The sequence below is a fragment of the Pleomorphomonas sp. NRK KF1 genome (assembly GCF_023721755.1).
Classification (GTDB): domain Bacteria; phylum Pseudomonadota; class Alphaproteobacteria; order Rhizobiales; family Pleomorphomonadaceae; genus Pleomorphomonas.
Genome location: NZ_JAMDLH010000006.1, coordinates 168,928 through 335,472, shown reverse-complemented (window position 1 = coordinate 335,472; position 166,545 = coordinate 168,928). Strand labels below are relative to the sequence as shown.

The window sequence follows — 166,545 nt, the reverse complement described above, 5'->3', positions numbered from 1 at the left end:
GTTCGTTCTGAGCCAGGATCAAACTCTCATGTTCAAGAGTTCTTTCCCGAAATCACAAGTTCACTTGACGAGGTCCATTCCAATCAAACCCCCGAAAGGATCCAACCGAAACGGTCCTTAGTATCAAGAAACGTGAATTCCGGACTTAGCTCTTCTTGGCACCCGACAAACCCCGAGAGGCCTGTCACGTGCCGAATGCCCCAAGCGCCGGCCACGTTTCTCTTTCTTCCTATTCACTTGTCAAAGAACCGAGGAGAACCAAGCCCCTCAAACCCGCCACCTCAACGCCACCAGCTTACCGCCAGGAACAGGCAACAGAAACTCGCCGGCACCACGTCGCCGCAGCGCCGCCGTCGATGAACGTGCTTATAGGGGGACATTCTTGCCCTGTCAACACCATCTTCGCCGACGGCCAAAAAACATCTGAAATTCGGCATAACCCATCAATATCAGCGGCTTATAGATTGTCCAAACGGTCAAGAAACCGTCATGCCCGCAGCCGGCGGCGAAAAAATTCCAGAAATTTTCTAATGGGCTCGATACGGCCCGACAGCCCCTACCTCAGAGGTCGTCTTTGAACTCGGCCGGGCAGCCGGCAGCGATCCAGGCCGCCTCGCGGCGGCGAAGTTCGGCACCCAGCGCCGGTCCGGGCGCATAGCCTTCAGCAATCAGGCGGGCGGCCGTCACGGGCGATTCCGGGGGGCGGAAGGTTCGGGCGAGCGGCACGAGGTCCGTCGCCGAATCGCGCCCTCGTTCGGCTGCCGCGAGAAGCAGTGCGGCGGAGGCTACGTCATTGCCGGTCCGAATGACGGCGAGGCGAACGGTCATCTCATCCATGCGTGCGGCGAATTCTTGGCTCCACAAGACGATCGCTGCGATTTGCTTGCTCTCCCGACCCGACAGTCGCAAGGCATCGGCGAGCGCATGCCGATCCACCGCCAGCGCGGCGAGCCTTGCCTCCAGCCCAAATGGTGAATCATGCCGGTTTGCCAGGTCGATCGCCGTCGAGAGGCGCGCCAAAGCGCCGCCACCGGGCAGAATGCGGGCAAGGATGCCCGTCTCGTCCATAACAGCGAGCGCCGGCATAGCCCCCATGGCCATCACCAGCTTGCGCATCTCGGCACCGATTCGTTCGCGCGACAGCCGGCCGATTCCCTCCTGCAGGCTGACGGCCGCATCAAGCCCCACCGCGTCGAGTTTGCCGCGACCGTAACGGGCATGGAACCGAAAGAAACGCAGGATGCGGAGATAATCCTCCTCGATTCGTTCGATCGGGTTCCCGATAAAGCGGACGCGGCCGGCAAGCGCATCGGCGATACCGCCGACGGGATCGTGCAGACTGCCGTCGGCATCGGTATAGATGGCATTCATCGTGAAATCGCGACGTCCGGCATCACCGGCCCAGTCGCGGGTGAACGCGACGACGGCGTGCCGCCCATTGGTTTCGAGATCGGTCCTGAGCGTCGTCACCTCAAAGGGCCGTCCGGACGAGACGACCGTCACCGTACCGTGTGCGATCCCGGTCGGAACTGCCTTGAGGCCAGCAGCCGTGGCCCTGGCGGCGACCACCTCGGGCCTGGCCGTGGTGGCGATATCGACGTCGTCGACCGGCACGCCGATCAGGGTGTTGCGTACCGCCCCCCCCACGACACGGGCCCGGTCGCCTTCGATCTCGACTGCCGCGATCACCTGCCGAAAGGCGGGATCGCCAAGAAACGGCGCGCCGGCAATCGAGACGGGCAGGCTCATCGGAAGACTTCCTCGTAGAATCGACGCAGGATGTTGCCGGTAACGCCCCAGATGCGATGCCGGCCGTATTGCAGCGAGAAAAAGTGTCGGCGTCCGCTTGCGTGCTCGAAGAACTCCTCGCGGTGGTTGCCGGGGTCGAGCACGAAATCGAGCGGCACCGAGAACACCTCGGCCACCTCCCCGGGATTGGGCACCAGCGCCGGCGCGCCGCCAACGAGGCCGATCACCGGAAAGACGCGAAAGCCGGACGGCGTCGGATAGGGTGCAAGCAGGCCGACCGGCTCGACGACCGACGGATCGAGTCCGACCTCTTCCTCCGCCTCGCGCAACGCCGCGTCGACGAGGGAAGCGTCGTCCGGTTCGATCTTGCCCCCCGGCAGCGCGACTTCGCCGGAATGGACTCGCAGGCCTTCGGTGCGCCGGATCATGATGAGATCGAGGCCACGGGCATCCGGCCGTTCGACGAGGCCGATGAGAACGGCGGCGTCGCGGAGCGGTTCGGTGGACGCAGCCAGGCTGGCCGCCACCTGCCCCTCGCCCGAAGCGCGCAAGGCGCCGGCCGTGGATAACGGCCTCATCCGGCCCGCCCTGGCAAGGATTTCGTCGGGACCGACTTCCTCCGCAATCACGTCCGCCTCCCGGCGGGACGCGCCTGCCTTGATTTTGCTTGCCTCATGGGTTGAAACCAGATCCAGCACCATCGCCAAAAGGTGATGCGCCGCGCGGCGGGAGATGTCAAACTCGACCGCTGTGCGCAAGCCGAGCAACGATCGAAGCGGAAACAAGAGGCCTCGGAAGCGGGTTCCGGCGCCAAGCGGCGCCCGCGAAGCGTAAGCCAAGGGCCGGAGGCCCGCCGGCGACTGAGGACGAAAAAGGAGCACCCTGCGATGAACGCAGAGATCAAGACGGCCACTGACGCGGTTGCCGAGGCGGATGCCGCATTCGAGCGGCTTTCGGCGGTCCGCGCCGCCGTCGCCCGCGTCATCTTCGGGCAGGAGGCGGCCGTCGAGGCGGCGCTGGTGACCTTGCTCTCCGGCGGCCACGGCCTGATCGTCGGCGTGCCGGGCCTTGCCAAGACCAAGCTGGTCGAAACGCTCGCCATCGTCCTCGGCCTCAGCGAACGACGCATCCAGTTCACCCCGGACCTGATGCCTTCGGACATTCTGGGCTCGGAAGTACTGGATCAGGCGGCCGACGGCAGCCGTTCCTTCCGCTTCATCCGCGGACCGGTGTTCGCCCAGCTCGTCATGGCCGACGAGATCAACCGCGCGTCGCCGCGGACCCAATCGGCGCTTTTGCAGGCCATGCAGGAGCACCACGTCACCGTCGCCGGCGTCCGGCACGACCTTCCGGCGCCATTCCACGTCCTTGCGACGCAGAACCCGCTGGAACAGGAAGGCACCTACCCTCTCCCCGAAGCACAGCTCGACCGCTTCCTCCTGGAAATCGACCTCGATTATCCCGACCGCGACACCGAGCGTCGCATCCTCATCGAAACCACCGGCCGCGTCGAAACGGCGGCCGAACGGCTGCTGGCCGACGGCGAACTCCAGGCGCTCCAAGCTCTGGTGCGTCGCATGCCGGTCGGCGATCGAATCGTCGAAGCGATTCTCGATCTGGTGCGCGGCGCCCGCCCCGGCGCCGATCTGGTGCCCGAGGCAGCCCGCGACATCGCCTGGGGACCGGGGCCCCGCGCCGCCCAGTCGCTGATGCTGGCCGTTCGCGCCCGTGCGCTCTTGACCGGTCGTTATGCCCCATCGCTCGACGACGTCGCCGTGCTGGCCATACCGGTGCTGAAGCACCGCATGGCGCTGACCTTCGAGGCCCGCGCCCGCCGCCGTACCGTCGCGGAGGTGGTCGGTCTCATCCTCGCAAAGGTAATCTGAGCATGACGGGGCACGATGCCCTGACGCCGGAAGGCGTCGCCTCGGCGCGCGGCCTTGCCGCCGCCCTGCCCGATCTCCTCATCGAGGCCCGGCGCGTGGCGGCCACGGTCGCTGCCGGCTGGCATGGCCGCCGCCGGGCCGGCCCCGGCGAAGACTTCTGGCAGTTTCGCCCCTTTCTTTCCGGAGAACCCATGCGCGGCATCGACTGGCGACGGTCGGCCCGCGACGAGACGCTCTATGTGCGCGAGCGGGAGCACGAAAACGCGCACACCATCTGGCTGTGGGTCGACCTCACGACATCCATGGATTTCCGATCCGAGCTCGCCAACACCAGCAAGTGCGACCTTGCTCTCACTCTCGCTCTGGCGATCGCCGAGCTGCTGGCGCGCGCCGGCGAACGCGTTGGTGTCGTCGGCGACCCGGAGCCGACGACCCGGCGCGACGGCGCAGAGGTGATTGCCATGAAGCTTGCCCGACTCGGTTCGATCGATGCGAACCAAGGACCGGCGGCCATGCGCCGTCGCGACGATGCGGTGCTCATCTCCGACTTTCTCGGATCGCAGACGGAACGCGACTCGCTTCTCGCCGACCTGGCAACACTTGAAAGCCGCGTCCACCTGGTCGAGATCGCCGACCCGGTCGAAGAGACCTTTCCTTTTGTCGGGCGCGTCGATTTCGTCGACCCCGAGACTGGCGGGCACCTGACCGCCGGTCGGGCCGAGGCTTGGCGCGAGACTTATCTCAACAGCCGGGCCGAGCATCGCGCGCGTCTCGTCGCGGCCTGCCGCCCCGGCTGGAGCCATACGATCGCGCGGACCGATCGACCGGCTACCGAGACGCTGATTGCCCTCTGCGGCCGGCTTTCGGCGCCCGAAGGAGCGGGAGCATGAGCGGCCTGTCCTTCGCGGCTCCGTTGGCTCTCATCGGCCTCCTGGCGCTCCCCGCCATCTGGTGGCTTCTGAAGGCGACGCCACCGCGCCCCGTGACGCGCATCTTTCCGCCGCTCGCCCTGATCGTGCGCCCGAAGCGAGACGAGGACACACCGGTCCGCACGCCTTGGTGGCTGATTGCCTTGCGTCTCCTGATCGCCGGCTTGGTCGTGCTGGCGGTTGCCGGTCCGGTGCTACAACCGGCCGAACGCGTCATCCGCGGGCAAGGTCCGTTGTGGCTGGTCATCGACAACGGCGCCAGCGCCGCGCCCGAATGGCCGGACCGCCGGGCCACTGCGGTCGCCATCCTCGGGGAAGCCGGCGATGCCGAGCGACCGGTGTTGCTCGTCGCCACCGCCGATGGACCGGACGGCATCGGGGCGCAAACGACGGCGACCGAAGCGTTGAGGCGCGTCAACGCTCTTGCGCCGCGCCCCATCCTGCCCGACCGAGCTCCATTGCTGCCCCCCCTCGCCCGCCGGGCCGCCGAAGCACCTCCGGGGGAGATTGTCGTCCTGTCGGAGGCGGGCGACAACGGCACGGCCCGCGATTTCCTGGCCGGCCTTGCGCGCCTCTCGGCCACCGCGCCCATGACGCTCGCAACGTCGAGCCGGCCGCCCCCCGTGGCAGTCGATGGCGTCGATCAGGACGGCGCGGCCGTTACTGTTCATCTCAAGCGGCCGGCGGTCGGTGCGCCAGAAGAAGGCAAGCTCCGGCTCCTCGACCGAAAGGGCCGGCTTCTCGATGAACGCGAGTTTACCCTGGCCGGGGGCGCGGCCCAAGACAACGTCCGCTTCGAACTGCCGCTCGAGATCAGAAACGACATTGCCCGCGCCGAAGTGACGGGGGGCAACTCGGCTCTCGGCGTTCGCCTTCTCGACGATCGTTGGCGGCGTCGCTCGGTCGCCATCGTCACCGCCACCGGCAGCGACACGGCCCGGCCATTGATCGCTCCCGAGTATTTCCTCGAGAAGGCGCTTGCACCGTTTGCCGAAGTGGCCGTTCCCGCTCAAGGCGCCCTCGCGGACGCATTCAAGGCGGCGATCGACGCGCGACCGAGCGCCATCCTCGTCGCCGATGTCGGCCGCCTCGGCTCGAGTGAAGCAGCACTTGCCCACGCCTTCATGGAAAAAGGTGGCGTGCTCGTTCGTTTCGCCGGTCCCCGGCTCGCCGCATCCGACGAGACAGAGGTTCCCACCCCGCTGCGTCGCGGCGACCGCGCATTTGGGGGCTCCCTGTCCTGGAGCCAGCCCCAGTCGCTCGGCAGCTTTGCCGAGAGTGGCCCCTATGCCGGTCTCGCGGTTCCCGACGACGTGACGGTTAACCGACAAGTGCTGGCCGAACCCGGTATCGATCTCGCCGACCGGACGTGGGCCAGCCTGTCCGACGGAACGCCGCTGGTCACGGCCGCCCCCGTCGGCGACGGCTGGCTGGTTCTGTTCCACGTCACCGCCGACACCCGCTGGTCCAACCTGCCCATATCCGGCGTGTTCGTAGAAATGCTGCGACGGACCGTAGCCCTTGGCGCCACGGGCGGCGGTGCGCGGGAGATCGGCGGTAGCACCATTCTACCCCCGCTTTCCCTTCTTGACGGCTACGGACGCGCGTCTGCGCCGACAACCGGCGTAACAGGCATCCGCGCGGGGGATATCGCGACGCTCCGCCCTTCGCGATCAACGCCGCCCGGGCTCTACGGCAGTGACGACGGCTTCCGGGCTCTCAATCCGATGAGACCGGACATGATCTACGTATCCCCCGACTTTGACGGTCTGGGAGACGGCGTGCGCCGAATCGGTCTTGCCGCCGAGACGGCCATCGACCTGTCCCCCTTCGGCTTCGGTCTCGCCTTTCTTCTCCTGCTCGTCGACGGGCTTGCCGTCACCGCCCTTGCCGGCGGGTTCAGGCGGCGCCGACCGGTCGTGGCAATGATCCTGATCGGCTTCGCCCTTCTCCTTACGCCGCCTCACGCCCATGCGGCCGACGACGCTCGCCTCATGGAAGCCCTGTCCACAACCCGGCTCGCCTATGTCGAAACCGGCGTCGCCGACATCGATGAGACCAGCCGGGCCGGCTTGTCGACGCTTTCGCGCTTCATTGGCTCGCACTCCTCGCTTGAGCCGGGCGAGCCGATGGCGGTCGATCTGGAACACGACGAGCTCTCGGTCTTTCCACTGATCTACTGGCCCGTGGACGCGGCGGCGCCGATGCCGTCGGCCACCGCCATGACCCGCATCGAGGCCTTCATGAAAGACGGCGGTACGATTTTGTTCGATAGCCGCGACGCCGCCGATTTCTCGACCGAATCGCCCAACACCGTACGCTTGCGCGACATGCTGGCCATGATCGATGTACCGCCTCTCGAACCGGTGCCGTCCGATCATGTGCTCACCAAGTCTTTCTACCTGCTCGGCGCTTTCGTCGGCCGAACCGAGGGGTCGCCGCTTTGGGTCGAGGCACCCGATGACAGCGGGAACGGCGTTGACGACGCGGAGCGGCCGGTCCGGGCGGCCGACGGTGTGTCCCCGCTGCTGATTACCGGAAATGACCTTGCCGGCGCCTGGGCCGCTGACGAGCGTGGCGCCTTCATGAATCCTCTGGTGCCCGGCACTCCACGCCAGCGGGAGTTCGCCTTTCGCGCCGGCGTCAACATCGTCATGTATGTCCTGACGGGCAGCTACAAGGCGGATCAGGTACATATACCGGCCCTCCTCGAACGGCTGGGAGAATGAGACCGTTATGATCTGGTCGCTCTCCTTCACGCCCCTTCTGCCCGTCCCCGTTCTCGTCGGCGGCGGTATCATGGCACTCGTCGTTCTCGCCCTGATGGCCTTTCGCCGTCGACCGGGCGTGGTCTTGCGGGCGCTTGCCCTCGCTCTCCTTCTGCTCGGTGCGGCGAGGCCCGAACTCGTCGCCGAGGATCGCAAGGCTCTCCCCTCCGTGGTAGCACTGGTTGCCGATCGCAGCGCCTCGCAGTCGCTGGCCGGCCGGCCGTCCGACACCGACGCCGCCTACACGGCTCTCAAGGAGAGGCTGTCCCGCCTTGCGGGCGTGGAACTGCGCGAAGTGCCGACCGCGGCCACCGACAACACGGACGGCACGCGCCTTTTCGCCGATGTCGGCCGCGCCCTCTCCGACGTGCCGGCCGATCGGATCGGCGGCGTCGCCGTGATCACCGATGGCCGGATCCACGACGTGCCGAAGGATGTCGCCGGGCTCGGCTTCTCCGCCCCCGTGCATGTCCTCGTCACCGGCGACCCAGGCGAGTACGACCGTCGCATCGAACTGACGTCCAATCCCAAGTTTGCGCTCGTCCGGTCAACGCAGCGCCTCGGCTTCCGCCTGGTCGACGACGGACGCTCACCCGACGGCGCGGCAGTGCCGGTCATCGTGCGCCGCGACGGCGAGATCGTGGCGACGGTGACCATGGCGCCGGGCGAGGAACGTACCGTCGACATCGCCATACCCCATGCCGGCGACAACATCGTCGAGGTGGAAGCCCCACCGCTGCCCGGCGAGATTTCGCCTCTCAACAACACCGAAGTGGCCGTTATCGACGGCGTGCGCCAGGCGCTTCGCGTCCTGCTGGTATCGGGCGAGCCGCACTCCGGCGAACGCACATGGCGCAACCTCCTGAAGTCTGATGCCTCGGTTGACCTCGTTCACTTCACCATCCTGCGACCACCGGAAAAGCAGGACGGCACGCCGATCGACGAGCTGTCGCTGATCGCCTTCCCCACCCGCGAGCTGTTCGACGAGAAGATCGACGACTTCGACCTGATCATTTTCGACCGATATGAGAAGCGCGGCGTGTTGCCGCTCCTCTACTTCGACAATATCGCCCGCTATGTGGCCGATGGCGGTGCGCTGCTGATGGCAGCCGGTCCGGACCCGCTCAACGCCGACAGCGTCTACGACAGCCCGCTTGCGCCGCTTCTGCCCGCCATTCCCGACGGCAACGTGATCGAGACGCCGTTCAAGCCCGCGATCACCTCTCTTGGCGCACGCCATCCGGTCACGGCGAACCTGCCGGGTGGAGACGTCGATCCGCCCCGCTGGTCGCGTTGGTTCCGCCTCGTCGAGGCCCGCGAAAGCCGTGGCGACGCGTTGATGTCGGGGCCGGACGGCAAACCGCTGCTCGTGCTGTCTCGAGAAGGCAAGGGCCGCGTCGCCATGCTGCTGAGCGATCAGGTCTGGCTATGGGCACGCGGCTTCGAGGGCGGCGGCCCACACGCCGAGCTGTTGCGCAACGTTGCCCACTGGCTGATGGGCGAACCCGAGCTGGAGGAAGAGGCGCTTCGCCTGTCCGGCGAAGGCGGTCGCCTCACGGTCGAGCGGCGGACATTGAAGGACGCCGCCGAACCGATAACCGTGACTTTTCCGGACGGTGCGGAGCGGCGGTTGTCCGACCTCCCTACCCTTGGCCCCGGCCGTTTCGGCGTGACGCTCGACGCGCCGCTACCCGGCCTCTACAAGGCGACGGATGGCACGCTCACCGCCCTTGCCCACGTCGGTCCGGCCAATCCGCGCGAGTTTCGAGCTCTCGTCTCGACAACGGAACCGGCACGACCCATAGCCGAAGCGACCGGTGGCGCGGCGGTCCGACTCAGGTCGAAAGCCAGTGGCCCGGTTGATATTCCCACGGTTGCACTCCGCCGACCGGCCGCGGGTGCCTATTCGGGCAATGGCTGGATCGGTTTCAAGGCGTCGGAAGCCTACGAGGTCGCGGGCATCGAAACCGTGCCGGTCTATCTGGGACTGCTCGCCGGCGCCTTGCTGCTGCTGGCTATCGGCGGCCTCTGGTGGCGCGAAAGCCGGTAATCGCTCGACCTCAGGCGGCTGGACCGGTCGCCCTGACCGAACCGGCGACACCGTCGGAAGCGCCCGGCGTCAGCTCGGCCCACAGAAGGCGGGCCGGATCGACCGGTCCCGGCAGTTCCACCCGACCGGCCGGCACGACACGAAAGCCGAACGGCCAGTAATAGGGGAAGTCGCCGACCAGGACGACCAAACGATGGTGGCGCTGCCGCGCCGCCTCCATGGAAAGCCGCATCAGCGCTTTGCCGACGCCGAGGTTCTTGAGCGCCGGCAACACCGCGAGCGGCCCTAGCAGCAGCGCGGGCGTTTCGCCCACAACGATCGCTGTCTGCCGCACGGAACCGATGATGTTTCCCTGGTAGACCGCGACAAGGCTGGTCGGACCGTCCGGCGCATGCCCCTCACGAAGGCGGAACGCTGTGCGACTGTAGCGACCGGGACCGAAGGTCACGTCATGGATGGCGTCGATGGCGGCGGCATCATCGGCCGCTTCTGGACGAAAGGTGACATCCTCGAACACAAAGGTGCCGATGGAGCGGGCAAGCGAGAGATCGATGGCGGTCATGTCGAACCGTGGGAAAGCGGGGTGCGGCGCCATCGATCCGCAGTCCCCAAGGGGCGACCGATCAGGCGCAGGAAGACGCGGAAGCGCGCTCAAAAGCGCGTGCGTCGCGTCGTCGTCGCTGATCGTGGCCGAGGAGCATGCGAGCTCTCCCAAAAGGTTCGCTGCCCCTTAGCACGACGAAGATAGGCGCACAAGCGCGGCGTTCTCCGTCAGACGGTAGAAGATGGAAGATTCGAGACGATCCGGCCGGCGTCGAGTTCCACGACACGATCCATGCGGTGGAGCGCGGCGCGGGCATGAGTGATCAGGATCACGGTTCGACCGGCCATCCGGTCGAGCACGCGATCGAGCACGGCGGCTTCCGTCTCCGGGTCGAGCCCCTCTCCCGGTTCGTCGAGAACAAGTATGTCCGGATCGATCAACAGAACGCGGGCGATGGCGACACGCCGCGCCTCGCCGCCCGACAGCGTGGTTCCCGCAACTCCGACCGGCGTCGCAAGCCCCTGTGGCAGCCGGGCGACGAAATCGGAAAGCCCGGCCACGTCGATGACGGCGGCGAGCTCCTCGTCCGTCGCCGAAGGACGACCGAGGCGGAGATTGTCACCAAGCGTCGCAGTGAAGAGATGCGGCTTCTGGGCTACCACCCCGATCGTCCGACGAACGTCGGCAAGTGCGAGTTCTCTAGTCGGAGTGCCACCCAGCCGAATTTCTCCGGCGTCGGGGTCGCGCAGCCGAGCGAGGAGGGCCGCGACCGACGACTTGCCGGCGCCGCTTTCGCCAACAAGCGCCACACGGCTGCCCTGGGGTATGTCGAAGGTCATGTTCTCGAGCGCTGGCCGGATAGCACCTGGATAGCTGAGCGTCACGCCATCGAGGCTGATGTCGCACCCCTCCGGCATTGGTTTGGGCGCTGCGCAGTCGATGACCGGCGGTTCGCGGTCGAGGATGGCGAACAGCCGCCGCGCAGAGGCAAGTGTCGATGCAACGCCGAGAAAGGCCACCGGCAGCCCCATGAAGGCCTCGGCCGCCGATAGCGACAACAGCGCGGCCATCGCCAGATCCGGCCCTGCCATGCGCCCCGCGGCGACGAGCGGCACACCCACGGCGAGCGCCACGATCAGCGCCAGATCGCCGGAGAGCCGGCCGAGTGCCTGTCCGAACGCCGCACGACGAGCAAGCCGGCGCTCGATCTCGACAATCGAAGCCATCGTTTCCACGAGTCGGTTGCGATGCTCGACGAAGGCGCCGACGACCATGAGGGGCATCAGGCCGGAAAGATCGTCGACGACCAGCCGACGGAGATCGGCCGAGCGCAGGGTCAATGTGCGTCCGGGGCCAGCCGCCGCCACCGCGGCAAGCGCCGGTGCGAGAAGACCGCACGCGGCGAGAACCGCGAGGACGCCGGCCGACAGAAGCCCGTCGTGCAGGAAGAGCACCAACCCGACGGCGGCGAGCGTCAGCACGGCGACCACCAACGGGGACAGAAGCCGTAGGAACGTCAGCTCCAAGCGATCGATGTCGGCCTTGAGTCGAGCGAGCAGATCCCCGGAGCGGAGATCGTCGAGAGCGGCCGGAGCGAGCGGCACCATCATGGCGAACAGGTGAGTACGGGTATCGCTGAGAAGGCGCAGCGTCGCTTCGTGCCCGACCACCCTGTCGATATAGCGACCGCCGGTGCGCAAGATGGCCAGCCCACGGATGATCGCCGCCGGGGTGAAATAGTTCATCGTGACGCCGGCAAGACCGGCGGCCGCCATGGCGGTGATGAACCAACCGGATGTCGCCATCAGCCCGACATTGGCGAGCGTCGCAATAAGCGACACCAGCATCGACAGCAAAATCCATCCGACATGCCGCCGGTAGAGGCCGAGGAGGCGGAACAGATCTCTCACGCCGAGCCTCCGCCATCCAATGTTGCCAGCATCGTGGCGAATTCTCCACCGCGCGCCTTGAGCTCGTCAGGCTTTCCCTCTTCGACGAGCCGCCCGGCGGAAAACACCAACACCCGATCGGCGGCCTCCACGGTCTTGAGACGATGGGCGATGGTGAGGCGCGTGCGACCGGCGGACAGCCTGGCGATCGCCTCGCCGACCACCGCCTCGGTGGCGGCGTCGAGGTGAGCGGTGGGCTCATCCATCAAGACGAGCGGCGCCGGAGAAAAAAAGGCACGGGCCAACATCAACCGTTGCATCTCGCCGCCCGAGAGACCGGCACCGCCTTCGCCAAGCCGGCTGTCTGCACCGTTGGAAAGGCGCCCGACGAACTCGTCGGCATGAGCCGCCCGAAGCGCCGCCGCAACATCGCCGGAGCGTCCCATCGCGACATTCTCGGCCACAGATGCGTCGAACAGGAAAGCGCGCTGCGGAAGGAAGGCGATATGGCGCCTGACATCGGCGATATCGAGCGAAGCGAGCGGCCGGCCATCGATAAGGATGGTTCCCGCCTCAGGCTCCAGGAACCCGGCAATCAGCGACAGGATGGTCGACTTGCCAGCGCCACTCTCGCCGACGATCGCGATCTGCTCGCCGGCTCGAACCTCGAAGCTGACGCCATCGAGGGCAAGGCGACCATCCCCATAGCCGGCCGAGACATTGTCGAAGCGCACCGAGACCGCTTCTCCGGCGGCGAATGGCTCGCTGCCGGATCTTCCGGACGCGGGACGTGCCAGAAAATCGGCAAGCCGCTCGGCGGCGGCAACAGCTTCCATCCGCGCATGCCGTTCGGTGCCCAGCGTCCTGAGCGGCGCATAGAACGCCGGAGCGAGCAGAAGCACGGTAAGGCCATCCACAAAGGCGATCTCACCCCAGAGAAGCCGAAAGCCGATCAGCACCGCCGTCACCGCGATGGAAACGGTGGCAAAAAACTCGAGAACCAGGGCCGACAGGAAGGCGAGACGCAGGACTTTCATGGTCTCGCGCCGATAGCCGTCGGCTGTTCGGGCGACAAGCGCCACCTCGCGCTTGGCAGCACCGAGCAACACGAGGTCGGCAAGTCCGGCAACCGCGTCGAGAAGATGGCCGCCGAGCCGGGCCATCGAAGCCCATTGTCGCTGGTTGGCCCGTTCAGCCGAACGCCCGGCCAAGACCATGAACAAGGGCAGCAACGGCAAGGTCACGGCAAAAACCACCGCCGATCGCCAGTCGACGGGCAATACCGCGAGAAGGATCGCAGCCGGCAGCACCGCGACGGCCGCAGTTGCGGGCAACCACTGTCGCCAGTAGGGCTCGATGCCGGAGACGGCATCCGTCAGCGTCGTCGCGACATCGCCGGTCGCTGTGCCGGAGAGCCGCACCGGACCCAGCACTGCGACATGATCGAGCAATCGGGCAAACAGGCTCTGCCTAGCCTTGGCCGAAACGGCGAAGCCGACCTGGGCACCGGCATAACCGATGACCGACTTGAGAAGAGCGATGCCAAGAAGCTGAATGAGAGTGGGAAAGACGGCGGCAAGATCGGCGCCTTTAAAGACCGCCGCGTCGATGACTCGGGCGGTGAGGAAGGCCGCGATCACCCCCAACAATCCTTCGGCAACGGCAGCGGCAAGAAGCAGCGCCGTCTCCTTTCGCACGCTGGCCGAAAGGTCTTCGAGAAGGGTCTCGGGTTTGCTCATGCGAAAAGGAACGGGCCGGTGCTTGGAATGGGGCAAGCCGGATTGCCACGCGCCGACCGAAACCGCAAGGGCGGCTGCTTTCACATGGGCGCGACTGAAAAGGCGGCCGGCGCGGGGGCGGGACAACCGCGCCGGCCCCGGTGGCGCGGCGGGAGGGCCGCCGCGCCAGGCTGTGTCATTCGGACGCGTCGATGTCGAGACCGTCCTGGAATTCGAACCACATCACGTTGATCACGCCGATGGCAGCCGCCGCCGTGACACCGAGAATCCAGGCAAAATACCACATTGTCCGTTCTCCTATGTCAGTAGGCCGAATGCGAGCGGGCGGTGATCTCTTCCGCCGTGACGCGTCCCCACATCCGCCAGTAGCACCAGACGGTGTAGGCGAGCACGATCGGCAGGAAGATCACCACGGCCCAGAACATGACGTTGAGCGTCAGATGGCTGGAGGTGGCATCCCACACGGTCAGGCTGGAGTTCGGGTCAAGGCTCGACGGCATCACGAAGGGGAACATCGAGAGGCCGGCCGTGCCGATGATGCCCGCCATGCCGAGTGCCGACGTGACGAAGGCGAGACCGGGCCGGTCGGCTTTCGCCAGAAGGGCAGTCAAGAGCGGTCCGAGAATGCCGATGACCGGCGCCAGTATCGCGATGGGCATCGTCGTGTAGATGTCCAGAAGCGCGCCGGACGCCACTACGACCTGCTTGTTGAGCGGGTTGGGCATGGCATCAAGCGGGGGCTGCGACACGATGCGATAGCCGTCGATGCCGAGCCAGACCCAGACGCCGGCGACCGCGAACAGCACGGCGATCACCGGCGACAGCCGGACCGCCAGAGCCCGCGACCGCGCCGCGACGTCGCCGGAAGCGCGCAGCTGCAACCAGATGGCGCCGTGTGCGACAAGCATGCCCAGCGAGATCAGTCCGGCCAGGAGCGCAAAGGGGTTGAGCAGCGGCAACAGGGCGAAGATGAACGAGCCCTGATAGTGAGCGCGCAGGATTTCGTCCAGATAGAACGGCACACCCTGCAGCAGGTTGCCGAAGGCGACGCCGAAGATCAGCGCCGGAATGGCACCACCAGCGAACAACCCCCAGTCCCAGGCGTTGCGCCACTTCGGATTGTCGAGCTTCGAGCGATAGTCGAAGCCCACCGGCCGGAAGAACAGGGCGAACAGCACCAGAAGCATCGCCATGTAGAAACCGGAGAAAGCGGCCGCGTAAACGGCGGGCCAGGCGGCGAAGATGGCGCCGCCGGCGGTGATCAGCCACACTTGGTTGCCGTCCCAGTGCGGACCGACGGTGTTGATGGCGATCCGCCGCTCGGCGTCGGTCTTGGCGACGAAGGGCAGAAGCGAGCCAACGCCCATGTCCATGCCGTCGGTGATGGCGAAGCCGATCAGCAGCGCGCCGACCAGAATCCACCAGATGAACTTCAGGATTTCATAATCGAACATGGTGATTTCCTCACTCTGCCGCTGCGACGCGGACCGACTCCGGCATCTGAGTTTCGAAGTGATAGCGGCCGGTGCCGAGCGAACTTGGGCCGAGGCGAGCGAACTTGAACATCAGGTAGACCTCGATCACCAGAAGGCCGGTGTAGAGCACCAGGAAGCCGGTCAACGAGAAGATCAGGTCGGTGGTAGTGAGGCTTGATGTCCCGAGGAAGGTCGGCAGCACTTCGCCGATTGCCCAGGGCTGGCGACCGAACTCGGCAACGAACCACCCGAGTTCGCAGGCAAGCCAAGGCAGCGGCAGGGCCCACAACGCGGTCCTGAGCAACCAGCGATTCTTCTCGTGGCTGCGCCGAGCGCTGACGTAGAAGGCCGAAGCGAAGATCACCAGCATGATGAAGCCGAAGCCGACCATGAAGCGGAAGGCCCAGAACAGCGGCCAGACCTTGGGAATGGTACTATCGGCGGCTGCCTGGATCTGCTCCTCGGTGGCGGTGGCAGGATCCTCGACGAACTGCTTCAGCAACAGTCCGAAACCGATGTCCTTGGCGTGGGCGTCGAACACCGCGCGCGTTTCCGGCGTCGTGTCGCCACCGCGGATCTTCATCATTGCCGCGTAGCCTTCCTGACCCGAACGGATGCGGGCGAGATGCTGATCGCGCAGGTCGTTGAGGCCATGGACGGGTTCGCTCAGTGAGCGCGTGGCGATCAGGCCCAGGACGTAGGGGATCTCGATCGCCCCATGGGTCACTTTCTCTTCCTGCGAGGGGAACCCGATCAGATTGAAGGCCGCCGGAGCCGGCGCGGTTTCCCATTCGCCCTCGATCGCGGCGAGCTTGACCTTCTGCACGTCGCCGAGCTCGTAACCGCTCTCGTCGCCCAGCACGATGACCGAGAGACAGGAAGCGAGGCCGAAGCCGGCAGCGACGGCGAACGAACGCTTGGCGAAGGCGACGTCACGTCCCTTCAGGAGATACCAGGAGGAAATGCCAAGCACGAACATCGCAGCGGTGGTGTAGCCGGCAGCGACGGTGTGGACGAACTTGACCTGGGCCACCGGATTGAACAGCACCTCGGAAAACGACTGCATCTCCATGCGCATCGTCTCGGGCGAGAAGATGGAACCGACCGGGTTCTGCATCCAGCCGTTGGCGACCAGGATCCAGAGAGCCGACAGGTTCGAACCGATCGCCGTCATGAAGGTGACCGCGAGATGCTGCCGCTTGGTAAGTCTCTCCCACCCGAGGAAGAACAGGCCGATGAAGGTCGACTCGAGGAAGAAGGCCATCAAGCCTTCGATGGCCAGCGGCGCACCGAAGATGTCGCCCACATAATGCGAGTAGTAGGACCAGTTCGTACCGAACTGGAACTCCATGGTGAGGCCGGTCGTGACGCCGAGGGCGAAATTGATGCCGAACAGCTTGCCCCAGAACTTGGTCATGTCCCGGTAGATTTCCTTGCCGGTCATCACATAGACGGTTTCCATGATGACCAGCAGCCAGGTGAGCCCCAGCGTCAGCGGAACAAAGATGAAGTGGTACATTGCCGTGGCGGCGAACTGCCAGCGCGACAACTCCACGAATGTCTGATCGAACATGATGGTCGACATCCTCTCAGCGAAGGCAGCCCTATGAGCGCCTGTCGCGCTCGGACCGCCGTGTTCTTCCTCAAGGGCTCGCCGCGTCGCCGGCAGGCCGGCGGAGGGCAGAACTCATCGATCCGGAGGACGAACAGGCAGCGCCAACCGCTCGCTCCCGGCGAAAATCACCGACCGCGACGGCGTGAACGACCATCATCTTTGCGACCCCCGTGGCCGGCTGGCACCGGCGGACCGTCGGAATCCCCCTCCGACAATCGACATGGACAGAACTAGCCATATAAAGCTATACAGTCAATATACCTTTGGAGGAAGGTCGCCATGAAAATCAACGCCGTGACCCACGGCGCCCTTCGAATCCTGATGATCTGCGGCGACGGCGAGCCGGTGACGCTTCCGGAGATGGCCAGCCGGCTGGGAATGCCGGAGGCGCGTGTCACTCGCTCCTGCAACGCGCTTGCCCGCGCCGGCCTTCTGGTCGGTCGCCGAGGCCGTGGCGGCGGCTATCGTCTCGGCCGGCCGGCGGAGAAGATTTCAGTGTTGTCGGTGATCGATCTGTTCGAACCGGAAGACGACATGCGCATCTGCGGGCGAACCGACACGACCGCTTGCCGGAGCTGCTCCTTTGCCGCCGCCTGCGGCGAGGCTTACCGGGCAATGCGAGACGAACTCGCGGCCATCTCGGTCGCGGACATCCTGATAGATCACACCCACCAGCATGCGCAGGAAATAGCCTAAATCGGGGAAAAGCTCGCCCAAAGGCGAGCGGAGCGGTCAGGCGCGCGCGACGAGCAGCTCGTCACCACACGCGGCACCCCGAACAGGCTTCGCCGACGAGGCTCCATCGAGCAAAGCCCTGAACTCCGCCTCGTTGCCGGCCACGTCGGCGAGGGTCAACCGATCGAGCACATCGAGGAAAGCGTCGGTGGCCCGGCGAAGCACTTGGCTCATTCGACAGCGATCGGTCAGCGGGCAGGTGTTGGTCTCAGGGTCGAGACACTCCACCACGGAAAGGCCATCCTCGGTAAGGCGCACCACCTCGCCGATGACAACCGACTCCGCCGGCCGCTTGAGCCGGAAACCGCCCCGGTTGCCCCGCACGGTCTCAAGATAGCCCCAGGTCCCGAGCTGGTGGACGCACTTGACGAGATGCGACTGAGGCAGATCGAAGGCCTCGGCCACTTCGCGAATCGTCGTCAGGCGGGGGGAACGGGCAGCAGCGGCCAGCAGCACGCGCAGCGAATAATTGGAGTAGCTGGTCAGTCGCATAACGCCCCCGGCTTCCTCTTGCATCGGGATGTCCCTACGGGGAATCGCACGCTCCGGACTGCTTTTCAAGACTGCAACAGTCTCATGGCTCGATCACACGGCGATTCTGCCGCGCACCGCCTCTTCGTCCATGCTATCGCGATTGCCGGCCATCACGACTTCGCCGCGCTCCATGACCACGAAATCATCGGCGAGATCCCTGGCGAAATCGAAATACTGCTCGACCAGGACGATCGCCATGTCGCCCTGGCGGCGCAGGAAGGAAATGGCGTGGCCGATGTCCTTGATGATCGACGGCTGGATGCCCTCGGTCGGCTCGTCGAGCACGAGAAGACGCGGCCGCGTCACCAGCGCCCGGCCGATGGCGAGCTGCTGCTGCTGTCCGCCGGAGAGATCGCCGCCGCGTCGACGCAACATGTCCTTCAGCACCGGAAACAGGTCGTAGACCATGTCGGGCACATAGCGGTCGGCCCGCTTCAGCGTGGCAAACCCGGTCTGAAGGTTCTCCTCCACCGTCAGGAGGGGGAAGATCTCGCGCCCCTGAGGAACGATGGCGACGCCGCGCCGCACCCTTTCGTAGGGCGACAAGCCGGTCAGGTCGCCTCCATCCAGGCGAATCGCACCGGCCGAGATCGCCTGCAGGCCGGCGATCGCCCGCATCAGGGAGGTCTTGCCGACGCCATTGCGGCCGAGCACGGCGGTGACGCGTCCCGCGGCGGCGGACAGCGACACCTTTCTGAGCGCCTGGGCGGCGCCATAATGGAGGTCGACGGTTTCGACGTTCAGCATTGTTTCGGGTCCTTCACCGCCCAAGGTAGACCTCGATCACCTTCGGATTGGCCGATACGGCATCGAGCGATCCCTCCGCCAGCACCGAGCCCTCGTGCAGCACGGTCACCTTGACGCCCAGGGCGCGAACGAAGGTCATGTCGTGCTCGACCACCACCACCGACTGCGTCTTGGCAATCTCCTTGAGCAGGATCGCCGTTTCCGCCGTCTCCGCGTCGGTCATGCCGGCGGCCGGTTCGTCGACAAGAAGAAGGCGCGGCTCCTGGGCGAGCAGCATTCCGATTTCCAGCCATTGCTTCTGGCCATGTGACAGGCGGGCCGCCAGAAGATCGCGCTTGTCGGACAGCCGGATGGTCGCCAGCAACGCGTCGATGCGCCCCTGCTCGGCGGCCGAGCGGCGGTGAAACAGTGCGGCGAGGGCGCCCCGCCTGCCCTTCAGGGCCAGGGCGATATTGTCCTCGACGCTGTGGCTCTCGAACACCGTCGGCTTCTGGAACTTGCGGCCGATGCCGAGGTTGGCGATGGCTGCCTCGTCGAGACGGGTGAGATCGACGGAACCGTCGAACAGCACATCGCCGGTATCAGGGCGCGTCTTGCCGGTGATGATATCCATCATCGTGGTCTTGCCGGCACCGTTGGGACCGATAATCGCCCGCATTTCCCCCGGCTCCAGCACCAGAGACAACCGGTTGATCGCCCTGAAGCCGTCGAAGGACACCGAGACATCATCGAGATAGAGAAGCGAACCTTCCGCCTTGCCGGTCATGCCGCCTCTCCCGCTTTCTCGCCCGCCTCATCCGGTTCCTTGGCCGGTTTTGATCGTCCGGTCACCACCGTCTCCCAGAGGCCGACGATGCCGCGCGGCAGGAACAGCGTCACCACCACGAACAGCGCACCAAGCGCATAGAGCCAGACCTCGGGCAGGACGCCGGTGAACCAGGTCTTGCCGAAGTTGACCGCCACGGCGCCGATCAGCGGCCCGACGAGCGTGCCTCTGCCACCGACCGCCACCCAGATCACCGCCTCGATGGAAGCGGCCGGGTCGAACTCGGACGGATTGATGATGCCGACCTGCGGCACATAGAGCGCCCCGGCGATGCCGGCCATAGCGGCGGACAGCGTCCAGACGAACAATTTGTAGTGCTCGACCCGATAGCCGATGAAGCGGGTGCGACTCTCGGCGTCGCGGATGGCGATCAGAACCTTGCCAAGCTTGGACCGGACGACGGCCGACGCGACGACGAAGCCGAGCGCCAGCATCAGCGCCGAGGCGGAGAACAGCGCCGCGCGGGTGCCGGGCGCCTGGATCGGGAAGCCGAGGATATCCTTGAAGTCGGTCAGGCCGTTGTTGCCGCCGAACCCCATGTCATTGCGGAAGAAGGCAAGCAGCAGCGCGTAGGTGAGTGCCTGGGTGATGATGGAGAGGTAGACGCCGGTGACGCGGCTTCGGAAGGAAAGCCAGCCGAACAGGAAGGCGAGGACTCCCGGCACCAGCGCCACCATCAGGAACGCGTACCAGGCCATGTCGAAGCCCTGCCAGAACCAGGGCAGTTCCTTCCAGTTGAGGAAGACCATGAAGTCGGGCAACACCGGGTCGGCGTAGACGCCCCGCGAGCCGATCTGCCGCATCAGATACATGCCCATGGCATAACCGCCGAGCGCGAAGAAGGCGCCATGACCGAGAGACAGGATGCCGCAGTAGCCCCAGACGAGATCGACCGACAACGCCAGGAGCGCATAGGTCAGATACTTGCCGCAAAGCGTGAGCTGATAGGTGGAGACGTGAAAGGCACTTCCCTCTGGCACCAGAAGGTTGCCTGCCGGAACCAGGAGCGCCAGCGCAACAAGCAGCGCCACGACGACACGCCCCCGCCGATCCAGACTGTCAATGAGGAAGGTTGTGATCATGCCTCCACCGCCCTGCCCTTCAGGGCGAACAGGCCACGCGGCCGCTTCTGGATGAACAGGATGATCGCCAGTAGCAGGATGATCTTGCCGAGCACTGCGCCGGCGTAGGGTTCCAGGAGCTTGTTGGCGACACCGAGCGTCAGCGCACCGACCAGCGTCCCCCACAGATTGCCTACGCCGCCAAACACGACGACCATGAAGCTGTCGATGATGTAGCCGCGCCCGAGGTTGGGGGACACATTGTCGATCTGGCTGAGCGCCACGCCGGCAAGGCCGGCAATGCCCGAACCGAGGCCGAAGGTCAGTGCATCGACCAGCGGGGTATGGATGCCGACGGCGGCGGCCATCTGCCGGTTTTGCGTCACGGCCCGCATTTCGAGGCCGAGCCGCGTACGCTTCAGTACGGCGAGCAGCGCCAGAAACACCGCGAGCGCGAACAGGATGATCCAGAGTCTTGTCCAGGTAATCTGGATGTCGCCCAAGGCGAAGGAACCGGACATCCAGGAGGGATTGCCGACCTCGCGATTGTTGGCGCCGTAGAGCGAACGCACTGCCTGCTGCAGGATCAGCGATACGCCCCAGGTGGCGAGCAGCGTTTCAAGGGGCCGACCATAGAGCCAGCGGATGATCGACCGTTCGATGAGGATGCCGGCGAGCGCGGCAGTCAGGAAAGCGGCCGGCAGGGCAATCAGCAAGGAGTAATCGAAAAGGCCCGGCCAGTAGGTGCGAATCGCCTCCTGCACGGTAAAGGTGGCATAGGCGCCGAGCATCACCATTTCGCCGTGCGCCATATTGATGACGCCCATCACCCCGAAAGTGATGGCAAGGCCGATGGCGGCAAGCAGCAGCACCGAACCAAGCGACAGGCCGTACCAGAGATTCTGGCCGACATCCCACAGCATCAGCCGGCTCTCGATCGCCGCCACAGCCTTGCGGGCAGCTTCACCGACCGCCCCCTCGGCGGAGGCATAGCCAGACAGGAAACCGAGGGCATCGCGGCCGCCCAGATCGGCGATGGCGACGATGGAGTCCAATTTTTCGGCCTCCGACGCATCGGAAGCAAGCAACGCCGTGGCCTTGGCCGCCAACATCGTCGCACGGATGTCGGCCATCGTCTCCTCGGCGATCGCCCTGTCGAGCGCCGGAATCGCCGATGCGTCGGCCGACTTCATCACCGCTTCGGCAGCCGCCCGGCGCGTCGCCGGATCGGGGCTCATCAGCGTCAACGCGCCCACTGCCGATGAAATGGCGCGCCGGAGGCGGTTGTTGACCTTGATCTTCTCGACGCTTGCCTTCCGCGCCACCCCCGCGTGGGCGCCCGTCACCGGGTCGGTGAGGCGAAAATCCTTTCCGGCCTTGTCGGCGAAGAACACCGCTCCATCGGCCTTTCGTACCATCAACTCGCCTTCACCGAGGCGATCGAGGATCGCGGGCACCCGCTCGTCACCGGTCGCGGCGAGGTCGGCAATGGCCTTCTCAGCAGCATCGAACCCGCCGGAGCCCAGCGCGGCGACGCGAGACGACAGCGCGGCGTCAGCAATGCGACCGGCAAACGCCGGCTGAAGACCGACGACCAGCACCGAGAGAATGGCAAGAAAGCGCAGGAAACTCATGGCAAATCCGTTTCGATCCGCTTGAGCGGCCGCGGTCGGTGAATGAACGCAACCGATCGTCGGATGCTCCCGTCGGCGAAGATCCGTCCGGGGCCAGGGGCAGCCCCGGACGGCGGGCGCGGAGGTCAGGAATCGCCGCCGCACTTGCCCGTGGCGACGTTGAAGTTGCCGCAGGACAGCGGCTTGCGCCAATCGGAGATCAAGTCCTTCGAGCCTTCGAGATAGTCCGACCACTCGTCGCCGACCACCGGCGCCGTCTCGGAGACGATTTCGAACTGACCGTCATCCTGGATCTCGCCGATCAGCACCGGCTTGGTGATGTGGTGGTTCGGCATGATGGTGGCATAGCCGCCGGAGAGGTTGGGCACGGTGGTGCCGATCAGCGTATCGATCACCGGATCGACGTCGGCGGTACCGGCCGCCTCGACCGCCTTCACCCAGGCATTGAAGCCGATGTAGGTGGCTTCCATCGGATCGTTGGTGGTGCGCTTGTCGTTCTTGATGAACGTGTGCCAACCGTCGATGAACGAGGCGTTGGCTTCGCTGTCGACCGACTGGAAGTAGTTCCAGGCAGCGAGATGGCCGACCAGCGGCTTGGTGTCGATGCCGGCGAGTTCCTCTTCACCGACGGAGAAGGCCACCACCGGGATGTCCTCGGCCTTGATGCCCTGGTTGCCGAGTTCCTTGTAGAAGGGCACGTTGGCGTCGCCGTTGATCGTCGAGACGACGGCGGTCTTCTTGCCGGCCGAGCCGAACTTCTTGATGTCGGCGACGATCGACTGCCAGTCGGAATGACCGAACGGCGTGTAGTTGATCATGATGTCGTCGGCGGCCACGCCCTTGGCCTTGAGATAGGCCTCGAGGATCTTGTTGGTGGTGCGCGGGTAGACATAGTCGGTGCCGGCCAGCACCCAACGCTCGACACCTTCCTCGTTCATCAGGTAGTCGACGGCGGGAATGGCCTGCTGATTTGGGGCAGCACCGGTGTAGAAGACGTTGCGTTCCGATTCCTCGCCCTCGTACTGAACGGGATAGAACAGGATCGAGTTGAGCTCCTTGAACACCGGCAGCACCGACTTGCGGCTGACCGACGTCCAGCAGCCGAACACCACCGAGACCTTGTCCTGCGAGATCAGCTCACGCGCCTTCTCGGCGAACAGCGGCCAGTTGGACGCGGGGTCGACGACCACCGCCTCGAGTTTCTTGCCGAGCACGCCGCCCTTCTTGTTCTGCTCGTCGATGAGATAGAGGACGGTGTCCTTGAGGGTCGTCTCGGAAATGGCCATCGTGCCCGACAGCGAGTGCAGCACGCCGACCTTGATGGTGTCCTCGGCAGCGTAACCGGACGCCGTGGAAGCGAGAAGAGCGCCGAGAACGGCAGCGAGCGTCATGCGACGCCGATCGAAGATCTGCGACATCTGTGGTTCCCCGTTTTTTTGTCTGGAGGCCGAGGCCCCTTGCCCCGTCTGGCCTTCTCTTCGACTTTCGACCAAGCCGGCCCCACACCCTATACGTCGATTGACGTAAGCCCGCCGTCGAACCGGCACGAACCCTGCACACAGCCCGCAAGAGAGACCGCCCGTTGCCCTAAAGGCCTGGAAACGGGCGAAATGATCGCACGCGCGCCGATCCATCTGCCGGAAAAGCGGGCAGTCTGCCGCATATGGGGGCGCGGAACAGGGGGAAGGTGGCGCATGGCGGCGCGGCAGCGCATCATTCCGATCCGGCGCCAGTACAATCGTTGGGTCGCCGACGAAACGCTGGAAGACTATGCGCTCCGCTTCACGGCAAAGTCGGCCCGGCGTTGGTCGCAGGAGCGCGTCGCCCAGACGGCCATCGGCGCCATCTCCTTTCTGGCGCTGGAGGCGATCGGCGGCGCCATCACCCTTTCCTATGGCACGGTGAACGCCGTCGCCGCCATCTTTGCTGCCAGCCTCGCCATGCTTGTCGTGGGATGGCCGATCGCCCGCACCGCCGCCCGCCATGGCGTCGACATCGATCTGCTGACCCGCGGCGCCGGCTTCGGCTACATCGGGTCCACCGTTACCTCGCTGATCTATGCCAGCTTCACCTTCATCCTGTTCGCCATCGAGGCGTCGATCATGTCGACGGCGCTGGAGCTGGCCCTCGGCGTTCCGCTCTGGGTCGGCTATGTCGTCTCGACGCTTCTGGTGATTCCCCTGGTGACCCATGGCATCGCCTGGATCAGCCGCTTCCAGATCCTGACGCAGCCGATCTGGATCGTCCTCAACATCCTGCCTTTCGTCTTCATCGCTTTCTCCGACGGCGCCAGCTTCGCCGATTGGGCAACCTTTCCGGGACGCGATGGCGCCATAGGAGGCGGATTCCATCTTGTCGCCTTCGGCGCGGCGAGCGCTGTGATCCTGGCGCTCACGGCCCAGATCGGCGAACAGGTCGACTTCCTTCGATTCCTGCCGGCGCGCTTGCCCGGATCCGGTCGGCGGCGCCTCGTGGCGGTGTTCCTTGCCGGCGCCGGCTGGGTGGTGCTCGGCGTGCCCAAGATGATCGCCGGTTCGTTCCTCGCCGTACTGGCGCTCGAAAGCGGCGTGCCGGTCGAGCATGCGGCCGAGCCGGCACGCATGTACGCCGTCGCCTTCGGCTACGTGTTGCCGGAAGGAACCTGGCTCTACTTGCTGACCGCCGCCTTCGTGGTGGTGTCCCAGCTCAAGATCAACGTGATGAACGCCTACGCCGGCTCGCTGGCGTGGTCGAACTTCTTCTCCCGCCTCACCCACAGCCACCCCGGCCGCGTCGTCTGGCTGGTGTTCAACGTCTCGATCGCCCTGCTGCTGATGGAAATCGGCATCTACCAGGCGCTCGAACAGACGCTGGCCGTGTTCGCCATCGTCGCCGTCGCCTGGTTGTCGACGATTTCCGCCGACCTTCTCATCAACAAGCCGCTCGGTTTCAGTCCACCCGGCATCGAGTTCAAGCGGGCGCATCTCTGGGACGTCAATCCCGTCGGCGTCGGCGCCATGACGGTCGCGGCGCTGGCAGGACTTCTTGCCCATGTCGGTCTCGCCGGTCCGGTGGCGGAGGCCTTCGCTCCCTTCGTGGCGCTCGTCGTCGCTTTCGTCGTCGCACCTCTGATCGCCTGGCGGACGAAGGGGCGCTTCTATTTGGCCCGCAAGCCGCGCCGAACCTACACCCTGGCGTCGACCCTGACCTGTTCGGTCTGCCAGCACGACTTCGAGGCGGAGGACGTTTCTTACTGCCCCGCCTATCAGGCGCCGATCTGCTCGCTCTGCTGTTCACTCGATGCCCGCTGCCATGATCGTTGCAAACCCAAGGCGCGACTCGGCGCCCAGGCGCGAACAATCTTCGAGCGCCTTCTGCCGTCGTCGTTCATCGCCGCCGCCAACACGCGCCTTGGTCGCTATCTGATCGAGCTTTCCCTGTGGGTCGCCCTGTCGGGCCTCATCATGTGGTTCGTCTTTCGTCAGGCCTCCATTGAACACCCGGAAGAGGCAGCCCTCATCGGCCGAACGCTTGCCGTGGTGTTCTTCGTCTTCTCGGTCGTCATCGGAGTTGTCGTCTGGTTCTTCGTTCTGGCCCGCGATTCGCGCGCCGTCGCCGAGGAGGAAAGCGCCCGCCAGACTCAGGCGCTGTTCCAGGAGATTGCCGCGCACAAACGGACCGACGCCGAACTGCAGAAGGCCAAGGAGAAGGCTGAGGCTGCGAGCGACGCCAAAAGCCGCTATGTCGTCGGTCTGAGCCATGAGTTGCGAACCCCGCTCAACGCAGTGCTCGGTTATGCGCAGATTCTGGAACGCGACCCGGCCATCGCTGATGGACGGCGCAATGCCGTCGGCGTCATCAGACGATCGGCGGAACACCTGTCAGGCCTGATCGACGGGCTCCTGGACATTTCCCGCATCGAGGCGGGTCGCTTTCGCATCCGCCTGACCGACGTCCGAATCCACGACCTTCTGGACCAGCTCGAGGGCATGTTCGCCCTGCAGGCCGAAGCCAAAGGCCTGGCTTTCAGCGCCAGCCGGGCGACCGATCTTCCTGCCGTGGTGCGCACGGACGAAAAGCGCCTGCGTCAGGTACTCGTCAACCTCCTATCCAACGCCATCAAGTTCACGCCGAGCGGCACGGTCACCCTCACGGTCGACTACCGAAATCAGGTTGCGCGGTTCACGGTGGCAGACTCCGGCATGGGAATTCCGGAAGAAGACCAGCGGCGTGTATTCGAGCCGTTCGAACGCGGCAGGCAGGCAGCTTCGACCAATGTCCCGGGTCTCGGGCTTGGCCTCACCATCACCCGCCTGCTCGTCGAGACCATGGGCGGCGACATCGCCTTCACTTCGACGCCCGGTGAAGGCACCATGTTCCGCGTTCGCCTGATGCTCGGCGCGGTGGTCGGAGGAGCGGCCGTCGACGGAGATCGCCCGGTGACCGGCTATGTCGGACCGCGTCGTACGATTCTGGTGGTCGACGACAATGCCGATCATCGCGACATGATGGTGGAGATGCTCGCACCGCTCGGCTTTGCCGTTCTGACGGCCGCCAGTGGCGAGGATTGCATCGTCCTCATGGAGACAGCCCGGCCGGACATCTTCTTCGTCGACATCCGAATGCCCGGAATGTCTGGCTGGGAACTCGTCGGCCGGCTCCGGGCCGAAGGCATCAGGACACCGATCGTCATGCTGTCGGCCAATATCGGCGATGGCGCGATGCCGGCCAGCGATCTCGGCCACGACGATCTTCTGGCCAAGCCCTTCTCGCTGGCTGACCTCCTGGATCGGCTGAGCCGTCACCTTGGCCTGACCTTCATAGAGGCGAACGCTCCGAACGAGACCTCGATCGAGGAGACTAGCACGGACAAGATGGCGTTCTCCGACGCCGATCTCGCCGAGCTGAAATCGCTGGCCGAAATCGGCTACGTGCGCGGCCTGGAGGGCAAGCTTGCCGCGCTCGCCGAGGCGGATGCCGACCCGGCGGCGATCGCGACGCTCGGTGCCCACCTCGCCGCCTTCGACCTTGCCCGCTTCTCCGCCACCCTCGAGAAAATGACCGCGTCATGACCCAGACCCGCGACACCGTGCTCGTCGTCGACGACAGCCCTGAGACGCTCGGCTTCCTGACGGAAGCCATGGAGGCCGAGGGGGTCACCGTGCTGGTCGCCACGTCCGGCCGTCAGGCATTGGCGATCGCCGGGCGTGTCACACCCGACGTCATCCTGATGGATGCGGTGATGCCGGAAATGGACGGCTTCGAGGCCTGTCGGTCGTTGAAATCCCTGCCCGCGCTCTCCAATGTGCCGGTGATCTTCATGACGGGACTGACCGAGACCGAACATGTCGTCCGGGGCCTCGCCTCGGGCGGTGTCGACTATCTTACCAAGCCCATCGACCTCGACGAGCTCAGGGCGCGCATCCGCGTCCATCTTGCCAACGCCCGCGCCAGTCTCTCCGCGCAATCGGCTCTTGACGCAGCGGGACGCCACCTCGTGGCGCTGGACCCCGATGGCCGCATCGTCTGGGCAACGCCCCAGGCAAGCCGCCTCATCGACAGCCTGGGACTTGCCAGCACGATAGAGACGGTGGCCGCACGCGAGGACGGCGCGCTGGAGTTCTCGGTGCCGGGCGCCCCGCCCATGCTTCTGGCGCCTATGGGCGCCTCCGGTCCCGGCGAACGTCTCTACCGGCTCGCCCGCAGTGAAGCCGGAGAGGCCGATCTGCTCAAATCCAGCTTCGGCCTCACCGCACGCGAGGCGGAGGTTCTTCTCTGGATCGGTCGCGGCAAGACCAACAAGGACATCGGCGAAATCCTTGGCCTGTCTCCCCGCACCGTCAACAAGCACCTCGAACAGATCTATGCGAAGCTCGGAGTCGAAAACCGGGCTTCGGCCGCTTTGAAGGCGGCGGGGGCGCTCAGGGAGGGATGACGCCAAGCGATTGGCACATCCGACACGGGGGAACCGCCGATTGTCGGAAACGTTGTCCCGGCACAAGTGCTTGTTGCCGGGAAGGCTGCAACTTTCAAGATCGATCCTCTAGCTCCCGATTGGCGAAATGGCTAGAGTGCCGCCGTCATCGAGGAGGATCGCCGAACGTGGCCAACCGTCAGCACAGGGTGCACCGGAGCAGTATGTCCCGCCGGTCGAAAGGCCACGACTATCTCGGGTGGGCCTTGGTAGTGACAGCGCTTCTCGCCCCCCTGCCGATGGGCGGGATTCGCGCTTTCTTTTTCATGCTTTACGCCGCTGTCGTCGCCGTGTTGGGTCTTTCCTACGCCATCGGCCTCTATCGAGGGCACGTTCGTCCGCGTTTGCCGCTGTCCGTCTTCGCGGTTCCGGTCATCCTGTTCAGCCTGGTCATCGTCTGGATGCTGATGACGCTGCTGCCGTTCGGTCTCGCCGCCGCACCCGAATGGGCGGCGCTTTCGCCCTTGGCCGATCCGGCGGGCCGGATCACCATCGGCCCGGGCGCCACCTTCGACATGCTGGTACGTTACCTGACCTATGGCCTGTTCTTCGTACTGGCCTTGCAGGTCGCCGTGGAGAAGAAGCGGGCGAAGACGCTGTTCCGTGTGATTTACCTGGGCATTGCCGCCCATGCGCTCATCGCCTTGGCTTCGCTGAGCTTTTTCGGCGATGTTCTGCTATTCCTGCCCAAGGATGCCTACGTCGGCGACGCCACCGGGACGTTCGTCAACCGCAACAGCTTCGCGACCTTCGCCGCCTTCGGCGCCATCATGGGCGTAGCGCTGATCTTCGGCGTTGACGAAGAGGACGTGTCGCGTTCGCAGCTCAGCCGCATTCTGATGCAGCTCGGCTTCAACGTGGCCCCGCTCGCCCTGATCGGCCTGGCTCTTGCCTTCTCGCACTCGCGCATGGGCATGTTCGTCGCCGCTTTGGGCGCCGGTCTCGTCGCCTTGGTCGCCCTTTTCAGATCGAAGGGCGCTCGGCGCGTCTTCGCAGGCCTTTTGATCTTCGCCGGTCTCGTCACGGGCGTCGTGCTCGCCAACACCAGCGGCATCCTGTTCGAGCGCATGGCCAGTATCGATCGCGATACCGACGTTCGCTTGGCGGTCTACGAGCAAACGCTCGATCTGATCGCGGCGCGACCAATGAGCGGCTACGGCGGCGGCACTTATGAAGATGCGTTCCGCGCGATCAAGTCCGACCCCATCAGTCCGGACGTGACTTTCGACGCCGCTCACAATCTCTACCTCGAGCTGGCTGCCGAACTCGGCATCCCCGCCGCGATCGCCGTCGTGCTGTCGGTCCTTCTTCTTGCCGGCACCACCGCGGTCGCCGCGATGCGTCGTGAGAACTGGACGATTCCGGCCGCGGCGGCAGCCGTCGTGCTTGCCGGAAGCGTTCACTCGCTGGTCGATTTCAGCCTGCAGATCCCAGCCATCGTCCTGATGATGCTGCTGATTCTTGCCCTCGGATTTGCCCAGAGCCGGCCAATCCAGCAGACAGAATGAGAGTGATGGACCGGGCAGACTGTCTCCACCCGGTCCTGCTTGGTCTTCAGCGGCCGCCGGCAAGCTTGCGGTGGCGTTGGGCGACACCCTGAATGCCATAGGGATAATCGGGCGGCGTCGGCGCACTGATGGCGGTAAGACGCTCCATCGCCTCATCGCTCAACCGGAGATCGGCCGCGCGAAGATTGTCGGCCAGTTGCGCAGGCGTGCGAGCCCCGAGAATGACCGACGTGACGGCGGGTCGGGCCGCCAGCCAGGCCAGCGCGATCTGCGCCATCGATACCCCTAGGCTTTTGCCAATCTCCTCGACCGCTCCGATGATGGCCCAGGTGCGTTCTTCTGCGTTGCGCGGGCCATAGGCCTCCATACCCCGATTGGGATTCTCGCCGAGACGCGTTGCTCCTGAGGGCAGCTGATCGCGCTTGTACTTGCCCGACAGCCAGCCACCGCCCAGCGGCGACCAAGGCAAAAGCCCCATGCCGGCGTCAAGACAGGCATCGACGATTTCCAGTTCGATGTCGCGAACGAGGAGACTGTACTGCGGTTGCAGAGTCACCGGCCGGCTGTAACCCCTTGCCTTGGCGATCTCAGACGCCTTGGCGATGTGCCAGCCGACATAGTTGGAGAAGCCGTAATAGGCGATCTTGCCGGCGCTGACTGCATCGTCGAGGAAGCGTAGCGTTTCCTCAATGGGCGTCAAAGCGTCCCATGCATGCATCTGATAGAGATCGATGCGTTCGACGCCGAGCCGCCGAAGCGAAGCATTGAGGGCATCCCCAAGATGGCGGCGGGACAATCCGACGTCGTTCGGCCCCGTCCCCATCGGGAAGCGCCCCTTGGTGGCAAGGACCGTCTGCCGGGCCTCGGTCGGCCGCGTCTTGAGCCAACGACCGACGATCTCCTCCGAAATGCCCGCCGAGTAGACATCGGCCGTATCGACGAAATTGCCGCCGGCGGCGAAAAACTCGTCGAGTAGGCTAAACGACGTCGCTTCGTCCGCTTCCGCTCCGAACGTCATGGCGCCGAGGCAGTGCACCGACACGATGGTGCCGCTCGGACCGAGCTTGCGATATTCCATGGAGCTCCTCCAGCTTCTTTCATAGAAAGCGAACCCGACACGCGAACCAAAGCGATCCGGGCTTCGGTCATTTATCACACAAATACCACAGCGCGCAGTACGGCCTTTTCGGGCGGCATACGTCTATTTTGTAGGAACCCACCGTCTCCCCGATGTGAGCCGGGATTGGCTCCATAGTGTTCAAAAGAAAGCCCCGGACAAATGCCGGGGCTTTCTGTTCATCGCCTTGGACGGCCTCAGATCTCGGCCGCCGCCTCGTCCTCCGGCGGTCGATTGTTCCAGCCGAGGCGCTCGCTCGTCCGCATGACGATGTAGAACAGGAGCGGCACAAAGAACAAACCGACAGTGACGGAGGCGATCATGCCGCCCATCACGCCGATACCGATGGCGTTCTGCGCCGCCGAGCCGGCGCCCGTGGCAATGGCCAGCGGGGTGACGCCAAGGATGAAGGCAAGCGACGTCATGATGATCGGACGGAGACGGATGCGCGCGGCGTGCAGGGCCGCCTCGATCAGCCCCTCGCCCTGCCGCTGGAGATCGCGGGCGAATTCAACGATCAGAATGGAGTTCTTCGCCGCGAGGCCGATCGTCGTCAGCAAGCCGACCTTGAGGTAGACGTCGTTTGACTGCCCGAACAACTTGGCCGCCAACAGCGTACCGAGCACCGAGATCGGCACCGACAACATGACGGCGAACGGGATGGTCCAGCTCTCGTAGAGGGCCGCGAGACACAGGAACACCACAAGGAACGACACCGCATAGAGCATGTTGGCCTGAGCGCCGGACAGCAGTTCCTGGTAGGAAAGACCGATCCAGCCGGCGGTATAGCCGCCTCCCTGCTTGGCGATCAGGCTTTCCATTTCACTCATGGCTTCGCCCGAAGAAATGCCGGCGGCAGCGTTGGCGCTACCCTGGATGTTCACCGCCGAGACGCCGTTGAAACGCGACAGCTTCGGCGCTCCGAACGACCAGTTGGTCTCGACGAAGGACGAGAAAGGCACCATCTCTCCCGAACTGTTGCGGGCATACCAGCTCTTGAAATCGTCCGGCGTCATGCGGAAGGGCGCATCTCCCTGGAGATATACCGGCTTGATCTCGCCACGATCGATGAAGTCGTTGACGTAGGAACCGGCCCAGGCGGTGGTGATGATCGAGTTGATGTCGGCGAGGCTGATGCCCAGCGCCGTCGCCTTCTCCTGATCGATGTTGACGTGCAGCTGCATCTGGTTGGCTTGCGCATTCTCGCGCACGGCCATCAGCTTGGGATCTTGATTCGCCTCCATCAGCAGTTGGTCGCGAGCCGCTTCAAGCGCGGCACGGCCGGTGCCGGCATTGTCCTGCAGGTACATGTCGAAGCCGCCGGAGATCCCCAGGCCCGGCATGGCCGGCGGCAGCAACGTGAAGACCATGGCGTCCTTGATCTGCGATAGGGCGCCCATGGCTCGTCCGACGACGGCCTGCGCCGACAGCCGGGGGTCGGTACGCTCCTTGAAATCCTTGAGACGAATGAAGGCGAGACCGGCGTTCTGACCGGAACCGGCGAACGAGAAGCCGGTGATTCCCATCACCGCCTCCACCGCGTCCGGCTCGTTCTTCAGGAAATAGTCGGTCATCTGATCGGTCACCTGCTTGGTGCGCTCCATGGTCGCACCCGTCGGCAGCTGGATCATGGCCAGCAGAACGCCTTGGTCCTCTTCGGGGATGAAGGAGCTCGGCAGTTTGTCGAACATGAACGCTGCACCGCCGACCAGGGCCAGGAACACCACCACCATGCGGACCGGTCGACCGATGATGCCACGAACCGTCCGCTGGAACAGCGACGAGGAGTCGTCGAACCGGCGGTTGAACCAGCCGAAGAACCCTCGATGGGCGCCGTGGCTCGGTTTCAGCATGGTGGCGCAGAGCGCCGGCGTCAGAACCAGAGCCACGATGACCGACAGCAGCATGGCCGACACGATGGTGACCGAGAACTGTCGATAGATGATGCCGGTCGAGCCGCCCATGAAAGCCATCGGCACGAACACGGCGGACAAGACGAGCGCGATACCGACCAGAGCGCTGGTGATTTCGCGCATAGACTTCTGCGTCGCCGCCTTCGGGTGCAGCTTCTCCTCGGTCATAATGCGTTCGACGTTCTCGACCACGACGATGGCGTCGTCGACCAACAGACCGATGGCCAGCACCATGGCGAACATGGTGAGCGTATTGATGGAGTATCCCATCACGGCCAAAACGCCGAAGGTGCCGAGCAAAACAACCGGCACGGCAATGACCGGGATCAGCGTCGCCCTGAAATTCTGAAGGAACAGATACATCACGAGGAAGACGAGCACGACCGCCTCGATCAGCGTCTCGACCACCTTCTCGATCGAGAGCTGCACGAAAGGCGTGGTGTCATAGGCGTAGACATACTCGACGTTCTGCGGCAGCGACGGCTTCAGACGATCGAGTGTTGTGCGCACGTTCTCCGCCGTCTGGAGCGCGTTGGCGCCGGAAGACAGGTTGACGCCGAAGCCGGCCGCCGGCTTGCCATTGTAGTACGCATCGGCCGCGTAGCTCTCGGCACCGATCTCGACACGAGCCACATCGCCCAGCCGAACGATCGACCCGTCCTGCTGCGTCTTCAGGATGATGTTGCGGAACTGCTCGGGCGTCTGCAACTGGCTCTGGGCGGTGATGGTCGCGTTGAGCTGGGCGCCTTGCGCCAGGGGACGTCCGCCAATCTGGCCCGCCGAAACCTGGGCGTTCTGAGCCCGAACGGCTCCCGCCACGTCGCTGGGCGTCAGTGCGAACTTGTTGAGCTTGCTGGGGTCGAGCCAGATGCGCATCGCATAGCCGCCGCCAAAGGTCATCAGGTCGCCGACGCCGTCGACGCGGCGGAGCTGATCCTCGATGCGAGTGGAGACGACGTCGGCCAGGTCGGTACCGTTGAGCTTGCCGTCGGTGGAAACGAGACCCACCGCCATCAGGAACGAGCTGGTCGACTTCGTAACCGTGATGCCCTGGTCGATGACGGCGTCGGGCAGCAGCGACTCGACGAGTTGCAGCTTGTTCTGCGTCTGCATCTGAGCGATGTCGGCGTCGGTACCGTTGGAAAAGGTCAGCGTGATCGAAGACGAACCGTCGGACGTCGACGACGATTCCATGTACTCCAGATTGTCGAGGCCGTTCATGTTCTGCTCGATGACCTTGGTCACGGCGTTTTCAACGGTCTCGGCGCTGGCACCGGGATAGACAGCGGAGATACGCACTGTCGGTGGTGCGATCTCCGGATACTGCGAAATCGACAGCGTCGATATGGCAAGGATACCCGCCAGCATGATGGTGATGGCGATCACCCAGGCGAAGACGGGACGATTGATGAAGAACTGGGCCATGCCTTGCCTCGACGAGGTCGGTCCGCCGCAACAGGGCGAATCCGGAAGCGGAATCGATGGGCGCACCGCGTGCGCTACGGGTCGAGCCGAAGGCGGCCGTGGCCGCCAACCGGCCCGTATTGGGTAATCAGGGCGCCTTGGCCGGCGCGGCCGCAGGAGCGGTCGGCTTGACGAGGCCGTCGGCGCCGAGCTCTACCTCGGCGAACTTGACCTCCATGCCGGGGCGGATCTTCTGCACCCCCTCGACGATCAGCCGATCACCATCCGAAATGCCCTTGTCCACCACCCAACTGAAACCATGGGCTCGGTCGGCGGTCAGCATCCGTAGCTCCACCTTGTTGTCGGGCGTCAGGAAGTAGGCGGTCGCCTGTCCCGCGACGTTGCGGCTCACGGCCCGCTGCGGAAGCAGGTAGACATTATCTTCCGTGCCGACCTCGACGGCCGCTCGCACATACATGCCGGGCAGCAACAGCAGCTTCGGGTTGGCGAAGCTCGAGCGGAGAGTCACGGTATCGGTGGTTTCGTCGACGTTGGCCTCGGTCGAGATGATCCGGCCGACCTCTTCGTAGGTCGTCTTGTCGTCGAGCTTGAGGGTGACCTTGGGTCCTTCCTTGCCTGCGGACACGCCCTCGCGCTCGATCGTCTCCCGCATGCGGCTCATGCTGGTGCTCGAAGCGCTGAGGTCGACATAGATCGGGTCGATCTGGCGAATGGTGGCAAGCGCCGTCGCCTGCCCCGCTGTCACCAGCGCGCCCTCGGTCACCGAGGAGCGACCGATCAGTCCGGAGATCGGCGCCTTGACTTCGGTGTAGCCGAGATTGATCTCGGCCGTGCGGACAGCGGAGGCGGCGGCCGCAGCAGCGGCCTTGGCCTGCAGCAGAGCCGAACGCGCCTCGTCAATGTCCTGCTTGGAAACGCCGTTGACGTTAGCAAGTTCCTGGTAGCGATCGAACTTGGCCTGCGCGCTCGGCACGCTCGCCTCGGCTCGTTCGAGGTCGGCCTTGGCCGCGTCGAGAGTCGCCTCATACGACCGGGCATCGATCCGATAGAGAACGTCGCCGGCGTTGACGCGCGAACCTTCCTCGAACACCCGCTTCTCAATGATCCCGCCAACCTGCGGCCGAATCTCGGCCACCGCCGATGCCGCCGTTCTACCGGCCACTTCCTCCACGATCGGCGCCGAAGTGGGATGAACGACGATGAACCCGACTTCCGGCGTCGGCATCTGCATACCCGCCGGCATTCCGCCGCCGGGCGCGCCGGCAGGCGCACCACCGCTCTTGGCACCCAGCATGTCGCCGGCCTTATGCAGCACGGCGCCCACCTGTTCGCAGCCGGAGACCAGCGGCAACGCAAGGCCAAGCAGCAACACGCCGCCAGCCAGCTTCTTGAGGTTCGTCACTTCTTCTCTCCGGATACGGAAGGCATTGTCTTTTGAGGATCGGTGTTGGCCAGTGCGACAAGGTTGTCCGGCCGGTTCCACCAGCCGCCACCCAGGGCCTCGAACAGCGCCACCGCGTCGAGATAACGTGAGGCCTCGGCCGAAGCACGGGCAAGCCGTGCCGACTGGTAGGTCGACTGCGCCGTCAGCACGTCGGTGTAGGACGCGGTACCGGCCTTGAACAGCGTCTGCGACAGGTCGAGGCTTTCCTTGGCGGCCTTCTCGGCGGCAAGGTAGCCGGCAAGGGCCTGCCGGTCGTGCTGCAGTGCGCGAAGTGCGTTGGCCACATCCCTGAAAGCAGCGAGCACCGACGAGCGATAATTGGCAAGGGCCGCTTCGTAGGCCGCTTCGGCCGCCCGCTTGTTGTGCACCAGTGTGCCGCCCCGGAAGATCGGTTGGGCAAGGCCGGCCGCTATGCTCCAGCCGGTCGTGGTGGACGCGAACAGATCTCCAAGCTCCGCTGCCGACGTCGGCAGCGAGGCGGAAAGTGTCAGTTGCGGCAACATGGCGGCTGTCGCAACGCCGATCTCGGCCGAAGCGCGATGCAATTGCGCTTCGGCTGCCCTTATGTCCGGCCTCTGTTCGACAAGCGCCGACGGCACGCTGAGCGGCAACGCATGCGGCAGCCTCAGGCCGGAAATGCGGAACTTGCGAGAGGCATATTGATTCGGAAAATCGCCGATCAGCGCGGCGATGGTGTTCTGTTGTAGCGCCAGGGCCTTCTGGAGAGCCGGCAGGGAGGCCTGGGCCTGCGCCAGTGCCGCCTGTTGCTGCAGGACGTTGGCCCGTGCCGCAGTACCGACACTGACCTGATTGTTGAGAACGTCGAGCAACTCCCTGTAGGAGGCGATCACTTCCTGCGAGGCAGCGATCTGCTCGCGATAGGAAGCCTCCTGAATGACCGCTCTTGCCAGACTGGACGTCACCGTCAGGTACGTTGCCTCGGCAGTGAAGCCTTGCGCCTCGGCCGAGGCTTGCGCCGCTTCCACCGACCGGCGAGTGCCGCCGAAAATATCGAGCGGATAGGAGAGGGACGGCGTGACGCTGTAGAGCGTATAGATGCCGACGTTGGTGGATCCGGTCGAATCGGTGCGCGCTGCGTTGCTCGATAGCGACAGGCTGGGAAACAGGCTGCCTCCCGCGGCCAGAGCCGTCTCGTTGGCTTGCTTGAGAGTCGCCCGCGCCGCATCCAGATCGGGATTGTTCTCGATCGCCTGCTTCATGAGGGCGTCGAGATCCTTATTGCGGAAAAGCTCCCACCAACGCCCCGGCACGTCTGCAGCGTAGGCAATGCTCACGCCGGTCGCACGACCAGCCGTGGCGTCACCAGATCCGAGATATCCCGCCCCTGGATCAAGCGCGGGTCGCTCGAAATCCGGACCAACCGCGCAGCCGGCGAGCATCGTCACCGACAGAAAGAGAGAGACAAGCCGAGCCGGTGTCATAAACGCCCCCACCCCACAAGACGAAACATCCGACGGGATATGCGCCCCGAACGGTCATAGCACAACCAAGAGACGACCACACGATCGACCGCTGGTATGACAAGGTCGGAAAACTCCGACCAGCCGGCGATGGCGACCAAAAGTCGTGATTGCATGCGGAATCGGAGAAGACGTTCGCCAGACCCCAAAGTCAATCCGCGAGCAAGGCCAGAACGACAATGTGAACAATCCAAAGTGCCCGACTTTACCCGCCGGCTGTAGCGAACCGGCAAAAAGTACCATATTCGGCAGATTGTCACTTTTCAAGCGCGATGGCTGAGCCCCCGGATCACGAAATCGATCAGGTGATCACACTTTCTCGTCATCTCCTCGATCGTGAAAATGCTGCGACCGCGCAGCACGGCGGCCGGATCGAGAATGGTGATCAGACAATCGCAAACGGCGGCAGCGGTGACAGGACCATCGCAAGGCGCAAACTCGCCGGCGGCGACGCCCTCGTCGATCAATTTCTCCAGCCGTTGCAGCAAACGATGGAAGAAAGCGAGTGCGCTCGGAGGCGGAACGGAATCGAACCCGATCATGATGGCGAGACGCGCCGGCATCTCGCCGCGAGCCAGATGGGTCTCAAGGATGAGATGCGCCATAACTCGGAGCCTCCGCGACGCCGACGGTATGTCGGCCGTGGTCTCGATGGCGGCATCTATTTCCATAACCCAGCGGAGCGCCACCGCATCGATCAGTCCCGCCTTGTTGCCGAAATTCTTGAAGACGTTGGCCGGCGACATGCCAAGCGCCTTGGCGATCGATCCGATCGTCACGGCGGCATAGCCGACCGCCTGCAGTTGGCGCTCCGCCTCGTTGAGAATTTCCGTGCGCGTATCGGCGCTCTTATGCCAGGACCGTCTTGCCATAAGCGTTGTCTACAGCTTTCGGTGCGCATCGACCATCGGCGTTTAGTCAAGCCACACAGCGACAGAGCGACATTGCCCAAAGCCACTCGACAATGACGGTCCGTCGTGAAATGACGGCGCCGAAGTAGAGTAGAAACCGAGCCACTTCGGCGCCGAACTGAAGGCCAGACGACGCGCCGTTTCAGGAGAGCTTGCCGTGAAGATCGTGATGATTGGTTCTGGCTACGTCGGCCTTGTATCGGGAACGTGCTTTGCCGATTTCGGCCATGACGTGGTCTGCATGGACAAGGCGGTGGAGAAGATCGAGGCGCTGGAGCGTGGCGAGATCCCCATCTACGAGCCGGGGCTGGATGCACTGGTCGCCGCCAACGTCAAGGCGGGCCGGCTGACCTTCTCGACCGATCTCGCCGGCCCGGTGGCCGAGGCCGACGTGGTGTTCATCGCCGTCGGCACGCCGTCCAGGCGCGGCGACGGCCATGCCGATCTCTCCTATGTCTATGCAGCGGCCCGCGAGATCGCCGCGGCGGTCAAGGGCTTCACGGTGGTGGTCACCAAATCGACCGTGCCGGTCGGTACCGGTGACGAGGTCGAGCGCATCATTCGCGAGACCAACCCGGCCGCTGACGTCGCCGTCGTCTCCAACCCCGAATTCCTGCGCGAAGGCGCCGCCATCGACGACTTCAAGCGGCCAGACCGCATCGTCATCGGCTACGAGGACGAGCGGGCCAAGGAAGTGATGACCGAGGTCTACCGGCCGCTCTATCTCAACCAGGCGCCGCTGCTGTTCACCAAGCGCCGCACCTCAGAACTGATCAAGTATGCCGGCAACGCGTTTCTCGCCATGAAGATCACCTTCATCAACGAGATCGCCGATCTCTGCGAGAAGGTGGGCGCCGACGTGCAGCAGGTGGCGCGCGGCATCGGCCTCGACGGTCGCATCGGAGCGAAGTTCCTGCATGCCGGTCCCGGCTATGGTGGCTCCTGCTTCCCCAAGGATACGCTGGCGCTGGTCAAGACCGCCCAGGATTATGACAGCCCGATCCGTCTCATCGAGACCACCGTGGCGGTGAACGACACGCGCAAGCGGGCCATGGCGCGCAAGGTAGTCCAGGCGGTGGGTGGCGACGTGCGCGGCAAGACGGTGGCCGTGCTCGGCCTGACCTTCAAGCCGATGACCGACGACATGCGCGACAGCCCGGCCATCTCCATCATCCAGGCCTTGCAGGATGCCGGTGCCAAGGTGCGCGGCTTCGATCCCGAGGGCATGGACAACGCCAGGAAGCTGATCGACGGCATCGCCTATGTCGGCAGCGCCTACGAAGCGGCCGAGGGGGCGGATGCGCTCTGCATCGTCACCGAGTGGAACGAGTTCCGCGCCCTCGACTTCCCCCGCCTCAAGGGGCTGATGAAGGCGCCGGTGCTGGTCGACCTCAGGAACATCTATCGCCCCGAAGAGATCGAGAAGCACGGCTTCAGCTACGTGAGCGTAGGACGAGGCGCCGGGCTTGCCGACGCCGCAGCCAAGGCGGCCGAATAATGCGCTTCCTGATCACCGGCACCGCCGGCTTCATCGGCTTCCACCTTGCCAAGCGCCTGCTCGACGCCGGTCACTTCGTCACCGGCTTCGACGGCATGACCCAGTATTACGACGTCCGCCTCAAGGAAGCGCGGCATGCCCTCCTGGAGCGGTCGAACGGCTTCCGTGCGGTGATCGGCCAACTTGAGGATGCCGTTGCGCTGCAGCAGGCGGCCGAGCTCGCCGAGCCCGAGGTGATCATCCATCTCGCCGCCCAGGCCGGCGTCCGCTACAGCCTCGAGAACCCCAAGGCTTATGTCGACGCCAACCTCACCGGCAGCTGGAACGTGCTGGAACTCGCCAGGCAATGCGAGGTCAAGCACCTGATGCTCGCCTCGACGTCGTCGGTCTATGGGGCCAACGACAAGGTCCCCTTCGCCGAGAGCGACAAGACCGACGAGCCGCTGACGCTCTATGCGGCAACCAAGAAGGCGATGGAGGCGATGGCGCACTCCTACGCCCACCTCTGGAAGATCCCGACCACCGCCTTCCGCTTCTTCACCGTATACGGCCCCTGGGGGCGGCCGGACATGGCGCTGTTCAAGTTCGTCGACGCCATCGAGAAGGGTGAGGCGATCGACGTCTACGGCGAAGGCAAGATGCGGCGCGACTTCACCTATGTCGAAGATCTCGTCGAGGCGATCATCCGCCTGGTGCCGGTTGCCCCGAGCGAGGACAACCGCGTCACGGCTGAGGGCATCATCGACACACTATCCCGCCAGGCGTCATTCCGCATCGTCAACATCGGCGGCGGCCAGCCGGTCGGCCTTCTCGACTTCATCGCCGCCATCGAACAGGCGCTCGGCAAGCCGGCCGTCCGCAACCTGCTGCCCATGCAGAAGGGCGATGTGCCGCAGACCTACGCTGCGCCGGATCTTCTGAAAGCCCTCACCGGCTACGTGCCGCAGACCGACGTGCCGACCGGCGTCAAGAGCTTCGTCGAATGGTACAGGATCTGGAAGGGCTGAAAAGACAACGGGCAAGCGAACCGAAACGTGTCCGCTTGCCCGTGATCTGAAACACACCTGGTCGCCAATCGGCTTTTTCAGCCTCTTCGATAGATGTCCTCGAGGCGCTCGATATCGTCCTCACCGAGATAGGCGCCGGACTGCACTTCGATCAGCTCCAGCGGGATCTTGCCCCGGTTGGAGAGGCGATGTTTGGCACCGAGCGGCACGTAGGCCGACTGGTTGATGGTGAGAAGGCGGGGCTCTTCTCCTTGGATCTCGATGGTCGCCGTACCGTTGACCACCACCCAATGCTCGGCCCGGTGCTGATGCCGCTGCAGCGACAACACACCGCCGGGATCGACCACGATGTGCTTCACCGCAAAACGCGGCCCCGCCACCAGCGCTTCGATATAGCCCCAGGGACGGTAGTCGCGACGATGCAGCGTCGCCTCGTTGCGTCCGCCTTCCTTCAGCGCATCGACCAATCCCTTGACGGCCTGCGCCTGCTCGCGCGGCGCCACCATCACCGCGTCGGGCGTGGCCACGACGAGCAGACCTTCGGCGCCGACTACGGTCGTCAGAATGCCTTGGCTATGAACGAGGCAGTCGCGCGAGGCCAGGATCACGCCGTCCCCATGGACCGCATTGCCCTCCCCGTCGTGCTCGCTCACCTGCCAGATGGCATCCCAGGCGCCAACATCCGACCAGCGGAAGCGCCCCTTGACCACGGCGATCTCATCGGTCTTCTCGATCACCGCATAGTCGATGGACGTCTTGCGTGCGGTCGAGAACGCTTCGGGATCGAGACGAACGAAGCCGATATCCTCGGAAGCCTTGTCGACGGCTTCAGAAGCGGCGGCACCGATGTCCGGCGCATACTTGCCGAACTCGGCCAGCATCTGGCTCGCCTTGAACAGGAAGTTGCCAGAGTTCCAGAGGTAGCCCTGCCGGAGATAGTCGAGCGCCGTCTCCGCGTTCGGCTTTTCGACGAAGGCATCGACGAGGCAAAGGTCGTCGTTGTCATCGAGCGCCTTGCCCGGGCGAATATAGCCGTAGGCGGTCTTCGGTTCGGTCGGAACGAGGCCGAACACCACGATCTTGCCGCCCTCCGCCGCCTTGAGACCCAGTCGGACCGCGTCGCGAAACACGTCGTCGTCGAGCACCACATGGTCGGCGGCAAGCGCCAGCACCGCGCTGCCCGGGCGAGTTTTCTCGACATAGGCGGCAGCTGCTGCGACGGCGGCCGCGCTATCGCGGCGCGCCGGTTCCAGTACCACCGTGGCGTTGACGCCGACGTCGGCCGCCTGCCGACGGGCGAAGAAGCGAAACGCGTCCGAAGTGATCACCACCGGATCATCGAACAGCGTGGGATCGGCAACGCGCCTCAGCGTTTCCTGATAGGTCGAGAGGTCGCCGGTCAGCGGCTGGAACTGCTTGGGGAAAGCGTCGCGCGATGCCGGCCACAGGCGGGTACCGGAACCGCCGGCCAGGATGACAGGAACGACCTTGGGGGATCCTTGCGACATCATGGCCTCTCAGGCTGCGAAATGACGATTGAGGGCGGCCAACATGTCGCCGAGCAGGGCATCTGTCGCCTCGACGCTGTCGGTCTCGACGTAGCAGCGCAGCTCCGGCGCATTACCCGACTGACGGAAATGGACGATATCCCCGTTCTGAAGGACAAAGCGGAGGCCATCGGTGTGATCCACCGCCACCGGCGCGGCGAGACGAGGATCGAGTGCAACGCGTGCCTCGCGCGAAGCGTCGAGCGCGGAAATAAGCTTTGCCCCGTCGGCCGGCGCGATCTTCTTCAGCCGGTCAGCCTTCATGACGCGCGGCGGCAAGTCGGCCACCAGCGCCGACAAAGGCCTCTTCGCTTCGGCGGCGGCGACCAGAGCTGCGACCATCGGCAAAATGGCATCGCGCGTCGGCAGGCGCGAAAGCGAGCCGCCGGACAGCGCGATATCGCTTTCCGTCAGGAAACCACCATTGGCCTCGAAGCCGACCACCGGCGCTGCCGTCGCGGCGGCCATGCCGGCCACCACATAGGGCGAGCCAATGCGGGTGCGAACCACCGTGTCGAACCAGCCGGTCATCTCGATGGCCGATGTCGAGGAGATCGGCGTCACCACCGTCTTTGCACCGAGCCGGCGGGCGGTGAGAATGCCGAGCACGTCGCCGTTCACCTGCCGACCGGCCTCGTCGATCACGAGCGGCCGGTCGCCATCGCCGTCGGTGGACACCACGGCATCAAGTCGATGGGCAGCGATCTGGTCCTTGGCACGCGCGAGATCGGCCGGATCAAGCGCCTCGGTATCCACGGCAATGAAGTGGTCGGAACGACGATACGAGAAGACCTCTGCGCCGAGGCCTTCGACAATGCGGGCCGTCAGGTCGCGGCCGACGGCGGAATGAAGATCGAGACCAATCCGCAAGCCCTTGAGCGGCTGGCCAGAAAACGCGTCGATGTAGCGCGAGACATAAGCCTCGGCGATAGCCGGATCGACCGGTGGCAAATCGCCCGTACCCGCCGAAAGCCCCTCCCCAAGCAGAACCTCCGCCCGATTGCGCACAGGCGCCTCGTCCTCTTTCAGGAACTCGCCGTCGGGGCGATAGAACTTGATGCCGTTGTAGTCTTCGGGAATGTGGCTGCCGGTGACCATCACCGCCGGGGACTGGCGTGCCAGGGCGTAGGCTGCCAGCGCGGGGGTCGGCACGTTGCCGGCATAAACGGGTGTCCGGCCGGCGGCGGAGATGGCTGCCGCGGCAAATCCTGCGATCTCCGGGCTCGACGCCCTCAGATCAGCGCCGAGGTAAACCGTTCGCGACGACAAGCCGGAGCAAATGACTTCCAAAAAGGCGCGGACGTAAGCAGCTGTCGTGGGGCCGGTGAAATCGATGGCGGGGCCTCGGAGGCCCGACGTTCCAAAACTGACGGACATGGCTTCTCACAATCTGGAGGACGACAATCAGGGAAGTTGTTGGAATCTATCGAAAGAAAGAAAAAACCGCGTACAGGATCTATGTAGTCTAGCGGATCGCCGTAGGCAATGCTCGCTCGTTTCCTCTCACGCCGCCCCATCGGTGGGTGAACGTACCAGGAGATAGGCCGGTTCCCTCGTGTCAACGCCGACGATGACGAGGCCAGCTGAAAAAGCCGCCTCGATCTCCTCCCGTACCCGAAGGCGCTCGGCGCCTGCCGTACCGGGATCGGTCTTGAGCAAGCCCGCGAAGTCCGCAGGCAGAATGATGCGGTGAGCGGCGGCGGCCTCGGCTGCCGTCAGCATGGAGGCCCCGGCCCGGCAGCGCGCGTAACGCTCGCCATCGAGACGCCAGTCGGCAAGAAGACGATCGGATGCGGTGCCGGCGTTGATGCCCCCCATCTCGCCATAGTAGTCGCGATGGTAGATGGCGGCCGTGGCTCCGAGGCGGCCGATGTTGAGCGCGGCGTTGGGAAGGCGCAGGGGATCGTAGGTCCACCGCACGTGCCGAATGCCGCGCCGAAGGCACCAGTCGGCCTGATAGAGCTTCAGCTTCAGTCCAAGTCCGAGCCCGCGCGCCTCCGCGCGCACGGCAAGGCGGTGCGAATGCTGAACGCCGGGCGTGGCCGTTGGAAAGGCGAAAACGTAGCCGATCAGGCGATCCCCGAGAAAGGCGCCAGCGGCAAGTCCGCCCTCCGCCTGGATCACCATCATCAGGTCGCCGGGATCGGTCTTGTCGTCCGGACCCCAGACGTCGCGTTGCAGCTCCTCGGCAGCAAGGAACTCGGTCATGCCCTGGAGATCGCGAATGACCGGCTGCGTGTCACCGACGCTCATGCCGAAAAGCTCCGAACCGACCGGGTGACATCGTCCAGAACGTCGCGATCGAGGTGAACGCCGATGCCCGGCCCCTCCGGCACCGGCATGCGACCGTCCTTGGTCTCCAGTTTCTCGACGATGATGTCGCGATGGAAGTACCGGCTCGCCGACGACGTGTCGCCGGGCTTTCTGAAGTTCGGCAGCGTCGAGAGATGGATGTTGTGCGCGCGCCCGATGCCCGATTCCAGCATGCCGCCACACCAGACGGGGACATCGAAAGCGGCGGCGATGTCGTGGATACGGATCGCCTCCGCGATGCCGCCGACGCGACCGACCTTGATGTTGATGACGCGGGTGGCATCGGCCTGAAGCGCCCGCCGGGCATGGCCGGCGCTCCGGATGCTCTCGTCAAGGCAGAGGGGTGTCCTGAGCCGGCCTTGAAGCGTCGCGTGATCGGCGATGTCGTCGTGGGCGAGCGGTTGTTCGATATACTCGAGCCGGAAATCGTCGAGCCGGCCGAGAACGGCCCAGTCGGAAAGACGATAGGCACTGTTGGCATCGACCGACAGCCTGATGTTCGGAAAGGCTTGCCGCACAGCCTCCAGAAGCTCGATGTCGTGACCCGGCATGATCTTCAGCTTGATGCGCTTGTAACCCTGCGCCACATGGCTTTCGACGCGCGCCAGCGTGCCATCCACCGGGCCGATGCCGAGCGAAACGCCAACGTCGACCGCATCGCCCGAACCGCCGATCAGGGTCTTGAGGGGAAGGCCGAGCCACTTGGCCCACAGGTCCCAGAAAGCCATTTCGACAGTGGCAAGCGCCATGCGGTTGCCGCGCCAGGGCGAGAGCAGCCTCTCGACGGCCGCCGGACTTTCAAACGGTCGCCCTACCATCGACGGCAGGACGGTCTCACCGATCAGATCCATGGCGCCGGCGATCGTCTCCTCGAGAAAATCGGGTAGAGGGTCCATGACGCCTTCGGCATAGCCCTCAAGCCCGCCGGCGAACAGCGTCACCAATGGAAAGACGCGCTCCGTCATGGTCCCGGTCGAAATGGTGAAGGGATTGATCAGCGGCAGCCGGACGAGTCTCAACTCGGCGCGCTCGATCGGCGGGAGGGAACGGGTCATGGCAGGACCTCCGAGAATGCCCCGGGACCCTAGGCCTCTGCAAGTTTCTTTGCAAGATTGACAGTTCGCAATTTCCCTGTCAGCGTCACTCATCTCGGAAACGGAGGAGTCTGGCGTGAAGGAACAAGGCGACGCAAGGGAACCGGCGGAGCTGGGCGCCGACCTTCGGCGCCGCATCGAGGAGAGTCTTGCCGCCGCCACACGGACGGAAGCAGCCATTGCCAGCTTCTTCCTGAGCGATCTCGCAAGCCTGCCCTTCGAGACCGCCGGCTCGGTTGCCCGACGCATCGGAGTTTCCGAAGCTTCGGTCGGCCGTTACTGTCGCGCCATCGGCTTTCGCCATTTCAAGGATCTCAAGGCGTCGCTTCGAGGCGATCTCGGCGATCGCGCCTTTCTGATCGGCGATCGGCTACGAGATTTCGCCAAACGCAACCGAAGCGGAGAAAGCCGAGCTCTCGAAAGAGAGATCGCAGCGATCGTCGCCAACCACGAGTTGGCGGCAACACCCGCCTTTCAGGCCACAGCCACACGACTCGCGCACTCGAAGAAGGTCTTCGTCGCCGGTTTCCAGACCGAACGCGGCCATGCCGCCTATCTTGCTCACGGCCTTTCCTATCTCAGGCCGGGCGTGCATCTGATGGACGCCGCCGACGGTACCTTCGCCGAACTTCTGCTCGATACCCCTTCGGAAGCGGCTTTGGTCATCATCGACGGCCGCCGCTACTCTCGCCTCGCACGCCATCTCGGAATCGCGGCCCGCGCCGCCGGCACGCACGTAACGCTGATCACAGATCCCTATTGCACCTGGGGGCGTGAGGCCGCCGATGAAATGTTCGTCGTCCGCACCGACTTCGACCAGTTCTGGGACGCCACGTCGGCCATGGCGAGCCTGATCGGTCTTCTCTTCAATGCGGTGTTTGCCGAGCTGGGACCCGGGGTGGAAGCGCGCCTGAACGCGGTATCCGCCCTTTATGGCGACTTCATCGGGCACACCGCGACCAATGGGCGCAGCTCCGGCCGCCCGGTGAAGCGGCCGGCAACGCACCGCCCGCGCCGCAAGATCGACATCGCCAGGAAATAGCCTCGCGAAGAGAAGGCAGACGAGTCAACCGGCCAGCAGTTCGGCATCGCGGCACCCCTCGGCCCGAAACGGTTGCCGCCGCGTTGGGCCAAGACCGACGGAAGCGAGCTCTCCGTCAAGACGAGCGAGATCATCGTCTTTCAGCAACGATGCATGCACCGTCGTACGAACATCGACGGCAACTCCGCTCTCGACGAGCGCAAGGAGACTTGCCTTCGCGCGCTCGCCGCTCCCCGCCACGCCGGTGATCCTGTCATAATCGGAGAATGGCGCCTTGACGTCGAAGCCGACCCAGTCGACGAGCGGCAGCACACGGACGAGCCGCCCGGGATAGGGACCGGCGGTGTGCAAACCGACCTGAAAACCCAGTGCCCTCACGGCAGCGGCAGCCTCCGGCAGAGCCCTCTGCAAGGTCGGCTCGCCGCCAGAGAACACCACACCGTCGAGAAGGCCGCGCCGCTTGTCGAGCAATGCCAAGATCGTCCCGAAATCCGGCCCGGCACCAGGGCCGGGCGGGATCAGGTCGGTGTTGTGGCAATAGCGGCAGGCGAAGGGGCACCCTTGGCAGAATACCGTGGCAACCAGTTCGCCCGGCCAATCGCAGGTGGACAGCGGCGCAAAGCCGCCCACCGCGAGGTCAGCGGGCAACATCGCCTTGGCTCTTCGCCTCGGTGAAGGAGGTACGCTCGGCGAACTCGGATCTCTTGCCCTTGTTGAAGGACGAGACGGGGCGGTGATAGCCCATGACCCGCGTCCAGATCTCGCAAGGCTGGCGCTCGTCATCGGTGAGCTGGATGGAGACGGCGGTATCGACGGTGGAAAGCGGCTTGTTCATGTCGGATCTCCTTCGGTGGGGGTCATTCGGCTGCGGCACGCTTGGCGGCCAGCCGTTCGGCATCGCAGATCGGACAGAACTCATGCTCGCCGGCGATGTAGCCATGCTTGGGGCAGATCGAGAACGTCGGCGTCACGGTGATGTAGGGCAGCCGAAAGTTTTCGAGCGATCGCCGGATCAGCTTCTTGCAAGCCTCCGCCGACGAAATGCGCTCCCCCATGTAGAGGTGGAGCACCGTTCCGCCGGTGTAGCGTGTCTGGAGCGGTTCCTGCCGACGGAGCGCCTCGAAGGCGTCATCGGTAAAGCCGACGGGCAGCTGGCTGGAGTTGGTGTAATAGGGCGCATCCGGCGTACCGGCCTGCAAAATGCGGGGAAAGCGCTTCTTGTCCTCCCGGGCGAAGCGATAGGTCGTCCCCTCGGCCGGCGTTGCTTCGAGATTGTAGAGATGCCCTGTCTCTTCCTGAAAAGCGACCATCTTCGCCCGCACGTGATCGAGCAGGCGGATGGCAAAGGCTTCGCCCCACTCCGTCGTGATGTCCTCCGCATCACCGGTGAAGTTGCGGACCATCTCGTTGACGCCATTGAGGCCGAGCGTCGAGAAATGATTGCGCAGCGTGCCGAGATAGCGCCTGGTATAGGGGAAGAGCCCTTCGTCCATCAGTCGCTCGATCGTCTTGCGCTTGATCTCGAGGCTGGTGCGCCCGATGGCCAGGAGCTCGTCGAGCCGATCGAACAATCCGGCCTCATCACCCTTGTGAAGATAACCGAGCCGGGCGCAGTTCACCGTGACCACGCCGACCGACCCCGTCTGCTCGGCCGAGCCGAACAATCCGTTGCCGCGCTTCAACAGCTCCCGGAGATCGAGCTGCAACCGGCAGCACATGGAACGCACCATGTTCGGCGTCAGTTCGGAATTAAGGAAGTTCTGGAAGTAGGGCAGCCCGTATTTGGCCGTCATCTCGAAGAGACGCGCCGCATTCTCGCTGTCCCACGGAAAGTCCTTGGTGATGTTGTAGGTGGGGATCGGGAAAGTGAACACCCTGCCCTTGGCGTCGCCCGCCGTCATCACCTCCATGTAGGCGCGATTGATGACGTCCATCTCCGCCTGGAGATCGCCGTACCGGAAATCCATTTCGACCCCACCGACGACCGGCACCTGTTCCTTCAGATCATCCGGACACACCCAGTCGAAGGTGAGGTTGGTGAAGGGCGTTTGCGTCCCCCAGCGCGAGGGAACGTTGAGATTGTAGATCAGCTCCTGGATCGATTGCCGGACATCCTCGTAGGAAAGCCGGTCCTTGCGGACGAAGGGAGCCATGTAGGTATCGAAGGACGAGAACGCCTGGGCGCCGGCCCACTCGTTTTGCAGCGTGCCGAGAAAGTTGACGATCTGGCCGACGGCGCTCGAAAGATGCTTGGGCGGTCCGGCCTCCACCTTGCCCGGCACGCCATTGAGGCCCTCGGTCAGCAGAGTGCGGAGGGACCAGCCGGCGCAATAGCCCGACAGCATGTCGAGGTCGTGAATATGGATGTCGCCGTTGCGATGCGCCTGCCCCACCTCCGGCGGATAGACGTGACTGAGCCAGTAGTTGGCCGTTACCTTGCCGGAAACGTTGAGAATGAGGCCGCCGAGCGAATAGCCCTGATTGGCGTTGGCATTGACCCGCCAGTCGGCTCGTTCGAGATACTCGTCGATCGAAGCGACCACATCGACGACAGTGTTGGCGTCGCGCCGCAGACGCGCCCTCTGCTCCCGATAGACGATATAGGCGCGCGCCGTGGCGAAGTGGTTCGCGGAAATCAGAACCTGCTCGACGACGTCCTGAATCTCCTCGATCGACGGGACGCGTCCGGCAAAGCGATGGGCAAGCACCTTGACCGCCTGCAACGCCAGAAGCTCCGCCTCGCCGCCGGAAAACTCGCCAGAGGCGGCACCGGCGCGTTCCATGGCGGAACGGATCTTGCCGGCATCGAACGGGACCAGCGCCCCCGAACGCTTGAGGACGTGTTGAGGCGGTTTGACTGGACTGATTTCCGACATCGCTCTTCTGCACCCGGTATGGAGGCAGGGAACGAAAGGGAACGCTATCGACAGGGACGAAGCGCGCTCCGGCCATGCATCGACGACGATCCACCGGTGCACCCCGCCCGAGGAAACTTCTCATAGGCCGGGGCAGGTCTCCTGGCTCGCGGGTCTTGGCGGCCGATCCGTCTTCCCAGTGCGTCGCACCAGTGACATTCCTGGATCGTCCACTTCCCGCCTACAGTTGCGGGGGCAGCGCCGGCATTGCACCGGCTTCCCTCTTAGCTCCAGATATTGTGGCATCTGGAGAACCTCGGCTCAATTGATGGTATTGACCGGGAACTGAGTCGGGTCAATCCAGCGAGCTTGGACATCGTATTCTTCCGTAGGAAGCTCCAACATCATCTGGGGAGGGCCGTCTTCGAACCACCAGCAGATCCGGCCCTTCCTCCGTAAGAATGCGGAGAGAGGAACCCTCCCAGCCCGCGTGAGTTTCGCACCGGTAACCCCATCCGAGCGTCTCGCCCTGTGAGATCAGGCAGCTGACGGCACAGGTCAGCCCTTCACAAGGCAACCCGCTCGGCCGGTCAGGACATTCGCGAGCGAAGGAGAGTGAAAATGAAGACCCACAATACGCTGAAGTCGAACGCCAAGAAGGTTTCGATCGAGGTCCTCGGCGCACTGCTCGCCGACAGCATCGATCTGGCGCTGCTGACCAAGCAGGCGCACTGGAACCTGAAAGGGCCGCGCTTCATCGCCATTCATGAGATGCTCGATGGGTTCCGGACCGAAATCGACGGCAACATCGATACCGTGGCCGAGCGCATCGTTCAGTTGGGCGGGATTGCCAACGGTACGCTGCAGGGCGTCGCGACCGCAAGCCGCCTTCCCGCCTATCCGGCGGACATCACTGCCGAGGATGAGCACCTCAAGGCGCTGACCGAACGCTACGCCAAGGCAGCAACGGCGGTCCGCGACGGCATCGACCAGACCGACGAAGCAGGGGACGCCGACACCGCCGACATCCTGACCGGCTATTCGCGTGCGCTCGACAAGGCGCTGTGGTTCCTCGAGGCGCACCTGCAGAACTGATCGGTTCCGCCGCACGAAGGTAGCCCCGCGCCTCGGCAAGGGGCTACCCCCAACCAAGCGACGGCTTGCCAAAAAAGGCAAAGCGCCCGACATCCAAAGGACCGGGCGCTCGGCGCAAGCAGTTCGGCTATCGTCCGTACCGATCAGAGACCGGAGACCCGGCTACCGCCGGTGCGGACATATTGACGCTCACGGAACTCGGAACCGAAACCGCGCACATAGGTGGTGTCCCGCTCGACGGCGCGAGACTCGCGGAACGTCCTGTTGAGGGGAGCCTGGGCGAACATCTCGGTTTTCCTTTCGTTGCGCCGAACAACCTCGTTCGACGCCCTCCATATAGGCGTTCGCCCACATATACGAAAGTCGAATTCGCTGAAGGCCGCCCAAAGAAAATCTAAAGGCGGCATTAGCTTATCCTTTACCTTTCCGGAACGCCCCGGCGCTCAGCTTTCCAACGTGAACCGAATAGGCTCGAAGCCTTCGATCGTCGCCACCGCCGTCTCGCCCGATACGATGGCGTGGCCGCCACCAAAGGCACCGGTCGTCACCACACTTCCCGCCAGAAGCGGCCGACCGGAAGCCGCCAGCGTGTTGGCAAGCCAGGTCAGCGGATGGGATGGCACGCCGGAGGGATGGCCGCCCCGTTGGTCGACGACAACGCGCCCTCCAACTTCCAGCCGAACGGCCACGTCGGCGTGGACGAGGCGCCGCCAATCGGCGACGGGCGAGCTCTTCACGAGGCCCCAGTTGCCCATGAAGTCGGCGCGCGCCAGAAGTGGCGACGGAAGCGGATCGTCTGCGAGGCGGCTTTCCAGAATTTCGAACGCGGCAAAGGCTCCGGTGATCGCCTCGGCCACGTCTTCGGCCGTATAGGCCGCCCCGCCCGGTTTGCCGGGCAGATCGCGTCCGAACTCAAAGGCAATCTCGGCTTCGACCTTGAGCGAAGAGGTCGAGTAGGCCACCTTGGCAGGTGCCGTGAAGATCCGTTCAGCAAGAACGACGCCCCAGCTACCGGGAGCATCACCCACCTGAAGCACCTTGTAGCCGCCAACCGCACCGAGCTTCGCGGCGACTGCGAGTTGCGCCGCGTCGGCTGCCGCCGCATCCGTCGGGGCAAATTTTCCGATCGCGTCACCAGTGAGCTTCTCACCCTTGAGGCGTGCGGCGATCAGCAGGTCGGCAAGACCGGCGGCGGACTCCATTTTCTCAGACACTCGAAAAACTCCCAACTTCGGCCCGACGGCCACGTCTCTACGGCGAACGATACCTGCTCGCCGCTATGTCTTCTGCCCCGACCTGTCAACTCGTCCGAGAGTGCTTCGCGCATCGACAACGCCACGGAAGAGGCCTTGTCGTCATCCCCTGGCCGAATGACGCGACATGCGAAGATCGAGCAGCCCACCGCCGAACAGGCGGTCACGCGAGTGCTCGAGATGGGCTCGCATCAGCTCGCAAGCCCTTTCCCCGTCGCCGGTCGATATCGCGTCAAACAGACCGTTGTGCTCGGCCAACGTTTCTTCAAGCCCCCCGCCGGTCATCAGCGACATGCCGTGGAGGCGCATGCCGACATTGATGTGTTCCCTCAGAGCTCGGAATGTCGCCTCGAAGTATTGATTGTTGGACGCCTGGGCGATCGCCAGGTGAAAGGCAAAGTCCGCATCCTCGCGATGCTGGTGGGAGCCGGTCGCCGCCCGCATCAGATCGAGCGCCTCGGCAATGCCCGCGAGCGCCGTCTCGTCACGCCGCACGGCGGCAAGCGCGGCCGCCTGGGTTTCGATCGTCAACCGGAACTCGTAACAGCGCTGAATGTCGGCCAGCGTCTCGACGGGAGAAAAGCCGACCGGGGTCGACACGGGCCCACGCACGTAGCTGCCGGCCCCCTGTCGCGACTGGATCAGCCCCTCCTCGCGCAGCCTTTCGAGAGCCGATCGGAGCACGGGGCGGGACACGCCGAACTCCTGGGACAGCACCGCCTCCGGCGGCAGCTTCTGGTTTACCTGGTATTCGCCGTTGGAGATTCGACCAAGCAGGGAGTGATAGACGCTGTCCGACAGCGTCGTCCGGCGCCTTGTGTTCTGGTTCGTCACGATCTCTGGCCTCGGATAGGAACGGCAAGAAAGGGCCAGGAAACAACTAATCCCAATTTGTAAACTTGTGCAAGCAGCGGTCGCCCGTCACGCTCCGATGCATCGGGCGTCGATCTCGGTCAGCAGGCTTTCATCTCCGAAGCCGCCGGCTTTGGAAATGAACCACTCTATGTCGCCGTTTGGCCGGTTGCAGGCACCGACGACGATACCCGGCATGATTTCGTCGATGAGATCGACCGATTCGATGCCGAGCGCTTCGGCAACCGCCATCGACGTGCTGCCACCGGTCGAGACGATCGTCCGGCACGATACGAGATCGCAGATGCTGGCGGTGGCATAGCCGAGCTTTTCGGCGACCCGCTCGCCATCCTCGCGGGAAATCTTGCCCGATCGCTCGCCATTCACCACCCGGAGAAGAATGTTCGGCTGGCTCCCGTCGGGTTCGCTGAGCCGCGCCTCGCAAGCGCTTCGAATGTCGGCCGGCGGTGCATCCGAGCGGATGTCGATGGTCCGGAACAGACCGCTCTTGTCGGCATGGGTCGCCTGGCGACGCGATACCTCCGTCAGGCTGCCGACCACGGAAACGATCGGCCGATGGAGCGCTACCCTGCGCGCCGCCACCGCCAACCCCTCCGGTGCGCTGAGGCGCGCAAGCGCCTCGGCGAAGCCTCCTGCCCCAACGGGCAGCAGGTCACCTGATTTGAGTTGCTGCGCCAAGGCCGCCAGATGGCCATCCTCGACGGCGTCGGCAACGATCAGCCTGACGCCACGGTCCAGCATGGACGCTATCGTCCGCCGAAGTGTCGCCTCACCCGCTTCGATGTCCTTTAGCCCGATGAATCCGATCGGCAGATCGGTCTGCAGGCGGAGCAGGTCGGCAACGTTCGAGCTCGAAAGAGGATGGAAAGGATCGCGCCCGATCTCGCTCAGGTGCAGCGGTACGCCGTCAAGATAGATCACGCCGTCAGCACAGGTCCGGCCGGTTTTCGGCATGGCGGTGCAGATGAGGGCGGCGGCAAGCCCGGTTCCCAACAGCACGGCTTCCACCTCGCTGCCCGGATTGCCGCGCATGGTCGAGTCTATCTTCTTGAAAATGCGTTCGTATCCGACAGCCCGGCACCGCCGGACCATGTCGAGAACCACGTTTCCCGCCTCCGCGGGATTGAGGAAGCGCGTCTCGCTGGTCAGGGCGATGTCGGTATTATCCAGACACCTCCGATCAATCGCGTCAGCATGCAGCAATAGTTCGATCTTGCGACCGAAACGGGCGAAATGAATACCTGCATCTCCAGCCCCGGTATAGTCGTCTGCAATAATCGCGATCTTTTCATTTTGCATCATGACGAGCTCCCGCTCGGATTCGGCTTGAGTTCGAGCAACAACGACTAGGTTAAAAGCGTCTCATGCTTGATGTAGTCACGCAGATACGAGTAGCTGACCTGCACCAACCCATCCGATGTCTGGATGATCGAGGGATAGGAGTAATCACCGACAAAGGCGCCTCGCTCGTCATGGACCGAACGCAGGGCGGCATCGGCCTCCAGGACCAACTCCTTGCGCCATGTGAGCCCAAGGTCGGTCGAAGTGGAGAGAACGAGTGGATTGCGTGGAACGCCCCAGATGGCGCCGTTCTCGATCGTTCCGCAGGCCGAAAGGAACGCCTCCCGGTCCTTGATCCAGGGGGGAACGGCGCTCTCGCCAGGGCGTCCGGCGGCGGCGATCTCGTTGTAGACGATGGCAAGCCGCCCGTCGTCGAGCTCGCGGGCCTGTATCGACGAGTTGTTGTTGGGCAGTGTCGTCGGCTGCGGCGCCGACCAACTGAGCCCGCCATCTTCCGACACGCAGCGGAAGATGAAATCGGACTGGCGCCGCCGGAAGAAAGCCACCCGGCAGTTCTCAAGAATGTCCATGTGGACGCAGCCCCGGCTGTCGGGCACCTCGACCGCATCCCAACTGCGCCCGCCGTCGGCCGAAACCTGAACAAGGCTGTAATCATCGCCGAACGCATTGTGCATGTCGCTGTGCCAGATCGGCAGAAGCAACAAGCCGGCCGGATTGACGACCGGCGCATGGCGAATGAACGTGCCGGGCCGCCCGATGAGGTCGACGGTCTCGCTCCAGATTCGCCCTTCGTCGGCCGACCTGCGGAGGCGAACGACGGCCGTGCCCTGGTCGGCCTTCTCCTGAGCCGTGTAGAGAAGCCAGAGCTCGCCCGAGGGATGCCGAAACAGCGCCGGATTCTGCTCCGAGCGCATCGCATCGTCGGACATCCTGACGGGGTCGAGCCAAGTATCACGGCCGTGGTCATAGCGCGCCATGTAGATGCTGATGTCGGAGGAGCCCTCCATGGAGCCGCCGAACCAGGCGCACAGGAGATCGCCGTTGCCAAGTTCAAGGAGATTGGAGGCATGATTGCTCACGCAGGGCGTCGGAATTGTCCGCTCTTGAAGCACTTTCATTGGCGCGTTTCCGTTCTTTTGCTCGCCGCTCGTTGTCCGGCGGTCTCCTCACAGCCGGTCGCCGGGCGCATCGCGGGTTGCCTTAACGAAGACAAACCCTCCCTTTCCCGATCGCCACTGGCTTGGCGACCGGGGCAATGCGTGCGTTCCGACATGTTCGTGATCGGACTAGGCGGTCTCTTTCTCGATTTCGGCCAAGCGGAGACAGGCGACCCGGTGCCCGCCTCCCTGGTCGGTGAGTTCTGGGATCGACTGGGAGCAGATCTCAGTCGCGTAGGCACAACGGGGATGGAACCGACAGCCGGAGGGAGGATCGATGGCGTTCGACACGTCACCCTGCAGGATGATGCGCTTGCGCGTTCGCTCCAGATCCGGATCGGCCTCGGGGACAGCCGACAGCAACGCCTTGGTGTAGGGATGCATCGGATGTCCGAACAGATCGTCCTTGCTGGCGATTTCCATGATCTTGCCGAGATACATCACGGCGACGCGGTCGGAGATATGGCGGACCACGGCGAGATCATGAGCGATGAACAGGTAAGTCAGGTTGTACTTTTCCTGTATGTCCATGAGCAGATTGATGATCTGCGCCTGGATCGACACGTCGAGCGCCGAGATCGGTTCGTCGCAAACGATGAACTCGGGATCGCTGGCCAACGCCCGGGCGATGCAGATGCGCTGCCTCTGGCCGCCCGAGAACTCGTGCGGATAGCGGTTGGCGACGTTGGGGTTGAGACCGACGTCGCGGATCAGTTGTGCGACGCGATGCTGGATGTCCTTTTCGGGACAGATCTTGTGCACGCGCATCGGTTCGGCCAGAGCTTCGCCGATGGTCATGCGGGGATTGAGCGTCGAATAGGGATCCTGGAAAACGATCTGGACCCGCTTGCGCATGGCCCGGAGTTCCTTGGCCGGCAGTCGGGCGATATCGACGCCGTCGAACTTCACGCTGCCGGACGTCGCCTTGTGAAGCTGTAGCAGCGCGAAACCGGTGGTCGACTTGCCACAGCCCGATTCACCCACGAGGCCAAGGGTTTCACCCTGGTAGATCTCGAAGCTGACCCCGTCGATGGCATGAACCACAGCCGACTGATTGCCGAAGGCGCCGATCTTGATGGGGAAATGCTTGACGAGGTTCTCCACCACGACAAGCGGCTTCTGGTTTGCATGCATGGTCATTGCTCCACCCCCCTGCCGCGCATGTCGACCCAGCAGGCGACGCGATGAGGCCTGTCTCCGCTCGATCCCGGCACGGCGGCCAGCGCGGGCACTTCGGTCTGGCAACGATCGATCTTGTGTTCGCACCGGGGTGCAAACGGGCATCCGGTGGGTACGGTGAAGAGGTTAGGCGGCGCGCCCGGAATGGACGGCAGACGACTGCCGGCCTCGGTCTTGAGGCTCGGGATCGATTTCAGCAGACCGATCGTGTAGGGGTGCAGCGGCGAGTTGTAGATGTCGTCGAGCACCGCCTCCTCGACCACGTAGCCGCCGTACATGACCATGATCCGATCGACCATGCCGGCCAGAAGGCTGAGGTCATGGGTGATCCAGATGATGGACATGTTGAGCTTTTCGCGCAGGTCCTTCACCAGTTCGACGATCTGCGCCTGGATGGTCACGTCGAGCGCCGTGGTCGGCTCGTCGGCGATGACCAGCGACGGCTCGTTGAGCAGGGCCATGGCGATCATCACGCGCTGGCGCATGCCGCCAGACAACTGGTGCGGATACTCGGTCAACCGATGCTCGGCGTTGGAAATGCCGACCATCTTCAGATACTTGGCGGCCTGCTTCAGCGCCTCGGCCTTCGTTATCTTCTTGTGATAGACGATGCCTTCGACGAGCTGGTCGCCGATCTTCATGAACGGATTGAGCGAGGTCATCGGATCCTGGAAGATCATGCCGACCTTCGATCCGCGGATGGAGTTGACCCGGCTCACGCTGGCGTGGGTGATATCCTCGCCATCGATGCGCACTTCGCCTTCGGTGATCTGCGCCGCCGGCGGCAGCAGACGGATCAGGCTCATCATGGACACGCTCTTTCCGCAGCCCGATTCGCCGACCACGCCCAGCATCTCGCCCTTGTCGAGGCTGAACGAAACGCCGTTGACGGCATGAAGATAGCCGTTCCTGACCTTGAAGCGCGTGTGCAGGTTGTTGACTTCCAGAAGCTTGGTCACGACGCCCTCCCTTTCTTCTTGCTGTCGCGGGCTCATTTCCACTGCCGCGGATTGAGAGCGTCGTTCAGGCCGTCGCCAAGGAAGCTGAACGCGATGGTGACGATCGCCAGCACCGCCGCCGGCGCGGCGAGAACGTGCGGATAGAGCTGCCAGATGCGCAGGCCGTCGCTGATCATGTTGCCCCAGCTGGGGATCGGCGGACGGACACCGACGCCAAGGAAGCTGAAGGACGACTCCAGCACCATGGCCTCGCCCAGAGCGGCGCTGATGTAGACGATGATCGGCCCGATCGCGTTGGGGATGACGTAGCGACGAACGATCTTCGACGTCGGCACGCCGAGCGCCTCCGCCGCCAGCACGTAGTTCTTGTTGCGGATCGACAGGATCTGGCCGCGGATGATGCGCGCGGCCTTCGGCCACTTGATCAACGCCAGCGATCCGAACACCAGCACGAAGTCGACCCAGATGGTGTTGCGATAGAACTCGTTGCCGGTTGCTAGGAACTGAGCATCCATCCAGTTCACCAGCGGCGGCTTCAGCGACACGTTGATCACGATGACCAGGAGCAGTGACGGAATCGACATGGTGATGTCGATCAGCCACACCACGAAGGCGTCGACCTTGCCGCCGAAATAGCCGCCGAGCGCGCCCATGAAGAGGCCGATGACCAGGCTGAAGGACACCGTCGAAAACCCGACGATCACCGCCGTCCGCGACCCGTAGATGACGCGGCTCATGATGTCACGCCCGAGGTCGTCGGTGCCGAACCAGTGCTGCCATGAAGGGGCCTGGTTGCGCGCCATCAGATCCTGACTCAGGAAGTCGTAAGGCGTGAGATACGGTCCGAAGATGGCGACGAAGAACAGGAAGGCGACCAGGACCATGCCGACGATGGCCAGACGGTTGGCGATCAGGCGGATGAAGGCGTCCTTGGCCAGGCTGAACTGTTTTTCTTCCTGCTGCAGAGGGATAGCTTGGTCCGTCATCATTCATCCTCCGTCTTTTTCGCGGCGGCGCGGGGGTCGAGCAGCGGGTAGGAAATGTCCACGAGAAGGTTCGAGGCCATGACGACGATCGAGAAGATCAGGACGATCGCCAGGATGACGGGATAGTCCGACGACTTGATCGCCGTTTCCGTCATGCGACCGAGGCCCGGCAGGCCGAACACCTTCTCGATGAGAATCGAGTTGTTGAGCGTGGCGATCACCAGAAGGCCGATCTGGCTGACCACCGGGGTCAGAACGGGCCGCATGATGTGGCGCATCACCACCTGATAGTTGGGAATGCCCTTGGCGCGGGCGGTGCGCACGTAATCCTCGCTGAGCACCTCCAGCACGCCGGCGCGCGCCTGGCGGATGATCAGCGCCATCGGGTTGAGACCGAGCACCAGAAGCGGCACGATCACCTTGACGTCGAACAGGCCTGCCCAGCCGTAGGGAACGTTGAGGTTCAGCACCAGAACCATGAACACGATGATCAGCGGGCCGGCGACGAACACCGGAATGCCCCAGATGATCAGCGCGAAGCCGACGATGAGGTTGTCGAGCCACTTGTTCTGGTTGAGGGCGGCGATCACGCCGAGCAGGATCCCGACCAGAGACACGATCAGGATCGCCGCGAGACCGATCTTGAGCGTCACCGGCAGCGCCGCGGCGACCATCGAGTTGACGGAGCGGCCAGATACCAGGGAGTTGCCGAAGTTTCCCTGGGCGACATTCAGGATATAATCCCAGAACTGCACCAGGAATGGCCGGTTGAGACCGGCCGCCTCGCGGATCGCTTCGACGCGCGCCGGATCGTAGGCGACGTCGCCCGGAGCCTGCAGGAAGATGAGCTTGATCGGGTCGCCGGCACCGAAATAGACCAGTGCATAGACGAGCAGGAGAAGGATGAAGACAGATGGTATCCACCTGACAAGTCTACTGATTACGTAGCGCCCCATGGGACATTCCTCCGGCAATATCCGGAGCATCCGCCGACCGGACCAGAAGTCCGGCCGCCAAGCGAATGCACCAGTGTCTTTTTCTTGAGTGGCCGCTTTGCGGTCAGGCCGATCGAGACCGATCAGCACGCCTTCCGGACGTCGTGGGGCGGGCGAGGAGTCGCCCTGCCCGCCCCTTTTCGAGTTGGCCTTTACGGCCGGTTCTCTTCGTCGATGGTGACGTTCCAAGGCTCGATGACCTGCCAGTCATCGTTCTTGTCGAAGTTCTGCACCCAGGGCATCGCCCACTTCGACATCACGTCATAGTAGTAGGGGATGTACATCCAGTCTTCGCGGAAGACGCGCTGCGCCTTCTGGGCGAAACCGATGCGGTCCGGGTCTTCGACGCCCTTGGCGGATGCCTCCTCGAGGAGCTTGTCGACTTCCTCGTTCTTGTAGCCGCCCATCTTGTTCATGGCATTGCCTGAGCCCGAGTGGATGGACCCCATCAGATAGGAGACCGCGTCCGGCACGCGCGTGCCGACGTCGTCGCGGAACACCTGGACACTCTTCTGGTCGGGCCCCGAATAGGTCTCGATGGCCGGCTTCATCTCGGTGCCCTGGATGCCCAGGATCTTGCGCCACTGTTCGGCGATATACTGGGCAGCCGCTTCATGCGTCGGCGTCGAAATGCCGACGAACATGATCTTCGGCAGATGGCCGGCATCCTTGTACTTGGATGCGGCGAGCGCTGCCTTGGCCGCTTCCGGATCGAACGGGTACTTGGGGAAATCCGGGTCGACGCCGGGCACCTTGTTGAGGATCTGCGTGGCAGCGGTAAACGGCCCCTCAGGGAAGGCCGCGATGGCCAGTTCCTGGGAGTTGACCGACATGGTCAGCGCCTTGCGGACGTTGATATCGTCCATCGGCGGCTTGGAAAGATCGAACCAGAACTGCTGGCCCTTGGCGAGCGCCGGGCCGCCGAGGAAGTCGGCACCAAGGTCCTGAATGATGGTGGGGGTGATCAGCTCGGTGGCGGCGTCCATCTCGCCGCGCTTCAGCATCAGCGTGGCGGTAATCGGATCGGACACCGTGGTGATCACCACCTTATCGAGCTTCGGCTTCGGCCCGAAGAAGTTCGGGTTGGGAACCATCGTCACGATGCCCTGGTCGAGGTCCATGCTCTCGGGCATGAACGGGCCGGACACGACGACGCCGTTCTCGGGCCGCCACCAGTCACCCTTCTCGGCGCCATTCTCGTCGACGGCCTGCGACACCTTCACCGGGGGAATGAGCGCGGTGGCGATCTTCTGGTCGAAGATCGGATCCGGCGTCGACAGTTTCACGCTGATGGTACCGTCGGCGGCAATGGACAGACCGGTCATGTCCTTGGCCTTGCCGACGATCACGTCGTTGAAGCCTTCGACGTCCCCGAGGAACAGGTTGACGCGGGCATGCTTGGTGGCCGGACGGGCACAAAGATTCCAAGTTCCGACGACATCCTCGGCCGTGATCTTGGATCCATCCGAGAAGACGGCCTTCGGGTCGATGGTCAGCGTCCAGTTCTGGAAGCTATCGTCATGGGTGGCGCTCGACAGCACGTAGGACGTCAGCTTGCCATCCTTGTCGAAGTACATCGGCGCGGCCCACCACAGCGATTGCCAGCGCGCAACATGTCCACCGCCCTGCAAGGGCGACCAGCTCTGCTCAAGCGCGGGATGGGCGATGTTCAACACCTGATCGGCCCAGGCAGGAAGACCCGTGGTCGACAGCGTCGCCGCCGCGAGGCCGATCATGAGGTATTTTCGCAAGTTCTTCATGGATGTCTCCTCTCCAGATTTCATCATCCCTGCTCGGCGCTTCTCCTCTCGCCTCGCCCCCTCGAAACGCAAGCACCATGCCAAATCGTCTAGTAAGTTGAATCTTCTCATTTTTCTATTGGATCAAGGTGGCAGCCGGTGGACAATTGATGCGAATTGCCGGCGTGACTGATGCACTACGCAACGGTGGCATCTTGTCTTTCCTCGATAGGCACCTCATCCTCCCAACCGGGAGGACACCATGGCCATTGCATTCATTGCGCCGCACGAGCGCATCAGCATCGCCGCCCAGAGTATCGTCGACGCATCCGGCTATCCGGCGAAGGTTTACTTGGGAGATCTGCAGCAGGGCGTCAGAGCGGCGCGGCAAGCCCTCGCCGAGGGCGCCAAGATCTTCATAAGTCGCGGCGGCACCGCGCGCCTCATTCGCCAGGAACTCGGCGTCGAAGTCATTGAGGTCGAGGCGTCGGTGCAGCGCACCCTCGCCTATGTCTACCAGGAGACCACGGAGACGACGAAGATCGCCGTGGCCGGTTTCGAACCGCTCATCAACCTCGTCGCACCGGTATGCGATGTGCTCGGACGCACCTATCGCTCCTTCGAACTGAAGGAGAAGTCGTCCTTCCAGGCGCAGATGGATCGGATCGGCGAATGGGATCCGGATGTCGTGATCGGGGACGCCATCGCATATCACTGGGCCCAGGCGCGAGGGCTGGACGCCTATCTGATCGAGTCCAGCCTGGAGACGTTGCTCGACGCTTTCGAGCGCGCCATGCTGGTCTACAACAACCTCTGCCGCTACATCCTTGCCGAGGAGAAGCTCGCCACCGTTCTCAATTGCTCAAGGGAAGGCGCCATCCTGATCAATCGGGAAGGCATCATCGAGGAAATCAACCGCCAGGGCTGCGATATCCTGTCCCAGCCGCGCGACGAACTGATCGGCACCCTGCTGTCGGACTATTTCGACAGCGCCGAACTCAACAGGGCCTTTCGTAAGAACCAGACCGCCCGCAACATGCTGGTCAACTATCGGGACGAGAAACTGGCGCTCGACCACATCACGGTCTCGGCCGACAATGTCACGGGGGGCGCCTCGGTCATCCTGTTCCAGCCGGTCCAGAAAATTCAGGATGCCGGCAACGTCATCCGCAGGAAACTCGCCGACAGCGGCTTCTATGCCAAGTACACTTTCGACGACATCTTCTTTGCCAGCGAGAAGATGCGCCGACTGGTGGCGGTAGCAAAACAGTACAGTCAGACCGACAGCAACATCATGATCGTCGGGGAGACGGGCACCGGCAAGGAGCTGTTCGCGCAGTCCATCCACAACGCCGGCCCTCTTGCCAAGGGTCCCTTCGTGGCGGTGAACTGCGCGGCGCTGCCGGGTGCGCTGCTTGAAAGCGAGTTGTTCGGCTACGCCCCGGGCGCGTTCACCGGCGCGGCCCGCTCGGGCAAGATCGGTCTTTTCGAGCTCGCCCACGAGGGAACGCTGTTCCTCGACGAGCTGACCGAAATGGATTTCTTCCTGCAGTCCAAACTGCTCAGAGCGTTGCAGACACAGGAGATCATGCGCGTCGGCGGCAACAAGATCATCCCGATCAAGGTCCGCATCATCGCCACCACCAACAGAAAGCCGCTTGAGGAAATCCAGCAGGGGCGTCTGCGCGCCGACCTCTTCTATCGCCTCAACACTCTGGACCTGAAGATCCCGCCACTCAGGGAACGAGAGAACGACCCCGAACAGCTGTTCGCGCTGTTCCTCGGCAGGAAGTGCGAGCGTCGCGGCATTCCGGTGCCGACGATACCCGAGAAGATCCTGGCGACGTTGCGCCACTATTCGTGGCCGGGCAACGTCAGGGAGCTCGAGAATCTCGCCGAGAAATACACGACCTTGCACACCCTTTCGCCGTTCGACATGCCGTTAATGACGGAGTTTGCCGACATGGGCATGGCCGGAGGGGACGACAAGGATGAATCCGACGCGACGCTTGACGACTTCATCGCCGCCAAGGTCGCCAAGGTTTTCAGGACCGAGAACGGCAATGTCACCCGCACCGCTCAGCGGCTCGGCATCGATCGTAACACCGTCAAGCGTTGGCTGGACAAGGCCCAGGACAAGGAGCCTGCCTGAGACAGCTTGGAAACACGCGTCTCGCCCGGAAAGCGCTTGCTCCGGGCGAGACGACCCAAGGCTTCGGAAAAAGACCGACGGGCAACCGTCCGCCCTGTCTCAGGCAACAGCTTCGGCGAAAGCCTTCGAAACGGCCGCCACCTTGTCGTTGACTTCGTCGGTGACCACCGCCGGGCTGCGGCTCTTGCCGACCTCCGGCATGGCGAGATAGAGGGCGCGCTTGACCATGGTCGGGGGAAAACCGTGAGCATAGAGCGCCTTGCGAAGCTCGCCGTAGTGGGCCTGGGCGGCATCCGCAGCGGCGACATCACCGGCGACATGGGCCTTCCAGATGGCGTTCAGCGTCAGCGGTGCAATGTTGCCGAGGCCGGAAATGCAGCCGGCCGCGCCGTTGCGCAGACCATGCAGGATGAGATGGTCCGGCCCGACCAGCACGTCGAAGTCCCGGCGTGACCGGGCAACGGCCAGGAAGCCGTCGAGGCTCTCCTCGGAGCCGGCGCTGTCCTTGATGCCGACGATATTCGGATGATCGGCGAGCCGCGCCGCCGTCTCGGGCTCGATCTTGTTCCCGGTGCGCGCCGGTATGTTGTAGAGATAGACCGGCACCTTGAGGGCATCGGCAACCCGTGTGTAGTGGCCGACGAGTTCATCCTGCGAGCAGGCGATGAACGACGGCGCCACCACCGAGACGGCGGCGACCCCCAGCGTCTCCACCGCCTTGCCCAAGACGATCGTCTGATGCGTCGAGATCTCGCCGACATGGGCGAGCACCGGCACGCGGCCGGCGGCGGCCTCGACCGAGGTCCTTGCCACCAGCACCTTCTCGTCGAAGGACAGGGTGTAGAACTCGCCGTTGGTGCCGGCGCAGAAGACGCCGTTACCGGCTGCCGCCTGACGCTCGACCTGCCGGGTGAGCGCGGCAACGTTGACCTCCTCCCGGCTATCGAACGGCGTGACAATGGCGACGAAGGGACCCTTGGTCGTGCTCATGAGGCTTTCCACTTCCATGCAACGCGTCAGAAGGCGGCGCGATAGATCGAGAGAATGTCAGCTTCGGCGAGATCGCGCGGATTGTTGTCGAGGAGCCGGCGGATGGCGTGCGCCTCTCCGGCCATGGCCGGCAGATCGTCGGCCGGCACTCCAAAAGCCGACATCCGCATCTCGCAGCCGAGCCGCACGCACCAGTCGTTGGCGGCGTCGAACACCTTGGCCGAGTCGGTCGAGACGGGCAGTCCCAGCGCTTCGAGAATTGCCGCCGTCCGATCCGGCGTGGCCGGTGCGTTGAAGGCCAGAACGTGTGGGAAGATCAGCGCGTTGGCAGCGCCATGCGCCACATGGTAGCGAGCGCCCAACGGATAGGAAACGGCATGGCCGCCAGCGGTGTTGACCGGTCCGAGGCAATAGCCGCCATAGAGCGAAGCGAGCGCCATGCCGGCGCGCGCATCCGGGTCGTGGCCGTCGTCGGCCGCCTTCGCCAGCCAGAGCCCGACGAGCCGGATACCTTCGAGAGCGTAGAGATCGATGACCGGATGAGCCTTCCTGTTGGTGAAGGCCTCGACGCAATGGGCGAGCGCATCGACGCCTGTCGCCACGGTAATCGAGCGCGGCATGCCGAGTGCTAGATCGGGGTCGACGACGGCAAGGTCGGCCAGCATGTGCCGGCTCTGGACAGCGCACTTGGCCAGGGCCGCCACGTCGGTGACCAACGCGCGCGTCCCGACCTCGCTGCCGGTCCCGGCCGTGGTCGGCACCTGGACGATCGGCAGCTTCCTGCCCGCCACCCTCTCGGCGCCGACGACTTCGGAAAAGCTTTGCCCGCTGCCGGGCAGAACGGCGACCAGCTTGGCGAGATCCATGGAGCTGCCGCCGCCGAAACCGATGACGGCATCGACGCCCGCTTGCTCGGCGGCTGCGACGACGCGGGCGAGATCGTCGGTGGTCGGCTCGCCGGCGAGGTCTCCCCACACCAACGGATCGCCCGGCAGATCCAGGCCGCCGACGCGGGCGGCATTGAAGGTGTCGGTCACGACCATGGGGCGGCGGATGCCATGGGAAGCCAGCCAACGCCCGGCTTCGGCCGCGGTGCCCCGACCGAAGATCAGGCGAGGCGGCTGGATGAGATCGATCGGCGCTCCCAGCGCGTTCAGCGGAGCGATCATGGCTTGCCGGCTCCCTTGAGCCCGGAGACGCGCGTCGCCGCCAACCGAAGCGCATAGTCCACCGCCTCGAGCAAGCTCAGCTCGTTGGCAATGCCCTTGCCGGCGATGTCGAACGCCGTGCCGTGGTCGACCGAGGTGCGGATGATCGGCAGGCCGAGCGTAATGTTGACGCCGGACAAAGAGTCCCATTTGCCGGTCTTCGGATCGACGTTGAAGCCGAGCAGCTTGACGGGGATGTGACCCTGATCATGATACATGGCAATCACCGCATCGAACTGGCCAGCGTGCAGCTTGACGAACACGGTATCGCCCGGCACCGGCCCGACGACATCGAGTCCCTCGGCCACGCACTGGGCGATCACCGGTTCGCTGACCTCGATATCCTGACGGCCGAACAGCCCACCCTCGCCCGCGTGCGGATTGAGCGCGGCAACGGCGATGCGGCGGCGCGGCAGCCCGAGCCCCTCGAGCGTCTCGGCCGTGAGGTCAATGACGTAGCGCAGGCGTTCCGGCGTCAGCTTCTTCGGCACGTCCTCGAGGGCGATGTGGGTCGTCACGTGGCTGACCCGCATGTTGCCGTGGGCCAGCATCATCACCGATCCCTTGGCGCCCGTGAGATGGGCGAGAAGGTCGGTATGACCCGCGAAATGGAAACCGGCCTTGTTCAGGGCCTCCTTGTTGAGCGGCGCCGTGACGATACCGTGGATGCGCCCCGCCTTTGCCAGTTGCACCGCCTGCTCGACGGCGTGATAGGCGAAGCGCCCGCCGTCCGTCGACAGTACGCCGGGCAGGATCGGCTCCCCCTCTGGGCAGGCCTGCAGCGCGGCGAGCCCCGGCCAGTCGCCATCCGCGTCCACTGAGGGGATGTCGAGTTCAGGCGCGAAAGTCCGGCAGGCCCGGTTGAGCGCGTCATTGGAGCCGATGACCAGAAGGCGCAGCTCATCCGCATCGAGCTGCGGTTTCAGAACCTTGCAGGCCTTGGCGATGATCTCGGGCCCGACGCCGGCGGGGTCGCCCATGGTGATTGCCAGATGTGGGATCAACGGTGGTTCCTCTCGTATCCGGAAAGCGCGCGCTGCCGGCAATGTGGCGGAAGGCAGGAGCCCCTCCTCCGGCCGCGTGACGCCGGAATCCCAGCCATCAAGCCGAAGTCGTCCGCGGCGCAACTCTTGAAACGGATTGCCGCTCGATCCTCTCTCCCACCCTCAGAAGACGCGTCATTTGATCGGTTGTCAATATGTTGTAATATTATTGGTGTTTCCCCTTCTCCAGAACGAGCCATGCCAACCTTAAAAGGTAGGAAAATCGGCCAGCTTCTTGCGTTTTCGCGATGGATCGCTTCGTTGGAAACTTGTCACAACGGCGATGCTGCGGACGGGATCTCGGACCGGGATTCGAGGTAACCCAACCTGACCTGGCGTTCGGAAAAGATTATTTGATTGTTAAAACAAGAGATTATAACGGCGTTGAACCGGGGATCCGAAATCAGGCCCCGCCCCTTGACAAGACAGCTTAAGTCCAAAATTTTACAAGTTGAGAACAAGTTGAGGCAGATGAGCCGAACGGCTGTAGTTGTTACCGAGAGCTCTTGCACTCATGGCGGAACGCGCCGCCTTGCCAGATGGTTGTTCGTCGGGTTGTAGGAGCCCTCCAGGCATGATGAAATCGGCCTGGGAACCGACGGGCGCCCTTCATCGTCCCCGCAGGCGCCATGGGAAGGATCTGCTCAATCGTGACGACCGAGCCTCGGGACACACACTCCAGCACTTCGGACAACTACCCTGACGACGGGCCCAGCGTCGAAGCGCTTTTGCATTTCCGGCCTCGTTACGACGACGAACCGGAAGAAGCTCTCGATCGCGCGGCCTGGCGCCAGCGCCTGCGCCAGCTTTATGTCGGAACGGATCCGGTAGCGACCCGCTTCCAGTGGGCAGTCGCGACGGTCGATCTCGTCATCATCGGCTTCTTCATCCTCAGCCCAGTCCTGCAGGATTTGGGCGCCTTCCTCTGGTTCGATTACGCCGTCGCGCTCCTGCTTGTCGCCGACCTGACGGCGCGGGCGGCGGCGGCCATCAGTATTCGTCAATGGCTCCGACGGCCGGCGGTCTGGGTGGACTTCGTCGTGCTTGCGACGCTGCTGGCCCCCCTTTGGCTCGCCAATCTCGGTTTTCTGCGCATTTTGCGTTTATGGACACTGTCCCAGAAAGGACTCTTCTGGCGCGCGCTCCGCCGGTATGGCTATCCGGAGTGGGAAGACGTCGGTCGGGCGGCGATCAATCTCATCACCACCCTCTTCATCATCACCGGCTTCGTCTACACCGCCTTTGCGAGACCGGGCTCAGGCATGGAAGGCTGGGTCGACGCCCTGTATTTCACGGTGGCGACTGTAACCACCACAGGCTTTGGAGACATCACCCTCCCCGGCACCGCCGGGAAGCTGACCTCCATCGTCACCATGATCGTCGGCATTTCGCTGTTCGTGCGCCTCGCGCAGGCGCTGTTCCGACCCTACAAGGTCACCTTCCGCTGCCCGAAATGCGCCCTCATGCGGCACGAGCCGGACGCCGTCCACTGCAAGGCGTGCGGCCATCTTCTGGCGATCCCCGACGAGGGGGGCGGGTAAGTCGCCGAACGATACGCATGGACAGGTGATCGGTAACCCTCCGGCTGGACAAGCCTTCGTTTATCTCGCTTGATGCGCCAAATCATGGTCTCCGCTCCCGGAGCGGCGTATCATGCTTGCGCCCGACAACGAGGAACCGCCATGACCGAAACGCTGAGCCAGCTGCGCCGGATCGCGCAGAACCCGACCCTGAGCTTCAAGCAAAAAGAACATGCGCTGGCGGTCGAGGCCGAGAACATGCTGCCTTACGTGCTGCTTGATGCCGAGACGCGCGCCGCGCTCGACGCGCGCATCATCTGCGACATGTACGAAGGCAACGCCCCCTACAAGCCGCGCTACGTGCTTCCGGACTATGAGGTGGTGCTGAAGAACGGTTCCACACATCTGGAGCTGCCCAAGCCGGAAACCCTCGACGAAGCGATCAACACGCTGCAGATCGCCTATCATCACGTACCCTCGGTCACCGGCATGCCGGTGTTCATCGGCCATCTCGACGCGCTGCTTCTGCCTTTCTGCGACGGTGTCTCGGACGACGAACTTTACCGCAAGATCAAGCTTTTCTGGCGCTACATCGACCGCGTTCTGCCGGACGCCTTCCTGCATGCCGACATTGGCCCCACCGACAACCGCGTCGCCCGCGCCATCCTGAGGGCCGACGCCGAGCTGAAGCAGGTGGCGCCCAACCTCACCTTCCTCTACGACCCCGAGGTAAGCGGCGAGGACATCCTGCGGCTTTGCACCGACAACATCATCGCCTGCTCCAAGCCCCACATCGCCAACCACCCGATCCACCGGGAAGTGTTCGACGAGCCGGGCTATGCCATCGTCAGCTGCTACAACGCCCTGCCGCTCCGTGGCGGCGCGGCATCGCTTGCCCGCATCAATCTCAAGAAGGTCGCCGAGGCGAGCTCTGGCGAAGCCGATTTCCTCGATGTCCAGCTGCCGCGATACGTCCACCTCAACGCCCGCCTGATGCGCGCCCGCGTCGACTATCTGTTCCGCCAGTCGGGTTTCTTCGACGGCAACTTCCTGGTCGAGGAAGGCTGGATCGACAGGGACCGCTTCACCGCCATGTTCGGCATCTTCGCCATGGCGGAGGCGGTCAACCACTTGCAGGATCTTGCTGGTCGCCCCGGCCGATACGGACATGACGCCGCTGCCAACGAACTCGGGCACCGCATTTCGGCGCGGCTCGCCGAACTGGTCGAGCGAGAGCCGATGGAGCACGTCTGGCGCGGCGTCGCCATGCTGCATGCCCAGGCGGGCTTGTCCAGCGACGCCGGCACGACGCCCGGCGTGCGCATTCCCTACGGCAGCGAGCCGGACCCGGTGAGCCACGTGCAGGCACTCCTGCCACACCACAAGCATTATCTCTCAGGCGTCTCGGAAATCCTCACCCTGGACGAGACGGTGCGGTCCAACCCGGAAGCGGTGTTCCAGCTTGCCAAGGGCGCCCTGCAGCTCGGCTTCCGCGAGTTCACCGCCAATGTGACCGGCAACGACCTCGTCCGCGTCACCGGCTTCATGATCCGTCTGTCCGACGTCAAGCTCTACAACGCGGCCAGGGGATCGCGCGTCAACACCACGGCGCTCGGTGCCGAAGCGGCCGAGACCGTGCACATTCTCGACCGCAAGCCGCGCGTCGTCGGGCTTGAGCTGATGGCAGGTTCGGGTGTCTGACGGCGTCGCCGCCGTCAGCAAGTTCCTGACCTGGTCGGTTGTCGACGGGCCGGGAAACCGCTTCGTGCTGTTCCTGCAGGGCTGCAACTACCACTGCGTCACCTGCCACAACCCGCATACCATCGGCGTCTGCAGCGACTGCGGCGCCTGCGTCGCCGTTTGTCCGTCCGGCGCCCTGAAGAAGTCCGGCCGCAAGGTCGTCCACGATCCAGGCCCTTGCATTTCCTGCGACAGCTGTCTGTCCGCCTGCCCTACCCGTGCCAACCCCATGGTGCGGCGCATGACGGTGAACGACGTGCTCGAGCTTCTTCGCCGAAACGCGCCCTTCCTCAACGGCCTCACCGTATCCGGCGGCGAGGCGACATTGCATCTCGACTTCCTGATCGATCTGTTCACAGCCATCAAGGCAGCGCCGGATCTTGCCCATCTGACGCTGTTCATCGACAGCAACGGCAATCTGCCCGCCGAAGGCTGGCAAAGGGTTTTGCCAGTCACCGATGGCGTGATGCTCGACATCAAGGCCTTCGATCCCGAGCGCCATCGCCGGTTGACGGGCGCCGACAACGACTTGTCGCTCGCCTCGGCCAGACTGCTTGCCGAGGCCGGCAAACTCTATGAACTGCGCTTCCTTATGATTCCCGGCGAAACCGATTCTCCCGAAGAGATTTCCGCGCTTTCCGCACTGGCGCATGAGCTCGGTCCGCACACGCGCCTCCGCCTCAATGCTTTCCAGCACCATGGCGTGCGCGGGCCGGCTGCGACCTGGGCGCCCATGCCGCGCGCCGGCGTCGAAGCCGCAGCGGGCGTTCTGCAAGCCAGCGGCCTTGCGGAGGTGGTCTTGCCGTCGGTCTGGCTGCCCTGAGGCGTCGGGGCCGGCGGCGACGAGCTGCACGATCGTCAATTGGCGGCATTCAATGAACTCTATGTCGGGCGTCGAATTTCCTTCGTCCGCCAGCTTGCCCATGGTCGACCCGACTGACGCCGCTCGTCGAGGGAAATGCAAGACCATGCTGATGCACCATTTGCTCTACCGCGCCGCCGAGCGCGCGCCTGACAACGTCGCGTTCAACTGGGTCGACCGCGATGTGGCTCTGACTGCCTCGGAGGCAGTTGACGGCATGGAGACGATGGCGGGCGCTTTGGCCCATCTCGGCGTCGCCCCGGGAGACCGCGTGCTGATCTTCGCCCACAACGGCATGGACTATCTCCTCGCCATGCTGGGAACCTGGCGGGTTGGAGCCATTTCGGCGCTGGTGAACGTCAAATATGCCGACGATCTCGCCTACTACGTCGACGACCACCGCCCCAAGGCGATCATCTACACGCACGACATGGAAGGCCTGGTGAAGACCGCCGCAGCCGCCGTGGGATGCGTGTCTCATCTCATCTGCATGGACGGGCCTCAGGAGGGCGCCCATGCATTGCCCGAGCTTCTGGCGGCCTGCTTCACGCCGCCCAACGATCCCGAGGATGCCTCGGCGATCGCCCATCTGTCCTATACATCCGGCACGACCGGCAAACCCAAGGGCGCCTGTCTCGCCCATGAACCGACGGTGACCGCCGCCCGCTGCATCGGCGAGCGATTGCGCATCCGGGCAGACGATCGCTCTTTCGGTCCGACGGCTCTCTCCAGCTCCTATCAGCTCGTTGCCAACCTGCTGCCGCCAATGGCCGTCGGCGCGACGGTCAACGTCATGGGCAAATGGACCCAGACAAGCGGCTGGGAAGCACTGGAACGAACCGGCGCCACCGTCTTCGTCGGCAATCCCGTGGTGCTGACCGAGCTTCTTGAGGAATCGCAGGCACGCGGCCGTTTGCCGTCGCCGCTGCGCTTTGGCCTTTCCGGTGGCGGACCGGTGCCGCCGACGCTGCGGAAGGCCTTCCGCGACGTGTTGAAGCTGCCATTGGTGGAAAGCTTCGGCCAGAGCGAGATCGGCGGCTTCTTCGCACTCGGCTTCCCAGAACTCGAGCCGGACGACACCAAGCTCGTGCGCATCGGGCCGGGCACCCCCGACAAGGAAGTGGCGATCCTCACCACCTCCGGCACACGCGCCCCGATCGGCACCGTCGGCGAGATCTGCCTGAGGGGCGGCTTCATGGCGGGCTACTGGGGACGGCCGGAAAAGACGGCCGAAACGACGCGCGGCGGCTGGCTTCATTCGGGCGATCTCGGCAGCATCGATGCCGATGGTTATGTGACCATGCGAGGCCGGGTCGCCGAACTCGTTACAGTCGATGGCATCGACTGGTTCCCGCGCGACGTCGAAGAAGCGCTCGCCACCCAGCCCGGCGTCTTGCTGGCCGCCCTGGTCGGCATTCCCAACCCGAGCGGTGGGGCGACGCCGATAGCCTTCGTCACCGAGCGCCCCGGCCAGACGGTCGACCCGATCGCCCTCAAGGCGGCTATTGCGCCTCTCGTTTCCTATGACCTGACGCCCCTCGTCATCCGCAAGGCGGTAAGCCTGCCCATGACCCCGACCGGCAAGATCGCCAAGGCGACGCTTGCCGCCGAAGCCGCCGGATGAACAGCGCCATGACCTCCTTTTCCTGGTGGAGCCTCTCGACTGCCGAGTTCGCTGGACGCGACCTCTCGAAAACCGTCGTCGTGCTGCCCGTTGGCGCCGTCGAACAGCACGGGCCGCACTTGCCGGTCTGTGTCGACGCGGCAATCAATGCCGGCGTGTTGTCGGATGCACTTGGTAAACTTGCCGCCAATGCCGACGTGCTGGTGCTACCGCCCGTGCCCTATGGCAAGTCCGACGAGCATCTGGCCTTTCCCGGCACCATCGCCGTATCGGGCGAAACGTTGGCGCGCATCTGGTTCGAGATCGCCGAGAGCGTTCATCGGGCCGGGGTGCGCAAGCTGGTGTTCTTCAATGCCCATGGCGGCCAGATCGCCCTGATCGACATCGTCTGCCGCGACATCCGGGTGAAGCTCGGCATGCTGGCAGTCGCCTGCTCGTGGTTCCGCATCACGGCGGTCGATGACATCATTCCAGCTACCGAGTCGGCTCACGGCATTCATGGCGGCGACCTTGAGACCAGCGCCATGCTGCATCTGCACGGCGATCTCGTCGCCATGAACAAGGCGGAGGATTTCGTGCCGCTGACGGTCGAAATCGAGGCCTCCGGCAGCCTGCTCACGGCCGAAGGCGCCGTCGGCTTTGGCTGGCAGGCGCAGGATCTTCATCCCAAGGGCGTTGCCGGCAATGCCAAGGCAGCGACCGCGGAAAAGGGACGGATCATCGTCGATCGCGCCGGCTCCGCCTTCGTCTCGCTGCTTGCCGATGTCGCAGCGTTCGATCTCGACCGCCTGACACCCAAAACCGCCTTTTCCCGCTGAAAGGATTAGGCCTCCGCCGCCAGCCTGCGCAGCCGTCGGCGGCGGTAGACCTCGCTGAGGCCGACCAGCAGCGCGGTCAGCGCCAGAACGACCACCTGCATGGCGTTGAGGTCGGGTCTGAGCTCGCGACGAAACTCCGAGGCGACCATCAGCGACAGCGGCTGCGTCCGGCCGGCTAGGAACATGGCGATGGTCAGGTCGGCCAGCGACAGGATGACGCCGACCGAATAGGCCCCCGACAGGGCCGGCCGGATCTGCGGCAGCAGCACGCGCAGGAACGCCTGCCAGGGGGAGGCGCCAAGATCGCGCGCCGCCTCGATCAGCCGTCGATCGAAGCGTACCATCACCGCCGAGATCAGCGCCGTGGCAAACGGCAGCGCTACCAGCGACTGCGCCAGGATCAGCGCTGTGGCGCCGCGCTCGAAACCGACGCGGCTCATGATCATCGCCTGGGCGATCGACAGCACGCTCTTCGGCACCAGGAAGGGGGTCAGCAAAAGAATGGCGAACAGACCGCGCCAACGGAATCCGGGAGCCGTCAGGGCGAGGGACGCCATCAGGCCGAACAGCATGGCCAGGATGCCAACCGGCTGAGCGATCAGAAAGGACGTGGCGAATCCGCTGAGGAAATTGTCGTTCTGCGCCAGCTCCCGATACCATTGGAGCGTGAAGCCGCTGAGCGGGAATGCCATCAGCGCCGAGTCGTTGAAGGAAAACACCGCCAGCACAACGAGTGGCAGATAGAGAAATCCAGCCGCGACGATCAGTACGGAAAGTCCGATTCGTCCCATCACGCCCTCCCGATCACGGCGCGTGCGCCCTTGAGGCGCAGCAACAGCCCGGCCATGGCAGAGGCAACAAGGAACAACGTTGCCAGCAGCGCCAAGGCAAGTGCCGAGGCGAGCGGCCAGTCGAACGCCGTGCCGAAGAGATTGTCGACGAGCGCCATGGCGGTAGCCCCCGACGTTCCGCCCAGAAGACTGGGCGTCAGCATCTCGCCGGCCGAAAGTGCGAAGACGGTCAGGCTGCCGGCGGCGAGCCCCGGCGTGGTGAGCGGAAAGATCACACGGAAGAAAGCGTCGACCGGCCGGGCGCCGAGATCGCGCGCCGCCTCGATCAGACGCCGATCGACCATTTCGGCCGACACCCAGATGGCGAGCACCATGAAGGGCAGATTGTTGTAGGTGAGGACGAGACCGATGGTGAACGGCGAAAACAGGAGAAACTTCAGCGGTTCGTCGATCAACCCCAGCGCCAGAAGCAGCGTATTGACCAACCCCTCGCCGCCTAACACGATCCGCCAGGCGTAGATGCGGACGATCTCGCCGGTATAGAGCGGCGTCAGCAGCACGATGATGGCAAGCCCTTTTGCCGACGCGGCAAGGCGCGTCAGCGCCAGCGCCACCGGAAAGCCGAGAAGGGCCGTGAACACGGTGGTCGCGACGCCCGACAGCACCGCCTTGCCGATCAGGAACCAGTCGGTCGTCGACGTGGCGAGATCGCCCCAGGCCCGGAACGAGAAAGCCGGGATCAGATCGAAGTCTTCCACCTCATAGAAGCTGAAAGCGACGAGGACGGCCAGCGGCGCGATGCAGCCGGCCACGATCGCCACCACCACCGGCAGCGCGAGATGGCGCTGGCGGAAGGTCATGTGGCGATTCTCGTGATGAAGCTGTGGTCGGCGTCGAGCCAAAGGGCGACCGATGTTCCGGCGACATGAGGCGCCTCGGCGGTGAAACGCAGTGACACGTCGGCGACCTCCGCCTGAACCATGTTTCGTTCGCCCTGGAAAACGCAGTTGCTGACGGTGCCGCTGAAGGTTGCCGGTCCTTCGCCGCGCGTTGAAAGCAGCTCGGGCCGAATGACCAGCATGGCGGCCTCTCCACCGGCAAGACCGTCGGCAACCGGGGCCGTAATATCGCCAAGCGGGGTGCCGATTGTCGCCATATCGCCACGACGTTCCAGGATCCGCCCCTCCACCAGCGTCGAATTGCCGATGAAGTCCGCGACAAAGCTGTCGGCCGGGCGGCTGTAAATCGTCTGGGGATCGGCCTTCTGGGCGATGCGGCCCTTGTTCATCACAACGACGATGTCGGACAGCGCGAAGGCTTCCTCCTGATCATGCGTCACGTAGACGAAGGCGATGCCGAGGCGTCGTTGCAGCGCTTTCAGTTCGATCTGGAGATGACCGCGCATCTTGCGATCGAGGGCCGACAGCGGCTCGTCCAGCAAGAGCAGACGCGGTTCGGCAATGATGGACCGCGCCACGGCCACGCGCTGTTGCTGCCCGCCGGACAGCTGGTGCGGATAGCGGTCGCCGAAGTCGGTCATGTGGACGGCTTCAAGTGCCCGTCGCACACGCGCCGGAATGTCGGGAACGCCGCCCCTGAGCTTCAATGCAAAGGCGACATTCTCGTTGACGGTGAGGTGGGGGAAAAGGGCATAGGACTGGAAGACCGTATTGACCGGGCGCCGTTCGGGCGGCACGCCGGCAAGCGGCGTGTTGTCGAGACGCATGTCACCGGCATCCGGCGTCTCGAACCCGGCGATCATCCTGAGAACGGTTGTCTTGCCGCACCCCGAGGGACCGAGCAACGTCAAGAACGCCCGCTCCGGAACGTCGAGGTCGATGCCATCCACCGCGGTCGAGCGTCCGAATGTCTTGACGACACCGCGCATGGCCAGAAGCAGCGGCGACAAGGCCGGCTCCGTCCGCTTTTCCATCCTGCTGTTCACCAATATAGCGTCCTGGTCTCCGAGGCCGGACGGTTCCCGCCCGACCTCGTTTGACAAGCAAATCCCGCACCGCATGGTCTTCTGCGGAGGACGCGGGCGATGGATCAGGCCGCCTTGACCTCGTTCCAGACCTTCAGCCACTCCGAGTAGTTCTCGGGGGCTTCCGGCCACATGAAGTTCTGCATGACCGAGAGGTCGTCGATGAAGATGGCTTCCTGCTTCTCCGGCGTCAGCTTGTCGCGGATGATCGAGGAGGTGGTGGCGTAGTTGCCGATCTCGGCGATGGTGGCCGCATAATCGGCACCGAGGAGATAATCGGCGAACTTGTAGGCCGTCTCGATCTTTTCATCCGGCAGGCTCGACGGAATGGCAAAGCAGTCGCACCAGCCCATGATGCCGGCCTTCGGCTTGGCCATCGCCACCTTCATCTTGTCCTTCAGCGCGTCATAGGGCACGCGCCAGGAGAAGGCCGCCGTCACTTCGCCGGTGGCGATGAGGTTGGTGAGATCGCCGATGGTCTGCCAGTAGGTTCTGAGCAAGGGCTTCTGGGCGATCAGCGCCTTCTTCACCTCGGCGAGTTCGTCGCTGGTGAGCAGGAAAGCGCGGTCGCGCGGAATACCGATATGCAGGGCGGCGATGGCAATCGATTCGAGGGCATAGTCGCGCATGGCGAGCTGTCCCTTGAACTTCGGGTCGAACAGCGTCGAGTAGGTCGGTTCCTCGGTGTGGATGTCCGCACGGTAGACAATCGGGTTGAGGCCCCAGAGATAGGGGATGGCGTAGGTCTGGCCGTCCTCGCCCTTGACCTTCTCGGTCGCCTTGAACACGTCGTACATGTGGGCAAGGTTCGGCACCTTCGTGAGGTCGAGCGGCATCAGCTCGCCGGCCTTGATGTAGCGCCGGGCCTGGTTGAGCGACGGATTGACGACGTCCCAGTCCGAAGCCGAACCGGTCTTCAGCGCCGCGAACTGCGCATCCTCGCTCGACAGGAAAGACAACTTGACCTTGGTGCCGGTCGCCTTCTCGAAAGCCTCGACATATTCGGGATGACCGTTGGAGTCCCAGGTCGCCCAGACGATTTCCGAAACGGCGGCGGAAGCCCGGCCCATCGGACCGAGGAGCGAAAGCCCGGCTCCGGCGGCGAGCCCTCCGAGCATCTGGCGACGGTTAAGAATGAAGCGCTGCATGTGAAACCCCTCTTCGCTTGCGGTCAGGCGGTCCTGTTCCCCTTGTTTTGGCGAAGTTTGCATTGGTCTCACCGGCAGCGTCCATTCGACGGCCGCAATAGACACTATAGGCGGACGCCAAGTCGGGACGCCTTTGACCACGAGAAATCTCCGCTAAGATAGCCGGCGATGCCCTGCTTGTTCCGGACCGCCATGCCGCTTCCCGATCTCGACCACGAAGCCCACCTTCGCCACGCCTTTGCCGTCGCCGCCAAGGCGGCCGACACCGGCAGTCATCCCTTTGGCGCCATTCTGGTCGGCGGCGACGGAACGGTGTTGATGGAACAGGGCAACGCCTATCTGCCCGATCACGACATGACCGGCCATGCCGAGCGCGTATTGGCGACACGGGCATCGCAGCGCTTCCGACCGGCCGAACTGGTGGACGCCACGCTCTATTCGTCTGCTGAACCATGCGCCATGTGCGCCGGAGCTGCCTATTGGGCAGGCATTGGCCGCATCGTCTATGGGCTTTCGGAAAGCAAGCTGAGGCAGATCACCGGCAATCACCCGGAGAACCCGACGCTCGACCTGCCCTGTCGGCTGGTGCTGGAAAGCGGCCAGCGAACCGTCGAAGTGATCGGCCCGATGCTGGAAGACGAGGCCGCAGAGCTCCACCGGGCTTTCTGGGCAAGCCGCTGAAGCGACATCATTCGGCAGCGACACGCAGTATCTGCGGCACCGAATCGGCCGAATCGCGAAGCGCCGAGACGGAGGCCTTCACCAGATGCCGGAACCAGATATGGGCCGGCGAATGGTGCTTGCAGTCATGCCAGAGCAGATAGAAGTCCATGCGGCCGAACTCGACCGGCGCATCGATGACGGCAAAATCGCCGCCTTGCGCCATTTGCTCGGCAAACGGCGCTCCTGTCGTGAAGATCAGATCGGAACCGGCCAGCATGTGAGGAACGATGGCATACTCGGGCACCGAAGCGGCGATATGTCTGCTGAGCCCGAGTTCCATCAGGCGCCCGTCGATCGGACTGTACTGCTTCATGACGTCGGCCGAAGGCGACAGGTGTCGCTCCGCGAGATAGCGATCCATGCCGAGCGAACCGATGGTACCGGCAAGCCGGTGATCGGCGGCCACCACGCATTTGATCGGTGTGGAAAGCAGCGGCGCCAGGCGCAGTTGTTCCGGCGGCCGTGGCCAGTTGCCGACCACGAGATCGAGCGATCCGTCGGCGAGATGGCCCATCAGGTCGTCATGCCCCGGCAGCGTCGCAATATCGATCGACGCCTTCGGCGCCTCCTCGGCAAGCCGGGCGAAGATCCGTGGCAAAAACTCCGCGTCCAGGCAGTTGGCAGCCGCGATTCGAAACCGCCGCTCGGTCCGCTCGGGCTCGAAACTGGGTGGCGGGGCCAGAAGAGCGTCGATATCAGCGAGGAGACGCTGCAATGTAGCCCTGAGCTCCAGGCCGCGCTCGGTGGGCACAAGCGAGCTGCCCGAGCGCACCAGGATCGGATCGCCGATCAGCTCACGCAGTCGCTTCAGCGCCAGGCTGACGGTCGGCTGGGTTTGGCCGAGAATCTCGGCGGTGCGCGACACGCTGCACTCGGTCACGAGCAGAAGAAGGGTCCGCATCAGGCGGACGTCGAAGGCGCCGTTGACGGGCTCCATGGACGGTTCGATCCTCGATAGAGGGAAGCAACAACGTCCTTGACGAAGCACCAAGCGTGCCAAGCCGAAAATCAACCGCCGATCGATCAGACCGACCTGCAAGCGCAATGAGGGAAAATGGCGGAGAGGGAGGGATTTGAACCCCCGATACCCTTGCGAGTATGCCGCATTTCGAGTGCGGTGCAATCGACCACTCTGCCACCTCTCCGCGGTGCTTCTGGGATGCGATCCCGGTCGAAAGCGGCGCGGACCATACCCGCGAGCAAAGCCTCTGGCAAGGGGGTGCCAAGCGTCCAGTAGCGGTTTTTTGACCGGCGCGGAAACACTTTCGGCGATCTGCGGGCCAACATCCGGCCGAAACGCGGGCCTTCCGGCGTTGACCGGCGAAGCCTTTCCGTGTACGGAGATGCCGGCTGAATGGGAGCCTGGTCGATTGTCCGGGCCATCCTGTTTTGTCGATCAGTCGCGCGCTCGAAAGACGCGGCGCGGCCAAGAACCATATGAAGAAGGACTGGCATGACCATGTTCGCAGTTATCAAGACCGGCGGCAAGCAGTACAAGGTTGCCGTTGACGACGTGTTCAACATTGAAAAGATCGAGCTTGAGGACGGCGCCGCCGTCACCTTCGATGAAGTGCTGGCCGTCGGTTCCGACGCTGGCGTGACCGTTGGTGCCCCCACCGTTGCCGGCGCTACCGTCGTCGCCGAGGTGGTCGAGCAGACCCGTGGCCCCAAGGTGATCTCCTTCAAGAAGCGCCGCCGCCAGAACTCCAAGCGCAAGCGCGGTCACCGGCAGCTTCTGACCACGGTGAAGATCACTGCGATCAACGCCGCCTGACGAAATTCCGTTCCGGCTCACTGCTGCCGGAACCTGACCCGACCACCGTCCATCAAGGTGTCGAGCGCCGAACGGCTCCGCCAGTGGACGATACGACAGACAGGAGACTGAAATGGCTCATAAGAAGGCAGGCGGTTCGTCCCGCAACGGTCGCGATACGGCCGGTCGACGCCTCGGCGTGAAGAAGTTCGGCGGCGAAGCCGTCATTCCCGGCAACATCATCATTCGCCAGCGCGGCACCCAGTGGCACCCGGGTACCAACGTTGGCATGGGCGTCGATCACACGATCTTCGCCCTGACGGAAGGCAACGTGTCCTTCGCCACGAAGAGCAACGGCCGAGTGTATGTCTCGGTCGTACCGACGGCGGTGGCAGCAGAGTAAGCCGGATGGAGCGAAAGCGACCCGCCGGCGTCCCACGGACCCGAGCGGATCGCGCTCCCAGCGCGCGATGTGACAGGGGAAGTGGGGCACCACTTCCCCTGATTTCATTTGGAGCGCGAGGAGAGCCCCATGTCGGAGCTGAGCGAGACCGAAGAACCTGACAGTCCCTGCGGCTGGCCGTTGATGGCAGCGGTAAGGCCAGCCATTGAGACGCGACGGCTCATTCTGAGACCGCCAACAGACGAAGATGCCGAGACGATCTCCCGGCTCGCCAACTCGGCCGCGGTTGCCCGCAACCTCGTCGGCATGCCCTACCCCTATCGCATCGAGCATGCGCGCGCCTGGCTCGCCGAGCCGGTCGATCCGCGTGGTCAGCGTCATCTCATCTGCCGCAAGGGCTTCGACGCGGCGCCGACACCCATCGGCGTTCTGACGCTCGACATGCATGGGCGCATCGGCCCCGGCTGGATCGGCTGCTGGCTCGGCGAACGTCACTGGGGACAGGGCTATGCGACCGAAGCCTGCCATGCTGCGATCGATTATGCCTTTCTTCACCAAAGGCATGAGAGATTGTTGTTCGCCTGTCGGGTTACCAACCAGACGGGCCGGCGGGTGATCGAGAAATGCGGTTTCCAGATGGTGGCGCAGGAACTGGCCTCTGCAGTCGGCAGCGGCGTCGCGGTAGCCATCGACCGTTTCCGCATTGATCGCAGCACGTGGGAAAGTATCAGGGCCTGGGAGCCGTTGCGCATTCACGATCGCGAGGCCGAACGAGCCGAGTGGGGAGAAGGGCGCGCCGAGTTTCAGGCTCCGGTGGAGCGAATTTGATCTGACATCGGATGGCCCTTGGGCTACCGATCAACCGATCGACGTCTTCATTGGAAACAAAGCGTACTAGTGGTTTATGTACCGCGTTCATGCAACGGCCTGCATCGTCGACGCGAGCGCCGGGATCGGACCACTAGAGAGTGAGTACGGAATGAAACTGCTTTCCGGTGCCTTAGGCTCTTGGCGGCCGCGCTCGGCTCTCTCTCCGCGCATAGAGACCGGTCGTCTGGTTCTTCGACCGCTCGAACCGGTCGACGCCGAGGCAGTCGCCACCTATCTCGACGATATCGAGGTTGCGCGCTGGCTTGTCCGCGTGCCCCACCCCTTCACCGTCGAGGACGCGACCGCCTTCATCAGCCAGTGTTGCGCCACGTCCAGCCTTGGGACGGCAACGACGCTCGGCATCGTGCTGCGCGGCGACGATCGCGCCATTGTGCGAGGCATCGTCGCCCTGCATAGCCTGGACACCCGACCGGAGATCGGCTTCTGGCTCGGCCGCCCCTTTTGGGGGAATGGCGTGATGAGCGAAGCGGTCGAGGCAACGCTTGCCTGGGCCTACGCCGAACTCGATGTCGACGCCATCATCGCAGGCGCCTTCGAGGGCAACATCGCCTCGCTTGCCATCCAGGCCCGTCAGGGCTTCGAGATTATCGGCATGAGCCGCCGTCCCTCCCTGATCGAGGAGCGTCTGCTCAATCATGTCGACACGCGTCTTACGCGCGCGCGCCACGCCGTCCGACCGTGGCGACCGTGACGTTCCAGCCTGCCTAAGCCAAAAATCCGTTCATTTTCGCCGCGCGATGCTCTAAAGGGCAAGCAGCGACCCGCGTGAGAACCGCGGGCGGCGCGGCTACCGTCTCCAATCTCGAGCTGCCGGCAACGCAAAGACGCGGCCATGCCGCCATTCCAGGAACCCCCCGATGAAATTCCTCGATCAAGCCAAGGTCTACGTCCGATCCGGCGATGGCGGTGCCGGCGCCGTGTCGTTCCGGCGCGAGAAGTTCATCGAGTTCGGCGGGCCGGACGGCGGCGATGGCGGTCGGGGCGGCGATGTCTGGGCCGAATGCGTCGGTGGCCTCAACACATTGATCGACTACCGCTACCAGCAGCATTTCAAGGCCAAGACCGGTGGCCACGGCATGGGACGCGATCGCCACGGCGCCAAGGGCGCCGACATCGTGCTGAAGGTGCCCGTAGGCACCCAGATCATCGAGGAAGACGGCGAAACCCTTCTTGCCGACATGGTCGAGATCGGCCAGCGCGTGCTGATCGCCAAAGGCGGCAATGGCGGTTTCGGCAACGCCTATTTCAAGACATCGACCAACCAGGCGCCGCGCCGCGCCAACCCAGGTCTGCCGGGCGAGGAGAAGTGGCTCTGGCTGCGCATGAAGCTGATCGCCGATGCCGGCCTCGTCGGTCTTCCCAACGCCGGCAAGTCGACCTTCCTGGCGCGAACCACCGCCGCCAAGCCCAAGATCGCCGATTACCCCTTCACCACGCTGCATCCGGGCCTCGGCGTCGTGCGCATCGACGCTCGAGAATTCGTGCTGGCCGACATTCCCGGCCTGATCGAAGGCGCTCATGAAGGCGTCGGCCTTGGCGATCGTTTCCTCGGCCACGTCGAGAGATGCGGCGTGCTTCTGCATCTCATCGACGCCAGCCAGGACGATGTGGTCGGAGCGTGGCGTACCGTTCGGGCTGAGCTGGAAGCCTATGACGAGGCCCTGGGCGAGAAGCCGGAGATCGTGGCCCTGTCCAAGTGCGAGCTCTTGCCGGAAGACGAACTCGCGACCAAGGTCAAGAAGCTGAAGCGCGCCGCCAAGACGACGCCGCTCCTGCTTTCCGCCGTCACCGGCACCGGGGTGGAGGCCGTGCTGCGCGCCATGGCGACAGCGGTGGAGACAAGCCGCGCCGAGAACGATGAATCGCGCGCGGCGACCGCCACCCGCATCTGGCAACCCCTCCACAGAGACCGCGACGACGACAGAGACGACGATGACGACGACTATTGAAGCCTTCACCGGGCCGCTGTCCGGCTACCGTCGCGTGGTGATCAAGATCGGGTCGGCGCTGCTCGTCGAGGGGCGCACCGGCACGCTGAAACGCAGCTGGATGGAAAGTGTCGCCGCCGATGTCGCCCGTCTTCGGACGAGTGGCGCCGCCGTCCTGCTCGTCTCGTCGGGCGCCATCGCCATGGGACGCGGCGTGCTGAAACTGCCGAAGGGCAAGCTGAAGCTCGAGGATAGCCAAGCCGCTGCCGCTGTCGGTCAGATCGCGCTGGCGAGAGCCTGGGCCGAAGTGCTCGGTGACCATGGGATCACCGCCGGACAGATTCTTCTCACACTCGGCGACACCGAGGAACGCCGCCGCTATCTCAACGGCCGCGCCACCATCGGCAAGCTTCTGAAGCTCGGCGCCGTGCCGGTGATCAACGAGAACGACACGGTGGCCACCACCGAGATCCGCTATGGCGACAACGACCGGCTCGCCGCTCGCGTCGCCGCCATGATGGGCGCCGACCTCCTCGTTCTGCTCTCGGACATCGACGGCCTCTACACGGCCCCACCGCAGATCGACCCGAATGCCACGCTGATCCCCGTGATCGATCGCATCACGCCGGAGATCGAGGCGATGGCCGGGGGCGCTGCCTCCGAACTGTCGCGCGGCGGCATGAAGACCAAGATCGACGCCGGAAAGATCGCCACCGTCGCCGGCGCAGCGATGATCATCGCCTCGGGCAAGGTTGCCGCGCCGCTCTCGCGCATCGACGCCGGCGGGCCACATTCGCTGTTCCGTGCCGAGGCCACTCCGGTCACGGCACGCAAGGCCTGGATCGCCGGTCATATCGAGGCGCCCGGCGTTCTAACCATCGACGCCGGCGCCGTCCGGGCGCTGAAGCAGGGACGCAGCCTGTTGCCGCCCGGCGTCACGCGCGTCGACGGCGATTTCCATCGTGGCGACACCGTCATCGTGGTCGACGAAGCCGGCGTCGAGCTGGCTCGCGGCCTTGTCGCCTATGACGCCGTCGACGCTCGCCGCATCCGGGGCCAGAACTCGACGGTGATCGAAGATATCCTCGGTGCGCCGGGCCGGACCGAAATGATCCATCGCGACGACCTCGTGCTGAAGGGCGATCTCGGAGACTGACCATGACCGCATTGACCGACGTTTCCGTTCACGACCTGATGGCCGATATCGGCCGACGTGCCCGCATGGCGGCTCGCCGTCTGGCCGGCGCCTCCGGAAAACAGAAGGCAGCCGCTCTCGTCGCAATGGCCGCCGAAGTGCGCGCACGGCGGGATGACATACTCAAGGCCAACGCCATCGACGTGGCAGCCATGAAGGAAAACGGCGCCGCCGCCTCCTTCCTCGACCGGGGAACACTCGATCCGGGGCGGGTGGAGGCCATTGCCAAGGCGTTGGAAGAGATCGCCGCCCTGCCCGACCCCGTCGGCCGCGTGCTGGCGTCCTGGACCCGGCCGAATGGCCTTGCCATCGAGCGCGTGGCCACACCGCTCGGTGTCATCGGCATCATCTTCGAGAGCCGGCCCAACGTAACGGCCGATGCCGGTGCCCTCAGCCTGATGGCGGGCAACGCGGCCATCCTGCGATGCGGCTCAGATTCGCTTGGTTCCTCGCAGGCGATCCTTGCCGCGCTCGCCGCCGGTCTTCGCACCGCAGGCCTGCCCGAAGATGCCATCCAACTGGTGCCGGTCAAGGATCGCGCCGCCGTCGGCGAAATGCTGACCGGCCTCGATGGTTCGATCGACGTCATCGTGCCGCGCGGCGGCAAAAGCCTGGTCGCCCGCGTACAGGCCGAAGCGCGCGTTCCGGTGTTCGCCCATCTCGAGGGCATCTGCCACGTCTACGTCGACAAGGCGGCTGACCTCGACATGGCCGTCAATGTGACGGTCAACGCCAAGCTGAGACGCGTCGGCGTCTGCGGTTCGGCCGAAACCTTGCTCGTCGATCGGGCCGTGGCGGACAGTCATCTGCTGCCGATCCTGAAGGCGCTCCACGAACGCGGTTGCGAGATCCGAGCCACGGATGAGGTTCGCGCTCGCTTCCCGGCAGCGGTTCCGGCGACCGAGGCGGACTGGTCCACCGAGTATCTGGCGCCGATCATCTCGGTGGCGCTTGTCGACGGCGTCGATGCCGCCATCGAGCACATCGAAACCTACGGCTCTCATCACACCGACAGCATCCTCACGGCCGATGAGGCCACGGCGGCCCATTTCCTCGCCGGGGTCGATTCGGCCATCGTGCTGCACAACGCCTCGACCCAGTTCGCCGATGGCGGCGAGTTCGGCATGGGCGCCGAAATCGGAATCGCCACCGGCAAGATGCATGCGCGCGGCCCGGTCGGCGTCGAGCAACTCACTTCCTTCAAGTACCGCGTACGCGGAACCGGCCAGACGCGACCGTGACGACACCCCGCCTCCCCGTCACGCTGCCCGGCATGCGCGTCGGTCTCTACGGCGGCTCGTTCAATCCGCCGCATCGGGGCCACGCTCACGTTGCGCATCTGGCGCTCCAGCGGCTTCGGCTCGACCGCATCTGGTGGCTGGTCACGCCCGGAAACCCGCTGAAGTCGGCGGATGGCCTGCCGGACGTCAACCGCAGGCTCTCCGCCGTACGGGAGGTCGCACACCATCCGCGCGCCATCGTCACCGATCTCGAATCCCGGCTCGGAACGCGCTACACCATCGACCTTGTCCGCAGACTGAAGAAACTGAGGCCTTCGGTACGATTCGTGTTGGTGATCGGTGCCGACAACTGGGCAACCTTCCATCGGTGGGGCGGATGGCGGGAAATCGCCCGGACGGTACCCATTGCCGTCGTCGATCGGCCGGGGGCCACATTTGCCGCCTTGGCTTCTCCAGCCGCCCGAACCTTCGCCGGGGCCCGGGTCGCCGAACGCGACGGCGCCTTGCTGCCGGACCTAGCGCCTCCCGCCTGGGTGTTCATCGCCGGCGTCAAGGTCCCCCTCTCATCGAGCGATCTTCGCCGATCCGCAGGGCAAGCCTAGCCATTGGTACCGGTCGATCTTGAAAACGTCACCATCAAGGTTCATCCTTTCATTCGTCCGCGATTGCCGGCATGGGGCCGGACATAACGGACCACTTCATGAGGTGCACCCCTGAGCATGCCCTTCACCGAGGGCGCCTTCAGCGCCAATCCGTTTGCCGACGTCGCCGCGTTCTCCGGCGATGCCACCCCTTCCCCGCGATCCCTGCTCGACACGATTCTCGCCAGCCTTGACGATGCCAAGGCCGAGGATGTCGTCGACATCGACGTCGCCGCCAAAACACCGATCGCCGACCACATGGTGGTCTGCACGGGTCGTTCCAGCCGCCACGTCGGAGCCATCGCCGATCATCTGGTGAAAGACCTGAAGGATGCCGGCTTCGGCACCGTCGCAGTCGAAGGCCAACCGGCTTGCGACTGGGTGCTGATCGATGCGGGATCGATCATCGTTCACGTCTTCCGCCCGGAAGTGCGCGAGTTCTATCATCTCGAAAAGATGTGGGCGCCAGATCCGGCGCCAACGAGCGGCCGCCGCTGACGAACGGCCTGAAGGTTCAGCCTTCCCAGGCGGCGAACGCCTTGGACGGATCCGTCCGTTCTTCAATGCCGCGTTTCCCTGGGTAGCGGCCCCTTCTCGATGACCCCGGTACGCGGGGCCGCTGGCCCCGCCGGTCAGGCGTGCGCCCGAACCAGAAGAAACCCATGCGCATCGCCATTCACGCCGTTGGAAAACTGAAGGCCGGTCCCGAGCGCGAGCTGGCCGACCGCTACCTCGATCGTGCCGACAAGGCCGGACGAGCCATTGGTTTTTCCTCGGTCACCGCCCGCGAAATCATCGAAAGCCGAGCGCGCGAAGCGATGCAGCGCAAGGAGGAGGAGGCACGCGGCCTGCTTGCGGACCTGCCGCCGGGCGCGCTTCTGATCGCCCTCGACGAGCGCGGCGAGTCGCCAACCTCCGAGCGATTCGCGGAGATGCTGGGTGAAGCGCGCGACCGTGGCACACCGAACGCCGTTCTGATGATCGGCGGACCCGACGGTCACGGCCAGGAACTCCTGTCTCGCGCCGGCCATCGCATTTCCTTTGGCCGGCTGACCTGGCCGCACCAGATCGTCCGCATTCTCGCCGCAGAGCAGGTCTATCGTGCGGTTACCATTTTGAGCGGCCACCCCTATCACCGCGCCTGACCCGCCGACGTCTCGTCATCCTTGGTTGACGGAGCGTTAACGGAAAGACCGATAGGGTCAACCGCTCGACCGTACCGCCACCGGACAGCTCATCCCGTCCATGCCGCTCGAAACGCGACGTTCCGGAACCCGCCGCCTCGTCCTCGCCGCCCTTCTGGCGGCGTTGCCCGGTCATGCCGTTTCCCAGGATGGTTTGCCGGCAGAGGCGACGGCCTTTGCGCCGGCAACCGAGTTGATGCGTCCGGCGTCTCTCTCCGGCATTGCCGGCGGCTCCGAGCAAGCGCAGGCCGAGCGGGCATTGAAGGATCAAGAGCTTGCCAAACTCCGCGACGCCATGGAGTTGTCTGCGGAAAAGCAGGCGGAAATCGCGGCCGAAATTGCCAGCCTCTCGCGCGATCAGCAGGCGCTCCACGACCAACTCGTGACCTCCGCCGCCCGTGTTCAGGCGCTCGAGCAATCGATCACCGACAGTGAAGAGCGTCTCGCTCGCGGGGCCGAGAACGAGGCTCGAATCCGGGCCTCGCTCGCGACCCGCCGCGACGTGCTGATCGCCGTGCTCTCCACCGCCCAGCGCATAGGCCGCCAACCGCCGCCGGCACTGGTGGTCAGCCCTGAAGATGCGCTGAAAGCAGTTCGCTCCGCGGTGGTGCTCGGGGCCGTGCTGCCCGAGATCCGCCTTGAGGCGGAGGCGCTGCAGTCAGATCTCGACGCCCTCGTCGCCGAGCGGACCCGCGCCGCCGCCGAACGCGATCGCCTTCGCGCCGACGCCGCCTCCATCGCCGAGGAACGCCAGCGCCTTACGCTGCTCATCGACAAGAAGAAGCAGGAAGGCGAGGCACGCGCCGCCGATCTCGCAGCCGAGAAGGCGAAGGCCGAGGAACTGGCAAAGAATGCCCGAAGCCTCGAAGAGCTGATTGCCGGCATGAAGAAGGCTCTTCCCGCAGCCAGGCCCGAATCGCCCGCTGCCGTCGCGCCCGCGCCGAATACGGGCAGTCGTCTTGGGCCGGCCATTGCCTTCGCCGACGCCAAAGGGCGATTGATTCCGCCGGCACGCGGCGTCAATCTGCAGTCTTTCGGCGACGATAACGGCCTTGGAGGCATCTCTCAGGGCCAATCGATCGCGACCCGCGCTGGCGCTCGAGTGGTGTCGCCGGCCGACGGCCGAGTCGTCTATGCCGGTCCGTTCCGGTCCTACGGACAGCTCTTGATCCTCGACGCCGGCGACGACTATCATGTCGTGCTTGCCGGCATGGAGAGGATCGACGTCCAGCTGGATCAATTTGTTTTGACGGGCGAGCCCGTCGGTGTCATGGGAAACCAGCGGTTGGCCAGCGCGGCCGTGCTGGATGCCAGCGTTACGCAACCCGTGCTTTACGTCGAATTTCGCAAAGGTGGAACTTCGATCGACCCCTCTCCCTGGTGGGTCGCGTCGCAGGATCGGAAGGTCAGCGGATGATCAGAAAACTGTCGCTACTCGCAGCGGGCGCCGTTATCGGTGCCGGCGTCACCACCCTGACCCTCGAACACCGTCTTCCCGGCTTCGGGTCGGCCGTGGCCGCCGGCGTCGACACCTACCGTCAGCTCAACCTGTTTGGCGACGTGTTCGAGCGCATCCGGTCGGATTACGTCGAAGAGCCCGACGAGCCGGCGCTGATCGAGGCGGCCATCAACGGCATGCTGACCTCGCTCGATCCGCACTCGAGCTACATGAACGCCAAGAGCTACCAGGACATGCAGGTCCAGACCAAGGGCGAGTTCGGCGGGCTCGGCATCGAGGTCACCATGGAGGACGGCCTCGTCAAGGTGGTGACGCCGATCGACGATACGCCCGCCGCCAAAGCCGGCATCCGCGCGGGCGATCTGATCACCGCCATCGACGGTACCGACGTGAAGGGCCTCACCCTCAACGACGCCGTCGACAAGATGCGCGGCCCCGTCAATTCGTCGATCACCCTTACCGTTGCGCGCGGTACCGACAAGCCCTTCGACGTCAAGATCGTTCGCGACGTCATCAAGATGCAGTCGGTGCGCTACGAGGTGAAGGAGGATGTCGGCTATATCCGCATCTCCCAGTTCACCGCCCAAACCTTCGACGGCCTCAAGACGTCGATCGACAAGATCAATGCCGCGGTTCCCGAGGACAAGCTCAAGGGCTACGTGCTCGACCTGCGCAATGATCCGGGCGGCCTGCTCGATCAGGCGATCGCCGTCTCCGATGCCTTCCTCGACAAGGGCGAGATCGTCTCGACGCGCGGCCGTCAGGACAACGACACCCGTCGCTATGCCGCCAAGACCGGCGAGCTGGTCGGAAACAAGCCGGTGATCGTGCTGATCAATGGCGGTTCCGCCTCGGCGTCCGAAATTGTCGCCGGAGCGCTGCAAGACCATCGCCGGGCGACCATCCTCGGCACCCGTTCCTTCGGCAAGGGTTCGGTGCAGACCATCATCCCGCTCGGTTCGAATGGCGCCATCCGTCTGACCACCGCCCGCTACTACACGCCGTCGGGCAACTCCATCCAGGCCAAGGGCATCCATCCGGACATCGAGGTCCTTCAGGATCTTCCCGAAGACCTGAAGAACCAGATAACCGAAACCAAGGGCGAAGCATCGCTGAAGGGCCACCTCAAGAGCGAGACCGAGGGGACCGAGGCCTCCGGCAGCCAGGCCTACGTGCCGCCGGATCCCAAGGACGACAAGCAGCTCAACCTGGCGCTCGATCTACTGCGCGGGCTGCAGGCCAACGCCGCGTTCCCGCCCAAGGGCAACGACCCCGTCGCCAACTGAGCCAAGGAGCCACGAGAGATGCCGGGCCGGAGAAGATCTCCGGCCCGTCGCGTTTCGGCGGCATACCGTGCCGCCCGGGATTGAACTAAGCTCCGAGGGACCGAATCAGAGCAGTCGCCTGCAGCCGGACTTCGCGCCATGAACGACCTCACCAATCCTCTCGGCTTCGGCGGCTCCGGCGGCCGGAAGTTTCGCGTGCCGGTGGGCGCCATCGCCGCCGTCGTCACGGCTTGCCTCTTTGCCGGCCTTGCCGTCTGGCTGATGGTCGTGAACGACCCGCTCGGCGGCGAGCCCTATGCGCGCGCCAAGATCGAGACCTCCGAAACCGGCTATGCTCGGGCCGACATCGCAACGGTCGGCGTAAAATCCGGCACCGGAGAACTTCTGCCGCCACCGGACGAGACACAGCCGGAGGCAGGGGTGACGCTGGAAGGGCCTTCGGGCGCGGAGATCGCCGTGGCCCTGCCCGTCGAAGCCGACACTGCCCTCATCGAAACCTCGCCCTTCGGCCCGTTGCCGCGCGTCGGAGCCGATGGTCGCCGCCCGGCCGACGTCTACGCCCGGCCAGTGCCGGGCTTCGTCGGCGCCTCCCCTAAGATCGCCATAGTGGTCGGCGATCTTGGCCTCAGCCAGACCGGAACGCAGGAAGCGCTCAACGTTCTGCCCCCCGAAGTCACGCTCGGCTTCGCGCCTTATGGCGCCAGTCTCGACCGCTGGACCGCCAAGGCGCGCCAGGATGGGCACGAACTGCTGTTGCAGGTGCCGCTTGAGCCCTTTGACTATCCGGACAACGACCCCGGCGAGAACACGCTGCTCGTCGGCAAGGACGCACGCCAGAACATCGAGAACCTGCACCGCGTCATGGGGCGCATCACCACCTATGTCGGCGTCGTCAACTACATGGGTGCCCGCTTCACATCCGAGGCCGCCGCCCTCGACCCCGTCATGCAGGAGATCGCGTTGCGCGGCCTCCTCTATCTCGATGACGGCAGTTCACCGCGCAGCGTCGCCGAACAATCGGCCGGCAAGTTCAAGACGGAGTTCGCCAAGGCCGATCTCGTCATCGACGCCGTGCCGACCCCTACCGAAATCGCCGGTCGTCTGGCCCAGCTCGAGCAAATCGCCCGCACGCGCGGGCTCGCGGTGGGCGTTGCCAGCGCCCGACCGGCAACGCTCAAGACGCTCTCCGGATGGACAAGCGGCCTTGACGGACGCGGCATCACCCTTGTGCCGATCACCGCCGTACCACAGCAGAACTGAGACGCTTCATGACCTCCCGCGCCGACCTGCCCTATCGCCCCTGCGCCGGGGCCGTGCTGATCAACCGCGCCGGCCTCGTCTTCGTCGGCCACCGGGCCGACCTCGAGGGCATCCCGGACGCAACGCCTTGGCAAATGCCTCAAGGGGGCATCGACAACGGCGAAACCCCTCTCGAAGCCGCTCGGCGCGAGCTTTGGGAAGAAACGTCGATACGTTCGGTCGAACTACTGGGCGAAGCGCCCGAGTGGTTTCGCTACGAGGTACCCGACAATCTCGCCACCGGGCGCTTCCAGAAGAAGTGGCGAGGCCAGACGCAGAAATGGTTCGCCTTCCGCTTTCTCGGCGAAGACGGCGAGATCGACATTCTCCATCCAGGCGGCGGCGCCCATCCGGCGGAATTCTCCCGCTGGGCCTGGAAGCCGCTGTCCGAGGTTCCGAGCCTCGTCGTGCCCTTCAAGCGGCCGATCTACGAGCAGATCGCGACCGCTTTCGCCGCTTTGGCGGTGCCCGCGTGACCGGCCGTCTTCCGGCCGCAGTCGCCCCGCCGGATCCGGCCGAGCGCGAACCCCTCCTGCCCGATCTTCCCTATCGCCCGAATGTCGGCATCTGCCTGTTCAACTCGCAAGGGCTGGTCTTCTGCGGCAAGGCTTTCGCCAATCCATTCGGCTGGCCCGATCCCGAAGTCTTCTCGGAGGGAGCCGATTGGGCGTTGCCGCAGGGCGGAATCGATCCCGGAGAGGATATCGTCGCGGCGGCACGGCGAGAACTCTGGGAGGAGACCGGCGTCACCAGCACCGAGCTGATTTCCGTTACCGACGACTGGTGGAGCTATGACTTTCCGGCCCGCGGCGCCAGAATCCACAAGCTGCATCCCTTCCGCGGCCAGCGACAGCGCTGGGTCGCTTTTCGCTTTACGGGCGTGGAGGATGAAATCACGGTAGCGGCCGCCCACACGGAAGAACCGCCGGAGTTCCTCGAATGGCGCTGGCGGCCACTCGCCGAGCTACCGTCCTTGGCGCCCCTGCATCGGAGGCAACAATACACTCGCGTGTTGGATGCTTTCGGCCATATAGGCCCGGTCTGATACCTATCGGCGGCGACGACCAGCCGCCTGATCGGCGGCGCGGGCGAGCGTCAGAAGCGTCTCGCCGACGATATCGGCGGCAAGCGTCGAGTTGAGACGGGCATCGCGTGCCGCCTCGCCAAGCACGATGATCGCCCGCGCAAGCCTTGCAGGCGACCACAACCCAAGGGCCGTTTCCACCCGGCCTTTGCGCTTGAAGAAAATGGGCGGCCGGGCGCCGTTCACAGCGTCGCCGGGGGAAACGCCACCATCGACCGCTGCGCGCAACTCGTCGAGCAGCATGAAGTGTCGCAGAGCCGCGCCGGCGATCTGGCCGGCATCGACCCCTTCGGCCCGCGCCTTGGCCAGACCTTCCACCAGTGCCGGCAATGCCCCGCCCGCAGTCGCATCGATCACCTCGTCGATGGCGAAGGTGGAACTGTCGCCGATCAGCGTTTCGACGTCGGCAATCGAGATAGCTCCCGTGCCATGGGCGTGCAGGCAGAGTTTCTGGATCTCGCCGCGCGTCATCAGCCGGTCGCCCCCCAGAAGAGAGACGAGAAGCGTGCGGGCCTCGGAAGAAATGGACAGACCGGCTGCCTTTACTTCCTCGTCGACCAATGCGCCGATCGATCGTTCGTCATCGGCGAAGCAAGGAATGGCGTAGGCTCGGCTTTCCTGCTCGAACAGCACCCGGAGCGGACTGGACTTCTTGAGGTCTCCCGCCTCGACGACAATTGCCGTATCGGCCGGTGGCTCCTTGAACAGCGGACGGACCCGACCGGCCAGGTCGGCGCGGCCGCCGTCGCGCAGCAGAATCGCCCTTCGGCTCGAGAACATCGAAACCGCGTAAGCTTCGTCGGCAAGCCGGGTGGGATTTGCGGTGAGTTCCGATGCCTCGATCCGGACCAGAGCAAAGGGGTCGCCGGGATCGGCGAAGGCCTTGGCGATCGTTCTCGCCCGCTCGGAAACAAGCCCGGTATCCGGACCGTAGACCAGATAGAAGGTTACGTCTTGCGGCGGCCGCGCAACGAGGCGATCGGCCTCCTGGGCGCGCGCCGCCACCATCGTCTTAGCCCTTGCCGATCAGCGCCGAGGAAAGACGCAGCCGAATGTCGGCAGCGGCCGCACGCGCCGCGCGATCCTCGGCATCTCGCTGCGCCCGCACATTGGCATAACGTTGCGAGCTGACGTCGAAAGACGACGTCGCATAGACATTGTCCGACGTGACCACCCTGCTCGTGGCAACCTCGGTCAGCGTGTAGGTGGCCGTGAGCGACACCAGCTTGGCAACCGGAATATCCTCGCGGGCGCGAATGGCCAGATCCGAAACGCGTGTCGTCAGGATGAGATCCAGACGATACTTCGGCTCCACCAGTGCACCGCCGCCACGTAGCTGGAAGATCAGCTCGTTGATCAGCGCCTGCGCCACGCGTTCGGTCTGCCCCTTGATGGCGATCGAAGCGAGCTCGGTAACCATGGCCGGATTATTCCCCGCCACCGCAGAACCGGCCGGCGCATAAACGGGCCGAACCTGACAGGCGGCGAGAAACCCGGCGGCCGCGAGCAGCAGCACGCCCCGGCGGAAGAGATCAGACGACCACATTGACGATCCTCTGGGCGACGACGATGACCTTCTTCGGGCTCTTGCCGTCGAGCGCCTTGATCACGGCTTCGAGCTTCAACACCTCGGCCTCAACATCGGCGGGCGACGCGGAGCGCGATACGGTAACGTCGGCACGCTTCTTGCCGTTGACCTGCACCGGCATGGTCACTTCATCCTCGACCAGCAGCGACCGGTCGACGAACGGCCAGTCGGCATGCGCCACCAAGCCGTCATGACCGAGTGCCGCCCAGCTTTCCTCGGCGAGATGCGGGGTCATCGGCGCCATCATGCGAACCAGAAGGCCGGTCGCCTCGACGAGCGCGGCAGCGGCGGCGCCGTCGGCGGACAGCACCGCCTTCTCGTTGGCGAGCGCGCCACCCAGCGTGTTGACCAGCTCGTAGATCTTGGCGAGCGCTACGTTGAAGCGCAGGCCCTCGATGTTCTCCTCGACCGCGGCCAGCGCCTTGTGCGCCGCCTTGCGCAGCGCGAGCGCCAGCTTGTCGCCGCCGTCGGCCCGACCGGCGGTCGGCACCAGCTCGGACGCCTCGGAGACGATGCGCCAGACGCGCTGCAGGAAGCGCGCGGTGCCCTGGGCGCCAGCCTCGGTCCACTCGACGTCGCGCTCCGGCGGGCTGTCTGACAGCATGAACCAGCGCGCGGTATCGGCGCCGAAACTGTCGATGATGTCGGTGGGGTCGACGGTGTTCTTCTTCGACTTCGACATCTTCTCGATCGGGCCGATCTTGACCGGCGCGCCGGAGGCGATCAATCGCGCCTTGCGTCCCCCGGTTTCCTCGACGATCTCGACATCGGCCGGCGACAGCCACTCGCCGTCCGCCGACTGATAGGTCTCGTGCACCACCATGCCCTGGGTGAACAGGCCCCGGAACGGCTCGTCAAAGCCGACATGACCGCACTTCTTCATCGCGCGAGTGAAGAAGCGCGAATAGAGGAGGTGCAGGATGGCGTGCTCGATGCCACCGATGTACTGGTCGACCGGAAGCCAGGCATTGACCACATCCGGCACGGTCGGCGTCTGGGCGCGCGGCTCGGTGAACCGGCTGTAATACCAGGACGAGTCGACGAAGGTGTCCATGGTGTCGGTTTCGCGCCGCGCCGGCTTGCCGCACTCGGGGCAGACGCATTTCGTGAACGTCGGGTGCCGATCGAGCGGGTTTCCGGGCCGGTCGAACTCGACATCTTCGGGCAGGCGCACCGGCAGGTCCTTGGCAGGGACCGGCACGACACCGCAAGCTTCGCAATGAATGACCGGGATCGGGCATCCCCAATAGCGCTGGCGCGAGATACCCCAGTCGCGCAGGCGATAGTTCACCTGGCGCTTGGCCGCCGGAGCCCCATGGAGCGTCGTCGCCTCGAGCTTGCTCGCCACGAGATCCTTGGCCGCTTCGACCTCCATCCCGTCAAGGAAGGCGGAGTTGAACAGCTTGCCATCGTCGGTGTAGGCGACATCGCCCACCGCGAAGGCGGCCGGATCGGCGCCTTCAGGCAGCACCACCGGCGTGACGGTGAGCGCATACTTGCGGGCGAAATCAAGGTCGCGCTGGTCATGCGCCGGGCAGCCGAAGATGGCGCCAGTGCCGTAATCCATCAGCACGAAGTTGGCGATGTAAACCGGATAGCTCTTGCCGTTGAAGGGATGCTTCACCGACAGGCCCGTCGCCAGACCCTTCTTCTCGGCCGTCTCGAGCGCCGCCGCCGAGGTTCCCATGCGCCGGCATTCCTCGCAGAAGGCCGCGACAGCCGAATCCTGATCGGCCAGCGCCCTGGCCACCGGATGATCGGCCGAGAGCGCCACGAAGCTCATGCCGAACAGCGTGTCCGGACGCGTGGTGAATACCTCGATCGTCGGCTCGCCGGCCACCGCCGCCCCATCGATCTCGAACCGGACGCGCAGGCCTTCCGACCGGCCGATCCAGTTCTTCTGCATGGTCCGGACCTTCTCCGGCCAGCGGTCGAGCGTGTCCAACGCCGAGAGCAGTTCATCCGAATAGTCGGAGATCTTCAGGAACCACTGCGTCAGCTCGCGCTGCTCGACCAGCGCTCCGGAGCGCCAGCCGCGACCGTCGATCACCTGCTCGTTGGCGAGCACGGTCATGTCGACGGGGTCCCAATTGACCTTGGACTTCTTGCGGTCGACGAGGCCGGCCTTCATGAAGTCCAGGAACAGTCTCTGCTGCTGGGTGTAGTAGTCCTCGTCGCAGGTGGCGAACTCGCGGCTCCAGTCGAGCGACAGTCCCATGCTCTTGAGCTGGCCGCGCATGGTGGCGATGTTCTCGTAGGTCCACGTCTTGGGATGGACATGCCCCTTCATCGCCGCGTTCTCGGCCGGCATGCCAAAGGCATCCCATCCCATAGGATGCAGCACGTTGAACCCCTTGGCGCGCTTGTAACGGGCTACGACGTCGCCCATCGTGTAGTTGCGCACATGCCCCATATGGATGCGGCCGGACGGATAAGGGAACATCTCGAGGACATAGTACTTCGGACGCGGATCGTCGTTCTTCGTCTCGAAAACCTTGGCCTCGTTCCAGGCCCTCTGCCAGCGCGTTTCCGCTTCACGCGCATTGTATCGCTCGGTCGCCATCGTCTCGTCTTCTGCTCTGATCCACGCCTGTCGCGGGTCGGCGGCGCCAAGGGCGCGCGGCCGCGCGAAAAACTCACGGCATGACCATCATCAGAAACGGTCCCTAGGGTCAATGCTTTGGAGCACCGACGCCGGTGTTTTCCGTCCGGCCGCGGTGAGATGGGCAGAATCGCATCGATGATCAGGCGCCGACGAAATCCGTCGCGTGGTCCTTGACGAAGGTTTCAAAGAAGCGGGGTTGCCGACCGGTCATCTTCTCGACGGCCGGGCTGACGATGGACGCCTTGCCGCCACGGATGGTTTCGAACTCTGCGACACGCTCGGCGATCAGCTTTTCCGACAAACCCTCCTCGTTGAGACGCGCCTCATAATCGGCAACCGCGATCGGTCGGAAAACAATCGAACGGCCCGTTGCGTGGCTCATCACCTCAGCGGCGCGCGACAGTGACAACGCGGCGGGTCCGGTGAGGACGAGCGTCTGGCCGTCGAAGTCTGAGGTGGTCAGCGCAGCGGCCGACGCCGCCGCGACGTCACGGCCATCGACAAAGCTGATGAGCCCCTCGTCAATCGGCAATGCCAGCTCTCCGGTCCGGACGGCATCCTTCCAGACGGTCCGGAAGTTGTCGGCAAACCAGTTGGCCCGAAGAATGACGAACGGCAGACCAGAGTTCTCCAGGACCAGCTCAAGGCGGCGATAAGGGTTGTCATCGGACTCGTCGGCGGCGATCGTGGACAGCAGCACCGCCTTCACCTTGCGATCGACCACGTGCCGCATCACCGGCATCAAAGCATCGATGATATCGAGCGGAGCCGAAGGCATCAGAACGAAAACGCGGTCGACTCCCTCGAAAAGCGGCGCAATGCTGGCCGGATCGCGATAGTCGAACCGCAGCACCGAGGCGTCCGGATGCGTCTGACCATCCAAAGCGGCCGCCTTCACGGTTTCGCCTTTCGTCACCAGCTCCGAAACGACCAACTGGCCGATCGTACCGGTGGCACCGAGAACGAGAATACTGTCTGCCATGGGTGTCTCCGTCAGGACGTCCGTTCCGGCCAGAAAGCCGGTTCAAGGGAAACGTCCTTGCCCCGCATCGGGTTCCCGTCATGGAGAGTGGGCAATGGCCTCGGCAAGACGATCGATCTCATGGTCGGCGAAGACACGAATGCCATGAGCGGCAAGAAGCGCGGCGACGACGCCGGCTCCCGGGACCTGTTGACCCGAGAAGGTACCGTCATAGATCGAGAGACTGCCGCAGGAAGGACTGCGGTCGATAAGGAGCGCATGGTCGCACCCCGTGCTCCGGGCAAGATCGAGAGCGACCTCGGCGCCGATGAGGAAAGCCGCCGTCACGTCTTCGCCGGTGGCGGCCAGGACGCGCGCCCGGCCGGCCAGGACATCGCTGCCGGAGCCACCGACGATTTCGGCCGCCGGACGCGGCACAGGAAGTTCTCCCATGAGCTCGGGACAGATCGGTACCAACCGCCCCTCGGCGTGCCAGCGCTCGACGCGCGGATCGGCGAGCCGCTTTCCGGTGCCGTCATAGCGAACCGGTCGGCCGAGCAGGCAGGCGGAGATCAGAATACGACTCATTGGACCATCGGTGACATGACAAAGGGCGTCTTCCGCCCAGTGGCGAAGGACGCCCAGTTGTCTCGTCCCGGAGAGCTGCCGTCAATCTTCGTCGGTGCGCATCAGGATTTCGCGCTTGCCCGCGTGATTGGGCGGGCCGACCAATCCTTCCTTTTCCATCCGCTCGATGAGCGAGGCGGCACGATTGTAACCGATGCCGAGCCGTCGCTGGATGTAGCTGGTGGTGGCACGCTTGTCGCGCAACACCAGCGCCACCGCCTGATCGAAGAGGTCAGCGTTCTCATCGACCTGAGCCGGTTCGCCACCGCCACTCTCTTCCTCGTCATCGGCCGTGATCGCTTCGAGATAGTCGGGCGTGCCCTGGGTCTTGAGATGGGCAACGATTGACTCCACCTCGCCGTCGGAAACGAACGGGCCGTGGACGCGCTGGATACGCCCGCCGCCCTGCATGTAGAGCATGTCGCCCTGCCCGAGGAGCTGTTCGGCGCCCTGTTCGCCGAGGATGGTGCGGCTGTCGATCTTCGACGTGACCTGGAAGGAAATGCGCGTCGGGAAGTTGGCCTTGATGGTGCCCGTGATGACATCCACCGACGGGCGCTGCGTCGCCATGATGACGTGAATGCCGGCGGCGCGCGCCATCTGGGCGAGACGCTGCACAGCGCCCTCGATTTCCTTGCCCGCCACCATCATCAGGTCGGCCATTTCATCGATGATGACGACGATGAACGGCAGCGGCTTGAGTTCCATCTCCTCGGTTTCGAAGATGGGCTCGCCGGTCTCCTTGTCGAAGCCGGTCTGGACGGTGCGGTTGATGCTTTCTCCCCGCTCGATCGCCTGCGCCACGCGGGCGTTGAAGCCCTCGATGTTGCGCACACCGACCTTGGACATCTTCTTGTAGCGGTCCTCCATCTCGCGGACCGTCCACTTGAGCGCCACCACCGCCTTGCGCGGATCGGTGACCACCGGTGTCAGGAGGTGGGGGATGCCATCGTAGACCGAGAGCTCCAGCATCTTCGGATCGATCATGATCAACCGGCACTCCTCCGGCGTCATCCGGTAGAGAAGGCTAAGGATCATGGTGTTGATCGACACCGACTTGCCCGAACCGGTCGTGCCGGCCACCAGCATGTGCGGCGTGCGGGCCAAATCGATGATCACGGGCTCGCCGCCGATGGTCTTGCCGAGAGCCAGAGCAAGCCGGCCCTTGAACTTCTCGAAGTCCTGGCTGGCGATCAGCTCGCGCAGATAGACCATTTCGCGCCGTTGGTTGGGCAGCTCGATGCCGATGGCATTCTTGCCCGGGATGACCGCAACACGGGCGGCGACCGCGCTCATCGAGCGCGCGATGTCGTCGGCAAGGCCGATGACGCGCGACGACTTGATGCCGGGCGCCGGTTCCAGTTCGTAGAGCGTCACGACAGGGCCGGGACGGACATTGAAGATCTCGCCCTTGATGCCGAAGTCCTCGAGCACGCCCTCCAGCAGACCCGCGTTCTGCTCCAGACTGTCTGGCGTGTACTGGACGCCATTGCCGCCCTTGGGTTCGGCCAGGAGCTCGATGGCCGGAAACTCGAAGCGGTCCGCGTCGAGAAGGGACAACTGCGTGCCACCCTTGGCCTTTTTGCTGGGCTGCATCGGCGGCGCCGGTGCTTTGACGCGCGCCGCGGGCTTCTCCGGCTGAGCCGCCGGCTTGCCTATGCGAGAGGCAGGACCACGAAGCGGGGCGGGACGCTGTTCGAAGGTTCGCGGCGCCGGTGCGACGGCAACGGGCTCCGGCGGCGCGATCAGCTCCGTCTCGTCGTAGTCGGACAGGCGGTCGTCCATATCGAACGGCGGTGGATCGTTCTCTTCTTCCTCGAAGATGGGCTCGGCTGCGGCGGGGCGTGGCCGTTCGGCCGGGGAGAAAGACGGCTCGACGCGGCCGCGCCGATCGACGACAGGCGCCTCGTAGTCGTCATCATCTTCATCGTCGGCCACCGGTGCGACGACGGGCCGCGGCCTTGCGACGTGGGTAGGTTCGGCCCTCCGAGCAACCGGGGGCTCGTAGTCGTCCTCCTCGTCCTCGTACTCCTCACCCGGATAGGCAAAGGCCGGCCGACGGAACAGGCGTCGGGACAGGCCGGCGCGCATCGTCAGCCACCAATGGCCGGCTACGCCTATGAGAGCTGCGAGGCGGCTCTCACCTTCATCCTCTTCCTCGTCGTCTTCATCGTCATCGACGGCCGCCGCCGAGCTGACGATGCGATGGCCGGGCACGCCCGAGGCGTAGATCATGGCGGCCAGCGCCAGTGGTCCCGTAACGATCAGCACGATGAGACGCAGCGTATCGGTGAGGACGCCATTGTTGAAGGCGGCCGGTAGTTGCAGCAGGAGGTCGCCGATGGCGCCGCCAAGGCCGGTGGGCAGAGGCCAACCGGTCGTCGGCGGCAAGGCACCCATGAACGCGGCGCCGATCAGCGTGCCGATCAACCATCCGATCAGCCTGTTGCGCGCCACATGCGGAATGCGCCCGATGGTCAACTGCCAGCCCCAGATCACCACCGGCGCCAGGAACAGCGCGGCATTGAGGCCGATGAGCTGCATGATCAGGTCGGCGACCACCGCGCCCCCCGCCCCCATGACGTTGCGGGTCGGTCCATCGGCAATGTGGCTCCAGCTCGGATCGTCCACTGACCAGGTGGCGAGCGCGGCGGACAAGGCTGCGACGCCGGCGATCAGCATCAGACCGGACGCACCGGCGATGTTGCGGAGCATCGCCTGCCGCAAGCGGTCCTCGCGCGTCGGCGCGGCGCGGCGTATCCGTTTGTCGAGTTCCTTGAGATTGGCGGCGCGGCGTGCATTGACGGGGCGCGGCTCGTAAGGACCGTCGAGCCGTCCGCCGGCGTCACGGAAGCGGGGGCTGGTTCTCATTTCAGCTCTCATGACAGAACCTCCGAGAGACGGCTCAGCGCCTCGCGACTCGTCTCCAGGCTTTCGACCATGGCGATTCGAATGAAATCCGCACCGGGATTGACGCCGTCGGCCCCGACTGCCGACAGGTAGCCACCCGGCACGACCTTGACGCCTCGGTCTTTCCAAAGCCGGGCCGTCACCGCTTCACCGCCACCCCAGCGACCGACGTCGAGCCAAAGAAAGAAACCGCCCGGCGGCACGAGATGCGGGAACCGGTCACCCAGTATCTCCTCGGCGACGACATACTTGAGATCGTAAAGCCGACGATTCTCCACAACGTGCTGTTCATCGGCGAGCGCGGCGACGGCGACCGCCTGGATCGGAATCGGGACTTGTGGCGCCGTCACGTTTCTGAGGGCCGCCCACGCCTTCAGGAAGGCTGGATCACCGATCGCAAAGCCACAGCGAGCACCGGCGAGGTTGGATCGCTTGGACAACGAGTTGAAGGCAACGACACCGGAGAAGTCGCCATTGATCCCGAAAGCGGCGTTCAGCACGCCATCCGGCGCCCGGCCGCGCCAGATTTCGGAGTAGCATTCGTCCGAGAACAGAAGAAAGCCATACTCCTGGGCCAGCCGGACCAGCCCTTCAAGCCGTCCGAGATCGGCGACCGCGCCCTGAGGGTTGGCCGGGCTGGCGTGGAAGGCCGCCACGGTTCGAGCGAGCAGATCGGCCGGCAGTGCTTCGAAACGCGGCAGGAAGCCGTCATCGCGATCGGCCGCGACGAACACCGGCTCCGCACCCGCCGCCTCGGCGGCGGCGGCGTAGACGGCATAAAAGGGATTGGGCAACAGGATGGCTGGCTGCGAGCCCTTGCCGGCGCCAGCAAGCCGCAAGGCCGTGAGCGTTGCGTGAAAGAGCCCCTCTCGCGAACCATTGAGCGGCAATATGCCGTCGTCTCGATCAAGCGTGTCGCCAGGAAGGCCGAAACGCCGCTCGGCCCAGCCGGCAACGGCCGCGCGAAAGGCCGGGGTCCCCTTGATCGGCGGATAGCGGACAAAATCCGCCAGTGCGGCCGAGATAACCGGGCCGACGAAGTCCGGCACGGGATGGCGCGGTTCACCGACAGAGACGTCGATCGGCGGGCGCCCCGGCTCGACACCGGCGATCAACCGGCCGAGACGCTGAAAGGGAGAAAGAGGAAGCGACGCGCAGGACGACATGAAACCAGGGCTCGGGCAACGGGTGATTCGGCCCGCCGCCGAGAGGCGGCCGGACCTTTTCTGCTGCCGGCCACTCTAGGCATCCATGGTTAAACGCTCTTTAACCCTATGCAGCCCGTTTCCTCAAAGCGCCTCTTCGTCCTGCTCGCCGGTGCGGATGCGAAGGGCGTGCTCGATCGCATAGACGAAGATCTTGCCATCGCCGATCTGACCGGTCTTCGCCGCCGATGCGATGGCTTCGACCACCTTTTCCGCCTCGACCGTCGGCACCGCCACCTCGATTTTCAGCTTGGGCAGAAAGCTGACGGCGTATTCGGCACCGCGATAGATTTCGGTATGGCCCTTCTGGCGACCGTAACCCTTGACCTCCGTGACCGTCAGGCCGTGGACGCCAAGCGAGGTCAAGGCATCTCGCACCTCGTCGAGCTTGAAGGGCTTGATGATGGCCGTCACGATTTTCATGGGGCACCTCTTTTCCGGTGTGTCTCAAGATTGCTCGGAGCGGCACGCCGCCTCCGGTCGATGCGACGACCATAGCGTGGCGAACGCGAGCGCCAAGAGGGAAATAGGATGAAAATCAACCGACACACGAACTTCCGCGACCATTGCGCCGAAAGGATAATCTCGCGCAGCCCGACAAAACGCCAACGGGCGGGGCTCCATTCGGAGTCCCGCCCGTCCGCAGATTGCCGTTAAGCCCGAGTAAGGCTCAGTTGTAGGCGCGTTCGCCGTGGGTCGTGACGTCGAGACCCTCGCGCTCGGCGGTCTCGGTAACCCGAAGGCCGACGATCGCCTTGACGATGGTGAGAGCGATCACCGACACGATACCCGACACGAGGATACAGATGATGACCGCCACGACCTGCGCGGTAACCTGGGTGCCGAAACCGGGATAGTCGGCATAGATGCCGCCCAGCGCCGGATTGGCGAACACACCGGTCAGGACGGCGCCGACGATGCCGCCCACGCCATGAACGCCGAACACGTCGAGCGCATCGTCGTAGCCGAACTTCGACTTGACCCAGGTCGAGGCCCAGAAGCAGATCGCGCCAGCGGCGAGACCGATGATGATCGCGCCGAACGGACCGGCGGTACCACAAGCCGGAGTGATGGCAACGAGACCAGCAACCACGCCCGAGGCGCCGCCCAGAAGCGAGGCGTGACCACGGGTAAGCCATTCGGCGAACGGCCAGGCGATGGCCGCAGCAGCAGTGGCGACGATGGTGTTGACTAGGGCATAGCCCGCGACGCCGTCGGCAGCGAGCTCGGATCCGGCATTGAAGCCGAACCAGCCGACCCACAGAAGCATGGCGCCGATATAGGTGAGCACGAGGTTGTGCGGGGCGAAGTTGTCACGGCCGAGACCGATGCGCTTGCCACCCATGATGGCGATGACCAGACCGGCGATACCGGCGTTGATATGCACCACGGTGCCACCGGCGAAGTCGAGGGCGCCCCAGCCGGAGCCGATGTAGGAGCCGTCGCCGCCCCAAACCATGTGGGCCATCGGCAGATAGGCGAAGGTGAACCACAGGATCAGGAAGAAGATCACCGCCGAGAACTTAACGCGCTCGGCCGAGGCGCCGATGATCAGCGCCGGGGTGATGCAGGCGAAGGTCATCTGGAAGGCGACGAAAACGATCTCCGGAATGGAACCGGACAACGAGTCGGGCGTGATGCCGGCCAGCATGACCTTGTCGAGGGTGCCGATGAACGGCGAAAGCGCGGTCGCCTCACCGGGCATGGTGAAGGCGATGGAGTAGCCGTAAGTGATCCACAGAATGGCCATCACCGCGAAACCGATGAGGCACTGCATCAGGATCGACAGCACGTTCTTGGAGCGGACGAGACCGCCGTAGAACAGCGCCAGCGCCGGCACCGTCATCATGATGACCAGAACGGTGGAAATCAGCATCCACGCCGTATGTCCGGGATCGGCGGTGGGAGCGGGGGCGGCGGCCTCAACGGCCGGCGCGACGGCATCCTGGGCGAAAGCCGCAGCAGCCGAGAGCGCCAGTACAGGCGCAGCCGCGAGAAGTGGCTTGAGATACTTCATCGAAATCCTCTTGGATCGGTTGTCGACTGTCCGCTCGACGTCACCCTTGGGCGAAACATCGGCGGCGTGCCTTGGAAGCCCGCACGGGCCTCCCGAATGGATCAGAGCGCCTCCCCGTCGGTCTCGCCGGTACGGATGCGAACGGCGTGTTCGATGGACGTGACGAAAATCTTGCCGTCGCCGATCTGGCCGGTCTTCGCAGCCGTGGAGATGGCCTCGACGACCTTGTCGACCTGATCCGTGGCGACCGCGACTTCCACCTTCAGCTTGGGCAGGAAGCTGACGGCGTACTCAGCGCCGCGATAGATTTCGGTATGGCCCTTCTGGCGACCATAGCCCTTGACTTCCGTCACCGTGAGGCCGTGCACGCCGAGCGCGTTGAGCGCGTCGCGCACCTCGTCCAGCTTGAACGGCTTGATAATGGCCATGACGATTTTCATGGGGTTCCTTCCATCGATTGGTCCCCCGGACCGAACGCGCACCCCCGCGATGCGCCCCGTCGCGGAACTCGATGCCGTCGATAGAATCAATCTTTGTGCCAAGCCGACGTAGGATGCGGCACATTCTGCTTTTTCTTAACCAAACGCCTTGTTTTCGCCGGTTTTGACGGTCGCCACCCGAGTTCCAGTGACCATTTCCCTGGCAAAAACTCGAGTGTGCCCATCTTGAAATCAGTTTGGCGGACCACAGATGCCTATTCGATGGGCAGTAATTGCCCGTATGGAGCGCCATCGCCCGTCGACGCCCCCCAGAAACGCTCAGAAAGTCACCACGCGGCTTCTTGGCCGGTATCCGCAATCCCACTATGCTCACGCCGTCATCCACGGCCGTGAAGGGAAGATGAGATGATCGAGAGTATCGAAAGAGTGGACGTCCTGGTTGCGGGTGGCGGTTATGTCGGTCTCTCGGCCGCGCTTGCCATTGCCGCTTCGGTTCCCGGTGCCCGCGTCGCGCTCGCCGACCCCCGACCCTGGCGTGAAGCGTCGGGCGATTTGCGCGCCTTCGCGGTGGCGGCTGCGGGACGGCGCATGCTCTCGGCCCTCGGCGTCTGGGAGAATCTTTCCGTCGAAGCGGAGCCGGTCCGCGAGATGATCGTTACCGATTCTCGTCTCGACGACCTGATCCGGCCAGTGTTTCTGACCTTCGAACGGCAGCAGGACGGAGACGCGCTCGCACACATGCTGCCCAATGGGCCGCTGGTCACAGCGCTCGGGGCAGCGGCGGAGACCGCCGGCGTCCGGTTCCTGACACCGGATAGCGTACTGGCCACCGAGCAAACCCAGGGTGGGCGCCGCGTGACGCTCGCATCCGGCAAAACGCTCGTCGCTTCCCTGGTGATCGCCGCGGACGGTGCGCGCTCGCGCCTCCGGTCAGAAGCCGGCATCGGCATCAACTCCTGGAGCTACGGGCAATCGGGGATCGTCACCACCATCGAACATGATCGGCCGCACGAAGGACGCGCCGAGGAACACTTCCTGCCAGCCGGTCCTTTCGCCGTGCTGCCGCTCAAGGGCGGCTGTCGATCGTCACTCGTCTGGAGCGAGCGAACCGAAATCGCCGACCGTCTCGTCGCCGGCACTCCGTTCCTGTTTGATGCCGAGCTCCTCCGTCGCATTGGCCACCACCTCGGCGAAGTGCGCGCAGTTGGGCGACGCCAGGCCTTCCCGCTCGGACTGACGCTGGCCCGACGCTTCACGGCCGATCGGCTGGCACTGATCGGCGATGCCGCGCACGCCATTCACCCGATCGCCGGTCAGGGCCTCAATCTCGGCTTCAAGGACGCCGCAGCGCTGGCGGAAGTGGTGGCCATTGCCCTGCGTGCCGGCCGCGACCCCGGCACCACCGATGTCCTCGACGACTATCAGCGCTGGCGCGGCTTCGACACGCTGCGCATGGCCGCGATGACCGATGGGCTCAACCGCCTATTTTCCAACGATCTCGTTCCGCTGCGGTTGATCCGCGATTTCGGGCTCGGCCTGGTCGATCGGTTGCCGTCGATCAAACGTGTCTTCGCCGACGCCGCCGCCGGCGCACCGGGCCCCTCGCCACGCCTCGTCGACGGCGAGCCGATCTGAGGCTTTAACCAAACGAAATGATCGTGCGGGTCGACAGTCGCGGCAGCAACTTCAGCATGTCAGGGCCGCTCAACGCCAGACAACCCGCCGTCGGCCGGGAATCAGGGTGCGCGAGATGAAAGAAGATGGCGCTGCCACCGCACCGAACGCGGGGCCGAAGGTTGAAATCGAGTACCAGTACGATGTCATAGGCGTGATCGTCACGCCACATCGCCTCATGGCTTCGAGGGTATGGACGACGGACCGGCCGGTTGTAGTTGGCGTCGGAAGGGTCGTCACACCAACCATCGTCAGGTCGCAGGGGATGAAGGGAAATGCCGCAACGAGGCCTGGCACCGAACCGATCCGGCCGATAGAAACCGCCGACAATGCGAAAACTCCCCCGCGGGCTTGCCCCGTCTCCTTCCCGCTTCAGCGCCGTCAGGCCTGATCGACCGATCGTCGCCGCCATATCCACCCCGCCACCGACAAGCCGCCCATGCGTGGAATGGGCCGATTTCACGCGAGCGTGAAGGCGTGTGAGCGCCGCCCCTTTCGGTCTCAACTTGCCGTGCATATTTTTCGCCTTGCTTGACAGACGATCGCGAAGGATCGACAGACGGTATAATTTTGTGAAGTATCCGATCTGCCATGGTAATCTGGCAGGGATCGGATGAATCGCCAAGCCGGTGCGATGCACCCCGAAGACGAGGGGCGGGCTCTCTGGCAGCGATCATCTTTGACGGGGATGACATGACTGCTCGAAAAATTCTGATCGTCGACGACGACCCCGACCTCCGCGAAGCGCTGGTTGAACAGCTGTCGCTGTTCGACGAATTCGAGCCGCTTGAGGCGGAGACCGCCACCAAGGGCATGCAACTGGCCCGCACAGCCCACGTCGACCTCGTGTTGATGGACGTTGGCCTGCCCGACATGGATGGCCGCGAAGCTGTGAAAATCCTTAGAAAGGGCGGTTTTGCGGCACCGGTCATCATGCTGACCGGGCATGACACAGACAGCGATCAGATCCTGGGACTCGAAGCCGGCGCTAACGACTACGTCGCCAAGCCGTTCAAGTTCGCCGTTCTGCTCGCTCGCGTGCGCGCCCAGCTGCGTCAGCACGAGCAGTCGGAAGAGGCAGTCTTCACGATCGGCCCCTACACCTTCCGTCCCTCGGCCAAGCTCCTGGTCGACGCCAAGGGCGGCAAGATCCGCCTCACCGAGAAGGAAACCTCGATCCTGAAGTTCCTTTACCGGGCCGGCGACAAGGTGATCACCCGCGACGTTCTGTTGCACGAGGTGTGGGGCTATAACGCAGGCATCACAACCCACACGCTCGAAACGCACATCTACCGTCTCCGCCAGAAGATCGAGAAGGACCCGGCCAACGCCCAGCTCCTTATCACCGAAGGCGGCGGCTACAAGCTCGTGCCCTGATCCTTGACGACCCTTCGGGGTGGAAAACCCGGCCGACGCCGGCAAGCCGGGGATTGGGCGGTTAACCTTCTGCGGGCGGCATGCTAGGGAATCTGTGTCATGTGCCGTATGAGCGGCGCATGACTGACAGTTGCCATCGTCGTTTGTCTCGCCCGCGCCAGGCCATTCATGAGTCTCGAGTCCGACATAAAGCTGCTCGGCACGGTGTCCATGCTCTCCGATTTCACGGAGGACAAGCTGCGCCTGCTCGCCTTCTCGGCCGAGAGCCGCGACTTCCGGGACGGGCAGCGCCTCTACTCGGCGGGAGACCGCGCCGATTGCGCTCACGTCATTTCGTCAGGCGAAGTCGCGTTGTTTCCGCCGGGGGACTCCGATACGGCCGCTGAAGTGGTCGGCCGCGGCGCTCTGCTTGGCGGCCTGGCCCTGATCGTCGATGGCGAACGTACGATGACCGCCGTGGCGCGCGGCCGGGTCGAGACCATTTTGATCCGCCGACCGCTGTTCCGTCGAATGCTCGACGAGTTTCCTGAGATTGCTGCCGGCCTGCATCGCCGCCTGTCGGCCAATGTCCGCGAAACCACATCGCGACTGATGACGGTGCGGGATCGTCTCGACCGTCTCGGAAACTGACCCCGCCTGAGTTCAGACCTCGATGCTGACCACGACGGGCGCGTGATCCGACGGGCGATCCCAATCGCGCGCATCCTTGAGAATGCGGAAGTCGCTCACGCGCGCGGCCATGTCCGGATGCGTCCATATGTGATCGAGCCGGCGCCCCTTGTCGGCCGCCCGCCAGTCCTTGGCGCGATAGCTCCACCAGGAATAGAGCTTCTCCTCCAGCGGCACGAACCGCCGGGCGATATCGACATAGCCGACAGCCGAGCGAACCGCCTCCAGCTTCTCGCATTCGATCGGCGTGTGACTGACGATCTTGAGAAGCGCCTTGTGCGACCAGACATCGTGCTCATAGGGCGCCACGTTGAGATCGCCGACCACCACGTCCGGCAGTCCATCACTGGCTGTCGGCAAGAAGTCCTTCATCTCGTCGAGGAAGCGCAGCTTGTGCTCGAACTTCGGGTTGATGGCAACGTCCGGCTCGTCGCCGCCGGCCGGCACGTAGAAATTATGGACACGGAACGCCGAGTTGCCCTCGCCGATCACCGCCGAGATGTGGCGCGGATCGCCAACCTTTTCGCAGAACTCGTGAACGCGAACGTCGCCGAGCGGCAAGCGCGACACGATGCCGACACCATGATAGCCGCCGCGGCCGCCGTTGAGGGCAACATGCTCGTAGCCGAGCTTGCGGAAATCGGCAGCGGGAAACTGGCCGTCCTGGCACTTCGTTTCCTGCAGGAACAACACGTCGGGAGCCGCCTCGTTGAGCAGCCGCTCGACGATAAGCCGGCGCATGCGGACGGAGTTGATGTTCCAGGTGGCGATCTTGACCTGTCGCATGGGCTTTCGGGATCTCCGCATATGAAAAGGCCCGCGAGCGAAGCACGCGGGCCTGAAACGATCAGTCAGCCGTCGGCTGAGCTCACTTGTCGGCCTTGGCGGCTTCGTTGAGCTTGCGGGCGCGCGCGTTGTTCGCCTCGAAGATACGGGCCGCCTTGCCGCGCAGGTCGCGCAGATAGTAGAGCTTGGCCCGGCGCACCTTACCGCGGCGCACCACCTCGAGCGAATCAATCATCGGCGAGTAGATCGGGAAGACGCGCTCGACGCCCTCGCCGTAGGAAATCTTGCGAACCGTGAAGCTCTCGTTGAGGCCGCCACCCTTGCGGGCAATGCAGACGCCTTCATAGGCCTGGACGCGACTACGCGTGCCTTCGGTGACCTTCACGTTGACGCGAACGGTGTCGCCGGGGGAAAACTCGGGCAGCTCGCGCTGGGCCTTGACCACGGCCATCTGCTCGGCCTCGAGCTCCTGGATGATCTTGCTCATCTTTGGATTCCTTCTTCTTCCTGAGCCGACCAGAGCGCCCGAACATCGTCACATCGAACGAGGGGCGATACGTCAATCAACTATGGGCGGGGTTCCTACACGAGGCGGACAGGTTTGTCGACCACTTCCCACCAGATTCTTTGCCGGAAACTGCTCATTTCCGGCCTTTGGCCGGGCGATAGTCGGCCCAGAGGTCCGGACGCCGCTCGGCCGTCACCCTTTCGGCGTCAGCACGGCGCCAGGCATCCACTTTCGCGTGATCTCCCGACAAGAGAACCTGCGGGATCGCCTCATCTTCGAACACCGGCGGCCGGGTGTACTGAGCGTGCTCGAGCAGTCCGCCCTCGAAGCTTTCGGTTACACCCGAGAGATCGTTGCCCATGACGCCGGGCAGCAGACGAACCACAGCATCGAGCAGCACGATGGCCGCCACTTCGCCTCCCGACAGCACATAGTCGCCGATCGACACCTCTTCGAGCTGCCGGCGGCCAATCAGCCTCTCATCGACGCCCTCGAACCGGCCGCAAACAATGACAACCCCGGGGCCAGCGGCGAGTTCGCGCACGCGCGCCTGTCTGAGCGGCGCCCCGCGCGGCGTCATCAGAAGACGCGGTCGGGGATCATCCGCCGGCGACACCGCATCGATGGCCCGCGCCAACACGTCGGCGCGCATCACCATGCCGGGCCCACCGCCCGCTGGCGTGTCGTCGACGTTGCGATGACGCCCCTCGGCAAAGTCGCGGATCTGCGTCGGCCTCAGCGACCAGCCTCCCTCGCCAAGCGCCCGGCCGGCTAGGCTGACCCCGAGCGGGCCGGGAAACATCTCCGGATAGAGCGTCAGAACGTCGGCGGCAAAGCCAGTCACGATGCCTCCTCCCCCTCCGGTTCGCCGGGATCGTCGAGAAGGCCATCCGGCGGCTCGATGATCGCCTTGCCGGCAGCAAAATCGAGAGTTGGCACGATAGCGCGCGTAAAGGGCACGTAGACCGACGCGCGTCCCGGACGCTTCACATCCAGAAGGTCATCCGCTCCGAAGTTGACCACCGCAACCACCGTGCCGATCGCCTCGCCGGCCGTCGTCTCGACAGCCAAACCGATGAGATCGGCATGGTAGAACTCGTCCTCGTCCGGCGGCGGCAGTGCCGAGCGATCGACGTGAAGCTTGGTGTGGTTGAGCTTCTCGGCAGCCGTTCGGTCGGTCAGCCCCTCAAAGGAGACGACCAGCATGTCGTCCTTGAGGTGCCTCAACGACTTGACGCGAAAGGCCACCCCACGGCTGTCGTGCAGAGGGCCGTAGTCGGCCACGGCCAGGGGATCGGCGGTATGCGCCTTGACGCGCACCTCGCCGCGCACGCCATGAGCGGCGCCGATTTCGGCAATGACTACGGACTTCTGCGCTTCGGCCACGGGCCTGCCTCCGTCAACGAAAAGGACCGCCCCGCGGAACGGGACGGTCCATTATGAGATGATCTCAGGTCGAAATCACTCGGTCGGAGCTTCGACGGCAGCGGCCTTCTCGGCACGCTCGGCGGCGCGCTCCTTGGCCTTGTCGCCCGGCTCGGCCTTCTTGGGGTTGCTACGGGCCGGACGGTTGGCAAGACCGGCCTTGTCGAGGAAGCGCAGAACGCGATCGGTCGGCTGGGCGCCCTGATCGAGCCAGTACTTGGCCCGGTCGGCATCGAGAACGACGCGGTTTTCGGCGTCATCGGCCAGCATCGGATCGAAGGTACCAATCTTCTCGATGAAGCGGCCATCGCGCGGCGAGCGGGCGTCGGCGATGACGATCGAGTAGTGCGGACGCTTCTTGGCGCCACCGCGGGCGAGACGGATCTTGAGGGACATTGTGAGTACTCCAGCTTGGTTGTCTTGAGATTGCTTGTCTTGGGTGGGAAGGAGGCGACGCCTAGAGGCGGAGCGCCTCGTGGTGCCTGATCACTTCCGTGATGATGAAGTTCAGGAATTTCTCGGCAAAATCCGGATCGAGCCGGGCATCGGCAGCGAGCGCCCTGAGCCGCTCGATCTGGACTTTTTCCCTTGAGGGATCGGCCGGCGGCAGACGGTGCTCGGCTTTGAGCCGACCGACCTTCTGCGTGCATTTGAAACGCTCGGCCAGGAGGTGAACCAGCGCCGCGTCGATGTTGTCGATCGAGCCTCGCAGTTCCAGCAGTTCGGCCATCACCGGATCGGGTGTCGTCATTTCTTCGGCCCCTTCGGCAGGCCTGGGAGACCCGGAAGGCGACCGCCCGGAAGACCCGGAAGGCCGGAGAGACCCGGCGGCAATGCGCCCGGCAGTCCAGGCGGCAGACCGCCCTTTCCACCAAGTCCACCGCCCATGCCCATGTCGCGGGCCATCTTCTCGAGCTGCGCCGGGTCCATTTTGGACGGGTCCGGCATGCCACCGCCACCCATCATGGCGCCGAGCTTGCCAAGGCCACCGAACAAGCCACCCTTCTGCTTGCCCATGGCCTTCATCATGTCGGCCATCTGCCGGTGCATCTTCAGCACCTTGTTGACGTCGGAGACCTCGGTGCCGGAGCCGGCCGCAATGCGCTTGCGGCGCTTGGCATCGATGACGGCGGGCTTGGCCCGTTCCTTCTTGTTCATCGACTGGATGACGGCGAGCTGGCGCTTCAGCAAGCGATCGTCGAACCCGGCGGCTGCGAGCTGGTTCTTCATCTTGCCCATACCGGGCATCAGACCGAGGATGCCGCTCATGCCACCCAGCTTCTGCATCTGCCCGAGTTGTTCGGCGAGGTCGTTCATGTCGAACTCGCCCTTGCCCATCTTGGCGGCCATCCGGGCCGCCTTCTCGGCGTCGATGTTGGCGGCGGCCTTCTCGACCAGCGCAACGATATCGCCCATGCCGAGGATGCGGTCGGCCACCCGTTGCGGATGGAAGTCCTCAAGCGCGTCGGCCTTCTCGCCGACACCCATCAGCTTGATCGGCTTGCCGGTGACGGCACGCATGGACAACGCGGCACCGCCACGACCGTCGCCATCGACACGGGTCAGCACGATGCCGGTAATGCCGATCTGTCCGTCGAAGGCGCGCGCCGTATTGACGGCGTCCTGGCCGGTCAGCGCATCGGCGACCAGCAGCACTTCGTGCGGCTGGGCAATGCGCTTGACGTCGGCCGCCTCGTTCATCAGGGCATCGTCGACGGTAACGCGACCGGCGGTATCGAGCAGAACCACATCGTAGCCGCCAAGGCGGGCGGCGGTCATCGCTCGCGCGGCAATTTCCTGCGCCGACTGTCCGACGACGATCGGCAGGGTATCGATGCCGTTCTGCTCGCCGAGAACCTTCAATTGCTCCATGGCCGCCGGACGCCGGGTGTCCAGCGACGCCATCAGCACCTTCTTGCGCTGACGCTCCGTCAGGCGCCGGGCGATCTTGGCCGTGGTCGTCGTCTTGCCGGAGCCTTGGAGGCCGACCATCAGGATGGCGACCGGCGCCGGCGCTTCGAGGTCGATCGGCTGGGCGTCCGAACCCAGCGTTTTCACGAGCTGGTCGTGGACGATCTTGACGACCATCTGGCCGGGAGTGACCGACTTTACCACGTCGACGCCGACCGCCCGGTTCTTCACCTTGTCGGTGAAGGACTTGACGACGTCGAGCGCCACGTCGGCCTCGAGCAGAGCCCGGCGAACCTCGCGCATGGCTTCCGCGACGTCGGCCTCCGACAGCGCACCACGACGGGTAAGCTTGTCGAAAATGCCGGCAAGGCGATCGGAAAGGCTTTCAAACATCGGCGGTCCTCGTCGAACGGTCTGTCGGACCGCTCATATGGTCCCGACCGCCACGAAACCCAAGCACCGCAGGCATCCGCGGGCGCAACGCGCTGGCGGATGTTGACCTCCGGGATCGCGCCCCGGTCGGCGGCTCGGCTGTCGCAACAGGACGAGAATGGAGCGGCATTAGCGGCAAGACGGCGCCGAGTCAAGGAAAAGCGGCTTTTCGCTCGCCCGAGGTCGTATTCTCCGCTCCGGACACGCCCGCCGCTTCCTCTGCCGTCGGCTATCGTCTAAAGATGGATCGAAAGAACGAGGCCGCGATGAGCATCCCTTACGTCAAGATGAACGGCATCGGCAACGAGATCGTCGTGCTCGATCTGCGCGGCAGGCCGGAGACCGTGACTGCCGAAGCCGCCCGAGCAATCGGTGCCCGCGAGCCCTTCGACCAGCTCATGGTGCTCTACGCGCCTCGCCGGGCCGATACGCTCGCCTTCATGCGCATCTTCAATATCGACGGTTCGGAAAGCTTCGCCTGCGGCAACGGCACGCGCTGCGTCGGCCGACGCCTTTTCGAGGCGGGAGCACCGTCGCCCTGCTTCGTTGAGTCGAGGGCCGGACGCCTGCGTATCGAAAAGGCCGGCGATCTCGTCACCGTCGACATGGGCGAGCCGCGTTTTGCCTGGAACGACATTCCGCTCGTCGAGCCTTTTGCCGATACCCGCGCCATCGAACTGCAGATCGGGCCGATCGACGCCCCGATCCTGCATTCGCCCTCGGTCGCCAATATCGGCAACCCGCACGCCATTTTCTGGGTCGACGACGTCGAGGCCTATGATCTCTCGGCCATCGGCCCCATGCTTGAGAATCACCCCATTTTCCCTGAGCGCGCCAATATCTCTCTTGCCCATGTGACGGGCTCGGACGCATTGACGCTGAAGGTGTGGGAGCGCGGTGCCGGCCTGACCCGCGCCTGTGGGTCGGCCGCCTGCGCCGCCGCCGTATCGGCAGCCCGCACGCGCCGGACGGGGCGCAAGGTGCGCGTGACGCTGCCGGGCGGCGACCTCGTCATCGACTGGACGGCGGAAAACCGCATTCTGATGACCGGCGCCACCGAGTTCGAACATGACGGCCTGCTGCCGGAAGATATCTTCGCCTCGGCTGCGGCCTGAGGCGCCTCGTTTTCGAGGCATTTCATGGAACACGGCACACCCAGTTCCACCGCCTTGGTCGTCGCAGCCCTGCGAGCCGCACACCAAACCTATGACGATGGCCGGGTGTTTCGCGATCCCTATGCCGAGGACATGCTGGGACCCGAGGGCGCCCCTTTGATGATGGGTCTGCCCATCGTGCCGGGCTATCGGACGATGCGCTTCTTCATGGCGGCTCGCAGCCGGTATGCCGACGACGCGCTGGCCGAGGCGGTGGCTCGCGGCTGTCGGCAGGTGGTGGTGCTCGGCGCCGGTCTCGATACCCTCGGCCTCCGAAATCCCTATCGCGCGATCGGGCTGCATGTTTTCGAGGTCGACTATCCCGCGACCCAAGTCGACAAGCGTCGCCGCCTGCTGCGCTTCGGACCGAGGCTACCGACGAGCCTTTCGCTGGTGCCGGCCGTATTTGGCGAGACTGATCTCGCGGCGGCCCTGACCACGTCGGGTTGGAAGGCGGACGAGCCAACGTTCTTTCAGATGTTGGGCGTTGTGGTTTACCTGCCCGCCGCGACTCGGCAGACGCTTTTCGCCTTCATTGCCGATCTTCCTGCCGCGGAGGTCGTACTCGACTATACGACGCCGCCCGAAAGCCAGTCGCCGGAAGGCCGGGTGATCACGGTGGCGCAGATGACCGAGGCGGCAAAGGTCGGCGAACCCTGGCTCGGTCTTGTCGCGCCGGCAGCGCTCACCCGCGAGTTTGCCGATTTCGGGCTGTCCGATATCGAGGATCTCGATCTTCCGAGGCTCCGGCAGCGCTATCTGGGTGAGAGGCCGATCGAAGGCGCGGCCGATTTTGGCCTCCATATTCTCCACGCCCGGCATCAGGCCTGAGCCCGCCCGCCATGCGGTTTCCGCTCTGGCAATTTCCGCACCTTTCCGCCATATAGCCGGTTTGGACATCAGCATCGGAACGAAAGCATGGCAATCGAGGTGATCACCTTCGGCTGCCGCCTTAACACGGCGGAATCCGAAGTGATGCGACGGAAGGCGGTCGAGGCGGGCCTGACGGAAGCCGTGCTGGTCAACACCTGCGCTGTCACCGGCGAAGCCGTGCGACAGGCCAAGCAGGCGATCCGTCGGGCGCGCCGCGCCAATCCCGATGCCAGAATTGTGGTGACCGGTTGCGCCGCCCAAACCTCGCCCGAACTGTTCGCCGGCATGGAAGAGGTCGATCTCGTGGTCGGCAACGCCGACAAACTCAGCGAGGCAGCCTACCAGGCGATCCCCGACTTCGGCGTATCGGCGGAAGAGAAGACTCGCGTTAACGACATCATGAGCGTGCGCGAGACGGCGCTGCACCTTGTTGATGGCTTCGAGGGACGCACCCGCGCCTTCGTTCAGGTGCAGAACGGCTGCGACCATCGCTGCACTTTCTGCATCATCCCCTTCGGCCGGGGGAATTCCCGCTCGGTACCGATGGGCGACGTGGTCGCGCAGGTGCGTCGCCTCGTCGAGAACGGCTATGCCGAAGTGGTGCTGACCGGCGTCGACCTCACCTCCTATGGCGATGACTTGCCTGGCAATCCGCGCCTCGGGCGCCTGACCCGATCCATCCTGAAGGAGGTGCCTGAGCTTTCCCGCCTGCGCATTTCCTCGATCGACTCGATCGAAGCCGACCCGGACCTCATGGCGGCGATCGCCGAGGAAGAGCGGCTGATGCCACACATGCACTTGTCGCTCCAGCATGGCGACGACCTGATCCTGAAGCGCATGAAGCGCCGCCATCTGCGGGCGGATGCCATCCGCTTCTGCGATGAGGCGCGACGCCTCCGGCCCGACATGGTGTTCGGCGCCGACATCATCGCCGGCTTTCCAACCGAAACCGAGGACATGTTCCGAAACTCGCTCGCCATCGTCGACGACTGCGGCCTCACACACCTGCACGTCTTCCCCTACTCGCCACGCCCGGGTACGCCGGCGGCACGCATGCCACAAGTTTTGCGAGCTGAAATCAAAAATCGCGCGTCCAGATTGCGGGAAAAGGGCGATGCCGCGTTCCGCGCCCACCTTGAAGCCGAGGTCGGCCGCCGTCACTCCGTTCTGGTCGAAAAGGACGGGCTCGGCCGCACCGAACAGTTTACGCTCACAGAGATCGACCGGGGCAAGCCCGGCGAGATCGTATCGGCCGTCGTGGCAGGCCATACCGACCGTGCCCTTATTTCCAAGGCCGCCTGAGGCAGAGGACCAACGAACATGTCGGACGACAAGAAGCCGGGTCTCATCGGGCGTTGGTTTGGCGGCGGGCGCGAGGCGCCGGATCCACGTGAATCACCGGTCGAGCCGGAGGCACCGGTTGCTCCCGACCGCCCGTCCTGGTTCCATCGCCTCACCTCCGGCATGTCGCGCTCGTCACAGGCGATCGGCGGCGGCATCGTCTCCATCTTCACCAAGCGCAAGCTCGACGCCGACACGCTCGAAGAGCTCGAAGATGTGCTGATTCAAGCGGATCTGGGCGTCGCCGTTGCCTCGACCATTACCGATCGACTGTCCGCCGAACGTTACGGCAAGGACATTACCGACGACGAGGTCAAGACCATTCTGGCCGACGAGGTAGAGAAAGTGCTCGCCCCGGTCGCCATTCCGTTCATGCTGAAATCTGGCGAAGCGCCGCAGGTGGTTCTGGTGGTCGGCGTCAACGGTTCGGGCAAGACCACCACCATCGGCAAGCTCGCCTCGAAGTTCAGTGCCGAGGGCAAAAAGGTCATGTTGGCCGCCGGAGATACCTTTCGTGCCGCGGCCATCGATCAGTTGAAAGTCTGGGCGTCGCGCACGAACACACCGATCGTCGCTCGCGACGTCGGCGCCGACTCGGCCGGTCTCGCCTTTGATGCGCTGACCCGGGCGAAAGCCGAGGGCATCGACGTCCTGATGATCGATACGGCCGGCCGCCTGCAGAACAAGGCCGAGCTGATGGCCGAGCTTGAGAAGGTCGTTCGCGTTCTCCGCAAGATCGATCCCACGGCGCCGCACGACGTGCTGCTGGTCCTGGACGCCACCACCGGCCAGAATGCCGTCACCCAGGTTGAAGCCTTCAGCCGTACGGCCGGGGTCACCGGCCTCGTCATGACCAAGCTGGACGGTACGGCGCGTGGCGGCATCCTCGTCGCCATCGCCGAGAAGTTCGGTCTTCCCGTACACTTCATCGGCGTTGGCGAAGGGATCGACGATCTCGAACCTTTCGCTGCCCGCGACTTCGCGCGCGCCATCGCCGGGCTTGGCGACTGACGTTCGCGGGAAGCCCCCTTCGCACCGGTGCGGATTGCCGGTCGCGGGCGAAGCCGCTATGTGTGCAGTCTGGAATACGTCGAAGCCGCGACTGGCGGCCGTGCACCTACGCCCCGAGGCAAGCATGCTCCTCGCCGATCTCGCCAACCCCACACGCTTCCTGGCGCTTGCCGGCCGCCTGATCCCCTGGCTTGCCGGCCTCACCGTCGTGTTGTTCGCCGGCGGTCTTGCGTTGGTCGTCCGTTCGCCAGCAGACTATCTGCAAGGCGAGACGGTCAGGATCATGTACATCCACGTGCCCGCCGCCTGGCTCTCCATGCTGACCTACGCCGTCATGGCCGTCTCCGCGCTCGGCACCCTGGTCTGGCGGCATCCGCTTGCCGACGTCGCGGCCCGAGCCGCTGCTCCGATCGGCGCCACCTTCACGGCGCTGGCCCTTGTGACCGGCTCGTTGTGGGGCCGACCGATGTGGGGCACCTACTGGGAGTGGGATGCGCGCCTCACCTCGGTGCTGGTGCTGTTCATCATGTATCTTGGCCTCATCGCGCTCTGGCGGACCATCGAGGATCCGACGCGCGGAGCGCGGGCCGCCGCGATCCTGATCCTCGTCGGTTCGGTCAATCTGCCGATCATCAAGTTTTCGGTCGACTGGTGGAACACCCTGCATCAGCCGGCTTCGGTGTTCCGCATCGACGGCCCGACCATCGATCCCACCATGCTTCTGCCGCTCGCCGCCATGGCCTTGGCCTTCACCGTCCTTTTTGTCACGCTGCATCTGGCTGCGATGCGCAACGAGATCCTGCGCCGACGCATTCGCGCCCTCGGCCTGACCGCCGCCGGAGCCGTCCGATGATCACCTCTCTCGGCCCCTACGCCGGTTTCATTCTGCTAAGCTACGGGGCAGCGACGCTCGCCGCCCTCGGCCTTACAATCTGGGTGGTTCTGGACCATCGCAGGCTGAAACAGACGCTCGCGGCCCTCGAAGCGCGTGGCCTGACCCGCCGTTCGGCCCGTGCCGCCGCCCGTATCGCGCCCGAAACGCCAATGGATGCCAAGCTGGAGACGCAGGCGTGAAGCAGCCACCGCGCCGCCGCGCCAAACTTCTCGCGCTCGTCCCGCTCGCCATCTTTCTGGCGCTGGCGATCCTGTTCTACGCGAAACTCGGGGCAGGCGATCCGTCCGAGATACCCTCGGCACTGATCGACAAGCCCGTGCCGGCCTTTCAACTCGAAGCCATCGCCGGCCTGACGCGGGAGGGAACAGCCGTTCCCGGTCTTTCGACCGCCGACCTCGCCAAGGGCGTTTCGGTCGTCAACGTGTTTGCCAGCTGGTGCGCGCCCTGCCGTGCCGAGCACCCGCTTCTGTCCGATCTTGCCGGGGATCGGCGTATCCGTCTCTACGGGCTGAACTACAAGGACACCGACGATCAGGCCCTGCGCTTCCTCAACGGCCTTGGCAATCCCTATGCCGCCGTCGGCGCCGATCGCAAAGGCCGCGTCGGCATCGACTGGGGTGTCTATGGCGTACCGGAAACCTTCGTGGTCGCCGACGGTCGCATCGCCGCCAAACTGGTCGGGCCGCTCACGCCCGCCAGGATTTCGGCCGAGCTGATGCCGGCCATCGAGAAGGCCGTCGCGTCTCAGTCGGCTCCGTAGGTGCGGTAGCCGAAGATGGCGCTGCCGACGCGGACGTGCGTTGCACCCTGCCCGATCGCCGTCTCGTAGTCCGCCGACATGCCCATCGAGCGAAAGGCAACCCCGGCGCGGCGAGCCAACTCGTCAAGCAAAGCGAAATGCGGCGCCGGCGGATCCCCAACAGGCGGAATGCACATCAGTCCCGCAATGGCGAGGCCATGCACGTCGCGGCAGCGTTTCACGAAGTCCACCGTCTCGCGCGGCGCAATGCCGGCCTTCTGCGGCTCCTCTCCGGTATTGACCTGAACGAGCAGCTTCGGGAAGCGCTTCTGCGCCTGCATTTCCTTGGCGAGGGCCGCAGCGATCTTGTCCCGATCGACGCTATGGATGACATCGAAGAGGGCCACCGCCTCGCGCGTCTTGTTCGACTGTAGCGGCCCGATCAGATGCAGCTCCACGGCGGGAAAATCGGCCTTCACCGACGGGAACTTGGCAGCGGCCTCCTGCACGCGGTTCTCGCCGAAGACAAGCTGTCCGGCGGCGATGGCGGCGCGGACGTCGGCTTCCGGAAAGGTCTTGGAAACGGCGATGAGGGTCACCGAGCCGGTTGGACGACCGGCTTCCTCCTCGGCACCCTCGATCACCGCCCGCACCCGTCCAAGCGCTTCGGAAATGGTCATGCTGGCCTCTCCATTCTCCGCAAAGCCCGCGAAGGCCCAAGCCCTGAGGGCAGAAGACAACGCCTGCCACCCAACGTGACGCCTGTCTTTGGCGCATGCCGCCGCCTTGTCAATACGACGCTGGAAACTCTACCTTGTTTCGCCATCTTCTGATCTTTAAGTGGGTAAGGCGTGTGCCGCAGCGCCTTCATTGCCTGCGGAAGGCAACAATGGAGAGGGTGTCCGCGATGTTTCAAACCCTGAGGATGGGGCGCCGCGCGTTCCTGAACGGCCTTGCCGGAGCCGGCATGACGCTGGCGCTCGCCACTGCGGCGGTACCCTTTGCGGCGACGGAAGTGGCTGCCAAGCCCAATCTCGCCAACCTTTCGCCCGAGCAGCTCGCCACGGTTCAGGCCGTCAACCGCTACTTCAACTCGATCACCACGTTTGAGGGAAAGTTCCTGCAGACCGCTCCCGATGGCGGTGAAACCACAGGTTACTTCGTCATCGATCGCCCCGGAAAGATGCGCTTTCGCTACTATCCGCCGGCGCAGCTGGACATCACCGTCGATGGCCGGACGGTCGCGGTCGATGACAAGGCCATGCAGTCGCAGACGCTCTATCTGCTGTCCGAAACGCCTTTGCGCTTCCTGCTGGACAAGAACATCAATCTTCTCGAGGAAGCGGTGGTGCAGTCGGTCAGCGCCGACTCCGATTTCATCGTCATCCGTCTTCAGGATCCCGGCACCTTCGTTACCAGCCATCTGACGCTCTATTTCGACGCGCGCACCACCGAGCTGAAGCAGTGGACCGTAACCGACGACCAGGGCTTCGACACGACGGTGGCCATCTACGAAACCAAGGTGGGCAACCCCACCAATCCCGAGTGGTTCGAGATCAACTATTCCAAGTACAAATGACGCGGCCCTCCAGGAGTGAACGATGACCGAACTGCCCGCCGCTGACCGCAAGGCCGAGAATCCTTGGCTCAAACTCGCCCTTGAGCTGGGGCCGCTTCTCGTCTTCTTCTTTGCCAACGGCCGTTTCGGCATCTTTGTCGCCACCGGGGCCTTCATGGCGGCAATGGCGGTGGCGCTCATCGCTTCCTGGCTGATCAATCGGCGGCTCGCCATCATGCCACTGGTGACGGGTGTCGTCGTTGCCGTCTTCGGCACGCTGACGCTGGTGCTTCATGACGACACCTTCATCAAGATGAAGCCCACCATCGTCAACTGCCTGTTCGGTGGCGCCCTTCTCGGCGGTCTGCTTTTCGGCAAGACGCTGCTCGGCTATGTTTTCGACGGCGCCTTCCACCTGGACGAGGCCGGCTGGCGCAAACTGACGATCCGCTGGGGCCTGTTCTTCTTCCTCCTGGCCGTCCTCAACGAGCTGATATGGCGCACCCAGACGACCGAGTTCTGGGTCGCCTTCAAGGTCTGGGGCATCATGCCGCTGACATTGGTGTTCTCGATAGCCCAACTGCCGCTTCTGTCGCGTCACGCCGTCGAGCCATCCGAGATTTCCAAGGATCCGGCATGACACGGACGATCGCCAGCCTGGCGCTCGTTGTCGCCGACTATGACGAGGCGATCGCTTTCTATGTCGATACGCTCGGCTTCTCGCTGATCGAGGACACGCCGCTTGGTGGCGGCAAGCGGTGGGTGCGGGTCGGTCCTGGTGAAAACGGAACCACCCTGTTGCTGGCCCAGGCTGACGGACCCGAGCAGGCGGCGCATATCGGCGACCAAACCGGTGGCCGGGTCTTCCTCTTCCTCGAAACGGACGATTTCGCCCGCGATCATGCGCTGTTCCTGGCCAGAGGGATCCGTTTTCTGGAAGAGCCGCGCTTTGAAGCTTATGGCACTGTCGCCGTCTTTCAGGATCTCTATGGCAACCGCTGGGATCTCATCGAACCAAAGCGACCCTGACGGCTTTCCATGCGATCAGTCTTACCACATCCGAGACTGGATCAGGTCCGGCCTTTGGGTCTAGTGTCCCCTGAACTGTTTCGACGATAAGGACTTTTGTTCATGGCCCCCCACGACTTCGACACCGTCATCGATCGACGGCAGGTACCTACGTCCAAATGGGACCGCTATCCCCAGGGCGTTCTGCCGATGTGGGTGGCCGACATGGACTTCCCGGTGGCCGAACCGATCGCAGCCGCCTTGCGCAACCGTCTCGACCACCCGGTATTCGGCTACGGCGGTCCCGGTCCGACATCGCTCCGCGATGCGATCGCGTCTGACATGCTGGATCTCTACGGCTGGTCCATTTCGCCTGCCGACGTTGTGTTTCTGCCCGGCGTCGTGCCCGGCTTCAACCAGGCGCTCAAGGCCTTCACCCAGCCAGGCGACCGACTTGTGGTGGAAACGCCTGTCTATCCGCCAATCCTCGCCGCAGCCGGCAACTGGGACCTCAAGCGCATCGATGTCCCGTTGCTCTCGGTCGGGCAAGGATCGGCCGTCGATCTTGACCGCCTGACCGGGGCGCTTGCGGACACCGCGGCTTTCCTGCTCTGCAATCCGCACAACCCTACCGGCCGAACAAGAACACGACCCGAACTCGAAGCCATCGCCAAGGTCTGCCTCGACTCCGGAACGGTGATCATTTCGGATGAGATTCATTGCGACATCGTCTACGGCAGCACAAAGCACGTGCCGATTGCCTCGCTGTCGCCGGAAGTCGCGAGCCGCACCATCACCTTGATGGCGGCCAGCAAGACCTACAACATCGCCGGCCTGAAGACCGCCTATGCGATCATACCGGACGCAGAGCTACGCCGGCGGTTCATCGCCGCCAATCTCGGCATGAGCGAGGGCGCCAACGTACTCGGGCTGGTCGCTACCGAAGCAGCCCTTCGCCACGGTCGCCCGTGGAAGCAGGCGCTTCTTGCCTATCTCGAGGCGAACCGCGACCATCTGATCGCCCGCCTCCAGCGAGAGATTCCGGAAATCCGCATCAATGCACCGGAAGCGACCTATCTTGCCTGGCTCGATTGCACAGCGCTCGACCTTGGCGATGCCTACCGTTTCTTCCTCGACAAGGCCAAGGTTGCCTTCAACCCCGGTCCGAGCTTCGGCAGCAACGACCATCATGTTCGCCTCAACTTTGGCTGCCCCCGTTCGCTCCTTGATGAGGGCATCGACCGCATGGTGAAGGCGCTTTCGCAACGCTGAAGGTCAAGCCATCGAGCTTCCAAAGTCCGAAAAACGGAATCGAAATGAAAGCGCCCCGGCGAGAAATCGTCGGGGCGTTTCGTTTGCGAATCGATCGGCTATGAAACGAAGCGTTTCAGCTTTCCAGCCGGCGAATGATCTCGTCGAGCTGGTCGAGGTTGGCATAGCCGAGCCGAAGCTCTCCCGAACCGTTGGGCTTGTGGCGGATTTCAACGGACAGCCCGAGCGCATCGGACAGCCGCTTCTCGAGGGCACGGGTGTCCGCATCCTTATCCGGTTTTGCCGCTTTCGCTCGGCCATGCGGCTCGGAAATGGTCGCCTGGGCCATCGTTTCCGCCGAGCGCACGGTCATCCCCTCTTCGACGATGCGTTTGGCAAGTGCCGCCGGATCGGGGGCGGCGATGAGCGCACGGGCATGACCTGCAGTCAGCGCACCGTCGTTGAGATACTGCTTGACCGGCTCGGGCAGCTTGAGAAGGCGCAGCGTGTTGGCAACATGGCTTCGGCTCTTGCCGATCACCGAGGCGAGGTCGTTTTGGGTGTACTCGAACTCCTGAATGAGCTGGTCGTAGCCCATGGCCTCTTCCAGCGGGTTGAGATCCTGCCGCTGAACGTTCTCGATGATGGCGATTTCCATCGCCTCGCGATCTGTCACGTCCTGGATGATGACCGGGATCTCATGCTGGCCAGCCTTCTGCGCTGCCCGCCACCGTCGCTCTCCCGCGATGAGTTCGTATCCGTTGCCGCCGGCCGGCGCCGGCCGAACCACCACCGGCTGAATCATGCCGTGTTGGCGAATGGAGCCCGCCAGCTCTTCGAGGTCTTCCTCCTTGAACAGACGGCGCGGGTTCTTGGGGTTCGCCTTGATAAGGTCGATCGCCACCTTGCGAATGCCGCGCACCCGCTCGACCACCTCGAACTCGGAACTGGCATCGCCAATCAGCGCCGCCAGTCCCCGGCCGAGCCGCCGACGTCCGCTCTCGTCGCTGACGCTGCTCATGACTTTCCCTTCGCTTTCTCCGGCCTCTGCATCCAAGGGATTGCCGAGACCCTAAGTCCTTGTTACCAAAATATTATTACGCCGCGACAGCGCGGAAACGCCGCTCACGCTGGATGATCTCGGAGGCAAGCTTCAAGTAGGCCTGGCTACCCGTGCACTTGAGATCGTAGAGCAGCGCCGGCTTGCCGTAGGAGGGCGCCTCGGAAACGCGGACGTTCCGCGGAATGATCGTCTCGTAAACGGCGTCGCCCATATTGGCTCGAACGTCCTGGACCACCTGCGCACTGAGATTGTTGCGGCCATCATACATGGTCAGCACGATCCCGTGGATCCCGAGCTCCGGGTTGAGGCTGCGCTTGACCTGCTCGACGGTGGAGAGAAGCTGCGACAAACCCTCCAGGGCGAAGAATTCGCACTGCAACGGCACCAGGATGGAGTGAGAGGCCGACAGGGCATTGATGGTCAGGAGATTGAGAGACGGCGGACAATCGATCAGCACGTAAGTGAAGCTCTTCTCACGGCCGCCTGTGCTCTCAACCGCCTCCACATGCCGGGCGATGGCCTTTCTGAGACGGTAGGCACGATCCCCCGACCCGGCGATTTCCAGCTCGACGCCGAGATTGTCCAGTGTCGACGGCGCCACGGTAAGCCGCGGCACGGCCGTCGGAACAAGACATTCCCGCAGCTCCGCTTCGCCAATCAGAACGTCGTAGGTCGACACCTTGCGCGACTTGCGATCGATGCCGAGACCGGTCGAGGCGTTGCCTTGCGGATCCAGATCGATGATCAGCACTTCCTCGCCTATGGCCGCAAGAGCCGTCCCGAGGTTGATGGCGGTGGTCGTCTTGCCGACCCCGCCCTTCTGGTTGGCCAGCGACAACACGCGGGGACTGTGCGGAAGGCGGTTCATCGGCGGGCATCCTGTTCTGGAAGACCGGCAGTTGGCAGCCGGCGGACATGATCGACGAGAATGATGCGACTGTCGGCTTCGATCCGGCTCTTCAGTTCTACCAGATCGAAGCTCCACGAGAGAGCCGCTTGCCTGTGCTCGGTAGCAAAATCCTGTCCCTTGTGGAAAACACCCGTCGCTCCGGCGCCTAGCCAAGGTTCGGCATAGCTGAGAAGACGATCGAGCGAGGCGAGAGCCCGAGCCGAAACGGCATCGAATCGAATTTCTCCGGCCGGTAGTCGTTCCGGAAGCGACTCGATGCGTTCCGAAACGATCTTCGCTGGCAGCCGCAGCTCGCGAGTGACGGCCTGAAGGAAGGCCGCCTTGCGACCATTGGACTCGACAAGCGTCACCGACGCGCCCTCCACGTCTGCCAGCAGGATGGCAGTCACAAGTCCCGGAAACCCGGCGCCGGAGCCGAGATCCAACCAGCGTCTGGCCTTCGGCAGAGCAGCGAAAGCCTGTGCCCCATCCGCGACGTGCCGACGCCAAATGTCGGGAAGCGTTGAAGGAGCAACCAGGTTCTTGACGGGTTGCCACTTTCGAACAAGGCCGACATAAGCCACGAGGCGCTCTTCCATCGCCGCGTCCAACGGCAGAATAGCCCGCACGGCGTCGAGATCGTTGGCAACGTCGATCGTGCTTGCTGCCTTGCCAGCCATCAGGCAGCCTCCCCTTTCTGTCGTGTGCCGAGTTTGCGCAAGTGGGCAAGAAGCAGTGTCAAGCTGGCCGGCGTTACACCATCTATCCGACCGGCCTGGCCGAGAGTGGCCGGCCGTACTGCCTCCAGCCGTTGCCTCACCTCGTTGGAAAGCCCGGTTACCGCCCGATAATCGAGATCGGCCGGCAGCACACGCGCCTCATCTCGCCGGAAAGCCGCGATGTCGGCCTCCTGACGGTTGAGATAGACGGCGTAGAGAGCCTCGGTTTCGAGCGCAACACTCGTCACGCCATCGAAACGTCCAAGGTCCGGCCAGATGGTGGCAAGGCGAGCCAAAGACATGTCCGGATAGGACAGCAACTCATAGGCCGTCCTGCGGACGCCGTCCTGGTTGAGCGCAAGACCGTGTTCTTCACCCTCGCGCGGACTTAAGGACAGCGAGAGCGCCAACTGCCGCGCCATTTCCAGAGCCGACATCTTCGCCGAGAAGGCGGCGGCGCGCCTGGGTCCTACGACGCCAAGATCCAACCCCTTGGTCGTCAGCCGTTGATCGGCGTTGTCGGCCCTCAGAGAAAGGCGGTACTCGGCACGAGAAGTGAACATGCGGTAGGGCTCGTTCACACCCTTCGTCACGAGGTCGTCGATCATCACGCCGAGATAGGCCTCGGCACGATCGAACACGACGCCGTCCGTACCTGCGGCCCGCCGCGCTGCGTTCAGACCGGCGACCAGGCCCTGAGCCGCTGCCTCCTCATAGCCGGTCGTACCGTTGATCTGGCCGGCGAGGAACAGGCCGATCAGCTTCTTGGCCTCCAGTGTCGGCTGCAGCTCACGAGGATCGATATGGTCGTACTCGATGGCGTAGCCATACTGGACGATACGAGCTCGCTCCAGCCCGGGAATGGAGGCAATGATGGCGTCCTGAACATCTTCGGGCAAAGACGTCGAGATGCCGTTCGGGTAGACGAGATCGCTGTCGAGCCCTTCCGGTTCAAGGAATATCTGATGACCATCGCGGTCGCCAAAGCGGACGATCTTGTCCTCGATCGACGGGCAGTAGCGCGGACCACGACTGCCGATCTGACCCGAGTACATTGGTGAGCGGTGAACGTTGTCTCGGATCACCCGGTGGGTCGCCTCACCGGTCCGGGTAATGTAACAGGCCACCTGTGGCTGTTTGATCGTCGTTGTCAGCGTCGAGAACGGCTCTGGGCTGTCATCACCCGGCTGCGCCTCCAGCGATGCATAATCGATCGAGTGACGGTCGAGACGAGGCGGCGTACCGGTCTTGAGCCGACCCAGTCTTAAACCAAGCCGTGCCAGTGTTCGGGACAACCCCATCGCCGGCTGTTCGCCGATACGCCCGGCGGGTGTCGTTTTGGGACCGAGATGAATAAGCCCGGACAGAAAAGTCCCGGTGGTCAGAACAACCGCTCCACAAGCCAGTCGGCGGCCGTCAGCCATGATGACAGCCGTAACCCGCCCGTTCGATACCTCGATGTCGTCGGCCTCGCCTTCGATGACCGAGAGATTGGCGGCCGAAGCTATCTCGGCCTGCATTGCCGCTTTGTAGAGTTTGCGATCGGCCTGTGCGCGCGGGCCGCGTACCGCCGGCCCCTTCCGGCGATTGAGCAGGCGAAACTGTATGCCGGCGGCATCGGCGACTCGCCCCATCAAGCCGTCGAGCGCGTCCACTTCGCGAACGAGATGACCCTTTCCAAGCCCCCCAATCGCCGGATTGCAGGACATCGCACCAATGGTCGAGAAGCGATGCGTGATCAGCGCGGCCCTGGCCCCACTACGTGCGGCGGCATGTGCGGCCTCGACACCAGCGTGGCCACCACCAATAACCATTACGTCGAAGCGTTCCAGATCGCCCACTGTCGTTCCGATATATGCAAGTTTAGCTGTGTATTCGAATGGTTCGATCGTCGATCGCCTTGAGGCTCCGATCGATATCCAGCCTCATCCCCGAAGGATCACCCCCGTATTGAGAGGCCGGGTGGGCTTACATAGGGCAATTGAGGTCGCGAGGTCAAAGCCGAAAGCGCTGTTTTCCGGTCATTATCGCTTGAACTTCGCCGTGTATGGCCCGATTCCCTAATTCGGATCGGAGGCGAATCCGTGAGGTTTTCCACAGGCTGTGGAGTGTTTCACGTGAAACACCGTTAATTAAGTCCAAACCGTCCTGCCCCTCCACGACAGTCTCTTGCAAGAATTCCCCCCGCTTTGGAGAATCGTTTCGGATAGGAATCAGTTATTTTCCGATGCAGAAAGTCGAGAATATCGAGCCAAGCACATCTTCGACGTCGATGCGGCCCGATAGACGGCCAAGCGCATCTCCCGCCCGACGAAGCTGATCGGCCATCACCTCCGCCGGAAGATCCGAGCGCTCGGCCTCTCGCAACGCGGCCTCGGCCTGTTCCAGACACTGTCGTTGCCGGACGCGGCTAACCAGGGGCGCCTCGCCCCCGAGCTGGCGGGAGGCTTCCTCGGCAAGCCGACGGAGCAACCAGTCAAGGGAGGCCCGATCATGGATGGAAACGGACTGAGCGAGTTCCCCCTCCGGGGCCAAGTCAGCCTTCGTTCTGATACCAATCACCTGACATTCAAGCGAAGTCACCTCTTCTGGGGGAGTAGCATCACTCTCGTCCAGCCATAGAACGATGTCGGCCATCGCCGCCCGAGCCCTGCCTCTACGCATTCCCTCAACCTCGATGACGTCACCGCCCTCGCGAAGACCGGCCGTATCGACCAGGGTTACAGCGTAGCCGTCCAGATCAAGACGAACTTCCAAAAGGTCTCGGGTGGTACCGGGAATGTCCGTGACGATGGCAACATCGCGCTCGGCCAGCGCATTGATCAGGCTGGACTTGCCCGCATTGGGTTGGCCGAGCACCACAACATCCAGGCCGTCGCGAATGCGCTCCCCACGCCGCCCGGCCACCAGCTCCCGCTCGAGCTCAGCGCGCAGGTTGCCAATGGCAGTCACAACGCCACTCGAGACGTCGACAGGAACGTCTTCCTCATCGGAGAAATCGAGATCGGCCTCGACATGGGCGCGAAGCTCTATGAGCCGCTGGCGCCATTCTTCCGCCTTCTGTCGAAATGCCCCTCCCGCCAAGCGCAGAGCCTGTCGCCTCTGAGCATCGGTTTCAGCGGCGATGAGATCGGCGAGCCCTTCGGCCTCCGTCAGGTCGAGCCGGTCGTTCTCGAAGGCGCGGCGGGTAAACTCCCCCGCTTCCGCCAGTCTCAGACCGGGAAGACCTCCCAGAAGCTCAAGGAATGCTGATACCACGGCGCGGCCGCCATGCAGGTGGTACTCGGCAACGTCCTCTCCCGTAAAACTGCGCGGTGCGGGAAAGAACGCCACAAGGCCACGATCAATAGGATCATTCTCGCCGCCGATGGTTTTCAGCTCAAGGCGCCGGGGAGCAGGCAAGCGGCCGATCGTTGTTTCGAGGACGAATCGAACGCTGGGTCCGGATATACGAACCACCGCAACCCCACTCGGCGGCACTCCCGATGACAAGGCGAAAATCGTGTCGGTCACGATTCAATCCTCCGAGGGTCGGACCTATCTGCTCCTGCTCTCAATAAGGCTAAAGTTTTGAGAGCTGCGTCAGAAATTGACAAGGGCCCCAGTGGGGCCCTTGGTATCGTCAGAATTGGAACGGCAACGAATCGATAGCCGCCCACTGATTCACGTGAAACACCGGCAAGAGCTCAGGTGTTCATAGAATCGAAGAAGTCGCCGTTGGTTCGCGTCTGCCGCAGCTTGTCCAGCAAGAACTCGGTGGCGTCGGTGGTTCCCATCGGGTTGAGAATGCGGCGGAGAACGAACGTCTTCTTGAGCTTGTCCGGAGCCACGAGAAGGTCTTCCTTGCGGGTGCCGGAGCGCTGGATATCGATCGCCGGGAACACACGCTTATCGGAGATCTTCCGATCAAGAATGATTTCCGAGTTGCCGGTGCCCTTGAACTCTTCGAAGATCACCTCATCCATGCGGCTGCCGGTATCGATCAGCGCCGTGGCGATAATGGTCAGCGATCCACCCTGCTCGATATTGCGCGCGGCGCCAAAGAAGCGCTTGGGCCGCTGCAGCGCGTTGGCATCGACACCACCGGTCAACACCTTGCCGGAAGACGGCACCACCGTGTTGTAGGCGCGGCCGAGACGTGTGATTGAGTCGAGAAGAATGACGACGTCGCGGCCATGTTCGACCAGACGCTTCGCCTTCTCGATAACCATTTCCGCGACCTGGACGTGACGCGTCGCCGGTTCGTCGAACGTGGAAGACACCACCTCGCCACGCACCGAACGCTGCATGTCCGTCACTTCTTCCGGACGTTCGTCGATCAACAGAACGATCAGATAGCATTCCGGATGATTGGTGGTGATCGAATGCGCGATGTTCTGCAGCAGCACCGTCTTGCCGGTGCGTGGCGGCGCCACGATCAGGGCACGCTGGCCCTTGCCGAGCGGCGCCACGATATCGATGACGCGCGCCGAAAAATCCTTCGACGGTACGCCTTCGACTTCCATGCGGAAGCGCTCGTCAGGATAGAGCGGCGTCAGGTTATCGAAGTGCACCTTGTGGCGCGCCTTCTCGGGGTCTTCGAAATTGACGGTGTTGACCTTGAGTAGCGCGAAATAGCGTTCGCCTTCCTTAGGGCTCCTGATCTGCCCTTCGACGGTATCGCCGGTCCTGAGCGAAAAGCGACGAATCTGAGCCGGGGAGATGTAGATATCGTCGGGACCGGGCAGATAGTTGGCATCGGGAGAACGCAGGAAACCAAATCCGTCCTGCAGCACCTCGACGACACCCTCGCCGATGATATCGACCTCTTGTTCGGCGAGCTGCTTCAAAATGGCAAACAGAAGCTCCTGCTTGCGCATGGTCGAGGCATTCTCCACCTCGACTTCTTCCGCAACGGCCAGAAGTTCGGTGGGGGTCTTCTTCTTGAGATCCTGGAGCTTCATCTCCGACATGGATACGGCATCTCTTGGCTGGAAAAAGGAATCGAAGTCGAAAACAAAAAACTCCCCTGCAGGGGATACGCATCGACAATCTTTTCCGAAAGACGCGAACTGGCAGCGACGGTGGGGAGCCGCCGCAGGAGAACCTTTCCGAACCTCCTCGTCCGGAAGACGCCTGCCCGCGAAGTGAGGGACAAATTCGCTATACCCTGTTCCGCCCGGCACGGCAAGACGGAGGACCGTCTACGCCCATCTCCAGCTCAGAACGGTTTCAGCACCACCAGTACCAGAATACCCAGGAGAAGAACGGTCGGCAGCTCGTTCATCATCCGAAAAAAGCGAGAGCTGCGGCTGTTGACGTCGAGTTCGAACGCCTTGCGCCAAGCATCGAGCTGGTAATGGTAGACAGTCAGACCGAGCACCAGAAGGCCTTTCAGCCAGAGCCAACTCACGCCTGAGAACCATCCTCCCTTCAGACCGAGCCAAAGGCCAAAGCCCCATGTGCCATACATCGCCGGCCGCATGATGCCCTTGAAAAGCCGACGCTCCATCACCTTGAACGTTTCCGACTGCACAGACCCTGTCAACGCATCGGCGTGGTAGACGAAAAGCCGGGGCAGATAGAAGATTCCGGCCATCCACGCGATCACCGAAAACAGGTGCCCGATCTTGATCCAGTCGTAGGCCAGACCCATCACCTTCTCCCCGCGGCGCGCACGCGTGCCAACATGTGTGAAACATTGTCGATCGAGCCATCCGGCGTGATGCCATGGCCCAGATTGAAGATCAGCCTTCCCTCGCCCAAGCGATCAAGAACCCTATCGACTGCGGCATCGAGCGCTTTCCCTCCGGTAACAAGATGCAACGGATCGAGATTGCCCTGTACGGCTGCGAGCGGCTGCACAGCATCCCGCACGAAGTCGAGCGAGGCCTGCCAGTCGATACCGACAGCGTCGACACCCGTCTCCCGCACATAGACGGGAAGATGACCGCCCGCCCCTTTCGGAAAACCGATCACTCGGGCTCCGGATACATTTGCACGCACACCGGCGACGATCCGCTTTGTCGGCTCGATCACCAGGCGCTGAAAACCGAAATCGTCGAGCACTCCCGCCCAGGTATCGAAAATCTGCACCGCATCGGCGCCGGCGCGAAGCTGCGCCGTCAGATAATCGATGGAAGCATCCACCAGAATGTCGATCAGCCGGTCGATACCCTTCGGATCCGTAAACGCCGCCCGCCGTGCCGGCATCTGGTCGGGTGTGCCGCGTCCGGCAACCATGTAGGTGATGAGCGTCCAGGGAGCTCCGCAAAAGCCGAGCAGCGTCGTCTCCTTTGGAAGCTCGGCCCGGACGCGAGACACCGTCTCGATGACTGGCTCGAGCTTTGAAAGCACGCGATCGGATTCAAGAGCGAGGCGAGGCAGATCGACCGGTTCAAGCCTCGGTCCTTCCCCCTCCACGAACCATACCTTCTGACCAAGCGCATGCGGCACCACGAGGATGTCCGAAAACAGGATGGCGGCATCAAAGCCAAAGCGGCGGATGGGTTGAAGCGTCACCTCGGTGGCAAGTGCGGGTGCGTAGCAGAGATCGAGAAAGGAACCCGCCTTGGCACGTGTCGCCCGATATTCAGGGAGATAGCGGCCGGCTTGCCGCATCATCCAGACGGGGGGCGGCCATAGCCGCTCGCCATCGAGAACCTTCAGGAGACGACGTTCATCCGTCGCCTTGCCTTTCATCGCACGGTCGGCCGTTTCCAAGACAAGAATCCTATTTGAAGAGATTTTCTTTTTCTTATTGCCGAGGGATAGCAGGGATTGTCGTCTCTCCACAATCCGAACCGTTCGAACGATCCTCCCAGACTCCGGTTGCGAACGCAGGAGATGCTTGCCTGTGGCTTTCGTGGAAAACTTTAGCGGATGGCGGAATGCCGCAAGTCCTAACGAATGGTTAATGGGGATGACCGTCTAAAAGTTAATGAACCGTTAAGCATCAGGCTCGCTTTTGCACAGCACCCACAGGGGCGGCAGGAGAGAGGTGTTTTTCGTGTGCCTGTTGACGGTTTGGCGCCTTACCCACAGGGGTCGACGAGGCCGCCATTTCCGGCCCTTCTTGTTCACGCTCATCCACGGGGCGACGACGGATCTGTGGATATTGACCGATCGAATGCAGCCAAGTCCTTGATCGTAGATGGCAAAAAAGAGCTCGCCAAGCCTGGTCTCATCTGAGATGCTGCTCCGCCGTCCATCGGAGTACGCCGGCCATGAAGCGGGGCCAGACCTATTTCCATATCCATCTCGTCTCCGACTCCACCGGCGAGACGTTGCTTGCTGTCGGCCGGGCGGCCACCGCTCAATATGAGTCGATGGTGGCGATCGAACACATCTATCCCCTGGTCCGTTCGGTACGGCATATTGAACGCGTCATCGCCGACATCGAGGCGGCGCCGGGCATCGTACTCTACACGCTGGTGCAGCAGGACCTCGCCGTGCGCCTGGAGGAAGCCTGCCAGGCAGCATCAATTCCCTGCATCGACGTCTTGCGCCCGGTGTTCGATGTGTTTCGATCTTTTTTCAACGTGCAGGCGATCGGCAAGGCGGGCGCCCAGCACGCCATGGACGCCGATTACTTCAAGCGCATTGATGCACTGAACTTCACCCTGGCCCACGATGATGGCGCCCTGCCCGATGACATCGAGGAAACCGATGTGATCCTGATCGGCATCAGCCGCACGTCGAAGACGCCGACATCGATCTATCTCGCCAACCGCGGCATACGCACCGCCAATGTACCTCTGGTGCCGGGCATACCCATCGCCGAAAAGGTCGTCGCAGCGCGGCGGCCGCTGGTGGTCTGTCTGATAGCCACCGCGGAACGCATCATGCATGTTCGGCAGAACCGCTTGCTGGCGCTCGCCGATCAGAACCAGAACTCGACGTATGTCGACAAGGCGTCGATTGCTCAGGAGATTCTCTACTCTAAACGCCTGTGCACCGAGCATGGCTGGCCGATGATCGATGTCACCCGTCGGTCGATCGAGGAAACCGCCGCGGCCATCCTCGCCCTTTGGGATCAGCATCGGTATGGCAAGGCGCTGGAGCCCTTTTCGGATGCCGGTTGAAAGATGAGCCTCTTACTTGCATCGGCGAGCGCCGCTCGCTCTGCCCTCATGACCAGCGCCGGCCTGATCTTCAAAAGGATCCCGGCCGACATCGATGAACGCCTCATCGAAGAGGATCTTGTCGGCCTATCCGCCGCAGACGTGGCGCAAGCACTTGCCGACGTCAAAGCCGTCGAGGTGTCCCTGCGCAGGCCCGGTGATCTTGTCATCGGCGCCGATCAGACTCTGTCGCTGGGCGAAGAGCGGCTTCATAAGCCCAGAGACCGAGAGGAAGCCAACCGGCAACTTGTTCGTCTCTCCGGTCGCACCCATGAGCTTCATTCCGCCTTGTCACTCGCCCGCAATGGTGAGGTTCTCCATCGCGCCGTCGACAGCGCGAAGCTGACCATGCGACCTCTGACCACCCGTTTCATCAGCCATTATCTCGCCGTTGTCGGCGATACGGCGCTGGGTTCGGTGGGTGCCTATCAGCTTGAGGGGTATGGCGTTCAGTTGTTCGAGGCCATCGAAGGAAATCATTTCACCATTCTTGGTCTGCCTCTCTTGCCGTTGCTCGAGTTTCTGCGTGAGGAAAGGATGATCGAACAATGATCCGCGCTGCCGTCATCGGCTGGCCGGTGAGCCAGTCGCGTTCGCCATTGATCCACGGTCACTGGTTGAAGCGGTTCGGCATTGAAGGCGACTATGGCCGCGTCGCCATCGAGCCGGAGCGGGCCGGTGACTTCTTCGCCCACTTTGCCGATAGCGACCTGGCTGGTGGCAACGTCACCATTCCCTATAAGGAAATCGCCGCCGGCGCCGCCTACCACCGCGAGCCCGTTGTCGAGCGCGTTGGAGCGGCCAACACGCTGTGGGTCGAAGATGGCGTTCTCTGCGCCGACAATACCGATGGAAGCGGATTTGTCGCCAATCTTGATGAACGCGCACCGGGTTGGGACAAGACGCCCGGCGAAGCGCTCGTACTTGGCGCTGGCGGTGCCGCCGCTGCCGTTGTGGACGCTCTGGTCGAACGCGGCTTCAGCCTACGCATCGTCAACCGTACGCTATCGAGGGCCGAGGCTCTGGCGGCCCGCTATCCCGGGCGGGCACATGCCGATGTCCTTTCGGAAGCGAATCGATACGCGTCAACGGCCGGATTCATCGTCAACACCACCTCGCTTGGCATGAAAGGAGACGGGGTCATCGACCTCGACATGAACGTCGTCCCGGCCAATGCCGTGGTGACCGACATCGTCTACGTGCCCCTGATGACACCCTTCCTCACCGCTGCCGCGGAGAGGGGCCTGCGTACCGTCGACGGTCTCGGCATGCTGCTCCACCAGGCGGTTCCCGGCTTTAGGCGCTGGTTCGGTCAACAGCCATCGGTAACAGCGGACCTCCGAGCCTTGATTGAGGCCGACCTTTGATCGTCATTGGCCTCACCGGCTCGATCGGCATGGGCAAGACCACCACCGCCGATCTGTTCCGGCAAGCGGGTCTGCCGGTCTTCGATGCCGATGCGACGGTGCACGCCCTTTACGAAGGCTCGCTCGCCGACGACATCGAGGCAGCCTTTCCGGGAACGACTGTGGGAGGTCGGGTGGATCGTGCCCGGCTGGCCGAGTGCCTTTCCGGCGATGCCGATTCCTTCCAAAGGCTGGAAGCCATCGTTCATCCAGCGGTACGACGGTCCGAAGACGACTTTGTCGAACGATATCGACGCGCCGGTGCGCCGGCTGTGGTGCTCGACATCCCTCTTCTCTTTGAAACCGGCCGCCAGGGCGACGTCGACAAGATAGTCGTGGTGTCGGCCCCGGCAGAGGTGCAGCGAACCCGCGTGCTCGCCCGCCCCGGCATGACGCCGGAAAGACTCGAGGCAATTCTCGCACGGCAAATGCCGGACGCCGACAAAAGAGCCCGAGCCGATTTCATCGTCCCCTCCGGAAACGGTATCGATGTGGCCAAGGCATCGGTCGAGGCCATTCTCCGTCAACTGCTTCTCTAGGGAATTGCCGGGGGACAAGCAGGCCGGATTTCCTTGAAATCCTTGTCGCCGGCAGGCAGGATTCATCCATGCGTGAAATCGTCTTCGATACCGAAACCACTGGCCTCGATCCCAAGACGGGCGACCGTCTTGTTGAAATCGGCTGCGTTGAGGTGGTCAATCGCTTCCCGACCGGCCGCAACTTCCATGTCTACATCAATCCGGGTCGGTCGGTCCCGCAGGAAGCCTTCGACGTCCACGGGTTGTCCGACGAGTTTCTGGCCGACAAGCCGCGCTTCGAGGAGGTCGCCGACGCCTTTGTTGATTTTGTCGGCGAGGCCCAGCTGGTTGCTCACAATGCCAGCTTCGACATGGGGTTCATCAACTTCGAACTGAAGGCGTCCGGGCGTTCGACTTTCGGCCCCGAGCGGGTCATCGACACGCTAATGATGGCGCGTCGCAAGCATCCAGGAGCGCCAGCCAGCCTTGATGCATTGTGTAACCGCTACGGTATCGATCGCTCCAAGCGCATCAAGCATGGCGCTCTGCTTGATGCCGAGCTCCTGGCCGAAGTCTATCTCGAGTTGACTGGTGGCCGGCAGGCCGGCCTTGATCTGACGGTATCCGCGCAGTCGGCCTCAAGCGGCGATGTCGGTGGTCGTGTTGCCTTGCGTCCGCGCCCTTCCCCCTTGCCTCCACGTCTTTCGGTCGCTGAAGCGGAGGCGCACGTCGCCTTCATCGCGGCTATCGGAGAGAAGGCGCTCTGGAACACCTATCTCGACAATGGCGAGCAAGCGGAAACGGCCTGACGAACGCAGCCAGGTCAGCATTTTACCGGGGCTGCCCGGTTAGGCTGTCCTTAGCCGGCGAATTATGTCATAGAGCGCCCCAGCGCTCGTTCCACCCGCTTGAACGGACGGGAGGCGCTTGTGGTGATCAAGTCTCCGAAAGGGTCGGTTGTGGCTAAGGCGACGCCCGAAAAGTTCCGGCAGGTCGCCGCCCTGCCCTATCGTCTGACGGCCGAGGGCTACGAGGTGGTGATGATCACCACGCGCGACAGCGGCCGTTGGATCTTGCCCAAGGGCTGGCCGATCAAAGGCTTGAAGCCGCACGAAAGCGCGGAAACCGAAGCCATGGAAGAGGCTGGGCTGATCGGCAGCGCGGCCCCGAAGTCCATTGGTCGCTTCACATATGTGAAGCAGTTTCCCAAGCGCCAGGAAAAGGTCCTGGTCGATGTCTTTCCCCTGGCCGTCGAACGGCAACTCGATCATTGGCAGGAAAAGGATCAGCGCGAAGTGCGATTCTTCAACCCGGTCGATGCTGCGGCGTTAATCTCGGATGCCGGGGTTGGCGACATCATCCTCGCCTTCTTCGTCGATCTTGCCAAGAAGAAGGCGGCCGGCACCCTGAAGGCACCGACCGCCGAAAAAGCTCCGTCCCTGCTCGCTCAAGCGGACGCCGATCAGGCAAGCCCCTCGAACAAGGCGGTCGACAGGTAACGTTCGGCAAAGGACGGCACGATCACCACGATGGTCTTGCCGGCGTTTTCAGGCCTCTGACCGAGCTTGATCGCCGCGGCCAGCGCCGCGCCCGAAGAAATTCCGACCGGCACGCCTTCGAGCTTCGCAACCTGCCGAGCGGTAGAGAGCGCCTCTTCCGAGGGGACCGGCAGGATCTCGTCATAAACCTTGGTGTCGAGCACCGACGGGACGAAACCGGCGCCGATGCCCTGGATCTTGTGCGGTCCGGGATTGCCACCCGACAGCACGGGGCTCTCGTTCGGTTCGACGGCAACCACCTTCACCTCGGGCTTGCGTTCCTTCAGCACGCGGCCGACGCCGGTAATCGTGCCGCCGGTACCGATGCCGGAAACGAAGATGTCAACCTTGCCTTCGGTGTCGTTCCAGATTTCTTCGGCAGTGCTGACGCGATGGACCTCTGGATTGGCGGGGTTCTCAAACTGCTGCGGGATAATGGCGCCGGGTATGGTGGATGCCAACTCGTTGGCCCTGGCAATGGCGCCTTTCATGCCCTTGGCGGCTTCGGTCAGTTCAAGCTCGGCACCGAGAAGCTTCAGCATCTTGCGGCGCTCGAGAGACATCGATTCCGGCATGACCAGTATCAACCGGTAGCCCTTGGCCGCCGCGACGAAGGCCAGCGCAATACCCGTGTTGCCCGAGGTCGGTTCGATCAGGGTGGATTCGCCGGGCTTGATCTTTCCCTGCGTCTCCAGCGCCTCGATCATCGCAACACCGATGCGATCCTTGACCGAGGCGATGGGATTGAAAAACTCGAGCTTGCCGAGAATGGTCGCCTTGACACCGTTCTCCTTGGCCAGCTTGTCGAAACGGACAAGCGGCGTGTCGCCGATGGTGTCGGTAATGGAGGCGTAGATCTTGCCGCGACCGCGGCGGGAAAGATCGCTCATGGGAAAATCCTCGTTGTGCGGGCCTTCTGAAGTTGGACCCATTCTATCGAGGGCAGCAGAACGTCACCAGTCAACCGAGGTCGCAACGAGCGATAGGATTGGAAAATGATTCCTCACTTCAGGAGCAGGCGAGAATGAATTGCCCTTCCATCAGGAACGACCTGTCGACCCGAAGCCGCCGGCGCCTCGAACCGTCGCGTCAAGTGCGTCCGTTTCGACGAGGCGGGCACGGCTGACCGGCGCGATCACCATCTGGGCGATGCGCTCCCCGCGTTCAATGGGGAAGGGCGTGTCGGAGAGATTGATCAGGATGACCTTTATCTCACCGCGATAGTCGGCATCGATCGTGCCGGGTGAGTTGAGCACGGTCACGCCATGTTTGGCTGCAAGCCCCGATCGCGGCCGAACCTGCGCCTCATAACCGGATGGCAGTGCCAAGGCGAGACCCGTCGGTACCAACGCGCGCCCGAGTGGTTGCAGGGTCATGGGCTCTTCGACGGCCGCCAGAAGATCGAGACCGGCTGCATCCTCGCTCTGATAAGCGGGGAGCGGCAGGTCCTTGGCATGCGGCAGACGTAAAAGAGCAACCTCGATCATGAAGAACCTCAGAAAAGCTGGCTTGTTGCGGGGGCGAATCGAAAATCAGCGTAGCCGATCGGCGACCAGCGCAATCAGCCGCTCGGCCACCTCTTCCTTGGACAGTGTCGGCCAGACATCCATACCCGACTTCGACAGGATGCGGACCCTGTTGACATCGCTGCCAAACACGCCGCCAGTCGCCGACACGTCATTGGCGACAATGTAGTCGGCGCCCTTGGTCGCAAGCTTTCGGGCGGCATTGGCTTCTATGGAGGTCGTTTCGGCGGCGAATCCAACGACGATCTTCGGCCGTTGAGCGCCATGGCCGAGCGTCGCCAGGATATCCGGATTCTCGACGAACAGGAGTGGCGGCGGGTCGCCGGCCGTTTTCTTGATCTTCTCGTGCGCCACGCTCGTCGGTCGCCAATCGGATACGGCCGCGGCCATGATCGCAGCGTCCGCCGGCAGGGCGGAAAACACGGCCTCGAACATCTGTTGCGCGGTTTCAACGCGAACGACATCGACTCCACTGGGATCGGGAATCGAGACCGGACCGGAGATCAGGGTCACGCGAGCGCCAGCGCGGGCGGCGGCGGCGGCAACGGCATGTCCTTGTTTTCCCGAGGAGCGATTGGTGATGAAACGCACCGGGTCGATCGGCTCGATGGTCGGGCCGGACGTGACGAGCACGTGCCGACCGACCAGCGGCTTTGGCTGTTCCGCCTGGGCGAAGAAAGCCTCTACGCCGGCAACGATCTCCATCGGTTCGGACAGGCGGCCGACACCGGTTTCGTTGCGCTCGGCCATTCGTCCTTCTGCCGGACCGATGAAGCGGACACCGTCGGCGGCGAGCTGTGCCGCATTGCGCTGAGTGGCTGGGTGCGCCCACATGCGCTGGTTCATGGCAGGGCAGACGATGATCGGCGCGGCGGCGGCAAGCAGGCTGGCCGTGGCAAGTTCGTCGGCAATGCCGTTGGCCATGCGGGCTATGAGGTTGGCGGTGGCGGGCGCCACCAGGATCAGGTCCGTGTCGCGCGACAGCACGATGTGTCCGATGTCCTGCTCTTCTGTCGGGTCGAACAGGTCGCTGAACACCTTCTCGCCCGAGAGCGCTCCGACCGTCATCGGTGTCACGAACTCCTTGCCCGAATGGGTCAGGATCACGCGGACCTGGGCGCCACGCTCCTTGAGGCGCCGGATCACCTCAAGCACCTTGTAGGCGGCGATACCACCGCCAATGACGATCAGAATGCGCTTGCCCGCCAGCATTTCAGGTTCCCTCTCGGATGACGGAAGGGAACCTAGACCATCGGGCCGCGAAGCGTAAACGAGAAAAGCGGACGGGATCGTCAAGCCTGGAATGACAAGAACGACTTAGCTGGCGGCGAACTTCTCGTCGAAGGAGTAGCCCGAACCGCGGACCGTGCGGATCGGATCGCGGGCGCGGCCACGGTTGATCGATTTCCGGAGGCGGCCGACGTGCACGTCGACGGTGCGTTCGTCGACATAGACATCATGGCCCCACACGCCGTTGAGCAGTTGTTCGCGCGAGAACACCCGACCGGGCGACTGCATCAGGAACTCCAGAAGCCGGAACTCTGTCGGCCCGAGATGGATCTCGCGCGCCGAGCGGCGGACGCGCCGTGTCTCGCGGTCGAGCTCGATGTCGCCGGCCATCAGCAGGCTGGACACGGCTTCCGGCTTGGCGCGTCGAAGCATTGCCTTGACGCGGGCGATCAGCTCGGGAACCGAGAACGGTTTCACCACATAATCGTCGGCACCGGTCGCAAGTCCGCGAACCCGTTCCGATTCCTCGCCACGCGCCGTCAGCATGATCACCGGCAGCCGTTCGGTTTCCGGTCGCGCCCTGAGGCGACGACAAAGTTCGATGCCTGAGAGACCCGGCAGCATCCAATCGAGCAGCAGCAGATCGGGGGTGATCTCCTTGAGGCGAATATCGGCCTCGTCGCCGCGGAAAGCCTGCTCCACCTCGAAGCCCTCGGCTTCGAGGTTGTAGCGCAGCATCAGCGATACTGCCTCTTCGTCCTCGACGATCATCACCTTGGCCATGGTCGTCCTCAACTCCTAGGCTTGTTAGGAACCGCTGATGGTGCTGGTGATCGAAGCGTCGGCCTTCGGCCGCTCTTCTTCGTAGGACCGGCCCGTCACGACATAATGCACGGACTCGGCAATGTTCGTAGCGTGATCGCCGATCCGCTCGATATTCTTGGCGCAAAACAGCAGATGGATGCAGAAGGTAAGGTTGCGCGGATCCTCCATCATGTAGGTGAGGAGTTCGCGGAACAGCGACGTATAGAGCGCGTCGATCTCGTCGTCGCGCTGGCGCACCGCCCCTGCCGCCTGGTCGTCCTGGCTGGCGAAGGCATCGAGCACCCGCTTGAGCTGCTGCAAGGCGATTTCGCACATATGCTCGACGCCGGTGATGAGCTGCTTGTTGGGGAAGACGCCGTTGATGGCGACGACGCGCTTGGCAATGTTCTTTGCGAGATCGCCGATGCGCTCGATGTCGTTGGCGATGCGCATGGCGCCGACGATTTCCCGGAGGTCGTTGGCCATCGGCTGGCGGCGGGCGATGACCAGGATCGCCTTTTCCTCGATCTCGTGCTGCAGCCGGTCGAGTTCCTTGTCGCCCGCGACGACGCGCTGGGCGAGAGCGAGGTCGAGGCGGGTCAAGGCCGCGACCGAATCGCCGACGGCCCGCTCGGCGAGGCCGCCGATTTCGGTGACCATGCGCGCGATCGCCTTGAGGTCGTCGTCGTAAGCGGAAACCGTATGTTCCATGGAAATCTCCTGCCGTTTCCGATTAGCCGAAGCGGCCCGTGATGTAATCCTGCGTCCGCTGCTCAAGCGGATTGGTGAAGACGTGGTCCGTAGGACCTTCCTCGATCAGGTGACCGAGATGGAAGAAGGCCGTCCGCTGCGACACGCGTGCCGCTTGCTGCATGGAATGCGTCACGATCACGATGGTGAAGTTGGCCCGAAGTTCGTCGATCAATTCTTCCACCTTGGCGGTGGCAATTGGATCGAGCGCCGAGCAGGGCTCGTCCATCAAGATGACTTCCGGAGAGACCGCGATCGCGCGAGCGATGCAAAGTCGCTGCTGCTGGCCACCGGAAAGACCGGTGCCGGGCTCGCTGAGCCGATCCTTGACCTCGTTGAACAACGATGCCTTTTGCAGCGAGGTGACGACGATTTCCTCCAGGTCGGCCTTGGAGCGGGCGAGGCCGTGAATGCGCGGCCCGTAGGCGACATTGTCGAAGATCGATTTGGGGAAGGGATTCGGCTTCTGGAACACCATGCCGACGCGGGCCCGAAGCTCCACCACATCGAGATCGGGATCATAGATATCCTGATCGTCGAGCTTGATGGTTCCTTCGACGCGCGCGCCGGCGATGGTGTCGTTCATGCGATTGATGCAGCGCAAGAAGGTCGACTTGCCGCAACCGGACGGGCCGATAAAGGCGGTCACGGCCTTCTCGGGGATGTCGATGGAAACGCCGTGCAGCGCTTCCTTCTGGCCGTAGGTCACCTTGACACTGGCCGTGTGGATCTTAATCGGGCGGTTCGCCGGATCGGGAGTGCGGACTGTGTCGAAGGCCGTCGTGGCCTGGACTGCGGACATGGCGAAAACTCCGGGAACGGGTTACCAGCGACGCTCGAAGGCGCGGCGGAGAATGATGGCGAGACTGTTCATGGCGAGCAGGAAGGCGAGCAGCACGATGATTGCCGCCGAGGTTCGCTCGGTGAAGGCACGCTCGGGTTCGGTTGCCCACATGTAGATCTGGGTAGGCAGCGCCGTCGCAGGGTCGAAAGGCGTCGTCGGGTATTCGACGACGAAGGCCTTCATGCCGATCATCAGCAGCGGCGCCGTTTCGCCAAGGGCATGCGCGAGACCAATGATCGTTCCGGTGAGCACGCCGGGCATGGCCAGCGGAAGAACATGGTGAAAGACCGTCTGCATCTTCGAGGCGCCGACGCCCAGGCCGGCCTCGCGGATCGACGGAGGCACCGCTTTCAGCGCGGCGCGGGTGGCGATGATGATGGTTGGCAGGGTCGTCAGCGTCAGCACCAGACCGCCGACCAAGCTTGCCGAGCGCGGCAGGTGGGCGAAGTTGATGAAGACGGCGAGACCGAGAAGGCCGTAGACGATGGACGGAACGGCCGCGAGATTGTTGATGTTGACCTCGATCAGATCGGTCCAGCGATTCTTCGGAGCGAACTCTTCGAGGTAGATCGACCCAGCCACGCCGAGCGGCAGCGACAGCACCAGCACGACCAGCATCATGTAGAGCGAACCGACCAACGCCACGCCGACACCGGCCATTTCCGGCCGCGTCGAGGCACCGTTGGTGAACAGCCCGGTATTGAAGGCAAGCCGCAGGGCCCCCTCATTCTCGAGCTTCTCGATGAGGGCGATATGCTTGTCCTTGATGAGGCGCTGGCTTTCGGGAATGTCGGCCCTAATCGAGCCCTTGATGAAGGAATCGACGTCACCGGTGGCGTAGAAGTCGACGTTTCTCTTGGTGCCGATTAGCGAAGGGTCATTGGCGATCATGCTTCTCAGCATCGGCGCCGAGCCCTTGGACAGCAGATCGAGAGCGTCGTAGAGGGCATCCTCGTCGTTGGGGTCGAGTTCCAGCGTCTTCTGGAGCGAGGCGGCGATCAGATCGTCAAAGCGAAAGGCGTTGCCGGACATGACCGCGTCGGCGGACCGATCACCATCCGGTGCGATGATGTTCGGGTCGAAGTCGACGATCATGCTGATGCGCGTCTGCTGGAAGGCGGTGTAGCCCCGAGACACGATGGAGCTGAACAGAGCGACCAGGAAACAGATGGCAATGGTCACAGCCAGAACGCCGTAGGTGCGGAAACGGCGTTCGGCTGCGTAACGACGCTTCAGGCCAATATCGATCTTGGAGATCTTCCGGACTTCCGCGCCGCCGAGCCGGGAGGCGGGAACTGTAGAAGCGGCTTCCGTCATTCGTATTGCTCCCGGTACTTGCGGACGATGGTCAGCGCCAGCACGTTGAGGCCGAGCGTGATGACGAACAGCGTGATGCCCAGCGCGAAGGCCACCAGGGTTTGCGGACTGGTGAACTCGAGGTCGCCGGTCAGCTGATTGACGATCTTCACGGTTATGGTGGTCATTTCCTCGAATGGATTGAGCGAGGCGCGAGCTGCGACGCCGGCCGCCAGCACGACGATCATCGTCTCACCGATGGCGCGCGACACGGCGAGCAGGATCGCACCGACCACGCCGGGCAGCGCCGCTGGCAGGATCACCTGCCGCATGGTTTCGGACCGGGTGGCGCCAAGGGCCAGCGAGCCGTCACGCAACGAGCGAGGAACGGCCGTGATGATGTCGTCGGAAAGCGAGGAGACGTAGGGAATGATCATGATGCCCATCACCAGACCGGCGGTGAGCACATTGTTGCCCGAGGTGCCGAGGCCGAGCGGCATGGCGATGTAATCGCGAATGAGCGGCCCCACCGTTGTCAGGGCGAAGAAGCCGTAGACGATAGTTGGGATGCCGGCCAGGATCTCGATGAGGGGCTTGGCGACCGAACGGACCTTCGAGGTGGCGTACTCGGCCATGTATACAGCCGAGAAGAGACCGACCGGCACGGCCACGACCATGGCGAAGAATGAAATGTAGAGCGTACCCCAGAAGAGGGGCAGGAAGCCGAACTGACCGCTCTCCGTCGAGCCGGCGGCGGCAAACCGCGGGTCCCAGACCGTACCGAAATAGAAGCTGACCGGTGACACCATGGAAAAGAACTGCAGAGCCTGGAACAGCAGGCTAAGGACGATGCCGATGGTGGTGAGGATGGCAACCGATGACGCGGCGATCAACAACACCAGAACGGTGTTCTCGACGAGGTTGCGGGCTCTGAGGCGCGGCTTCACGCGGACGAAGGCGAAGATCAGGCCGAAAGCGAGAGCGGCGACAACCGCCGCGTCGACCGCGGTATCGAGACCATCCGAAACGAGGTTGAGCGCACCGGCGGCGGTCAGCTGGTAGGGCTTGACATCCTGGCCAAGCGGCAGGCCGTGCTGGGCGAACACCGAACGCGCCGACACGACGCCGATGCGGATGTTCTCAAGTTCCTCGGGAGTTACGAGCTTGAGCCCGGCGGCCACCTGCTCGACGCCGGAAACCTCGAGCGACAGCTGTGTGGAGTTGGCCAGAACCTGCTCGGGCAGGTTGGCGCGAACGGTATGCTCGATGAGGATCGGCTTGGCGATCGACAGCGCGACGAGGATCAGCAGCGCCGGCATCGCAGTCCAGATCAGCACATAGGCGCCGTAGTAACCGGGGCGGGCGGCGAGCGTTCCGCGCCCCTTGCCTGAGAGGACGACAGACTTCCAACGGCCCAGCACGAAGCCGAAGAACGAAAGACCCGCGATCAGCGCGAGCAGCCAGAGCGGACCCATGCGGCCTCCCCGATGTTTCGCCCGCCGATCGGCGCGGCGCAAGAAGGAAGGGCCTCCGAGGAGAGGCCCTTCCGAAAATCGTATCGATCGATCAGAGGGTCTTGCCGGCCTGGAAGTCGGCCAGGACCTTCTGGCGTTCGTCCTTCGGCGCCGGGACGAGGCCCTTGGCGACGGCCGGCGAGCGCGGGCCGATCATCTGGTCGGCAAGGAAGAACTCGACATATTCCTTGAGACCCGGAACGACGCCGAGGTGGGCCTTCTTCACGTAGAAGAACAGCGGACGCGACACGGGATACTCGCCCTTGGAGATGGTCTCCACCGACGGGGCGATGCCGCTCATCGTGGCGACCTTCAGCTTGTCCTGATTGTTCTCGTAGAAGGCAAGGCCGAACACGCCGATGCCGGTCTTGTTCGAGTCGATGCGGGCGAGCGTCTCGTTGTACTCGCCGTCGATGTCGACCGCCTTGCCGTCCTTGCGCACCTTGTAGCAGGCCTTCTCGGCGTCGCCCTTGGCAAGACCGGAAGCGATGAAGGCGTCATAGGCCTTGGTCGCCTTGCAGCCGGCGAGAAGAACGTTGAGCTCGAACACTTCGCGCGTGCCATGCTTTTCGCCGGGAATGTAGGCGGCGATCTCCCAGTCCGGGAAGTCGGCCTTGACGTCGGACCACTTGGCATTCGGATTGTCGACGAGCTGCCCGTCCTTCAGAACCTGGGCGCCGATGGCGTTGAACCAATCGGCCGGCTCGAAGGCGAAGTCCGGACCCTTGATGTCGGACGCGAAGACGATGCCGTCATAGCCGATGCGAATTTCCTGGACTTCGGTCACGCCGGCCGCCTTGCAGGCTTCGAGCTCGCTGTCCTTGATGGGACGGGAGGCATCGGCGATGTCGATGGTGTCGTCGCCGACGCCCTTGCAGAACTCCTTGAGACCGGCCGACGAACCGCCACCCTCGACGATCGGCGCCTTGAAGTTCGGGTTGGCTTCGGCGAAGGCCTCGGCGACGATGGTCGCATAGGGCAGAACGGTGGAGGAGCCGGCGATGTGGATCTGCTCGGCGGCGAAGGCGGCCGTGCCGGTGGCGCAAAGGCCGAGCACGAAGGCGCTGGCGGCGGTGGAGAATTTCACGGGAGTACTCCTAAAGGTTTAGGATCATGACGGTCGGAGCCCTGAAAGCCCGTTGGCTGTCTCGTCCCCGTCACGTCGCGGACCCTATCGACCTGGCACTACCCTTCTATGACAGATGGGCTACAATATTGTGACAATATAAGAAATTGAAATAATTATTGAAATCTAGGTATTGAGTTCTTCGATGACGGCTGTACCTGTCTCTTTCGTCATCTCGGAACCGGATAGGTCCGGCCGCCGGGGCAACCAGACATTGACAGTGGTGCCGACTCCAACCTCCGAACGGATGACGAGCCGTCCCTGATGGCGGTTGATGATGTGCTTGACGATGGCGAGGCCGAGACCGGTCCCACGCTGCTCTCGGCTCCGCGCAGCATCGACGCGGTAGAAGCGTTCGGTCAGACGCGGCAAATGTTCGGCAGCGATGCCCGGGCCATCGTCGGATACGCTGACCCGGAAACCGGGCCGTCCGTCGTCGCCCACTTCCTCTGCGAGCGTCAGAGTGACGTTGCCGCTCTCGTGGCCATACTTGACTGCGTTCTCGACCAGGTTGGCAAAAACCTGCGTCAGTTCATCACGATCACCGGCGATGGGTGCATCGGCTGGGCTGCTTCCCATGACGATCGCGGCCTTTCGAACGGCTGCGACCGGCGCCAGCATGTCGGCCACCGACGGGAGCACCTCGGCCAGATCGACGGTGCCGGTCGGACGGAGGTGTGCCTTCATCTCGAGCCGCGACAGCGACATCAGATCGTCAATCAGTCGGCCCATGCGCCGGGCCTGTTCCAGCATGATGGTGAGAAATCGCTCGCGGTTGGCTTCGTCGCGTCGGGCCGGGCCGAGCAGCGTTTCGATGAAGCCCGTAAGCGAGGCGAGCGGGGTTCTGAGTTCATGACTGGCGTTGGCTATGAAATCGCTGCGCATGCGGTCCAAACGAACGGCATCGCTCTCGTCCCGGAATCGCAACAGAACGAAATCCGGCCGCCGCTTGGGTTCGGGGCGAGGCAGGCGTAGCGGCGAGCAACGGACGACGAAGTGCCGCTCCCCTCCCGTGCCACGTTCGACGAAGCGCACCGGTGGTAGGCTTTCTCCCTGCCCCGCGCGCTGAACGGCGTCGAGGATCTCCGGCACGCGCAGGCGGAAAGCGAGCGGATCGCCCATACGGGCCGATCCGAACTCGGCGGCGGCGGCGGCATTCTGATAGCGCAACGTACCATCGGCGTCGGTCAGGAAGGCCGGTTCGTCCATTCCGTCGAGCAGCAGCTTCATGCCGGTGTCAGGCCAGCGGCGAGCTGGAGAGCGATCGGCCGGACGCGATTTTGCTGCTTTTCCTCCTGTCGGCAGGGCGCAGACGGCGGCGGTTGCCGTGGAGACAAGCCCCAGTATCGCCACGACCGGTTCAAGATCGGCTGCGAACAACATGACCAGCCAGAAAGCGGCTGCCGCTGCGAGCACTGTCTGCAAGCGGCCTTCGGCAATCGATTCAGCAAAGCGTCCCCGTCCGTCACGCACCGCGTCGCTGTTTTCCGGCCTGTCCGGCGTGGGGCTCATGATGTTCATTGGTCCTTAAGCGGAAACGCGGAGTCTGTCATATTGATAGACGTCTTTTATGACGGTTGTGGCGCGGCTCGCCGTGCCCGCCGCCAAGGCGGGCACGCGGATTCTGGGGGAAAGCCGATGGGAAAGAAAGACAAATCGACGAATGACATGGGGCGTCGTTTCGTGTCGAGCGTCGAGCTGATCGCCGCCCGCGAGGGCGCCGCCGTATTGGCGACGCAAGCGCCCGACGCGCCGCCGATCACGCTTGGCAAGGTCACCTTCGATCTCGACAATCCCTATCTCCCCGAGGAGATCGAAATGGAGGCGCTCGGTTCCGGTGGTTATCCCTACAAAGAGAGCCTCAAGGAAAAGCCCTATCTCGAGGAGCTGAGGGTTCTGCAGATCGAACTGGTCAAGCTGCAGAAGTGGGCCAACGACACCGGCCAGCGCATTGTCGTGCTTCTGGAGGGTCGCGACGCTGCCGGCAAGGGCGGCACCATCGGCACCTTCCTTGAATATATGAATCCGCGCTCCGCCCGCCATGTGGCGCTCACCAAGCCGTCGGATGTCGAACGGGGCCAGTGGTACTTCCAGCGTTACGTCAAGGAACTACCGACAAAGGGCGAAATCGTGTTCTTTGACCGCTCCTGGTACAACCGCGCCGTCGTCGAGCCGGTCATGGGCTTTTGCACGGCCGAGGAAACCGAGCTTTTCCTTGAGGAGGTCCCGCATTTCGAGCGCATGTTGATCCACGACGGCATCGTGCTGATCAAGATATGGCTCGACATCGGTCGTGAGATGCAGCTCAAGCGGTTCCACGACCGCCGCCACGATCCCCTGCGCATCTGGAAGCTTTCCCCGGTCGATCTCAAGGCGCTGGGCATGTGGGATCAGTACACCGCCGCCCGCGACCACATGCTGAAGGCCAGCCACTCCGACCTCAGCCCCTGGATCGTCGTTCGCTCCAACGACAAGAAGCGGGCCCGCCTCAACGCCATCCGCTACCTGCTGTCGAAGCTGGACTATGATCGCAAGAACCTGGCCGCCATCGGCGAGATCGACGACAAGATTCTCGGCAAGGGGCCGAAGTTTCTGAAGATCAAGAACGGCAAGGACAAGGAGTAAGGCCTCTGCCGGGCTGCCGTCATGGCTGTCCGGCGTCCCTTATGCGAGCCTCAGGTACCAGTGAATGTCGCGATCGCTTATCTCGGCGAAGAAGCGGTCGCATTCCGCTTCCTTGATGGTGAGGTAGATATCGACCAGCCGCTCCCCGAGCCGACGCTTCAGGAACTCGGAGCCGCGTGCCCGCCGAAGCGCCTCCGGCCAGAAGCGCGGCAGCGACGGCGGCACCTGCGAGTAGCCGTTGCCGCTGATCGGCTTTGACGGTTCGCGTTTTGCCTCAATGCCCTCGATCATGCCGGCGATCACCGCGGCGAGCGCCAGGTAGGGGTTGGCATCGGCGCCGGCCACGCGCTGTTCGAGATGTCGCGTCTCCGGCGGCCCACCGGTGACACGGATCGGTACAGAGCGGTTGTCGATCGCCCAGGCTGGCCCAAGCGGTGCGTAGGAGTTGGGCTTGAATCGTCTGTAGCTATTGGCGTTGGGGGCGAAGATCGCCATGCTTTCGGCCATCGTCGCCTCAAGTCCGGCAATGGCCTGTCGGAGAAGCGCGTTGCCTTCCGGCTCGCGGCCCGCGAAAAGGTTCTTGCCGGTCTCGTCGCAAAGGCTGACGTGGAAATGGGCGCCGGAGCCGGCGAACGCTTCGTAGGGCTTGGCCATGAAGGTGGCGACGAACCCGTGGCGCTCGGCAACGCCCTTGACGAGACGCTTCCAGAGGACAGCGTCGTCGGCGGCCCGGAGCGCGTCGTCGCGGTGTTCCAGAACGATCTCGAACTGGCCGGGCGAATACTCCGAGATCAAGGTGCGAGCCGGCAGGCCGGCCACTTCGGCAGCGGTGTAGACGGCCTCAAGGAACTCGGAAAAATCTGAGAGATCCTGGACGAGATAGGCCTGGAGGTCGGTCTGGCGGAACCCGTTCAGTGCCGTCGGGGGCGCCACCCTTCCCTCGGCCGCGGCGCGACCGTCGAGAAGATAGAACTCGAGCTCGACTGCGGCGACCGGTCGCAAACCAAGTGACATTGCCTCGTCAACGACCCGCGCGAGGCCGTGACGTGGGTCGCTGGCCGACCCCGTCCCATCGCCTTCAAAGGATGTGAGGATGAACTGGGCAGTCGGAGTCTCCCGCCAGGGCGAACGGGCGAGCGTGCCCACGACGGGGCGACAAACGCGGTCCGCGTCGCCCTGTTCCCAGAGCAGCCCGGTTTCCTCCACATCGGCTCCCTTTATGTCGAGTGACAACACCGAGCAGGGCAGCGGCCGACCTGCGCGATAGGCTCCGACTAGTTCGGACCGGCGCAGCATCTTGCCGCGTTGTACGCCCGAGCAATCGGTCAGGAAGCACTCGAACTGGACAACGTCCGGATTGGCAGCGAGGAAGGCCTCGGCTTCCGCGACATCGGCGATCTTGGCGGCGGACATGGATGACGACCCCGGCATGTCGTCATTCGAGAACGGCGACGACAGGATGGAAAAATCTCGGCTGTCATGGCATTTCCCGCAGCCTTTTGTCCAGCGGGCCAGTTCGGGCTTGGCCTGTTCGCATCCGCTCGGCTAGAACAGGGTGCTCCTTGCTGCTGGGTCGCCATGCGCTTTCGTTTCGCTCTCCTCCTGCCTATCCTTTTCCTCGCGGCCTGCGCGGGGTCGCGGCCCGACGGCGGCGCTCTCGAAGTGACGACCGCGCCGGCGCCCGACGCCATCGAGCATGAGCTTCTAGTGGCCGCGACGCGCGAACGGGTGACGACGGGGCCCGCGATGTTCAACGGCGAGCGGGCGAGCGGGCTCGATTTCGCTGATCTCTCGATCTCGGTGCCGCCGAGCCACAAGACCGGCAATATCGAGTGGCCATCGCCGTTGCCCGGCGATCCGAAGAAGCAGTTCGTGGCGCGTTCGCTCGCCTATGTCGACAGCGCGACGGCGTTCAAGACGCGTCTCTCAGCGCGGCTGGCTTCCCTGCCCAAGGGACGTCGCTCGGTGGCCGTCATCGTTCACGGTTTCAACACCGATTTCGACGAGGCCGTCTTCCGCGCCACTCAGATCGTGCACGATACCGGTTTCGACGGCGTGCCGGTGCTGTTCACCTGGGCATCGCGCGGCTCCGTGTTCGACTACGTCTACGACCGTGACAGCGCCACCATCGCCCGCGACGGTCTGGAAGAGTTGCTGCACCTCGCCGCCCAGAGTGGCGTCGAGGATCTCTATGTTTTTGCCCACTCGATGGGGAACTGGGCGACCGTCGAGGCGCTGCGCCAAGCCAAGATCGCCGGCGATGGCGATTTCGGAGGCAAACTCCGAACGGTGGTTCTGGCCGCGCCCGACATCGACGTCGATGTCTTCAAGTCGGAAATGGAAGTGATCGGTCGGCCGAAGTATCCGTTCGTGCTGTTCTCCTCGTCGGACGATCAGGCGCTCTGGTTGTCCGGTCTGATTGCCGGCGAAAAGCCGCGCCTTGGCGCCTATACCGAAGACAAGGAAGCCATCGCCGATTTCGGTGTCATCGTCATCGATCTCTCGGCCACCGAGGCGAACGATTCCCTGGCTCACAACAAGTTCGCCGTCGTTTTGCCCGAGTTTGTGAGCCGCCTCGGCGATCGCCTGAAACGGGGTGACCGTCTGGCGACGGCGCAAGGCAGTTTCTCGGAGACGGCTCGAGGCCTGACCGGATCGTTTGGCAGTCTCATCGGCTCCACGGCTGGCGCCGTCGTTACCTTGCCGGCCTATCTTCTGACGCTGCCGGCCCGAGCGGCGGGTGGCTGATCGGGCGGATCAGCGCTTGCCGATCAGCTCGATCAGTTGATCGAGCTTGCTCTCGTCGAGGCTGCCGATTCGCTCGGCAAGACGATTGGCCACTTCCGTCGCCTTCGGCGTAAGCCCCTCGGTGTCGATGACGACACGAGGGTGCGATAAATCCGCCAACCGCTCGAGCTCCTCGGCCTCGTCCCAAATGATGTTGAGGTGGCCGATGATCCGTTGCAGGAGGTCCCAGGTCGGTCGACCGCGCCGGCCGTGCTCGAGCGCCGACAGATAGGCCGGCGATACACCGATCGCAGCCGCCATCGACTTCAAGGTCATGCCGCGCGCCTCGCGAATATCGCGCAGGCGGGCGCCGAACGGGGTCATGTCACTTCCTCTTGCGGATCCGCACGTAGAGAGCGCCGCCGCCGCCGTGCACCGGCCCGGCATCCTCGTAGCCCAGCACCACACGCCGAAACTCCGGCAGGCTCAGCCACAGTGGCACGACACGCCTCAGCACGCCACGTTCGTGATCATGCAAGCTTTGAAAGTCGCCTCCGGGCCGCCCTTTGCCGGTGATCACCAGCACTACCTTCCAGCCCATGGACTGCGCATAGGACAGAAAGCCGGAAAGACGGGCATGCGCTTCATCCTGCCGGTAACCGTGCAAGTCGAGACGGCCGTCGATGGCGGTGCGGCCCCGGTTGACCGCCTGCCGCTCGCGCTTGCCGAACGGATGCAGCTTCGGCAAGGCTGGCTTGGGAGCCGGGGCAGTGGAAGCGGTCGTAGGCAGCTGGACCAGGGACCGTTGTGGTTCGGGTTGTGCGGCGAGCGCTGCCGGCGGTGGCGGCGCGGCCTTTTCAGGGCGAAGTGGCGTCACGGTTTTCTTCACCGTTCGCCAGAGTTCCTCCTCCTCGGGAGCTAGCGATCGGCCTTTGCGGCGGGACATGGCTAGACCTCCCGCGGTACGAGCAGGGTAAAGCGGGCGTTGTCACGCACCCGGGCCGCCAGCGCAAAGGCGGCGTCACCCGAACCGAAGAAGATGTCGCCACGGGCCGGACCGACGATCGCCGACCCCGTATCCTGCGCCACCATCAGGCGGCGGAACGGTCCGGCAGCAAGGTCGGCCTCGACGAACACCGGTGCATGAAAGGTGATCTGCGAGCGGTCGACGGCCAGTGACCGACCTGCCGTCAGCGGCACGCCGGCGGCGGCGATCGGGCCAAGCGAAGGATCCTCGACCGGTGCCTCGCGAAAGAAGATGTAGGAGGGATTGCGGGCGAGTGCCGCCCGCCTCTCCTGCGGGGCGAGACTTTCGAGCCATGAACGCAGCGTGTCGGCGGTGGCATCGGAGGCCCTGGCCACGACACCGCGTTCGAGCATCAGGCGCGCCACCGGGAAGTAAGCGTGCCCGCTCTTTCCGGCGAATGAAATCCTGAGGAGGTCACCATCCGCCAGGCGAAGCCGGGCCGCGCCCTGAACATGAATGAAGAAGGCCTCGATCGCACTATTCACATAGGCAATCGGCCGTGCCCGTCCATCCAGGGCGCCGGCCATGATCGCCCGTCGGTCGGGGCATGCGATGAGAATTCCTTGTCCGTCGTCGAGCGCCCACGTCAGGGACGGATCGAGGTCCCGCCCGTCGTCGCCGGCATCAATCTCGCGCAGGCCGCGAGGCGGCTCATAAAGGGGGACCGGGAAGGCGAGCGATGGCTGGAGGCGTGCGTCCACTTCGGGTTCGAAGAAGCCGGTGACGAAGCCTTCCCCTGTGACGGGCTCAACGCGGAGCGGTCTGAAGTGCGCCTCGAAGAAAGCGCGGGCAGCGGCACGATCGATGGTTTCGCCAAGCGCGAGTGCCGCTCGGCCCTGTCGAAGCAGGGCCGAACCATCCGGACCGAGCGCCTTGGTCGTCGAGGGTTTCTCGGCCATCCGGATTGCCGAACGGCGGAAAGCCTGGAAGGCGGCCGCGTGGTCGTCTTCGGCCCAGCCGGCGAGGTTGGCGAAATCAACCTCTACGAGGTGCGCGGCGGGAAAAACGTCGGGCAAGATAAGGTCAGGCCCCGGCGTCGGTGGCGACCAACTTCCAGTTCGGGTCCGACGACCTGACTTCGCGCGCGAAGGTCCAGACATCGGTCACCTCAGCGACCTTCTGCGGATCGCCTTCGACCACCGAGCCATCGCGACCTCGGGTTACGGAAATGAGCTGCGAGGAGAAACGCACTGTCACCTGCGCGACGCCGCCTTCAACGCCGGCGTCGACCACGTCCGACTTGTCGATGCCGACGAAAGTAAAGTCGATCTTCTCTCCGCGTCCTTCGCGCTCGCCGATCGCGCCGGAAAACCCATCGAAAACCTCACGCGATAGCAAAGGCTTCAACGTCGCGCGGTCACCGGCGGCAAAGGCCGAGACGATCATTTCATAGGCCGCGCTGGCGCCGCCCATGAAGCTGTCGAGGTCAAAATTTCGATCGGCGGCGGCGATCGCCTTGAGGCCGGCGTTGGCCGCGCCCTCGGGAATCGCCTCGTCGATGCGGGCAAGCACCGCTTCGCGCGGGTCCGGTCGCCCTTCGCGCGGCAGCGTCACCACATTGTCTCCCGCCGGCGGCGGCTCGACTTCCGCCTTGCGGCCGGCGAACGGATCGAAGGGGGGCTTCTCGTTGCCGGTGCGAGTGCCGAGCACGCTTCTGAGGCGCCAGAAGATAACGACGGCGATCACGAGGAAGATGAGGCTGGTGAGATCGAGGAAGGCGTTCATCCGAGCATCGTTTCCCTCAGTTGGCGCCAAATGGCGCATCATCGCGTTTCTGTCGTCTGCCTATGTAGGCGACGGCGACGGCGAGGGAAAGACGGACATGCGGTGAATCTACGGCGATTTCGATTGCGAGCCCGCCGCTTGCGATCGCCAGTGCTCCGACCATATGCACTGGAAGCTCCCCTTGCGCCGGGCAGGCCGCCCTGCGCATCATGGCTGAACACATACCCCGAACCGGAACCCACATGCGCCTTTCGCCCTACCTGCCTTTCCTTCTCATCGCCTGGCCGATCGCCGAAATCGCGACACTGGTCTGGGTCGGTGGACATCTCGGCGTCATCAATACCGTCGGCCTGGTTCTGCTCGCCGCTTTTGGCGGTCTGGCGCTGTTCCGTTATGTTGGCTTCGGTCTCCTGCGCCGTGTGCAGGGGGAACTGACCGGTGGCCGCATGCCCAGCGGCACGCTGCTCGAAGGCTTTGTCGTGCTTCTTGCCGGCGTGCTGCTGATCCTGCCCGGCTTTCTCTCTGACGTGCTGGCTTTCCTGCTGCTGTTCGCGCCCATTCGCCGGTTGATCATAGGGGCGGTCGCCGCTCGCGTCACGGTGTCGACGGCGACGTCCGGCTATGGCCGCCCGAAGGAGGACGGTGTCGTGGACCTTGACGAGAACGAGTGGGAAAGCCGGGGCAATGGCGACTCGCCCTGGTCGGATCACACGCCGATCCCACCCCCCGATCGTGACGGCGATCGGTCTTGATCTCGTCTCCCAAGCCTGATAGCGCTCGGACCCGCGGAAAAACCGGGAAACGGCCATCGAACGCCGCCGGTTCCACCAAAACAACGGGTCACCTTGCGGGTATCGTCGCCCGGGCTGGCCGGAGGAGTGCGGAGAATGAGTTCGGTTCAGCCCGAAAATGGGGCCGCTGAAGCCCAGCCGTCGATGAGCGTCGTCGCTCAGTACGTCAAGGATCTGTCCTTCGAAAACCCCAAGGCGCCAGACAGCCTCAGGGCTCGCGAGACCGCGCCGCAGATTTCCATCGGCGTCAACGTCAACTCGCGTCAGCGCAGCCAGAGCGACTATGAGATCGAGCTGCATCTCGAAGCCAAGGCCGCCATCGGTGAAGAGGTGTTCTTCAACGTCGAGCTGACCTATGGCGGTCTCGTCACCGTGCAGAACGTGCCGGCTCAGCATCTCCATCCTTACGTGAACATCGAAGGCCCGCGCCTTCTGTTCCCGTTCGCGCGCCAGATCATTGCCGACGCGGTCATCCGTGGTGGCTTCCCGCCGCTGCTGATCGATCCGATCGACTTCGTCGCGCTCTACCAGCAGTATCTTGCCCGCCTGCAGCAGGCGCAGCAGCAGCAGGGCGCTGCCACCAACTGAGGCAGGCGTCTTGCCGGTATTGTTGCGGTGCGTCTCGAAAGAGGCGCGCCGTTTGCTTTTGTCGCGGTTGCCGCTCAAGCCTTGAGATCGGCGAGGTAGGTGTTCTCGGCGCGCGAACGCGCGTAGACCGAAGGTTCGATGCTCGCGAAAAGCAACGTCTCATCCCGACCGGGCGGCGCTGCGAGAATGGCGCCGTCGGGCGCGGCTATACGAGAAAGGCCGGCATAATCGAAATCGCCATCGCTGCCGCAGTTATCGACATAGGCGACGAACATCTGGTTCTCGAAGGCACGAACGGCAATCATGTGGGCGGCGATGAACTCGCCCGATCCACCCTTCGGCAGGGCCGTCGGTACCAGCACGGCGTCGGCACCGGTCTGGGCAAGACGCCGGACGTTCTCGGGAAACTCAACGTCGTAGCAGATCAAAAGGCCAAAGCTCAGCCCGTCGTGACGGACAAGCACCGCCGAAGGCGGTGCGGCGCGAAACCAGCGCTTTTCATACGCACCGTAAAGGTGGCTTTTTCGATAGACCGCCCGTTGATCGGCTGAAACGAACAGGGCGCTGTTGTAAATCGCATCGCCATCGCGTTCGGCAAAGCCGGCGACCACAGCCAGCGAGTGTCGGCGGGCGATCGCTGCGAGGCTTTCGGCCAGCGGTCCGTCGGCCGGCTCCGCCAGAAGCGGAAGGTCGGGGCCTGCGCCATAGCCGACGAGGCCGAGTTCCGGCGTCACCAGGAGGCGAGCGCCGCCCGCCGCTGCCTCGGCGGCGGCTTTATCCAGCCGGTCGAGGTTCGCAGCCACGTCTGAGGGGCGGGATTGCATCTGAAGGGCGGCGAGAAGCATCGCTGGCTCCGCGGAAAGAAACGACCTCACGAGGGATACAGGCCGAGGTGCTGTCACTCAAGCTGCGGCCGGAATGGAAAAAGCTTCACATTTAGGCGGACTTGGGAGGCTGCCGGACTGGATCGGCTTGGAAATTGGCGTAAAACGGGACTGCATCGCCGGCGGTGACCGGTGCCTTCCGGGAGTTTCAGAGATGGGTCCGCAGGTCGATACCGTTCCGTCAGATATCGCCATGCCGAAGGAGGCCGACGTCGTCGTCATTGGTGGCGGGATCATTGGAACCAGCTCGGCGCTCTATCTGGCCGAACGCGGCCTTAAGGTGGTGCTCCTAGAGAAGGGGCATATCGGCGGCGAGCAGTCGAGCCGCAACTGGGGTTGGGTCCGGCAAGCCGACCGCGATCCGCGCGAGTTCGACCTCATCCGTGAGGCGATGCGTCTATGGCGGGAGATGGGCGCCCATGGTGTTGGCGACACTGGTTTCCGCGAGACCGGCATTTTCTTTGCCACCCGCAAGCAGCGCGAAGTCGATGGTTATCGGGCCTGGGTCAAGGCGGCGGCCGAGCATGGCATCGCCGCCGAGGTGATCGAGGGAGAGGCTGCCAAAGCCGTCATGAAGGACGATCTGTCGCCGCCGCCGGCCGGTCTTTGGTGCCCGAGCGACGGTTGCGCAGAACCGCAGAAGGCGGCTCCCGCCATTGCGCTGGCTGCTCGTGCCAAGGGGGCCGTCATCGTTACCGATTGCGCGGTGCGCGGCCTTGAGACCGCCATCGGCGAGATCGTTTCGGTGGTCACCGAGCGTGGTGCCATCAAAACCAAGCGAGTGGTTCTCGCCGCCGGCGCCTGGTCGCGCCGTTTCCTCAAGGATCTCGGTGTCACGTTGCCGCAGCTCAAGATGCGGTCGACGGTGTCGCGCACCAATCCGGTGACCGGTGGTCCCGATGCCGGTATCTGGGACGACCTGATCGGTATCCGCAAGCGCGCCGACGGTGGCCTTACCGTGGCCAACGGCGTCGCCAATGTCGCCGATCTCACGCCGGATCATGTCCGCTTCACCCTGGACTTCCTGCCGGCCCTGATGGCCGACTGGAAGCATGTATCGCTATCCTTCGGTTCGCGTTTCTTCCGCGAGATCGACGATTGGCCGACACGGCCGCTCGACAGGGTCTCGCCCTACGAAAAGATGCGCGTTCTCGATCCGAAGCCCGATGTCCGCTTCCTGCGGCGCACCATGACCGAGCTGAAGCGGCGGTTTCCGTCCTTCCGCGATACGCGCATCGTCCAGTCTTGGGCCGGCTATATCGACGTGACGCCCGACGTGGTGCCGGTGATCTCGGAAGTGGACGATTACGCCGGCCTCGTCGTTGCCACCGGCTTCTCCGGCCACGGCTTCGGCATCGGGCCCGGAGCGGGTTGGCTGGTTGCCGACCTCGTCACGGGGACGACGCCCTTCGTCGACCCGACTCATTTCCGCCTGTCGCGTTTCTCGGACGGATCGAAGCCGAAACCGGCGTCGCGACTCTGAATTTCGAGAAATCAGGCGGCGAGATCGGCGACCACGGCGTCGAGCACGAAGGCTCCGGCCGGCGTGGTGCGGATGCGGCCATCGGGCAGCACTTCCACCATGCCATGGGTGACGAGGTCGGAAATCCGGGCCGGATCGAAGCCACGGCCGGACAGCCGCCGGTAGCGCGCCGCGTCGATGCCTTCGACGAGGCGAAGGCCCATCAGCAGCATCTCGTCGCCCGCCGTCTCGCCGAAAATCTCTTCGGTCTCGATCACGCCGTTGCCCGTCTCGGCGATGCGCCGCATCCAGGCCTCCGGGTTGCGCTCGACGATCGTGGCGAGGCGACCGCGATCGTCGCCCTGGACGATGCGGCCATGCGCGCCCGGTCCGAGGCCGACATATTCTCCGTAGCGCCAGTAGAGGAGGTTGTGCCGGCTTTCGCCGCCCGGCGCCGCGTGATTGGAGATTTCATAGGCCGGCAGGCCGGCCGCTCCGGCAACCGTCTGCGTCAACTCATAGAGGTCGGCGGCTGCGTCCGCATCGGGCACCACCAGCTTGCCGGCGGCATAGAGCTTCTCGAAGGCGGTGTCCGGCTCGATGGTCAGCTGGTAGAGCGACAGATGGTCGGCCGCAAACCCGATGGCTTGTCGAAGCTCCGCCTCCCAGGCTTCGAGGCTCTGGTCGGGGCGGGCGTAGATCAGGTCGAAGGAGAGACGCGGGAAGGTCTCGCGCGCCAGTTCGAGGGCGCGTAGGGCCTCACCGACATTGTGCAACCGACCGAGGAACTTGAGATCGGCGTCGTTGAGCGCCTGCACGCCGAGCGACAGGCGGTTGACGCCCGCCGAGCGGTAGCCACGGAAACGCTCGGCTTCCACCGACGACGGATTGGCTTCCAGCGTGATCTCGGCGTCGGCGGACATCTGCCAATGATGGCCGATGAGATCAAGCAGGCGGCCGACGCTTTCCGGCTTCATCAGCGACGGCGTACCGCCGCCAAGAAACACCGAAGTTACCGTACGTCCCGGCGTCAGGCGGGCGTGAGCGGCGATCTCCCGCTCCATGGCGGCGAGATAGCCGGCCTCGTCGATCCCTTTGGGACGGACGTGGCTGTTGAAGTCGCAGTAGGGACACTTGCGGGCGCAGAAGGGCCAATGGACGTAGACACCGAACCCGATGTCCGGCGTGCCCTCGGCCGCCGCTTCCATCCCCGAAAGGAGATCCCGTTCGCTCATCGGCTCACCCGCGCGGCCCGAAGCCGATGGGGAAGGCGCCCTCGACGAGCAGCTTCAGCGATCGCGACCGGTGCGACAACGGACCCGGCGCGCCCCAGATGGAGCCGTGCTTTTCGGCCTCGGTCATCTCGCCATAGGTCCTGGTTTCTCCGTCCGGCATGAAGACCGGATCATAGCCGTGGCCAAAGTCGCCGGAGCGCGGCGGCCAGACGAGCGTGCCGTCACGCGTGCCGAGGTACTCCTGGGTATGTCCGTCCGGCCAGGCGAGGCAGAGCAGCGAGACGAAGGTGCCCTTCCTCTGCTCCGGCGTCGTGGCGCCTGCCTTATAGAGCTCTTCCTCGACAAGGCGCATGGCCATCGACCAGTCGCGGTTCGGCCCGGCCCAATCGGCCGTGTAAACCCCTGGACGACCGTCGAGCGCTTCGACGCAAAGGCCGGAATCGTCGGCCAGCGCCACTTCGCCAGCGGCGCGGGCGGCGGCCAGCGCCTTGATGCGGGCATTCTCGACGAAGGTCTCGCCATCCTCGACCGGCACCGGCAGGCCGAGATCGCCGGCCGAGACAAGCTCGATGGAAAGGCCGCCCAGCAGGAAATAGAACTCCCGGAGCTTGCCGTTGTTGTGCGTGGCGACGACGAGGCGCTTGCCGTCGATGCGGCGCTGTTCGGTCATATCAAGCCCCTTCAGGACGCGATGGCCGCTTTCTGCAGCTCGATCAGCTGGGCGATGCCGCCCTTGGCGAGGGTGAGCAGCTTTTGCAACTCGTCTTCGGAGAAGGGGGCGCCCTCGGCCGTGCCCTGGATCTCGACGAGGCCGCCGGAGCCGGTGATCACAAAGTTGGCGTCGGTCTCGGCCGAGGAGTCCTCGATATAGTCGAGATCGAGCACAGGCACGCCGTCGGAGATGCCACAGGAGATGGCGGCGACATGGTCGCGCAGCACCTTGGCCTGGGCGGGCACCAGGTTGCGCCGACGCATCCATTCGATGGCGTCGTAAAGCGCCACATAGGCACCGGTGATCGAGGCGGTGCGGGTGCCGCCGTCGGCCTGGATGACGTCGCAATCGATGACGATCTGCCGCTCGCCGAGAGCGATCAGGTCGACGACGGCGCGCAAGCTGCGGCCGATCAGCCTCTGGATTTCCTGGGTCCGGCCCGATTGCTTGCCGGCCGCTGCCTCGCGCTTCATGCGTTCGCCGGTGGCGCGCGGCAGCATGCCGTACTCGGCGGTCACCCAGCCCTTGCCGCCGCCCCTCAACCACGGTGGGACCTTCTCGTCGACCGATGCGGTGACGAGCACGTGGGTGTCGCCGAACTTGACGAGGCAGGAACCTTCGGCGTGGCGCGACACGCCCCGCTCGAGGCTGACGGGACGCAGTTCGTCGGGGGCGCGACGGGACGGGCGCATGGCTTCTCCATATGCAACGGGAGCGGAACGCGCGGGCTCCGCAGGGTTGCGCCCTTGTATCCCTGTCGGGGAAGCTCCGTAAAGGGCGGCGAGCGATGTGCGACGGGGAAAGCGGCGCTTCATTCCGGCCGAGGGGCGTGTATAAGGGGCCAAAGACCCTTTCTGCCGGACAATCCGCCTTGGCCAAGCCGCCCTCCCCCGTAAAGCCCGCTTCTCGTGCTGGTCGCCCTCCATTCCGCAAGCCGAACAAGCCCCAGGCTCCCGGAAAGGATGCGGAACGACAGGAGTTGCGCAGTCACGAACCTCGCGGTCCGGCTCGTCCGTCCGGCGCCGCGGTGCCGAAACGGCCGATGCCGGCCATTCTCGGCCCTCGCCTCGCTCGCGAAGAGGTCGGTTCGCTGTTGGTCACCGAGGGTTGGGACGAATATCGCCTTCTCGACATGGGCGAAGGCGAGAAACTCGAGCGCTACGGGGCTCTTACCGTCATCAGGCCCGAGCCGCAGGCCATGGGGCCGCGCCGCCTGGCGCCTTCGGTCTGGGCAGCGGCCGGCGCCGCCTTCACAGGCGACGTCGAGGAGGATGGTCCCGGCCGTTGGCGCACCGAGCCCGGCATCGGCACCTCCTGGGAAATGCGGGTGATGGACCTGCCGGTCGTCTGCCAGCTGACCGCCTTTCGTCATGTCGGCATCTTCGCCGAGCAAATCGCACATTGGGCCTGGATGTCCGAGCGTCTCAAGGCGCATCGCGGACCGGAGAAGCCGAAGCTTCTCAATCTCTTTGGTTATACCGGCATCGCCTCGCTGATCGCGGCCGAGGCGGGCGCCGAAGTGACCCACGTCGATGCCTCGAAGAAATCCGTAGCCTGGGGACGCGAGAACCAGGCGCTCGCCGGCCTCGACGCTGCGCCGATCCGCTGGATCGTCGACGATGCCGTGAAGTTCGCCGAGCGCGAGGTGCGTCGCGGCAAAAGCTATGACGGTATTCTGCTCGACCCGCCGCGCTTTGGTCGTGGTCCGGACGGCGAGGTCTGGTCGTTGGAAGCCGATTTGCCGCACCTGCTCGACCTGACGCGACAGATCCTTGCGCCGGGGCCGTCCTTCGCCGTGTTGACGGCCTATGCCATCCGCGCATCCTTTCTGTCCATCCACGAGATCACCGCCGATCTCCTCGGCCACCGGCGCGGCACGATCGCCTCGGGCGAACTTGCTGTCCGCGAGACCGGCGACCCGGAGCGGCCGGGCCGGCTGCTCGCCACCTCGATGTTCTCACGTTTTATCGGAGCCTGAGCCATGGCCGACAGGGAAGGGGCGCCCGGCGCCGTCCGGCAGATCACCTCGCTCACCAACCCGCTCGTCAAGGACATCCGGGCCTTGGCCATGAAGAAGGTGCGCGAGGAAACGGGCCGCTTCATCGGCGAGGGCCTGAAGCTCGTCACCGATGCGTTGGAAGAGAACTGGCCGATCGCCGCCATCGCCTATGCGCCGGCGGTGCGCGACCAGCCGCATGTCGCCAAGGCCGCGGCTGCCGTCAGGGCGCGCGGTGGCGACGTGCTGGAAATGTCGGAGGCGGTGCTCGCCAAAATCACCCATCGCGATAACCCGCAAATGGTGGTCGGCGTGTTCGGCCAAAGGCTGAAGCCGATGGCCGAGGTCAAGGTGGGCGAGGCCGAGGTCTGGGTGGCGCTCGAACAGGTGCGCGACCCCGGCAATCTCGGCACCATCATCCGCACCGTGGATTCCGTCGGCGCAAAGGGTGTCATTCTCGTTGGCGAGACCTGCGATCCCTTCTCCTTCGAGACGGTGCGCGCCACCATGGGCTCGCTGTTCCATGTGCCGCTGGCAAAGACCGGCCGCGACGCCTTCTTCGCCTGGGCCAAGGCTGCGGGCGTTCGTCTCGTCGGCACCCATTTGAAAGCGACACACGACTATCGCAAGGTCGAAAGCCACACGCCGACGGTGCTGGTGATGGGCAACGAGCAGGCCGGCATGACCGAGGAGATGACGGCCGCCTGTGATGTCCGCGTCAAGATCCCGATGGCCGGTCAGGCGGACAGCCTCAATCTGGCGGTCGCCACCGGTATCATGCTCTATGAACTGAGGCGTGGTCAGCTCAGCTGAGCCAGTTCCTTGTAGTAGTACAGCGTGCCGGTGTAGCCGCCATGCGGCTTCAGCGCGTAGTTGGGCACCTCTCCGGCGAGGCGGAAGCCGCAGCGCTCGTAAAGTGGCCCGGCGCCGCCGTCGCTCGCGGTGTCGAGTACGATCAGCGTTCGCCCCTTGTCGTGGGCAATTCGCTCCGCCGCGCCGATCAATGCTGTGGCAATGCCTTGGCCGCGATGGCTCGGGCGCGTCATCATCTTGGCGAACTCCGCCCGATGCGGCTGGTTGGGAGGGCAGTCGAGCAGCAAGGTCAGCGTGCCGACCAGCATCTCTCCGTCGAAGGCGCCGAGGATAACGCGCTGATCCTTGTCGGCGGCGGTCAGCGATCCCCGCCAGAACGCCCGCGCGTCATCCATGGCAAGCGGATGCATGAAACTGACCGAGCCGCCACCGGCAACCGTCTCCACGATCATGGTCGCCAGCGCGTCGACGGTGGCGGCACCAAGGCCGAGTGGGTGGATGGTGATGTTCGACATGTCAGCTCCTCGTCAGCGCGACGACATAGCGGGCCGGTGCATCGCTCTGGTTTGCAATGGTGACATCGGCTGGCGGCCCGAAGCCCAGGCAGTCGCCGGCGGCGAGGCCATGCCGCCCGTCGGCATCGGTGACGACGAGCTCGCCCTCGATCAGCCAGACCACCTGGCGGATGAAGGCGTAGGAGGCGGCGGGCAACACGGCGCTTTTGCCGGGGGGCATGGTTACTTCGACGAGTTCCAGCGGATGATCGGGACGGAGAAACACCTGCCGACGCAGATAGCCGGTGTCCGGATCGCGCCAGACCGCCTGATCGGTCACCCGGACCAGCCTGTCAGCTCCGGCCTCGGCCCGGACCAGCAAGCTCGCAAGCGTCAGGTCGAAGGCCGCCGCGAGACGAACCAGCACGCCCGCCGTCGGCGAGGCGTCACCGCGTTCGATCTTGGAAATGGTGGCCTTGCCGACACCTGAGCGTGACGCGAGGTCGGCCAGAGACCAGCCCCGCCCTTCGCGTTCGAGCCGGATGCGAGCGGCAAGCCGGGCGCTGGTTTCGTCTTCAAAAGTATCCATACGTCTCTTTTAGGAGACGAGTGGGTGAAAGACAACGAGAAAAGCGGCCGCCTACGGCGACCGCTTTCGCAGCTTTCCGGTCGCTACCGATCAGGCGTCGATGTCGACGCCGCTCGTTTCCTTGCCGAGCACCAGCGAGATGAAGGTGAGGCCGGCCATTACCGTCAGGTAGACGCCGACCCAGAACGGGCTGCCCGCTCCATATGTCCAGAGCGCCACGGCAATGAATGGCGCCACGGCGGCGCCGAGGATCGACGAGACGTTGTAGGAGATGCCGGAGCCGGTGTAGCGGACATTGGCCGGGAACAGCTCGGGCAATAGCGCGCCCATCGGGCCGAAGGTCATGCCCATCAGCGTAAAGCCGATGATCAGGAAGGCCATGACGCCGAAGTTGCCGAGCGACAGGATCGGTACCCAGACGAGGCCGAACAGCATGATGGCGGCGGTGACCCAGAGCAGCGTCCGTCGGCGGCCCCAGCGATCGGCCCAGGGGCCGGACACCATGGTGAAGATGCCGAAGAACACCACGCCGACGATCATCATCATGACGAAGGTGCGATAGTCATAACCGAGGCCGGGGATTGGCGCCGTGGTGGCGGCGCGGCCATAGCTCAACGAGAATGTTGTCATCAGGTAGAACAGCACGTAGGTCGCGAGCATGTAGAACGTGCCGAGGATCAGCTCGCGCCAGTGGTGGCGCACGGCGTCGGCCATGGGCAGTTTGCGTACCTTGCCGGACTTTACCGTTTTCTCGAAGGCTTTGCTTTCAACCAGACTGAAGCGCACCCAGAGCCCGACGATCACCATCACGGCCGAGAACAGGAAAGGAATGCGCCAGCCCCAGTCGAGGAAGGCCAGCGACGGCCGCGTCGGATCGTCGGACGGCAGTGCCGCCGAGATGATCAGGAACAGGCCGTTGGCGATGATGAAGCCGATCGGCGCGCCGAGCTGCGGGAAGGTACCGTAGAAGGCCCGCTTACCCGCCGGCGCGTTCTCGGTGGCGACCAGTGCCGCGCCGCTCCACTCGCCGCCGATGGCGAAGCCCTGGGTCAGGCGCATCACCACCAGCAAAAAGGGCGCGAACCAGCCGACCGAGGCGTAGGTCGGCAAGCAGCCGATCAGGAAGGTGGCGATACCCATGGTCAAGAGGGCGGCGACCAGCGTCACCTTGCGGCCGCGCTTGTCGCCTAGGTGTCCGAAGAACACCGCTCCGAGCGGTCTGGCGACCATGGCGGCGCCGAAGATGGCGAAGGAGGAGAGCAGCGCCGTGGTGTCGTTGCCGGTCGGGAAGAATAGGTGCGGGAACACCAGCACGGCGGCCGTGGCGTAGACGTAGAAGTCGTAGAACTCGATGGTGGTGCCGACGAGACTGGCGAGGATGACGCGTGCGCGCGAATTGCCGGCGCGGGCGGCGCCGGACGAGCCGGCGAGAGTGGTACTGGACATGGCTTTCCGTTCGTCAGAGGCATCCACCCGAAAGCTTGAGATCCCTCGGCGACAGCAGATGCGCGAAAACAAGGACGGGGAGCGAAAGCCTCTTCGGGCCGGTCAGCTTCAGCTCCCTTCTTTGCGATGTCTGCGACGGCGTTGGCAAACCGAACAGACACCGTAGGAAGCGCGCTTATTAGACGAAGGTCGTGCTCATGTTAAGCGGCCGACAAGTGCTCCAGCAATTTTGTTGCGCATGGCTGCCATGTTGAGACCGAACCATTCGCGATCGATGATGCTTTTGAAAGAAAGCAAATGAATACCGGGAGCATCCTCACGCAGTTATGCCTGCTTCAAGGGAACAGACGACCCCCCTTTGTTCCCTTCTCGTTCTTGACAGGTCGGTGGGTATCCGCCTAGGTTGTAGCGGCTCGGGAGTAAAGCAATGGTCGCGCATGTCAGGACCGTGTGTTTTCAAGGCGTCGAGGCAACGCCCGTCGACGTTCAGGTCCACATGGGGCCGGGTAGGGTATTGTTCAACATCGTAGGCCTTGGCGACAAGGCGGTCACGGAGAGTCGTGAACGCGTTCGTGCGGCGCTCGCCGCTTCCGGGCTCGCCCTGCCCGCCAAACGCATTACGGTCAATCTGGCGCCCGCCGATCTGCCCAAGGAGGGCAGTCACTACGATTTGCCCATAGCGCTGGGTCTCATGGTGGCGATGGGTGCCCTGCCGGCCGATGCCCTTGCTGACTATATCGTGCTCGGCGAGCTTTCCCTCGACGGCACCATCGCGCCGGTGGCCGGCGTGCTGCCGGCGGCAATAGCCGCTAATGCCGAGGGGCTGGGCTTGATGTGTCCGCGCGCGTCGGGACCGGAAGCCGCCTGGGCCGACGCCGAAATGCCGATCCTCGCACCCATCAGCCTGATCGCCGTCGTCAATCACTTCAAGGGGACCCAGGTGCTGTCGCGGCCCGAGCCGAAGGTGGCCGATGCCATGGCGACGCTCCCTGATCTCGCCGACGTCAAAGGCCAGGAGAGCGCCCGGCGGGCACTCGAAGTGGCGGCGGCCGGTGGGCACAACCTGTTGATGATCGGCCCGCCGGGTTCCGGCAAGTCGATGCTGGCGAGTCGCCTGCCTTCCATCCTGCCGGCATTGACGCCGCAGGAACTCCTGGAAATCTCGATGATCGCCTCGATTGCCGGCACGCTCGCCGACGGGCGGCTGTCTGATCGTCGGCCCTTTCGCGCGCCGCACCATTCGGCCTCCATGGCGGCCTTGGTTGGCGGCGGCGTCCGGGCAAAACCGGGCGAGATCTCGTTGGCCCATCGCGGGGTGCTGTTTCTCGACGAACTGCCGGAGTTCAA

The 166,545-nt window shown here is 64.1% G+C and carries 154 protein-coding genes, 1 tRNA gene, 1 pseudogene and 1 riboswitch (1 of these 157 only partly in view); of the genes and pseudogenes, 62 read left to right on the top strand and 94 right to left on the bottom strand.

What is annotated here, in order from left to right:
• Positions 1-561 precede the first annotated feature (561 nt).
• Positions 562-1,749: a CCA tRNA nucleotidyltransferase gene (locus M4J39_RS16775; protein ID WP_251729548.1), complete on the bottom strand. Its 1,188-nt coding sequence runs from the start codon at positions 1,747-1,749 to the stop codon at positions 562-564.
• A complete protein-coding gene (locus M4J39_RS16770; RefSeq protein WP_251729547.1) occupies positions 1,746-2,378 on the bottom strand; it encodes an NUDIX domain-containing protein in 633 nt (210 codons plus the stop codon). Before M4J39_RS16770 ends, M4J39_RS16775 begins: the two co-directional genes overlap by 4 nt.
• 258 nt (positions 2,379-2,636) lie before the next feature.
• Between M4J39_RS16770 and M4J39_RS16765 the strand changes: the two genes are divergently transcribed.
• From M4J39_RS16765 to M4J39_RS16750, 4 genes are read left to right on the top strand one after another with little or no spacing between them, the layout of a single operon-like run.
• Positions 2,637-3,635: a MoxR family ATPase gene (locus tag M4J39_RS16765; protein WP_251729546.1), complete on the top strand. Its 999-nt coding sequence runs from the start codon at positions 2,637-2,639 to the stop codon at positions 3,633-3,635.
• Positions 3,636-3,637: 2 nt separating this feature from the next.
• Positions 3,638-4,525, top strand: coding sequence for a DUF58 domain-containing protein (locus M4J39_RS16760; RefSeq protein WP_251729545.1), 888 nt, complete (start codon positions 3,638-3,640; stop codon positions 4,523-4,525).
• Positions 4,522-7,293: a DUF4159 domain-containing protein gene (locus M4J39_RS16755; protein WP_251729544.1), complete on the top strand. Its 2,772-nt coding sequence runs from the start codon at positions 4,522-4,524 to the stop codon at positions 7,291-7,293. The genes M4J39_RS16760 and M4J39_RS16755 overlap by 4 nt, the downstream gene beginning before the upstream one ends.
• Before the next feature lie 7 nt (positions 7,294-7,300).
• A complete protein-coding gene (locus tag M4J39_RS16750) occupies positions 7,301-9,382 on the top strand; it encodes a hypothetical protein (RefSeq protein ID WP_251729543.1) in 2,082 nt (693 codons plus the stop codon).
• A 10-nt stretch (positions 9,383-9,392) separates the two neighbouring features.
• Here M4J39_RS16750 and M4J39_RS16745 read toward each other — a convergent pair whose 3' ends face one another.
• From M4J39_RS16745 to M4J39_RS16720, 6 genes are all read right to left on the bottom strand, one after another.
• Positions 9,393-9,977: a GNAT family N-acetyltransferase gene (locus M4J39_RS16745; protein ID WP_251729542.1), complete on the bottom strand. Its 585-nt coding sequence runs from the start codon at positions 9,975-9,977 to the stop codon at positions 9,393-9,395.
• A gap of 176 nt (positions 9,978-10,153) precedes the next feature.
• Complete coding sequence (gene cydC / locus M4J39_RS16740; RefSeq protein ID WP_251729541.1) at positions 10,154-11,836, bottom strand: thiol reductant ABC exporter subunit CydC; 1,683 nt, start codon at positions 11,834-11,836, stop codon at positions 10,154-10,156.
• Positions 11,833-13,554 (bottom strand): thiol reductant ABC exporter subunit CydD, encoded by a 1,722-nt coding sequence (cydD, locus tag M4J39_RS16735; RefSeq protein WP_251729540.1) that lies wholly within the window; start codon positions 13,552-13,554, stop codon positions 11,833-11,835. Before cydD ends, cydC begins: the two co-directional genes overlap by 4 nt.
• Before the next feature lie 175 nt (positions 13,555-13,729).
• Positions 13,730-13,840 carry a cytochrome bd-I oxidase subunit CydX gene (gene cydX, locus M4J39_RS16730; protein ID WP_100083275.1) on the bottom strand — a complete coding sequence of 37 codons (111 nt, stop codon included), beginning with the start codon at positions 13,838-13,840 and terminating at the stop codon, positions 13,730-13,732.
• 16 nt (positions 13,841-13,856) lie between these two features.
• Positions 13,857-15,008 carry a cytochrome d ubiquinol oxidase subunit II gene (gene cydB / locus M4J39_RS16725; protein WP_251729539.1) on the bottom strand — a complete coding sequence of 384 codons (1,152 nt, stop codon included), beginning with the start codon at positions 15,006-15,008 and terminating at the stop codon, positions 13,857-13,859.
• Between the two features lie 10 nt (positions 15,009-15,018).
• Positions 15,019-16,602, bottom strand: coding sequence for a cytochrome ubiquinol oxidase subunit I (locus M4J39_RS16720; RefSeq protein WP_251729538.1), 1,584 nt, complete (start codon positions 16,600-16,602; stop codon positions 15,019-15,021).
• A 321-nt stretch (positions 16,603-16,923) separates the two neighbouring features.
• Between M4J39_RS16720 and M4J39_RS16715 the strand changes: the two genes are divergently transcribed.
• The gene (locus M4J39_RS16715; protein WP_251729537.1) at positions 16,924-17,340 is read left to right on the top strand and encodes an Rrf2 family transcriptional regulator; all 417 of its coding nucleotides are present in this window, start codon (positions 16,924-16,926) and stop codon (positions 17,338-17,340) included.
• A 36-nt stretch (positions 17,341-17,376) separates the two neighbouring features.
• Here the strand turns inward: M4J39_RS16715 and M4J39_RS16710 are convergent, their stop codons facing one another.
• From M4J39_RS16710 to urtA, 6 genes are all read right to left on the bottom strand, one after another.
• Positions 17,377-17,895, bottom strand: a complete 519-nt coding sequence (locus M4J39_RS16710) for an Rrf2 family transcriptional regulator (RefSeq protein WP_251729536.1) — start codon at positions 17,893-17,895, stop codon at positions 17,377-17,379.
• Positions 17,896-17,964: 69 nt separating this feature from the next.
• On the bottom strand, positions 17,965-18,660 hold the full coding sequence (gene urtE / locus M4J39_RS16705) for an urea ABC transporter ATP-binding subunit UrtE (protein WP_251729535.1): 696 nt from the start codon (positions 18,658-18,660) through the stop codon (positions 17,965-17,967).
• 13 nt (positions 18,661-18,673) lie between these two features.
• On the bottom strand, positions 18,674-19,426 hold the full coding sequence (gene urtD, locus M4J39_RS16700; RefSeq protein WP_251729534.1) for an urea ABC transporter ATP-binding protein UrtD: 753 nt from the start codon (positions 19,424-19,426) through the stop codon (positions 18,674-18,676).
• On the bottom strand, positions 19,423-20,568 hold the full coding sequence (gene urtC / locus M4J39_RS16695) for an urea ABC transporter permease subunit UrtC (protein WP_371875469.1): 1,146 nt from the start codon (positions 20,566-20,568) through the stop codon (positions 19,423-19,425). The genes urtD and urtC overlap by 4 nt, the downstream gene beginning before the upstream one ends.
• Positions 20,565-22,181 (bottom strand): urea ABC transporter permease subunit UrtB, encoded by a 1,617-nt coding sequence (gene urtB, locus M4J39_RS16690; protein ID WP_251729533.1) that lies wholly within the window; start codon positions 22,179-22,181, stop codon positions 20,565-20,567. The genes urtC and urtB overlap by 4 nt, the downstream gene beginning before the upstream one ends.
• Positions 22,182-22,306: 125 nt before the next feature.
• The gene (gene urtA, locus M4J39_RS16685) at positions 22,307-23,572 is read right to left on the bottom strand and encodes an urea ABC transporter substrate-binding protein (RefSeq protein ID WP_371875473.1); all 1,266 of its coding nucleotides are present in this window, start codon (positions 23,570-23,572) and stop codon (positions 22,307-22,309) included.
• Between the two features lie 303 nt (positions 23,573-23,875).
• On the opposite strand from urtA, the gene M4J39_RS16680 reads away from it, so the two are divergent.
• The 3 genes from M4J39_RS16680 to M4J39_RS16670 all read left to right on the top strand — a co-directional run bounded on the left by M4J39_RS16680 (position 23,876) and on the right by M4J39_RS16670 (position 29,642).
• Positions 23,876-27,232 (top strand): ATP-binding protein, encoded by a 3,357-nt coding sequence (locus M4J39_RS16680; RefSeq protein WP_251729531.1) that lies wholly within the window; start codon positions 23,876-23,878, stop codon positions 27,230-27,232.
• Positions 27,229-28,095 carry a response regulator gene (locus tag M4J39_RS16675; protein WP_251729530.1) on the top strand — a complete coding sequence of 289 codons (867 nt, stop codon included), beginning with the start codon at positions 27,229-27,231 and terminating at the stop codon, positions 28,093-28,095. Before M4J39_RS16680 ends, M4J39_RS16675 begins: the two co-directional genes overlap by 4 nt.
• A gap of 203 nt (positions 28,096-28,298) precedes the next feature.
• Positions 28,299-29,642 (top strand): O-antigen ligase, encoded by a 1,344-nt coding sequence (locus M4J39_RS16670; RefSeq protein ID WP_251729529.1) that lies wholly within the window; start codon positions 28,299-28,301, stop codon positions 29,640-29,642.
• Positions 29,643-29,688: 46 nt separating this feature from the next.
• Here M4J39_RS16670 and M4J39_RS16665 read toward each other — a convergent pair whose 3' ends face one another.
• The 5 genes from M4J39_RS16665 to M4J39_RS16645 all read right to left on the bottom strand — a co-directional run bounded on the left by M4J39_RS16665 (position 29,689) and on the right by M4J39_RS16645 (position 37,894).
• Entirely contained in the window at positions 29,689-30,720 is a 1,032-nt protein-coding gene (locus tag M4J39_RS16665; RefSeq protein ID WP_251729528.1) for an aldo/keto reductase, read from the bottom strand.
• A gap of 236 nt (positions 30,721-30,956) precedes the next feature.
• On the bottom strand, positions 30,957-34,097 hold the full coding sequence (locus M4J39_RS16660) for an efflux RND transporter permease subunit (RefSeq protein WP_251729527.1): 3,141 nt from the start codon (positions 34,095-34,097) through the stop codon (positions 30,957-30,959).
• Positions 34,098-34,224: 127 nt separating this feature from the next.
• The gene (locus M4J39_RS16655; protein ID WP_251729526.1) at positions 34,225-35,499 is read right to left on the bottom strand and encodes an efflux RND transporter periplasmic adaptor subunit; all 1,275 of its coding nucleotides are present in this window, start codon (positions 35,497-35,499) and stop codon (positions 34,225-34,227) included.
• Positions 35,496-36,941 carry an efflux transporter outer membrane subunit gene (locus tag M4J39_RS16650; RefSeq protein WP_251729566.1) on the bottom strand — a complete coding sequence of 482 codons (1,446 nt, stop codon included), beginning with the start codon at positions 36,939-36,941 and terminating at the stop codon, positions 35,496-35,498. The genes M4J39_RS16655 and M4J39_RS16650 overlap by 4 nt, the downstream gene beginning before the upstream one ends.
• A gap of 344 nt (positions 36,942-37,285) precedes the next feature.
• The gene (locus M4J39_RS16645) at positions 37,286-37,894 is read right to left on the bottom strand and encodes a TetR/AcrR family transcriptional regulator (protein WP_251729525.1); all 609 of its coding nucleotides are present in this window, start codon (positions 37,892-37,894) and stop codon (positions 37,286-37,288) included.
• Positions 37,895-38,090: 196 nt separating this feature from the next.
• Here M4J39_RS16645 and M4J39_RS16640 point away from each other — a divergent pair, with 196 nt between their 5' ends.
• Together M4J39_RS16640 and M4J39_RS16635 are read left to right on the top strand one after the other, a co-directional pair.
• Complete coding sequence (locus M4J39_RS16640) at positions 38,091-39,431, top strand: nucleotide sugar dehydrogenase (RefSeq protein WP_251729524.1); 1,341 nt, start codon at positions 38,091-38,093, stop codon at positions 39,429-39,431.
• Positions 39,431-40,438 carry an NAD-dependent epimerase gene (locus tag M4J39_RS16635; RefSeq protein ID WP_251729523.1) on the top strand — a complete coding sequence of 336 codons (1,008 nt, stop codon included), beginning with the start codon at positions 39,431-39,433 and terminating at the stop codon, positions 40,436-40,438. The genes M4J39_RS16640 and M4J39_RS16635 overlap by 1 nt, the downstream gene beginning before the upstream one ends.
• Positions 40,439-40,515: 77 nt before the next feature.
• Here the strand turns inward: M4J39_RS16635 and M4J39_RS16630 are convergent, their stop codons facing one another.
• The 4 genes from M4J39_RS16630 to menC form a co-directional block, all read right to left on the bottom strand.
• Entirely contained in the window at positions 40,516-41,946 is a 1,431-nt protein-coding gene (locus M4J39_RS16630; RefSeq protein WP_251729565.1) for a mannose-1-phosphate guanylyltransferase/mannose-6-phosphate isomerase, read from the bottom strand.
• A 9-nt stretch (positions 41,947-41,955) separates the two neighbouring features.
• Positions 41,956-43,362, bottom strand: a complete 1,407-nt coding sequence (locus M4J39_RS16625; protein ID WP_251729522.1) for a phosphomannomutase — start codon at positions 43,360-43,362, stop codon at positions 41,956-41,958.
• 126 nt (positions 43,363-43,488) lie between these two features.
• Complete coding sequence (locus M4J39_RS16620) at positions 43,489-44,238, bottom strand: GNAT family N-acetyltransferase (RefSeq protein ID WP_251729521.1); 750 nt, start codon at positions 44,236-44,238, stop codon at positions 43,489-43,491.
• Positions 44,235-45,353 (bottom strand): o-succinylbenzoate synthase, encoded by a 1,119-nt coding sequence (menC, locus tag M4J39_RS16615; RefSeq protein ID WP_251729520.1) that lies wholly within the window; start codon positions 45,351-45,353, stop codon positions 44,235-44,237. The genes M4J39_RS16620 and menC overlap by 4 nt, the downstream gene beginning before the upstream one ends.
• A 115-nt stretch (positions 45,354-45,468) precedes the next feature.
• On the opposite strand from menC, the gene M4J39_RS16610 reads away from it, so the two are divergent.
• Positions 45,469-46,434: a MurR/RpiR family transcriptional regulator gene (locus M4J39_RS16610; protein ID WP_251729519.1), complete on the top strand. Its 966-nt coding sequence runs from the start codon at positions 45,469-45,471 to the stop codon at positions 46,432-46,434.
• Positions 46,435-46,458: 24 nt separating this feature from the next.
• Here M4J39_RS16610 and M4J39_RS16605 read toward each other — a convergent pair whose 3' ends face one another.
• The 3 genes from M4J39_RS16605 to M4J39_RS16595 are packed head-to-tail and all read right to left on the bottom strand — an operon-like array spanning position 46,459 to position 49,310.
• Positions 46,459-47,085: an anaerobic ribonucleoside-triphosphate reductase activating protein gene (locus M4J39_RS16605; protein ID WP_251729518.1), complete on the bottom strand. Its 627-nt coding sequence runs from the start codon at positions 47,083-47,085 to the stop codon at positions 46,459-46,461.
• A complete protein-coding gene (nrdD, locus tag M4J39_RS16600; protein ID WP_251729517.1) occupies positions 47,072-47,269 on the bottom strand; it encodes an anaerobic ribonucleoside-triphosphate reductase in 198 nt (65 codons plus the stop codon). Before nrdD ends, M4J39_RS16605 begins: the two co-directional genes overlap by 14 nt.
• A 22-nt stretch (positions 47,270-47,291) precedes the next feature.
• Positions 47,292-49,310 (bottom strand): ribonucleoside triphosphate reductase, encoded by a 2,019-nt coding sequence (locus M4J39_RS16595; protein WP_251729516.1) that lies wholly within the window; start codon positions 49,308-49,310, stop codon positions 47,292-47,294.
• 113 nt (positions 49,311-49,423) lie between these two features.
• A riboswitch (cobalamin riboswitch) is annotated at positions 49,424-49,623 on the bottom strand.
• Positions 49,624-49,886: 263 nt separating this feature from the next.
• Here M4J39_RS16595 and dps point away from each other — a divergent pair.
• On the top strand, positions 49,887-50,384 hold the full coding sequence (dps, locus tag M4J39_RS16590) for a DNA starvation/stationary phase protection protein Dps (RefSeq protein WP_371875472.1): 498 nt from the start codon (positions 49,887-49,889) through the stop codon (positions 50,382-50,384).
• Between the two features lie 143 nt (positions 50,385-50,527).
• On the opposite strand, the gene M4J39_RS16585 is transcribed toward dps, so the two are convergent.
• The 10 genes from M4J39_RS16585 to M4J39_RS16540 all read right to left on the bottom strand — a co-directional run bounded on the left by M4J39_RS16585 (position 50,528) and on the right by M4J39_RS16540 (position 60,875).
• Positions 50,528-50,671 (bottom strand): hypothetical protein, encoded by a 144-nt coding sequence (locus tag M4J39_RS16585; RefSeq protein WP_251729514.1) that lies wholly within the window; start codon positions 50,669-50,671, stop codon positions 50,528-50,530.
• Between the two features lie 156 nt (positions 50,672-50,827).
• Complete coding sequence (locus M4J39_RS16580; protein WP_251729513.1) at positions 50,828-51,598, bottom strand: fumarylacetoacetate hydrolase family protein; 771 nt, start codon at positions 51,596-51,598, stop codon at positions 50,828-50,830.
• A gap of 141 nt (positions 51,599-51,739) precedes the next feature.
• Positions 51,740-52,471, bottom strand: coding sequence for an FCD domain-containing protein (locus tag M4J39_RS16575; RefSeq protein WP_251729512.1), 732 nt, complete (start codon positions 52,469-52,471; stop codon positions 51,740-51,742).
• An 87-nt stretch (positions 52,472-52,558) separates the two neighbouring features.
• Entirely contained in the window at positions 52,559-53,812 is a 1,254-nt protein-coding gene (locus M4J39_RS16570; protein ID WP_251729511.1) for a four-carbon acid sugar kinase family protein, read from the bottom strand.
• Between the two features lie 44 nt (positions 53,813-53,856).
• Entirely contained in the window at positions 53,857-54,930 is a 1,074-nt protein-coding gene (locus tag M4J39_RS16565; protein WP_251729510.1) for an exo-alpha-sialidase, read from the bottom strand.
• A gap of 168 nt (positions 54,931-55,098) precedes the next feature.
• Positions 55,099-56,109, bottom strand: coding sequence for an ABC transporter ATP-binding protein (locus M4J39_RS16560; protein WP_251729509.1), 1,011 nt, complete (start codon positions 56,107-56,109; stop codon positions 55,099-55,101).
• Positions 56,106-57,107, bottom strand: coding sequence for an oligopeptide/dipeptide ABC transporter ATP-binding protein (locus M4J39_RS16555; protein ID WP_251729508.1), 1,002 nt, complete (start codon positions 57,105-57,107; stop codon positions 56,106-56,108). Before M4J39_RS16555 ends, M4J39_RS16560 begins: the two co-directional genes overlap by 4 nt.
• A gap of 32 nt (positions 57,108-57,139) precedes the next feature.
• Positions 57,140-58,096, bottom strand: coding sequence for an ABC transporter permease (locus M4J39_RS16550; protein WP_251729507.1), 957 nt, complete (start codon positions 58,094-58,096; stop codon positions 57,140-57,142).
• Positions 58,093-59,049 carry an ABC transporter permease gene (locus M4J39_RS16545; protein ID WP_251729506.1) on the bottom strand — a complete coding sequence of 319 codons (957 nt, stop codon included), beginning with the start codon at positions 59,047-59,049 and terminating at the stop codon, positions 58,093-58,095. Before M4J39_RS16545 ends, M4J39_RS16550 begins: the two co-directional genes overlap by 4 nt.
• Before the next feature lie 191 nt (positions 59,050-59,240).
• Complete coding sequence (locus M4J39_RS16540; protein ID WP_371875468.1) at positions 59,241-60,875, bottom strand: ABC transporter substrate-binding protein; 1,635 nt, start codon at positions 60,873-60,875, stop codon at positions 59,241-59,243.
• A gap of 214 nt (positions 60,876-61,089) precedes the next feature.
• Between M4J39_RS16540 and M4J39_RS16535 the strand changes: the two genes are divergently transcribed.
• Positions 61,090-62,979, top strand: a complete 1,890-nt coding sequence (locus tag M4J39_RS16535; protein ID WP_251729504.1) for a sigma 54-interacting transcriptional regulator — start codon at positions 61,090-61,092, stop codon at positions 62,977-62,979.
• Between the two features lie 99 nt (positions 62,980-63,078).
• Here M4J39_RS16535 and M4J39_RS16530 read toward each other — a convergent pair whose 3' ends face one another.
• From M4J39_RS16530 to pdxA, 3 genes are read right to left on the bottom strand one after another with little or no spacing between them, the layout of a single operon-like run.
• Positions 63,079-63,969, bottom strand: a complete 891-nt coding sequence (locus M4J39_RS16530) for a dihydrodipicolinate synthase family protein (protein ID WP_251729503.1) — start codon at positions 63,967-63,969, stop codon at positions 63,079-63,081.
• Positions 63,970-63,995: 26 nt separating this feature from the next.
• Positions 63,996-65,126: an iron-containing alcohol dehydrogenase gene (locus M4J39_RS16525; protein ID WP_251729564.1), complete on the bottom strand. Its 1,131-nt coding sequence runs from the start codon at positions 65,124-65,126 to the stop codon at positions 63,996-63,998.
• 8 nt (positions 65,127-65,134) lie between these two features.
• Complete coding sequence (pdxA, locus tag M4J39_RS16520) at positions 65,135-66,181, bottom strand: 4-hydroxythreonine-4-phosphate dehydrogenase PdxA (RefSeq protein WP_251729502.1); 1,047 nt, start codon at positions 66,179-66,181, stop codon at positions 65,135-65,137.
• Between the two features lie 767 nt (positions 66,182-66,948).
• Between pdxA and M4J39_RS16515 the strand changes: the two genes are divergently transcribed.
• The 5 genes from M4J39_RS16515 to M4J39_RS16495 all read left to right on the top strand — a co-directional run bounded on the left by M4J39_RS16515 (position 66,949) and on the right by M4J39_RS16495 (position 72,784).
• Entirely contained in the window at positions 66,949-67,761 is an 813-nt protein-coding gene (locus tag M4J39_RS16515; RefSeq protein ID WP_251729563.1) for a potassium channel family protein, read from the top strand.
• 141 nt (positions 67,762-67,902) lie between these two features.
• Positions 67,903-69,441 carry a YjjI family glycine radical enzyme gene (locus tag M4J39_RS16510; RefSeq protein WP_251729501.1) on the top strand — a complete coding sequence of 513 codons (1,539 nt, stop codon included), beginning with the start codon at positions 67,903-67,905 and terminating at the stop codon, positions 69,439-69,441.
• Positions 69,434-70,303, top strand: coding sequence for a YjjW family glycine radical enzyme activase (locus M4J39_RS16505; RefSeq protein WP_251729500.1), 870 nt, complete (start codon positions 69,434-69,436; stop codon positions 70,301-70,303). Before M4J39_RS16510 ends, M4J39_RS16505 begins: the two co-directional genes overlap by 8 nt.
• A gap of 145 nt (positions 70,304-70,448) precedes the next feature.
• Positions 70,449-71,966 (top strand): class I adenylate-forming enzyme family protein, encoded by a 1,518-nt coding sequence (locus M4J39_RS16500; protein ID WP_251729499.1) that lies wholly within the window; start codon positions 70,449-70,451, stop codon positions 71,964-71,966.
• An 8-nt stretch (positions 71,967-71,974) separates the two neighbouring features.
• Entirely contained in the window at positions 71,975-72,784 is an 810-nt protein-coding gene (locus M4J39_RS16495) for a creatininase family protein (RefSeq protein WP_251729498.1), read from the top strand.
• 5 nt (positions 72,785-72,789) lie between these two features.
• Here M4J39_RS16495 and M4J39_RS16490 read toward each other — a convergent pair whose 3' ends face one another.
• The 4 genes from M4J39_RS16490 to M4J39_RS16475 form a co-directional block, all read right to left on the bottom strand.
• A complete protein-coding gene (locus M4J39_RS16490) occupies positions 72,790-73,575 on the bottom strand; it encodes an ABC transporter permease (RefSeq protein WP_251729497.1) in 786 nt (261 codons plus the stop codon).
• Positions 73,575-74,435: an ABC transporter permease gene (locus tag M4J39_RS16485; protein ID WP_251729496.1), complete on the bottom strand. Its 861-nt coding sequence runs from the start codon at positions 74,433-74,435 to the stop codon at positions 73,575-73,577. The genes M4J39_RS16490 and M4J39_RS16485 overlap by 1 nt, the downstream gene beginning before the upstream one ends.
• The gene (locus M4J39_RS16480; protein WP_251729495.1) at positions 74,432-75,484 is read right to left on the bottom strand and encodes an ABC transporter ATP-binding protein; all 1,053 of its coding nucleotides are present in this window, start codon (positions 75,482-75,484) and stop codon (positions 74,432-74,434) included. The genes M4J39_RS16485 and M4J39_RS16480 overlap by 4 nt, the downstream gene beginning before the upstream one ends.
• Positions 75,485-75,624: 140 nt before the next feature.
• Positions 75,625-76,707 (bottom strand): PotD/PotF family extracellular solute-binding protein, encoded by a 1,083-nt coding sequence (locus tag M4J39_RS16475; protein WP_251729494.1) that lies wholly within the window; start codon positions 76,705-76,707, stop codon positions 75,625-75,627.
• 168 nt (positions 76,708-76,875) lie between these two features.
• On the opposite strand from M4J39_RS16475, the gene M4J39_RS16470 reads away from it, so the two are divergent.
• The gene (locus M4J39_RS16470; RefSeq protein WP_251729493.1) at positions 76,876-77,388 is read left to right on the top strand and encodes a nucleoside deaminase; all 513 of its coding nucleotides are present in this window, start codon (positions 76,876-76,878) and stop codon (positions 77,386-77,388) included.
• Positions 77,389-77,395: 7 nt separating this feature from the next.
• Here the strand turns inward: M4J39_RS16470 and M4J39_RS16465 are convergent, their stop codons facing one another.
• Together M4J39_RS16465 and M4J39_RS16460 are read right to left on the bottom strand one after the other, a co-directional pair.
• A complete protein-coding gene (locus tag M4J39_RS16465) occupies positions 77,396-78,367 on the bottom strand; it encodes a LysR family transcriptional regulator (RefSeq protein ID WP_251729492.1) in 972 nt (323 codons plus the stop codon).
• A 118-nt stretch (positions 78,368-78,485) separates the two neighbouring features.
• A tRNA-Ser gene (locus tag M4J39_RS16460) sits at positions 78,486-78,575 on the bottom strand.
• Between the two features lie 308 nt (positions 78,576-78,883).
• On the opposite strand from M4J39_RS16460, the gene rplU reads away from it, so the two are divergent.
• The 15 genes from rplU (at position 78,884) to M4J39_RS16385 (ending at position 91,755) form a co-directional block, all read left to right on the top strand.
• Entirely contained in the window at positions 78,884-79,204 is a 321-nt protein-coding gene (gene rplU, locus M4J39_RS16455; RefSeq protein WP_251729491.1) for a 50S ribosomal protein L21, read from the top strand.
• Between the two features lie 112 nt (positions 79,205-79,316).
• Positions 79,317-79,586, top strand: a complete 270-nt coding sequence (gene rpmA, locus M4J39_RS16450; RefSeq protein WP_251729490.1) for a 50S ribosomal protein L27 — start codon at positions 79,317-79,319, stop codon at positions 79,584-79,586.
• A 129-nt stretch (positions 79,587-79,715) separates the two neighbouring features.
• Positions 79,716-80,414 carry a GNAT family N-acetyltransferase gene (locus M4J39_RS16445; RefSeq protein ID WP_251729489.1) on the top strand — a complete coding sequence of 233 codons (699 nt, stop codon included), beginning with the start codon at positions 79,716-79,718 and terminating at the stop codon, positions 80,412-80,414.
• 151 nt (positions 80,415-80,565) lie between these two features.
• Positions 80,566-81,168, top strand: a complete 603-nt coding sequence (locus tag M4J39_RS16440; RefSeq protein ID WP_251729488.1) for a GNAT family N-acetyltransferase — start codon at positions 80,566-80,568, stop codon at positions 81,166-81,168.
• A 166-nt stretch (positions 81,169-81,334) separates the two neighbouring features.
• Positions 81,335-82,426: a GTPase ObgE gene (gene obgE, locus M4J39_RS16435; protein ID WP_251729487.1), complete on the top strand. Its 1,092-nt coding sequence runs from the start codon at positions 81,335-81,337 to the stop codon at positions 82,424-82,426.
• A complete protein-coding gene (proB, locus tag M4J39_RS16430; protein WP_251729486.1) occupies positions 82,410-83,561 on the top strand; it encodes a glutamate 5-kinase in 1,152 nt (383 codons plus the stop codon). Before obgE ends, proB begins: the two co-directional genes overlap by 17 nt.
• 2 nt (positions 83,562-83,563) lie before the next feature.
• Positions 83,564-84,841 carry a glutamate-5-semialdehyde dehydrogenase gene (locus M4J39_RS16425; protein WP_251729485.1) on the top strand — a complete coding sequence of 426 codons (1,278 nt, stop codon included), beginning with the start codon at positions 83,564-83,566 and terminating at the stop codon, positions 84,839-84,841.
• A complete protein-coding gene (locus tag M4J39_RS16420; RefSeq protein ID WP_251729484.1) occupies positions 84,838-85,443 on the top strand; it encodes a nicotinate-nucleotide adenylyltransferase in 606 nt (201 codons plus the stop codon). The genes M4J39_RS16425 and M4J39_RS16420 overlap by 4 nt, the downstream gene beginning before the upstream one ends.
• A 117-nt stretch (positions 85,444-85,560) precedes the next feature.
• The gene (rsfS, locus tag M4J39_RS16415) at positions 85,561-85,980 is read left to right on the top strand and encodes a ribosome silencing factor (protein ID WP_251729483.1); all 420 of its coding nucleotides are present in this window, start codon (positions 85,561-85,563) and stop codon (positions 85,978-85,980) included.
• A gap of 164 nt (positions 85,981-86,144) precedes the next feature.
• Positions 86,145-86,627 (top strand): 23S rRNA (pseudouridine(1915)-N(3))-methyltransferase RlmH, encoded by a 483-nt coding sequence (gene rlmH / locus M4J39_RS16410; protein WP_251729482.1) that lies wholly within the window; start codon positions 86,145-86,147, stop codon positions 86,625-86,627.
• A 100-nt stretch (positions 86,628-86,727) separates the two neighbouring features.
• The gene (locus M4J39_RS16405) at positions 86,728-88,083 is read left to right on the top strand and encodes a murein hydrolase activator EnvC (protein WP_251729481.1); all 1,356 of its coding nucleotides are present in this window, start codon (positions 86,728-86,730) and stop codon (positions 88,081-88,083) included.
• Positions 88,080-89,411 carry a S41 family peptidase gene (locus tag M4J39_RS16400; RefSeq protein WP_251729480.1) on the top strand — a complete coding sequence of 444 codons (1,332 nt, stop codon included), beginning with the start codon at positions 88,080-88,082 and terminating at the stop codon, positions 89,409-89,411. Before M4J39_RS16405 ends, M4J39_RS16400 begins: the two co-directional genes overlap by 4 nt.
• Positions 89,412-89,549: 138 nt before the next feature.
• Positions 89,550-90,671, top strand: coding sequence for a divergent polysaccharide deacetylase family protein (locus M4J39_RS16395; protein ID WP_251729479.1), 1,122 nt, complete (start codon positions 89,550-89,552; stop codon positions 90,669-90,671).
• A gap of 8 nt (positions 90,672-90,679) precedes the next feature.
• On the top strand, positions 90,680-91,186 hold the full coding sequence (locus M4J39_RS16390) for an RNA pyrophosphohydrolase (protein WP_251729478.1): 507 nt from the start codon (positions 90,680-90,682) through the stop codon (positions 91,184-91,186).
• Positions 91,183-91,755 (top strand): RNA pyrophosphohydrolase, encoded by a 573-nt coding sequence (locus tag M4J39_RS16385; protein ID WP_251729477.1) that lies wholly within the window; start codon positions 91,183-91,185, stop codon positions 91,753-91,755. Before M4J39_RS16390 ends, M4J39_RS16385 begins: the two co-directional genes overlap by 4 nt.
• Positions 91,756-91,758: 3 nt before the next feature.
• Here M4J39_RS16385 and holA read toward each other — a convergent pair whose 3' ends face one another.
• The 10 genes from holA to M4J39_RS16335 form a co-directional block, all read right to left on the bottom strand.
• Positions 91,759-92,802, bottom strand: coding sequence for a DNA polymerase III subunit delta (gene holA, locus M4J39_RS16380; RefSeq protein WP_251729476.1), 1,044 nt, complete (start codon positions 92,800-92,802; stop codon positions 91,759-91,761).
• A gap of 4 nt (positions 92,803-92,806) precedes the next feature.
• The gene (gene lptE / locus M4J39_RS16375; protein WP_251729475.1) at positions 92,807-93,340 is read right to left on the bottom strand and encodes an LPS assembly lipoprotein LptE; all 534 of its coding nucleotides are present in this window, start codon (positions 93,338-93,340) and stop codon (positions 92,807-92,809) included.
• A complete protein-coding gene (gene leuS, locus M4J39_RS16370) occupies positions 93,327-95,945 on the bottom strand; it encodes a leucine--tRNA ligase (protein WP_251729474.1) in 2,619 nt (872 codons plus the stop codon). Before leuS ends, lptE begins: the two co-directional genes overlap by 14 nt.
• 181 nt (positions 95,946-96,126) lie before the next feature.
• Complete coding sequence (locus M4J39_RS16365; protein WP_251729473.1) at positions 96,127-96,969, bottom strand: NAD(P)H-binding protein; 843 nt, start codon at positions 96,967-96,969, stop codon at positions 96,127-96,129.
• A 78-nt stretch (positions 96,970-97,047) separates the two neighbouring features.
• Complete coding sequence (locus M4J39_RS16360; RefSeq protein ID WP_251729472.1) at positions 97,048-97,536, bottom strand: DUF523 domain-containing protein; 489 nt, start codon at positions 97,534-97,536, stop codon at positions 97,048-97,050.
• A gap of 81 nt (positions 97,537-97,617) precedes the next feature.
• Positions 97,618-100,446 carry a DNA translocase FtsK 4TM domain-containing protein gene (locus M4J39_RS16355; protein WP_371875467.1) on the bottom strand — a complete coding sequence of 943 codons (2,829 nt, stop codon included), beginning with the start codon at positions 100,444-100,446 and terminating at the stop codon, positions 97,618-97,620.
• A gap of 8 nt (positions 100,447-100,454) precedes the next feature.
• The gene (locus M4J39_RS16350) at positions 100,455-101,651 is read right to left on the bottom strand and encodes an aminotransferase class I/II-fold pyridoxal phosphate-dependent enzyme (RefSeq protein ID WP_251729471.1); all 1,197 of its coding nucleotides are present in this window, start codon (positions 101,649-101,651) and stop codon (positions 100,455-100,457) included.
• Positions 101,652-101,774: 123 nt separating this feature from the next.
• On the bottom strand, positions 101,775-102,113 hold the full coding sequence (locus tag M4J39_RS16345) for a P-II family nitrogen regulator (RefSeq protein ID WP_251729470.1): 339 nt from the start codon (positions 102,111-102,113) through the stop codon (positions 101,775-101,777).
• A 247-nt stretch (positions 102,114-102,360) separates the two neighbouring features.
• The gene (locus tag M4J39_RS16340; RefSeq protein ID WP_251729469.1) at positions 102,361-103,707 is read right to left on the bottom strand and encodes an ammonium transporter; all 1,347 of its coding nucleotides are present in this window, start codon (positions 103,705-103,707) and stop codon (positions 102,361-102,363) included.
• Between the two features lie 101 nt (positions 103,708-103,808).
• On the bottom strand, positions 103,809-104,147 hold the full coding sequence (locus tag M4J39_RS16335; protein WP_101290079.1) for a P-II family nitrogen regulator: 339 nt from the start codon (positions 104,145-104,147) through the stop codon (positions 103,809-103,811).
• Between the two features lie 405 nt (positions 104,148-104,552).
• Between M4J39_RS16335 and M4J39_RS16330 the strand changes: the two genes are divergently transcribed.
• Complete coding sequence (locus M4J39_RS16330; RefSeq protein WP_251729468.1) at positions 104,553-105,782, top strand: FAD-dependent monooxygenase; 1,230 nt, start codon at positions 104,553-104,555, stop codon at positions 105,780-105,782.
• A 4-nt stretch (positions 105,783-105,786) separates the two neighbouring features.
• On the opposite strand, the gene M4J39_RS23105 is transcribed toward M4J39_RS16330, so the two are convergent.
• A complete protein-coding gene (locus tag M4J39_RS23105; RefSeq protein ID WP_371875471.1) occupies positions 105,787-106,233 on the bottom strand; it encodes a L,D-transpeptidase in 447 nt (148 codons plus the stop codon).
• Between the two features lie 281 nt (positions 106,234-106,514).
• Here M4J39_RS23105 and M4J39_RS16325 point away from each other — a divergent pair, with 281 nt between their 5' ends.
• Positions 106,515-107,198 carry a response regulator transcription factor gene (locus M4J39_RS16325; protein WP_251729467.1) on the top strand — a complete coding sequence of 228 codons (684 nt, stop codon included), beginning with the start codon at positions 106,515-106,517 and terminating at the stop codon, positions 107,196-107,198.
• A gap of 168 nt (positions 107,199-107,366) precedes the next feature.
• Complete coding sequence (locus tag M4J39_RS16320) at positions 107,367-107,828, top strand: Crp/Fnr family transcriptional regulator (RefSeq protein ID WP_251729466.1); 462 nt, start codon at positions 107,367-107,369, stop codon at positions 107,826-107,828.
• A 12-nt stretch (positions 107,829-107,840) separates the two neighbouring features.
• Here M4J39_RS16320 and M4J39_RS16315 read toward each other — a convergent pair whose 3' ends face one another.
• The 7 genes and pseudogenes from M4J39_RS16315 to ffh form a co-directional block, all read right to left on the bottom strand.
• Complete coding sequence (locus M4J39_RS16315) at positions 107,841-108,653, bottom strand: exodeoxyribonuclease III (protein WP_251729465.1); 813 nt, start codon at positions 108,651-108,653, stop codon at positions 107,841-107,843.
• A 91-nt stretch (positions 108,654-108,744) separates the two neighbouring features.
• Positions 108,745-109,140, bottom strand: a pseudogene (gene rplS, locus M4J39_RS16310) (50S ribosomal protein L19); the annotation flags it as partial.
• Positions 109,141-109,294: 154 nt separating this feature from the next.
• Positions 109,295-110,005 (bottom strand): tRNA (guanosine(37)-N1)-methyltransferase TrmD, encoded by a 711-nt coding sequence (gene trmD, locus M4J39_RS16305; protein WP_371875466.1) that lies wholly within the window; start codon positions 110,003-110,005, stop codon positions 109,295-109,297.
• Complete coding sequence (gene rimM / locus M4J39_RS16300) at positions 110,002-110,547, bottom strand: ribosome maturation factor RimM (RefSeq protein ID WP_251729463.1); 546 nt, start codon at positions 110,545-110,547, stop codon at positions 110,002-110,004. Before rimM ends, trmD begins: the two co-directional genes overlap by 4 nt.
• Positions 110,548-110,622: 75 nt before the next feature.
• Positions 110,623-110,982, bottom strand: a complete 360-nt coding sequence (gene rpsP, locus M4J39_RS16295) for a 30S ribosomal protein S16 (protein ID WP_251729462.1) — start codon at positions 110,980-110,982, stop codon at positions 110,623-110,625.
• 61 nt (positions 110,983-111,043) lie between these two features.
• The gene (locus M4J39_RS16290; RefSeq protein WP_251729461.1) at positions 111,044-111,337 is read right to left on the bottom strand and encodes a chorismate mutase; all 294 of its coding nucleotides are present in this window, start codon (positions 111,335-111,337) and stop codon (positions 111,044-111,046) included.
• Positions 111,334-112,890 (bottom strand): signal recognition particle protein, encoded by a 1,557-nt coding sequence (gene ffh / locus M4J39_RS16285; protein WP_251729460.1) that lies wholly within the window; start codon positions 112,888-112,890, stop codon positions 111,334-111,336. Before ffh ends, M4J39_RS16290 begins: the two co-directional genes overlap by 4 nt.
• Positions 112,891-113,195: 305 nt before the next feature.
• Between ffh and dapF the strand changes: the two genes are divergently transcribed.
• The 7 genes from dapF (at position 113,196) to M4J39_RS16250 (ending at position 118,963) form a co-directional block, all read left to right on the top strand.
• A complete protein-coding gene (gene dapF, locus M4J39_RS16280; protein WP_251729459.1) occupies positions 113,196-114,044 on the top strand; it encodes a diaminopimelate epimerase in 849 nt (282 codons plus the stop codon).
• 24 nt (positions 114,045-114,068) lie between these two features.
• Entirely contained in the window at positions 114,069-114,914 is an 846-nt protein-coding gene (locus M4J39_RS16275; RefSeq protein ID WP_251729458.1) for an SAM-dependent methyltransferase, read from the top strand.
• 87 nt (positions 114,915-115,001) lie between these two features.
• On the top strand, positions 115,002-116,258 hold the full coding sequence (gene mtaB, locus M4J39_RS16270; protein ID WP_251729457.1) for a tRNA (N(6)-L-threonylcarbamoyladenosine(37)-C(2))-methylthiotransferase MtaB: 1,257 nt from the start codon (positions 115,002-115,004) through the stop codon (positions 116,256-116,258).
• An 18-nt stretch (positions 116,259-116,276) separates the two neighbouring features.
• Positions 116,277-117,308, top strand: a complete 1,032-nt coding sequence (gene ftsY, locus M4J39_RS16265) for a signal recognition particle-docking protein FtsY (RefSeq protein ID WP_251729456.1) — start codon at positions 116,277-116,279, stop codon at positions 117,306-117,308.
• A 124-nt stretch (positions 117,309-117,432) separates the two neighbouring features.
• A complete protein-coding gene (locus tag M4J39_RS16260; RefSeq protein WP_251729455.1) occupies positions 117,433-118,161 on the top strand; it encodes a heme ABC transporter permease in 729 nt (242 codons plus the stop codon).
• The gene (gene ccmD, locus M4J39_RS16255) at positions 118,158-118,382 is read left to right on the top strand and encodes a heme exporter protein CcmD (RefSeq protein WP_251729454.1); all 225 of its coding nucleotides are present in this window, start codon (positions 118,158-118,160) and stop codon (positions 118,380-118,382) included. Before M4J39_RS16260 ends, ccmD begins: the two co-directional genes overlap by 4 nt.
• Positions 118,379-118,963 (top strand): DsbE family thiol:disulfide interchange protein, encoded by a 585-nt coding sequence (locus M4J39_RS16250; RefSeq protein ID WP_251729453.1) that lies wholly within the window; start codon positions 118,379-118,381, stop codon positions 118,961-118,963. The genes ccmD and M4J39_RS16250 overlap by 4 nt, the downstream gene beginning before the upstream one ends.
• Here M4J39_RS16250 and M4J39_RS16245 read toward each other — a convergent pair.
• A complete protein-coding gene (locus M4J39_RS16245) occupies positions 118,948-119,622 on the bottom strand; it encodes a YggS family pyridoxal phosphate-dependent enzyme (RefSeq protein WP_251729452.1) in 675 nt (224 codons plus the stop codon). The two genes, M4J39_RS16250 and M4J39_RS16245, sit on opposite strands and share 16 nt — an antisense overlap.
• Before the next feature lie 227 nt (positions 119,623-119,849).
• Here M4J39_RS16245 and M4J39_RS16240 point away from each other — a divergent pair, with 227 nt between their 5' ends.
• The 4 genes from M4J39_RS16240 (at position 119,850) to M4J39_RS16225 (ending at position 122,780) form a co-directional block, all read left to right on the top strand.
• Positions 119,850-120,521 (top strand): outer membrane lipoprotein carrier protein LolA, encoded by a 672-nt coding sequence (locus tag M4J39_RS16240; protein WP_251729451.1) that lies wholly within the window; start codon positions 119,850-119,852, stop codon positions 120,519-120,521.
• 22 nt (positions 120,522-120,543) lie between these two features.
• Positions 120,544-121,140 (top strand): septation protein A, encoded by a 597-nt coding sequence (locus M4J39_RS16235; RefSeq protein WP_251729450.1) that lies wholly within the window; start codon positions 120,544-120,546, stop codon positions 121,138-121,140.
• Positions 121,137-121,529, top strand: coding sequence for a VOC family protein (locus M4J39_RS16230; protein WP_251729449.1), 393 nt, complete (start codon positions 121,137-121,139; stop codon positions 121,527-121,529). Before M4J39_RS16235 ends, M4J39_RS16230 begins: the two co-directional genes overlap by 4 nt.
• A gap of 102 nt (positions 121,530-121,631) precedes the next feature.
• Entirely contained in the window at positions 121,632-122,780 is a 1,149-nt protein-coding gene (locus M4J39_RS16225) for a MalY/PatB family protein (RefSeq protein ID WP_251729448.1), read from the top strand.
• A gap of 115 nt (positions 122,781-122,895) precedes the next feature.
• Here the strand turns inward: M4J39_RS16225 and M4J39_RS16220 are convergent, their stop codons facing one another.
• From M4J39_RS16220 to hemE, 8 genes are all read right to left on the bottom strand, one after another.
• On the bottom strand, positions 122,896-123,780 hold the full coding sequence (locus M4J39_RS16220) for a ParB/RepB/Spo0J family partition protein (protein WP_251729447.1): 885 nt from the start codon (positions 123,778-123,780) through the stop codon (positions 122,896-122,898).
• Between the two features lie 76 nt (positions 123,781-123,856).
• Positions 123,857-124,690: a ParA family protein gene (locus tag M4J39_RS16215; protein ID WP_251729446.1), complete on the bottom strand. Its 834-nt coding sequence runs from the start codon at positions 124,688-124,690 to the stop codon at positions 123,857-123,859.
• On the bottom strand, positions 124,687-125,391 hold the full coding sequence (gene rsmG / locus M4J39_RS16210) for a 16S rRNA (guanine(527)-N(7))-methyltransferase RsmG (RefSeq protein WP_251729445.1): 705 nt from the start codon (positions 125,389-125,391) through the stop codon (positions 124,687-124,689). The genes M4J39_RS16215 and rsmG overlap by 4 nt, the downstream gene beginning before the upstream one ends.
• Complete coding sequence (gene mnmG, locus M4J39_RS16205) at positions 125,391-127,244, bottom strand: tRNA uridine-5-carboxymethylaminomethyl(34) synthesis enzyme MnmG (protein ID WP_251729560.1); 1,854 nt, start codon at positions 127,242-127,244, stop codon at positions 125,391-125,393. Before mnmG ends, rsmG begins: the two co-directional genes overlap by 1 nt.
• Positions 127,245-127,647: 403 nt before the next feature.
• Positions 127,648-128,943, bottom strand: a complete 1,296-nt coding sequence (gene mnmE, locus M4J39_RS16200) for a tRNA uridine-5-carboxymethylaminomethyl(34) synthesis GTPase MnmE (RefSeq protein ID WP_251729444.1) — start codon at positions 128,941-128,943, stop codon at positions 127,648-127,650.
• Between the two features lie 173 nt (positions 128,944-129,116).
• A complete protein-coding gene (gene rho, locus M4J39_RS16195; RefSeq protein ID WP_100080831.1) occupies positions 129,117-130,382 on the bottom strand; it encodes a transcription termination factor Rho in 1,266 nt (421 codons plus the stop codon).
• Positions 130,383-130,630: 248 nt separating this feature from the next.
• A complete protein-coding gene (locus M4J39_RS16190) occupies positions 130,631-131,065 on the bottom strand; it encodes a CopD family protein (protein WP_251729443.1) in 435 nt (144 codons plus the stop codon).
• Positions 131,065-132,111 carry a uroporphyrinogen decarboxylase gene (gene hemE / locus M4J39_RS16185; protein ID WP_251729559.1) on the bottom strand — a complete coding sequence of 349 codons (1,047 nt, stop codon included), beginning with the start codon at positions 132,109-132,111 and terminating at the stop codon, positions 131,065-131,067. The genes M4J39_RS16190 and hemE overlap by 1 nt, the downstream gene beginning before the upstream one ends.
• A 524-nt stretch (positions 132,112-132,635) precedes the next feature.
• Here hemE and M4J39_RS16180 point away from each other — a divergent pair.
• From M4J39_RS16180 to M4J39_RS16155, 6 genes are all read left to right on the top strand, one after another.
• Positions 132,636-133,493, top strand: a complete 858-nt coding sequence (locus tag M4J39_RS16180) for a pyruvate, water dikinase regulatory protein (RefSeq protein ID WP_251729442.1) — start codon at positions 132,636-132,638, stop codon at positions 133,491-133,493.
• A 3-nt stretch (positions 133,494-133,496) separates the two neighbouring features.
• On the top strand, positions 133,497-134,084 hold the full coding sequence (locus M4J39_RS16175) for a Maf family protein (RefSeq protein WP_251729441.1): 588 nt from the start codon (positions 133,497-133,499) through the stop codon (positions 134,082-134,084).
• The gene (locus M4J39_RS16170; RefSeq protein ID WP_251729440.1) at positions 134,081-134,899 is read left to right on the top strand and encodes a shikimate dehydrogenase; all 819 of its coding nucleotides are present in this window, start codon (positions 134,081-134,083) and stop codon (positions 134,897-134,899) included. The genes M4J39_RS16175 and M4J39_RS16170 overlap by 4 nt, the downstream gene beginning before the upstream one ends.
• On the top strand, positions 134,896-135,477 hold the full coding sequence (gene coaE / locus M4J39_RS16165; RefSeq protein ID WP_251729439.1) for a dephospho-CoA kinase: 582 nt from the start codon (positions 134,896-134,898) through the stop codon (positions 135,475-135,477). The genes M4J39_RS16170 and coaE overlap by 4 nt, the downstream gene beginning before the upstream one ends.
• Positions 135,478-135,545: 68 nt before the next feature.
• Positions 135,546-136,265, top strand: a complete 720-nt coding sequence (gene dnaQ, locus M4J39_RS16160; RefSeq protein ID WP_251729438.1) for a DNA polymerase III subunit epsilon — start codon at positions 135,546-135,548, stop codon at positions 136,263-136,265.
• 120 nt (positions 136,266-136,385) lie between these two features.
• Entirely contained in the window at positions 136,386-136,955 is a 570-nt protein-coding gene (locus tag M4J39_RS16155; protein WP_371875465.1) for an NUDIX hydrolase, read from the top strand.
• Here the strand turns inward: M4J39_RS16155 and cysK are convergent.
• From cysK to M4J39_RS16105, 10 genes are all read right to left on the bottom strand, one after another.
• Positions 136,919-137,884 (bottom strand): cysteine synthase A, encoded by a 966-nt coding sequence (gene cysK, locus M4J39_RS16150; RefSeq protein ID WP_251729436.1) that lies wholly within the window; start codon positions 137,882-137,884, stop codon positions 136,919-136,921. The genes M4J39_RS16155 and cysK overlap by 37 nt on opposite strands.
• Positions 137,885-138,034: 150 nt before the next feature.
• Entirely contained in the window at positions 138,035-138,481 is a 447-nt protein-coding gene (gene dut / locus M4J39_RS16145; protein ID WP_251729435.1) for a dUTP diphosphatase, read from the bottom strand.
• Positions 138,482-138,526: 45 nt separating this feature from the next.
• A complete protein-coding gene (coaBC, locus tag M4J39_RS16140) occupies positions 138,527-139,732 on the bottom strand; it encodes a bifunctional phosphopantothenoylcysteine decarboxylase/phosphopantothenate--cysteine ligase CoaBC (protein ID WP_251729434.1) in 1,206 nt (401 codons plus the stop codon).
• A 105-nt stretch (positions 139,733-139,837) separates the two neighbouring features.
• Positions 139,838-140,533: a phosphate regulon transcriptional regulator PhoB gene (phoB, locus tag M4J39_RS16135; protein ID WP_251729433.1), complete on the bottom strand. Its 696-nt coding sequence runs from the start codon at positions 140,531-140,533 to the stop codon at positions 139,838-139,840.
• A 24-nt stretch (positions 140,534-140,557) separates the two neighbouring features.
• Positions 140,558-141,271 (bottom strand): phosphate signaling complex protein PhoU, encoded by a 714-nt coding sequence (gene phoU / locus M4J39_RS16130; protein ID WP_251729558.1) that lies wholly within the window; start codon positions 141,269-141,271, stop codon positions 140,558-140,560.
• Positions 141,272-141,287: 16 nt separating this feature from the next.
• Positions 141,288-142,106 (bottom strand): phosphate ABC transporter ATP-binding protein PstB, encoded by an 819-nt coding sequence (gene pstB / locus M4J39_RS16125; protein ID WP_251729432.1) that lies wholly within the window; start codon positions 142,104-142,106, stop codon positions 141,288-141,290.
• A 21-nt stretch (positions 142,107-142,127) separates the two neighbouring features.
• Positions 142,128-143,465, bottom strand: coding sequence for a phosphate ABC transporter permease PstA (gene pstA / locus M4J39_RS16120; RefSeq protein WP_251729431.1), 1,338 nt, complete (start codon positions 143,463-143,465; stop codon positions 142,128-142,130).
• Positions 143,462-144,919, bottom strand: a complete 1,458-nt coding sequence (pstC, locus tag M4J39_RS16115; protein WP_251729430.1) for a phosphate ABC transporter permease subunit PstC — start codon at positions 144,917-144,919, stop codon at positions 143,462-143,464. The genes pstA and pstC overlap by 4 nt, the downstream gene beginning before the upstream one ends.
• A gap of 91 nt (positions 144,920-145,010) precedes the next feature.
• A complete protein-coding gene (locus M4J39_RS16110; protein WP_251729429.1) occupies positions 145,011-146,045 on the bottom strand; it encodes a substrate-binding domain-containing protein in 1,035 nt (344 codons plus the stop codon).
• A 165-nt stretch (positions 146,046-146,210) separates the two neighbouring features.
• Positions 146,211-147,596 carry an ATP-binding protein gene (locus M4J39_RS16105; protein ID WP_251729428.1) on the bottom strand — a complete coding sequence of 462 codons (1,386 nt, stop codon included), beginning with the start codon at positions 147,594-147,596 and terminating at the stop codon, positions 146,211-146,213.
• Positions 147,597-147,722: 126 nt separating this feature from the next.
• On the opposite strand from M4J39_RS16105, the gene ppk2 reads away from it, so the two are divergent.
• A complete protein-coding gene (ppk2, locus tag M4J39_RS16100) occupies positions 147,723-148,709 on the top strand; it encodes a polyphosphate kinase 2 (protein WP_251729427.1) in 987 nt (328 codons plus the stop codon).
• A gap of 39 nt (positions 148,710-148,748) precedes the next feature.
• Here the strand turns inward: ppk2 and M4J39_RS16095 are convergent, their stop codons facing one another.
• Positions 148,749-150,122, bottom strand: coding sequence for a glutamine synthetase family protein (locus tag M4J39_RS16095; RefSeq protein ID WP_251729426.1), 1,374 nt, complete (start codon positions 150,120-150,122; stop codon positions 148,749-148,751).
• A 165-nt stretch (positions 150,123-150,287) separates the two neighbouring features.
• Between M4J39_RS16095 and M4J39_RS16090 the strand changes: the two genes are divergently transcribed.
• Entirely contained in the window at positions 150,288-151,457 is a 1,170-nt protein-coding gene (locus M4J39_RS16090) for an alpha/beta hydrolase (protein ID WP_251729425.1), read from the top strand.
• Positions 151,458-151,466: 9 nt separating this feature from the next.
• Here M4J39_RS16090 and M4J39_RS16085 read toward each other — a convergent pair whose 3' ends face one another.
• The 4 genes from M4J39_RS16085 to M4J39_RS16070 are packed head-to-tail and all read right to left on the bottom strand — an operon-like array spanning position 151,467 to position 154,188.
• Positions 151,467-151,820, bottom strand: coding sequence for a helix-turn-helix domain-containing protein (locus tag M4J39_RS16085; protein WP_251729424.1), 354 nt, complete (start codon positions 151,818-151,820; stop codon positions 151,467-151,469).
• A 1-nt stretch (position 151,821) separates the two neighbouring features.
• The gene (locus M4J39_RS16080) at positions 151,822-152,382 is read right to left on the bottom strand and encodes a Smr/MutS family protein (protein WP_251729423.1); all 561 of its coding nucleotides are present in this window, start codon (positions 152,380-152,382) and stop codon (positions 151,822-151,824) included.
• Between the two features lie 2 nt (positions 152,383-152,384).
• Positions 152,385-153,479: a murein transglycosylase A gene (locus M4J39_RS16075; protein ID WP_251729422.1), complete on the bottom strand. Its 1,095-nt coding sequence runs from the start codon at positions 153,477-153,479 to the stop codon at positions 152,385-152,387.
• A gap of 7 nt (positions 153,480-153,486) precedes the next feature.
• Positions 153,487-154,188, bottom strand: a complete 702-nt coding sequence (locus M4J39_RS16070) for a Tim44/TimA family putative adaptor protein (protein WP_251729421.1) — start codon at positions 154,186-154,188, stop codon at positions 153,487-153,489.
• Positions 154,189-154,430: 242 nt separating this feature from the next.
• Between M4J39_RS16070 and M4J39_RS16065 the strand changes: the two genes are divergently transcribed.
• Both M4J39_RS16065 and secB read left to right on the top strand, forming a co-directional pair.
• Positions 154,431-154,940: an FxsA family protein gene (locus M4J39_RS16065; protein ID WP_251729420.1), complete on the top strand. Its 510-nt coding sequence runs from the start codon at positions 154,431-154,433 to the stop codon at positions 154,938-154,940.
• A gap of 135 nt (positions 154,941-155,075) precedes the next feature.
• A complete protein-coding gene (secB, locus tag M4J39_RS16060; protein ID WP_254004947.1) occupies positions 155,076-155,567 on the top strand; it encodes a protein-export chaperone SecB in 492 nt (163 codons plus the stop codon).
• A gap of 74 nt (positions 155,568-155,641) precedes the next feature.
• Here the strand turns inward: secB and M4J39_RS16055 are convergent, their stop codons facing one another.
• Entirely contained in the window at positions 155,642-156,412 is a 771-nt protein-coding gene (locus tag M4J39_RS16055) for a carbon-nitrogen hydrolase family protein (protein ID WP_251729418.1), read from the bottom strand.
• 193 nt (positions 156,413-156,605) lie between these two features.
• Here M4J39_RS16055 and M4J39_RS16050 point away from each other — a divergent pair, with 193 nt between their 5' ends.
• A complete protein-coding gene (locus M4J39_RS16050; RefSeq protein WP_251729417.1) occupies positions 156,606-157,934 on the top strand; it encodes an FAD-binding oxidoreductase in 1,329 nt (442 codons plus the stop codon).
• An 11-nt stretch (positions 157,935-157,945) separates the two neighbouring features.
• Here M4J39_RS16050 and hemW read toward each other — a convergent pair whose 3' ends face one another.
• From hemW to rph, 3 genes are read right to left on the bottom strand one after another with little or no spacing between them, the layout of a single operon-like run.
• Entirely contained in the window at positions 157,946-159,148 is a 1,203-nt protein-coding gene (hemW, locus tag M4J39_RS16045; RefSeq protein WP_251729416.1) for a radical SAM family heme chaperone HemW, read from the bottom strand.
• 4 nt (positions 159,149-159,152) lie between these two features.
• Positions 159,153-159,818, bottom strand: coding sequence for a non-canonical purine NTP pyrophosphatase (locus M4J39_RS16040; RefSeq protein WP_251729415.1), 666 nt, complete (start codon positions 159,816-159,818; stop codon positions 159,153-159,155).
• A gap of 11 nt (positions 159,819-159,829) precedes the next feature.
• Entirely contained in the window at positions 159,830-160,552 is a 723-nt protein-coding gene (gene rph, locus M4J39_RS16035; protein ID WP_251729414.1) for a ribonuclease PH, read from the bottom strand.
• Between the two features lie 350 nt (positions 160,553-160,902).
• Here rph and M4J39_RS16030 point away from each other — a divergent pair, with 350 nt between their 5' ends.
• Positions 160,903-161,838, top strand: coding sequence for a class I SAM-dependent methyltransferase (locus M4J39_RS16030; RefSeq protein ID WP_251729413.1), 936 nt, complete (start codon positions 160,903-160,905; stop codon positions 161,836-161,838).
• Between the two features lie 3 nt (positions 161,839-161,841).
• Positions 161,842-162,669 carry an RNA methyltransferase gene (locus tag M4J39_RS16025; protein WP_251729412.1) on the top strand — a complete coding sequence of 276 codons (828 nt, stop codon included), beginning with the start codon at positions 161,842-161,844 and terminating at the stop codon, positions 162,667-162,669.
• Here M4J39_RS16025 and M4J39_RS16020 read toward each other — a convergent pair.
• The 3 genes from M4J39_RS16020 to M4J39_RS16010 form a co-directional block, all read right to left on the bottom strand.
• Complete coding sequence (locus M4J39_RS16020; RefSeq protein ID WP_251729411.1) at positions 162,657-163,184, bottom strand: GNAT family N-acetyltransferase; 528 nt, start codon at positions 163,182-163,184, stop codon at positions 162,657-162,659. The genes M4J39_RS16025 and M4J39_RS16020 overlap by 13 nt on opposite strands.
• Before the next feature lies 1 nt (position 163,185).
• Positions 163,186-163,752 carry an XRE family transcriptional regulator gene (locus M4J39_RS16015; protein ID WP_251729410.1) on the bottom strand — a complete coding sequence of 189 codons (567 nt, stop codon included), beginning with the start codon at positions 163,750-163,752 and terminating at the stop codon, positions 163,186-163,188.
• 90 nt (positions 163,753-163,842) lie between these two features.
• Entirely contained in the window at positions 163,843-165,198 is a 1,356-nt protein-coding gene (locus M4J39_RS16010; RefSeq protein WP_251729409.1) for an MFS transporter, read from the bottom strand.
• Positions 165,199-165,625: 427 nt separating this feature from the next.
• On the opposite strand from M4J39_RS16010, the gene M4J39_RS16005 reads away from it, so the two are divergent.
• A protein-coding gene (locus M4J39_RS16005; RefSeq protein ID WP_251729408.1) for a YifB family Mg chelatase-like AAA ATPase crosses the window boundary here: on the top strand, positions 165,626-166,545 show its 5' portion. The gene runs 616 nt beyond the window's last position; 920 of the gene's 1,536 nt are visible here — the first part of the coding sequence; the start codon lies at positions 165,626-165,628; the stop codon falls past the right edge of the window.

Excerpts from the sequence above, each read along its gene's own strand:
- M4J39_RS16750 (WP_251729543.1), top strand. The coding sequence starts at position 7,301 with ATGATCTGGTCGCTCTCCTTCACGCCCCTTCTGCCCGTCCCCGTTCTC.
- proB (WP_251729486.1), top strand. The coding sequence starts at position 82,410 with ATGACGACGACTATTGAAGCCTTCACCGGGCCGCTGTCCGGCTACCGT.
- rsmG (WP_251729445.1), bottom strand. The coding sequence starts at position 125,391 with ATGGCTGGCAAGGCAGCAAGCACGATCGACGTTGCCAACGATCTCGAC.
- rho (WP_100080831.1), bottom strand. The coding sequence starts at position 130,382 with ATGTCGGAGATGAAGCTCCAGGATCTCAAGAAGAAGACCCCCACCGAA.
- pstB (WP_251729432.1), bottom strand. The coding sequence starts at position 142,106 with ATGTCCGCAGTCCAGGCCACGACGGCCTTCGACACAGTCCGCACTCCC.
- M4J39_RS16675 (WP_251729530.1), top strand. The coding sequence starts at position 27,229 with ATGACCCAGACCCGCGACACCGTGCTCGTCGTCGACGACAGCCCTGAG.
- M4J39_RS16245 (WP_251729452.1), bottom strand. The coding sequence starts at position 119,622 with ATGACCATTTCCGAAGCGCTTGGACGGGTGCGGGCGGTGATCGAGGGT.
- M4J39_RS16775 (WP_251729548.1), bottom strand. The coding sequence starts at position 1,749 with ATGAGCCTGCCCGTCTCGATTGCCGGCGCGCCGTTTCTTGGCGATCCC.
- M4J39_RS16650 (WP_251729566.1), bottom strand. The coding sequence starts at position 36,941 with ATGCTCGCCGGCTGCGCGGTTGGTCCGGATTTCGAGCGACCCGCGCTT.
- M4J39_RS16495 (WP_251729498.1), top strand. The coding sequence starts at position 71,975 with ATGACCTCCTTTTCCTGGTGGAGCCTCTCGACTGCCGAGTTCGCTGGA.
- M4J39_RS16105 (WP_251729428.1), bottom strand. The coding sequence starts at position 147,596 with ATGAGCCCCACGCCGGACAGGCCGGAAAACAGCGACGCGGTGCGTGAC.
- urtD (WP_251729534.1), bottom strand. The coding sequence starts at position 19,426 with ATGACCGGCAAGGCGGAAGGTTCGCTTCTCTATCTCGATGATGTCTCG.
- M4J39_RS16290 (WP_251729461.1), bottom strand. The coding sequence starts at position 111,337 with ATGACGACACCCGATCCGGTGATGGCCGAACTGCTGGAACTGCGAGGC.
- M4J39_RS16190 (WP_251729443.1), bottom strand. The coding sequence starts at position 131,065 with ATGGGTCTGGCCTACGACTGGATCAAGATCGGGCACCTGTTTTCGGTG.
- cydD (WP_251729540.1), bottom strand. The coding sequence starts at position 13,554 with ATGAGCAAACCCGAGACCCTTCTCGAAGACCTTTCGGCCAGCGTGCGA.
- obgE (WP_251729487.1), top strand. The coding sequence starts at position 81,335 with ATGAAATTCCTCGATCAAGCCAAGGTCTACGTCCGATCCGGCGATGGC.
- M4J39_RS16570 (WP_251729511.1), bottom strand. The coding sequence starts at position 53,812 with ATGATGCAAAATGAAAAGATCGCGATTATTGCAGACGACTATACCGGG.
- dut (WP_251729435.1), bottom strand. The coding sequence starts at position 138,481 with ATGATCGAGGTTGCTCTTTTACGTCTGCCGCATGCCAAGGACCTGCCG.
- M4J39_RS16595 (WP_251729516.1), bottom strand. The coding sequence starts at position 49,310 with ATGTCGGAAATCAGTCCAGTCAAACCGCCTCAACACGTCCTCAAGCGT.
- M4J39_RS16550 (WP_251729507.1), bottom strand. The coding sequence starts at position 58,096 with ATGATGACGGACCAAGCTATCCCTCTGCAGCAGGAAGAAAAACAGTTC.
- M4J39_RS16330 (WP_251729468.1), top strand. The coding sequence starts at position 104,553 with ATGATCGAGAGTATCGAAAGAGTGGACGTCCTGGTTGCGGGTGGCGGT.
- M4J39_RS16755 (WP_251729544.1), top strand. The coding sequence starts at position 4,522 with ATGAGCGGCCTGTCCTTCGCGGCTCCGTTGGCTCTCATCGGCCTCCTG.
- M4J39_RS16020 (WP_251729411.1), bottom strand. The coding sequence starts at position 163,184 with ATGTCGAACATCACCATCCACCCACTCGGCCTTGGTGCCGCCACCGTC.
- M4J39_RS16710 (WP_251729536.1), bottom strand. The coding sequence starts at position 17,895 with ATGCAAGAGGAAGCCGGGGGCGTTATGCGACTGACCAGCTACTCCAAT.
- cydX (WP_100083275.1), bottom strand. The coding sequence starts at position 13,840 with ATGTGGTATTTTGCCTGGATTCTCGGTGTCACGGCGGCGGCTGCCATC.
- M4J39_RS16440 (WP_251729488.1), top strand. The coding sequence starts at position 80,566 with ATGAAACTGCTTTCCGGTGCCTTAGGCTCTTGGCGGCCGCGCTCGGCT.
- rplU (WP_251729491.1), top strand. The coding sequence starts at position 78,884 with ATGACCATGTTCGCAGTTATCAAGACCGGCGGCAAGCAGTACAAGGTT.
- M4J39_RS16425 (WP_251729485.1), top strand. The coding sequence starts at position 83,564 with ATGACCGCATTGACCGACGTTTCCGTTCACGACCTGATGGCCGATATC.
- holA (WP_251729476.1), bottom strand. The coding sequence starts at position 92,802 with ATGGTGGCGGCGCGCGCCCAGGAGGCCGATCGCCTCGTTGCGCGGCCG.
- M4J39_RS16445 (WP_251729489.1), top strand. The coding sequence starts at position 79,716 with ATGTCGGAGCTGAGCGAGACCGAAGAACCTGACAGTCCCTGCGGCTGG.
- leuS (WP_251729474.1), bottom strand. The coding sequence starts at position 95,945 with ATGGCGACCGAGCGATACAATGCGCGTGAAGCGGAAACGCGCTGGCAG.
- M4J39_RS16485 (WP_251729496.1), bottom strand. The coding sequence starts at position 74,435 with ATGACCTTCCGCCAGCGCCATCTCGCGCTGCCGGTGGTGGTGGCGATC.
- M4J39_RS16390 (WP_251729478.1), top strand. The coding sequence starts at position 90,680 with ATGACCTCCCGCGCCGACCTGCCCTATCGCCCCTGCGCCGGGGCCGTG.
- M4J39_RS16080 (WP_251729423.1), bottom strand. The coding sequence starts at position 152,382 with ATGTCCCGCCGCAAAGGCCGATCGCTAGCTCCCGAGGAGGAGGAACTC.
- M4J39_RS16635 (WP_251729523.1), top strand. The coding sequence starts at position 39,431 with ATGCGCTTCCTGATCACCGGCACCGCCGGCTTCATCGGCTTCCACCTT.
- M4J39_RS16085 (WP_251729424.1), bottom strand. The coding sequence starts at position 151,820 with ATGACCCCGTTCGGCGCCCGCCTGCGCGATATTCGCGAGGCGCGCGGC.
- cydB (WP_251729539.1), bottom strand. The coding sequence starts at position 15,008 with ATGTTCGATTATGAAATCCTGAAGTTCATCTGGTGGATTCTGGTCGGC.
- coaBC (WP_251729434.1), bottom strand. The coding sequence starts at position 139,732 with ATGCTGGCGGGCAAGCGCATTCTGATCGTCATTGGCGGTGGTATCGCC.
- M4J39_RS16065 (WP_251729420.1), top strand. The coding sequence starts at position 154,431 with ATGCGCCTTTCGCCCTACCTGCCTTTCCTTCTCATCGCCTGGCCGATC.
- M4J39_RS16325 (WP_251729467.1), top strand. The coding sequence starts at position 106,515 with ATGACTGCTCGAAAAATTCTGATCGTCGACGACGACCCCGACCTCCGC.
- M4J39_RS16510 (WP_251729501.1), top strand. The coding sequence starts at position 67,903 with ATGACCGAAACGCTGAGCCAGCTGCGCCGGATCGCGCAGAACCCGACC.
- M4J39_RS16010 (WP_251729409.1), bottom strand. The coding sequence starts at position 165,198 with ATGTCCAGTACCACTCTCGCCGGCTCGTCCGGCGCCGCCCGCGCCGGC.
- M4J39_RS16465 (WP_251729492.1), bottom strand. The coding sequence starts at position 78,367 with ATGGAGCCCGTCAACGGCGCCTTCGACGTCCGCCTGATGCGGACCCTT.
- M4J39_RS16040 (WP_251729415.1), bottom strand. The coding sequence starts at position 159,818 with ATGACCGAACAGCGCCGCATCGACGGCAAGCGCCTCGTCGTCGCCACG.
- M4J39_RS16275 (WP_251729458.1), top strand. The coding sequence starts at position 114,069 with ATGGAACACGGCACACCCAGTTCCACCGCCTTGGTCGTCGCAGCCCTG.
- M4J39_RS16345 (WP_251729470.1), bottom strand. The coding sequence starts at position 102,113 with ATGAAAATCGTGACGGCCATCATCAAGCCCTTCAAGCTCGACGAGGTG.
- M4J39_RS16630 (WP_251729565.1), bottom strand. The coding sequence starts at position 41,946 with ATGTCGCAAGGATCCCCCAAGGTCGTTCCTGTCATCCTGGCCGGCGGT.
- M4J39_RS16320 (WP_251729466.1), top strand. The coding sequence starts at position 107,367 with ATGAGTCTCGAGTCCGACATAAAGCTGCTCGGCACGGTGTCCATGCTC.
- M4J39_RS16350 (WP_251729471.1), bottom strand. The coding sequence starts at position 101,651 with ATGTCGTCCTGCGCGTCGCTTCCTCTTTCTCCCTTTCAGCGTCTCGGC.
- M4J39_RS16620 (WP_251729521.1), bottom strand. The coding sequence starts at position 44,238 with ATGAGCGTCGGTGACACGCAGCCGGTCATTCGCGATCTCCAGGGCATG.
- M4J39_RS16535 (WP_251729504.1), top strand. The coding sequence starts at position 61,090 with ATGGCCATTGCATTCATTGCGCCGCACGAGCGCATCAGCATCGCCGCC.
- phoB (WP_251729433.1), bottom strand. The coding sequence starts at position 140,533 with ATGGCCAAGGTGATGATCGTCGAGGACGAAGAGGCAGTATCGCTGATG.
- mtaB (WP_251729457.1), top strand. The coding sequence starts at position 115,002 with ATGGCAATCGAGGTGATCACCTTCGGCTGCCGCCTTAACACGGCGGAA.
- M4J39_RS23105 (WP_371875471.1), bottom strand. The coding sequence starts at position 106,233 with ATGGCGGCGACGATCGGTCGATCAGGCCTGACGGCGCTGAAGCGGGAA.
- M4J39_RS16235 (WP_251729450.1), top strand. The coding sequence starts at position 120,544 with ATGACCGAACTGCCCGCCGCTGACCGCAAGGCCGAGAATCCTTGGCTC.
- M4J39_RS16170 (WP_251729440.1), top strand. The coding sequence starts at position 134,081 with ATGATCCGCGCTGCCGTCATCGGCTGGCCGGTGAGCCAGTCGCGTTCG.
- M4J39_RS16395 (WP_251729479.1), top strand. The coding sequence starts at position 89,550 with ATGAACGACCTCACCAATCCTCTCGGCTTCGGCGGCTCCGGCGGCCGG.
- M4J39_RS16220 (WP_251729447.1), bottom strand. The coding sequence starts at position 123,780 with ATGAGCAGCGTCAGCGACGAGAGCGGACGTCGGCGGCTCGGCCGGGGA.
- M4J39_RS16665 (WP_251729528.1), bottom strand. The coding sequence starts at position 30,720 with ATGGAATATCGCAAGCTCGGTCCGAGCGGCACCATCGTGTCGGTGCAC.
- M4J39_RS16545 (WP_251729506.1), bottom strand. The coding sequence starts at position 59,049 with ATGGGGCGCTACGTAATCAGTAGACTTGTCAGGTGGATACCATCTGTC.
- M4J39_RS16585 (WP_251729514.1), bottom strand. The coding sequence starts at position 50,671 with ATGTTCGCCCAGGCTCCCCTCAACAGGACGTTCCGCGAGTCTCGCGCC.
- M4J39_RS16400 (WP_251729480.1), top strand. The coding sequence starts at position 88,080 with ATGATCAGAAAACTGTCGCTACTCGCAGCGGGCGCCGTTATCGGTGCC.
- M4J39_RS16560 (WP_251729509.1), bottom strand. The coding sequence starts at position 56,109 with ATGACCATGCATGCAAACCAGAAGCCGCTTGTCGTGGTGGAGAACCTC.
- nrdD (WP_251729517.1), bottom strand. The coding sequence starts at position 47,269 with ATGAACAAGCCGCTTTCCACCGTCGATACCGCCGTCTCCATCCAGCTC.
- M4J39_RS16070 (WP_251729421.1), bottom strand. The coding sequence starts at position 154,188 with ATGAACGCCTTCCTCGATCTCACCAGCCTCATCTTCCTCGTGATCGCC.
- M4J39_RS16660 (WP_251729527.1), bottom strand. The coding sequence starts at position 34,097 with ATGGCCCAGTTCTTCATCAATCGTCCCGTCTTCGCCTGGGTGATCGCC.
- ffh (WP_251729460.1), bottom strand. The coding sequence starts at position 112,890 with ATGTTTGAAAGCCTTTCCGATCGCCTTGCCGGCATTTTCGACAAGCTT.
- M4J39_RS16645 (WP_251729525.1), bottom strand. The coding sequence starts at position 37,894 with ATGGCAAGACGGTCCTGGCATAAGAGCGCCGATACGCGCACGGAAATT.
- M4J39_RS16055 (WP_251729418.1), bottom strand. The coding sequence starts at position 156,412 with ATGCTTCTCGCCGCCCTTCAGATGCAATCCCGCCCCTCAGACGTGGCT.
- M4J39_RS16335 (WP_101290079.1), bottom strand. The coding sequence starts at position 104,147 with ATGAAAATCGTCATGGCCATTATCAAGCCGTTCAAGCTGGACGAGGTG.
- M4J39_RS16670 (WP_251729529.1), top strand. The coding sequence starts at position 28,299 with ATGTCCCGCCGGTCGAAAGGCCACGACTATCTCGGGTGGGCCTTGGTA.
- urtB (WP_251729533.1), bottom strand. The coding sequence starts at position 22,181 with ATGAGTTTCCTGCGCTTTCTTGCCATTCTCTCGGTGCTGGTCGTCGGT.
- ftsY (WP_251729456.1), top strand. The coding sequence starts at position 116,277 with ATGTCGGACGACAAGAAGCCGGGTCTCATCGGGCGTTGGTTTGGCGGC.
- M4J39_RS16745 (WP_251729542.1), bottom strand. The coding sequence starts at position 9,977 with ATGGCGCCGCACCCCGCTTTCCCACGGTTCGACATGACCGCCATCGAT.
- M4J39_RS16175 (WP_251729441.1), top strand. The coding sequence starts at position 133,497 with ATGAGCCTCTTACTTGCATCGGCGAGCGCCGCTCGCTCTGCCCTCATG.
- M4J39_RS16530 (WP_251729503.1), bottom strand. The coding sequence starts at position 63,969 with ATGAGCACGACCAAGGGTCCCTTCGTCGCCATTGTCACGCCGTTCGAT.
- ccmD (WP_251729454.1), top strand. The coding sequence starts at position 118,158 with ATGATCACCTCTCTCGGCCCCTACGCCGGTTTCATTCTGCTAAGCTAC.
- M4J39_RS16180 (WP_251729442.1), top strand. The coding sequence starts at position 132,636 with ATGAAGCGGGGCCAGACCTATTTCCATATCCATCTCGTCTCCGACTCC.
- M4J39_RS16260 (WP_251729455.1), top strand. The coding sequence starts at position 117,433 with ATGCTCCTCGCCGATCTCGCCAACCCCACACGCTTCCTGGCGCTTGCC.
- hemE (WP_251729559.1), bottom strand. The coding sequence starts at position 132,111 with ATGAAAGGCAAGGCGACGGATGAACGTCGTCTCCTGAAGGTTCTCGAT.
- ppk2 (WP_251729427.1), top strand. The coding sequence starts at position 147,723 with ATGGGAAAGAAAGACAAATCGACGAATGACATGGGGCGTCGTTTCGTG.
- menC (WP_251729520.1), bottom strand. The coding sequence starts at position 45,353 with ATGACCCGTTCCCTCCCGCCGATCGAGCGCGCCGAGTTGAGACTCGTC.
- M4J39_RS16025 (WP_251729412.1), top strand. The coding sequence starts at position 161,842 with ATGGCCGACAGGGAAGGGGCGCCCGGCGCCGTCCGGCAGATCACCTCG.
- M4J39_RS16760 (WP_251729545.1), top strand. The coding sequence starts at position 3,638 with ATGACGGGGCACGATGCCCTGACGCCGGAAGGCGTCGCCTCGGCGCGC.
- pstA (WP_251729431.1), bottom strand. The coding sequence starts at position 143,465 with ATGACGGAAGCCGCTTCTACAGTTCCCGCCTCCCGGCTCGGCGGCGCG.
- M4J39_RS16625 (WP_251729522.1), bottom strand. The coding sequence starts at position 43,362 with ATGTCCGTCAGTTTTGGAACGTCGGGCCTCCGAGGCCCCGCCATCGAT.
- M4J39_RS16565 (WP_251729510.1), bottom strand. The coding sequence starts at position 54,930 with ATGAAAGTGCTTCAAGAGCGGACAATTCCGACGCCCTGCGTGAGCAAT.
- M4J39_RS16405 (WP_251729481.1), top strand. The coding sequence starts at position 86,728 with ATGCCGCTCGAAACGCGACGTTCCGGAACCCGCCGCCTCGTCCTCGCC.
- M4J39_RS16225 (WP_251729448.1), top strand. The coding sequence starts at position 121,632 with ATGGCCCCCCACGACTTCGACACCGTCATCGATCGACGGCAGGTACCT.
- M4J39_RS16540 (WP_371875468.1), bottom strand. The coding sequence starts at position 60,875 with ATGATGAAATCTGGAGAGGAGACATCCATGAAGAACTTGCGAAAATAC.
- dnaQ (WP_251729438.1), top strand. The coding sequence starts at position 135,546 with ATGCGTGAAATCGTCTTCGATACCGAAACCACTGGCCTCGATCCCAAG.
- urtA (WP_371875473.1), bottom strand. The coding sequence starts at position 23,572 with ATGACGCTCGCTGCCGTTCTCGGCGCTCTTCTCGCTTCCACGGCGTCC.
- M4J39_RS16050 (WP_251729417.1), top strand. The coding sequence starts at position 156,606 with ATGGGTCCGCAGGTCGATACCGTTCCGTCAGATATCGCCATGCCGAAG.
- M4J39_RS16720 (WP_251729538.1), bottom strand. The coding sequence starts at position 16,602 with ATGTTCGATCAGACATTCGTGGAGTTGTCGCGCTGGCAGTTCGCCGCC.
- M4J39_RS16715 (WP_251729537.1), top strand. The coding sequence starts at position 16,924 with ATGAAAATCAACGCCGTGACCCACGGCGCCCTTCGAATCCTGATGATC.
- urtE (WP_251729535.1), bottom strand. The coding sequence starts at position 18,660 with ATGCTGAACGTCGAAACCGTCGACCTCCATTATGGCGCCGCCCAGGCG.
- M4J39_RS16015 (WP_251729410.1), bottom strand. The coding sequence starts at position 163,752 with ATGGATACTTTTGAAGACGAAACCAGCGCCCGGCTTGCCGCTCGCATC.
- pstC (WP_251729430.1), bottom strand. The coding sequence starts at position 144,919 with ATGGGTCCGCTCTGGCTGCTCGCGCTGATCGCGGGTCTTTCGTTCTTC.
- M4J39_RS16475 (WP_251729494.1), bottom strand. The coding sequence starts at position 76,707 with ATGCAGCGCTTCATTCTTAACCGTCGCCAGATGCTCGGAGGGCTCGCC.
- rph (WP_251729414.1), bottom strand. The coding sequence starts at position 160,552 with ATGCGCCCGTCCCGTCGCGCCCCCGACGAACTGCGTCCCGTCAGCCTC.
- M4J39_RS16315 (WP_251729465.1), bottom strand. The coding sequence starts at position 108,653 with ATGCGACAGGTCAAGATCGCCACCTGGAACATCAACTCCGTCCGCATG.
- M4J39_RS16355 (WP_371875467.1), bottom strand. The coding sequence starts at position 100,446 with ATGAGAACCAGCCCCCGCTTCCGTGACGCCGGCGGACGGCTCGACGGT.
- rpmA (WP_251729490.1), top strand. The coding sequence starts at position 79,317 with ATGGCTCATAAGAAGGCAGGCGGTTCGTCCCGCAACGGTCGCGATACG.
- urtC (WP_371875469.1), bottom strand. The coding sequence starts at position 20,568 with ATGATCACAACCTTCCTCATTGACAGTCTGGATCGGCGGGGGCGTGTC.
- rsfS (WP_251729483.1), top strand. The coding sequence starts at position 85,561 with ATGCCCTTCACCGAGGGCGCCTTCAGCGCCAATCCGTTTGCCGACGTC.
- M4J39_RS16500 (WP_251729499.1), top strand. The coding sequence starts at position 70,449 with ATGCTGATGCACCATTTGCTCTACCGCGCCGCCGAGCGCGCGCCTGAC.
- dapF (WP_251729459.1), top strand. The coding sequence starts at position 113,196 with ATGAGCATCCCTTACGTCAAGATGAACGGCATCGGCAACGAGATCGTC.
- hemW (WP_251729416.1), bottom strand. The coding sequence starts at position 159,148 with ATGAGCGAACGGGATCTCCTTTCGGGGATGGAAGCGGCGGCCGAGGGC.
- M4J39_RS16680 (WP_251729531.1), top strand. The coding sequence starts at position 23,876 with ATGGCGGCGCGGCAGCGCATCATTCCGATCCGGCGCCAGTACAATCGT.
- M4J39_RS16030 (WP_251729413.1), top strand. The coding sequence starts at position 160,903 with ATGCCGGCCATTCTCGGCCCTCGCCTCGCTCGCGAAGAGGTCGGTTCG.
- M4J39_RS16230 (WP_251729449.1), top strand. The coding sequence starts at position 121,137 with ATGACACGGACGATCGCCAGCCTGGCGCTCGTTGTCGCCGACTATGAC.
- M4J39_RS16340 (WP_251729469.1), bottom strand. The coding sequence starts at position 103,707 with ATGAAGTATCTCAAGCCACTTCTCGCGGCTGCGCCTGTACTGGCGCTC.
- M4J39_RS16365 (WP_251729473.1), bottom strand. The coding sequence starts at position 96,969 with ATGGCAGACAGTATTCTCGTTCTCGGTGCCACCGGTACGATCGGCCAG.
- cysK (WP_251729436.1), bottom strand. The coding sequence starts at position 137,884 with ATGAGCGATCTTTCCCGCCGCGGTCGCGGCAAGATCTACGCCTCCATT.
- M4J39_RS16470 (WP_251729493.1), top strand. The coding sequence starts at position 76,876 with ATGCCCTGCTTGTTCCGGACCGCCATGCCGCTTCCCGATCTCGACCAC.
- M4J39_RS16095 (WP_251729426.1), bottom strand. The coding sequence starts at position 150,122 with ATGTCCGCCGCCAAGATCGCCGATGTCGCGGAAGCCGAGGCCTTCCTC.
- M4J39_RS16240 (WP_251729451.1), top strand. The coding sequence starts at position 119,850 with ATGTTTCAAACCCTGAGGATGGGGCGCCGCGCGTTCCTGAACGGCCTT.
- rpsP (WP_251729462.1), bottom strand. The coding sequence starts at position 110,982 with ATGTCCCTCAAGATCCGTCTCGCCCGCGGTGGCGCCAAGAAGCGTCCG.
- M4J39_RS16215 (WP_251729446.1), bottom strand. The coding sequence starts at position 124,690 with ATGAACCGCCTTCCGCACAGTCCCCGCGTGTTGTCGCTGGCCAACCAG.
- mnmG (WP_251729560.1), bottom strand. The coding sequence starts at position 127,244 with ATGGTTATTGGTGGTGGCCACGCTGGTGTCGAGGCCGCACATGCCGCC.
- lptE (WP_251729475.1), bottom strand. The coding sequence starts at position 93,340 with ATGTGGTCGTCTGATCTCTTCCGCCGGGGCGTGCTGCTGCTCGCGGCC.
- rlmH (WP_251729482.1), top strand. The coding sequence starts at position 86,145 with ATGCGCATCGCCATTCACGCCGTTGGAAAACTGAAGGCCGGTCCCGAG.
- M4J39_RS16360 (WP_251729472.1), bottom strand. The coding sequence starts at position 97,536 with ATGAGTCGTATTCTGATCTCCGCCTGCCTGCTCGGCCGACCGGTTCGC.
- M4J39_RS16490 (WP_251729497.1), bottom strand. The coding sequence starts at position 73,575 with ATGGGACGAATCGGACTTTCCGTACTGATCGTCGCGGCTGGATTTCTC.
- M4J39_RS16765 (WP_251729546.1), top strand. The coding sequence starts at position 2,637 with ATGAACGCAGAGATCAAGACGGCCACTGACGCGGTTGCCGAGGCGGAT.
- M4J39_RS16605 (WP_251729518.1), bottom strand. The coding sequence starts at position 47,085 with ATGTTGCCCGCTGACCTCGCGGTGGGCGGCTTTGCGCCGCTGTCCACC.
- secB (WP_254004947.1), top strand. The coding sequence starts at position 155,076 with ATGAGTTCGGTTCAGCCCGAAAATGGGGCCGCTGAAGCCCAGCCGTCG.
- M4J39_RS16090 (WP_251729425.1), top strand. The coding sequence starts at position 150,288 with ATGCGCTTTCGTTTCGCTCTCCTCCTGCCTATCCTTTTCCTCGCGGCC.